Below are 230,686 nucleotides of genomic sequence, written 5' to 3'. Positions count from 1 at the left end.
TAATAAGTATTAGAGGATTGTTCGTAAATGCAGGAACAATACTACTAAAACGCTCTCTTATTTGAAGATCAATGTCGTTAAATCGTTGATAAAGCTCCACCAAAGCGCTCATCTAAAGACCCCCTATCTGACATTTTTTTAGCGCCACTACTTACTGTGACTCACAAAGATGCTGTTGCGAGCGCTGAAATCAACTTATTATTTTTTATGTTTAATGCCTTAATATTGGAGTGTAATAAAATACTTTCCTGACATTAATTTAGTCGTTGCGTAGGGATAATTCTTACAGAAGCTTAAAGAGTTCCCTCTGAAGCACCAGCTTACAGTAGCTGTAAAACCATCACAGGACCACTGTTTTATGAGCTAATTGTAAATAGTAAAGTTGCCCCCTTAAATGGGAAAGAGTCAAACATTCCCAACATTGACAGGAAAATTAGATTTAACCAAGCAGAAGATAAAATAGTTTTAGATTCAAAGGTTTCAAAAGATTTATTCATTAAATTATTAATGGATAATTTTTTAACTTCCGCCCTAACCAATTATCATGACGAAAGTGTTGCTAAAGATCGTTTAGATTTATATCTCGCTACTTAATAAAACTTATCCGTTTCGTTTATTTCTTTTATTTCGTTTAGTCAATTCATGTAAAGCATAAATCAAGCTTACTTTAGAGGTAATAAGAAATGAACGCGATGCACAATGCAGTACATTTACCCACAGTGCCAGAGATTGAAGCTGCTAAACAATCTAGCCGTATGTTGAGTAAATATGCAGATGCAGGCAGGGTGCAACTAACTTTACGCGCCAATAATGGCGTAGCTGATGATTTGGTGTTGCCAGGGAAAATTATGTAATTACTGTTAGATATTGTTTCAGAAATGGCAAAAGGCAATGCAATTAGCTTGGTTCCAATTCACGATGAACTCAGTACACAAGAAGCTACTAATTTGCTGAATGTTAGCTGCTCACATTTAGTGAGTTTGTTAGAAAAGGGCGAATTGCCTCACCGTAAAGTGGGTGCTCATCGCCGTGTATTAGTAAGTGATGTTCTGGCTTATAAAGAATCATTGCTAGTTAAGCGTAACACAGCATTAGATGAATTAACTGCGGCCTCGCAAGAGTTGGGTATGAGGGATTAAACAGAATGGCGCGTTTTGCTGTTTTGTTAGAGGCATGTGTACTGTACCCTGCCCCATAACACGACAGCTTAATGCGCTGTGCAAATCGTGATTTATTTAATGCTTACTGGACAGCTACGATACACGAAGAGTGGATAAACGCTTTAGTGCGCGCAGGCAGATATACTAGAGAGAAACTTGAGCATGTACGCAACTTGATGGACAGTCATGTACCCAATGCAAAAGTGGAAGGCTATGAATGTTTAATTGAAGGTTTAGCGTTACCTGATAAAGATGACAGGCAGGTGCTAGCTGCAGCTATAAAATGCAAGGCCGATGCGATTGTGACATTTAATCAAAAGGATTTTCCTACTAATTATTTGCTAACGTTTCAGATTGAAGTCATCCATCCAGATGACTTTATTTATTACCAGATAGATATGGCCCCTGCAATTTGTTGCAAAGCTTTTAAAGACCAACGTAGTGCTTTGAAAAATCCAGTAATGAACATGGATGAATTTTTAACTTGCTTACAAAAGCAGCAATTGCCACAAACTGTTTCGTTACTTAAGAATTATTCAGTGTTGATTTAGTTTTCAACTGGCGTTTGAAAGCGATTGAGTAGTTAATTGCTAGTAATTTTAAGTGCTTAGGACAACTAAAAAGAAAACAAGAATGGGGTGGCTGATGGGACTCGAACCCACGACAACCGGAATCACAATCCGGGACTCTACCAACTGAGCTACAGCCACCATTGAAATTGGCGTGCCCGACAGGAATCGAACCTGTAACCCCCAGCTTAGAAGGCTGGTGCTCTATCCGATTGAGCTACGGGCACCCATCAGGCAAACTACAAAAGACTTTGGTCGGGGTGGAGAGATTCGAACTCCCGACATCCTGGTCCCAAACCAGGCGCGCTACCAGGCTACGCTACACCCCGAATTCGATATTATGGTCTGTCATAGAATAAAAATCAATCTTTGCATTAATTTTTTTAAAGGACAAAGTCTCTATGATGATATTTTTTCCCATCATACTAAAAAATTTTGGCTCAGAAGAGAGTTTAATAGTTAATCAATACTATTCAATAACATCTGCCCCAGTTGGGGGACTAAAATGAAAATATCCTTCTTTAAAATGAGGTGCCTTGTTTAAAGAACCAAAATGGATAATCACAGTATGCTTGAAACTATCCACCAGCTCCATCACTACCAAAGATTGATCATCAAAGCCCATCTTAATCGACTGAAAGCCCGCTTCTTGAGTTTTAGGGGTTGCACTTACCCACTGTAAACCGTTGTCCTCAGGAGCTTCCATCAGGTTAAAACCCTTTTCAAGGGTGTTGTCTCCGGCTAGAAGAGCGGCAGGCGTTGACCCTAAGCTGCCACTTAGAGGTTTACGGGTCACCTGCTCAAGATCAGGATCCCAAATCCATAAATTTTTACCATCCCCAATTATGCTTTGCTGATAAGGCAGTTGGTAGTTCCAACGAAACAATCCTGGACGAGAAAACTCAAAAACTCCGGTGGAGGTTTTTCCAATCACCTGACCTTTTTCATTGACACTGGTTTGCGTAAAGCTGGCTCTCCCCTCTTTGGTATGTTGAATAAAATCATTTAACCGCGATAATCCGGTAGCTGAGACGTTTAAGGATACGCTCAACATTAATAGGGACACTAATAGTAGTATTTTCTTCATCACTGCTCTCTTCCAGGAACTAAAACTTCTCGATTACCATTGGTGGCCATGGTGGATACCAACCCTGCTTTCTCCATTTCCTCAATTAAACGAGCAGCCCGATTGTATCCAATCCGAAGATGTCGTTGCACTAAGGAGATAGAAGCACGTCTTGTTTCAATAACAATAGCCACCGCTTGATCGTAGAGGGGATCCTTTTCTGCTGAGCTGTCTACAGATGCGTTGCCAGAGGATCCCTCGGTATCGTTTAAACTTGCTTCACCCGTTAGAAGACCCTCAATATAATCTGGCTCACCTTGTTTTTTCAAAAAATCCACCACACGATGAACCTCATGATCGGCCACATAAGCTCCATGCACTCGCTGTGGATAACCCGCTCCCGTTGGTAAATACAACATATCCCCTTGTCCTAACAAAGACTCAGCGCCCATCTGATCTAAAATAGTTCTGGAATCCACACGGCTTGATACTTGAAAAGATACGCGTGTTGGAATATTGGCTTTAATTAATCCCGTTATCACATCAACGGAAGGACGCTGTGTGGCTACCACTAAATGTATGCCAGCGGCACGAGCTTTTTGAGCAATACGAGCGATCAGTTCCTCAACTTTTTTACCCACCACCATCATTAAATCTGCTAACTCATCAATCACCACTACAATGTTGGGTAAAGCAATCAGGGGTTCTGGCTCATCAGGAGTCAAGGAGAAGGGATGGGGAATCGATTCCCCCGCATTCTCAGCCTCCTCAATTTTTGTATTGTAGCCAGCCAAATTTCTAACCCCCAAGGCGGACATTAATTTATAACGCTTATCCATTTCCGCCACACACCATTGCAAGGCATGAGCCGCCTCTTTCATATCTACCACCACCGGTGCCAAGAGGTGAGGAATACCGTCATAGACAGATAACTCAAGCATTTTAGGATCCACTAAAATAAGTCGTATCTGTTGCGGTGTCGCTTTATAAAGCAAACTTAAAATCATGGCATTAATGGCCACGGACTTACCTGAGCCAGTCGTTCCTGCCACCAACAAATGGGGCATTTTAGCAAGATCCACCACCACCGGATTGCCGGCAATATCTTTCCCCATGGCTAGGGCTAATGGCGAGGGCATATCGCCATAGGCTTGCGAGCCTACAATTTCAGAGAGCCTGACGGTTTCGCGTTTAGGATTTGGAATCTCAAGACCCATATAGCTTTTACCAGGAATGGTTTCCACTACGCGAATATTACCCACCGATAATGCGCGACCAAGATCCTTAATTAAATTCACAATTTGACTACCCTTAACCCCTACTGCCGGTTCAATTTCATAGCGCGTAATAACAGGACCTGGGTAGGCGGCTAATACCCGCACTTCCACATTAAAATCCGCTAACTTACGCTCAATAAGCCGAGAGGTAAATTCCAAGGTTTCCTGTGAAATCATCTCCGCTGAGGTTTCAGCCATATCCAGTAAAGACAAGGGAGGTAGATCAGAGTCAGGCATATCCTGAAAAAGTGATACCTGTTTTTCCTTAACAGCACGTGCCGACTGAGGGATTTGCACCACGGGAGAAGCAATAATCAAGGGCTCTTGTTCTTTTAATTGGCGCCGGGCTTGCACTACAGTGGCTTCCCTAGCCACCTCGGCTCTACGCCCGACTCGTCTGTCTTGCCAAGTCTTTAGAGCCTGTATTGAACCTACCACCGTATCCTCCACCTTACCACCTAACCACTCCGATAATTTAATCCAAGAAATACCCGTAGTTAAAGACAAACCTGCTGCAAAAAACAGTAACAAGAGCATCAAAGCGCCGCTGATGCCAAGGGCGCCGGAGAGAACATCTGCTAACTCGCAACCAATAATACCGCCCGCTCCACTGCATGTGCCCGGCCCCGTTGGATTGAGCGGAAGACTAAAAGATCGGCCGGCAAAACGCATTGCTTCAATCGCAGAGGAAGAAAATAAAACAAAAACAAAACCAATTAAACTCGCCCAAAACCAGTGTTTATGTTCATAGCTCTCTTTGATGCCGAGTTGAACCTCCCGAGATTCAGCCATGAAATAATAGGCACGCCGTGCCATCAATAACAAACCAAAAACAAACCAAGCGGCAGAAAAACCATATAAATACAATAACAAATCAGACAGATACGCTCCAATTCGCCCCCCAGCATTGGCAATATCCTGTCCTGAAGACAACACCGACCAACCTGGGTCTGAGCGATGATAAGTGATCAAAATGAGAGCAAGATAGAGGGCAGACACTACAATAAGCCCCCACAGTGCCTCACGAATCAGCCTCATCAGTTTAACGGGCAGGGCGTTTGATTCAACAGAAATAGGCTTAGTCTTTGCCATATCACTCAAATTAGTTAGGTTAATACTCGCATTATATCTTGGGTAGGCAATGTTATAATCACCCTTTACTATTATGAGGACATTATGAGCCAACTCCAACATCATTCTCTCATTATTCTAGGTTCCGGCCCAGCGGGCTACACTGCGGCGGTGTATGCTGCACGAGCCAACTTAAACCCGGTCCTCATCACCGGGTTAAACCAAGGCGGTCAATTGATGACCACCACCGAGGTGGACAATTGGCCAGCTGATGTCAATGGCGTTATGGGTCCTGAACTAATGCAACGTTTTCAACATCATGCAGAGCGCTTTAATACAGAAATTATTTATGATCATATTAATCAAGCGGAGTTACTGCAAAAACCCTTCAGATTAACCGGTGATAATGGCCAATATACCTGTGATGCTTTAATTATAGCCACCGGTGCCTCGGCGCTCTATCTGGGTCTTGAATCAGAAAATACATTTATGGGCAAAGGGGTGTCAGGATGCGCCACCTGCGATGGTTTTTTCTACCGTAATGAAGATGTGGCTGTAGTGGGCGGGGGTAATACCGCTGTGGAAGAGGCCCTGTATCTTGCCAATATTGCTGGTAGCGTGACACTTATTCACCGCCGTGACAAATTACGAGCAGAGCCCATTATGATCGACCAACTCATGGATAAAGTGAAAGAGGGGAAAGTTAAGATCCTCTGGAACCATACTGTGGATGAAGTATTGGGCGACAAGGAAGGCGTCACGGGAGTGCGAGTTAAACATGCTATTGATCACACCACCCAAGACATTATCTTGCGTGGCGTTTTTATCGCCATTGGCCATCGTCCTAATACGGAATTATTTGTTAATCAACTGACCATGGAAAATGGCTATATCATTACTCATGCAGGACGAAACGGTGGCGCCACTCACACCAGTATCCCTGGAGTGTTTGCTGCTGGCGATGTGCAAGATTATGTTTATCGTCAAGCCATTACCAGTGCCGCCACAGGCTGTATGGCTGCATTAGATGCTCAGCGCTATCTTGAAACCCTGCATAGTGGTTCATGAGAGCAGTCCTTGTTCTCTTATTGTTAGTGACTGTCATTTGGGGAGCTGGACTGAGTTCACGCTCCTTGATGCGTCCTGATGAAGGACGCTACGCAGAAATCGCCAGAGAAATGGCCATAAGTCAGGACTGGACCAGCCCACGCCTAAATCATATTTTGTATTTTGAAAAACCTCCTCTGCAGTACTGGGCAAGTGCAGCTGCCATCAGAGCATTGGGGGTCAATAATTTTAGTCCTCGCCTATGGGGAGCACTGTGCGGTCTACTAGGTATTTTTTTAGTAGCTTTGACGGCGCATCGTCTGTGGGGTAGAAACGCCGCCCTCTCAAGCGCCGCTGTGTTATCTAGTTCCCTCTATTACGTGGCCCTAGGACACATTAACACCCTTGACATGGGCGTGAGCTTTTTTATCACGCTCGCTGTGTGTGCTTTCATATTAAGTATTCATGAAAATCAACGACGCTATATGTGGTTAGCTTGGATCGCTGCGGGCCTCGCTTTTCTCTCAAAAGGATTAATTGGCCTGGTGTTGCCAGGTCTTGGGCTCATTGCTACCACACTCATCACCCGACGTTTTCAGGTGTGGCGAAAAATTCAGCCGCTTCCCGGATTCATATTGTTTAGCCTCGTAACGCTTCCTTGGTTATGGGTGATTCAAAGAGCGCATCCCTCTTTCTTTCATTTCTTTTTTATTCATGAGCATTTACAGCGCTTTACTACCACGCTTCACCGGCGTGTGGAGCCGGTTTGGTATTTTCTACCTATTTTATTAGTGGGTTTTTTGCCCTGGACACTACTACTTTTTCGCTCACTCACAGAGGCTCTGTGCGCTCCCTTTAGGAGAGACTTTTCCGTTGAACGATTCTTAGCGGTATTTATTATAGTTGTGGTGGTATTTTTTAGTCTTTCAGACTCAAAACTGCCCTCCTATCTGTTACCAATATTTCCTGCTCTAGCGCTCATCACTGGGCGCTATATTGCGCAACGGCAAAGCCTTCCCCAATCAGCTCCTCTTACAGGATTAGCATGGGGGTCTTTTTTATTGTTTGCTGGAGCAGTATTACATTTCCCACACTGGGGAACAGTCATTGGCATTCATCCAGACCTCGATGCTGATATGGTTATCCCCTATCAACACTTCGGTGAATATTTAATGTTCGCCGGAGCACTCTGGCTGATGTATTTCGTCCTGCATCAACGCCTCACAAGACTCAACGGGCAATTAGTGGTGATGGGTTTGTGTGGTCTTGTTAGCACACAGATACTGTTAGTGGGCAGCCAAACACTCTCTCCCATTAGCTCCATGGAAGGGGTAGCTAATGAGTTACGTGTACCTCTTCATGAGGCTAGCCAAATATATAGCGTACAAACCTATGATCAAACCTTGGATTATTACTTACAGCGTACGGTGACTTTGGTGGATTTTAAAGATGAACTGGCAATGGGGCTAGAACTAGAGCCACAACGATCCATTGCCAGCCTAGAGGAATTCAAAAAAATATGGGATAAGGACAGAGGTGCCGTCGCCATAATGGAACCCAACACCTATCTTGAATTAGCCGCCAAAGGCTTTACAATGCGTCTTATCTACAAAGACTTCCGTCATGTTATAGTAGCGCGCATATGAATACCATTTCTTTTCTACTGATTTTAACAGGGGTGTTGCTCAATGCCACCGCTCAACTCTTACTCAAAGCTGGCACCAACGCAGTAGGCCATTTTGAGTTTAATGTAAACAACCTGTGGCCTGTTGGTTGGCGATTAGCCACAGAAATTCACATAATAGGTGGCTTAGGTTGTTATGTGGTCAGCGTAGTGGTATGGATTTTAGCTCTCTCAAGAGTGCCCGTATCCATAGCCTACCCCATGCTCTCCATCGGCTATGTGGTCAATGCCCTGATCGCAGCCCTGTGGCTTGGCGAGAGTATGTCACTCACTCGTGTGGCTGGCATTGTTATAATTATTCTGGGAGTTTTTCTAATTGCCCGCAGCTAATCGCCCTTATATTCCTTTTGCACGTCCTACCATTGATGAAGAGATGGTAGGGGCGGTCTCGGACACCTTACGCTCCCTTTGGATTACCACTGGCCCGCAAGTACAAGCCTTTGAGAAAGCCTTGTCGGTGATGCATAACGAGCGACCTGCCCGCGTCTTTACCTCAGCTACCGCCGCCATGGAAGTGGCATTACTCACCCTTGGCGTTGGCCCGGGTGATGAAGTGATTATGCCAGCACAGACTTTTTTCTCCTGTGCCAATGCCATCATGCATACCGGGGCAACACCTGTTTTTGTGGAGGTAGATCCCATCACGCGTAATATGGATTTATTGCAAGCCAGCAATGCAATTACTACGCGCACTAAGGTATTAATGCCCACCCATTTTGCTGGGCACCCCATGGATATGGAGGCTCTATACCAATTGGCACGAGAAAAAAATCTCAGAGTCATTGAGGATGCAGCCTTGGCCATTGGTAGTCGCTGGCAAAACCAGTTAATAGGGAGCTTGGGCGATATTGTTAGCTTCAGCTTTCATCCCAATAAAAACATCACCACCATTGAAGGAGGCGCTTTAATTTTCTCTTCTGAGGAGGAAGCCAAGCGCTCTGAAGCTTATCGTTTTCACGGTATTCAACGGCTCACCGATGGGACCCGTGATGTCACGGTGTTGGGTGGTAAATACAATCTCCCTGATGTCAACGCAAGGCTTGGTTTACTGCAGTTAGCACGCCTGAGTGAATTCATTGATAAGCGTCACGCTCTCGTTAACCGTTACTTTGAACGCCTGTCAGGTTCCTCGCTCATTCTGCCCTACAGAGGTGACCGGGGGCATAGTTGGAATTTCTTTGCCCCTTTGTTACCTCTAGATCAATTGAGCGTTGACAGAAAAACACTGATGAACAAATTACAAGAGATGGGGATCGGAACGGGTATTTCCTATGAGGCGATTCATTTAACGTCCCTCTACCGTCAACTGGGATATCGAGAGGGAGACTTTCCCCATGCTGAAACCATAGGTCAGAGTACACTCACCCTGCCCCTTTTCCCAACACTTCAGTTAGAAGAAGTTGATTATGTCTGTGATACATTATTACAACTACTTCATCACTTCAAACGATAATCCATAATATGAACGCCAAACAATTATCAGTGGTCATTCCTGTTTACAACGAAGAGGATGGGTTACAAGCGTTATTTGATCGCCTCTACCCGGCCTTAGATCAATTAAATCGTCCTTATGAGGTGATTTTTGTTAACGATGGTAGTCGTGATCGTTCAGCAGCGCTACTACGAGTACAGTTTGAACTTCGTCGTGATGTGACGCGGGTCATTCTACTGAATGGTAATTATGGGCAGCATATGGCCATCATGGCAGGTTTTGAATACTGCCGTGGGAAGGTAGTCATCACCCTTGATGCTGACCTACAAAATCCGCCCGAGGAAATGCAAAAGTTACTGGACGCCTATGATTTGGGGCATGATTATGTGGGAACTATTCGCGCTGTGCGCCAAGACAGCGCTTGGCGTCGGATTGCCTCACGCTTAATGAATCGTTTGCGGGAAAAAATGACTCGTATTCATATGACAGATCAAGGTTGCATGATGCGTGCCTATGATAAAAAAATCATTGAAGCCATCTCCTCTTGCCGTGAAATCAACACTTTTATTCCGGCTCTCGCCTATACTTTTTCTTCAAATCCCACTGAGGTAACTGTGGCCCATGAGGAGAGAGCGGCGGGAGAATCTAAATATTCCTTATACAGTTTGATTCGTCTCAACTTCGATCTGATTACAGGTTTTTCTGTAGTCCCTTTACAGTGGTTTTCATTAATGGGGATGGGGTTATCCATACTCTCCGCTTTATTTGTGGTTTATTTATTTATTCGACGTTTAGTCATCGGTCCTGAAGCTGAAGGGGTTTTCACTCTCTTTGCTATCACCTTCTTTCTGATCGGTATTTTATTGTTTGGTATTGGATTACTAGGTGAATACGTTGGCCGCATCTATCAGCAAGTGCGTGACCGTCCACGTTTTTTAGTTCAGGCAGTATTGGAATTTGATAGCGCTCAGGATTCTCACCCTTTCCCCTAACCCAAGGACTCACATAGCATGGTTAAAGCCGTTGTTTTTGCTTATCACAATATTGGCGTTAACGCTCTTAAGATTCTCTTAAAGCATCAGGTTGAAGTATCTTTAGTGCTCACCCATGAGAACAATCCTAAGGAGTATATTTGGTTTAACAGCGTGAAAGAATTGGCAGAAGAAAAAGGATTACCCGTTATCACACCAGAGAATCCCAATAGCCCCGAGGTGATCAAACAAATCAAACAGGCTAAGCCTGATTTTATTTTTTCATTCTATTACCGCCACATGTTAGGTGAAAAGATTTTACAATTGGCTAAGAAAGGTGCCTATAACCTACACGGTTCCCTTTTGCCCAAGTACCGCGGTCGCGTTCCCATTAACTGGGCCATTATTCATGGTGAGACGGAAACGGGAGCTACTTTACATGTGATGACTGAAAAACCTGATCAAGGGGCTATTGTCGCTCAACAGAAAGTTTCCATTGGCATTGACGATACCGCTAAAGAAGTATTTGACCGGGTCAATGATGCTGCCATGACGGCTCTTGATAACATCTTGCCCTCGTTACTTAAAGGTGAAGCACCCCATCACAAGCAACATCTCAAAAAAGGCAGTTATTTTGGTGGACGAAAACCAGAGGATGGACTAATTGATTGGGGCCAGAACAGTGTTGCCATTCACAATTTAGTACGTGCCTTAGCCCCTCCTTACCCTGGCGCCTTTACCTATGTTAATGGCCAAAAACTAAACCTGCTACGCACCTCTCTTAGCCACACTAACGATGCCATTGCTAAAACCGTGGGCGCTGACGGTAAGGCGCTTTATATTCTGGCTTTAGAACTTGATGGGCAACCACTCGATGCCGAGGAATTTAAAAAGCGCTTTCCTCAGGGGGTCCGGCCCGACTCAAACCCAATCCAAACCGATAAAAGTTCATGAATCTTTAATAAAGCCCGGTAAACCGGTATAATATATTTTTATAATTTTCGGTTGATGTCATGAAAAAGGTATTGATTCTCGGGGTAAACGGATTTATTGGTCATCACTTAAGCCAGCGTATTTTACATACTACTGACTGGGAAGTGTTTGGCATGGATATGCAAAGTGATCGTGTTAATGATTTAATTAATCATCCCCGTTTTCACTTCTTTGAGGGTGATATCACCATCAACAAAGAATGGATTGAATACCATGTTAAAAAGTGTGATGTGGTACTGCCGTTAGTAGCCATTGCAACTCCTGCTACTTATGTCCAGCAACCACTGCGTGTGTTTGAATTAGATTTTGAAGCGAATCTCCCCATTGTCAGAAGCTGTGTCAATTATAAAAAACGTATTCTCTTTCCTTCCACCTCTGAAGTTTATGGCATGTGTAAAGATGATGAGTTTGATCCCGACCACTCAGATTTAGTGTTAGGTCCCATTGAGAAACAACGCTGGATTTACTCGTGCAGTAAGCAACTCATGGATCGAGTTATTTGGGCCTACGGTATGCAGGAGGGTCTAGATTTTACTTTATTCAGACCCTTTAATTGGATTGGGGCAGGCTTAGACAGTATTCATACCGCGAAGGAGGGTAGCTCACGAGTTATCACTCAATTTTTTGGTCATATTGTTCGCGGTGAGAACATTAAGTTAGTGGACGGGGGAACACAAAAACGAGCCTTCACTTACATTGATGACGGCGTATCTGCTCTCATGAAAATGATTGAGAATAAAAACGGTGTAGCCAGCGGTAAAATTTATAATGTGGGTAACCCCGTTAATAACTATTCCGTTAAAGAGTTAGCTACCATGATGCTTCACCTTGCTATGGAGTATCCAGAATATAGAGATAGTGCAAAACAAGTGGAGTTGATAGATACCACTTCAGAAGCCTATTACGGTCGCGGTTATCAAGATGTACAAAACCGTGTTCCTAAAATCACTAATACGTGCAATGAACTTGAATGGAGCCCGCAGGTATCTATGAACGATGCCTTAAAGTTTATATTCGACTCATACCGTGACCAGGTAGGGGCTGCCAAGGGGTTGGTTGACTAGTTATGCCACAAGTCGCCCTCACTAAAGTACAGGTTGGCATTGTTATGGGTAGCCACTCTGACTGGGCGATCATGGAGCATGCCGCCTTAATCCTCCAGCGCTTCAAGGTTCCCTTTGAGACTAAGATTGTATCGGCACACAGAACCCCCGATATGATGTTTGACTATGCTAAAAGCGCTAGGGAGCGTGGTCTCATGTGTATCATTGCTGGCGCAGGCGGGGCGGCTCACCTGCCCGGCATGCTGGCTGCGATTACCACAGTGCCCGTCTTAGGGGTTCCCGTGCCCAGTAAATATCTCGCAGGTCAAGACTCACTACTCTCTATTGTCCAAATGCCCAAGGGGGTACCCGTGGCCACCTTTGCCATTGGTGAGGCAGGAGCCTGTAATGCCGGATTATTTGCTGTGAGCATACTGGCACAACATTCAGTGGAATTAACCCAACAATTAGAACACTATCGCCATGAGCTAGAAGAATCGGTTAAAGCCATGACTCTGCCTAATCACTAATCATGAATCATACTGTAGGACTTTTAGGTGGCGGACAGCTTGGGCGAATGTTTTGTACCGTAGCTCGGCGCATGGGCTATGATGTCATCGTTGTGGATCCTGATCCCGCAGCGCCTGCTAAGCATTTTGCCAATGAACACCTCTGCCTCCCCTATGAGGATCCGCGGGTATTAGATACTCTGTTGAATCGCTGCATAGCGGTGACCACCGAGTTTGAAAATGTTCCAGCTACTTTACTTGCGGCCTTAGAGGAAAAGCTTACTGTCAGTCCACCCTCTCAGGCGGTGGCTACTGCGCAAAATCGTATTTTTGAAAAGCAGTTTTTTAAACAACATGGTTTTCCAGTGGGACATTTTGTGGTGTTAAATAATGCGGAGGAATTAGACCGTAAGCAAAAAGAGATTCGCTATCCTGCTATCATTAAAACCACTCGTTTTGGCTATGACGGTAAAGGGCAAGTACGAGTTGGCAGTGAACAGGATTTGTTAACAACCCTCAAGACGCAAAGGGATTTATTCCCGGTAATAGTGGAAGAGCAAATTTCTTTACGCCTTGAGATTTCAGTTATTTTAGGACGTAACATCGAAGGGCAGATTAATGTTTGGCCTATTGCTGAGAACAAACATCGCCACGGTATTTTAGATGTCACCATAGCTCCCGCGAGAATTGGAGACGAGTTGGCTCAACGGGCACGTAAAATCGCCTGTGATATTGCAGAGAAACTCAATTATGTAGGGGTCCTCGCTGTGGAGTTTTTTGTGACCGGTATTGATACCCTATTAGTTAACGAAATGGCCCCTCGTCCTCATAATAGCGCTCACTTTACCTTAAATGCCTGTGTCACTGACCAATTTGAACAGCAGTTACGTATTTTATGCCATCTCCCCATGGGCTCCACTGAAGCCTTAACTCCTGCCGTGATGCTGAACATTTTAGGTGACGTGTGGGAGCATGGTGTCCCACAATGGGAAAAGGTATTAAAAGAATCCACCGCAAGTCTACATTTATATGGTAAGAAGGAGCCCAGAAAGGGCCGCAAAATGGGTCACATAACGGTTCTAGGACATAGTGCCAGTGACGCCCTGAGAAAAGTAGAAACCATCAAAAAAACACTCCAAATTCCCGAATAAACTGCTTGAATCTGGTTAAACCCCTAAGAAACTCCACTACTTCATCGATTTGATTACAAGCCCTTTTAGTTTTCAAAGCATGTCATAGAGTTGTCACAAATGTCATACATAATTTGTATTTTATAATGAGTAACAAAATATGTCTTTTAATCATATTCTTGACTTAGCTAACGATTCAGGTGGTACTTTATATTTAATGGTAATATTATTTACCCTTGCATTAACCATTATAATCGAAAGAAGCCGTCATTTATCGAACATGATGGAGGCCGGGGATCAATTACTCAAGCTTGTAAAAACAAAAAAAAATCTAAATCCACAGGTTTTTACAGAGTTTTTAGAAAAACATCCAAAACTCCCTCATTTAAATTTAGTTCATGCCGCCAACGATCTTCCCGGCAACTTAAAACACGACCGTGAATCCTTGGATAGCGTTTTAGAGGAAGCTCTGATGCATGAAGTGCCTCAATTAGATCGTTCATTGTGGATGCTAGATACGGTTATTACCTTGGCTCCCCTACTGGGGCTTTTTGGCACCATCCTTGGTATGTTTAATGCCTTTAGTGTTTTAGGACAGGGGCAAAGTGGCGCTTTACAAATCACCTCTGGAATTGCTGAAGCATTGCTGGCAACCGCCTCAGGCCTCGTAGTGGCCATGGTTGGTTTGATCTTTTTTAATGGATTAAATACGCGCGTTCGCTTGGTGATTCACCAACTAGAAACGTTAAAAATTATTATCCTTAATCAAGGTAATATTAAAATTCAACATAATTTAAAAGCACTCTAGGAATTTCTGATCTATGCGATATTTGTCTGAGAAAAAAGCACGTATTGAGATCATTCCGATGATTGATATTATGCTATTCCTGCTGGTCTTTTTTGCCATGCTCATGTTAAAAATGATTCCTACCACAGGTCAGGTCACTAAACTGCCCACCAGTAGTACTGCTCAAGAATTACCGAGTCCTAAGCTGTTGGTAGAACTCAAGCAAGATGGCGCTATCTGGGTTGAACAACAGCAACTATCACTACCCCAACTCACTGAAAAGTTAAAAAAAATGGGAGACAAAACAGCGGTGACCATATCAGGTGACAAAGAAGCCGATTTACAGGTAGTCATGAAAGTACTCGATGCCATAAAACTCTCTGGCGTTACACAAGTGGCCATTGCTGCTAAAACACAAAACTAATCGTTATGGCTCATACCTTAAAACATGATACTCGCTATGGCCAGTCATTTACCTTAGCAGTGATGATTGAACTGGCTGTTTTTTCGGTTTTTTTAATCTATTACTTTTTTTTTAGTCAACCCCAGGTCAAAGTACACAGCCAACCTGTCACTTTAACTTTAAAACAAATTGATACTCCCGTTCCGCCAAAACCCAAACCTACCCCTCCTAAACCTATACACAAAGTAATTTCTCCACCTGTTCATAAAATTGTTTTACCTAAACCAATTACCCCTCCCGTGCCCGTTAAGAATGTAGCTGACGCCTTTTCTCAACACGTGAGTCCTCCCCCACCTCCCGTGGAGCAATCTGCGGTCGATCAATCATTGAAAGATAAACTTCTTTCAGCCTATATAGAAAAACTGCGTCAAGCTATTCAAGCGGCCTTGATTTATCCAGTTGCGGCTAAACAAATGGGCATTACAGGAAGAGTACGTGTTCAGTTTGAACTAAACGCAGGCCAAACTCCTACACAGGTCACAATACTGGATTCAAGCGGTACGGGAATGTTTGACCGTTACGCAGTAAAAGCTGTTAACGAGGCTAACTACCCTAGCCCACCCACAGAACTTAAAGCATCCAATGGTAGTTATCAAATTTGGGTAGAATTTAAAAATTAATTTGTCCTAATCATTGCAAGATGTTGAGGGTCCCTCTTCACTTTCATAGATCTCGCTGAGACCACTCACTCTCTTCACCTTTTGAATAAGCACTTAACAACAACTGCATTATCCCCACCTATTCTAAATCTTTAAATGGTTTTATCCCTTACATTAATTAAAAAATATTTAACAAATCTTAAACCAATCTTAAATATAGTTACTATAAATTACCAATTATTATAAAAATCAACAAAGGGATACAAATGAAAAAATTATATTTTAAAAAGAAGATATTATACGTGTTGGTTTTGTCTACTTTTAGTCATGTTGTTTACTCAGCTGACACCGTTGATCTAGGTACTGTTGGCTCAAATTCTAACAACACTGATAACACACCGAACAGCGCCAGCTATGAAGCGCCAACCCAAGCACCCATTGATGCCACAGAACCCAAATCAGTGATTAACCGTCATTACATTCAGAATAATGCGGCGCCTGGTGCCAACTATGATGACATCATTTCTATTGCTCCCAGTGTGACAAACATTGCTCCCAATGGACCGGGTGGAATGGAAAACCAAGGGTTTTCAATTCGTGGTTTTCAAGATGGCCAGATTAATTTGACCTTTGATGGCATACCTTGGGGTGACTCGAATGATTTCACTCATCACACCACCTCTTATTTCATGAATCAAGATATTGGTAACATAACAGTTGATCGTGGGCCTGGTGATGCTACCAATGTGGGCTATGCAACCTTTGGTGGTACTATTGCCGTTGAATCAAAAGATCCTTTGAGTAAAACAGAAACTGATCTGTACGGGACGAGAGGTAGTTGGAATACCACTCTTTTAGGCGGAGAATTCGACACTGGAAACCTTAAAGAATATGGCGATGGCAAAGGTTTCATCGATTACAAAAGTTTCTACACCGATGGCTATATGACGGGTAACTCTCAGAGAAGACAAAATATCTTTGGTAAGTTTGAAAGAGCCATTAATGACAATACTTCCATTACTTTTGTTGCCATGTACAACAAAATCATGCAGCACCCTTCCTACGGTGCAACCTTGGCACAAATGGCACAGTATGGCGCTAATTTTAGTTTGGATTATGGTAATGACCAAGCTAATCAAGCCTTAAACACCGATCATATTTCCACCGACTTTGAATATATTGGCATTAAGTCACACCAAGGATCTTGGTTCATTGATAATAAACTCTACACCTATGGTTACTATCATGATGGGTTGTATACCTTCGATCAAGTGGCCACAGCCAATACCCCAGGAGGAGCTTTTTCAGGGGGAACAACCATAGCCGGCCCAACTCCTGGAACCTTTGTTAACTATCCAAATAACATTCCAGGTACGCCCATTTTTAATAACTACCGGGCTGTGGGAGATATCTTAAGGTTAACCAAAAGCTTTGGTAGAGATGAGTTAAATACTGGTCTGTGGGTTGTGACACAAAATAACCAAGATGCCCATTGGAACAGTGACTTAACCCTAAATGGTGCTTACAACTACAGTGCTACCACCGGTAACGGAACCGGGAGTAGCCCATTTGGTCTGATTGCCAATAATAATTTCACTACCGTTCAGCCCTATTTGCAATACAAGTGGCATCCTATAGACGGTCTTACTGTAACTCCTGGTGCAAAATATGATTCATTCACTCGCAGTATTGATGCCAGCGCAACAGAAGCCAATGCTTTGTCTCATACCTGGAGTAAATTATTGCCCTCTCTAGATGCCAATTATTTAATTAATAAACATCTGTCCGTTTACGCTCAATACGCTGAAGGATTTTTAGCGCCCAACTTAAATGTTACTTATAAACCAGGTATTAATTTGGGCTCAGTGAATCCAGAGAGTACCAAGAACTTTCAAGTTGGTACGGTGTGGAAATCCAATCAATTCACTTTAGGGGCAGACGTCTATCGTGTAAATTTCACCAATTTACAAAAGTATGTACCTAACGGAAATTTTAGTTACTATGTGACTGTGGATGGGGCGACCTATGACGGGGTAGAGCTTGAAGGAACCTATGTTCTGGGCGAGGGCGTGAGTCTCTATGGAAACTATGCCAAAAATAACTATTCCACCAGTGATGGCAGTGTCTTACAAACAGCTCCAGATAGTACCGCAGCAGCCGGTTTGATTTATGAACATAAAGGTCTCTACGCGTCACTTATTTCTAAATATACTGGTAAGTATTACTCAGGTGTGGATGCTAACGGAAACAACTTAGGTTTTGGTGGTTATACCATTACGAACTTTAACGTAAACTATAAGTTACCAACCTCCTATGGGTTAGGTAAAAATACTAAAATTGGCATGCAAGTTTATAATTTGTTTAATTACAATAATTTGATTGCTTCTGTTTATAACACACCCAGCAATGGGGATCCGGCATACTTTACTCAGCCTGACAGAGCTGTCTATTTTAATGTCAATTTTGGTCTGTAATCCAATATCCTGTCGGCAAATAAAAAACCCAGGGAAGCAATTCCCTGGGTTTTTTATTTTTAGCAGTAACTAAACAGCTTCTTCGTTAGTCTCTCCGGTACGAATACGAACTACGTGACTGACCTCAGTCACAAAGATTTTTCCATCGCCAATCTTGCCAGTTCTTGCAGCACGAACAATGGCATCAATAGCGTTTTGTTCCATATCTTGGATGACCACCACTTCGATTTTCACCTTCGGTAGAAAATCAACCACATATTCAGCGCCCCGATAGAGCTCAGTGTGTCCTTTTTGACGACCAAAGCCCTTGACTTCAGTGACCGTTAACCCTGAAATACCGATCTCTGAAAGTGCCTCACGAACTTCATCTAACTTAAAAGGTTTAACAACTGCTGTAATTAATTTCATAGCATCCTCTGCAATCCGTTCACGCACACAATAACTTATTAGTTATCCATGAATAATAATAACATTAATTGATTGAGTCGCCACCGATGTCTTTGGTTTAAACTGCAAAGCACAAAAATTGCCCGGCATTCACCGGGCAAAAGGGGGTACTTACTTCACGAAGAGACACTACAACACTTTAGAAAATCGCTGATGGTCGGTTTGTTGCCACACATAGTAATCAAATACCATCGCAATGGGACGAATGAGAAACCAACCCTGGTCATTCACTTCAATTCTGTCTGCATTAATCTTTAACAATCCTGCACGTTCAAAATCTGCCAGACGTAACAGTTCATTGGTAAAATATTTATCAAAGTTAACGGAAAACTCTTCCTCTATCTCCTGTATCTTCACCTCACCCTGACACATGAGCGCCATAATAATACGACGCCTAAGCTGATCATCAACCGTCAACTCTAAACCTTTTTCAGTGGGAAGACTTCCTGCCGCCACCAGAGAAGAATACTGATCGTAGCTTTTAGCATTTTGACTATAGCAGTGACCCACTTCACTGATAGCCGATACGCCAAATCCAATTAGGTCGCAATCCTTCAAAGTGTGATAACCCTGAAAATTGCGATGTAAGCGCCCTTCTTTTTTGACGCGGGCTAATTCATCATGGGCCAGAGCAAAATGGTCCATACCAATATACTCGTAGCCCTGAGCCATAAAATAGTTAACTGCGCTCTCAAGCATCGCACATTTTTGCTCCGCATCAGGTAAGTCTTCTGTATTAATGCGCCGCTGAGGTTTAAAACGTTCTGGCAAGTGAGCATAACCGTACAGGGCGATTCGCTCGGGCCTTAATACTGCCACCTGACTCAAGGTTCGCTTAAAGGTGTCGGGTGTTTGTTTGGGTAAGCCATAAATCAAATCCATATTAATGGAATCAAATTCACTGTCGCGGGCTGCTCTCAGTAAAGATTGTACTGACTCATAGGATTGAATACGATGAATAGCAAGCTGCACCTGTGGATCAAAATCCTGAATCCCTAAACTCAAACGATTGAAGCCTAATTGTTTTAAGTGTTGAAGACGCTCACTATTCACTGTCCGAGGGTCGATCTCAATGGATTTTTCGCAGTGTTCTAGCCATGTAAAACGATAGTTAAGATGAGAAATTAATTCATCCAATTGCTCATCCGATAAAAAGGTTGGAGACCCTCCCCCTAAATGTAGTTGCGCCACCTCAATATCTTTTGGTCCGCCATGATCCAGTAGCGCCACAACCTGATCAATTTCTTTAAAAAGGGTTTGTAAATAAGCCACAGCCATACCATGGTTTTTAGTCACTAATTTATTGCAACCACAGTAATAACAAATGGATTCACAAAAGGGAATATGAATATAAATGGATAGGGCACGAGGGTTATTGCGTCGTACTTCAATCCCCTTCAGTAAAGCCTGTGCCTTGGGATCGTTATAAAAGCGATCCGCGGTTGGGTAGGAAGTATAGCGAGGTCCTGGTATATCAAATTGACGAATAAGACTTGTGGGGATCATGGTGATCACTTTAATGAATGGTTAAATCCATTATGAATAATCCATCAGAAAAAACGTTGATATGGATCAAACTTTTAGAGGACAGGTTACAATAGTTTCATTATGACAAAACTCGCTCTCTTTTCTGATATCCATGCCAACCTTGAAGCCTTTCAAGCTTGTGAAGAGCATGCTATGGGCGAGGGGGTCGATCAATTTGCTGTCTTAGGGGATCATGTGGGTTATGGCCCAGATCCAGAACGAATTCTTGATCGCTTAATAGATTATCAAGAGAAAGGACATATTGTGTTGCTTGGCAATCATGATGAAGCCTGTCTCACGGGTCCTCGGAGAATGAGTCATCACGCTAAGGATGCTATTTTATGGACTATTCCTAGGTTGCAACCTGAACACTTAGCCTTCATTGCCTCCCTCCCCTACACCCATGAGAAGGCCCCCCTACTACTCACCCATGCCACTGCTCACGAACCCCATCTCTGGCATTATTTAAATACTGAAGATGAACTACGGCTTAATTTTATTGCCTCCTCGCAGCCTATTACTCTGGCTGGCCATGTTCATCATCAAATGCTCTATTTTGAGGATACACGAAATACCATTCAATCCTTTGTACCGACTCCTGGACAAGCGATTCCTCTGTCCACCAGGCGTCATTGGGCAGCCACTATCGGCTCCTTGGGTCAACCCAGGGACGGCAATAATGCCTCTCAATATGCCATCTATGATGATGAGCGCCATACTCTTACCTTTCATCGTGTCCCCTATGATGTGGAACGTACCCTATATAAAATTTATCATCGTGGACTGCCAGCGTTCCTAGCAGAGCGCCTCGCTAGAGGACAATAGATAAAAAAATGGAAGTGTTGCAACCTGGTACCCATATTGATCGCTTTGTGATTAAAGAGCTCTTGTATAGTGCTGGCAGCGCTAATTTATATATTGTGGAGAGTCATGAAACGTCTCAGCCCTTGATCATGAAGGTCCCCAAAATAGGTCCAGGGCAGTCTGTTTTTGGCTTAGTGAGTTTTGAAATGGAGTGTTCTATCCTGCCGGCACTAAAAGGATCCCATGTACCACGTTTTATTAGTGCCAATGCCTTAGCTATTAAACCCTATATTGTTATGGAAAAAATCCATGGTACACCCCTCATTGATCTCGTCACACCCCAGGGGTTAAGCCTCAGTGAGTTGCAGGAAATAGGGGTAGCCATGAGTAACGCTGTACACAGTCTCCACCGCCAAGACACCATTCACCTTGATATCAAACCGGATAATCTCATTATTAAAGAAAATAAGGAGATGGTTTGTGTGGACTTTGGTTTTGCTCACCATAGTCTATTGCCTGACCTATTTATTGATAACCCACAGCAAGCCATAGGATCAACGCCTTATATGGCCCCTGAGCAAATTGAACATATCCGCACCGACCCAAGAAGCGATCAATTCGCCATTGGTGTGAGTTTATATCAGTTAGCCACTGGGGTACTGCCCTTTGGCATACCCATCAGTATAAAAGAATTGCGTCAGCGCCATTGGCGTCGCCCAGTTCCCCTGCGCCACTTACGACCTGATTTACCTGAATGGTTTCAAGAGACGGTATTTACTTGCCTTGAGCCCTTAGCCGAGAAACGTTTTCCTTCTGCCGCACATTTGGCTCGATCTCTGGTGGATTCTGACTCAGTGATCATTACAGAACGTGGACAACGCAACCGTCCAGACTCTCTTTGGCAACGATTGGTCCGTGGCTTTCGTCCAAGTATTGCTGTGAGCCCTGTGCCACAATTTAGTCCCAGCGAACAAGTGTCTAATGTTCCCTTAATTGCCGTCTTAATCGATCTTGAGAATCAGCACCCTGAGCATATTAAAGCCTTAAGATACGCTGTATTACGGGCTATGGAGCGCCATCCTGATAGCCATTTATCAGCTTTAAATATCATTGAGGTGTCTCTGGAAGGGGCGCAGGAGAGTGGCGCTGCTGAGCGCCACCATAAACATCGTATTTTGTTAGAGCACTGGTTAAAGCAGCTTCATATTCCCAAGGAGCGATGCAACGCTCATGTGATTGAAACCAGTGATCCCGCTCAAAAAGTCATTGATTTTGCTCAGCACCATTATGTAGATGTGATTATTGTGTTAGCCAGTGAAGAATCTAGCGGGAACTTCCTACGCGTTAACCGCTCAATGGTAACTCGGCTCGTGGAAGAAGCTCCCTGTAGTGTTCATGTGGTGCGCCCCACCAACTAAAAATGATAACCCACCCCTACACCAATGAGCGTTGGATTGGGATGCAAATTAAATGTCCCTCCAGCACCATTGGTCACGCCCACATTAATAAACACCTGTTTAATATCGGCATTAAGGGACCAGTGTTGGTCCAGTGCATAGTCCACGCCCGCTTCCACATCAGGACCAAAGTTATTCTGCGTTAAGCTTAACCCGCTAACTAAACTGGTATTAAATGTTCGCATGTAGGTGACCCCTGCGCCAAGATAAGGGGTGAACTTACCCATTGAATCAAAATGATATTGCGCATTGAGTGTAGGGGGCAACTCCTGAAAACTACCAATATTGCCACCACTTAACGATACGCTATGACTCACCGGATAGGAGAGAACAAGCTCCGTTGCCCAGTGTGGGGTAAAAAAATAGGTAACGTCTACATCAGGTTGCATCCTCCCTCCCACCTGTATCGAGTCTGAAGGAGCTCCTCCTGCTAAACCTGTATCATTGGATTTTTGTGTGGCTATATCTAATAAGCGTAAACGAACCAACCATGGGGTGGTACCCTGCTGCTCAGCCAAAGCAGTACTCACCCCGAAGCTTGTCATCAAAAATACTAAAACTGTTTTTTTTATTGTTGTACGCAACATATCTCTCTCCCTTAGTCCCTTACGTTAACTGATTCTTTATATTTATATTTATATTCTTATGTTTATGGTGGTGGCAGAGACCATTAATTAATGGGCTGCCATATGGGAATAAGTCATCACTAAATCAGCCACTAAAATCAAAACAGCCAGCACAGAGACGAGGTTATCTGTAAATGCATCCATGGTTATTTCTCCTTTTATTAATACTCAACGTGAGTAACATGAGAACCATGGTAAAGAGTATTACAAAGTGAAATATTGATTTAGATCAAAGTTTTTTAAGATGTTTAAGAGGATAGCGTGACTAATTGTAATTGTTTCACATCGGTGATGGTGATTAAGCGTCCTTGCACATTAATTAAATTCTCCTGTGCGAAGCGCGAGAGTATACGACTCACCGTTTCTAGTTTTAAGCCCAAGTAATTTCCAATATCCTCTCGTGTCATCCGCAGCACCAGCTCTGAGGCACTTTGTTGGCGGGCGTGATAACGTTCTGACAGATTGACTAAAAAAGCCGCCACCCGCTCTTCTGCCCGCATGCTACCCAGTAGCAACATAATACTTTGGTCTCTCACTATTTCTTTTGATAAGGTTTTATTAAAACTACGCTGTAGGGGATTAATTTCCGACTCAAGGTTTGTTAATGAATCATAGGCGATTTTACAAACGGTACTATCTTCCAGAGCGATTGCATCACAGACATGGCGCTCTTCACTAATGGCATCTAACCCCAACATTTCACCAGATAACTGAAAGCCGGTAATTTGACTACGTCCATCCTCATGTAAAATACGGGTCTTAAAAGAGCCGGTGCTAATGGCATATAAGGAGTCAAAGACTTGTCCTTGAGAGTAGAGTAATGCGCCTTTTTTAATCGGCAAACGGTGCTCCATCTGTTGATCTAACAGCAACACTTCTTCATCATTTAAACCTGCGGGCAAACAGCGCTCTCGAATGACGCAGCAACCACAAAGAGACTTTTGAGTAAGAGGGATTTTCATAATAGTCAGTACTTGGATAACTCTATCAATGTATCATAAACTAAACTTTTATTTAGCTACAATCATCAGCTCTACTAATCATAAAAGTAATAATTAAGTAGTTTCTCTTATAAATTGTAGTTTTTATAGGAGTAGGTATGTCATCCCACATTACGGTTTTTCCTGCGACTCGGATGTTGAGAGCGGTGACGCAGTCAGGCTAACCAGTTGAACCCAGCGTTGCAATTTTAGAGAAAGCCCTGTATATTTGTACGTATGCGTACAATTTATCTTAAATCGTATCTTTCATTTTTAACAGGAGAACAGCATGAAAACTTTATATATTGGTGCCCTACTTGCCTTAGCTAGCACCTCAGTGTTGGCAGCAGACAATAACTACACCACTGACCCTAACCATACTTTTGTACGTTTTTCCTACAGCCACTTCGGTTTCACTACCCAATTAAGCCGTTTTGACAGCGTCTCTGGTCAAATTGAATTCGACCCAGTTAGCAAAACAGGTCAAGCCGATATTCATGTTGACACCCGCTCGGTGAGTACTGGCTCAAAAATCTTTAATAATCATATTCAAGATGCCGATTTTTTAGATACGGAAAAATATCCCTCTGCTACCTTTAAATCCACTAAATTTGACTTTGAGGGTGATAAGCTCACCGCCGTGGAAGGTGACTTAACGCTCAAAGGTATCACCAAACCCGTTACCTTAAAAGTCACTTCTTTCAAATGCATGCCTCACCCCATGACCAAAAAAGACGCCTGTGGTGCTGATGCCACCACCACGTTAAAACGCACTGACTTTAATATGGGTAAATATGCTCCTTACGTGGGCGATGAAGTCACCGTAACCATCAGTGTTGAAGCCAGCAAAAAATAATAGTCTCTCATCACACTTCAACGACTCATTGAGCTCCTCTCCGGCATGACAGCCAAGAGGAGCTCAAGTTTTATTTATACAACCCCAACAACCCGTTAACTGCAGTTAAATAAGTTTCATTTTTAACAGCAAACGGATAGTGGCAATTCCCAGGGAAGTCATAATCAGAGAACCTGCTAAGTGAATCAACACGTGTAAGCTTGCCCAAATATATTCAGAGCGCGCCAACAATGACACTGCCTCCGCAGAAAAAGTGGAGAAGGTGGTTAACCCCCCCATAAATCCTGTAATAATAAAAAGTCTTAACTCCGGTGGAAAACCTGCCCGTTCCGTGAAGAAAGCCACTGCCACCCCCACTAAATAACCACCTAATAAATTAGCAGCTAAGGTTCCTAGAGGAAGAGTAGGCAACACAGGATTTAAGAGTATACTCAACCACCAACGCAGCAATGCTCCCAATGCGGCTCCCACCCCCACTGATACCACAGCCCATACACCCATATACTCTCCATTTGAAATAATTGATGATTAACGCTAAGAAGAAATGAAAGGGAACGAACACCCACATTTCTTCCTCACGGAAAAATTGTAGGCATTATCAGCCTTGACTTTAAGCAGGCGGTTGAGTAGGAAAATGCCATTTCCTGTGACTCAAATATAACTATTTTTACTTCTTTATACAACCTCTTTTAAACTGTATAAATATACAGTATTATAGTTTCCATGACACAACATCTCGCTTTTTTTCCTGCTCAAGAGGAGCAACATGCGCTGAATCTTTTACACTACCTCATGCCCCACCCTGAGAGTACGTTTTTCTTTCGCGCCCAAAGTAATGCCCTACAAGCCTCAGGTATTTTTAAAAATGATTTGCTGATTGTTGACCGTAGTCTAACTCCCCACTCAGGGCAAGTGGTCATTGCTTATTTACGTGATGAGTTTGTGGTACGTCGTTTAATGATTCAGCATCATGAAGGATATCTTGAAGCAGATGATCCCCTTTATCGCAAAATTAAACTCAGTGAAGCGGAAGACTCTCTTATTTGGGGAGTGGTGCGCTGGGTATTACACCGTCCATGAAATCCCTCATTGCACTCATCGATGGTAATAATTTCTATGTTTCCTGTGAACGGGTTTTCAATCCCTCATTAAGGGGTAAGGCGGTGGTGGTATTGTCCAATAACGATGGCTGTGTTGTCTCGCGAAGTAATGAGGCTAAAGCCTTAGGTATTGGAATGGGTATCCCCTTTTTTAAAGTCGCCCATTTGGTAAAAAGTCATGGATTAGTGGCCTTAAGTTCTAATTTCTCTCTGTACGCCGACATGAGTGAGCGCATGATGCGCTTACTCAAGCGCTTTGCCCCGAGACAGGAAGTTTACTCCATTGATGAGTGTTTTCTTGATCTCAGTGAACTCCCCGATAACCCTCAAGAATTAGGTCATACATTACGTCAAAACCTACTAAAACAGTTAGGACTACCCGTGGGAGTGGGCATCGCTCCCACTAAAACCTTAGCTAAATTAGCTAACCATTTGGCTAAAAAAACGCCGTCACTCCAAGGAGTCTGCCTGTGGTCAGCTTTTAGCCAAAAAGAGCAACAGACTCTCCTCATGGACCTCCCTAGCTCAACACTGTGGGGGATTGGCGAGCGTTTAGAAAAAGCACTGGCGGCGATGGATATTCATACGCTATGGGATTTTCACCAAACCCCCCTGCCTTTTATTCGCTCTCATTGTAATGTACTCTTAGCCAGAACCTTAACGGAACTACGCGGCGAAGTGGCCCTTGACTGGGATGAGCACCCCGTGGCAAGACAACAAATTATATGTAGCCGCAGTTTTGGTAACGCCACCTTGTCCTATTCGGCCATAGAGGAAGCGGTAGTGTTTCATATGCATCGAGCAGCACTGCAATTGCGTGAAGAAGGATCCCTATGCCATAGTGTTGGAGTGTTTATTCGCACCAATCCCTTTCGTCAAAGAACGTTATATTACAGTAATCATGCTATAGAAAGCTTGGTGGTGGGTAGCGATGACACGCGCACCTTAAATGCGGCAGCTATCCAAGGATTACGGCGCATCTTTAAACCTGGGCTACTTTATCATAAGGCCGGTGTAGTACTGTTACACCTGACAGACAAAAGCAAGCAACAACAGTCTTTGTTTGATACGCCAGCCTCACCACACAGTGATAAATTGATGGGTACCATCGATCAACTCAACCAGCGCTTTGGTGGTACCACTATCACCTTTGGCAGTGGCGCTTTAAAACACACGAATCCTATTTGGGCAGTACGCATTGAAAAACGCTCGCCGCGTTACACCACAAAGTGGGATGAATTGGCCAATGCCAATTAACGTACCTCCGCCACCCATTGCTGCACCCACTCATTGACTGGGTGAGACAATATCTCCTCTTTGAGTCCTGCTTGAATCACTTGTCCTTCATCCATTAAGACCAAATAATCTGCCATAAAAAAAGCCTCATGGATATCATGGGTCACAAATATCATAGGTAAATGACATTGGCGTTGTACAGCTATTAACTGCTGACGAATATGGCGTCGTGTCATAAAATCCAAAGCAGACAGTGGCTCATCCAGAAGAAGCAAATGTGGTTCACTCATTAACGTGCGCGCTAGCGCCACCCGTTGGCGCTGACCACCGGATAGTTGACTGGGAGACAAGGGCAAGATCTCTTGCAGTTGGTAACGCTGAGCTACAGTCATGGCTTGTTCATAAGCCTTCCTTGAGCGCGGCTCACCATGCCCATAGAGTATATTCTCCAAGGCGCTCATATGCGGAAAAAGAGCATGGTGTTGAAACACAAAGCCCACTCGTCGTTTCTGGATCGGCACATGAATACCTTGCGCCTCATCAAACCAGCACGTTCCATTAAAATAAATCTGACCCGTATCAGGTTTTAGCCAACCAGCAAGACTCTGCAATAACAGAGACTTACCCGCTCCCGATGGCCCCAGTATCACCGTTAACTGATTAGGTAATGAGAGCTTTAACGCCAGAGTAAAACCAGGTAATTGTTTATGACACTCAATATCAAGAGTCATCACCATCGACTCCGTGTTAATAGATGAGTGGCGACCATAGCAAACACTGCGATAGTTGTTAACAGCAAGGCCATGATCCAGGCGCTAGGCATATCCCCTGATTCAAAGGCTGTATAGATAGATAAAGAGAGTGTGGCGGTTTTACCAGGAATATTTCCGGCCACCATCAACGTGGCACCAAACTCACCCAAGGCGCGGGTAAAGGATAACAGTGCCCCAGCCACAATACTGTTACGTGCTAAGGGCATAATGATGCGCCGAAAACTGATCCAACTGGATTTACCTAAACTCTGGCTAGCTAGAATGAGTTCACGATCCACCGCCAAAAAACCCGATCGCGTCACACGAATCATTAAGGGCAAGGAGACCACTAAGGCAGCGATCACGGCAGCTTGCCAAGTAAACAGTAAGGTGATGCCAAAAAAGTGCTCTAACAGTACCCCCAAGGGTCCCCTTTTACCTAACAGATAAATCAATAAAAAACCCACCACTGTAGGCGGTAACACTAGAGGAATAGCCACTAAGGTATCAAGCCATAACCACTTACGGGAATCACTAAAGACAAACAGATAGGATAAGGCAATTCCTATTATCACAACCAACACCGTAGAACACGCCGCGATCCATAAGGATAACAGCAATATCTGACCAATCTCTGTCATGGCAGTTGAAAACCATAACGCGTAAAGATGGTTTTAGCCTGCACTGAACCACAGAAAGTTAAAAACTGCTCTGCCAGGGCGGTATGTTGGCTTCCTTTAATGATTGCGGCAGGATACACAATAGGGCTATGGGAATCCTCAGGGGCTACCGCCACCACACTCACGTTCTGCGCCATTTCCATGGCATCGGTTTTATAGACCACCCCAGCCTCCACCTCCTGTTGCGCCACATAGGTGAGTACTTGTCTGACATTGGCAGCGAAAATCAGACGTGATTTAACTCTCTGCTGCAAATCATAAAAAGCCAACACTTCCGTGGCATATTGGCCAGCGGGAACAAAACGAGGGTCGCCAATACTTATTTTTGTGAGACGAGCCAAATCAGTAAAATCATGGATGGGTTGAGAACTGCCGCGTGGAACAATTAATACCAATTGATTATGGACCAGCACTGCGCGCGAGGCGGGATCAATCAAGGACTCAGTTTGTAGCTTATCCATCACTTTATCAGAAGCGCTCACCAATACATCAACAGGGGCCCCAGCTCTAATCTGCTGCGAGAGGGCTCCTGATCCACCCCAATTAAATTCAATATGAGTCGCAGGATGCTCCCGCATAAAGGCTTGCCCCACCTCTTGCAAGGCGTTGGTTAAACTTGAGGCGGCAGAGATGACTAAGGACTCAGCTTGCGCTCTACTCACACCCAACGTAAGTAAAAGAATCAAAAACAAAGACCGCATAGTACTCACTCCCAATATATTGATTTAACAGGTTTGCCAATCATTAAGCAGCGTCTCAGCACGTTGTAAAATAGCCTGCTGCTGTCTCTCATCAAAACGTTGCCATTGTCGATAGACCATAGATAAACGATGGTTTTTCATTAACTGATCACGGTGAATATAATGAAAATGCCAGTATAACGCATTTAAAGGACAGGCATTTTCCTCCTCACGCAACTTAAATTGATAGCTGCATCCTTTACAGTAATTGCTCATTCTGTTGACATAGGCGGCGCTCGCCACATAGGGTTTAGTGGCGAGTAGCCCGCCGTCAGCAAATTGACTCATACCCAAGGTATTGGGCTGCTCTACCCACTCAAAGGCATCGATATACACCCCTAAATACCACTGACTTACTGCCTGGGGAGACAAACCAAAAAGTAAGGCTGCATTACCAATAATCATTAAACGATGGATGTGATGGGCGTAGGCGTGATCTAAGGATTGACCAATGGCTTGAGCCAAACAACGCATCTTGGTTTTTCCTGTCCAAAACCACTCTGGCAACTGGCGTTGATGATTAAAATAATTTACCGCTTGATACTCAAGGCCATGCGCCCAATAAAAGCATCTCACATACTCGCGCCAGCCCAATATTTGACGCACAAATCCCTCCACGGCATTAAGGGGGGCAGTACCTTGACGGTAAGCCTCTACAGCTCCCATGATCACTTCGCGAGGGCTAATCATTTTAGTATTTAATGCAAAGGAGAGTAAGGAGTGAAATAGGAAAGGTTGATCGAGCACCATGGCATCTTGAAAACGACCAAAATGTAACAAACGCTGTTCAATAAAATGATCTAAATAGGTTAAGGCCTCTTCACGATTCAATGGCCAAATAAAATGTTTAGCATCCACTTGTCCCATACTCTTGATGTTGGCTGTCGAGATAATCTGCCAGAGCGCCTCATGATTGTGCTCAATCAATAGGGGGGGTACCAAAGCCACTTCACCGCGCCAAGGCTCACGATTTTGTTCATCAAAATTCCACTGGCCACCACAGGGCTCGCCATTGTCCTCCATCAAAATGCCATGCTCTTGACGCATGCGCCGGTAAAAGCGTTCCATCAACCATTGTTTTTGTCCAAAAAACTCTGATCCTGTCTGTCGTTCAGTAAAAAAATGTTCACTAGAAACACCCATGACTGCTCCAGCAAAACGCTTCTTTAAATTGGACAACAACAGATCCACACGCCACTCATCGGGTTCTTGATATTCAATCCGCTGACACTGATACTGCTCAGCGAGTTGCAATACATTGTCCTCTAAATGATTCAGATTCATGGGATCATCAATACTAAGATAATGGACACGGTGACCCGCTGCGTTGAGACGCTGAGCAAAATCCCTCATGGCCGCAAAAATCCCTAAGATTTTTTGTCCATGATGGAGCACATAATCCGTTTCTGCCCGGCACTCCATCAACGTGTAAACCACTTGATTATCGATGGCAGTAAACCAAGAGTGGCAAGGATTGAGTTGATCCCCTAAAATAAGACGTAAAGTCGTCATTGAACCACCTCTGATGAAATATTCTCTTAGAGAATACTGTGAATAAACCGTTCCTTAACCAACATGAGATCATCCCATGCAAGACAATAACATAGCCACTCCCAAAGCCGTTTTACTATTAGGGTATGGTGGATTAATTCCCTTTATTGCTTTTACCTTAGCGATGCTTTTTGATCCATTGCGATCAGGCATATGGCGCGATACGGTACTCACCTATGCTTCGGTGATCTTAAGTTTTGTGGGTGCCCTACATTGGGCCTTTGCCATGCTCGCCAAAGACCTGAGTAGCAACCTGTCTCAATCTCAACGCTATGCTTGGAGTGTGGTGCCAGCGCTAGTGGGTTGGTTTGCTCTCTTGATCCCCCCATTGGTGGCGGGAATAGTGTTAGCTGTTTTTTTTATTATTCACTTGGATCAAGATCGGCGCTTAATAAAGCAAATTGAATTACCGACCTGGTACTTGCCCTTGAGAATCCAGCTCACTCTCGTAGCCACCTTAGCGGTGGTGATAGCTGGCCTCACTGCGCCTTAAATCACTCTGCCTCGCCAAAACTGAAAGGCTAACATGAGCCAGCCCGCCATCATAAATAAGCCACCAATAGGGGTAATGGCTCCCAACCAATGTACATTAGTGAGTGCTAAGGCGTAGAGAGAACCTGAGAAAATTACTATTCCAATAATGAGGGCAGTGGTCGCTCGCTCTATGCCGCTGATGCGTGAGGCGCCCAAGGCCAATAACGCTAAAGCATGCACCATTTGATAATGCACCGCCGTTTGCCACCACCCTTGCGCTTCAACAGACAAGCGATGCTGGAGAGCATGGGCACCGAAGGCACCCATCAAGACACCCAAAAACATAAACAATGAAGCAACTGCTAACACATAACGAGATTGGTTCATGATGCCCTCAATGTTGACTTGTTATCACAGACGGTACTGACGATAAAAATACTATAGCCCTAAATACGCTTCACGAATATGAGGATCATTCCTAAGCTCCTCAGCAGTGCCAGATTGGGTAATGGACCCTGTTACCATCACATAACCCCGGTCAGCAATCTCGAGGGCGGCATAAATATCTTGCTCCACCAAGAGTACCGTGATGCCTTGATCACGAATAGTACTAAGTATGTCTAATAGTTGGTCCACAATCACCGGCGCGAGCCCCAAACTCATTTCGTCAACCAACAACAATTTAGGGCTGGCCATTAAAGCGCGACCCATGGCACACATCTGCTGCTCACCTCCTGACATACTGCCTGAACGTTGCTGGCGTCTTTCATACATTTTGGGGAAAAGACCATACACGTATTCTAAGGAGTCCTTAATTGCGTTATTATCCTGGCGACGATAGGCCCCCATGAGTAAGTTTTCTTGAACACTCATTTGGTCAAACAGCATTCTGCCTTCAGGCACTTGGACAAGACCGCTTTCAAACACTTTTTCTGGTGTATCGTCATAGAGGGAGCGACCGGCAAAGGTAATCTCTCCGCGTCCTTTTAGGGTGCGCGATAGAGACCGTAATAAAGTCGTTTTACCGGCACCGTTACTGCCCACCAACGCCACAATTTCGCCTTGCTTGACGCTCATATCAATGCCGTTTAGCACATCCACGCCAGCATAGCCTGCATACCAATGTTTTAATTGAAGTAATACGTTACTCATACACGTCGTTTTCCTAAATAAGCGTCAATGACCCGTGGGTCATTTAATACTTCCTGGGGCGTACCGGCCATAATCTGCTGCCCATGATGCAATACCAATAACCGATCGGATAATGACTGGATCACCTTCATCATGTGTTCAATGACCAAAATAGAGATGCCTGTCTCGCGGACCACTTTAATGGCATCAATCACCTCATCAATTTCCACCAGATTCAACCCGGCCATGACTTCATCTAATAATAATAATTTAGGTTTCATGGCCATGGCCTTAGCAAGCTCTAAGCGTTTTCGATCAGGCCCCCCTAGCTCATCAGCCCGTTGCATTGCCTTACCCTGTAAGTCCATGCGCTCAAGCCATCCCATGGCCTCATCTCGTGCCACTGACAGCGCTTTATTAGTCGTGGTGGTGCCATAGAGAGCACCGACTGCCACATTATCTAACACCGTTAATCCAGGAAAAGGTTTCATGATTTGAAAGGTACGCCCAATACCTAATCGCGCCCGTTGAAAGGCCGGTAAAGCGGTAATTGTTTTCCCTTCGAACAAAACATCACCGGTGGTGGGAATTAGGCTGCCACTAATCAAACTCACTAGCGTAGTTTTACCCGCCCCGTTAGGGCCGATTAAGCCAACGGTTTCCCCGGGCATGATGTCAACGTGAACACCATTCACCGCCAAGAGTCCACCAAAGCGTTTAGATATGTTTTTTAAAGATAGGATAGGTGTTGTCATAGACGATACTGACGAATATTATTAATAAAGTAACGCCAGCGGGTTACAGGAAATTTCAACCAACAATCAGTTAACCCTTTGGGCATCAGAATCACCGCCAGCACAATCACTACGCCAAAGAATAAACTGGCCACACTAGAGAGGGTAGAAGATAAAAGTTCCGAGATGGCTGACAAAATAGCTGCACCGATCACCGGCCCCAACACAGATCCTGGGCCACCGAACACAGCCATAATGATCATCTTCACATTTAAACTCAAATCAAAGGCGCTGTTAGGATCAATGAAAGTGATCCAGTAAGCGTGAATACCTCCAGCTAGGGAGCAGAATAGGCCTGCTAAAGTAAAAGCCAAGACTTTATAGCGAGTGGTGTTAATTCCCATAGACTGGGCAGCATCTTCATTTTCACGAATAGCGATCAAACCAAACCCAAAGCGACTGCGGGAGAGATAAAAAACAGTCAAAGTGGCCAAGACCAATAGCCCTAGGGACAGCTCATAAAACAAAGTATCACTGCGCAATAGGGGCAGAACTAAACCGATATTGCGTCCTGCCACCTCTAAATTAGAGAAAATAGCGCTCATCACCTGTGACAGTGCTAAGGTGGCAATAGCAAAGTAATGGCCACGCAAACGCAGCACTGGCCCCCCCATGGCTAGAGCAAATATAATAGAAAAAATAACCCCCACCACTAAGCCCACGCCAAAGGGAAGATTCCACTGCACCATGGCGATCGCCACCCCATAGCTACCGAGGCCAAAGAAAATGGAATTACCAAAGGAGGCATAACCGGCGAAGCCACCAATAATATTCCAGCCTTGTGCGAGAGTAGCTAGCATTAGGGCGTTAATGGCGAATTGAACCAAGGTGGGGCCTGCGAACCATGGCAAAGCCGTTAAAAGAGCCACCACCGCAATCAGTAATAAAGGAGAGTAACGCTTCATTTTGCAGTTTTTCCAAGTAACCCCTGCGGGCGAATAATTAAGACCAACACCAATACTCCAAAGCTGGCTACATCAATAAAAGTGGGTCCCACGTAAAGGGCTGTTAAGGATTCAATAAGGGCCAGTAACACCCCACCGACAATAACTCCTAAGGGATTTTCAAGACCCCCAATAATCGCAATAGCAAAGCATTTTGCAGTAAGGGTGGCACCGATATAAGGAGTGATTTGTGATACCACACCATAGAGGTCTCCCGCCGCCCCCGCCAAAGCAGCACCAATACCAAAAGTCAGGGCATAAATCTTTTTAGGATTAACCCCATAGAGTCTTGCAGCTGAAAGGTTTTGTGCCGTGGCACGAATAGCACGACCAATACGGGTATGCAGTAGTAAGAGCCATAACCCCACCGTCAGCAACAGGGCCACCGCAAAGGAATACAACTGAACTTGGGGAAAGGTTAAGCCAAACCAAGTAACGTGGGCGCCTGCGTAAGAGGGATTGATAGTTCTAAAATCTGCGCTAAAGAACAGTTGGGCTAGCACCATAAAAATAACATCTAGCCCAAAAGTGATCAGTAAGGTGTTGAACATGGGTGAGCGCGCGATTAAGGTTAAGACATAGCGCTGCAGTGCATAGCCTAAAATAAAAAGTAACAGCATAACAAGAGGCAAGGCTAAAAATGGATCGATCCCCATCAGTGTAAACAAATAATATCCTGCATAGCCGCCCAACATAATTAAAGCACCGTGTGCGAGGTTAACAATATTTAGTACCCCCCACACCAACGCCAACCCCAATGCCATTAAAGCATAGAGTCCACCGAGGAGTAATCCATTGATAATAACTTGAAGTAATAAATCCATATTCTGTTCTTTAGTAATTTAAAGAGAGTGCAAAAAGGTCAGCACTCCCCCCGTCATCTTACCTAGATAAACTTAACGTTTATCCCAACTTGGCATAGGGTAGATCGGTTTATTGATGGTTTTTTGTCCATAAATGTCAACCACTGCATTGTGCTGCACTTGAATCACTGTTTGCGGTAGGCTAATCTGACCGGTAGCATTGAAAGCGATAGGACCGTAGAGTGACTGAAAGTTCAGTTGAGTAATTGCATCACGTACTTTCTTGGGGTCAGTGCTTTGCGCTTTCTCAATGGCTTTTGCAAAAGCTTCCACATCAGCCACAGCGGAGGCGGCGTGATAATCCGGATCATAACCAAATTTGGCTTTATAGGCCTCAGCAAAAGCTTTAGCGTCAGCAAAGTAATCATCTTTATTGTTAGGTGAGGCAATCCATGAAGTCATGCCGAAGGCGTAATTTGCATCCTTCCCCAGAGCATGACGAAAATCCTCGGTTGGAACACCAACTGTGAAAGAATAGAGTTTTGGGCTAAAGTTAAGGCTTTTGGCTTGGCGAATAAAATTCAACACTTCGGTTTCATGCCCTGCCACGAGCACTGCATCAGGGTGAACAGATCGCAATTTAGAAATTAATGTTGAAAAATCACTGGCATTCGTGCTGTAACGCTCATTAGCGACCAACTTCATCCCAGCCTCCGCCACCCATTTCTCAGTGCCTTTTGCCACCGACACATCAAAGGCATCATCAGCAAATAACACTGCCACCGTTTGTGGTTTTGGTGTTAAGGTTTTCATCATGGAGAGGGTACTTTCAAAGTAGCGACTCGCTACCGGCAAGGTCCCAAAAATATATTGATAGCCACGGTTAAAAATTTGATCGGAAGCTCCTCCACCTTGAATCATAGGCACTTGAAATTTTTCGGCCACCGAAGAGTCTGCCAGAGCAAAATTACTGGCAAAAGGGCCTAATAAAAAACTCACTTTATCTTGGTTGAGTAACTGTACATATTGACGAACACTTAAATTACTGTCAGATTGGTTATCCAATATTTTGACGGCCAACTGGTAACTGTTACCCGCCACCTTAAGACCACCTTTTGCATTAATTTTATCCACAGCAAAGTTATAACCATCACGATAATATCGGCCTGTATTAGCTAAAGCACCAGTTTCCTGAACTGAGGCACCCAAAGTGATAACATTCTGCGCAAGAGCCTGCCCAACGATGAGTAAACCGGCTAAGGCAACGATAGAGCGTTTCATAATACTCCTCCATGACGATATTGTTATTCAAAGAACGCTATTTTAACAGATCATGAGGAAATCTTCTGAGTTTAGGAAATGTATGTAGCCCAGTGATTTACCTTAAAGTGAGTGATCTGGACTCACTTTCAACACGGCTCCCGTACTGTCTATCACAGTCAAAACTAAGGGAATACCTTGCGCAACACTTTTACCCACCGTACAAAAGTCCTCAAATTGATTAACGATTCTATCCACATGATTTATTTCTGCTGCGGCTTTAGCAAGAGTTAACTCAATGTTGATTGCCAATACGCGCAGTCGGCCTTCACCGTTTCGACCAATCTCCCCTGTTGCATGAGCTCTGATGGGTGAAGCCTGTTGATTGAATTTACTCAATGCAAAAAAAAGTGAATCCGCCATACAATTGGCCACGGCAGCCAGCAAGAGTTGTCCGGGAGTGGGGCCAACGCCCTCCCCTAAAGGGGCTTCTTCATCGCCCACTACTGAGGGTTTGTTTTCACCAAAATCAATAGTAAACTGAAAACGATTTTGCTGTACCAATGAAACAGCTAGTTTTTCACTCATGGCTCCACTCCTTAATAGTAACCATCAACCCGCTTCGCGACGTTGGTGTTGTTTAATTAAATAAGCAAATAAAGCACCAAGCACAGGCAATGCGATGGCCACTAACAAAAATAACCCTTGTTCATGCCATTGTGACAACCATTGCGCAGACAACACCACCCCCAAGGACTGCCCCAAGAAAAACAGCGAAGCAAATAAAGAGACTGCTGTTCCCCTGACTTGCGGGGTCATTTGCGTAGCATTGGTTTGCATGGTGTTATGAATCATATAATAGCCCATACCAAGCAGATAACTGGCCGGAATAACCACTAACCAACCGTCCATGGCGGCGATTAACAGCCAACCTAATCCCAGTAACCCTCCGCCCATCACAGACAACCCCACTTCGCCCAATAACGCCACAAAAAATCGTGCGAAGAAAGTATAGGAAAACCCACCCACACCAAAACTCATCATGACCAACCCTCCCTGTGTCAGAGAGAGTCCTGCCGTATGATGTAAATAAGAAGGAATAAAGGCTAGGGGACCGAACACCAACACCCCTTCCATAAAAACGATGAATAGCACTACACGAGCCCAAGGAGTACTCAATACCATCAAACTTTGCTTCACAATTCCCCCATGGATAGCGTTTTGATGACGCAAATGATAGGTGGTTGTATTTCTAGTTGATTCCCAATATACCCCGAGGCCTATTAACAAGTAACATAAGGCCATAAAGTAAAAGGCATATTGATAACCTAATTTATCCGTGAATAATCCACCAATAAACTGACCCCCAATGACCCCTAACACCTGCCCTGCCAGAAAGCGAGCAAGGGTTGCCTGCCGATCTTCATAAGCAATGGTGTCGCCAATCCAGGCCATGGACAAGGGGATAATGCCAGCGGTCGTAGCTCCGGCTAACAAACGAAATAAGTACAGTCCATCCATACTACCCGTCATGGCTGCCCCAAGACTTCCCAAGGTGCTAAGTAGCGTCATGATGCCAATTAAACGGTACTTCCCTACTCGATCACCTAAAGGACCATAGATAATCTGACAAAAACCATAGGCCACGGAAAACAACGACACCACTAGGGAGGCTTCTTTTGCACTCACCTGAAAATGCTGCACTAGGCTCGGCAACATGGGATCACAAATTCGGTTGGCTGCGGCACTAGAGAAAGCAGCCACGGAAAGCCACAGGACTGCCCTTGAATGGAGTTGAGTTGTATTCATAGATGGTTAAAAGAATTTAGTAAGGTTCCAAATAAAATAAGGACTATACACTTTTTTCAGTTACATTTGACTGATTTTTTGCCAGCGTGTAATCAGCTTGGTGAAATTGAGTCCCGTCTCATGGTGAAAGTGAATGGCTCTATTTTTTATCTCCTGCCAATTGATGTCTGACAAGGCCATGCCCTCTCCCGCAAAGGCAATGGTATTACCTTGATCACCTGAAGGAAGATAACAAAATTGGTGATTAAAAACGTGAGTTAAATAACTTAAGCTACGCTGAAAACGCAGGCGATAATTAAACAAATTGACACTCATTAAGCCATGGGGATGTAAGTGTTGCTGACACAACAGATAAAATGCTTTACTGTCCAAGCGACCCGCTTGAGCATTGGCGTCAAAGCCATCTACTAGAATTAAATCAAATTGCTCATGTTGGTGCATCAGCCAATCAAAGGCGTCAGCACAATCCACTTGGAAACGATCGTCATTCTCTGGGCATTTAAAAAACTGACGGGCACAATGAATGACTCTCTCGTCAATTTCTACCACTTGTATACAACTCGTCTTAGCATGGCGGTATAGGAATTTCGCTATAGAAGCACTTCCAAGACCCACCAGTAGAATACGTTGTGGATTAAGATTGTCAGAGAGAATCAGCGATAACATCATTTCTTTGGTGTACTCCAAGACCAACTGATAGGGTCTTGCAACTCTCATGGCTCCTTGAATCCAATCAGAACCAAAATGCAGTGTTCTAATACCCATACTCTCTCTAATATCCACACTATTAACCATAAAAATCTTTCGCAGAACAATCATTAAAACCGTTATTATACAGCCTGTTATCTAAGCCCCCTATTTTTAAAGGATGATTCAGTGTTGCGCAATATATCGATCGCTGTGATTGTTCTGCCGCTTCTAGTCTCCCCCCCTGTCGTGGCGGAACTCACTAACAACCCCCTACTTGGCGCAGGCGTTGAGATTCAACCCGCCTACGATGGCTCACGCAATGACATTGCCTACCCTGTTCCATTAATTCGTTACCTTGGCCAACGCTGGTTCATCCGTGACACACAAGACATCTTGGAGGGAGGATTTCGCTATGCTCTCCTGCCGGGGCTTTATCTAGGGGGACAGTTAGCCTATGAACCGGGACGCCTCACCTATCAATCCAATCTCTTACAACGCTATCAAATACCAGGCATTGCTCCTAGCCTGTCTTGGGGTGCTCACTTGGAATGGGATACCCATTTGGGCCCTGCACCCATTAATATATTGCTGCGTGATCGGCAACGAACTGACCGGATTAATGGTAATTTATTTGACGCTAGAATTAGCGTTGGCATTTTAGACTACCATCATCTGGGGCTCGCACTTTTTACGCAAAACACCTGGGCAAATCAGACCTATAACCGAGGCTTCTATGGAGTCAGTTCACTGAGCGCTAATCAAACAGGATTAACCCCCTATCAACCAGGCTCTGGCTTGGTGTTTAATACCCTTGGTATAATGGGTGGTTATAGTTTTAACAGCCATTGGGGCGTGTTTGGCTCACTTGAACATCGACGATTCAGTGCACTCGTCAAAGACAGCCCCATTGTGGATGCCGGCAGTGCTCGCTACATTAACCTTAGTCTCATCTACCAATTCCCGTGACAAAGTGTGGAACGAAGGATGAAAATGGCTGTCTCTCCACAAAAGATCCAGTTACGAGTACACTATTATTTTTTTTATAATTAATTTTCAAAGGACTTCTCATGAGTCAAATTATTCCTGACGTAGCGCTCATAGATAACAGTGAAGAAAGAGCTCCCCTGGTGTTGGTGCTAGACTGCTCGGGCAGTATGAACGACGATAACAAAATTGGTCTGTTAAATGATGGACTTAAGGTTTTGTCACAGGAATTAAAAGATGATCCAATTACGGCGCGTTGTGGCCGTATTTTAGTGATTGCCTTTGGTGGAGACAATAATGTTGAAATTATGGGTGAATGGACAGATGCCATGGATTTTAACCCGCCCAATCTCTACGCTGGCGGTCTCACTCCCATCGGTGCTGCCATGCGTCTTGCCTTAGATGAAATTGAAAATCAAAAAACCGAGATGCGTAACGCAGGGGTTCCTTACAAACGTCCGATTTTAATGTTGCTCTCTGATGGAGAGCCCACCGATGATTGGCAATCCATCGCTATCTCTTGTAAAAATGCAGAGAACGCACACAAGGTCAATATTATGTCAATTGGTATAGGTGCGAGTGCTAACAAGGATGTATTGGGCCAATTTAGTAATAAAGGCGCCTTGAGCCTAGATGGCCTGAAATTTAAAGAACTATTTGTTTGGTTAAGCCGCAGCATTCAAGCGGTATCGCGTGCACAAACTGGGGCTACAGTGCAATTAAATCCTGTGGACAGTTGGGCACAAATCTCTACTTAATTGATATTAAAGATCCTTACCCTATGAATTGGAGAGTTTTTCAAGGTTCAGCAAGAGGCAGTCATCATATTGATCACGCCATTCCCTGCCAAGATTTCGCTTATCAAGAACAGCGTGGTGATGTCCTTTGCGCCATTGTCTGTGATGGAGCAGGTTCCGCCGATTACAGTGATCAAGGCGCTATTTTTTTTGCGCACGGAATAGTGAAGCGTTTACTGAGCCTCTCTCTTTCAGGGCCCTTTGAGATTGATTTACTGAAGCCTTTACTGGAAAACTCCATCGAAGAAACCCGTTGCGAACTCTCCGCCACCTTGCCAGAGAACCATCAACTGAGGGATTACGCTGCCACGGTGGTGGGTTGCTTAATCGGCCCCCAGGGAGGATGCTTTTTTCATATTGGCGATGGTTTTGCTGTATTTCAAGAGGCCAATCGACCCGCCGTTCTCTCCCTACCTGAAAATGGTGAGTATGCTTCCGAAACTTACTTTGTAACAGGCAATGATTGGCGTGAACATTTACGCCTTACGCTACTGCCTGCCCCAAGCTCAACCAGTTACTGGGGGCTGATGAGTGATGGAGCGGCCACTTTTGCCATTGATAAACAACGTAGCGGTTTTTTTCCAGCCTTCATCAATCCAGTTTTGGATTACCTTAAAAATGTAGACATAGAAACCGGCAATGCGGCCCTACAAAATCTCCTTGAAAGCCCTAAAACTGTCGCCATTACAAGTGATGATAAAACTTTACTGCTCGCCTCACTGAAATAACTTCAAAGGGTGTGATGAGTCAATGTTTTCTCCTACATTTAAATTAGTTTGGCCTGATGGCAGAACTGAAAAAACAAAACTGATTTCCACGGGGAAATCAGGTGGTGCTGGAGAAATTTTTGAAATAGATCACTATCCTCATTTGGTGGCTAAAATCTACCATGAGGAAACCAAGGCTGAGCAGCTAAAGCACTATGCTCAGAAAATTCATTGGATGGTACGTAACCGTCCACAACTCCCCCCTCTTCCTGAAGCAGTTGATCATATTGTGCAACTTGCCTGGCCGATCGCAGAGGTTTACAAAGGGTCTGGTTTTGTGGGGTTTGCCATGGAAAAAATTGACTTTGAACGCACCATTGAACTGGATTATCTCTTAACTAGGCGTCAAGCTCAGCAAGCGGGATTGAATGTGGATTTTGGTAAGTTAATGGCAGTGGCTTATAACCTCTCGTCCATTATTAATACACTGCATAACAAAAAAATTGCGGTGGTTGATTTGAAACCTATGAATATCAAGGTGTACAAGAATGAATTACTGATTTCCATTCTTGATTGTGATGGTTTTTGTATTTATGCTGAGGATTTTCAGTCTGATGCACCGCAGGTGACCCCTGAATATTTAGCCCCTGAGTTTCATGAAAAGGTAGTGACTCATCCCCATAACCAGGATGCTTTTGCTCTGGCCACGATCATCTTCAGATTATTAAATTATGGCATTCATCCCTTTGTCGGGATTTCTGACGTAAAGCTGAAATATCCCACAGAACTTGCAGCCCGTATTCAACATAGGCTCTATGCCTATGGAACTCAGCCCCATGCTGGCGTACATCCTGTCCCAGCTAGCGTACATGATGCTTTTCCAGATAGTCTGCGAACGTTATTTGACCGTGCCTTTGGTTGGTTACCAGGTGGCAGACCTGGGGCTTATGAGTGGGCCATGATCACGGCACAATATGCTAATAAAAGTTCAGGTGGCATGGATATGTGTGTTAACGGTCACATTAAGTTTGCTGAAAAACAGTGCCCTACCTGTATGCGCGAAAACATTCTGGGCCACCATCATCGTAATAAATCACGGATCAGAGCTAAATTAAAAGCCGTTCCACAACGCACCATTCGTCATGTACATAAAACCATAAACCGAACCCACGCCAACCCTTTTCAGGCGGCTTTAGCTCAGTATCAAGGCCCTACTATTCATTACAGCGGGAACATCAACCTCAACCGTCCCAATGTCTCTCTGGCCACAGCCACCGCCAATGCTCTGGCCACTGAAATTCTGTGGGTTATAGGGATGTTAATTACCTATTGGTGGCTGAAATGATAAGTGGAGTTCAATACTAATGAGTGTCTATGCCTTGGTAACTATCTTACTTCTCTTAGGATTAACCTTTTACTGGCGACCTCGCCATCGTATTGACCAATCTGCCTGGGGATTATTAACCACTTTTATTGCATTAGGTTTAATTACTCTTTTTTTCGTTTTCAAGGATAGCTCTAGTGAGCAATGGCTAACCTTTAACCATTACAAACCCAGCTTATTTTATTGGCTCCTGGCACTATTACTGTTTATTTTTCCAAGACTGGGATGGGGATACCCTGCCAAATGGATTATTGGACCCTATTTTCCCATGGCCAATAGTGAGTGGTTTTATCTCAACCAAGTATTGATATTACTTTATGTGTTTTTGGGTATTTTGAACGCCTATATGTTTTTAAAATTTAATGATTCTGTTTGGTTGGATTTCAAACAAAGCTGTTACATGAATTTATTGGTACTACTTTTGGTTCGAATTAATTTTATTTGGCTTCATATTTTCAAAAATATTTTTGACCTAATCAAACAATTATTTCAAAAGAACACCCCTTAACTTTATGAATGTGATTCATTTAAAAAATATATTTTTTGGTTGGTTAAAAATCCAAACGATTAGTATGGTATCTTACTATTACTTATTTTTATTACTCACAAGGAGTCTTTCAACATGTCAGTGAAATCGTTTGGTTATGCTGTTCATTCCTCCACCGATGCCCTAGCTCCCCATCATTTTGAACGACGTGATCCTCGGGACAATGATGTCATTATCGACGTAGAATTCTGTGGTGTTTGTCATTCAGATCTTCATCAAGCCCGCAATGACTGGCAAAACAGTCGTTATCCCATGGTGCCTGGCCATGAAATCATTGGTCGTATCAGCTATGTGGGCAGCCAAGTGAAAGGCTTTAAGATCGGCGATCAAGTGGGAGTGGGCTGTATGGTAGATTCGTGCCAGCACTGTCACCCCTGTGAAGAAGGTCATGAGCAATACTGTGATGAATTCCCAACTCTCACTTACAATGATGTGGACCGACATGATCAACAACCCACTTTCGGGGGGTATTCCAATCAGATCGTGGTCTCCCACAAATTTGTGGTGAAAGTACCTGACAACTTAGATTTAGCCGGTGCGGCGCCACTGCTGTGCGCCGGCATTACTACCTGGTCACCACTACGTCATTGGCAGGTGGGCCCTGGCAGCAAAGTGGCCGTAGTGGGTTTAGGGGGATTGGGACATATGGCGATTAAACTGGCCAAAGCCCTTGGCGCTGAAGTGAGTTTATTCACTCGCTCCGCAAACAAAGAAGAGGATGCGAAGCGATTAGGAGTTGACCATATCATTTACTCCATCAACGAAGAAGCCATGAATCAGGCTAAAAATCAATTTGATGTGATTATTGACACAGTCCCTTACGCCCATGACTTAAACCCCTACGTCCCTACCCTCACTATTAATGGTACTTTGGTTTTAGTGGGTTACTTAGGAGAGCTGGAACCCATGGTGAATTCTGTCCCGTTGATCATGGGGCGCAAATCGATCGCCGGCTCATTAATTGGTGGTATTAAAGAAACTCAGGAGTTATTAGACTTTTGTGGACAACACAATATCACCTCCGATGTAGAAGTGATTACCATACAAGAGATTAATGAGGCTTACGAGAGAATGCTTAAAAGCGATGTGAAATATCGCTTTGTTATTGATTTGAAGTCATTAATAAAAGACCAGTAAACTGTTCAATTCCATGAGGATGACCTTACCGTAACAAAGTAAGGTTTTTTTTTACTTGCATTTTGTACGTGTACGTACTATATTAATGACTGTTCAGACTTAACACCCAACAGGAGTTATTAGCATGTCAAAAGTTGTAGTGGTTTATCACAGTGGCTATGGCCACACTAAAAAACAAGCGGAAGCACTTGCCCAAGGTGCTCAAGCCACCTTAATTGCTATTGATGCAGAGGGCAATATTAGTGAACAAGAATGGCAGCTATTAGATGAAGCAAAAGCCATTGTATTTGGCTCACCCACTTATATGGGTAATGTCAGTTGGCAATTCAAAAAATTTGCAGATGCCACCTCCAAGATTTGGTTTACCCAAAAATGGAAAAATAAATTCTTCGGTGGTTTTACCAATTCAGCCACCATGAATGGTGACAAGCATTCCACTCTTCACTACTTCATAACCCTCGCAATGCAACATTCTGGTATTTGGGTTGGGACGGGACTGATGGCCTCTAACGCAAAATCAGCTCATCGTGATGATGTGAATTTTGTGGGTTCCTTTGCCGGCGCTATGATGCAAACCCCTTCTGACGCGTCCAGTTATGAGGTCAATCAAGGAGATCTTAAAACAGCGGAACTCTATGGCCAACGTATTTTAGAATGTGTGAAGGGGTAAATTAACTTTTTTTAAGTGGTGGCATGGCGCCACCACTGACATCAACCATCAATAAGCGTTGGACTCGATTTCAATTTGATCATTCACCGCCTTCACCCCTTGAACTGAGCGAGCATCGCGCAGGGCAACATCTCTGTCTACCGGCTCAAACACTAACCCACCTAAAATAACAGTGCTTTTATAAACCGTAATATCTACATGACCTAAGAAGGTGTACTGTTCATGTTTAAATTTTTCAAGTACTTGATCTTTTATTTTTTGATCATTTGATTCTTCGGCAGCCGTGTAGGGAGCGGGAGTGGCGCAAGCACTTAATAATAGTAGGGTCATAAGACCCAGAGACAGTGTAATGTTAGTGGTTTTTTTCATGTTGACTCCCAAATATCTTAATTGTTTGTTTTATTATGACAGCAAAGTGAGCTTCTTGCAAAATAGCTGAACGCAATGGTTTCAGCGGGGAAAGTCTCACCTTTGGGTGAGTTTTTTCACTTTTCAAGCGATGTTTTTCGCTTTACCCGTCCGAAATCATCGATTCTGCTCCGTTATGCCCATAGGCTACCGCGCCGACTTTCGCCAACGCCCCTTTTACTGTCTTTTACCTGTTAGTCTTGATGCGGCTACGTCAGTAATCGCATCAACTGCTCTGCCGTCAACGCCAGCATCCCCGAACATCAGGTGCGACATGACCTTCGCATTCCCTCTGACCCGAACATACCGGCCGCCGTAATCATCCTTCAACCTGGCATTTATCCGCTCAGCCTGACTGCGTTCCTTGTATCGCTGCGCCTCGCTGGGCGTAAACTCGATCTTCTCGCCCTTGCGCGGATTGTGATCAATCAGCGGCACATGTCCCAGACTGCGACTGTGGTCCCGCAATACGCTGCTGCAATAGGCCGCATCCATCAAGTCATAACAATTCGTCACGCGCTCCGCTGTCATCAAAGACAGCGGCATCGCCGCCAGGCTGTCGTGCATCGAGGCGCTCGATAACAGCGCGCTCACCGGAATACCGCAGTCCGTTGTATCAATATGCAGCTTGTAGCCGTTCCAGCTATTCTTGTAACCCTGCGCGTTGCACTTGCTGCCCCGATCACACTCACGCGGCAATTCCTCAAGCAGTTCAGCCAGCGGTTTGCCGCGTTGCTGTTCAAGCTTTCCCAGCTTTGCTTCACGAATTTCGCCCTTGCATGGACGCCCGCGTTTCTTTGTCACTGCAGGTTCCGATACCTTGGCCCTTTTGGCCGGTTTCTCGCGGGACTCAATCGCCGTGCCATCACGGCTGATATGTCCGATCAACTGTTCGCCCAAGGTTTCTTTCACCAGAGCAGCATGCGTGCGCTCCGCTAGCCCCGCTTCGGCAAATTCTGCAAAGGCACGCGAGAAAGTCGCTTCGCTCGGCAATTTACGCCACATCGAGAAACCACAGATGCGCTTTAACGCGCGATCCATTGCCAAACGTTCAATCAGCCCGGCAGTTGTTGATATGCCCAATATCGCCTTGGCAACAAAGGCGTTCGCCAACATGCCCCGATCATGCTCAGGACGACCGTAGCCGCCCCAGCTCGAACTCACAAATTCCTCGATGCGCACCCATTCCAGAGTATGAACCACCTGCGCCAGTTTCGCTGTCAGCGCGCCTACCTCGTCCCGCAATTCCGGCATCAATTCGTGTTGAATGACATTCCATCGTTGCATAATTCCATTGCGTTGCGTAGTATTCATATCGGGCGTTGATCAAGTCTTCAGAACCTTAATCTTGCCAGCAATGGCCGCCCACTTCTACCTGTTTTTGCCATTTATCCGGCAATTAATTCCGCTCAGATAGGGTGTTTTGCAAGAGCCTCAAGTATATAAAAATATCCACTTGTTGTACCAAAAAAAGATTTAAGTAAGGGAATGATTCCAAGTACAACTAAAAAGAAAAAATAGAGTCACAATACTATTCGCTATATCAACAATTGTTAAGGAATCATCAATGACTCAACGACATTTAATCTATTTTGCTGACCCCATGTGTTCCTGGTGCTGGGGGTTTTCTCCGGTGATTGATGCCATTCAATCCCAGTTTGGTGCAACCCTACCCATTAAATTGATTTTAGGAGGATTAAGACCCGGCACTGACAAAGCTATGGATTCAGCTGATAAAAATGATATCCGTAGCCACTGGGAACATGTTCATGAGGCATCACAGCAACCCTTTGATTTTAGTTTTTTTTCAAGGGAAGGATTTATTTATAATACCGAACCTGCAGCAAGGTCGGTGGTGACTCTTCGTCGCTATCGCGCTGATTTAGCTTTAGAGGCACTCAAGTCTATCCACAGAGCTTTTTATGCTCACAATCAAGATGTTACTGATTTACAAGTCTTAACGCATATTGCCAGCTCACTCGGCATGGATAAAGAGAGTTTTCAGGAATCATTTCTCTCAGAGAGTATCAAAGAAGAAACTTGGTCTGATTTTTCCCTATCCCAGTATTCTGGGATCACTGGTTTTCCTACCTTAGCTGCTGGCTTCCACCAGGACCAACCTTATACTCTCATCACCCATGGTTTTCAACCAGCTTCGAGCGTTTTAGCAATGATCACTACATGGATGAATGCTCTAGAGGAACAACACTGATGCCTTCGACAGAACTCAGACGACTCACTTTATTCTACGATGGGGCTTGTGCTTTATGTCAAGCAGAAATCCTTTTCTTATCAAGTCGTAATCAGGAAGGATTATTAGATTTTGTTGATGTACAGTCCACTCATTATGACCCGATTCAAACTGGCGTCTCTTGCGCAGCCGCTCTCTCCGCCATGTACGCCCAATATGATGACGGCGAAATGATCCATGGAGTAAGGGTGTTTCCAGAGGCCTATAGGCGTGCACAGTTACCTCTTCTGGCTTGGCTTTTCTCAAGACAACTCTTGCAACCCCTATTTAAAGTCGGCTATTATTTTTTTGCCAAGAACCGACATGGCATTTCAAAAATATTGGGACCCACAACGCTGTGGTTGGTTAGAAAAAAAACAGCTAAACATAATTTGTCATAATTTTTTTAAGACAAATATAGGAGCCTACTGTAGTCTTAGCTACTTATTCAATCACTCAGATTACTTAATATGAATGTTTGGTTGCGTTACGTACCGTGGCTGTTAACTGGGATCCTGTTTGTTTATACCGAACTAGACCATCCCGAGGATATTGGCTACTTTACTCTTTTCTATTCAAAGCTCTTTTTTATTCTCTTTTGTATTGGCTGGTATGATCTCTTGCAGCAACAGCATGCCATCAATCGTAACTATCCACTAATCGGCCATTTACGTTATCTTCTAGAGGCCATTCGCCCTGAAATCAGACAATATTTTGTGGAAAGCGACGAGGATGAAGTACCCTTTTCAAGGGCACAACGCTCTCTTGTTTATCAACGGGCAAAAGGTGAATCCTCTAATCGTCCTTTTGGTACACTCTCTCAAATTGAAAAAAAGGGCTACCAAACCCTTCTCTATAGTCTGCGCCCTGCGCCCATATTAACTCCTCAACAGTTAAGAGTTTCTGTAGGCAATCATCAATGTCGCCTTCCCTACTCCATCTCTTTATTTAATATTTCCGCCATGAGTTTTGGTGCCCTATCAGCTAACGCTATCATGGCCCTTAACCGGGGAGCGCAATTAGGTCAATTTATTCAAGACACAGGAGAGGGGTCTGTGTCTCAATATCATCTGAAACATCAGGGTGATTTAATTTGGCAAATCGCCTCCGGCTACTTTGGCTGTCGCGATCACAACGGTCATTTTAGTTTAGAAAAATTTAAAGAAGTAAGCCAATTACCCTCAATTAAAATGATAGAAGTAAAACTTTCACAAGGAGCGAAACCTGGTCATGGTGGTGTGCTACCTGGCGCAAAGGTCACTCGAGAAATCGCCCAGACACGCTCAATTCCTGAGGGAGAAACCTGTGTTTCTCCGGCCACCCATAGCGCCTTTAGTACCCCTATAGAGCTTCTTCATTTTATCAATGTGTTACGTGAGCATTCAGGAGGTAAACCCCTTGGTATTAAACTGTGTATCGGCCAACCCAAAGAATGGTTTGCTTTAGTTAAAGCCATGCTCGCCACCGGTTTTCATCCAGATTTCATTGTCGTGGATGGCGCTGAAGGAGGAACAGGATCCGCTCCTATAGAGTTTGTAGATCATGTAGGATTACCCCTTAAAGAAGGGCTGCACCTCGTTCATCAGAGCCTGATTGCCAGCGGTTTACGTGAAAAAATCAACATCGGCGCCTCTGGTAAAATCATCTCAGGTTTTGATTTGCTAAAAGTGATTGCATTAGGAGCTGATTGGGGAAACTCCGCGCGCGGCTTCATGTTTGCTCTAGGATGCATTCAATCGCTAGCCTGCCATCTGGATACCTGCCCCACAGGCATTGCAACACAAAACAAGCAACGTCAAAAGGCTTTAAATCCTGAGGATAAGGCAGTAAGAGTCGCTCACTTTCATCACGCTACTCTCATTGCCTTCGCAGAGTTGACAGCTAGCATTGGCGTACAAGAGCCTAGCCTAATCAACCCTAAATTCATCATGGAACGGCAAAGTGACGGCCAATTAGCCCCCATGTCAAAGCGACTTTACACGCTACCACAGGGATCCTTCACTAATCTGAGTCAACCGCTTGATTACATAAGTGACGTACCCAAGGAAATCATTGACGCTTGGAATGAATCCAAGATGACTCAATTCTGATTATTAATCGTTATTTATGTCGTTGTTTTAATAATAGTTGCCAAATGCTCCCCTGAGACAGGTTGCATATTATGAAAGAAGTTACTCATCAATTGATCATATTTCTTCCAAGTAGCGATATTTAACGCCATCATATGCGCTTGAACTTGAATAGTCTGTTCAAATAACTCCTGCGGCTGCGGCAATTGATGAGTTTCAATGGCTTTCACTATTTGTATAGTGAATTGATCAGATTGTTTTTTAATACTCTCCAAGTGTTGAGTTGTATGTTCTTTTTGAATATTAAATAAATGGTTACTCAAGGTCCAAAGAGGCAACCAAGTGGCATTCATTTTTTGCAAAACCACTGAACTGGGGTTTTGTAAGGGGGGGTCGATTGTCATAATATGTTCTCCCTTAACTATTTTCTATTTCATTGATAAATCGGGTAATCTTAGGTGCAATTTCTTCTCGAAATACGCGTCCATTAAACGTTCCATAATGGCCAACCTCAGGAACCAAAACGTACTCTTTATGGGAGTCCGGCAGATTATTGGTAATGTGTAAAGCCGCCTGGGTTTGCCCAATTCCACAAATATCATCCTTTTCACCCTCAATGACTAATAGGTGCGTATGTCTGATATGGGCAGTATCCACAAGATGCCAGCGACTCATCATCTCGCCCTTAGCTAAACTAAATTTTAAAAACACTTGATCAATAGTTTGTAAATAGAACTCTGCCGTTAAATCCATGACAGACAAATACTCATCATAGAATTGTTTTTTTCTCTCAGCATCCTCGCCATTACCTTCCACCAGAGATTCAAACATGGACTCAATAGATTGCATATGGCGCTGGGGGTTCATGGCCATAAAACTATTTAACTGTATAAAACCTGGATAGACTTTTCGGCCAGCACCTAAATTAGGCGGCGGGACAATTTGAATTAAATTTTCCTCAAACCAGTTCAAATCATGTTCAAGGGCGAATTGATTCACTACAGTGGGATTTTCTCTCGCATCAATGGGCCCTGCAATCAGAGTCAGTGATCGGGGTTGGCAACGATCCCCCCAGTCGGCCATGATTGCTGTGGCAGCTAAAGCTGGGACTGTAGGTTGACACACTGCCAGCACATGAGTGCCTGAGCCAAGAAAGTGCATAAAATCCACTAAATAATCAATGAAATCATTAAGATTAAACAAGTCGGAGGCGATAGAGATGTTTTTACAATTTAACCAATCCGTAATGTAAACATCGTGATCTGGTAAGAAGGTTTCGACCGTTTGTCTCAGCAATGTGGAGTAATGACCCGAATAGGGAGCAATGATAAATAATCGTGGTTGTTTGCGATGATAATTGACTTTTTTAAAATGGACCAACTGACAGTACGCTCTTTTAAGAACCACTTCATCTTCTACCCGGTAAGCAACACCATCAACCATGATCTCGTGTAATTGCCATTTGGGTTTTTCATGAATCCCAGAAAACTCCTCGAAGACTGTCATCCAGGCATTCACCGTATTAAGCCATGGCGCTGCAACTCCAGAATGAGGCATCTCTTTAATCAAACTTTTAATAATGCGACTTGATTGCCTGGCGGGACTTAGCATCAAATTGAACGACTCTTCAATAAAATAAAGCATTTTTACCTCAATAATAAGGTTACTAATATTTAGTTTTAACCCATTTAAAAATAACAAACTGTTATTTTTTATGTTTACATATTACTAGACATGAAATTTATGACATCTTGATGTCTAAAGTAGGGTTGATGAAAATAATAAAAAGTTATTCTCATCACGAAGCCAAATACCTTAGATGAGTTTCACAGATGGGGGCAACCACTCTCAAAAATCCTGTATATTAAAATGGATAATTTTTTACATAAATGGACTATTTGCATGAAAAAAGCATTCCGCCTCTTATTAATGCCCCTCCTCTTCATCCTGATGCATGGATCCTATGGAGCCTCGTTTCCCGATTGGCATCATATGGATCAGGATACTTTAAACCGCTCATACAATAACTCCCTAGCGGTTCCTGAAAGTAAAGAAATGTTCAATCATTGGGTGATCGAGGCCAAAGAGTTTCGTGCAAGCCATGCTCAGTATTTAGATATTCCTTACGGCCCTTCAAAACGAGAAAAACTAGATATATTTGTAGCCGCTCCAAATGCCCCGACTTTAGTCTTTATTCATGGTGGGTTTTGGCAAATGCGATCAAAGGATGATTTTGCTTTTATTGCTAAACCCTATGTAAAGGCAGGCATTAATGTGGTTATGGTGGGCTATCCCCTAGCACCGGAGGCTAGCATGTCAGAAATTGTTGCGGCTTCTCAAAGAGCTATCACTTACGTGCAACATCACATACAAGACTGGCAAGGTGATCCCCATCGAGTGGTAGTCAGTGGTTGGTCATCGGGCGGTCATCTCACCGCGGAAGTAATGAACAACTCCATCGTTTCTGCAGCCGTCCCACTGAGTGGCATCTACGATTTAGAGCCTTTGGTGGGGAGTTATATTGATAAAAAACTTCATCTCTCTCAACAGGAGGTAAAACAATTTTCCCCTATGAACGACATCCCGCCAAAGGCTCTACCTATTTATATTTTTGTCGGTGGTGCCGAATTATCAGAGATGAGAAGACAATCCTACGACTATGCCGCAAAATTAGCCGCCCTTCATCAGCCAGGTGGATTTAAAGAATTACCTCAAAAAAACCATTACACCATCTTGGCTGACATGATCAATCCTGAAGGAGAAATTTATCGTACGTTAATCCAAGTGCTCCAGGGCAAGTCTTTAACTCTTAATCAATAAATTTTTCATTGGATTTTTTGTTGACATCCTCCTTCCTAAATAAGGGGGGTTCATACAGAGCTCTGCGGGGTCAATTCGACGATGGCTTCTATGAGCTCTTGCTGTGTTGAGCGACATTATCATTGCCGGCGATCCAAGGTAACACCTCACCACTTGAGGTAGAACTAAGTACAGAGAAATTCCATGAGCAGCTCATTAGTGAACTAGCTAACAAGTCATTGGGCTAACTTGGAGCCAAATGTAGTCTTGTTGAGTACACACTCATCCGGCAACAGAACAGATGATAGATCACCCATCATTGACTATTAGCGTCCATGAAGAAAAAAACATAAATTCAATTGACTGATTGGATAACTTTGTATGTTTATGATACGACAACGACCTTTTAATAATGAGTAGAGAGGAAAATTATCCCAAGTACGATAAGACAAGATAGTCTTCCTCTGCAAACTGAAAGGAGGCTACTGGCTTCATACCCATTTTTTCGTGGGCACGAATCGAAGCAACATTACTTTTTCTAATAAAGAGCACTGCCTCTCGCCCCTCTTCCATAGAACGCAGTAAATTAAACATCGCCTGAGCTAGTCCCTGACCACGCATATCTTCCCTGACGCACACTGGACCATATATGTAACTATTTGAGCTGGCTTGGTAGGCATCAAACATGGCAGCAATAATCGGTATGTCTTGATTCATCTCTGGCTTACTATTCATTAAAAAAGCAACCACTTGATGATCACGGCGCGCCACCACAACGGGTCGATGGACTATCATATAAGTAATCTGTGACAAGTTGAAGCTTGCCGCTAGATTGCCGCCACGCTCGGGCTGATTATCAGCTTGCAGCGTCATAATGCCATCTAAGTCTGCCAAAGTTGCCCGATCAATTATTAACTCGCTAGACATCATGATGTTAATATAAAGATGGAGAAGCCACTAATAAAAAGCTCCCCTTAACAGTTGAATCATTCGTATAACCAGCTTTTTCATTGTCACGATCATATAACCAAACTTTCCAATGTGCTGGGACAGGCATAGTTATTTCAGATGTACTCCACCCATCAATCATAAGTAGTTCTTGTGGAATGCCCATGGGGCTCGTTAAGCCCCATGCCGTACCTACCAAGATACGGCATCGACTATGAGCCGTTTTATAGATAGGGACATCCTTTGCCTCAAGATGAAATGTCTGCGCTGGAGAATGGCGTAAATCTTGAGGCAGGTCAATAAACATTTGTGCTCCATGAATTCTGGAGCCTGCTCTTGGTATTTGGGTGTGCTCAACGCCACGGCCTGCCAGCGTCCAATGAACGTCCCCAGCACCAAATTGGTGATTGGTTCCAACGCTGTCGGAGGAGTCCATGTGCCCTATTGTATCTTCAAAAAGAATAGCCACAGCACTAATATGCCGATGGGGATGCAATGGAAAAGTGGGCGCAGTCATCACATAGCTATCACAGAGGAGTACTGCCCCAAGACCTGATTTCTCGCGCCATTGATATCCCCAAAAGCCTGATCCTTCACTGCCACCAATCACCGCATCAGGTCTACGAAATTGGCTATTATTTTGTGTAGTATTACTCATCCACACATCCCGAATTTATTTAACATATTCTATTTTAAAATAGTAAAACACTTGTTGTACTATTTAAATAAGCGCTTAAAGAATAGTCCTTAAAATTGAAGAATAATTTGTTGATATTGAATCTTCATTTCTCTAGGTTAAGGGTTAATTGCAGAACAAATTGAACTTGTCCAAAGTTATGCTCCCATAGTCAATATGAGCAGATATATAACAATCGGAAAGGCGGCAGAAGTGTTAGGGATTTCCACCTCGACATTGCGCCGATGGGAATCTAGCGGAAAGCTTGTACCGGAAAGAACGTCCGGTAACCAGCGCCGATATGATTTGTCCAAAATCAGGCCGTAAAGGTTTAGAACCGATAGCAAGGCGCTCAGAAAGACGATTGCCTATGCGCGTGTTTCGTCTCATGACCAGAAGGCGGATTTGGAGCGTCAGAAACAAGTATTAGAAATGTATTGTGCTTTGCAAGGCTGGACGTTTGAAGTGGTTGCGGACTTGGGTTCTGGCATGAATTACCACAAAAAAGGCTTAAAGCACTTGCTTGAGGATATTCTGGAAGGCTGGGTTGGAAGGCTGGTTATTAAGCATAAAGACCGGTTGTTGGGGTTTGGCGCGGAACTTGTTTTTGCTATCTGCGAAGCCAAAGAAGTTGAAGTGGTCATTCTCAATAAAGGCCAAAACTCAAGTTTTGAGGAAGATTTGGCAAAAGATGTATTGGAAATAATCATCGTGTTTAGCGCGAGATTGTATGGAAATCGCTCACGCAAAAACAAGAAATTACTGGAAGGTATTGGGGCAGCCGTTAAGGACTCATCGAAATGATGCAAGCACACAAAATCAGGCTTGACCCAAACTATGTGCAGGCAACGTATTTTGCTCGAGCGTCGGGTATCGCGGCTTTTCCTATAACTGGGCGCTGGCGGAGTGGTCTAAACAATACGAAGCTTGCAAGCTGGATGCCTCACTTCCCAAACCGTCTGAAGCTGCATTGCGTCGGCAATTGAATGGGGTGAAACGCGAGCAACTCCCTTGGATGCTGGAAGTAACCAAGAACGCGCCTCAGATGGCGATTATGCAGCTGGGTGTCGCGTTCAAAAACTTCTTTGCCAAACGTGTCAAATACCCCACGTTCCGGCGTAAAGGGGTGCATGATCGGTTCACGATCACCAACGACCAATTTAGCGTTGATGATTCCCGCAAATGTATTCCCGGCTTAGATTGGGTGCGTATCAGGAGCCATTGCGCTTCAAAGGCAAGATCATGTCGGCGACTGTTTCTCGGGTCGCAAAACATTGGTATGCCAGTATCAACGTAGAAACACTTGATGAGACGAAATCTAAAACCGAAAGCCAAGGTGCGATAGGTGTAGATTTGGATGTTTCTGCATTAGCAACGTTCTCGACGGGAGAAAAAGTATCCGGGCCGAAGGCGCATAAGGCATTAACACCTCGGTTAATTCGTTTGTCGAGAAGTTTGAGTCGGAAGAAAAAAGGTTCGGAAAATCGCAAAAAGGCAAAAGCGAAACTGGCAACGTTACATGCCAATATTACCAATATCCGAAGGGATTCTTTGCATAAGCTCACGACAAAAATATCGTCGCAATTTGACACAATCGGGATTGAGGATTTGAACGTCAATGGGATGACAAAAAACCGACATTTAGCCCGTGTTGTGAGTGATATGGGCTTTTTTGAGTTTCGGCGGCAGTTGACGTATAAAACCGGAATCAATGGCGGTTATTTGTTTGTGGCGGATCGATGGTATCCGTCCAGCAAGACCTGTTCTTGCTGCGGACACAAAGTTGAGAAATTGCCGCTTTCGGTACGTTCGTGGACGTGCCTTACTTGCGGCGTAGAGCATGATCGTGATGTGAACGCAGCGATTAACTTGAAAAGTATGGCCGTGAGTTCGGCTGGCGGTTGCCAGCCCTATCAACATACAGTTGATTGCACGGTGTCAGTCTGTGGAGAGAAAGGCGCTGGTTTGATTCTTGCGAATCAAACGAAACCGGCCTCTGTGAAGCAGAAACTCAGCCGTGAGGTTTGCTCAGTAATGAGCGGCTTTGCGCAAGTCTGAGAGAACGGTTTAAGCAGTTATTTATCCCGCGGAGTACAGAAATGGTGGTAGTTTTTTTTAGTTATAACTTATAATGTTTTTCATCATACCCCCATTCAAATACTTTTTTTTCTTGTCTACCCTGTGTGCGTCAGACCAAGAGTTTTCTCCTGCCAGTTGGATAAACCTTATTCTTTGAGTACCGGAATGGTTCCAAATACTATTAAAAAGACGAATGGAAAATAAAACGCAGTTATTACTTTATGGAAAACAATATTTTGTTAAAATAAAATAAAGGAGAAGTGGCAGAGCGGTTGAATGCACAGCACTCGAAATGCTGCATACTGAAAGGTATCGAGGGTTCGAATCCCCCCTTCTCCGCCAGTACAAAGACCTCAAACCTGCTCAGCAGGCCTTGAGGCAGCCTCAGGCCCCGCACCACGCGGGGCTTTTTGCTTTAGGCTCCTGACTGCGACCTCTGGCAGCAGCCCGTGAAAGGCGTCTCAAACCCCGTTTGTCTCAAAACCTCATGACTTTTTCGGATTTGGTTCCGAGCCGTGAATTTGCGGATTGAGGCAAATCAGGCTTTGAACCAAGCCGAACGAAATTTCGTTGTTCAGCTGTTTTTGATTGTCCGTAGCCTACAGTTGTTTGAACACTCGCTCACGATGCCAGGACAGGTAGGGTTCATGCTGTGGTTGAAGCCGGATGCAAAAATCCTCAGTCAGCCTCAGAACCTCAATAGTCGAATCCGAAAGTGCAGCACTCGGGACAACATGCCCGCTGCCTGATATCGTGATGAGGCCGGAGTCAAAGGCGGCGTCCCAATGGGCAGCTAACAGTAATCCGTTGAAAACATCCAACCGTTCAGTGTCGGAACTATCGGCCCACGGCTTTGCATGGCTGGCACGCAATAGCTCAGGAGCATCAAGCCCTGTGATGGCACAGCGACCGCCCCACAGAGCCAGCAAACCTTCTCGGAACAGGTTTTGGCCGACTCTTTGCCTAACAGTCGCCTCACGCTCCGTGGTGCTGATCTCAGACAACGCCTTTTCAAAGCGGCCAATCAGTGCGTTGGGCAGACTGCGAGAGAGTAGCCAGGCCCTTTTGAGCAGGACTTCGAGTTCGAAAATATCAGAGGCTTCGAAGGTACCGGCTATGTCGAATGACGTGCTGGGTAGCCTTGCTGAATTGATGGCTTGACCAATATCAGCCTCAAGCGCATGAACTACATTGGCCATTGACAAGGCGACAATGAAGCCGTTGCTTGTCGAAGTCCAAATGGCGCACTTGAGTGGTGCGTGACTGCTTTCACCGACTACTGAGCCCTGAAGATCCAACAAAATATCAAAACCTGCATCGCGAGCGGCTTTACGAACCGCATGGCTCTCAAGCACAGTCAATGCAGATCCAATAACGCCAGTGGTGGCATTCATAGCTCGCCTTGCTCCAATTTATCCCATGCTTCTAGTACAAGGCGACGCGTACGGTATTCGCCAAGGTGCCGTATTTCTTTGGCTTTAAGCCCTCGGAATGTTTCGCTTGGATAGTCATCTCCCATGATGTCTGACGGATCCAAGATGTAACGCAAATCATCTCTTGTCAGTCCATAAAGTCGTGCATAAATGGCATCCAATTCAGAACGCAAAATCGCGCGATGATCCGGGTTCCAAATCCAAGGCTTACCTCGCTCCGTAGCTGAGCGCGGATCGTAGAGCGGGTTTTCGTTCACAACTTCAAGATAGTACCCAAGCATATCTTTCGAAGTTACCAAAAGCTCAAGAACTCTAGGAACAATTAGTTCGACATAAGCTGTCGTAAACATTTTTGGTGCTAATAAGGGTAACTGTTTTGGTATAAAAAAATTGAAATTAGTTCCGCCAATTTTTGTTCTAGCACAATAGTCAAATACCAGAGATGAAATACACGCAGAAAAACAAGACCACAAAGAAGCATGCTTTATCTCATGCGAAAGAAGCAAATGAAGAGAATTTCCAGCGCCATATCTTGGAACGATACTCCCGATAACAGATCGTTCATTTGTCGCGTTGGTAATGCCTCGCCATCCGTATATCCATGGATGATCCCAATTTTTTTCCTTTAACTTGTCATCAACAACTGAATTTTCGATCCAATACCTAGGCTGTACTGCACGATTAACATCAGCTTTCTCCTCGTCTGTCATATCCCGAGAATCGTCTGTATCTCCAACATAGGTTGCCCATCTGTGGTCAAACTGGTGCACCATCTTTGCTTCATACAAAGGTACTGGGGCAGTCAATTCACTTTTCCGACGTGCGTCATGAAATAGCCCGCTATCTCCCGACATGTGGAACATGGTCATGAATTTAATACCCCACGGATTTCCGTCAGGCTTGCTCTCATCCCAAAGAACTGGTACACGCTTGTAAATGCCACTCGTTATTTCCGCGTCTTTTTGACTTCTAAATACTGGACAAGTTCTAGTGTTGGGATTTAGGCGTGCAATGTCATCTGCTGTCAATGTAAAGCTGCGACGCGGGTCTTTAAGTTGCTCCGTATTGCCCAAAAAGAACGCAAACCTAGCTGCCTCAGCAGAACCTATAGTCAAAAGACAAAACTTGAAACTGCGATGTACTCCAGCAAAGAGGCCTTCCCTATTTTCGAAATCTACCAACTGCACGATACGACCTTTGCTGATCTCACCAAAGAATGCACTGGTCGAGTCGTCAGTCGCAATCCCACTTGGCAACACTAGACCAGCGCGCCCTTGTGGGTGCAATATCTGCAAGGCTGTTTCCGCAAAGAGCGCATAGGTGTTGACGTCGCCTGTACCCGTTAAGGGATACCTGGGGCCATGACAGAACACACTGCCCGCTTCAGCTATTTGCTTTGCAGCATTAAAGTCGTCGTAGATGCGGCGCTCGGGGCTACCCGGGGCTGAAAGTCCCAAAGCACGAATGGCACGCTCGCGCTCGGCTTTGTTCCTTGCTTCCGCAACTGCGGGTGCACGCTCTGCAAAATACTCCTCCTCTTGGAGTTTCATGCGTTCCCAAGGTGGGTTAGCCAAGATGACTGAGAAACCACCTCTCGCAAAGACTTGTGCGAACCCAAGCCTCCAATGCAAAAGTGGGACTCGCTTGGCAAGGTTAAAAGCCGCTTGCTTCTTCCTCTCTGAAACTGTTTGTCCCAACAATGCGTTCATTACATCTTGTGTCGTCGGTACGTCGGTATCTGTCTCTGTGCCATGTTTCGGCAACAAATAGGAAGCGCAGTACAAATTCAGTGCAAGGCTAAGACCATCTGTGCCTGCGTCAAGCTGCAATCGTTCATAAGCTTGTCGCTTGGCAGCAATCTCTGCCAAGGTTTCGTCCGGCAAGACATCCAACTGTTGTAATGGAAGGGCTGTCGCAGACAAGTCCATAGATTGCAGGCTTTGACTGAAACTTGCAGCTTCTCGCATGCGCAGCAATCCAGTCCGTTCAGTTCTATTGCGTCGTTTCAAGTCGCGACAAAGAGCAGCGTCATCACCTGTCAAGGCCGTGAAGGCCGTGTCGGGAACACCATCTAAGATCATTTTGGGATCCATCACGCCCAAGAGCCCGTTACCAAGCAGAAAGTGATGATCAATGAATCCAAGCGGAGCATCAGGCGTGTAGCCCTCTAGCCACAATGCCATCCGAGCTAGCTCCAATGCCATTGGGTTCATGTCAACGCCGTAGACGCAGTGGGTCACAACATCCCTAAGTGCATGCCGATAATCTTCTGGTGTTGGCTGGCCGCTATTGCCTAAATGCGCGTCTCGCATTTGTGCACGCACTCTAGCCAAATGACCTGCGATGCGGCGCGCAGCAGCAAGTAAGAAATGGCCACTTCCGCATGCGGGGTCAATAACGCTAAGCGCCAAAAGCGCATCTACAGCGTCTTGTCCCACTGGGTGCGATTCAAGCGTGCTGGCAATGACTGGTTCAAGAGCAGACTCAAGTTGGACCTGCACCAAGGAGTCGTGTGTGTAGTAACTACCTGAAGTTTTGCGTGCATTTCCCCTTGTAGCCGCTCCCGTGTGAAAACTAAACTGCCTATGGTCATTACTAAGCATGGGCACCAGCTCAAGCAGACTTTCGTATATGCTGCCTAACTCCTCGGGCCCCATGTCCCGCCAGTTAACCCGAGTCAATGGCGCATTGGCCTCAGGGCGCAACCAGGCTAAGTGAAACAAAGCAGAAAGCAAGAAGCGATTTTCGAGCTTGCATGCATCGAGCGATGGGCACTGATTTGAATCAAATAAGCCGCCTAGAGGTGGCAGTGCCAGAAGGGGTTCGCCTACTCCTAAACCAATCCAGACCTGCCTTAAAGCTTGCCACAGGTCACCATGGCGGTCATGTGCACTGCGACGGATAGCTCGCTCACGCAGTCGCTGTAAGCTGTATCCGTCTGCATACAGCGCAACGGCACTTGGGTCGGCATCACTTCGGTGAAGAATTTCACGTTCTTCCACCGTGAGCAGAAAAATCTGCCGATAGACCAAGCGCAGTAGTTCGCGCAAATATTCATGCGAGCTCAAAGTTCCAGTGGCCAAGGCATCTCTAAGTGCCGTATTGGCCGGATGGCTAACAAAGCCTTGCCCAAGTTCGAGTAAGGCTTCTTCCACTCCGCCGCGCAAGGTTTCACGTGCGCGCGTGCCTTGCTCACGACACGCGTTACGCCATTGCTCCAAGGCACAATCAGTGGAATTACTTCCTGATGAACCAAAACGTGAAGAGTGCAAGAGGAGCCACATGACTGAGAAATCAGCATATCGCTCTTCAGCAAATAAACGTTCCAGGTCGACTTCGACCCATGCTGGTCGCGTTAGGCTGGCGTTGTCTCGTGCAATTCGCAGTTGTAAGCCATTGGTCGCGATACCCCAAAGGGCGTCGGGCATGGCATTCAGACTTTCTTGCAGTAAGCCAAATGCGCTGCGCTTCCTGATCCGCTCACCTGAGTTGTCGCCCAAGCGGTCGTGGGCTACATCTAACGCTTTTACTTCATCGTGTGGGGATATGACAATTGGGACATGACCGTTGAGTGCGCTGAATTGCACAGGATAGTTGCGTTCGGCAATGACGATTGGTTTAGTCTGCTTGGCTAAACTGAATGCAAAGCATTGCCGTAAAAGTTCGGCCGCAAAGTGTTGGCTGATGCCCCAAGCATCCGAATTGTGTTGCTGGCGTGCTTGGTCAAATTGTCGCCATAGCGTTTGGGCAGATCGCCAGGCGAAGCCGATCTCTTCGCGCAAGTTGAAACCTGCGCGAACACCATAGTCTGCATCTGCTTGCATGGCCGCTTGCTGAGCGGATACTTTTGCAAGCCATTCAGAAGTGAATAATCCACCCTCAATGCTGAGGGTATCGACGTGTAATACGGTAGAAGTTCTAGACATGGCGATTCAAAGCCCCAAAGCCGGAAGCAAGACAAACACGCCAATTACATCTACTGGCAACAAAGGCGTCACTTCGTAGCGACCTTTTGATCTGGACGCTTCTCGTACCCTTCGATGGTCTGCAAGCAACAATTCAGAGCGCTCGCGGGCAAAATTTTCAACAACTGGCATCCATTGGTCTTGCTGAGCCAAAGCGCCAGATACGCGTGCCTCTCTTGTACGGTCATCTATGGTCTCAGTTGGTGGCGCGGTGAGCCATTGAAGCGGCTCATCTCCAGACAGTATTTCAAAGCGCTTGCCGCCATCGACCGATCGCAATGCAACAGCAATGGCTTCTTCGACTAAAAGTGTGTCGCCGCCACGGGCATCTGCGCTGCTCAACTGATGGCGAAGTCGAAGCATCAGGACAGTGGTTAGGGATTGCACAGTGGTGCTTACCCAGCAACCAGTTCGCCCGAGCATGGCAGGGTCGGTCATATTGCGTTCTTGCTCGAGACCAGCATCTGCCAGAGTGCGTTCAAGTAAGCCTTCGGCTAGCGTGCTTACCAACGGGTGGCTGCGATGGACGAATCTCGTGCCCACTGGGGCCGGTACAGTGAAGCTCAACCCGACAGTGCCGCTGATCCCGTCAGCTAACATTCGCTCGCGTAAGTCTTCAGGTAAATTTGCGAGCGGTGCCCGGTATCCTTTGTTTCCAGTTGGACTTCTGGCCTCCAAAGCGCCGCCCAGACGGCGCAGCGCTCGCTGTGTAAATCGCTGCACATCGTCGGAGTTGCCCAAAGCTGCTTGCATTTTTTTCCATTCAGGCAGAACGTCTTCGGGCTTGATTCGATTTTGAGCAAAGACGGTGCGATTTTTCTTCGCGCGCTCAGCCATATCCGTCCAAGCGACATCAAGCTGCTGAAAAGCCGGGAGATCATCAAAGTCAAACGTTTCCTGCTTTTGACGACCGCGCTGGCCACTGAGTACTGCTTGCATGAGCGCTTGGGTTAGTGAGTGATCGTTGTCTGGCAATGGGACGGGGACCCCTAGGTCTTCGCGAATCTTTTTGGCCTTGCGCAATATGACCTTCAAAACAACTGCATCAACAGGATTGTTCTGTCCGTACATCAGCGTGGCACGCACGACGCGACTTTCTTGACCAAAACGATCGACGCGTCCTTCACGCTGCTCGTGACGGGTAGGATTCCAGCTCAAGTCGTAATGAACGACGGCATTGAAATGCTCTTGCAGATTGATACCTTCTGACATGCAATCTGTCGCAATCAGCATGGGGCGATCGGCCTCGCCAAGTTCGGCGACTACGGCTTTTCGCTCCTCAGGAGCTAATTCGCCGGTCACCACTCCTACTGTTACACCTGGAAATCTACTTTTCAGGTGTTGATGGAGGTAGTGCGCTGTTGCGATGTAGCGGCAAAAAACAACAGGGGCAAAGCCCTTGTTAAGGAGTTCTTTTTCTAAATGGTTGCGCAAAGCGGCAAGTTTTGGGTCACCACCTTCACCCGCAAGTGTTTGCGCTTGGGTTATCAGATCCTTCAGTCCTGGATCTGCACTGTCAGCTGGTAGCTCAGCGTCATCGTCCACCATTGCGTCCTCTGCACCATCAAATACCCGCTCTCGCAATACGTCCTCATCGGCATCAGTTACCTGCGTGGCCATTCGCGTTCGAAGAGATTGCAATGCGGCAGCCGGACTACTTGCCGCGCTACGCATCAAGGCTAAAGTGCCCCAGAAATTCAATCTTTGGCGGCGTTGGTCTGTGCCTGCACGCTCGACAACTTCTGAACAATAGTCCAAGACAGCATCAAAGAAGACGCCCCATCCACCGCTCAATTTGTATGGGAGGTCGGTTGTTTCTCGACGGGGAAAAACACCCTCATCGTTCCATTCGTTGATATCTTGGCGACGGCGCTGCACAAAGTGAACCGATAAGCGTCTGCGCAACTCATCGCGGGCGGTGCCTGTCACGCTACCCAGTTGTTGGAAATCGGTGTGCAGTAGTCCAAGCAGACTGTGAAAACTGTCTTCGTCCCCGGAGTGAGGGGTCGCTGTTAGAAAAAGCATGTGTCGCTGCTCGTCTGTTGCAAGCAGTCGTAATAGATCATGACGTTGATGACGGCCTCCACCGCTACCTGCGCAGGTATGAGCCTCATCCACAATTACCAACTCAGGGCAACGACTGGCAAAGTCACCTCGCCGACGGTCACTCTTGATGTAGTCCAAGCTCACAACGGTGTGTGGGTGAACTGTAAAAATGTTGTCGGTAACTGGCAGACCTCGCTCAAGCCGAGCTGCACTTGCCGCAGTGACAGCAACGGCTTTAATATGAAATCGGTCGTCGAGCTCCTGAATCCATTGTTCGACCAGGTGTGGTGGGCAAAGAACAGCAAATCGTCGAATTTCGCCTCTATCAAGAAGCTCGCGCGCGATCATCCCAGCCTCAATGGTTTTTCCGATACCAACGTCATCTGCAATTAAGAGTCGTATCACATCCTGTTTGAGTGCCATCAGGAGCGGAACTAATTGGTAAGCGCGGGGTTGAAAAGCCAAGTTCCCAAAACTTCGAAATGGACCAGCACCCCTTCGCAGTGACATCAGCAGGGCATCACGTAAGAGAAGCGATTCTTCGTGATTTGCGGCCTGCTTGACTGTTGGAGATGGAAAGGTCGCAGGCACTACCGGGTCAAATGTGGCTTCTAACGCAGGAGACACTACGGCGACGTCCGCCTCGCTTCCGGACAATGGGCGAAGGCGTAGACGCTCAGGACTGCTGCCAGGCATGACGATCCACTCCCGACCGCGTGCGCGTACCAACGCGCCAGGCGGGAAGATGGCGTTTCCAATATCAGATAAAACTGCACTCATGAATTATTTTCTCAATTAAGTAGACTGGTGAGCTTTTTTACAGCTTCCTCTTGGCCCGAAGGCGATAGCGGCCATAGAACGACCTCCAGGCCACGATCGATCAATGGGTTGGGCGATGTGCCCTCCAAGACCAATGCAATTCGTTTGCTTCGCCAAAGCGCAATAGTGGCTACCTCCGCCAAAGTCGCGCCAGTTTCACTGGGCTCGGGAAGTCCTAACTTCGCCGCATTGAATCCCATTAAAGATTCCGCAGAAGCTGCCGTTGGTGATTCTGACGAATCACTGGATGCTCCTTGTGCACTGGGTGGCGGCCCGATATCAGTTGCAGCAAGCAGTTGCGTTTTGACACCTGCCAGACGCAGTAGCAAAGCACGTGCTGCCTTGTCGCGCCTATCTATAACCAAGTGATCGGGTTGGTTGTAATAAGACAAAACACAGCGATAGCAGCCAGCTACACATTTTGTTCCGTTCACGTCATGCAAATGATCTGCGGCAGGAAGAGGCTCGCCGTATGCTGGAAGATCAAAGTGCAGTACTTTAAGAGCTGCATATGCAACCCTTGCCACAGCCTCTTCGTCATGCACTAGTCGAGTTAATACGCCAGCACCGCCTTCAGTGGCTTCGTAAAAAAGCACACCACTTCGATTCTTCCTGTCTGGCAATGGCTCGGCCAGTAGCTCGGATTCTTCCAGTTGATAGACAGACTCAATGCCGCGCTTCAATGCGTATTGAACTGTTGCAACGGTTATTTCAGGTGCGCCTTCTTCTGAAAGCTGAAGCAGCAACGCGTTCTTTCGGTCCATAACCCAAGGAACAATCAACTGGTTGGAAGTTCGCGTTGGATCCGGTTCCGCGCCATCATCCTCATCCATCTTGGCCCAATTGCCATTCAAGGGGTTCACAGCAAAGCCGTGTTGAGTCTGGTTAGCACGGCGACGCAATCCTTTGTTCAGTCTGCTTATCTCAGCACCTGGTCCATAACGAAGCGTGGCGATTGCGCCCTCAGCATCTTCTGCCCTGACTGTCCGTACGTCTGGATGGCCACTTTCGCGTCGAGCCCACCTGAAAATCGTTTGTAGATCAAATCCTTGGTGCTGACGTTCTTCATCATTTACCGTAATACGCTCTGCCGGTGAAGTGCGAACGTTTTCAATGCGGTACAGATTCAAAACGATATCGGCGTTGTCTGTTAGTGGAGCCTCGCACGCCCAGCAATGGCTGCGCCCACGGTCAGCAGGATCGGAATGGAAATGTGCACCACCGCAACTGCGGCAGATAGTTGCTGTATCCGTATTGAGCATGCTGCCAGCTGCCGATTCACCACGTGTCGATAGCTGAGCGGCAGTAACCCTGTATGCCCTACCTTCGTGATACACGAGACTTCTTGGTCCGAATTCGGAGAGGGCCAAAAATCGAGGACGCTGAAGATATGCGCCTTTGGTGTTGCGGTCGCCGCTACCAGGAATAAAGGCAGTTAATGGCAAGCGAGGGAAGTTATAGCCAGGTAGGAATGCCTCTGTTGCAAGGTACCGATAAGTATAAAAATCGCTTGCTGAGCTGTCTGAGCCCCGTTGTAACAGGTTGAGTTGATCAATGGCTTGCGCGTGTAAGGAACGAGCCGCATCCCGCTCACGCTGTGGCAAGTTGTGTGTATCCATTGTTCGGCGTGACTGGTCGCGTTGTCTAGCGGCACTTCGGAAAAGTTCACGCCAACGGTCGAAGGCATCGTTGAAGCGTTTAAGCGCCAAATCAGTAATGTCTTTTGTTAAAACATCTGTACCACGGAACCATGGAGCATCTTCGGGGTTGAGTTCAACTTGTAAAAGGGCCAGAACCTTCTTGATGCGCTCAGCAGCAAGTGGAGCGATTTCTGGCTTGGCGAGTGACTCACTTACCGTTGAATAAAGGGGTAAGTCTTTTTCTTCATTAGGTTCAACGACCTCCGAGATTGCTGCGCTGATTGGCGTGTTGGTACATGCCAGCCAAACAGCCTGCAAATGACTTCGCACTAACTCTTCATTGCCCAGGTCTAGGGTGGGGGCTCGAACCTCACCGTGAACCATGCCAGGAGGATCGGCAAAAAAGTATTGATCATGTGGACTGCGCGCTGCGCAGTAGGTCAGCACCAAAGCAGGCATACCACTTCGCCCTGCGCGACCACTGCGCTGCGCATAGTTGGCTGGCGTTGGCGGCATGTTTCGCAAGTACACCGTGTTCAATGCTGAAATATCGACGCCAAGCTCCATAGTGGGAGAGCAAAAGAGAACCGGTAAGAACCGTTGATGCTCTCCTAGCTCGTTCAATTTTTTGGCGTTTTCAGCAAGTCTCTTTTTGTCTTCTGAGCCATAACGAAAGCGCATTTCGCGGGCCTCGCGCCGGTTTTTATCGACCTGCGCAGTGTGCTCTCTCGCTTCAAAACCAAAATAGTGAAAGTCGGATGAAATCGCCTGAGACAAGTTGAGGTACAACGACCTGAAAAAGGCGTTGTCCATACCGCCTCGCTCAGACCTGCCTTCGCCAAGGTGAAATTCAATACAGGCATTCTTAAGTTGCCAACCTGGTGTCGTACCGAACGGAGTTGAAACCTGTGCAACCAGGCCAGCTTTGCCTGCAACTTGCAACATGCAACTCAATAGCTTTTGATAGTCGGGACGCTTAAGTGTTCGTGCGTCTGACCTCTCCCACAAATCGGGCTTACGCAAATCACGCCCAAGGCCTGAGAGGAAGCCAGCCCTTAATAATTTATCTTCATCCGCTAGCGAATTTTCACGACGTGCGGGAGGGAACTCCAGCAGGTAACGTGCAGTACGCATTTGTTCTTCTCTACCGAGCCCCCAGGGTGATCTAAGCGTATTGAGAGATCGACTGCGCAAGGTTTCCTGCTCAGCAGGCTCTAAAACTTCTGGGTCAAGCGCTAAACCTTGACGCATGACATCCAACAACACTCGGTAGGCACGCTTTCGAACTTCTGGACTGGACCCGGCCAATAAAGGAGGGGCATCTGCGAAATTGAGGTCATTACTGCAAAGGTCGTCGAGTCCAATATATTCAACGCGAACAAGACCTAGTTGTTCAAGGTTGGGATTGGTAAACCGCCACCCACGACGCTGATCAAACCATGCGCGGTAGGCAAGCACTTGACGCATTGCTTTCTGTGCATTCACAAAATTTGCGCCTTGCAGTTCTGCGTCCAGCAGCCACTCTGAGCGAAGACCCGCTTCTCCTAAGCGCTCAAAACCTAATGACTTGAATACCGCAAGGCCCAGTCGATCTGCAGAGAGTCCCTCAGCGCCAGCAGCTTTCACAGCCCCCAAAAATGCTGCCCTGAAAAGACTGACAAATAAGAAGTCGTTAAAGTGTCCTGCCTGAAGAGCCGCGTCTTGTCTGTTGTCGGTAAACCCCAGCATCTTGCGGCGATCGACCGGTATTGATTCTTGAGAATGCATCCAACGTAGTACTGAGTGCGTAAGGAGAGTGGTCGCTGACGATCTCCCCTCGGCAGACAGTGCTGCAAGTCGGTTTTTGTCCTTACCTTGTGCCGAATGGACTACCTTGCAGTTCAAGCAAAAACGGAATTTCCCCGGAATAAACCAGGCGTAAGTTCCAGAACCAATCTGGCCTGTGGGCTCCACAGCGATTCGTTCAGCTTTGTTTTTTCGAGCATCTTTTTTAAGTCGGATATCGCCGTGGCGATCTTCTTCAAGCCAAGCGTCTGGGTAGTCTTCATCTTTTCCTGAAAACTCGAACTGGCTGTCCTGAGGTTCAGGCATCAAAAAGCCATATTGGGGACGATCTAATCCCTCCGATTCTTCGCTGCGCTTGATCGTTGGCGGCACATCATCAATTTCACGCGGAAGAACCTGTGCTTGCGCACCCAGTTCAAGAAAAATGGGGTGGTATTCCTGACCACAATCCCTGCAAAAGTGAACGGGATAGAGTCGCTTTTCAGGTTGATCCGGCAGGAACTGTTGAGCATTAACTGTGAGCGTACGCTTTCCAGGTGCCTCAACCGTTGCGTAGGCTGTACCTGCACCCGAGATAAATTGATGTAACTTGAATGCAAAAAAACCGCGCTTACCGGTGTTATGTCCACCTGAGCGATCCGCCTCGGCCAGAGAAGTCACTAGTAAAAATTGGCGGAGGAAATGAGAACACTTTTCATGCGCTAGTCCTGAATCTTCAGACAACCACTGCGCGGCATTTTGTAGCGTTTGGGGTCTTGCCCGAACCCATTTGGCATCCTCCCAAGTGAGTCCAAGGCGAGTTTCAATCCAGATTGAAAGCGGGTGCAAAACAAGTTCGGCATCAGTAATTGAGGGTGACAAGCCCGCCTCAATTGCCGGTGCAAGTTGGTTTTTTACGGAATCGTTATGCAGACTGGGATTTGTTGCGCGAACAAGGGTCTCGCCGATGATGTCTGATGGTAGAACGGGTACGCCAAATAGTTTTGATGCGACAGCAGCTACAGCGGTACTGCGGTCTTCTGCTGAACCACTAGCCATCGTTGCAGATGTACCGATGCACTGCAATCCTTCGGGAGCGAGTAGCGCTCGAATGCGGCGAACAAGCAATGCAACATCTGCACCTTGACGTCCGCGATATGTATGTAGTTCATCAAGAACAAGATAGCGCAGGTTCTGACAATGCCCGATAACTTGTTGGTCTGTTGCATCTTGGCGAGTCATCAGATATTCCAACATCATGAAGTTGGTCAATAAGATATCTGGCGGATTAGCTGCGACGCTTTTGCGCTCCTCATCGCCTTCCTGGCCTGTGTATCTAGCGAACGTGATTGGCTGCGCTGGCTGGACATGCTTGAGAAATTTCTCAAGTTCTTCCATTTGGCTGTTTGCCAAAGCGTTCATTGGATAAACGATGATCGCTCTTGTCTTCTTTGTTTTATCAGTCGCTTTGGCCCGCAAGATTGCGTCGATGATGGGCACAAAAAAACAAAGCGATTTACCCGAACCCGTGCCAGTGGTGACTACATAACTTCGACCCTGCTTTGCCGCTGCTAGGGCTTGCACCTGGTGAGTGTGCAATTGCAGTGGTAATTCTGGTTCATCGGGTACTCTAAAAATAGAGGCTGTAGTTGAGGTTACTTCGCCTGATGCAGCAAGTTCATCTAAGGATGCACCTCGCTCGTAGTAGGGGGTGATCTGCAGTAAGGGCTCAGGCCAAAATTGATCTTTCGCGTAGATCTCGTCAATCTGACGCTTCAAATCATCGGCTCGAACTCTCGTAAAAGATCGTGCGAAATTGGCATAGTCTTGAACGATCTGTTGTCGAAGGTCAAAAACGTCCATGACGTGGCCCCTTTTGATTGAATTTTGTTTTATGTTTTTTGCAGCAGTTCATGGCATTCATCACTTTGAATCAACCGTGTTGTTGTATCCGGGAGCCAAAGCAGCGCTTTCAACGCCGTAAAGTGTTTGTGAATTCTTCAGCCAAAGATGGTGCTCTTTGGGGTCAAGGCTGTGCTTGGCCGAGCAATCTACCGACCAGCGTCTTAAGGCATAACCGACGAGTGGAGCTCGCATGTCAAGCGCCAGCATGCCGTTGTGCATCATGAAGTCGGCCTCGATCGCCTTGGGGTGGGCAATGCCTGGGTGGGGCACCAGCTCGATATGGACCAGCCGTGCCCACTGCACATCTGATTCAATTTGTTCTTCGACCGGGATGGGCTGATCAATGGCCTTGGCCTTGACGATCCGAGTCAATGCAAAGTCGGCAAAGCGGCCTCGCTCACGGTCATATGCGCGCAAATGCCAACGCAGGCCTGTGTCGGCCAAGGCTAGAGGGCACAGCGTCTTTGTTGAGGCTCCAGAGGTCAAAGACAGGTAGTTGACCTTGACCTGGCGTCTTCCCGCAATGGCACGTGTGAGCGTCGCCAGTGTTTCGATTTCGGGTTTGACCAGGTCGCTGGCGCTTTCACAGGGGACAGAGCGCTTGAGCTTCTGGTCCATGTTGTCGCCAAAGCCTGCTCGGAACCAGGTGAGAACGCGCTCTGCTGAGTGTTCAAACAAGGGTGTGAAGCGGTCGGTCGTCGCGTACTTGCGGTGACCTGCGTCGTAGAAGAGGTTGAGTGGTGCCAGGCGACGGTATGTGCTTAGGTCGCGTGCTGAAGCTGCAGGTTTGACCCCAAAGCGTCTCTCAATATCCGCGCGGGTCAGATCGCCACAGAAGAAAGCTTTGACTTCAATGTAGAAAAGTCGCTCTCTTTGCGTCTGCGTCAGGTCGTCAAGTGCAGCAGCGACACGTTTGTTGACCACGGATTTGTCTCCACCTTATTTGCGAATGTTCCACTCTAGCATATTCAATGACTGCACTTAATCATTTTGATGCAGATATGCGTCATTGGTGCTAGAATTTTTTGAACGAGAAGGTCGTACCCGGTCGCTTGGACCGAAATCATCACTTTTAGGAGATGAACATGTCTTTTTGGCAAATCTTGGGGCGATTCGCTGTCTCCGATTCAGGGGAGACTTTGCAAAAAGTCTCGGATACCACCAGCGTATCGTCCGACGGCACTACCTACACAAAGATGGGCTCAACCACCTTTGGGTCAGATGGGTCTGTTTTCACTCAGATGGGAAGCTTCAGCACTGACGGCAGCACTCGCATGGGTAGCACGGCCACCGGAATTGGCGCTGTTTTTAACAATCCAAGCGACGACTTTGGGGTCGGCTCCAGAAAATCCAGAAATGACTTCGACGATTTTTAAGATATTTGAACTTCATGCAGATTGAAATCGTCATAGGCAACATCGTCCATCAACCCGACGTGGATGCCTTGGTTAACTCAGCCAATGCCAACCTTCGTTTTGGATCGGGCGTTGCCGGTGCAATTCATACTGCAGCCGGGCCAGAGCTAGAGCAATACTGCCGTCGCCATTCGCCTATTGCGCTGGGTGAAGCGATTGTGACCCCCGGCTTTGAACTGCCAAACCCATTTGTGATTCACACGAGGGCAGCTAGCTTCATCAATGACGATCACCCAGAGAAATACCTCGACCTTGCCGTTGCGCAGACTCTTCGTGTGGCCAAAGAAGCAGGAATCAAATCAATGACCATGCCCGCGGTCGGAACTGACGTTTTCAAGTTCCCACCAGAGTGGTCTGCTGAAATCATCATTAACGTCCTTGTACTAATCGCGATTTAATCTGACAGTTACCCGATTTATGTAGTAACTGTCAGGAACACATTTTTCCTTAATGTATTCTATTGTTATTGTAATAATCCAGCCAATTATCTAAATCAGATGGAAGCTCTTCAATACCTCTGTAAATCTTACCTCTGAAGGTGACTTGATAAAACTCTTATAAGATGGCTTTATGAAACCGCCTACAAATGTCATTCGTTTGTGGATGATACACTTTGGTTTTTGTATGCTCGATGTCGTTTAAGGCTAGACACAACTCATAATCTTGGGTTTCAGCTTTACTGCAATACTCTGTACTTCGATCTGTTAACAAACGAATAATTCCCATACCCTGTTCAGCAAAGAAGGACAATACTCTGTCATTGAGTAGATCTGCTGCCGTGATGGGAGTTTTTGTTGTGTAAAGTTTAGTGCTGTCCCATTTGGAGTAAGTGTCAACAAAGGTCTGTTGGTATATCCTTCCCGCTCCTGTGATATTACCTACGTAAAACGTATCTTGGCTACCGAGATAACTAGGGTGGGCAGTCTCAATCTCACCGATAGTTATATCATCATCTTACTTTCTTTTCAGGACTTGAACTTGGGCTTCTGTTAATACCTCTCCAGTTTGCGCTACATGTTTTTCTAATGCGCCAAGCCGTTTTTTGAACGAAGCCAAATTATGCCGTAGCCACACTGATCTAACTCCTGATGGAGAGATAAATATTCCTCGTTGACGCAGTTCATTGGAGGCGCGTAATTGGCCAAAGCTGGAAATTCTATAGCAAACGCCGATACAGCACGCTCGGTTTTTTCTTCAACATGTTTTTTTAAATCAAGCTTTTTATGCTTAGCATCGATCAAGACCTCAATACCACCATCATCTCTAGCTGCCTAATAGTGATAAAAGGTATCTCTTGAAAAGCCTATTACTTGACAAGCACGAGACACATTACCCACTTCAGCAGCTGAATTCAGCAAACCAAGATTGTGTTTTATAAGGTTTTGTTGAACACTATTCATGGGATTACTCCTTTGCGCTTATGCGCGTTGTTTGATAAAGATTCGAACCTCTATCAAACCGGGTAACCCCACCATTTGTAAGTAGTTATGTCAGATCAAGTCTGAACTAGAGCACTTAACTCTTTAGACGAAGCAGTTTTTGTTCTAAAAACTCCCAACGTTTTAGTAGGTTTTCCATCTCCCCTTCCAACTGCGCTAACCGACTTTGGAGTTTTATTACTTTTTCCGCTTGGGTGGTATAAAGAGAGGGATCGGAAAGCTCCTCATTGATGGCCAGTAGCTCTTGTTCAAGCAGATCTATTTTTGCAGGTAATGATTCTAACTCTTGTTGTTCTCGATGGGTCATTTTTTCAGGGCGGGTTTTAGCTCTCTCCTTACCCTCTGTCACCAACTCTTTTTTGTCCTCATTACGAGATGAGGGAATCGTGTCACCTTTTGTACTCCACTGGTGTTTTACATAATCCGCCCAATCAGAATAGCCGCCAGCGTTTTCAGTGACTTGACCAAAACCGTCTAAGACCATCACTTGCGTCACCACATTATCTAAAAAGGCGCGATCGTGAGACACTAAGAACAAGGTCCCGGTATAGTCACTTAATAATTCCTCGAGCACCTCGAGAGTATCCATATCAAGGTCATTAGTAGGCTCATCTAAAACCAATACATTAGCAGGTTTCGCAAATAATCTTGCTAATAACAAGCGATTGCGTTCCCCTCCAGAGAGAGATTTCACCTTAGCTCGCGTGCGTTCCGGTGGAAATAAAAAATCCTCCAAATAACTGATCCGATGTTTACGCTGACCGTTCATTTCAATAAAGTCAGAACCAGGGCTAATGGTATCAATTAAAGTGGCCTCAGGATCTAGCTGCTCACGTAATTGATCAAAATAGGCCACTTGAATTTTTGTGCCCAACTTAACCTGCCCTTGATCAGGTTTTAATTCTCCTAACAATGTTTTAAGAAGAGTTGTTTTGCCTGAACCATTGGGCCCGATAATGCCAATCTTATCGCCACGTTGAATGCGTGTAGAAAAGTCACGCACCAAGACTCGATCTTGATAGGCGATGGACACCTGATCAAGCTCAACCACTAACTCTCCTGAGCGATCACCTGTCTGCAGGTTTAATCTCACAGAACCTAATTTGTCACGTCGCCTGGAGCGCTCAATTCTTAGCGCTTCAAGACGCCTCACTCGCCCCTCATTTCTTGTACGCCTTGCTTCCACTCCCTTACGAATCCACACTTCTTCTTGAGCCAAAATCTTATCAAATTTAGCTTGATGGGTTTGTTCCACCGCCAACATTTCCTGTTTTCTGAGTTGATAGGTGGTAAAAGAGTGACCGTAATGAGAGAGCACTCCTCGATCAAGCTCGATGATATCGGTGGCCACATTATCTAAAAAGGCGCGATCATGGGTGACAAAAAGAACGCTGCCTTTAAATGTTTTCAGTAAGTTTTCAAGCCAAGCAATAGCATCAATATCTAAATGATTAGTGGGCTCATCCAAGATAAGTAGTTGTGGCTCGTTAATTAGGGCGCAGGCAAGTCCTAGTTTTTTACGCCAACCCCCTGACAGTGAACTGATGAGTTCTGGACCCTTAAAACCAATGGTTGACATCATGCTCGCTATGAGATGGCTTGGCGTCCATTCATGCTGCAGTAGACTAACTTCTACTAATTTTTCTTCAACAGTTTGTGTCTCATCAAAATGCTCTTCCTGGGCCACATAACCCATTTTAAGACCAGGCTGTATCCAGCGCTCCCCACTATCTGCGTTAACTTGGCCCAAAATGACTTTTAATAGCGAGCTTTTCCCTCCTCCATTGCGGCCAATCAGGCCCACACGTTGTCTTTCTTCTATAACGAGGTTGGCTCCATCTAAAAGGGCATGGTGACCATAAGCGAGACTAAGATGACGCAAAGTAACAAAGGGCATGACAGATCAACTAAAAAAATTCGTATGACATTCTAGCAATAATTACATTCTGTGGGGCACCATTATTTAATCCTCGCAACACCCCAAAAGCGTATTCAATCTCTTTGCCGTGGGGTAAGAACAACTCCCCTTGCAGCATAGGACCTATTTGGTGGGCATGATCAATGGGCCTATAGTAGGCTTCAAAACCTGGTTGAAATTGATTGGTGACTCTATAAGAAAGAGCATAACCAGCACGCGGGGCATAGCGCAAAGTGGCGTTTGCAAACACATCCTTCTCCACCAGGAGATTCAAACGCTGCTGTAAACGACCCAGGTCTTTTTCTATAAGAGGACCGAGTTCTAAGCTATCCGCTACTCCTGGCAGGATATGTTGTGAGTAGGCCGCTAAAAAACCCCAGTCCACCGCGTATTCCCCGCGCTCGGACAACTGGAAGGTATTCTCCCATTCATGACCATAGAGAGCGTTTCCTGATCCTGGTAAATGTTGGTATTCGGCAAAATAGACTTCACTTTTCCAATAATCTGTAAAAGTGTGGCCAAGAGACACTAGATAACCATTACTGGGAGCAAAACCTGGTCGGGAATCACTCACAGCATAAGCACGACTTTCTAGTTCTGTCTGTCCCTTGACCACATGGGGAGAGTAAACCACATAATCATCATCAGCTAATAACACTGAAGAAAACACAACAAGCTGAACGATTAAGAAGCATTTGAGCCAGCGATATGGACTATTCATCATTTAATGTCTGGACAAGTATTAGTGACTATGTATCGTCCCCATCATTTGTCGGTTGTAATCATTATAAAAACCATAATCCCCTGCCACATAGGGGCCGATGAACTCTTTCGCATGGCCATTGGGTGGCGCGACAATTTCAGAGGCAAAAGCTTTACCCTCCAACTCTACGGGTTGATCGGTCTGATTAATGACTTCTAAAGCGACTTTCTTCCCCACCGGAACCGTGAGAGTTTGGGGCTCAATACCCTTATCAGTAATGGTTATTTTGTAAGTATCCTGGGCGTGCGCAAGACTTATTTGTAAACCTAAAAGAAGTGCTAAGAACAGAGTATTTTTTTTCATGATAGAGATTCCTTAACAAGATAAGTTAAATATAAATGAGAATCATTATCATTGTCAAGTAAATAAGAATCATTTTCATTTACAAATAAAGATTCTGTTAGAATAGAAAAAGTTCAAGGCCCCGGTAGCTCAGTGGATAGAGCGACCCCCTCCTAAGTGGATAAGGGGCATACAGAAATATACGTTTTTCAATAAAAATCAATCAGTTAAGTCCACTCACATCCCTTCAAATCCACCCTAATCTAGTACAGGATTGTCCCAAATTTGTCCCATTTTTTTAAAAACTTATATAGCAAGATATTAGTGGGTGATTGTATGGTATTTTTGAAAAGAAGAATGAGGTGCGGTTTGGTGCCGCCACCAGGAGTCGAACCTGGAGCTAAGGTTTAGGAAACCCTTGTTTTATCCATTAAACTATGGCGGCACAGCCTTCTATACTACCATTTTTTAAAATTAGAGCCAATCTAGATAGTCAAAACGTTAAATTGCATTCCGAATTGAGCCACTTTGTCTGAACATTTTCATCAAATATTGACCCGCCTCAAAAAATTCAACCCGTCGTGCCACATGAGCAGCTATCAAATTTGGTGGGTCAAGCTATAGTACAAAAGATGGGTCAATCTGTGGTGCAAGTTAACATCATCGTATATTTTCTCGGAAACATTCCACTATTGAGATTGCAAATATACGTCTGAATAAAATTCAACAAACGCAGGTGGTAAATTTTTGGTACGTATCAACACATTCAAGTTCATGAAGAGGATATTTGAACCATAGACTGCGTGTGCTTACACCTGACTTCATCAACCAGTGCTATCAGAACGTTATAAGGATTTTTACGTAATCCGCATTCCCATACGACTATAACCCGCCACCCTGACTTTATAAGCGTTTCAATATTACGTTGATCACGTAAAACATTCCGATCAAATTTTTTCTGCCATATTTCAAAATTATTCTTTGGTGAATAGGCAAGTTTACAACCCGGATGTCGGTGCCAGAAACAGCCATTAACGAATATCACTGTGCGATAGCGCGGTAAAACAAGATCAGGACACCCAGGCAGGGTATAATCATGCAGCCGATAACGTAAACCTGCCCTATGAAGGAATCGTCGCACTACCATTTCCGGCGCGGTATCTTTACTTTTAATTCCAGACATCATGCGAGATCGTGTTTTACTATCGACTATATCGGTCATTCCTGGTATCCTGGCCACACTCTAATTAAAGTTAATATAGCAGCATATGCCCCAAGACGAACCTATCCCCATAGTTGATCTTTTCGCTGGCCCCGGCGGTCTGGGAGAGGGCTTTTCAGCACTTGATAATGGCAACGCATTCAAAATATTAGTTTCAGCGGAAATGGAGACGTCAGCGCATCAAACTCTGAAACTGCGATCTTTCTTCCGAATTTTGAAAACGCAAGACAGTTCGTCACTGGAAAGTTACTACCGGTTCTGTAATGGTGAATCGGATACGCCATATGATGACAAATCCTTGCCTGCATGGGAAGAAGCAAATAAAGAGGCACGTCGTATCACTTTGGGGACAACCACAGGTAATCTTGAACTCGACACGATACTAGATAAGGAAAAAATTAACACTTCAAAGCCATGGATATTGATTGGCGGACCACCCTGTCAGGCTTATTCACTGGTAGGACGTTCAAGGAACAGAGGAAAGACCGATTATTGTCCAGAACAGGATCATCGACATTATCTTTACCGCGAGTATCTTCGAATTATTCAGGAATATCAGCCTGCCGTTTTTGTGATGGAGAATGTCAAAGGTATTCTGTCATCTACAATTGATGGCCAGAAAATCTTTAATACCATATTGCGAGACCTTTCTGACCCTAACTTAGCGCTCGGAAAGTCACCAGGCCGAAGCTACAAAATTCACTCTCTGGCTGTTCCTACTTACTTTGAAAAAGGTATGGATCCACAAGATATCAACGCACATGATTTCATCATTCGCACTGAAGAATTTGGCATTCCGCAGGCCCGACATAGAGTCATCCTTATTGGCATCCGGGAAGATATAAATGTCAATCCCAAGCTTTTAGATAAAGTTTCAGAATTTACTGTTCAGGATGTGATAGGAACACTCCCCCGCTTACGCAGCCGTTTGAGCAAAGGGGGTGACAATGCCGAAAAATGGACGTCAACAGTTAAACAGCATTTGCAAGAACTTCATGCAGAAGCCTCAAAGAGAAGCGAATTGCATGAATTAACAGCAGTTCTGGATAGACTGAAACATTCAATAGACTCTGATCTTGATTTTGGAGCATTAAGGTTGAATAGTGAAAATATACCGGCAATACTCAACTCAAAACTAGATGAGTGGTACCGTGATAACAATCTGAAAGTTTTACTGAATCATGAGTCCAGAGGACATATGTCGAGTGACTTAAGACGTTATATTTATGCAGCTGCATATGCCGAAGCCTATGGACTTTCCCCGAAGGGGCATCAACAATTTGATCTGGAAGGACTACGACCAAACCATAACAACTGGGAAAGCGGGAAATTTTCTGACCGTTTCAGGGTGCAACTCAAAGGACGACCATCCACAACCGTAACCAGTCACATTTCGAAAGATGGGCATTACTTTATCCATCCAGACCCTGCACAGTGTCGTAGCCTGACAGTGCGTGAAGCTGCACGTCTACAGACCTTCCCGGACAACTATTTTTTCCAGGGAAACCGAACACAACAATTTCACCAAGTTGGCAATGCCGTACCACCTTTGCTTGCAAATAAAATTGCAAAAATAGTCTTCCAGTTACTCGGAAATTGAAATGATTCCGGGGCAAGTAGAGTGCGTAACAAGAACTAGCCATTTCTCCTCTAGGTCTGCAATTGACATGCCACACCCGTTGTCGCTAACAATAATCTTGGATTTTGAACCACTCTCGAGATCCAGAATGACTTTGTGTTAAATTGCATTCTGGATTGAGCCACTTTGTCTGAATGTTTGCATTAAATATTGACCCTCCTCAAGAAATGCAACCCGTCGTACCACATGACCAATTATCAAATTTGGTGGGTCAGACTAAAGTGCAAAAAATGGGGCAATTCAGAATGCAATTTAACAACCTGATTTCATTTACTCATCCCCCAAAAAGAACCCACTGGATGGACTTTCGATGGTGCCAATTACCACTCCACGATCGAGTAATCGATTATGCTCTTCGCATGAAGTTTCCGGCAGCAGAGCACAGGAATGACATGCTGCCAGATTACAGTTATCTGGGCCTTGCCCTTTGCTTTCAATACAGACCGGATCGCTGGAACACCAACGCGCTTTCTCAAGTGCCCTAGCTACAACAGCTTCAAGATAGCCTGGTTGCCCCATTTGAACAAGGCCACCCATTGAACCCTCCGAGTCCCCCGCAGCCGTATAGATCAATACACCAGACATGGGATACTCTCCATCCACAGAATATATCCGCTCTCTAAGAGAAGCTGAGCCATAGCCACATTCATATACTAATTCGTTAATCAGCAGGTGCGCGAATGTGTGGATCAGAACATGTTTCGGCGAAATCAGTTTTGGCTGCTGATGTCTTCGCTCCCGTAACTCACCCATCTGGTGGTTAATCAATGCAAATCTACCTTCATGAAGAGCCCCGAATTTTTCAATCCAAGCGCCAAGTCGATCTTCCCTGAACTTCAGGAAGATGCCCTCTCCTCTTACAACAACAGCTGGGAGCCATTTCTTCTTTTCAAGCGCTATCAGATGCCATCGCTCTTCCTGCGTGAGGTCGTCACCAGGATAAATTCTAGAAAACCCCACAAATGCCCGCGTCTCTCTTAACTTGTGCAACAAAGATATGCGCTCAAACGAGGATCGGACTAGATCACCATAACTAGCTATCTCGGAGCTTCGTATCAACAGATTGGCCTTTGGGTAGCCCTCCTGAATATCTCGACAAAAGACTCGGTATTCTTCCATTCTATAGTTAGACTCAACTAAAATATCCTGTTGAAGCCCCGCCGTTCCTTGATCAGCATCCACACCCTGCCCTTCAAACCAATCAGACAACGGACCCAACAACACCAATGGGTCAATTCCCCAATCCCCATAATGGTTTTTAATTGCCGAGCTCACCATATCAAGCGTGAGCTGCTTGTCAGTCGACACCTTTATTTTTTGTGATAAGTATTGTTGCACCGTCCTGTTTTCCAGCAGAATATCTTTCAAGATGTGTCTGTTAGCAGCCTCTGCCAAAACTTCCGCATCCACGCTTGACTCTGGGTAATATTTCTTCAGAGCGTTCCGAGCCGCCTTCGCTGAAATCATGCCATTGTCCGCATCTTGTGCGCTGAGTAACAGAATAGACTTCAGCAAATGGTCATCAAGGATATCCAAAATTTCCTGATCAAGATTTTTGTCATCAATGTTTGGGATATAAATCGAGCTGACAACCTGAGGGAAGTAAAGATTTGAGGCACCACGAAGCAGAGGGTATATTTCTTGGCCACAACCTAGTAACGGATTCGGGCCGTTCTTGCCAATTCCCAATGCAGGATTGTGTCCCCCACACAGCACGCCAATTTTTGTAAATGCTCGCTGTGATTCACCTGATTCATCCCCCTGAAATGCACCAGCAAGTGTACGTTTCTCAATAACCTTTATTCCTCCATTCGGCAACCTTTCCTCTGCTGCCACTTCCACCCCAGTAAGCGAAGCACTGCCGGTACTTCTCATACGGAGCCAGCGCAGATTACCCTCCGGTTCCCACAGTGGATCTGGTTGCTTGAACAACCATTCCAACCATGGAAAATCCTGCAGATGCCCCTTTTTGCATGCGCCTACAAAGCGAACTTGAACAGTTTTTCTTGGTGAATGTTCAGACCCAATTCCACCTCCAGAGCCGATTGGCCCTCTACAGATCGGAGGTGTGCTGTCTTGATATCGTGCGAGATGCATTCGCCCACATCGAGGACAAACATGCCAAAGAGGAAATCTGAGAAATGGCAACTTTAAATTAAGGTTGGACTGTGTTGCATCCTGCCCTCGTGTGGGCTGCCGAAAGTCTGCTGGCTGTACAAAGTAGTCTACGTCCAACCTACTGGAAAGGCGTTTCTCATCATCGATGATAAACTCCCGGTGATCCGGCTCACCCTCCTTGAATGGCCAAGCATCTAAGCCAGCGTGAATGAGCGACACAGGACCTGGAAAGTCCACCAATGCCCCAATACCAAAAGGCGAAATTGCTTGCGACCTTCTTACTGGGCGGCTCATATTTGATCATCCTGAAGTTGATTGAAAAATCGGGTTATCTCTGCTTCACAGGAAGCATCAACATTTCGCAGCGACGACATGGTCGGCCAGCTATGACCATCCCAGCTTGGCGGCACGGCACTACCTGCAGGGTGCAGCAAAGGAGGATCTTCAGGTGCGGCTCCAAAACCACCATACTCGCTCGGTTGCCATTTTTGCCACTGGTCAAGGCGGAGTTGCAGTTGTTCCATTACTGAATCATATTCTTCCGGAGCTACGACTCCAACGCGCTGCGCTATCATCTCGTCAACCAAATTTCGCAACACGGAACTTTCGCCTAGCGGGAAGGGATCCGGACTGCTTGACTCAGCATTCAATATTCCAAACTGTCGCACAGCTGAGACAATAATGCCATGAAGGGAGCGTTCTACCGCCGGCGCACTGAATGGAGTGACACTGGTTGGCTCAACCTGTGCGTATAATTGCTGGTGGTAGGGTCTGAATCGTTCAAAATGACTACGATCTCTGGGTTTGCTCTGTCCATAGAGGAGGGTGTAAGAAATTTTGTGTAAACGGTCATTTGGCAGGAAAATCTGCCTAACTTTGAAAAGGAAGTGAACATGACCGTAACAAAGAAATCCCCCTCGCCTGATTTGATTGACCAACTGCTGGCCGGCTACCAGAAACCCGAAGATATACTGGGCGAGCATGGCTTGCTTAAACAGCTCACCAAGGCTGTCGTGGAACGTGCGCTGCAAGCCGAGATGGCAGCCCACCTTGGGCATGACAAGCATGAGCCCATCGCCAATACCGCTGGCAACGCCCGTAATGGCACCAGCCGCAAGACGCTCAAAGGTGAGTTTGGCGAATTGCCTATCGAAATTCCGCGCGACCGGCAAAGCAGCTTTGAGCCGCAACTGATCCCCAAACATCAAACCCGCTGGACAGACTTTGACGACAAGATTTTGTCCTTGTACGGTCGTGGCATGACGGTGCGTGAGATTCAGGGTCATCTGGAAGAAATGTATGGCACAGAGGTGTCGCCCAGTCTGATTTCAGCGGTGACCGATGCCGTCATCGAAGAAGTCAAAGCGTGGCAATCCCGGCCGCTGGATGCGCTGTATCCAATTGTTTATATGGATTGTATTCATGTAAAAGTGCGGGATAACGGCGCAGTGCGCGTTAAAGCAGTCTATCTGGCGCTGGGCATCAAGCTCGATGGAGAGAAGGAATTACTGGGTATCTGGATCGCCCAAACGGAAGGCGCCAAGTTCTGGCTACAGGTGGTCACGGAATTGAAGAATCGTGGTGTGCAAGACATCTTCATCGCCTGCGTGGATGGGCTGAAGGGCTTCCCGGAAGCCATTGAAACCGTGTTTCCCAAGACCGCCGTTCAGCTTTGTATCGTACATATGGTGCGCTACAGCCTGAATTACGTCGGTTGGAAACTGCGCAAAGAGGTGGCCGCTGATCTGCGCGCCATTTACACCGCGGCCACGGCGGATGAGGCGGAGCGGCAGTTGACGGCGTTTGAGGAAAAGTGGGACAAAGACTATCCGGCGATTGGCCAAAGCTGGCGGCGCAACTGGATACGCATCACGCCGTTCTTTGACTATCCGCCGGAGATTCGCCGGGTGATTTACACCACTAATGCGATTGAATCGCTGAACATGAGCCTGAGGAAAATCACCAAGAATCGTGGCTCGTTTCCGACTGATGAGGCGCTGCTGAAACTGTTCTACCTGGCGATCCAAAACATCAGCAAAAAATGGACGATGCCCATTCGGGATTGGAAGGCGGCGCTAAACCGGTTTACTATCCAGTTTGACGACCGGATGCCGCAACATTAATGAATTCCGTTTACACAAAATCCAGGACACCCTCATGCTGTCAATAAATGCGAACTGTACTCGAAGACTCTGGCAAAGTGCCTTTCCTTCATGGGATGGATTTTGTTGTTCAGCGCAAGCACATCATCATTTGCTGCAGACTACACATAAGCCTGGCCTACAGGCTTTTTATCCTAGAGAACAAAACCATTGGCCACCATAAGGACACCTACCCCACGCTCTATGACTTGTTTACTATCTTCCGCTTTAAATTCATCTGTGTATCTTGTACTACTCATGGGTTTCTCTCATCTCAATTTTACTTATGACTTTCTATCTACTAAAGCGAGTCAAGTCCATACTTTATTTACGAGTCCGTTGCCCTGTTGTTTAGCTACACCAAAATCAATCAAAGCACAACAATGATGCGCTCAGTCAGTGCATGTTCCTCAACCATCCGTAAGAATATTGTTATTGACGACCTAAAAAAAGCTCAGATCGCCTTAAGAATCCCATAAAACCTAGGTTAATGATGTAATTAAAGATTTGGCCCGACTCTTGCTTATATTAAAACGTCAATAACTCATTTGGGAGTGAAAAATGGCCAATGCTAACACCAACCTATCTTCTTATTATGCTCCTTTACCCTCACAGACCCGAGGGAAGATCCCGTTATCGCTATCGCCAACTGCGGGGTGTAAGCAAAAAAACAGTCACTACCTCCTCCAATTACTGTTAGGGGTTTTTTTTCTGACTCCCGAATTGAGTCAGGCGCAACTCCCTCAGGCTCTGAAGGAAAAACATCCTGAATTAGAGAGATCCGTGGATAAATTAATAAAAAATAGTGCGCTTAAAACAGTCATTCAACCCGCTAAAAGTGGTTATCAAAAAATGATCCCTACTAAAGCGAGTCATCCCTCTAATGCATAATCCTTAATACTGGAGATCCGTTCACATTCATTAATGGAAAATACACCCGACCGGTCTGTGGATCTGTAACCACCACATGGGCATTGTTACCGATCAAACCTTGCCATATTTTATTGACCCCATGACCCACCCTGAATAGGGACACACTGCCCTGCTCTCCGGCGATATAAAGTAGTCGTTGCCCTTCATCAAAGGCCAACACATCTGGTTGATTCACAATGATGTAGCTCTGCATCACACTCCTTGATAACAGATTAAACTCCACTAAAATATGAGTCCCTTCACAGGCAATAAAGGCCAAGCGATCTGTAGCGTCAATTAATAAACCATGGGCACCTATGCACTCATGGGTTAAGGGATACCTGTTGATCACGCGATCTGGTAAGGGATCAATTTCAAGGAGCTCGTTAGTGGTTTGTGCATTCACAAAAACGTGATGGGAGACAGGATCGTATTGCGAATTTCCCACCTCACTCCCTAAGGGAATGGTAGCGACTCTCTGATTATTCACCGTATTAATAACCGTTTCAGTTTTTCCATGTTCGTCGGAGACATACAATTTATGTTCTCGAGAGGCGTAGGCCATGCCATCTGGATAAATACCCCCAGGAATTCGAGCTATCTCCCGTAAGCTCGTTTCATCAATGACAACCACTTCGTTCGTGGTAGTGGCTGAAGCGTAGACTCGGTTTAACTCAGGGACTACCAACACGCCATGAACATGTTCTATGTGAGGAATAACTTGAATGACCTTATTTTTTTCTGTATCAAACACCATGATGTTACTATCCCCAAGGTGCGCGATAAACAGAAGATGCTTAGCAGGATCTAGACTCGCATAATCCAAACGGGTGGCGTGACCAGCCAGAGGAACATCCATTAATTCATGCAGAGGAATCTCCTCAGCAATCACACACCCTGCACAGCTCAACAGGATCAAAAAAGTCAGAAAACGAGAGAGAAACATAGTGGTGGGCTCAACTAGAGAGTTCATTTGCGTCCCAAAGTAACGCAGAATTGTACTGACAGCAAGAGTTTTATGAAGCGCTCTCTCGCTTTTTACTGAACACACCGGCTTTCACTTCACCAATAATGCCGCCAAAATTAGCAGACTCCACCACGAGAATGAGCATGGGACCCCAATAATACAGGTTAAGCTGATAAAAAAAGTCGCCCACAGGATGGGCCACATAATGCAGATACCAATAACTCAAGGGCCTGAGCAGCAAAGGGGGTAGGCACGCCACATATCGCCCTCCTCTTTTCTTATAGATGAGAGAGGTAACATAACCCACTATAAAAGGCAGTAAAAAAACATCGAGCATCCACAGGACATTAAAAGTAGCAATACCCTTGTACACTTCAACGTTGACGCCTAGCAGTAAATCTCCTAACAGATTAACAATAAAACCAACCGTTACCCCTTGAATTGCTCTGGTTTGAGTAAGAGTCATATCGTCCTTAATATCACTTGTGAGGATCCGTTATTAATTGACTGCGACACTTTTCTAACACCCCCTGTGGGACATCTATTTGTGAACCGGCTAATACCTCGTCACACTTAGCATGAGGAAAACTCATGGAACGATAAACGGTAACGCCAATAAACAAAAACATCCCCAACAGCAGTACCACCATCGCTATCACTGTTTTCACAGACACCTCAGCCATTTTTTAAAAAAGTAACTTACCACATCCTCGCCCTTCGTGCCAAATGGAAATACCTCTTTCTAAACCCCGCATTACAGCCAAGTTCGGCGGTAAAGTCCCTCAGCATCATAGTGAGCGATTTGTTTCTCCACATTAAACTCTCGCCCTCCTCGAGGGTCTGTTCCTTTACCTGCAATATAAAGCCAGTTACCATAATTACTGTACACATCATAGTCAATGAGTTGTGACTCAAACCAAGCTGCTCCCGCCCGCCAATCGCCACCATAGTGGTATATCCAATAACTTGCCACCACCTGACGGAGGCGGTTCGAAAGATAACCTGTGGTATTGAGTTCACGCATCGCCGCGTCGATCAAATCGATGCCCGTGTTGCCCTGTGACCAGGCAGCAAAGTGTTCAGGATTGAATACCGGCGCCAATTCATCCTGAGTAGCCAAACCTTGGTAGCGAAACAAACAGCAGGTTCTTTGATAAAACAAATGACGAAAATAATCGCGCCACAGCAACTCAAACCATAACCAATAGGTACTCTCATTAGCACCCTTAGTTTTTTCGTAATGCTCCACAATACTCATTAATTGTCGTGCCGAGATAATGCCGTGAGCGAGCCAAACGGACCACTTTGATGAATAGTAGGGTCCTTGTAATTGGTTACGGGTAGCTTTGTAGTGGGCTATGTGTTGGTTATTAATATAATCCTGAGTCAGATACTCTTCTATCCCCCGCCTATGGGTGATCCATTGACCATCAATAAGTGGCAGCGAGGTTCTCTTATCTAAGGTGTACTCTAAGTTGTGATACATCTGTCTTGATGCCCACTCGCTCTTGTGCCACGCTAGGGGCACCCTTAAGTCTTTCAGGTTAGCCTCAGACACTTCAGTAAAGCGCAGCCCTAAAGCCTCAATTTTTTGTCTAAAGCGCGTAAAACTCATGGGGAAATAAGTTGACACAGGCTTAATCAACTCCCTATCCAACATGGTTGACTGACAGAGACTATGAACACTGATGCCAGCGCTCTCGAGCAGCTTAATTTCCTGTTCCTCTTCTTCTGCGGCAATACTTTCTGTATAAATATGATAAATGTTGAGGGCTCGACACCAACTGATCAATAGCGTGGTAGGTTCCCCTTCCGCCAACCACAATAGACTTCCCCTACTCTCTAATTGTTGACGGAGCTCCAGTAACAGTTGTCTTTTAAAGGCTTTAGCATGATCACCTTGGCGCACGAATCCCCATTGTGTGCTGTGGTGGTATTGTGTGTTATCGATATAAACTGGCAGGAGTGATTGGCACTCCTCAATGGCTTTAAAGAACAGCAGATTATCCTCTAAGCGACAATCACGGCGAAACCAATAAATCGCTTGCGTCATGAATTGAGCCTCCTATACTTTTATTTTTTACTGCGGCGACAACGCTCAGAGCAGTATTTCACCTCATCCCACACCTTGGCCCATTTTTTTCGCCAAGCAAAAGGTTTCTGGCAAACAATGCATACCTTAACTGGTAAGTGTTCCTTCTTAACGCCCTTCATCAAATTCAAAACCTAATTGAGATGAAGCGTTGGCTTGGGCGGCAGAGGAGCCTCTTTTACGCTGATTGCTTCCTGAGCGAGAGCCATGACGCTCAAGTACTTCCCGTGCTTGTGATACGGCCGTATCAGTATTGCGGCGAGCAAATAACTTGTCTTTAGCGAGACGGACACTGGTTTCATAGTTGACTAAGGGGGTAGGAATATCTCTTCCTACCCATACACCAATTTTGTCTTGCATGGAGCGAGGCATCAGATAAGGCTCAAAGATAAAGCTATCAGGCACTCGTTTTAAATAAGGGCACCAACGACGGACAAACACGCCTTTGGGGTCATGATCTTTAGCTTGTTTGATGGGGTTATAGACACGCGGAATATTAATTCCAGTGGTCCCTGATTGCATTTGCATTTGACTCCAATGGATACCAGGCTCGTAATCTAAAAATTGTCCAGCCAGATACAATCCCGTCTGACGCCAATGTAACCATAGCGGATAGGAGGCTACGGACACCAATAGGGCCCGCATTCTAAAATTTAGCCAACCTTCATGCTTTAACATCGCCATGGAGGCATCCACCAGGGGCCAACCGGTTTGACCACTCTGCCACAACTCAAAGAAATGCTGATTAAACTCATTTTCGCGCAGGCCATCATAACCGCGGTGCATATTACGCCACTCTATTTCAGGCTCACTTTCAAGCTTTTGTATGAAATGACAATGCCAATACAAACGACTTAAAAAAGCCTGTAAACCGAGGCGTTTAGGGTCTCTATTTGTACTCATTAATTGATCCAGTTCACCATGGGTCCACTGCACCAACTCACGCATACTGACACAACCATATGTCAAATACACGGACATCCGTGAACAAGCAGTAGGGGCTGACAGGGGAGAGGAAATACCACCACGATACCGATTCACACCACTATCCATGAAGCGCTGCCAAACCAATAAAGCCGCTTGCCGACCCCCTTGAGGACGCTTGTCCATACTCATAGGCTTTAAGCCCAGCTCATCCATCTCAGGAATAACAAATTTTTGCAAGACTGACTCACTCCACCATAGCCGTTGCCCTATGGCGGGTAGATTGTAAACGGGTTGACTCATGTGTTGTTGCCAGAGTCTCTGCCAGTGATCCCTTGAGTCTAATCGACGTTTGACGCCAAATTGAGGATATTGAAACCACTGAACACCTTGCTCTCGACACCATTTAGCTACTTGCTTATCCCGTTGATAACTCCAGAAGTTACCCGTTTCCTCGTGGGAGTAGAGTTGCGCGAAGGGATGGATACGTTGTATTCGCGCAAGAACCTCCACAGTACTACCCGATAAAATATGTAATAAAGCACCCACCTCTCGCAGTTGTCGATATAAATCCCGTAAACAGGCTAACGTAAAGGCATAGTGTTGGGCTGACTGATCAAACTGCTGCCATTGGTCAGGATCCATAATATAAATACACATGACCCGGGATTGACGGAGCGCTTCCGTTAACGCTTGGTGATCATGAATTCTTAAGTCCTTTTTAAACCACAACACGCTATCCATGGCTTTACCTACAACTCTTTATAACAGCTCGACTTAACTCATAACCCGATAACAGGGCTCCCTCCACACGCCCCCCAAGGTGCCAATCACCCAGAGCTCCTAACTTAAGCTCACTATCCCAGGGAGCGAAATCAAGAGGAGGGTTTAACGCAATGGCCTGTGGCCAAAAAAAAGGGCTGACCGATTCAAGGGTGCCAGGTAAATGCTCTAACTGCCAATTGCGTTGAATGAGCTCTATGGCCTCACTGGTGGAGAGATGAGCGTGCTGAGCGCTCCATTGGTGATCAAGATGAAGAGTCCACCTTAAGCCTTGCCTGCGCCCTGGTTTTGAGCTGTTGTTAGCAAGCCACCTGGCCATTCCATGATTAATAAAAGCTGCATCAAGGTCTGGTTCCCGAGAAAAACTCACCCGTGCACCAAGGGTGGGTAAAAAATTGATCCCTTCAAGTGACTGTTGCCAGTGGGGCTGAACCCCTTGCAAGAGGGAGCCTATCAAAGGCGCAGGCAGCGAAAATAACAGCGCGGAAAAGCCGGTAAGACTTCCATGGTGACGCACCTTAAGCTGCCACTCCCCGCTTTTTGTGAGCGCAATACTCTGAACCTCATGATCACAGCGGATATCCGTTGATGGAGCAAAATAGTTGGCCAAGGCCACCATGGATGGGGTCCCTACCCAACGTTCCACAGAACGATGATCTTTCTCGATAGAATGACTATCATGAATAACGTGTATTCGGGGTGACCAGGCTTTCACTAACCCCATCTCTTGCCATTGAGGCAAAAGATCGAGCATGAGGGGTGAGCGAAGAGTAAAGTATTGGGCCCCTATATCTTCCTCATCATCTACATTAGAAATAGACCCTAACCTGCCGCCGATAAAAGAATTTTTTTCAAAAACAGTTACTAAAACGCCCGCTTTTTGTAAATAATATGCAGCGCAAAGACCCGCTAACCCTGCTCCGATAATGCCAACTTTTTGCTCACTCATGGAGTATTATGATTTTTTTTAAACACAGGTCGACTGAGTATAAAAACAAGCAGCGCCCCAAGAAGGGCCAACCAAGTATGGTTGGCCATAGGCAGTTGCGCCATAATGCCGCGCCAAGCAAAATCAGATAACACCATATCCACACTCACATATCCTAACAATGCCCCAGCTAGGACTATCAGAGATTTAAAGCGTTTCATCAGATGCATTAAAAATGTACTGCCAAGCAAAATAAGAGGAATAGATATCATTAAACCACATAGCAAAAGAAGTGGATTGCCACGGGCAATGGCTGCAACACTGAGCACATTGTCTAAACTCATCACTACATCGGCAATAATAATGGCTCTGATGGCCTGAAACAGTTGATTCGTGGCCGGAATATCCCCATCAGCGTGCTCCTCATGGCGCCCCTTAACAAGACGTAGTGCCACCCAAAAGAGTAAAGCACCCCCGATGCTCATCAAATAAGGAAAAGACAGAAGACCCGAGGCGATAACGGTTAAGAACATTCTAAAAATAATTGCCGTTACTCCGCCAATAAATAGCGCCATTCGTCTGTCACGGCCAGTTAAAGCCCGCGCAGCCAAAGCGATGACCACCGCATTATCACCACTTAGCACCAAATCAATACCGATGATTTGCGGAATACTGAGCCAAAAAGAAATCTGTTGCAATTGTGTCCACATAATATCTACGCCACGGTTAAGACTAGTTTACCCATGTGCCTACCAGATTCCATCACGGCATGGGCTTTAGCTGCATTATCCAAGGTAAACTGTTGATAGATATGAGTATTGATTCTCCCTTGAGACAACAGAGGCCAGGCATGATTAAGTAACTCATCGCGTACTCTTTTCTTGAATTCTAATTCCCTTGCCCTTAAAGTAGAGCCAGTAATCGTCAAACGACGCCTCATTACCTCAGCAAAATCCACCTGAACTTTAGAGCCCCCTAAAAAAGCAATGATCACAAGGCGGCCTCCATCCTTAAGGAGCTTTAATTCTCGCGGTAAATAGTCCCCCACCACCATATCTAAAATCACATCCACGCCCCGTTGATCAGTTAAGGATTTAATCACCGCCACAAAATCCTCTTGCCGATAATTAACTGCCCTCTCTGCCCCTAACGTTTCACAAAAGGCACATTTTTCCGGACTGCCAGCCGTAGCAAAGACTCGGTGCCCAAGAGCACTAACGAGCTGAATAGCCGTGCTCCCTATACCACTACTGCCCCCTTGCACTAAAAAAGTTTCCTGATTGCTCAATTGTCCTCTTTGAAAAACATTACTCCATACAGTAAAAAAGGTCTCCGGTAAGGTTGCCGCCTCAGTAAAGCCCATGCCTTCAGGGATAGGCAATAGGGTCTCCTGGGGAGCCACGCAATACTCAGCATAGCCACCCCCTGTCACGAGCGCACAACAGGAATGCCCCACTTGCCAATCTGTTACCTCCTTCCCCACGGCGGCGATGGTTCCAGCCACCTCCAAGCCAATAATCGGTGAAGCGCCCGGCGGTGGAGGATAAAACCCTGCGCGCTGAAAACAATCAGGACGATTAACCCCCGCCGCCATCACCCGAATTAACACCTCTCCTGGCCCCGCAGAAGGCAGAGCCCCCTCTTCTATTTGAAGAACCTCAGGGCCACCTGTCTCACGTTGACCGACAAAGCGCATGGTTGCAGGAAGAGTTGACATGATTAATCCTTAATAATTTGCCTTAATCTTATAGAGAATAACACTGTCTGTGGGATAATGAGAATATGCACAGACATCTTTTCAATGACCGCCATTGGCAATCCAATCCTCGTGCCATAGCGGCCTCGCCACAGTTAAAACAATGGCTGTTCTATCCAGACTCACTCACTCAACGTCTGCGCTTGAGTTTTGGCCCTATTGTCATTCAGGTGATTCGCGATGAACTCTCAACCCCCTTGGTCGATGAGAAAACATGGCTAACGCATCCAAGGCAGCCCTGTCGAATTCGCGAAGTATTACTCTGCCAGGGACAGAAGCCCTTGGTTTTTGCGCATAGTATGATACCACTCACCAAAGAATTATCACGCTTTAAAAGCTTAGCCAAACTGGGCAATCAACCTTTAGGGCAATGGCTTTTTCAGCAGCAACAGATGAAACGTGGACTCATTGCTGTTAAACACATCCGAGTCAGTCACCCCCTTTATCAACGTATCCCTGGCGCACAACAACCTCAATACTGGGCAAGACGCTCTTGGTTTCAAGTGGGACATGAAGGCTTATTGGTCAGTGAAGTATTCCTTGAAAAAATGCCTCATTTTAATGCTTGAAAGAACTAAAATAGTGTATTCCCCCGTTGCTCCTCACGTAACCATTCTATAAAAAACATTAATTTAATATTGTAAGTATCTGTTTATTATTTAACTTTATTTTTTATTAATACAGATAAACCAATGCATTATTATGGGAATGATATTTTCAAAAGAATAAATGATGGAAACGTTACAAAACAGTGATGAGGCACTATTTATCTTGTTAGGAGCAATGTTAGTTTTCGTCATGCATGCCGGCTTTGCGTTTCTTGAGCTGGGTACCGTCAAACGTAAAAACTAAGATAATGCTTTAGTAAAAATTCTCATGGATTTTTGTATTTCCACCATTGCCTACTTTTTTATCGGCTACAGCTTAGCCTATAGCGTAGATTTTTTCTCCTCAGCCCCAGCACTAAGCGCTAAAAGCGGTTACCAGTTAGAAAAGTTTTTTTCTTGCTCACTTTCGCCGCCGCAGTCCCCGCTATTATCTCGGGGGGTATCGCTGAGTGCGCTAAATTTGGTTCACAGTTAATAGCCACCTTTGTGATAGTGGGGTTTATCTATCCTTTTTTCGAAGGAATTACCTGGAATAATGATTCGGCCTTCAAGATTGGTTAACCCACCCCTTTAGTCAACCGTTTCATGATTTCGCAGGCTCCGTAGTGGTTCATGCCCTAGGGGGCTGGATTGCCCTCCCCGCTGTGTTACTGCTGGGAGCACGACATGGTCGCTATACTAAAGAGGGACTGAAGAGCACTCATCCTCCCTCGAACATTCCCTTTCTTGCTCTAGGGGCTTGGATTTTAGCCATTGGTTGGCTTAAGAAGAGCGTAGGCATTCGACTTGATCCAGAACAAGAATACATGGGTGCAGATCTTGCTATCCATAAAGTTAGTGCTACCCCCGACTAAAGCCCCCACGAGTAAATTGCGTTAAACGCGATCTACTGTTTTAGAGCACTATACTCTGAGTGAACACACTTTTATTCCGGCAACTCTTGATGGGTAGTCTCCGGCAACAACCAAGGTAAAAATAAACCCAGTAGATAAATCGTACTAATCGTTAAGGCTGCTATAGAGAGGCTACCAAAGCTTTGTATGAGACTGCCTGCAATCACCGGGAATACCCAAGCAATAATTCGAGCACCATTAAAAATTACACTGGCAGCGGTGGCCCTAACACTGGTGGCAAACAACTCAGGGGGATAAATGGCCATCCACACATACGCGCACCCTAAAGTGAAAAAGCCATTTATAGGCGTCAGCCAAAGTAAATAGTAGGGGTTACGTACTACCCCATAGCTCACCCAGGTAATCACCAAGCAACCCAGATAAGTACCAAATAAAAAACGGCGGCGACCTATGCCATCGATAACAAAGCCTGCTAAGAGATAGGCTACCACAGCGCCAAGGGTATACAACAAACCCGACAGGGCCCCCCATTGGGCAAGTTGACCCATGCCCGCCGTCTTCGCTAAAAACACGGTATAACGCGGTAATAAACTGGATACGGCCCACCAACCCGTGGTGGTCGCTAAGGACAGCAGAAAAGTAATGATAGTTCTCCGTAAAGCTTCCTTTTCACGAAACAGCTGAAAAAGCGTAAAGGGTCTTTTGTTTTGGCTACTAGCAACGCCTCCGGTGGCCCCCCAACGTTTAGCCAAGATAGCCTCTTTCCATTTTTGCGACTCATCGAGGTTACGTCTTAAATACAGAACAAATACAGCAGGAATAGCCCCCAACACAAACATTAACCGCCAGCTCTCCGCTGCCAAGGGTTGAGTAATGGATAGAACATACCAAACCGCCGCCGCCAAGAGTGTTCCCCAACCAAAACCTGATTGTAAAAATCCCGCACCAATGGGCCTCGCGCGGTTGGGCCAAGTTTCTGCTACCAGTGAAACACCCGTGGCCCATTCACTGCCCATGGCAAGACCCGTTAACAAACGTAGCGCATCCAGTTGATAAAAGTTATGAACAAAAGCAGTCAACCCTGAGAATAAGGCATATAAAAAAACCGACCAGAGCATGACTTGCCGGCGTCCCACGTAATCGGCAAGGATACCCCCCACGAGTCCACCTATCCCCCAACCCAGTAGAGTAATGCCAATCACCGATCCAGCATACAAGGGTCCCGCGGGCAGAAGTGCTGCAGGTAATAATGATTTAAGTAAAAATGGAATGACTACGATTAAAGCGAAGGCTTCGTAACCATCAAATACCCAGCCTAAAAAGCTGCCTAGCAATATTTGCCAATGCTTCCTTGTTAACCCCTCACGCCAATTCCCCTGCCCCATCTACTTATCTCTCCCTTAAACCAATATACTTAATCAATGTATTAAAAGTTTTTCCTAACATCCTTTTTTAGGTTAGCATTATCTCAAATAAATAACCATTCCATCCTTAAGTCATCAGTTATGGTAGAAAATACAGGACCCTTATCAGGGATTCGAGTGGTCGAAATGGGACAACTCATCGCTGGCCCCTTTAGTGCCAAAACCTTAGGCGATCTTGGCGCTGAAGTAATTAAAATCGAACCCCCTCAAGGCGGTGACCCACTTCGTCAGTGGCGAATGCTTCATGAGGGCACCTCTGTATGGTGGGAGGTACAATCGCGCAATAAACAGAGCGTTGCCATTGACTTACGCCAACCGCAGGGGCAAGAGTTAGCCCGTGCCCTAATTAAAGAAGCAGATATCCTCATTGAAAACTTTCGTCCTGGCACCCTTGAGTCCTGGGGCATGGCCTATGACATTCTGGCGGCGAGTAACCCTGGCCTCATCATGCTCCGCATTTCAGGTTATGGACAAACGGGGCCTTATCGTGATTTACCCGGCTTTGGCGCCATTGGAGAGGCGATGGGAGGGCTGCGTCACCTCACAGGGCAGCCTGGAGAAGTACCTGTTCGGGTGGGGCTCAGTATTGGCGACACCTTAGCAGCCCTACATGGCAGCATTGGTGTATTGGCCGCCTTATTAGCCCGTAACAAAAATGGTGGCGTGGGACAGGTCATTGACATGGCCTTATATGAGGCAGTGTTTAATTGTACCGAGAGTTTACTACCTGAATACAGTGCTTTTGGCGCTGTTCGAGGGCCGGCTGGCAGTGCATTGCCTGGTATTACACCCAGTAACGCTTACCCCTGTCAAGATGGTTATGTTTTAATTGCCGGCAATGGTGATAGTATCTATCAGCGTCTCATGGCTGCCATAGGACGAGATGATTTAGCCCAAGATCCGTCTCTCAAAAACAACACTGGACGCAGTCTCCAAGCTGAGCGCATTGACCAAGCCATCTGTGACTGGACAAAAGGGCGCCCCATCGCAACTGTGTTAGCCTTGTTGGCGGAGGCCTCTGTGCCAGCAGGTAAGATTTATACTATTCAGGACATCAGCGAAGACCCACACTATCGGGCAAGAGAAATGATTCAAAGCATCACCACCGCCCAAGGTTTACGGCTCGATATTCCAGGTGTCATCCCTAAACTCTCAAAAACTCCAGGAGTTATTCGCCAGCGCGCTCCAACACTTGGTGAACATACACAAAAGGTACTGGAGGAGATGGGGCTTAGCATTGAAGACATCAATCAATTACGATCCCAGGGTATTATTCAATGAAGGAAACCATTGCTATTAACGAAGTAGTCACCCGCGACGGCTTTCAATCTGAAAAAAGCTTTATTGCCACAGCGGATAAAGTTTCCTTGATTAATGAACTCTCAGAGTGCGGATATCGTGTTATTGAAGTAACCTCCTTCACCAGTCCCAAAGCCATACCTATGTTAAGTGACGCCCAGCAAGTAATGAGCGCAATAACCCGTCACCCAGAGGTGATCTACAGCGCCCTGATCCCCAATCTAAAAGGGGCGCAGCGGGCTTTAGACTGCCAGGTTGATCTGTTCAATCTGGTCATGAGCGTGAGTGAGAGTCATAACCGTGCTAACTTACGCATGAGTTGCACTGAATCCGCTGAGGTATTAAGTGAAGTCATCGAACTGGCTCACCAACAGGGAAAGCGTGTGAATGTCTCTTTATCCACAAGTTTTGGTTGTCCCATGGAAGGGAGCATTGCCGAAGAGCTGGTGGTAAATTGGGTCAAATATTTTACCCAACGCGAGGTGTGGGGGATCAGCCTATGTGATACCACGGGAATGGCCTATCCTAGTTTGGTGAGTTCCCTCAGCCACCGGGTACAGGATATTTTTACCGGTGTGTTAACTCTCCATTTTCATAATACACGAGGCATGGGGCTCGCCAATGTGCTCTCAGGCATTCAAGCAGGAGTTCGCTCCTTTGACGCCTCCCTAGGAGGCCTCGGAGGCTGTCCCTATGCACCAGGGGCTACCGGCAATATCACCACCGAAGAGTTAGTTCATATGTTAGATTTAATGGGCTTTGATACGGGAATGAATTTAAACATGTTACTGAATAGCGCTCAGCATTTGAGTCAATTGATGGGCAGAACGCTGCCCAGTCAATTGCTCAAGGCGGGACCCATTACACGACTACACAAGGCCCCACTTCAAAATCACTGAGGGGTACCGCCCAACTCAATGGCTTTACCCTCTGACAAAGAGGTAATATACACACTGAGTGCACCCAACTCTTTACTGCCGTATTCAGGAGGGGTTCCCTCAATGGCGCCTCCCACACATTTACGAACTTGATCCTCAAGACTGGTGACTTGCCCGTGTCTGACGCGAGGAAACACTGCCGCAGCATTCATCAAGCTTGGCATTGGTTTACCGTTGGGTAAATGCCCTGCGGTTTTTCCTCCAGCTACGTGACAGGTTTCACATACCCGTCCATTGCCATTAAACTTTTCTGTAGTAAATAATCGATGGCCTTCCTTAACCAAGGCTTCCACTTCAGGGGACGAAGCCGCGTAGGATGTAGAAAATGCGCAAAGGGCTAATGCGGCGAACAGTCCCTGACTAAATAATCGTTTCATTATTGTTCTCCTCATGAAATATTCAATATAGGATATAGTGATTTATGAATGTTTGTCAGTAAGTAACTGATTAATTGCATTGATATCCTGCTCGTTTAGAATACCTACCGCAAACTTAAGTTCAACTCGAGAGATTATATGCTGATAACGAGTATCATAATAATGACTCTCAGCTTGAATATAGTCGGTGGCCGTGGTCAGCAAATCAATCATGGAACGTGTTCCTATTCCAAAACCCGCCCGGGTTCCCTCTAAGGAGAGTTTGGCTGAAGTTAAAGTGGCTTTGGCCGCCTCATAACTGGCCACACTATTTTTTAAATCTAGAAACGCCTGACGGGTATTGAATATTACTTGATCTTTCACATCATTCAGTTGATCTTGCTGTACTCGCTCTAAGCTATGGGCCTGTCCCACCTGAGCTGATATTTGTCCGCCATCGATGAGGGGAATCGTCAATGTCAGAATTGCACTGGCTTGGTTGGTGGTTAATTCAGGAAAGGTCTGACCACGTATGTGCGTTCCAATACCATTTAAACTCACTACCGGCCAACGTGCACGGCGGTTAATTTCTACCTGCGCTTGCGCCACCTTGACCTGCTGCTCAGCTTGGTGAATGAGAGGTTGATTGGTTAGGGCTTGGTTTACCCATGCCTGCATATCATCAGGACTAGGATCTAAGGCCGTAAAATGATTTAAATCAGAGACTTCCTGAATGTTATCCTGATGGGTTAATTTTTGTAATTGACTGTACGCAATAGACAACGCATTACGGGCATTAATTTGATCTGATATAGCGCTTTGCCAACGTGCTTTTGCTTCATTGACAGAGATAATATCACCAGTCCCTACGCGTAAATTCTCTTCTGCTTGTTCTTTAATATTACGCAATAACAGCTCACCTTCATTGGCCACTAACACTTGTGACTGGGCTTGCAGGATAGCAAAATAGGCACGGGTAATTTGACGCACCAATACTTGCTGAGCACTTAAATAATTTTGTTCACTGGCCTTAATAATATTATCAGCCTGTTCCATGGCAGCTAGCGCTTGTCCATTAAAAATCGCTTGCGTTAACGTCACACTGTAGGCGTCCGTAGGAAAGACTCCCTGTGTAGGAAGAGATCCTGGAATTAAAGGACTGATATAGGAACGGTTACGTCCTGCGTCGGCTCCTGCATTAACATGAGGAAGATAAGCTGATTGGGTCAAGGGCTTTAATTCTTGATTGGCTTCTAATTGATGTTTAGCTAAAGAGAGCTGAGGATTTGAGTTTACGGCTGCTTGGTAAGCATCAATTAGATTTTCTGCATCAGCGTTAACGGCGCCAAAGGAAAACATAATCAAAAACAACGATAGCGGGTTTTTCATATTGTTGGTTAACAAATTCATGTTACGACTCAACTAAAATAAATAATTAGAAACCTTATTATCTCACAAAACCTGCTATTTTATCTTCGAGTAGAGTTAATGGTTAACCTTAACGAGGTTTAAATTTAAACACCAAAAACCAGCAGGCAGCAGAGAGCCCGCCCACAATCGTTCTTAATACCCATGACTCTGGCGACATGAATATTGCCAACATGGCAAGATTCAAGGCTAAAATAAAAAAACCAATATACATGGCCCACTCTTTCACGTTCCATCTCCTCTCAATTACCGCTTTAACTTTAACCAGCGATCAATCACGCCAAGGGCCACTAATACAAAAAACAACACAAGACCCAATAGAACGCCACCGGCGAAAAATAAAATAGAAGTATCCATCGTCATCATGACACATTTAAAAAAATGATTGATTCGTTAATTTAGCTCAAAATACTATCATTTTTAAAAAAAGCCATGATTTCTTCAATCATTTCAGTGGGTTTCTCCTCAGGGATATAGTGACCGCAATCCAGCGCTCTACCACTCACCTTCGCCTCAGAAAAAGCTTGCCAATCCTCTATAGGATTAAAACAGGTGGCAATAATTCCGCGACTCCCCCATAACACACGCAGGGGTTGAATTGTCTTATTATACCGATCTATATCCGCTTGATCATGCTCAAGATCAATGGTTGCGGCAGCACGATAATCCTCGCACATGGCATGAACTATTGCTGGTTGCTGTATGGCATTGACATACTCTTGCCAACAACGCGGGTCAAATATCTTCATTCCCCCGGCACGATCCATATGCTGATGTAACCAAAACTCAGGGTCCGCTCCAATTAGCCTCTCTGGTACAGGAAAGGGTTGGATTAAAAAAAACCAGTGCCAGTAGCCCGTTGCAAAACGTTGATTGGTCTCTTGGTACATGGTGTAAGTGGGGGAAATATCGAGCACCATAAAACGCTCAACTAATGTTGGGTGATCAAGGGCTAATCGATGGGCTACCCGGCCACCGCGATCATGTCCACATACCGCAAAAGAGGAATACCCCAAGAATTGCATCAGAGCCACTTGGTCTTGCGCCATGGCCCTCTTGGAATAAGCAAAATGAGTGTCATCACTGATCACAGGGGATGAGTCACCGTACCCTCTCAGGTCTGGAATGATAACTTTAAAATGAGCTAATAAGTGGGGGGCAATCTGATGCCAAATCACTCTGCTTTGCGGAAAACCATGCAAAAGAAGCAAAGGAGGTCCTTCTCCACCCATCAAATAAGCAATATTAACTGGACCACTCGTCGAGTCATAGGAAAAAGTATGTTCGGTAAAGCCGGGAAATAATTCCAAGGGGATTGTCATAGAGTTTAATTAATAGTAATCAAATAGGATTGATATTAACTTTAAACACAAAAGTTTGCATTATCTATCCCGCTTTAGACTCAATGTATAAATTGAATTCACCAATACAATCCAGGTGAGATATCTTATTCTTAACATTTCCCCCCGGCCTAAAGACCACAGATGCCTACCACGCTACACAAGGTCAAGCTCCTGTGGAGTCCCCGCCCTAGTAGATTACCGTTTCACGCAACGGCCTCGCTCTACAATATTGTTAGCACCGTCCACATCAGTGTTACCTCCCATAGCCTCAATCTACCCAGCCAAACTTGACTTATTATGTCTGGCGATTATCTGCCGAGACATGGCCGCAAGCTAGATCAGTCAAATAATATTAAGGAATAGTAGTTTTGTCTGCATGTTGAAGAGAGTAGTGAACCACATCTCATGATTACCTCCCTCTATAATTGAAGAAGAGCCAAGAGATCTATGGGCGTCCAGAAAGAGAGGAATTTCATAAATAAACCAGAAAAATACTTGGTCTCAGTAAAGTGAAGTGACATTCCGTCCTAGCAAATGCCATTCTCTTTAAGTGAGGAAATCTTTTTATTACGCAACCAAACGCCACGATTAGCATGGCGTCCCCACGGGGATTCGAACCCCGGTTACCGCCGTGAAAGGGCGATGTCCTAGGCCTCTAGACGATGGGGACAGTGCTTTTGGAACCAGAGGAATTCCAAAACTCATAAGCCTGCTAGTATAACTTAATAAAGGATAAGTTGCCAATACTTATAGGAAATTTTGTTAACACAAAGTAGTCATGTCCGGTTCCTCCCGACGCTGATGATTCAACTCTCTCCTCTTTCAAACAGTCACAAACATATAGAAAATCAATACGTCATTGAGTTAAAAAAGAGTCATGGGCCCAGATGCTCTATCTGTTCACAGTGGGCAAAATCCGTCAACAAGTTGCCGCTAGTCTGCTGGGCGTCACTACCCGCGAGATAAACGAGACAAACGGGTATGTCTATTGAGCGCTGATAATATTTTAGGAAATTTGTATCACACTATGGGCGTTTAGCTTGTCGATACCAACCCATAGTTTGACTAAACCATAATATCCCCGCTCCCACAGCGATGACTTTTTGTAACAACCACAGTTCTTGAAAACCATAGGGTTGCCCAAAAAGATTAACAACAATTAATACTAGAAACATGAATTGAGGAACCCAATAGTAACTATTGTTTTTATTCTTAAGGGAATAATAGGCTAGCCATAAACCAACTAAAGCACTCCCCCACCCTATGAACAAGCCCGCTAATATATCAATAGGCCAATGAACGCCCACAGCAATACGCGAGAGTGCCACTAAAATACCCAGCAGCCAAATTAGTGCACTGATCCTAAAAGAGGTAGGAACACCCAAGGTCAGCAACCCCACCAGAGTAAAAATTGTTGTAGCATGACCCGAAGGAAAGGAGCTATATTTTAAAATAGGCCCCAGCACGTCCAAATGCTCCAATACAGCAGGGGGACGCAACTCGTTAACGGTGGGTTTGAGTCCATGGGAAACAAAATAAGCCATTAGACTAGCCCAACAAGTTGCCCATATCAAATCAGGACGTTTTTTGATAAAAACGATCATGATTAATGGAGTAACGCCAGCATCCCCAATAAAAGTCAAGGTTTCCCAGAGGATATCTGGGCTATGATCTCTTAAGGCATGATGGATAATCAGAAATATCTCCCGATTAAGGCCTGCGGACATAATTAGTCCTAACAGCACAACCGCCACAATAAAGGGTATCCATATCAGAGTGTTATTATTTTTTAAGACATACTGATGCATATTATCGATCGACTCTTAATAAAACTAATCCGCCTTCTTGTTGCAGTATCTGATGGTGCGGATAGTCCATTAACTGATCCACGCGTAAAAATACCAGTTCACCAGGTTTTGCATGACGATTTTGTGTTGGCTGTCCTAATAGCACGGCAAAGCTTGGCATTCGGTTATCTGCCACCACCCCCTCGTTTAACTTCTTAGCGTAACGTGCCAGATCAATAACGGGCTGCTCTTGAAGGTTTGCCACAGCAGGCAGGAGTAAGTATAGCAAAAGTAGGTGACTGCCGAACATCACCGACAAACGGGTTGTCTCTGCCATTGTTACCTTCAGTTGATAACGCAATAAACCAGCCAGCAAAAGAGTAGTGATCACCATCAACAATAAATGAGAGTAATAGCCCTGCGCTATCACTTCTGTGATTCTGGATAACAGGGCACTCACATAAACAGAGTGTCCCTCGCTGTGCATAATGGCTAACCTATTGGGGAGTATGGCCATTACTATCCACTCAATACCTAGTACTATCCACCACCATCGAGCTTTCAAGGAACCATGATAGAGCCCCATGAGCAAGAAAAGAGGCGTTAAACCAATGAGCAAATAATGGGGTAATTTAGTTTGCGCAATACTAAATACCACAAACACTGTCGCAAACCAGATGAGTAAAAAACGCAATACCGGATCTTTCTTTCTGTTGACGAATCCCTGCCAGACACCATGAAATAACAGCGCGGTATGAGGTAGCGCAATAAAGAGTAAGACAGGAAGATAATACCACCAATGTCCCGTATGCCCTTGAAGACCGCCCACCAGTCGCCCTAGATTTTCACGTAACAGAAAATAATCAATAAAGGCTTGTCCCATTAAATGGTACTGCATCACATACCAGGGTAGCGTAATCAGTAAAAAAACAATCCAAGCGGGCACATAGAAAATAGCCCTAAACCATAGAGCCCATTTTTTTTCCATGGCAAAGAAAACAGCACTAGCTATTAAAGGAATGGCAACAGCAATGGGTCCCTTGGCCAAAAAGCCCAGGGCCATCCACAGATATACGCGAATGACATATGACTGTCCGGCTGTCTTAAAGTATCGATAAATATCAAATAATCCCGCCGCAATGACAGCGCTCAACACCCCATCCATGGCCGCCGCCTGAGCCGACACAACCACACCTAAGGAAGAAGCACAAAACAATTGGGCAAGACGCCCTGTGTCCGTATTAAGATACTCTTTCGCAAAAGTCATGATCAGCCATAACCATATTAAGCAGGCTAGTTCAGAGGGTAATCGAAAGACCCAAGGTTGAGTTCCGAACACTTCAACCAAAGGAGCTTCTAACCAAAAAGCCAATATAGGCTTTTCATAAAAAGGTGTGCCATTCAGAGTGGGAGTAATATAGTCATGACTCTTGGCCATTTCAACGGCAACCTCCGCATATTCCCCCTCATCCTCGTCAAACAAGGGCAAACGAGTCATGGCAAACCAAGTAACGATGAGAATCAATAATAAAAAAACACCCCGCAAAGCTATCACTCGAGGGGTGTTTATTGTCAAATTAGTTGACTCTAACGCCATAGATTAGGAATCACCCCAACGCTTACGTCCTTGACTTGGGTTCTGGGGACGGGCACGTTTAGTGAACGTGTCATGGGACCTAGATGGGCCATCAGGGAAAAAACGTGATTGAGTATGCAATGGTGTTTGCTCACCAAAGGCTGATTTTTTTCGTCTTCCCACCTCACCCAAGGTACGCGTCCCATCGGCTCTCACCGTAGCACCCTCAGTGCGTGTACGTGGCGCAATCACATCACTGCGATGACGAGGGGCATCGGTTCTACCCCTTGCCCCATCTGGTCTACTGCGAGGAGCATCCGTGCGAACACGTAAGCCATCAGCACGGGGGCGAGCGCTATCAAAACGGGGACGTTCGCCATCAAAGCGTGGGCGTTCGCCATCAAAACGTGGGCGCTCATCTTGCAAGAAGGTAGGCTGTCCGCCCTCGAAACGTTTTTTTTGTGGATTGCTGTTGCGTTGCTGGAAATCGCTTCTGTTCGCACTGAAAGTGCGTCCACCGCCATTACCTGGTGCTCCTCGACCATGACGTTGACCACCTTGGGAACTGGGTTTTGATGCTTTAATTGGACGTTTTGGCTCATAGCCTGGAACGCTGTGTACATTAATGGATTGTCCCGTAAAACGTTCGATTTTTTTAAGATGCATTAAATCACGACTGCCAGCAAGGGAAATGGCTGTGCCTTTATTTCCTGCACGACCGGTTCTACCAATTCGGTGTACATAATCCTCAGCCATTTTAGGTAAATCATAATTAATCACATGTGAAATGCCTGGTACATCAATACCCCTTGCGGCGACATCAGTGGCAACCAATACACGGAAACGGCCTCGTCTTAAGCCATCTAAGGTACGGTTACGGGCACCTTGATTCATATCACCATGTAAAGCAGCCGCTTGATGACCCATACCCGCCAAATCACTGGCCACAAGATCAGCGTCACGCTTGGTGGCAGTGAACACGATAGCTTGATTGACAGCCGTATCGGTCAGTAAATGTGCGAGCAGACGATTTTTATGCGCCAGATCATCCACATAATGTAAACGCTGCTCAATATTCTCATGAGATGCATGTAACTCAGTGGCTTCAATGCGCACAGGGTCCTTTAGCAACTGATTGGCCAAACGTAGAATCTCACGGTCCATGGTGGCAGAGAACAATAATGTCTGACGACCCTCAGGAATAGCACTGGCAATTCTCTCTACATCATCAATAAAACCCATATCTAGCATGCGGTCCGCTTCATCAAGTACCAGCATTTCGACTTTTGATAAATCAATACGTCCCTGATTCATCTGATCAATAAGTCGTCCTGGGGTAGCCACTAAGATCTCATAGGGCTTAGACAACATACGGTTTTGCACTTGATAGGAAGTCCCACCTAAAATAGATACAATACGCACTTGTTTCAAGTATTTACCGTACTTTTTAGCGGCCTCAGTAATTTGATTTGCCAGTTCTCGTGTGGGTGATAACACGAGTAGTCGTGGACCACGTCCTGCGCCAGGCGAGGTAGTCAATTTATGAAGTGCCGGCAACATAAAGGCAGCTGTCTTACCAGAACCGGTTCGGGAGGTGACCAATAAATCCTGGCCATTTAACAATACAGGGATAGATTGAGCCTGAACAGGAGTGGGTACGGTATACCCTGCCTCGTGCACGGCACGAACAATATTCTCGTCCAAGGGTAAATCATTAAAAGTTATTTCAGTTTGTTTGTCGCTCACAATTATTTTTCCAAATAAATAGTGCACTCTTGGAGAATAAAAAACTCTCCGAATCTCATCAGAGCACAAGATAATAGGCGGAAATGTCCGCCGGTCAATGTCACTAACCGGCAAACCAGAAATTCGATGGTTGAAATGTGGAGGTCAGAGACAACTTAAGTAAATTAGTTACTTGTGCGTACTATACCGGAATTTTCAGGGGATGCAAGTTTTTTTATTCAATGCACATTATAATACTATGCAAGTATCCCAAGCGACTCTATATAAAATCATTTACTGACTATGCCATATTAATTTACCCAAAAGGGATTAACGCCATGAATACCAAGAACACACTGATACCTGTCACTCTCATCCCAGGGGATGGCATTGGTCCTGAGATCGTAGAATCCGTTGTCTTGATTCTAGATGCCATGGGTGCCCCTTTTGAATGGGATAGACAAACTGCTGGGATGGCTGCAGTGGATAAACACTTAGACCCGCTTCCTGAGCCAACACTAAACAGTATCAGACGAACAGGTTTAGCACTGAAGGGCCCTTTGACTACCCCCGTCGGTGGAGGGTTTCGTTCAATTAATGTGCGCTTACGAGAAGAGTTTAAACTCTATGCTAATGTGCGTCCAGCCAGCACATTAATGCCAGGCGGACGCTATGATAACGTCGACATCGTTCTCATTCGCGAGAATCTCGAAGGATTATATGTGGGCTTTGACCACTACATTCCTATTGATAATGATCCCCATGGTGCTGCCATCTCCTCGGGAGTAAACACCCGCGCGGGAAGTCGAAGAATTGCGCGCTATGCCTTTGATTATGCCGTTAAAAATAATCGTAAAAAAATCACGATAGTACATAAAGCCAATATTTTAAAAGCACTCACTGGTATTTTTTTAGAAACGGCTCTTGAGATTGCCAAAGATTACGATAATAAAATTCAAGTGGAAGAGAAAATTGTAGACGCCTGTGCCATGCAACTCGTCATGAATCCCTCTCAATTTGACGTGATCCTCACCACCAATTTATTTGGCGATATCCTGTCAGATGAAATAGCCGGTTTAGTGGGTGGCCTGGGGCTTGCACCAGGCGCTAATATTGGAGAACATGCCGCCATCTTTGAGGCAGTGCACGGCTCTGCACCGGATATTGCCGGCCAAGGTATTGCTAACCCAATGGCTTTGTTATCAGCCGCGGCTATGATGTGTGACCATGTTCAACGTAGCGATCTTGGCCAAAGAATTAGACAAGCCATACACGATGTGCTGGTGGTGGATCATATTCGCAGCAAGGACTTAGGAGGCAATGCAAATACTAAAGAGATTACCGCAGCGCTACTAAGCCGCTTACAGGGAAAGCATTAAATTGCTGTCTGTTAGCAAAAACCAACCCTCCTACTTTTGGATCCTTGGCACGCTCATATTACTCAGTCTTCTGCCTCCTTTATGGTTTTATATCGTTGGCGAGGAAGGGGTGTACACGATTGGCGCCATGGAAATGTGGCAACGCCAAGACTATCTGCATCAAACCACCTTTGGAGAGTTCTATAATCGCCCTCCTATGATTGTCTGGGCCATAGGATTGATGGCTCAGATAACAGGTTTCAAATATATTGTTGTGGCAGCCCGCCTAGTTAGCCTTTTTGCAACACTGGGTATGGCAGCCCTCACCGCAGTTCTTGCGCGGACAGTGATTAACGATAAAATATTTATTGTGTTGTCAGCCCTTATTACTCTCACACTCGGGGATTTGTATTTTTATCGAGGCTGGCTTGCCTACGCAGACCCATTAATGGGTTTCTTTACCATGGCCGCCGTAACAGTCATGTACTTTGCGATAAGAAAGAATAGCTGGGCCCTCATGATCTTGAGTGCGCTATCAATAGGTGCTGCTTTTTTAACAAAATCTCTAACACCCTTTGCCATCTGGTATTCAGCATTCATTGTTTTCTCGTGGAATACCCAAGATAAACGTCTTCATTTCTCTCCTCTCACTTCGCTGGGCCTTCCCTTGCCTGTGTTAATGGCGTATTTTTGGTTTAGTTTTGTTAGTGTTCATCACAACATGGGGCATTCTATGCTCAGCGATATACTTCAAAAAGTATTGGCCACAGAATCTATGTTGCAGTATCTCAAGAAAATCCTTGTTTTCCCCTTTAGCACGGCTCTTAATCTCTCGCCATGGGTCCCTTTGGCTCTGATTGTGTTATTCAGACAACGACAAACAATTCATCCGCTTGTTCGGCAGTTATTACTATTGGTATTGATTAACCTCATCCCCTACTGGCTCGCACCTCAAAGTCATATACGTTATTTAATTGGACTTTATCCCCTGATCGGCCTCATCTGTGCCTACCTGTTATGGCAATCCAGTCCTGTCATCATTTTATGGGTAAAGCGCCTGTTACTGACAGTGGTAATATTAAAATGGCTGTTTGGACTCTTCTTGTATCCCTATTATCAGGAACATATTAGGGGATTAAACTATGTGCAAGTAGCACAGAATCTATTAAGCACTGCCCATGGTTTACCCATTTACAATCATGATGGACGCTCTGTGGCTCTTAATATTGTGAATGAACTTGATAGAAAAATGTATCCTCATCATTTCATTGAGTTACCTAAAGAAGATTGGCAAAACGCTTTTTTACTGAGCATGGATCCTGTAAAACAGGCGAGTTTATATCAAACTTTAACTATTACGGGTGATAAGATTTTTGTATATTGTCGTGGGACAGCCTGTCAAAGGCTCTCCCACTTAAAACAAAATTACTGAGAAATGGCACTGAACCCAGAGGTGGTTCCATTAGCAGTTAGCGATCCTACTGCCACATAGGAGAAAGGCACCGTACCAAAATTACCATTAGGAACGTTACTGCCTGAGGTTGACGTAATCGCATTGAGGCTGGAACCGGCATTCACAGAATACTTAGCCCAAGTAACTCCATCGGTACTGGTATAAATATTCCCTGTGGCACTGGTTGCCACAAATTGGGTATTGTTAAAGCGCACCTCTAAGTTCCTATTCAAAGCATAGACTGACTTTAAATTGTCTGTGCCAATGACCGTGGATACATTAGAACTACTGTTACTGTTTTGCGAAGTCCACGTAACCCCATCGGGACTTGTTAATACCGTCCCATTGTCTCCTACCACAACAGCTATAGGAGTCGTATTGTTGGGGGGGTAAACATACAGATTGCTGGGGTAAGTATACAGCGTAGTATTTGGACTACAGGCGACACCCCGCAGGTTACTAGTCACGGGACTGGTGGCCGCCGACCAAGAGGTGGCTCCCGATGAATCTGTGGTATGAATAATGGTCCCCCCCGCACCCACCGCTATCCACTGATAGTTATAGGTCAGTAGTCCACAGTTCGCCGTGTAGTTAACGGCAAATAAATCTTGACTGACCGAGGAGGCAACACTTAGCCAATTTTGCGAATCAGTGGTATCCCAAACCGCACCCGAACTACCCACTGCCACAAAAATACTAGTACCGTTGTTATTGAAAACCTGCTCGGTTCCACCAACAGCATACAGGGTCGTCGTATGGTCGGGTTGTGTCACGGCAGGACTCCATACTGCATTGGCAGGGGCCCAATTATCATTGAGATCCACGACGTCTGTTAAGCCATATTGTGGATAATTGCCAAAGCTTTGCGTATTAAAACACAGCGCCCCATTACTGCCCACCACATAAAAGGTAAAGTTATTAAAGGCCACCCCATACAAGGTATCGGTACTGATATTGCAAAGAGATAATGCCGCAGCAGGTTGCGCAGTCCAAGTTAAGCCATCAGGACTGGTATAAATTGATCCATTATTGCCTGCAGCAACATATGGATGAATAGTCGAGCCATCCAGCACTGTTGATCCTGAGTCACCAAAGGCTACTGCATTCATGATGCTCTGTGGGCAGCTTGAACCACTGCATTGACTCGTCCAACTGGTGGCAGCCAATCGAGGGGTTACAATTACATCATTGGACTGAGGCCCCCCAGGTCCATTGACATTCCCTGAGTGAGCATTAGCTACCATACTCGTGGTTAAACTGTTGGTTAAGTTGCCCACTACATAGGTAGGTGATGCGCCAATAAAACCTTGTTGAGGGACATTGGGCGCGTTATTAATGTCAAAAGGTTGATTGGATTGAGTGAAAAAAATCCAATAATAAATTCCATTTAACGGCGTCCAGCTAATTTGTACTTGTCCATCACCTGCTGTACCAGTGATTGAAGGTGGTGAAGCAGGACTTCCCCCTCCGCCACCACAGGCTGACAGGATAGAGGTTATCGCTAAGAGAGTAAAAAACCGGGAAAACACAAGCTTAATCATAAAAAACCATTTTGTAGTGAGTTAATTTAGTTCATTGCTTTCAACAAACTGATACTAAATTCAAATAAACCCCTATTTTGCACGATGGCGGAGGATTAAACAACATCCTTAACTTAATGAATCATTTGGTTGATTTCCATTATGGGCATCATGACCGCTAATACAATAGTAGCCACCACGAGTCCCATGAACAAAATAAGCAAGGGCTCAAGTAGAGTTGTCATTAATAATAAGCGCCTCTCCAGATCCCTTGACTCCGTTTGCGCCGCCCTAGAAAGCATTTCTGATAAACGACCCGTACTCTCACCCGATTGAATGAGTTGTAATAAGATAGGTGGGAATTGTTTATAAACAGCGAGTGCGCGAGATAAACCGCTACCCTCACGAACTCTGGAGGCGGCATCTGTGATGGTGTTTTTTAAAGCGGTGTTGTTTAGCGTGTCAGCAGCACCGATTAATGCGGCCAGAATAGGGACGCCACTATTCACCAAAATAGCCAGTGTGCTGGCAAAACGCTCAGTATTGTAGCCTCTTACCAAACGACCTACTAGTGGAATATCTAATAAATATTGATCCCATATCAGGCGAAGGGCCGGTTGACGTAACAGTTGTCTCATCACCACAACCAATAACACTATACCCAAAAGAATAAGCCAACCCCAGTTAACCAAGCCATCGGACACATAAATCATGATGCGCGTGAGAAGGGGTAAACTCTGATGGTTATGGATAAATACAGAAACCACCTGTGGCACCACATGAGTCATTAAAAAAGCCACAATACCCACGGCCACAAAAGACACAATAGCAGGATAGGCTAAGGCCATTAGTACTTTTTGGTTAAGTTGATCGCGAGATTCCGCATAATCCGCTACTTTTTCCATCACGTAACCTAACTGACCGGTTTGCTCACCGGCGCTCACTAAGGCCACCAAGGTTTCTGGAAAATGAGCTGATTGATCCCTAAAAGCATTACCTAAGGTGGAACCTGCCACAATCGACGAGCGCATAGCAAGAATAATCTGACCCACGTAAGGTTTTTCTGTCTCCCGAGCTAAAGTCCCCAAGGCTTCATCTAATGCGATGCCTGCGTTAAGCAGACTCGCTAGTTGACGGAGAAATAAGACACGGTCGCTGGCGGAGAGCTTTTTTTTAAACAATCCAAGGTAGCGGGTTTGTTTGTGCTGAGACTTAACTTCATTTACTTGAATGGCAACAATACCACGAGACTTTAATAAAGACCTGGCATGACGCAGAGTATCGGCTTCGAGAGTTCCGTTATGCTCCCCCCCGCTCTGATCGACCCCCGCAAAATTAAACAGCGCCATGATTAATCACTACCCGTCACGCGCAACAGTTCTTCCTCAGTGGTCATACCAGAAGTAATTAAACGTTGTCCATCAGCTTTCAAGGTTCTGAGCCCCTGTTTGAGGGCGTATTGTTTCACCTCATCTTCACTCACTTGCTGATGCACTAAACGACGCATCTCATCATCTAGTAACAGTAATTCATAAATTCCTGTTCTACCTTGATAACCTGTACGGCCACAGTGATCACATTGATTTGAGCGATCTATATCACCATGACATACCGTGCAAGCTTTTCTGACTAAACGTTGGCCTAACACCCCGATTAAAGAACTAGATAGGAGAAAGGGTTCAACCCCCATATCAATTAAGCGAGTAATGGCGCTCACTGCATCGTTGGTGTGTAGTGTGGCTAACACTAAATGCCCTGTTAAGCTTGCCTGCACTGCAATTTGTGCTGTTTCAGCATCACGAATTTCACCAATCATGATGACATCAGGATCTTGCCGCAAGATAGCCCGTAGAGCCTTGGCAAAGGACATATCAATTTTAGCATTAACTTGTGTTTGCCCAATACCATCAATGTTATATTCAATCGGATCTTCCACGGTCATGATGTTGGTACTGTGGTGATCAAGGCGACTTAAGGCAGCATATAAAGTGGTTGTTTTCCCACTTCCTGTGGGGCCAGTTACCAAAACAATGCCATGGGGGCGTTGAATTAACCGGTCAAATTGTTGTAAGGTATCTGGAGCCATACCAAGATGCACTAAATTAAGTTTGCCCCCTTCTTTGTCCAATAGCCTGAGTACCACTCGTTCACCAAAACCAGTTGGAATGGTTGATACGCGAATATCCACAGATTTCCCCGCGACTCTCAGGGCAATACGACCATCTTGAGGCAAGCGTTTTTCAGCAATATCAAGCTGTGCCATAATTTTGATACGTGATACCAGTGCTCCATGTAACGCCTTCTTAGGACGAACCACATCGCGCAGTGTGCCATCAATACGAAAACGAACCACTGAAGAGACCTCACCGGGTTCAATATGAATATCAGAGGCGCCCTGTCTTGAAGCCTGAGACAATAAAGCATTGATCATACGGATAATCGGCGCATCGTCACGGGACTCAAGAATATCCTCCACCGCCGGAATATCTTGCATGAGTCGCGACAAATCCACCTCCTCTTCCGCTTCCCCCACCACTTGAGCAGCCTCACTACCGGCATAAGTGCTATAAGCTTCTGTAATAGCCTTTTGCCATACCTCTTCGGTCTGATAAGTGATATTAATCTCATTAAAATAGCGCTGGATTTCAGTGATGGCATCCAAGGAGGTTTTTTCATTGACCCATAACTCAAGACTCCCTTGGGCTTGACTTACCACTAATACTTGATGCTGTTTAGCAAAATTATAGGGTAATAGCCTGGCAGCCATCGCTGAGAACTCATCACTCATCAGTTATTCTCCCCATTATCTTTGAGTATTAGGTAATGGTATGGCTGTTGGCGCTTCATTAGCCTTCTCGGGATTAATAAAAGTACTACCGCCCTGATTACTATTGGGTAAAGCAGTGAGCGTTTCATTTGATAAAATACGTATATGCGGTTTAAATGTTTCACGTACATTTTTAATTAATGAATAACGGTCGTTAGTAAGGCTATCACTTTGTTCGGTATCACGAATAATATAGGGTCTTAAAAAGAGCATTAAATTTTCTTTGACACGGGTTTTTGCTTCATACCGAAACAAAGCTCCCAAAATCGGCACATCACCCAAAAAAGGAGTTTTTTCTTCCGTGTCTTGATAACTGTCGGAAAGCAACCCCCCCAAGGCCACCAGCTGACCATCCTCAACTAGCACATTCGACTCCAAGGATCGTTTATTATAGGTGGGGCCGTAAGTATTGTTGGTGGTGGCAGGGTCAATGGTGGATGACTCCTCATAGATTTGCAACCTCACTAACCCTCCCTCTGAAATCTGAGGTTTAATTTTCAAAATCAATCCAATATCCTGCCGATCCACCGTGGTAAAAGGGGCTACGGTAGATAAGCCCGTGGTTTGAGCATACTGACCTGTCACAAAAGGAACGTTGGTGGCAATAATAATTTGAGCAATTTCATTATCTAGTGTTAATAGATTTGGGGTTGATAAAACATTAACTCCAGTAATAGTGCTCACTGCACGAGCTAAACCAGCCAGAGTAGGTATGCCATTGTAAGAATGAATCACCCCTACTGTACTTCCCGGAGCCGGAAGCACAGTCGTACTCGTTGCCGTCGCTCCAGCACTGGTTAACGCTCCGACACTGGTTCCCAAAGCGGTAATGTTACCGCCCGGAACGGAGGCATTAAAACTGGTACCCACAAAAGTTTGTGTTGTACCGCCTCCCAATAAACCTTGAAGCTGAACCCCAAATTCTTGCGCTTTATTATCGGCCACTTCAACAATCATCGATTCCACATAAATCTGAGCGCGCCGTGAATCTAGCTTATCTATGACGTTTCTTAAATTACGATAAACCTGTTCATTAGCTGTAATAATAATAGAATTGGTCGTGGAGTCAGCTTGTATCATCCCCGCAGGAAGCGTTCCAGCATGGCCTGATGCCGCTCCTCCAGAGCCACCTCCACCACCACCGGGTCCTATGTTCGCCTCAGTGGCTGACGCACCAACCAATGGATTGGCAGTGGCGTTGCCGGTATAGGAGGACGGGCTTGTTGTACCACCCGTTGCACCAGAGCCCACTCCTGTGGCAATTCCCCCCATGCCACCACCTGGTGCAAAAGATGGAGTGGAAGGTGCTCTTAGAATACTGGTATCCATAGAAATAATACCGCGTAAAGTTTGCGCCAACTTAATGGCTTCAGCGTTTTTCAAAGGAACAACCCATATGTTTCCAGGTCGTGCACTTTGGGTATCTAGTTTTTCGATTAATCCTTTAATTTCATTAGCCCGCGTCACCGTAGGGGCACGTAAGACAATACTATTAGTGCGCGTATCAGCGATGGCCGTGGTCAATAAATTAGGTTCATTAGTCGTCCCTTTAATTTGCCCAAGTTTATTAATCAACTCCGCAATATCAATAGCCAAACCATTTTTAATGGGAATAATTTGTACTTCATTAGACAACGGGGTATCAATGGCCTGAATAATGCGTTGAATACGGCGTAAATTCTCAGCATAATCTGTGATGACTAAAGTATTGTTAGCAGGATAAGCTGTAATACTGTTATTGGTGGCAATTAAGGGACGTAACACCGGGATTAAATTATTAGCAGACTCATATTTCAAGCGAAACACTTGAGTCAGTAGCTGATCTCCCTGAGGCGCAATTTGTGCTTTACCGCCCACGCCACTGGCGTCCACACTCACCTGAGATCCTTGTAACTTAGCATCCGCCTCGGGAACTACTTTGTATCCATTGCTGGCTTCCACCAAGGCGTAACCCTGTAAACGCAGTGTTGCAGCCAATGCCGAGAGAGTTTCCTTCTTGGTCAAAGGACGATCACTGGTTAAGGTGATCGTCCCCTTTACTCTAGGATCCACTAAAATACTGGTCCCCACAGCCTCTCCCACCGCCCTAATAACGCCTTGCGTATCGGCATCGGTGAAGCTTAGTCGGATCAAGTCTCCCTCCGCAACAGGACCCGCCTCAGCCAATGCTTGTGCGGCACTATGATCTGTCTTGGCTTGTCCGGCAAAAAGTAGTTGACATACAGTCAACGAAAATAATAAGAATATAATTTTTAACCAACGCATTTCTTCGCTCTTTAATAATGTAGATGGGCGACTCTTCCGTTCATATTACCCATCAATAATAATAAACCCATTAACTGATCTTCCATTCCCACATCAGCCTGGGCTTGTCCGTTAAACTGAATGACTCGTCCTACCGCGACTCCCTGTCCCTCAATATGTAAGGGGCCTGTTAACGTGGTTACCTCAAAATGCCCATTTAATTGAGATAGTACTCCACTAATTTTATACGATCCTAATTGAGGCAGTGGAGAAACCACAGAATGTAAATTATTCATAGTCACCTCAAAATCAAAGGGGGCTTTAATCTGATAGGTCAACAGACTAAGAGTCACGGGGTGCCAGATGGCTCTCATTTGCCCACTTAATTTAAGTGTTCTCGTTAGGCCGCCAAAAACCTGTAACAAGGTGATGGGAAACTCACTCTCCCCTTCACCGATAGAGATATTCTGTGGCGTAAACAAAACAGTTAGAGGTCGCACAAATAAGCGATGACTGTTATCCTCTACACTCAATCTTAAGCCGTAAAGGGTTGGAGTGATGTGCCAATTTGTTCGCTCTGCCAACACTTGCCAACGATTAGGACCCACTGTATAGGCAATTTGTCCACTGCCGCTCATCAATGACCCCGTGACGTTTACCAGACGGATTGAATCGTGGGTAAGCTGTTTAACTATTGGCTGCCAGTAAGTGGCTGGAGAACTGATCAAGAAAGTCAACAACGTCACCAATACACATAGGAATAAAGATAACCCTGTCACTTTCGAGGTCACAGTTATTCCTGGAGCTCCGCAATTAAATTAACCTGCCCTGGCTCTAATGATCGAATGGCAGTCAGGACATCCACCTCTAGCAGTGTTTTTTGATGGAGCTCCTCGAGTAAAGCGATCCAATCGCTAAAGGTAATATTTTTTCCTGATAATTGCCAACGATGATGTTTTACATCACCCACATTTGTCACTTGTAATCCTTGTAAGCCATGTTTTTGAGCAATTCCTAAAATAAGTTCTTCAATTTTTTTAGGATCTCTGAGTATGGCCTGCTGATGTTGATGAAGGGTTAACATATCCTGGGCCATTGAATGCATGGTAGATAGAGTCTGTCGCTGTACCATAAGATTATTATTCAAATGTCTTACACCCATTTGAGCGGGGGCAATGAGAATAAAATAGTAAATCAGGCAAGACAGGAGACAAAAAAGTAAAAATACCAGCTTTCTTTCCCTAACATTAAGTCCAAACCAGATACGGGCACTTTCTTGAGTCACACGTCTTATTATTTTATCTGCCATACACCACCCCCTAAACTATTGATAGTCACGCGTTTAGTTAGCGCATCTTGTTTAACCATATCAATATTAACACCAGGCTTCAGTGTTACATCTAACTCTCCTTGATGATACTTGATTTTTGTCACGGCATCAGTGGGTTGATGAATCATGATTTGCGCTAATTTTGCACACAATACCATAAAGTCTTTATCACTAGTTGGAGCCGTCTGATTGGCCACTTGCCACTCATGCCGAAGGACTAATTCAGGATTAATATCCTTAGGTAATTGGGGAATAATCAACTGAGCCACTTGCCGTTCTTCTTGTAACAACTGACGCTGTTGATATGCAAGAGTTAACCAATAAATATTGATTCCTAAGGTTTCAATTATCAGTGAGACAAACAATACTATTAATACTCCCTTCCACTTCCCCCATAGCGCACGCCATCCTAAATGTTTATCGGCAAATTCAAACTGACATAAATTGATGTATGGGTCAGTGAAATGACTAATCCGATTGAGTAGTGGCGTATGAATTAACTGCTCCAGTGACAAATGATGACTACTTAAAAAGTCGTTATGTTGCAAGGGGATAAGATGGGTCTCATGTTCCCCTTTGCGGAAACAGGCCCAATTCCCTGCATGGTCATCATCATTTGAGAGAGAGACTATACTGCCTACTTCTTGGAAGTAGCTGGCAGGGATCACTCTCACTGGTACGTGTTTAAATATCTCATTAAATTTCCCTAATACTTGTCTCAGCCAACCTTTATCAGTAATAGCAAAGGCCATATGGGCAGAATTCTCAGGGTCACGCCAGATCGCCACATGGTTCCTATCAAAGTAAAGAACTTCATCTTCTAATAAGCTTGGCAAGGCTTGGTTGAGACGTTGCCCTGTTAATACACTTAAGATATCTGTGGTTTTTTCTAATATCAAGACATCGCGTGCGGACATGATCAAGATCACTTCATCGGCAACAGGTAGCTCATCAATATAGGCTTCCCCACTTTGCAGCCTGTTATAGGGAACGCTATCTTGAGTTAGAACAAACTCGAGAGCATGGATAAAAGCATCCTCCTCTTGATGCCGAGCTCGCTCCGGTAATTTTATCCATAATTGACTCAATTGTTCTTATACTCCATCAAATGTCAAGCCCAAAGGGTAGCCATTTCCCACATGCAAAACTTGAGTTGCATTATTAATTGACTGAATTCTAGAAATCAGTGCAAATCGTCGTATTATCAACTCTCTTTTTCTGAGTTGCTCTAATACGAAAAAATAATCCGTTTTTACATCAACATTTCTTTGTGTTACAGGTGTCCAGGCAGGAATACTGGCTTTGATACGTGATGCGATACTAGCATAGTCTACAAAGTACTTTTGCTGTCGATCATTAATCAATTGTTGCGCGAGCTCAATAGGTATTCCTAAAGTTAACGATAATACCCTAGCAGAGGCTGTATTAATATTTATTGGAGTAGGCCGAGGAAGTAATACAACCAGTTGTTCGAGAGCGGCCAGTTGACTATCGGAGATACTGGGAATAATGACTCTCAGGTCAGGCACCGAGAGGATAGGGAGCGGCATATCTTGCTCCTCGCCAAGAGGTCGATGGCTGTTTAATAGCCATTGAGCAACAGGCATAGATAGTTGGGGATCTAAACCAACATGTAATAGAATTCTCGCAAACATATTGACGGCTTCGAGATTGATTTTCGTGGCAATAAGAAAACCTCCTTGTCTTGGATCATTAACAGTATCAATCAAGGATGTGAGGTTAAAGCGAGCATTCGCATCAACAATATGGCCAGCAAAGAAAGTTTCTTCATCATAGGAAAACATGGTCCCCGACAACGCTCTGGTTTTCAAAAAGTCGGCCAAGGAAGTTTCACTAATGGGAATCGCCCATACTTCCCCCAGATGATCCACGGCTTTGGTTTGGTATAAATCCTCTTTTAAGATTAAGCGAACCCAATCAAGAGCACCCTCTGACAACCAATTCATTTGATCTCTTAATCTTTGATTATCTAATGATTTAAGTCGTATTTCTTGGCTAGCCATGAGTCCGGCGACAATAGTGGTAGCAAGGACAACCACTAAAAGTGCCGCTAAAATCGCCGCCCCGCGCTCCCTTCTCATGTCTTAATCCACTCCTGTCAAGGCGATTTTATGAAAGGGCTCAGATTGATGCGTCAATAAGACAGAAAGCTCTAAAGCACGTAGGATAACTTCCCGCGGGTGCTTCTGAGAGGTTATGGCTGCATTGAATTGATTACTGTTATTCACCCAACCCATACCATCAAAAAAAGTACTCGATGACAAGGCATCAACGGATTCTAAGAGTACTTCCCTATTCAATAATCCTAAATCTGTTGTTAAATGATGATTTAAGGCATTACTCCAGACACGCATCAACTCTTGACGAGTATTTAAGCCACGACTTTCTAATCGAATTAATTGATTATTCTCTAACTCATAAATCACCACTATAGGACGATGAACTCCATTAGCCAGGGTTTTTTCTTTGAGAAGAACCGTCTCACTACTATCCATATAAACGGGAACAGTAAGTACCCCATCTGCCCCCATCACCAACTGATGGCAATCTTTTTCCCAAAGGTTAAATAAAGCCTTTAATTGATCATCCTGCTGACCATGGCTATTTAGCGTATCTCTGGTTCTACTCATGGCATCTAGGGCCCGCCAAGATAATACGGAGAGAATAGCCATTAGAAGGAGTGCTACCATGACTTCAATTAATGTGAATCCATGGGCTTTAGAGAACATGACCACCTCTATTAGCCATTAGCGTGACAACGGTAGCCAAAACAGTATTGTCATGATCTTGGACAACCACCACCTCAAGACGTCGAATAGAGGGGTTGGGCGTAGCACTGACGGTTAATTGGCAACGCAGGAGCCAATCTCCTTGGGAACAATCGGTTTTATAGACTCCGATCCCTGGCCATTGATCATTCAAGTTGGCATTAGCTAGAACATTATCAGCACTGAGTTGCGCTGCAAACCTTGGTGGCAAATCTCCTCCTACCCGAGTGACCACGCTCAGTGCACGCATTGATGCAGCCAAAGTGATGGCTACCACAAACAGAGCGATTAATACTTCAATGAGGGTAAAGCCTCTCTTACTCATGGTCATTGAATACTAAAGCGATCTAAGGAGTCGGAAGCAATTATTAAGGATTGCTTGTCTGTAGTTAATATTAATTTAGTAGGCGACGGATCATCATTAATCACTAATTTTAATGAACCTTCCTGAGTACAACCCATCTCTGTCTCATTAATGGTAATACTCTTTAATTGAGATTTAAACTCTCCTCCAGCCACCTCCTCTTTATTCATGGGTTGCTGTGTACCCGAACTGGTATCAAAAAAACGCCATTGCTCACAATTAATTGTCATCCATATGGGAGAGCCTGACAAATCCTCGAGATCATGAGCTTGGTTAATGGTTGCCACCAGTCGTTTGGCATCTCCTTCAAGTGTTGATGGATCAGCCACATGAATCGATAAGGTAACCATAGCAAAGGAAACACCCATAATAACCAGTACAACCAACAACTCAATCAAACTAAAACCAGAGTTATTGTTACCAATTACCGATATCTGCATCATTTCCTTCACCGCCAGTTTTACCATCAGCACCAGAACTCCACACATCGATTTCGCCATGCTGGCCAGGATTCAGGTATTGATAGGGATTACCCCATGGGTCTTTAGGCATAGTGTCCAAGTAGGACTTCCAGTTATTTGGAACAGGTTCAAGGCTTGGTAGCTTCACGAGTGCTATTAACCCCTGCTCAGTAGTGGGGTAGCGGCCATTGTCAAGACGGTAAAGCTTTAATGCTTGCACAACCGTAGCAATATCTTGCTTTGCAGCAATTTGCCTTGCTTGATCAGGACGATCCATGACACGGGGAATAATTAAGGCAGCAAGAATACCAATGATAATCATGACCACCATAATTTCAATCAAAGAAAAGCCTGATTGATGACAAGAGGCGGGTTGCTTAGTGTGATGTCGTTCCATACAATAGACTCTAAATGTCATTATTTTACCTTTATTCCTGTTAATTATAGCCATTTCTTTGAGTTATTATGATGCTAAAAAATTGGCAATTACGTTCTAAAAGCGATCTCACCAAACAATTTAGTTGGTTTATCAGCTTACTAATTCTATCTGTCACAGTAGGTCACTGGGCCAGCCTATTGTTAGCCCCCCCTCCTCAACCTATCCCTGTCCATCCTTTAGACAAGCCAGGGAACACCGTATATCAAGATGCCAAGAATGTGTTCATTGGGCCAAGCTTACTTAACGCCAGCTTAGTATTAAATGGGGTCATTGTCAGCGACCAGCATCACGGAATTGCTGTCATCAGCATTAATAACAGCCCACCTAAACCCTATCGTGAGAGACACGAAATTAGTGCTGGGATTCTTCTAAAAACAGTGACTAGCGATCATATCATTATAGAGCGTCAAGGTCGCTCAGAAACTCTGTCACTTCATTCCCAACCCAAACTCTCCAATGGCATCTCCATCGAACATCAACAACAGTAAAATTGCCCGACTACTTTTCATTGATGAATTAAGGGGTATGGCCATTTGTATGATGGTAGTCTTCCATTTTTGTTATGACTTGAACTACTTTCATTACACGCAGTTTAATATCTTAGAGAGTTCATTTTGGACAACTTGGCGCACTGTCATTGTTGCTTGGTTTGTCTTTATCTCAGGGGTCAGCATTTCATTCGCACCAAATAATCATACTCATTTTATAAAACGAATCACTAAACTCTTTTTATCAGCGGTGACTATCTCTATTGTCACTTATTTCTTATTCGGCAATCGTTTTATCTATTTTGGGGTCATACATTTTTTTTTAATCGCCACAATGGTGACCTACCCCATTAGGGAAAACAAAAAAAGTTTAGCTATGTTGGGCACCCTGATATTGTTAATCTCTAATACGTGTCAGTTATCTGTAATGAATCCCAATTACTTAAATTGGATTGGTTTGAACTCTCTCAAACCGGCCACTGAGGATTACGCCCCTCTGTTTCCTTGGTTAGGCTTATATTTTATAGGTGTCGCCAGCGCACCATTCTTAAACCATAAAAAAAGTCTAAAAATCAAGGCGCTCTCTGTATTAGGGCAACATAGTTTAATGATTTATTTAATCCACCAGCCAGTTCTTTTTTTACTTTTTTCTCTAGCCTCAACACATTAATCGCTTTCCGATTTCAACAGTACCGAGTTTTCAGTTCTTTTCAAGGAAGTCGCAGTGATGGCACCAGGCGTATTTGCCGAAGGGAGAGAAGTGATAACACCAATAACTTCAATATTACTTGAACTAGACGTGAGATCACTTTCGATATAGGTATTAGAATTGTAAGTAACAATATAATTAGTGTTGTTGCTTAAGAAGTTAAATTGATTAATGTTTCTTGAGAAATTAGCGGTAATCCCCACGTAATCGGCCACAGTATTAGCGCTAACAGTATTTGAAATAGTTGAACAAGTTACACTGCTGGCTTGTAACGAGCCGGAATTAAAATTTGCTTTAACCTGAACGAGTTGCGTGGCGCCTGGAATACATCCCGTCAAATTAATATTGGAAGCATTAATGGTAACCCCCTGAAAGACAATTGTCGTCACCCCATTAACCGGCGCAGGAAAGACAATAATCCCATTTAAATTAACGACGGTGGAAGCAAGGCTCTCGTTTGAAGGCAATGACTGTTCAACGGTAGCCCCATCCAGCTCACCTTGATGATTAGTTCCTTTCAGACGTACATAATCCCCTACAGTGCAATATGTACAACCAGAGGGAAGGACAACAGAAGTACCGTTAATGATTGCTGTATTGCCAGATAGTGAGGTAATAATGCCACTTACCTGAACAGTGGGGTTGGTACCATTAGCAAAACTGGTGGCAGACTGGATGACTAAGTTAGATACAGCAAGAGCGGTAGTAGGCGAATAAGCCGTACCGAGATAAGAGCTAGGGAAATAACTGAGCCAATTAGTACTAGGAACAAACATTGAAACCACTTGGTTATTGGCCAGCGTACTAGGGACTATCAAAGAAGAGACCGTCGAACCACCGTAACTATTTGTTGTATTATTTCCACCGTTAACCCCATTGCCACCATTAATTTGAACCGTACCGGAAGACACCGCGGTCACAATACCACTGAGTTCATAATTTGTGGCTGGTTGATTGACACCAACAGGATTGTTGTAATAAACCGTACTATTGGTGGGGACGTAATACTCATCAATTCTGGTAGCAATGAGCTCAGGCTTTTGTGTAGAAGGATTAAGTACCCAGAAACCATGAACTTTAACTTCAGCACCTGTAATCAGACTATTAACAAATCCATTGGGAGAACCCAATGTACAGCTACTGTTAGCGGTACATTGCGAAAAGGGTTCGTTAAAAACAGTTGTAACGCCTAAGGAAGTATTACATGCTTGAGTGACAATTCTAACTGGTTGATTTAAAACATATAGGTAATAGTCTGTTGAGGCGGCACATGTACCATTTACCGCAGTGGTAAAAGCAGTCGGTTGATAAGTAATGACACCTTGTAAATCAGGTGTAATTTCAGCGGAGACCACCGTAGAGGAACTATCCACCGTAGCGGTTACCACCTGCCCCAATGATAACAACCCTGAGGAAGTACTAGAACCATCAAAGGTTTCACTGATATTAGCGGTGGTACTAAGAGGATACTCAGTGCCGTCAATGAATACACTACCAAAACCTGTCACCAACCCTTGAATCACAACACCTGTCCCACCACTACCCACCCCTGCAACTGCTGCCGCCCCCCCACCACAAGAACTTAAGAATACAAGAGAGATAAAAAATAAAGCAGTAAGTGAATAATCGTGACGGTTAAGCAGACAGCGAATGAAAAACATATTGAACTCCCTAAGATGTTTCATTTCGTTTGGCAACAGATTGCGGATCAGAGGATTTATTGTTTTTATTGGAAATCATCTCATTATTATTGTTTTTATTTTTTTTTGGTAATGTGTTCGAGTTTGAGTGAATAGGTTCGCTATAACAAAACATACCAATACGAATTCTTTGGTCGCCTCCATTGGGCTCATCTTTATCGCTTAAAGGGACAGCCGCTTCAATTAAAGAACTCATCACTTGTAACCATAGCGCTTTAGCAAGATTTTCTAATTCAATAATGGATTGCTCTGTAAGCCCATCGGCAAAAACACTCTGTTCAAGAAATTTATGATCATTCATGTCAGAAAGATTATGGACGCCAGCAGCAAGATGATCCGCTGTACTACCCGCTAATAAATTTCCAGCTTCAACCATAGAGGGATCAGGGACAAAGGCATCACGGATTAAACGGACTTGCTGTTCGTCCACTTCAATCATCCCAAGGCGTTCTAATTCATTAATTACAGAGCGCGGATGGACATCTGAGGAAACTTGCCGGACTAACTTTTCAAAAGAGCGGTTATCTCCTGTTAAAGGAAGTATATCCTGCCAACCACTGGCTAACCAGCGAGTCATAATTTGTGAGGGAAGAGTAGGTTTACCTAACAGTTCACGGGGTCGATCCCCCCCTGATTCAACTAATTGTTGTAGGACAGGAATAAGAGAGCGCACATCTTTACGATGTAAACCAGACAAAAGACTTAAAGCAGAATCCGTTTGTTTTACGCCAAGGCGTGTTAATTCTTGCGAGGCTTGTTCTAAAAAAACCTGTTTAATTGCCACAGAAAATTCAGGATGGCGGACACCAGACCTTAACAGCCACAAAATCAGAGGCTGCATAATGATCAACGTTTGTTTTAATACCAATTGCGGATCAAGTTTTATTTTTTTACTAACCATAAGTAAATTTTATGGGATTTTTTCCCACAAGTAAAGTACAATGAACTTATGGGAAATTTTCCCATTTTAATAATTAAAAGTTCACTGTCTGCCAACCTGATTAAGGAGAATTAAATGATAACCCAATCATTACGTATTAGCGGTCTTGTCTTGGCTTTTCTTGCCATGAGTTTTGGTGCATTGATGGCACATGCTGATAACTTTGACGCAAAGCAACGAGCCATTCAAGATGAATATAACGAAATAAAGCCCCTCACAGGAGACGGAGCCGTTCCTCATAATATCAATCACGTGTACACCGCTTTATATAATCAAAGCATACAAGATGTCATCCTTGAGTCAAAACAACTCTCTTTACTACAATCCGTTTATCAGCGTGATGTAGTCCATCTCAACCAAGACCAGCGGACTCTTGATTTAGGTCGAATTGAAGAGCAGAAGAGACGTTTGTTACAGGCTCAACATCGTGCCTATACTTATGCCGTTGCGCTCTCCCGCCACAACGATACTGTTAGACTTTTAAGCAACTAAGTAAAAACCAAACCACTTAGATTATGAGTTATTGCTACAATAAGGGTTTCCCCTGATCCTTATTGTAGTGTTTTTATGACAATTTTTTATACAGTTTTACAATCTTCCCATCCCTTTAGCCAAACCCTTATCAGTGAATTAATTCCTCATTACCCGATAAATCAAATCAATGAACATTTGATTTATTTATCTTCTACAGCGATCAATAATCATTTACTCACTATTGCAGAAAAACATCTTATTGATATTGCTTGCATTCCTGATACCAGAAAATTATCGAATGTATCTTTAATAGTCATGGATATGGATTCAACACTCATTACTATAGAGTGTATTGATGAGATTGCCGATTTTATGGGTATAAAATCACAAGTAGCTGCAATCACAGAAAGCGCTATGCGTGGAGAAATAGATTTTCCAGAAAGCTTAAGACGACGAGTGAGTCTATTAAAGGGTTTACCAGAATCCACCTTATCACAGGTCTATGAGGAAAGGTTACATATCACTCCTGGAGGAGAAGACATGTTGTCACATTTTCATCAACAGGGTATTGAGACTTTGTTAGTGTCGGGGGGATTTAACTTTTTCACAGAAAAACTACAAAAAAAACTAAATATCACTTACTCTAAAGCGAATACCTTGGAAATAAAGAATGGCTTATTAACCGGTCAAGTTGTCGGAGACATCATTGATGCGAAAGCCAAAGCCTACTGGCTCAACTACTACTTACACAATCAAAAAGAACCAAAAGAAGTGGTTGCCATTGGCGATGGCGCAAATGATTTATTAATGATGAAGGAAGCCGATATCAGTATTGCCTATCACGCAAAGCCAATTGTTAGAAAAGAAGCCACCCATGCCTTAACACGGGTGGATTTAAGTGGCGTAATACCTCTATTAGAGATCCAACATAGGTAAATTTCGAACTAACAATACACCAGGTATTGTCTTTAACTCTTTCACTACTTTCTCAATAATAGGTGAGTCATTGTCTACTAAGGTATAAGCCAAGTCCCCTCGGGATTTATTAATCATGTTATGAATATTGACTGAGGCCTTTGCAAGAGTGGTAGAAATTTGTCCTAACATATTGGGAACATTATTATGTGCAATACTCAAGCGATGGTTTGATTCTCTCGCCATAAAAAGATTTGGGAAGTTTACCGAATTGGTTAAATTACCATGCTCAAGGTAGTCTCTCACTTGATCTACCACCATCACAGCACAGTTCTCCTCTGCCTCATTAGTGGAAGCGCCCAAATGAGGGAGCGCTATCACTTGTGCATGCCCTGCTATTTTCACCTCAGGAAAATCACAGACATAATAACGTAAATGCTTATTATCAAGACTCGCTATAACAGCCTCCGTATCGACAATCGCATCCCGAGAAAAATTTAGTAAAATTGCATTTTTTTTCAGGACGGCAAGTCGTTGGGCATTCATCAAACCTCTCGTAGCGGGTAAGAGCGGTACATGTAAGCTAACAAAATCACAATGGCGCAAAAGCTCCTCAATGGTATTACATTTTTTAACGGACGCAGACAGACTCCAGGCAGCATCCACCGTAATTTCAGGATCAAATCCATACACTTTCATCCCCAAGGCTAAAGCCATATCTGCTACCAATCGACCTATGGCGCCTAAACCCACTACGCCCAGAGATCTCCCCTTGAGTTCCGACCCCACAAAGCTTTTCTTTCCCTCCTCCACCAATTGGTGAAGTGTTGCATCATCGCCCCTTAACGAAGCGGTAAACTGGAGGGAGGGAATAATATTTCTGGCTGCCATTAACATCCCCGCTAAGACCAGTTCTTTCACGGCATTAGCATTGGCACCCGCCGCATTAAATACGGGGACCCCCCTCTCACTCATAACGGGAATAGGGATATTGTTAGTTCCTGCCCCAGCTCTGGCTATAGCAATCACGGAGGTTGGGATAGGCATATCATGCATATTTTGCGAGCGTACCAAGATAGCATCCGGTTTCTCAACTTCATTACCTATTAAGTATTGGGGTTGAGGAAAGCGCTTTAAGCCATCATGAGAGATTTTGTTAAGTGTTTGAATTGAAAAAATATTAGCCATTTTGCTGTTGAAACTCCTTCATGTACTGTGTTAAGGCCACTACACCTTCGATTGGCATAGCATTATAAATGGATGCGCGCATACCCCCAACAGAGCGATGACCTTTTAATTGTAGCAAGCCACGCCCTTCAGCCCCCTTCAAGAAGGGTTTATCTAACTCATTATTGTGTAAAGTAAAGGGGATATTCATCCATGAACGGTTAGATATGGCAACGGGAGACTGATAAAAGTCTTGGCTAGCATCGATAGTGTCATAGACCAGCTTCGCTTTTTGAAGGTTTAATTTAGCCATCGCCTCTAATCCACCGTTGGCTTGTAGCCATTTAAATACTAAGCCTGCCATATAGATAGAGAAAGCTGGCGGAGTGTTATACATGGAGTCATTATCAGCATGAACTTTATAATCCATCATAGCTGGAGTTCCGGCTTTAGCCTTACCAACGAGGTCCTCTCGAATTATCACCGTAGTTAATCCGGCAATGCCCATATTTTTTTGCGCACCCGCATAGATAAGTCCAAATCGACTCACATCAAAGGGGCGTGAGAGTATGGTGGAGGACATATCCGCCACAATTGGGACTTGTCCTGTTTGGGGTAAATCATAAAACTCCACACCACCAATGGTTTCATTAGGGGTAATGTGTAAGTAAGCCGCGTGGGGGTTTAATGTCCAAGTGGAAAAATCAGGAACATAAGTAAAATGTTTGTCCTCTGCGTTAGCCACAATATTTACCTGCGCTATTTTTTTAGCCTCGGCTATAGCTTTTTTTGACCATTCACCCGTATGTAAATAATCCACCTCATTACTCATGGCAGCTAAGTTCATGGGTACCATAGAAAACTGTTGGCTGGCCCCACCTTGCAAAAATAGAATATGGTAATTGTTGGGAATATTTAACAATTCTCTTAAATTTTGCTTTGCCTGTTCATGAATAGACATAAATTCTGGACCGCGATGAGACATCTCCATCACAGACATACCACTATCCTGCCAATTTGCTAATTCTTGTTGAGCTTGTTTAATGACCACATCTGGAAGCACTGCAGGTCCAGCACTAAAATTATAAATCGCCATAGTTCACCTTTTTCTATACAAATTATTATCAAGCTTTATCTTACTGAAGATTCGTTAGCAGGATTATAAGAAGTAAATTTACAACCTATTTTTTCAATCATAAGTTTTTCTTATAAAAGATAATATTGTTTAAAATTAATAAGTTATTAATAATTAGCTGTAGATATTAATGTAATTTTTTAGGAAAAAATCGTCACTAACAACATAAAATCGATGGGTTTTTCCGCTAATGATGATTGTACTTATTTAGAATTAGGTATAAATTATGAGCGACATAAGGAATATTATCCTGCAGGAGTTTGTCCAGAAACTGCTTCTTCTGATCGATAAGAATCAACTACCTCCTTGGCAAAAACCTTGGAATGAAGGAGCAACAACAAATCAACAAAAACCCTATAATCCGCTGACCCAGCAATTCTACCAAGGAATAAACTCCCTTCACCTATCACTCACAGCAGAGCTTAATCACTTCCTAGACCCAAGATGGGTGGGTTTTAATCAAGCAAATAAAGCGGGTTGGTCTATACGATCACAACAAAAAGGAACAGTAATATATCTTCCTATCAAAAAAATAATAAAAGCTGACGTCAGAGATGGTCAAGGCGTTGCAACAAACACAGAGACTGCTAAAGATAGAATCAGCTATAGACTTACCAGGGTGTTTAATGCCGAACAAATCTCCGGTATTCCTCCTCTAGAAAAGAGCAACACTGTCATCACAGAATTCAAAAACCATAACCCCCTTCCCATTATCGCTCAGAGACTCGGGGTTAGCGTCATCGAAACTTCCTCTGATCTTGCTTACTACTCTCCTCATTTAGATATGATTAAACTACCTCTCTCCCATCAGTTTACCAGTATCTATGGACGAGAGAGTACTTTTGCCCATGAACTAACACATGCCTCGGGAAGCATTCAACGCTTAGCACGTGACCAAACCGGTCAATTTGGGAGTCGCGCTTATTGCATAGAGGAGATTACCGCTGAAATAGGCGCTTTTCTTCTGTGCCGTGAGTTAGAGCTACATTTTACTGCAGTACATCCTGATCAAACCCAAGAGCAACATCTATCCTATACAGCGCACTGGATAGAATTACTAAAAAAAGAGACCGTTAGTATCGAACTTGCCATCAAGCAAGCTTTGGAAGCTACTAAATTTCTTTACCAACAATGGCAAATTGAACAAATGATACAACAATTCCAGACCGTCAACGTGTAACTCGTCTCAACAATACATCACATGTCAACGAACTCTCACAATACTCCCCCAACACTCTCCACCACTCGTGATATGAATGTAGTAAAACTTATCTTACTGACCTATTCGCTATGGTGGCTAATGGGTATTGTTCTACCGAATAATCTCCCGCCGATAAGCCTATACCTATTCATTACCAACTTAAGTTTACCTACTGATTTTGCCATGAAGTGCCTAATATGCATGGGGCTATTTGGTACTCTATACCGCTATGAAAGACACAATTTTATTCTACGCAACCTTCAAACACATCATGGTTCAGCCAGATGGGCCTCAACAAAACAAGTGATAGCAACTGGATTAATGGATAGCAAACAAAAGGATGGCGTGTATCTGGGATCCTATCAAGATAGTACAGGGCGCCATTATCTAAGACATCAAGGCGATGAACATATTTTGGTATTCGCGCCCACCCGCAGCGGCAAGGGTATTGGTATTGTCATACCTACTTTACTGGGTTGGCAATCCTCTGCACTAGTTCATGACATCAAAGGGGAAAACTTTCATCATACTAGCGGTTATAGACAACAGGTATTAAAACAACGAATCTTGAAGTTTGAACCTACCTCTCACGATTCTCACTGTTTTAATCCTTTGAATGAAATTCGGTTAGGTAGCGAATTTGAAACCCGTGATGTGCAGAATATAGCAACCATGATTGTCGATCCAGACGGACGCGGGCTCAATGATCATTGGGCCAAGACAGGTTTTGATTTGTTAGTTGGTGTGATTTTGCATGTACTCTATGCTGAAACTGATAAATCCCTGAGTCGTGTTCAATCTTTGCTCTCAACACCGGGAAAAAGTATCGAGCAAGTGATGAGAGAGATACAAAATACTCACCATCTTGGACACTCTCCTCACCCCCTAGTCATGCAGTCAACCCAAAGCTTTCTCAATAAAGCTCCTAATGAAGCATCGGGCGTCCTATCCACCGCATTGTCTTTTCTTTCATTATACAAAGATGAAGTGATAGCTCAACACACAAGACATTCTGACTTTACACTAGAAAGCCTTATGCAAGAAACCACCACACTCTACCTCATCGTCCCTCCCTCCGACAAAGATCGATTAAAACCTTTAATTCGCTTGATCATCAATCAAGTGGTAAGACGCCTTACGGAAAAAATGTATTTTGATGGGACAGGTCAAGGTAAAAGTCAGTACCATCACCGACTATTATTACTACTTGATGAATTCCCAAGTCTTGGTAAATTAGATATTTTTCAAGAGTCTCTGGCATTTATTGCTGGCTATGGACTAAAAGCCCTATTAATTGTCCAAGACATTAGTCAGTTGCATACCGCCTACGGTAGAGAAGAATCTATCATAAGTAATTGCCACATTCGTGTGGCCTACGCACCTAACAAAATTGAGACAGCAGAATTATTATCCCGGATGCTGGGCAATACCACCTTAGGACAATCTCAACAGCAGTACTCAGGGTCACGCTTTGCGATGATGTTAAACCATACCTCCCAAAGCATACATTATTCAGGACGTCCTTTGCTCACTGCCGATGAGGCTATGCGCCTGTCTCCAGAGCATGCGCTCGTAATGGTCACCGGCCATGCACCAATTTTTGCTAACAAAATTCGCTATTTTGAAGAACAGCTGTTCTATTACAGACTGTTACCTGCCGCCAAGCTTGATATTGGTCAATCCTAATGAAACCCCTATACAAATTTTATCTCATGAGTAGCCCTATCCTCATCATGGGGATATGCATTATTTCAGACTATCGTTTTAACTTTACCAGTTCTGAGGCAATCGGGATTTGGCAAATCAGTGCATTACACAATACCCTACATCATGGCGACCACATACTAGTGTGTCATCGTGTCATCACTCCCCTTCTGCACTCTAGATGTACACCATGTCTCATCAAGACGGTTGTTGGCGTGCCTGGGGACCGAATTAGCTTAGAGTCTAATGGAGTATTCATTAATCAATATTTACTACCACAGAGCAAGCCTTACCCCACGAAACAGTATTTTCCTCTTCATCATCTTACCTTAAGCGCTAATCAGTATTGGGTATATGGCAGTCATCTACCCACTCTTTCATTAGATTCACGCTATGTTGGTCCTATATCAATGACAGATGTGTTGGCTATCGCTAAACCAATTCTTATTTTTCCTTCAATCATGGACTCAACATGGAAAGTCAACTTCAAGAGTTTCATTCAAGACAATTTAGTGCACTACAAAAATATCTTGGTGACATTGTTTTAACTTATCTCAATGATCCTAATATAACGGAATTACTCTTTAACACCGATGGCCATCTATGGGTTGACCATCGTAGCGAAGGATTATGCAAAAAAGAAAAACTGAATCTTCTCCAAGTTCAATTAGCCATTGAAACCTTAGCTAGTTTAAAAAAAACCAAAGTGGATCATGACACCCCCATTCTTGAATGTGAATTGCCTTTTAATCATGCGCGCTTTGAAGCTGTCATTCCACCCTTAGTACAGCAGCCAATATTTTCCATCAGAAAATCATTGAGTCGCCCCATTGCTTTAATTGACTATATTCATCAAGGCATCATGACGCTTCATCAACATGACCAAATGATCCATGCATTAACAGCACATCACAATATTCTAGTGGTGGGGGGAACCGGCAGTGGTAAAACCACTCTGGCCTATGCACTCCTCAATGAAATACAACAACGCTATCCTAAAGAGCGATTAATTCTTTTAGAAGATACTCCGGAAATTAAGCTTCATAACGCTAACTCTGTTTCAATGACGACAGCGAACGATATCTCTTTAACTCGCTTACTTAAAACAACACTGAGGTTACGTCCTGATCGAATCATTGTGGGCGAAGTACGAGGTAGCGAAGCCTTAGCTTTACTCAAAGCATGGAACACCGGCCACCCTGGAGGAATCTCAACATTGCATGCTAACGATGCGCAGGGTGCTTTATTTCGTCTAGAGCAACTCATTGAAGAAGGAGGTACTTCAATAAATCGACAATTGATCGCTCACAGCATAGATTTAATTATTGTGATGAATAAAACTATTCAAGGACGACAGGTATGTGAAATGAAATACTGTACCGAATATAGCTCAGAGCAGTATCACTTAGAAAATTATGATTTTTTTCCTCCACAACTGATTAATTATGATCTTTTCTCTGGAGCTGAATATGATTCATCGTTTACAAAAAACCCTTTGCTTACCCCTTCTAATAAGTGCTCTTTGGTTACCCCTAACTAGCCATGCAACTACCATGGGAGGACTGCCTTGGGATACCCCGATTAAAACCTTACAGGACGATTTAACAGGACCCGTAGCTACAGGTATCAGCGTCATTGCTTTCCTCGCCACAGGCGCCGCCCTCGTGTTTGGTGAAGAACTAGGAGGAATTGCAAAAAGGGCGTTATTTGTGGTGCTAGGTGTAGCAATGATTGTTTTGGGAAATAACTTTTTAATGGCCTTAGGTTTAACTGGTGCATTGGTATCATGAGAGAGAGTGAGCAGCCATATCAATCCATCCCCCTCTACCGGGCTTTGAACCGTCCTTTACTGATTATGGGTGGAGAGAGGCACTTATCACTCATGCTAATGATTATTTGTGGCATTTTTATTGTTTCATTGCCCCATTTCTGGTCTTTGATTATCGGCATCATATTGTGGGTAACAGGGCAAACGTTAATTAGTGAAGCAGCACGCCATGACCCCCAATTAAGTCGTATTACTTTAAGACACTTACGTTACCAAAAGCACTATTTAGCCCACACCGACCCATTTTCCTATACTTCAAGATGGCTTTAACATGTGGTCACTCAACGCCTTTAGACGGAGAAAATTAAGTGCCACAGACCTACTTCCTTGGGCAGGATTGGTGGCACCTGGGATCATCCTCACTAAAAGTGGAGGATACTTGGCGGGTTGGCGCTTTCAGGGGCCTGACTTAGATTCTGCGAGTGCTAGTGAAATGAATTGGATGACCGGCCATATAAATCAAATTTTATCACTTGAAGAGGGCTGGATGATTCATTGTGATGTGTTTCGAGTACCTGCTCAATTAACTACCCATCCAGGCGCTTTTCCTGATGCCACCACTGAACTCATCGAAGCAGTCAGAATTGAACAATTTAGAGATACCCCCCATCGTTTCATCAACGACAGTTTTTTTACGTTAACATGGCATCCCCCCGTTAACGGATCCCGAAGGGCTAATCTATTATTTATGAATCAAGAAAACGAGGGAGACGCTAACTATTTCCTTAATGTGTTTAGTGAAAAAATCAAACAAATTGAGGACCGTTTAAGTCATGTTATACAGCTTCATCGACTCACTGAGGTTGAGTATGGTAAAGGGATGAAAAGCGAGCTGTTGGATTATTTAAATTTTTGTGTATATCAGGAATCTCGGTCGTTACTCCTCCCAGAAATCCCATTTTTTCTTGATAGCATAATAGGCTGTGCCGATATTGAAACCGGGTTTATGCCACGAATTGATCACATTCCTAGGCAAATCATAGCCCTAGAAGGCTACCCCGCTCATTCTTACCCAGGCTTAATGGATTTTTTATCGCGTCAAGAGCTCTCCTACCGCTGGAGTTCAAGATTTATATATCTGGGTCAAGAAAATGCCCTGAAAGCATTAAATCATTATCGAGCACGTTGGAGTCAGAAAAGAAAAAGTGCGCTTAATGTATTACGAGAGCAAGCCGGTGGCGAAGCGACTCATGTCAATCATGATGCAGACGATATGGCTAGTGAAGCCGTGGCTGCACTCACTGAAGTGAATAGTGGATTGGTTAAGTATGGCTACTTCACTGCCGTACTAATCGTGAGTCACCCCGATGAAAACGTATTAATCGAAAAAACACGGCTACTCATGAAACTGGTTCATCAACAAGGATTCAGTGCACGTTTAGAGCATATCAATGCTATGGAAGCCTGGTTAGGTTCTATGCCCGGTAATTATTTTGCAAATGTAAGACGCCCTTTGCTGAATACGATGAATTTATGTCATTTATTACCCCTCACCTCTGTCTGGGCAGGATCAGAGTACCATCCTAATCCACTCTATCCCGCCTCAAGCCCTGCCTTAGCCTTGACGGTGACCACGGGCGCCACGCCATTTCGGCTTAATTTACATGCTGAGGATGTTGGGCATAGCCTTATTTTAGGCCCCACGGGGTCTGGCAAATCCACACTATTATGCTTTTTAATGGCGCAACAATTTCGTTACCCGAAGGCCCAAGTCTATGTTTTTGATAAAGGATATTCAGCTCAGACTCTGGTTAAGGCGTGCGGCGGAATACACCACAACCTGACGTTTCATCAGTCAGATAAGCGTCTTTGCCCACTTAGTGATTTACATGACAATAACGAAATTGGCTTTTTACAAGATTGGCTTGAATTACTCTGTCAATTACAGGGAGTAGTATTAAATGCCAAACGTCGAGAGGAAATTTATCACGCCTTAAAACAATTACAGATGAGTAGTACATTAAGCTCTGAGAGGACACTAACTCATCTTGTCACACTAATACAAAATACGGATCTACGTCAGGCATTACATTTTTATACCCTACAAGGAGTTGCGGGAGATATTTTTGATGGTGATAAAGACTTTTTCCAGGATAACCCTTTTCAGGTGTTTGAAATGGAGGGCTTATTACAGCGCGATGAGAAGATAGTTTTACCCACTTTGACCTACCTTTTTCATCGTCTACAACGCAGTTTCAATGGTGAACCTACTCTAATTATATTAGATGAAGCTTGGGTAGTACTTGATCATCCCCATTTTAGGCAAGTGTTTAGGGAATGGTTAAAAACATTACGTAAATTAAATGTTGCCGTTATTTTTGCAACACAAAGTCTAAGCGATTTTCATCAATCGGGTCTGCTTGAATTAATACTGGAATCCTGTCCAACTAAAATTTTGTTGCCTAATCGAGAGGCTAACACGCCATCGATCAAACCCTTGTATGAAAAAATTGGTTTGAATGAAAGACAAATTTCAATTCTGAGTCAAGCTGTACAAAAAAAACAATATTACATGGTGCACCCAGAGGGAAAACGGTTATTTGAATTGGGTTTATCTGAGGTGGAATTAGCTTTTATGGGCGTAGCGGATAAAAAATGTCGTCAACAAATAACAGAGCTAGAAGCACAATGGGGCCATATGTGGCCTTATCACTGGTTACAGAGCAAGCAACTCTCTCATGCTGCACAACATTGGTTAAGAGAGCATGACCTGCGTTAGCGTCATCCTATTAATATGCTTAAGTTGTTTCCCTGCTCTATCCTTTGGTGGCGGAGGGCCTATAGCTTCCATAGCGGGAGCCACCTTACCCGAACAAATGGTGCAGGAGGCTACCGCTGTAAATCAACTCTCAGAGGCTGTCACGCAAACGAGCCAACAATTACAACAGATCACCAATCAAGTGAAAAACTTAACCTCTTTACCTGATCAAATGTGGCCCAATGTTTCAGGACAATTGTCGCAATTAATTAATTTAATGGGTTCAGCTAAGGGACTCACTTACTCGACCCTTAACACCTACGATAATGCCAGTCAGATTTATGGCATCCCTTCTCAACCACTTCAACAATACAGTCAACGATTACAGCAGTGGACCGGTAATCTCCTGAGCCAAGTCAGTACTCTACTTAATCAATATGGTTTAGAGAGCAGTCAATTTGTTAATGAGCAACAAGCCCTAACCAGCGTTCAACAGCTTAGTCAAAACGCCGTGGGCAGAATGCAGGTTCTGCAAGCAGGGAATCAAATTTCCGGATTACTGGTTAATCAAATGCAATTTTTGCGGCAGGATATTATGTCCGGTAATCAGGTAATGATGAACGCTTTGAGCAATCAAGCCAATCAAATACAGCAGGACAGAATTAACGGCGAGACTTGGATTAATAGTAATAATCAATATTCTTCCTCTTATTAACTATAATAGTGTTAAAAAACATTGAGTTAAAATGAGTAAAAATTTTTTTAGAATTAATCTTGCCTTAAGCAAAAAAGAAGCTTACTATATTAGTAAGGAAGCGTACTAAGCATTTAAGGTAAAACCATGTCAAATTACTCAAGAGTTGTACTCATCACTGGAGTTTCCTCTGGAATTGGTCAAGCCACCGCAGAATTACTGATAAAAGAAGGTCACCGCGTGATTGGTGATGCGCGCAGTCAAGATAAATTAACTGCACTGTCACAGTCTCTTGGTAAGAACTTCATTGGTGTATCTGGAGACGCCTCTGATGATAAACATTTAGAAGACATGTTTAATACAGCCCTTAACCATTTTAAGGCGCCTGTTGATGCGGTCATTGTCAACGCAGGTCGAGGATTAAGTGGCTCGGTTAAAGATGCCGATCTTTCCCAATTTGACGCTATTTTAAAGCTGAATGTTTCTGGAGCTGCTCAATTATTGCAACAGGCCGCAAGACGCATGGTTGACGTGCAATCTGCTCACTTCCCTCACCGAGCAGCCGATATTGTTGTTATTGGTTCAGTAGTGGGTAGACATATCTCTCCCTTTGGCGCCACCTACAGCGCGACAAAGTTTGCGGTTCATTGTTTAACAGAAAGTTTACGACGTGAAATTGGTCCCAAGGGGGTAAGAGTTACCTTGATTGAACCAGGAGTGGTAGTCAGTGGTTTTCAAGAGGCTGCTGGTTATAAAGACGATGTGACAGATATCTTTAACGAGAAATTTGGTCCATTATTACAACCCATAGATATTGCTAACACGATTGTATTTTCTTTGAACCAACCTCCACATATTCATGTCTCAAATATTATGGTAAGACCCACTCGACAAGATTATCCGTAATTAATTTTATTAACATTTTTTTTCAAATATAGAATCAACCAATTGCCTCTTTAATACGTTAACCAAAGTGTGCATTTAAAAAAATGAAAGGATTCAAATATGAAAGCTGTAAAATTTCTGTCATCTTTATTGCTCATTAGTATAACCACTATGGGTTATGCGCAATTACCCTCAGCTTTAGCTGAGAAACATCCCGAGTTAGCTAAGGATGTTAAAAAACTCACGCTAGAAGCCAAAGGTAAAAATAAGATTCATGTGACCGCTAAAAAACAAGCACAAAAATTCCCTTTGACAGTATCAAAGATTCACTCTTAAAACCTAAGCTCAATATGCTTAAGAAGTAACAATGTACAGCCGGGATTATTGATAAACCTTTCCTTATTTAATTCTTTTCTCAGTAAGGCCGACAGCTTTAAGCCAGTGAGATGTTTACATTCTTCTCCAAAAATATATTCATTAACACGATTAGCCCATTCGTTGGTCAACAGCAGTTCTCTAAAACGTCTTCGGATATATCCACCCTGCCCTGAACTGCCATAGCCATGAAGAACTAACAGTGCACGCACCTTCAGCTCTTCTGCACGAATCAAGTAACCTTCAAAAAAATCGATCGCCTCTTCAACTGTGGGTTGACCCCGCTCAAGGTCAATTTTAATGTAAGAGGTGTGAGCCGTGGGCAACTCCTCTGAGCCACAAAATTCGCAATAAGTAGGAAATAAGCCCCTAAAATTACCGCACTGTGAACAACAAAAAAGTTTAGTCATCACCACAATTCACGATATGAGATCAATAAAGAAGAGATATTTTCTCTTCACGCCAAGAACCCTGCTCTAATCCATTCATACCATAAGGGCCTATGGCTACTCTGATTAACCGTAAAGTAGGAAAACCCACTGCTGCACTCATACGGCGGACTTGTCGATTACGTCCCTCTGTAATCACTACTTCTATCCAAGAGGTAGGAATATTTTGACGAAAACGTATTGGTGGATGTCTCGGCCAAGGATCAGGAATATCAAGTAACTTTACTCTCACCGCTTGAGCTAAGCCATCTTTTAATTTAACTCCTTGCCGCAAAGTTTCAAGATCTTTCTCTGTTGGCATTCCTTCCACTTGAATCCAATAGGTTTTTTCTAGTTTAAACGTCGGGTCTGCAATTTTAGCTTGCAACTTACCGTCATTAGTGAGCAGCAATAGTCCCTCACTGTCTGCATCAAGTCGCCCAGCGGCATAAAAATGAGGTAGCTGAATATAATCTTTTAATCCCCGCCATTTACCCTCTTGAGTAAATTGACTGAGTACACCGTAGGGTTTATTAAAAGCAATCAGGCGTGTACTAGGGCTAGTCATCTGTTTCCTCAGGGTTATCTAATAAGGGGACCTCTGCAAAGGGTAACTCTTCCACATCGCGCAATGTTCTTTTTAATACCCGAGTTCGACGATCCACTTCATCAAACTGCTTAGTGGCTTGATCAAGTTTTTTACGTGTAGCCTCTATCACGTCACCAAACTTTAAAAACTCTGATTTAATAGCACCTAAGGTTTTCCATATCTCAGCTGAGCGTTGCTCAATGGCCAATGTTCGAAAACCCATCTGTAAACTATTTAAAATTGCCATTAAGGTTGTTGGTCCTGCAACACTAATGCGATATTCGTTCTGAATACTATCCACCAGTCCAGGACGGCGCAGCACCTCTGCGTATAACCCTTCTGTGGGTAAGAATAAAATAGCAAAATCCGTGGTGTCGGGTACATGAATATATTTTTGCCGGATAGTCTTAGCCTCCTCTTTAACACGGCGTTCAAGTTGTTTACCATATTGCTCAGCCTTGTCCATTTCTCCCTGATCAACAGCATCGACTAAACGTTGGTAATCTTCAATGGGAAATTTGGCATCAATAGGTAACCATACCTGCGAGTCTTTGTCTGAACCGGGCAATTTAATAGCAAACTCAACAGGGTCACTGGAACCCGGAACAGTAATGACATTTTTTTGATACTGCTCTTGAGTCAAGACTTGATCAAGTAAACTTCCCAGCTGTACTTCTCCCCAAGTACCTCTTGTTTTAACATTAGTGAATACTTTTTTTAAATCACCAACCCCTTCGGCCAGGATTTTCATTTCTCCAAGTCCAATATGAACCTTATCAAGGTGCTCTGAAACCAGTTTAAACTTTTCACCTAAACGCTCCTCAAGAGTTGCATGCAGTTTCTCATCGACGGTTCTGCGCATTTCCTCTAATTTTTTATCATTACTTTCTTGAATTTCACCCAGTCGTTTCTGAATTGTTTCCCTTAACTGTTGACTGGTTCCCATCAATTGATCGTTAATAGTTTGTGTAAGTAAAGATAAGCGTTGATTTAAATCAGAACGTAATTCATCGATTACTTTTGACTGAGCCTCAGTGGTTACTCTTCTTTCATCACGGGCTTCAGATAATAATTGGGTCAGTTTTAGATCCAGCTTTTCCTGCAACTCGGTTTTTAAGGAATTAATATTCTCTGCTACTTGGTTGGCCTGCAACACCATGGTCTCAAGGCGACCAGTTAAATTACCTTGATATTTATTCAGTTCGTCCTTAAGTGTATTGAATGCATTATTATCGGGATAGTTATCTTTTTTCCCTGCAAAAAGTAATATCAAGAGTAAAACAATAATGATGACTATCCCAATTAACATAAACATCTTTTGATCTCCACACAACTTACGTAGTAATTTTGCAACCCCATGATCAGCAAACCATGAACTTTATCTTAAACTATAGAGGGAAAAGGTAAATAAGTTGCACCAAGATGTCCTGTTTTAACATAGATCATAGCTCCCTCACTTTTTGTGAAAGGGGTATGTCGGCTATAACGGGGGCTTCGTATCCATGTGCCCTTGGGATAAGTTCCCCATTCATCATGAAAAACTCCCTCTAAGACAAAAATCTCCTCACCCCCAGGATGGCTATGCCCTTGAAACTGTGTATTAGGGGCCCAATTTACTAATGCTGTATGAATTCCATGATGTTCATGTAATGGCTGCACATGTAGCCCAGGTACCAATCCTTCATACCAAGACATCTCTTGGGTATTGACTCTTACCACCTCATTATCTTCAGCACAGAACTGCCACAATTTCACAAAAAGGATACATCCCGTTGGAGAGTATGGAGAATGCTTAGTCCCCGGGGGATTTCTTATATAGGTTCCTTGTCCATAATTACCTGATTCATCAGAAAAAGTCCCCTTCAACACCAGTATTTCTTCGCCTCCACCATGTCTGTGTTCTGGAAAGGATGAATGAGGTTCATAGACCACAAGGGAGGTGGCACGGGCGATTTCGCCACCGAGACGATCAAGGGGTTTTCTTTTAATCTGAGGCTGAGGGGATGCGATCCAAGGCAAGGTATTGGTCTCCACCACTACGCGCTCGTTAAAATCTGCATTCACTCTTAGCATCTTTATTCCTATACTTTATGACGTCACAAAATAAACATATTTTAACAGATTGCTCGAAAATCCTCGCCGTTTAGGGGGAGGACGAATAGCGCGACGACTGTAGATAGCCCTGTTAGCAACTAACCTTGATGAGAGAACCATAGGGTCCTGACCGGGAGTGAACAAAGTAGAGAGAACTCTGATCTCAATGTTTCCCTATGCCGTGAGCATCTCCCGGCCACCGGGAAACAACGGAGGGGACATGATAATCGTCGAAAACAACTGGAAACTCTTAACCAGTCGCGATTAAGAGTGTTATTTAGAACTCTACATGCAAACGAAAAGCGTAAACGTTAACGGGACCACGATACTGATTGTAGGCAGGGTTTTGGATATATTGCCAATCTGCAGTGAGTTCTATACCTTTTTTTATACGATATCGATAATAGGTTTCCAGTACTTCCTCCGGGGCATATAAAAGATTACCGTCACCAATGAATAGATCATAATTGCCTGCGGCTAAAAACTGTTGTCTGACACTATTGATGTGATTTTGAATATAACCCACTCCTACATTGTCCCCCTCTCTGGACCAAGCCTCTCCGTCAAAGGAAAAACCTGCTGAGAGACTCGCATCCGCCTCAGTAAAAGCCATACTTTCATAGGTGCCGCTGTCACGAAATGCTCTAGCAAAAAAACCCACGTTTTTATATAAAGCTTGTTCAACATTAAGACCCACCCCACCACGTTTGGCGTTATATTTAGGAGACTGTTGTACAAACACACCGGTTTGATTCAAGTAATTAGCATAATTCGTTAAATCCATCCTACCTTGATAGGCCAAAAAACGCAGAGCACCACTTTGCCAGCGACGCTCAAGTTCAAGATTGGCTCCAAAATGGTGTCCCATAGAAGTATCGATAGCTAACTGATTAGGTAAAATTGGCATAGCAAAATAGCCTGCTCTCAGCGAGTAATCTCCCCAATCTAATTGAGAGGCTAAACCGTAGGTGTATCCCCTGGCATCCGCGGCATAATCATAAGCGCAGGAGGTCATAAAACACCAATTCAGAAACTGATTATCTCCTTTGTGAGCATAGGTGTTGGGATCAAACATGCTCAACACATCCACCTTACCTAAAATAATATTTAAGCGATCCATTTGATTTGCTGGGCGTTGCTCTAAATTAGGATCATCCACTGGGGCTTTATTATTATCAGTTCCGCCAAAATCTATGGTGTGAGAAATATAGGCCAGCGCCACATAAGTTTGAAAGCGGTTATACATCACTCGTTGTACATCATTATTAGTCAGTGCTGCCAACCCACCTGCCCCAGATAAGGGAATGCCACGAATCATTTCAATCCGGCTAATGATTTTAGTTCCTTGACCAAAATCATAGGCCCCTACCAGCCCTTCCACGGAGGAGTAAGAGTTTTCAAAGGAGGATGAAAAAGAATTGGCGCCATCGGCAAAGCGATGATTAAAACCACTATGCCACTGATCTATCAATGTCATATCCCCATGAAGTTCAAACCCTGGCAAACTAGGAAAAAGAACTGAACTTTGATCGGCAAGTGAAGCAGAATCCGCCAAGGCAGAAGAAACACATAAACACAAGAGAAAGAAAGAGACCAGGTGTCTCATTGAAACCAATTATGAGGTATTTCAATAATTGTCTTAATCGTCCAGCCATCAGCGAAACTATTAAAACCTCGTCCTACGGCAGCATTCACTATCCAAGGGCCGCGATCAATATCGATGGCAGCAAATAAAGTATTACCCTGTTGATATAAGTAATAAGGTTGGACCACTGGACCCACATCACCATAAAACTCAAAACCCATCTGTAATCCCTGGGCCACCGTTCGAGCAACTTTGAGTTGTGGAGAAAAAATAGGCCCCTGTTGTCTAAACCCTGGACGAGTGGTGTAATCAAAAACAGGATTAAATGCAATCAACCAATCTGGATTTCGCAAACCCATAATGGGACGTAGCTCAATGGCTTGTTGCTGTGCCTCAAATTGGTATTTCACATCAGAGAGTTCAACATTAAAACCATAAAAGGAGCCCCCTTGGGGTGCCGCTTTTCCAATCCATTTCATCCGCACTCGGGGTCCGGCAAATTCAATAGGTCCTTGCGCTTCATGCACAAAAGGAAGGTATAAACCTGCTTCAAAATGCCCATCAATTCCATAACTCAATTCATAGGTATTTCTTAATTGATGTAGATTCGCTAACTCCCCAGGATTGGGGGTAACAGGCGGGCCACCTAAGGTCGTATTAGTGTGCATTTCAACACCCCAGATTCCTTTGGCATTGATGGTGTCATCATATACTTGAATTTCATCTTCTAAGGCATACACTTCTTGACTTACCAAAGACAATACACTGTACAAAAATAAAACCTTAATCCATTTATCCATATTCATTGAAATATTAACTTTTTCTTTATGTTGTAATGATTAAAAATAACTCTTATCGCAATGAATAAGTCTAAATAACACTGGCGTATAGTATTAATTCACCGTGAATTTTATCTGAAATTTTAAAAAAAGCACTTTAAAATACCACAGTTATATTGCAGTTTTTTTAAAATAAGCTAAAAAAGACTTCTCAGCCGGGTTTTAATCCTTATTTTCCTTTCATATTCCTCTGATTAGGGTTATTTACGTCAGAAAATACCATGGTTACTGTATTGATATGCCTTGCTCTCCTCTTGCCTTTTTCAACCGTAGCAGCAGGATCTCTTGATCAAATCGCGCAACAATATCAAAGCAGTTCTTTAGGTTGGATGAATCAATCCATTACTTACGCTAATCATCTTTTTACGGGTTTAGCATTAATAGAGTTTGTTTGGTCTGGCATGCATTACCTGTTAAGAAAAAATGATCTCTCGGATTTACTCGGTGCCTTGACCTTTAAAATCATCTCGCTGTCATTTTTTTACACCCTATTGACACTCTCGCCACAATGGATCCCCTTGATTTTAAGTAGTTTTTCTCAGGCGGGCGCAAGTATTTCCGGAACCACCACCTTGAGCCCTAGTGGTGTATTTAACTTGGGACCACAAATTACCAATCAAATTATTCTTGCTTTAGGAAGCCCCTCCTTAGGCCTTCAGGCCTTAGGCAGTTATTTATTCTCAGCAATCAGTGCAGGACTGGCAGCATTACTGATTGTTCTAGCCTTTGCTTTTGCCTCACTTCAATTACTCATTACTCTTATAGAAAGCTATCTTATTATTGGTGGAGGAATGATTATGCTGGGCTTTTTAGGATCACGTTGGACGCTTTCTTTTGGCGAGCGTTACTTGGGCTATGCAGTTAGCACAGGAGTTAAGCTTTTTATTTTATATTTGATCATCGGTTTGGGCCCCTCATTGGCCCAGACGATTAATCAAGATTTACAACAGGCAATACTGTCCTCAGGCACAGGCTCTCCTCCTCCAGGCAGCTTTTTCACAGCAGCCGCAATTTCACTTATCTACGGCGCTCTATGTTTCATGATTCCTTCTCTAGCCTCTTCCATGATGCATGGACAACCCTCTTTGAGTCTTGGCAATACAGGAACAAGCTCAGTATTTACCGGAGCAACAGCTTTGGGTTTAGGTGCTGGCGGACTATCTATGGGAGTTCGACTCGCCAATCAAACTCTTGGAGCAGCCAAAGCAATGGCCAGTGGAGCCAAACTCATGCGTCAACAGGGCGTAGCCGCGGCAACCCAACACAGTCTAAATAGTATTGGATCCATGGCCAAAGATCATCTCACGGGGCAAGCCCCTCAACAACACCAAGCCATTAAAGACATACTTAAAGACAAACAAGTACAAGGCTTAGGCAAAAACACCTTGGGAGGAGAATTAGCTAACCGTATTCGTCTGTCGGATAAAACCCCTATCTCTTCCGCTTCTTCTAATCCCTCTCACTCGGCAGAAGACAGATTAAAAGAAGGAACAATCCTTGATCGCGTCTCTCAACAGCATCTGACCGGGCACTTTCCTCATGACGGCTCCTCTGGATCTGTATCGATAAAAATCAACCATACAGAGTAGTTTCTGACGTCAGAAACCGATCTCATCGTTAAGCTTAAATAGTCGGCAGCCTGTTTTGATTGTTGGGAGATAATAACTAAGAAGAGTTTACCTATTTTTTTAAGTTAAATCTCAAAAATCCATATAAAATCAATTTATCGGTATCAATCATCAAAACCAAGGAATATTATGCTTCAAGTTCCTAAAAAGATCTTTGTGATCTTAACTCTGTTGTTATGCATAGCGTTAGGCATCTTATACTGGTTGCAACAATCGTCACATCAACACAATCAAATTACCCTTTATGGCAATGTAGATATTCGACAAGTCGAGGCAGCATTCTATGACACAGGGCGCATCGTAACCATCTTAGTACAAGAAGGCGATAATGTTAAAAAAGGCCAGTTGCTAGCTCAGTTAGATCCGGTACGATTTCAAGAACTTATTAAACAACAACAAGCATTATTGGCTGCCCAACAACAATTACTTAATCGATTACGCAATGGTTCTCGCCCCGAGGAAATAGAACAAGCCCGCTCTGAAGTCTCCTCAGCCAAGGCTAATTTAATTAATACTCAAATCACCTATGAGCGTCAATTAGAACTGGTTAAAAAACAATATGTTCCTAAACAAAATGTAGACAACGCTTTGGCCGCATTCATTACCGCAAAAGCCAATCTTAATCATGCACAACAAACACTTAAACTCGCCCTTGAGGGACCCCGTAAAGAAGATATTAAAGCGGCTGAGCAGCAACTAAAATCTTATCAATCTGCCCTAGCGCTTTCTCAACAGGAGCTTTTAGATGCGAATTTATATGCCCCGGAGAGTGGGGTGATTGAAAATCGCATCCTTGAACCCGGTGACATGGTCACACCACAGGCAGCCGTTTTGACACTCGCCTTAGATAATCCTATTTGGGTACGCGCCTATATCCCTGAAACATCCCTTGGCTTAATCCATCCAGGTATGCCAGCCGAAATTAATAGCGACTCCTATCCCAACCAGCCTTTCGCAGGTTGGATTGGCTATATTTCTCCCACGGCGGAGTTCACCCCTAAAAATGTTGAAACACCAGAACTCCGTACACAGTTGGTTTATCAGGTGAGAATATTTGCCTGTAATACCAATCATCGTTTACGCTTGGGTATGCCAATCACTCTTCATATTAACCTCACCGATAAATTAAACTCTCACTTGGGTAATGACCCTTGTAGCAAATAAAGATGAATTCCCCCCTCCTCTTTGATCGAGTCAGTAAAACCTTTCCGAGAGGCAAAGATAGAATCCCCGCACTCCATCAACTCAGTTTGAGTATTTCAGCAGGAAAAGTAACAGGGCTTCTTGGCCCGGACGGATCTGGAAAAAGCACTTTAATCCGAATTGCCGCCCAACTTCTCCTTCCTGACCAAGGGGAGGTTCGCCTATTTGGCCATAATAAAAAGCCTAATCAAGACATCAACTCACCAGCTACAGGGTATATGCCTCAACGATTTGGCTTATATGAAGAGTTAACTGTTCAAGAAAATCTCACGCTCTATGCTGATTTACACGGACTCACAAAAGAAGAAAGTCTTAGTCGTCAAAAAGAGTTACTTAAACTGACCGCATTAGGTCCTTTTAGCCAGAGGCGGGCTGGGGCACTGTCGGGAGGGATGAAACAAAAATTAGGGTTGGCTTGCACCCTGCTTCGTACCCCTGCTCTATTATTGTTGGATGAACCCACCGTAGGGGTAGATCCTATTGCCAGACGAGAATTGTGGAATATTATTCAAGAGCTCAAAAAGCAACAGGTAACTATTCTAATGAGTACCGCTTATTTTGATGAAGCAGAACAATGTGATGAAGTAATTTTGCTTAATGCTGGTCAATTATTAGAAAAAAACTCTCCCCACTATCTAATGAAAAAACTTCAGGGTAGAACTTTTTTAGTCAATGATTCTTCGCCTCATTTCTCTTTACGACAACTTCAAGCAACAATTCGTTCACGTCCTGGTATTCAAGATGTGCGCATTGTCACTGAAGGGGTACGTGTTTTATGTCAGCCCTCAATAGCCATCCAATTTAAAGACACGGAACGTTGGCAAGACATCCCCCCTCGTTTCGAGGACGCATTTATTGATTTATTGAGCTCCCCTCATCAAGCCCCCACCCTTCACAGCTCTTCTACTGAATTGGTTAGTGAAGGAGGTCAATCTGAGCTGGGCAAACCGATTATTATTGTGGAGCATTTGAGTAAACGATTTAATCAGTTTGAAGCAGTTAAAAATGTTACTTTTACGGTAAAAAAAGGGGAAGTGTTTGGTTTGCTGGGCGCCAACGGAGCCGGCAAAACCACCACCTTTAGAATGCTCTGTGGCCTGTTGCCAGCCACTACGGGAAAGTTACTGATTGATGGAATCGATATGCGTCACGCTTCTACCAAGGCAAGAGCAAGATTGGGCTATGTTTCACAAAAGTTTTCTTTATATGGCAACTTAAGTTGCGATCAAAACCTGAATTTTTTTGCTGCCGCCTATGGCCTAACAGGTCAATGTAAACAAACACGAATTGCTTGGGCTATAGAAGAGTTTCAACTGCAAGACTATCGTCAAGTGAATACAGATAATTTACCGTTAGGCATCAAACAGCGCTTGGCTTTGTCCTGTGCGCTACTGCATCAACCATCCATTCTTTTTTTAGACGAGCCCACATCGGGGGTTGACCCTTTAGCACGTCGCGAATTCTGGCAGCATATCAATTTGTTGGCCTCACAGGGAGTAACGATTCTTATCACTACTCACTATATGGATGAGGCCGAATATTGCGATCATTTGGTGTTAATGTCATTAGGTGAAATCTTAGCCCAAGGATCCCCCTCTGAGGTTCGTCAGTTGGCTGTTACCCCACAAAGCCTTCATCCCAGCATGGAAGAGGCTTTTATCACTCTCATTGAGGACAATGAAAAACAGATTCGGAGATCATCATGAATCGGCAACGTTTACAGGCACTGATCCATAAAGAATTTATTCAGATTGTTCGTGATCCCTCAGCCATTGCCATTGCCTTTATTTTACCCATTGTATTACTCTTTATTTTTGGTTATGGAGTCTCTTTGGATGCGCATCACATTCCCATTGCTGTTGTGGTTGAACAAAACAACCATGAAACCAGCGATTTTATAGCGGGGCTTAACCAATCTTTATATTTTACACCACTGACATTTAACAATATAAACGATGCACAACAAGCTATTATCGATCATCGTGTGCATGGCATATTGTGGTTACGTCATGATTTTAGCCGTTTATTATTAAATGGCGGAGTGGCACCTGTTTCTATACTGATCAATGGAACCGATGCAAACAATGCTCATCTGATCTCAGGATATCTGGCGGGTGTTTGGCAAACCTGGCTAACCCATTATGCTCAACGTCATGCTCAGTTACTAACTGTTCCGGTGAGCGTAGAATCACGTATTTGGTTTAATGCCTCTCTTAGAAGTAGAGACTACTTAGTCCCCGGATTAATTGCCGTCATCATGACTTTAATAGGAGCATTATTGACAGCGCTCGTCGTGGCTCGAGAGTGGGAACGCGGCACTATGGAAGCGTTAATGGCCAGTCCGGTCACCATGAGCGAGATGTTGCTGGGGAAGTTAATCCCCTATTTCATTATGGGTATGGGGGGAATGTTATTGTCGGTTGCTTTAGCCGTGTGGCTATTTAGCGTTCCTTTAGTGGGCAGTCTTGCCCTTCTTCTGTTGTTCTCTGCTTTATTCTTATTGGTCGCACTTGGTATGGGTCTCTTCATTTCAAGTATAGCCAAAAACCAGTTTGTGGCGGGGCAAATTGCCATCATCGTAACCTTCTTACCTGCTTTTATTTTATCAGGATTTATTTTTGATATTCATTCAATGCCTCCTGTAATCCAAGCCATTACCCATATCGTGGCTGCCCGCTATTATGTGGCGATACTGCAAACACTCTTTTTATCAGGCAACGTATGGCCTATATTGATCACTAACGGATTGGCTCTTTTGTTAATGGCTATGTTTTTTTTAGGAATCACCTGGAAACGTTCGTACAAGAGGTTAGATTAATGTTAGCGCGAATATGGGCATTAATTATAAAAGAGTTTCTAGCACTGCTGCGCGACAAAAAAAGCCGTTTTGTGTTAATTGGCCCGCCATTAATTCAGTTACTGGTGTTCGGCTACGCCTCTACCTTTGATTTAAATCATGTCCCCTTTGCCCTCTTCAATGAGGACTCCGGTTTGGCTTCAAGACAACTCTTTAATCGTTTTGTTGGCGCCTCCAGTTTTAATTTAACTAAAACCATTACCCAAGAAAGTGATGTGGCGAGGCTAATCAACCAACAAGAGGTTCTTTTAGTGGTTCATATTCCGAATAATTTCACCAAAACACTGTTAAGTCATCATACAGCCCAAGTACAAATTATTATTGATGGCAGAAATTCCAACACTGCCACACTGGCCCTCAATTACGTTAACACTATAATTCTTGAGTTTAATCAATCTTGGGCTAAAACCTACCACTGGGATAAGGCTCCTAGTGAAATCATTATCAGATCTTGGTTTAATCCCAACCTACTATCACGTTGGTTTATTGTGCCGGGTATTGTCAGCTTACTCACCCTCGTTATTACGCTACTTGTGACAGGACTATCCGTGGCCCGTGAACGTGAACAGGGAACCTTTGATCAGTTATTAGTCACTCCCTTCAGACCCATTGAAATACTGATAGGTAAAGCGATACCTGGATTAATTATCGGCAGCCTTGAGGGAATATTAGTTGTCCTGTTAGCTACTACTTGGTTTAAAGTCCCTTTTATGGGCAGTATTACTGCACTCATGATTGGACTAGTCCTTTTTCTTCTGGCAGCCATTGGCGTGGGTTTAATGATTTCATCCATGTCATTAACTCAGCAACAGGGTTTATTAGGTGTCTTTTTGTTTCTTGTGCCCGCCATTATTCTCTCAGGTTTTGCTACTCCTATTGCAAACATGCCCACTTTAGTTCAGAAGATTACACTCATTAATCCAATGCGTTATTTTTTAGTGATTGTACGGGGGGTATTTTTACAAGGAGACTCTGTGGTGGACTTATGGCCACAATTTTGGCCTCTTGCACTCATCGCAATGGGTAGTATGAGTTGTGCCACTTGGCTCTTTAGATATCGCATCTAAAGTCAACATGGTTAGTCTTTTTTTAAAATAATATTTTATTGATTTATTTTCCTTAGTACGCGATTAGACCTATCTCTCAGTATAAGGTCAATCATCATGGCATCTTCCCCCATTCCATATTTAAACGCCCGCCGTGAATGGGATGAACGCTATGGTGATGCAATTCACCATGCTAGCCAATGGCGACGGTTGGCTTTTTTTGCAGTGTCTTTAAGTATGTTAAGTATACTTGGCGTTCTCTGGCTTGCCAGTCAAAGTCAAATTAAACCCTATGTTATTGCCTTAGACAAATTAGGTGCCCCCATCGGTTACGCTTCTCCCGTTACAGCACACAGCATTGATAACAGAATTACCGAAGCCATGGTCGCCAATTGGATTTGGCAAGCACGCAGTGTATTACCCGAGCCCGTCGCGCAAAAAGCTATTTTAGAGCGAGTGTACGCACAAATTGGCCCCAATGCAGTGGAGCAGCTCGATGAATGGTATAAAGCCCATAGTCCATTTAATCAAGACGGTCTCACGATTAATCCTAGCATTATGAGTGTACTCCCCATTAGTAAAAACACCTGGCAAGTCACCTGGAGTGAAAAATACTACCATCATTTCCAGTTAATTAAAGAGAGTCATTGGAAGGCCCATATTATCACTGGCCAATCTCAAGAACTCACTAATAAACCAAAAGTTATGCTCTACAACCCATTGGGAATCTTTATTAACCAGTTCAGTTGGACTGAAGTATTGAGTAATTAGGGAGATTTAAATGAAAAAAACATTACCATTTCTTTGTTTCATCACTGTGGGATTAGTGAGCGCGGCCTTGCCTGGCCAGAGTTATGCTGAAAACCCTATAACAAACCAGGCTCAAGTAAATAAAAATAACCCTCGCACCATGGAGGAGAGTGCCTCTTTAAATTATCAACACACGGGAAATGCCACCAGCTTAACCACCGACTCCGGTGAGATTCTCTATCCCTATGCTCACTCTCATCCGACAATTGACTGTGCCCCTCTTCATCATCTATGCGTCATCCATTTAATGGACCATGAAAAGATTAATAACCTATCCCTCGGGGATACTGTTCGTTGGATAGTCCAAACAGGCGAAGCAGGAACGCGCGCAGTAGTGTTAATTAAGCCCACTGAGGACAAGTTAACCACTAACTTAGTCATTACCACCAATCGCGGCAGAATTTATTATTTGAATTTGCAATCCACAGCTAACCATTATATTCCTATGGTGGGATTCTATGATCCCGAAGAAATTATTAAGCATGTCTTAGATCAACAAGAAAAAATTACTGAACAACAAAAAGATAATATTGCCACTCTCCCTTCCGTTAATCCCCAAGATATTAATTTTGATTATTGGTGTGAGGGATCTGAAACACTACCTGAGAGAGTATTTTCGTCACTGGGTAAAGTGTTTATTCAATTACCCACAGCCTGGATTGAAGGCAAAGCTCCAGTATTGTTTATAGTAGAAAATGGTCAGGAAATTCTTACCAATTATGAATTAAACCATCACTATTATGTGGTCAATCATCTCTTCAAGGAAGCACACCTCATCATCGGTTCTGGCAACAATCAGAAGACTATTACCATCCATGCAGGGAAGCGACCCCTATTTGAAAGCTGGTTAAACTAGAGATCAATCATGATAAATTGGCTCAATCGACTAATTAATGGTCCCCAGGACAAATTGGACAGAGTCATCCCCATTGCTAAAGACACGGGGAAGCGATTATTACCTCGTACAAAATGGATTATCGTAACGATCATCAGTATTTTAATCACTCTTGTGGTCTTTGGTATTGTGAGCGCCGGTCATACACATTCCATTACTTCTGATGATATCAACCTCACCAATCCGTCATTAATAGGGACAGCACCTCCGCCCCAACCGCCACCCGTGGTGAGTGATTTCACATCCTTATCTGATCATACTCTAAATAGTCATTCCGCAGACACCGCAATCCAGCAACCCAATTCATCTATGGCTGAGAAGGCGACAGAACATCAAAGCTGGCTAAATCATCATAATGATCAACGTCTGGAAAACCATATAACAAGTTTTGAAAAGGCTCTGACAGCCCCTATAACGACCACTGTCACCGATCATCCATCAATAACAGCCTTGCCGGTTAACCCCACCTATGGCACACCAAGAAACGCTTCTCCCAACAAACCTCTGTCAGAGGAAGAGCAATTTCTTCAACATAGTTCGCAAGTTGGCGATGGAACATTCTCCTCAAGTCGCCTTATTCCACCTTTAGGGAAGCATGAACTGTCAGCCGGAAGTATTTTGAATGCCACTTTAATCACTGCAATTAACTCGGATCTGCCAGGCCTCATCACCGCACAAATTAGTGAAAACATCTTTGATTCCCTTCACCCCAATGATCTTCTTATTCCTCAGGGAACCAAGCTTATTGGTCGCTATGATAATCATCTTGCCTTTGGACAAAGAAGAGTATTTATAGTGTGGAATAGTTTACTTTTTCCCGATGGCTCTACTTTTAACCTCAAGGGACTAGAAGGATCAGACGAACAAGGACAATCTGGATTAACAGATCTCACTGATAATCATACAGGACGAATAATAAGTAGTGCTTTGCTGATCTCAGTGTTGGGCGTCGGTGCCCAACTCTCACAACCACAAAACAGCTCATTGCTGACCTCTCCTAACACCGGCCAATTGGCTGCGGGCAGTGCGGCCAATGAACTCAATATGGTAGGCAGTCAATTGTTACAAAAAAACCTCAGTATTGCCCCCACTTTAGAGATTCGTGCTGGCACAGAATTGACCATCCTTGTTAATCAAACCCTTATTTTACCCCCCTACAATCATGACTAGAACTAATCAACACTGCAACCCACAACCACTGTCTTCTATACCTCTGGATTTACCCAAGGATTCTTTTTCTCAAGATCTGTGGGTAACATTAAATTATATTCATCCCACCCATCGCGCGACACTCATCAAAATGCTTCATGAAGGATTAAGTGGTTCACTGATATATCATTGGTATCTTCGCTTATCCGGATTGAGTCGGTACGATGCCTATCTTGCTATTCGACCGATATTAAAAAGAATAGATCATCCACTGCCACCGCTAAAAAGAACTGGCACTCCTCTACCAGAATTCATAACTAATGACCCACCCTTCTTTCCTTTCAAAACTCACTTTACCGAAGAATCCTTATCTCTTAATCAATCTTCACAACAGACATGATTAAAACATACATGATTGATGGGGCAAAAGGTGGCTTAGGGAAAACTTTGCTCTGTCATGTACTGGTAGACTTTTATATGCACCCTGAGACAAATGGATTACAAGAACAAGAATATCCTTTGCTATTGTTTGATGCCGATCTAACGAACAAAGATTTTTCCACCTACCCCATTCGCTTACCCTCTGGTAAGTTAGTACCTTGTTATGCGATTGATTTATCCATTATTGAAGGATGGCAATTCATTGAACGAAAAGTCAATCGCTATTTAAAGAATAATCAATCTGCTCGCGCCATTATCCATTGTCCTAGTCATAGCTTTTGGCTCATGGAACAAGGACGTTATGATGAAATTGGAGCCATCATGAGGAGAATTAACACACTTACCTTATGGTTAATGAATAAAAGTCCCCTCTGCATCCTACAACTTCAATCTCGACAACGTTTGTTGCCTAACAATTATCAACAGGGAGTGATCTTACTGAATCTATATTTTGGAAGAACAGCAGATTTTTATTATTGGCATCATTCGCAATTTAAGGAAAACCATATACATCAAGAAGGTTGGGTCGAACACGTCATCCCCTGTCTCACTCCTCAATTAAGTGATACCTTGTCTGGGATGCCCGTCAATCTCTGGTTTGAACTTGGCATTCAGGACATGAATCTTAGCTTTGGCTACCATCTGTCGCTGAATACTTTCCGCTACCAAATCCACAAAACTCTTTTGGCTATTGATTCTATCCCATCCTTATGACTATACGAGAAGAAGTATGGCAAGCATTTTTAGGCCGGCCGTTAACCGATCAAGAACAACAGGACCAATTGCGCTTACGTGATACCTTAAGAATCTATGATGACGACCCATTCTGGGGAGTGATTGCCTTTTTTTATCATTATACTTCTTCCCTTAGGGGTTCCCCCAACGCATCACATCCACACCTTATTAAGCAGATAGAAGCACTCCATGAGAAACAACTGCATCTCTTAAAAGAGTTAACGCTTGTTAAGCCCTCTCAGATGGACACTCACAATCATAACTCTGAGCCAACTAGTCAGCAGAAAACCTTCTCAAACCTTCACTTGCTATTACTCATGGTGGTAACGACTCTGTCCGTGATAAGTGTTGTCTTAGAAATAAATCGACCATTACAAAATAATAATTTATCAGCCTCCCTGTCACAGTTAGCTCATTGGAACCAAATGAATCCCACGGGCAGTAACCTCTTATTATCCTGCCAGTTTAGCTCCAAGAGTCGCTTAATAGTGCGTCAGCATCAGCGGATCTGCTATCCCGCAGGCGATGGGATTGGTTACTATCTTGATTAGCTCCATACTGTTAAAGCAATCTGCATCATTCAGAATTAGCTTATTAGGAATAGTTAGTTTCATTCTCGGTAGCCTGTGGCTCTATCATGGCATAGGCATGCTTGTCTCCCCACTGATTATTCTCATTATTAAAAAAGGGATCAACGCAACACAACGCTTCTTTTTAGCCTTGATTTATTTTGCAGTAGGGTCAGTTGGACTACTTAACGCGTTTGCAAACTTCTTTCATGTACATCACAGTTTAGTGGCAATTTTATGTTGGTTATCAAGTAGTCTACTTCTGGCTTGGCCTTGGATTTTCTATAGGAGTTTTTATCATCTTTTAATCATTTTACTCTTAGAAGCAGTTCCACCCCTGGGGCTGATCGGCTGGCTTTCACCCATTGATGCCATGGGGTTCTGGTTTCCAGGAGCCGGACTCAGCGCCATTGTTCTAGCAATAATGTCTTTTTGGATTATGGATAAACCAGATTTTAAAGGGATCTTTTTACTTCTGCTGACCATCATGTCTTTAAATATAGTCTATACACCTGCTCGAGTGCCTCCTAATTGGATAGGTGTTGACACCCAAACACCCCTCACAGTCAGCCCTACGCGACAGATTAACTATTTAAAGAAATTACTCCATCAAATTCCCCGGGACAAAACTATGATTATTCTTCCGGAGAGTATTATAAATAACTGGTTTACCGGTACAAGATTATCCATTGAGCAAATTATGCCTCACCAGATGACACTATTAATAGGTGTCATAGCATGGCACAAACATCAACCAGAAGATGCACTGGCCATGATCAAACACAGTCATGCCCAGAAGATCCCTCTCTTTTATTCGGTGTTCCCGGTGCCCTTTGCTATGTGGAATCCCTTCATAACAAGCAGCTTCCCGGCTCATTGGTGGCCAGCCACTTCCCTAATAGAACAGGTAAAGGTAAACACCATTATTTGTTACGATCAATTACTGGTATGGCCTTGGTTATCGTTTTTAATCACTCAGCCAGACTTACTGATTGCTGTGAGTAACGAATGGTGGGCCGATTCTTCTCTTATCCCGGACATTCAGGAAAAATGTCGTCAGTCTTGGTCAAGACTACTTAATCTCCCCATGATCGTAGCCCGCAATCGCTCCTTGAATAATTAAACTCCTCCCTCACCCGGGATAAATGTCCTAACAATTTTAGGACGCTTCTCCCAGGTGCTTCAGGATGACCAACACTACCTATGTCTTTCTTGAGGATTTTAGAATCATTACTTAGTCCACTCTTTGAGAGATGCAATGAGTCACCTATCCTTACCCCAAGAAATACCCATTCAATGGATTCATCCTGATCCGCTACAACCCAGAAAACTGTTTAATACTGATACCATCCATGAGCTATCACACAACATTAAACAATTGGGATTACTGCAACCCCTGTTAGTCAAGCAAAATAGTCTTCAACATTTCACACTCTTGTGTGGTGAACGAAGACTCATTGCTGCTAAGAATGCGGGCCTTGAAAAGGTACCCATTATCGTTCGGGATGATCCTCATTCGCAGTCCTTAACCCGCTTAATGCAATATTCTGAAAACGTCTTTAGAGAAGAATTAACTGCCATAGAAAGTATTGATATCATTATTCAGTTAATTCAAGATGGGATCAGTACTCAACAACTCTCCGAAGTATTAGGTAAACGTCATGATTGGGTCAAAGCGCATCTTCTGGCTAATACGGCTCCATACAGATCCCTCTTTGAAAGTGGTCGATTAAAAAGTATTTCTGTATTACTTGTGTTCAGAAGTCTCCCTCTTCCGGCGCAACGCCAATTACTAACAGATACTTGCCCGATCACGTCCACTCTGTGCCAAAAAATAAGGCAGCGATATAAAGAGTCTGATCCCCAAAGAGAACTCCCTATATTAAATACAATCACCACAAGCCATAGAGAGAGCTTAGTCACCCCAGTACCGCGCTCCACCATCACTATCCCTCTTAATCCCTTATGGTTAAGGGGATTTGTAACTAAAAAAGCTTTAATCCAAGCCATTGAAAAAATCATCAATGAACAACTCACAAAGGATATTAAACAAGCATGAATGAGCTATGGCTAGAATTATTTACCAGTTTAAATCCCTCTGATTTTAAGAGGATTGAACGTCAATGTACCTTATCTTTATCCGATATTGAACAGGAAGCCAGGCTGTTATGTTGGCAAATTTGTGGTGGTCACACCAACTATGATGGAAAGATAGGTAGCTTTCAATCCTATATTATGGGAAAACTGTGGGGACTCGCTCGGCGTTATCCTCACTCTTACCAATCCAATTTACCCCATCATCTTGATACGGAAAATCATGACATGAACGATCATCTTGATTATTTGTTTCAACAACACCATGACTTCACTAATGATCCATTAGTTCAACTCATCGCTGAAGAAGATCAGAACGCTTCAGAGCAGCGAAACTTTCAACAACAGAAATTGATGCAATTAATGCTCAATGATAAGGAAAAGAATTTTCTGTCTCTATCCCTGTCGTTAAGCATAAAAGAGTTATCAGAACTATATTTACTGACACCCAGAGCCATTCGTTATCGACAACAAAACCTGATTAAAAAAATCAATGCACTACAACTAAAATAAAATGAGTAGTCTATAAAAGTCGATATAATTGAATTTTTATAATGATTGTTAGCCAACCATGAAAACCCTTCAAGACATTGTTCCATTATCTGTCCGTCAGTTAGTCTCCCAGGTTCAGTCTGGTGACATCACTCCTCACGAAATTATTCAAGCCTACTATACTGGTATTGAACATATTGAGCCTAAAATTCATGCTTGGAAAACCCTTAACCCTGAGGATATTAAAAGACAGCTAGAGCGCTTTGAAGTAGCGCTGGACTTGCAATCTTACCCCTTAGCAGGTATCCCAATTGGTGTGAAAGATCTCATTAATACCAAGCATCTTCCTACCTCCTACGGATCGAGTCTCTACGAAGGCTATCAACCTCAAGAAAATGCTGCCATCGTTGAACGCTATCTTGACCTAGGTGGCATTATCCTGGGTAAAACAGTCACTACAGAATTTGCGTTTTTAAACCCGGGACCCACCATCAATCCAGTTTCTCTTAATATAGATGTGACCGTGACCCCCGGAGGATCCTCAAGCGGCTCGGCTGCGGCAGTGGCCTGCGCCATGACCCCCCTTGCCTTCGCCACCCAAACGGCCGCATCCATTACCCGTCCTGCTGCTTTTTGTGGGGTAGTGGGCTATAAGCCGAGCTATGGATTACTTACTATGCAGGGTGTTAAACCCCTCAGCCCCAGTCTTGATACGCTGGGCATGATGGGGCTCAGGGTGGATGATGTGGCGTATGCTGTGGGCTGCCTAATTGGTCATGAATTAATGGATTTCACTATCAACCCACCAGTTATAGGCTTTCTTGAAGAACCGCTTTGGGCAGAGATTACTTATGATGCAAAAAGAGTACTCGATCTTGCCAAGCAAATTTTAATTAAGCAGGGTTTCACCCTGAAGCCCATTCACCTCAAAGAGCTGGGCGAGCAACTCACCCAAGCACAAGAAACGATTATGTATCATGAAATGGCCTCCTCGCTCGCCCCTGAATGGCAGCAAGCAAGCGCTAGCCTCAGCCCAAAACTCGGTGAGTATATTAAAAAGGGTATGGCCATCGGAGACGATGAGGTTCAAGCGGCCTTTGAACAACAACGACTTGGCCAGGAGAAAATGGCTCAACTGTTTAATGAAGTGGATATTCTGATTGCACCCAGCACCCTTGGCGAAGCACCCGATGGGTTAGACAACACCGGCAACCCAATTATGAGCCGTCTGTGGACGCTATTGGGTAATCCCACATGCCATTTACCCATTGGCTATAGCCTCAGAAAGTTACCACTGGGTCTAACGGTGATTGGTGCTTTGCATGAGGATAAACGTTTACTTAGTTATGCCCATTTACTAGAAAACGCTTTCACGCATAGCAGTTAACTATCTAGTTGGAAATATTGTCTTACTGAGATTGAGTAAAAAAAGCAATGTTTAAAAGAAATAGACAAGAACAAACAGAAATAATGAAAACTTATCGTTATCTTCTGTATTCTCTTATTGCTTTTACACTGCCCTTAGTAGGTATATTAGTTGTTGATGGAGTCTTACTCACCGCAGACATAGTGGTCATGATATTCAGTAATGTTGTATTTTTATTTTTCCTGGCAAAACTGGCTAATCTGTTAAAGAAAAATTCCTTTTATTGGGTGATTGGTGCCATTGTGTTTTTCCCCTTTGGTGTACCTATCACCTTCATCAAAATGCGTACTCTGTGTATTACTAACAAGGGGGCTTTCTCACGGAATAAATAAAGCCATAAATCATGCAGCAACTTATTCTCACTGAGGCAAGTCAAAGGAGTATTCAGTCACTAAAGAATGTTCCTATGCATGAGAAAATACTGTTTACACTACTCATTTGTTTTACTTTTTTTAGGATAGAGCTAGTCATGGCCACTGAGCAACCTTCCTATCAAGTGATATTAACTCAAGACAACTTCGAGGTTCGTCAGTACAGTCCCATGCTGATTGCAGAAACACACGTTTCGGGCTCCATGAATGATGCGTCAAGGCAGGGCTTTAGAACAATTGCTGATTATATTTTCGGCAATAACCATCTGCCCAACGGCAAAGATTCCCAGAAAATCCCTATGACAGCGCCAGTCATTGTTACTCCTCAATCAGCAAAGATCACCATGACTGCCCCAGTTACTGTGACCCCGCAAGACAGCGAACACACCTTTACTGAGACTACCTCTTGGTACGTGAGTTTTGTCATGCCTCAACCATACACCTTAGATAACATTCCCCAACCTAACAATCCTGCCGTTCAATTAAAAGTGGTGCCACAACGCTACTATGTGGTCAATCGCTATTCTGGTTTTAATAGCGAGTCAACCATTCAGACAAAAATTAATGAGACTCTTCACTGGGCAACCCAACACCACTATACAATGGTGGGATTACCTCAATTGGCGCGTTACAACCCGCCCTGGACACTACCCATGTTTAGACGTAATGAAATTTTAATAGAAATTAAACAACCAAACTAATTGGTCTGGAGAAGACTGTTGCATCATGGTTGGGGAAATTAACAAAAAAAAGAGAACCCATAAAACAGCTCTCTTAAACAGGAAGAGGGAGGTTGCTTCCCGTGTTAACTTCCTTTGGTTAGTAGCGATTATTATACGCCTAAATAATATAATAATCTGCTTTTTATCCGTTAATGTGCTTCCTGACCAAAACCATGTAACCTCTCTACCATGGCAGGTTTTCACCGCTATAACTTTTAAATGATCCGCTGTCTTCAAGGGACAGTGACAGTATAACCGACAAGATCTCTTGGGCAGCCTGGTCAGGATCTCTCCCTATTTCGTTGCCACGAAAAGGTTGAGAGAGGGGTGACTTCACCGTACCGGGGTGCATTGCAACGAGCGCCATGTTGGGCTGTGTTCTTTTTAACTCAATAGCGGCAGTTTTAATGAGCATATTCAAGGCCGCTTTGGAAGCACGGTAACTATACCAGCCCCCTAAGCGATTATCACTAATACTGCCTACCTTCGCGGACAAGCATACAAAAACTCCACCTCGGGGATCCATTAGTTGACTAAATTGCTGAATAGTTAAAGCAGGTCCAATGGTATTCACTAAAAACTGCTCTCTTAATTGAACTTCGTTAAGATCTTTGAGTCTTTTTTCAGGCATCCACTCTGATGTATGTAACACGCCAATGGTATTAATAATTAGCTGGAAAGGGGGTTGATATTTAAAATGGTCAAAAGCCGTAACAATTGTTTTGGGTTCTTGATAATCAATATTGGGAACAGTTTGTCGACTGAGCTCCAAAACTTCCTTACAGTCATGATGCTGTTGCAGAGTTTTAACGAAACTGTGTCCGAGGGTTCCTGATGAACCGATCACCAGTGCACGAAATGGCTGTGAAATGATTAACATAGTAATTTAATAGATTTGATTCATCAATTGTAAATTGTGTTTATCATAACTTAATGACTATGACAGAAGAAGAAATATCAAGAATAATTGAAATGGCATGGGAGGATCGAACCCCCTTTGAGGCCATTGAAAAACAATTCAATATGCCGGAGAAACAGGTCAAAGCGCTGATGCGGCAACAATTAAAGCAGAACTCCTACAAAATATGGCGAGAACGCGTTACCGGACGCAAAACAAAACATAAAAGCCTACGCTCTCCTGAAGTAACCCGTGCTTATTCTTCTACACAATACAAGCATAAGTAACTCATTCATTTCATTGCTCTATTAAAAAAATTCCTCTCTCTTCTTATTAAACAAATTCATAAAAATAATGTCAAAATTCACGTATAGTAAAATGATATGCATGGCATGAAGTTGCCTCAACACCTCTCTTGTTATCGAGTTTATTTGGTTTTTTAACTACAAAAAAGGAAATACTATGAAAATACATCTATCCATGATGAAGCTCATTGCAGGAATATTAATCAGCTTATGGACATTATCTGTATCTGCTCAAACCATCAAGATTCAACTTGAAGGAGCACAAGAAGTTCCTGCGGTGAGTACCCAAGCCTCAGGAATGGGCGAGTTCAACATAGATAAGGATGGAGCCATATCAGGGAGCGTCATCACGAAAAACATTAAGGGTACCATGGCACACGTCCATCTGGCCGCCAAAGGGAAAAATGGCCCGGTGATCATTAAGTTGACTAAAACCGATGAAAACACCTGGTCAATTCCAGCAGGAGCCTCCTTAACAAAAGAGCAAGTTGAAAGTTTCAAAAAAGGCGAGCTTTATGCAAACGTTCATAGTGCCAACCACAAATCCGGAGAAATTAGAGGGCAACTTCTGCCTCAGTAAAATCAGTTAAACACGTTGTTCACTATTGCAGTCATAGTACACCCCATTATAAAAAAATGGGGTGTACGCTTTCGATATTCCTACGAAGAATTAATAACACTCACGCAACGTTACAATAGTCTAATATTGAGTTAATAGATATCTCACGTTTTTATTACTCATCACTATATTTATAATCGCGTTTCTATTTTCCGCCTGAATTTTATCAAACAGATGTTCAACGTGTTTGTCCACAGTTCGATGGCTTGAGCCCAGTATAATACTGATTTCTTTGTTGGTTTTACCCTTTACCAACCAATATAACACTTCAGATTCTTTTAGAGTGATATCAAACTCTTTTTGTAAAAGCTCAATGGCCAGAGTTTCATTTTCTTCCCTAAGAGTCAAAATCAATTCGTGGCTTTGATCATAAAAACTTCTAATTTGACAAAATAATCGAGCACCATCTTTTTGACCGATGATAAATGGAGCATCCATATTATCCTTACTAAGATTGAATCCTTTTAAAAGTGCAAGCAGTTGATTTGCCCAGTTAACCTCTACCAAATCACAATATCTCTCTAATAACACACCAGTACGTTTACTTAACCAATTGACAGTATTTGATTTCGTATTAATAGAAATAGTCGCTAAATCCACTTGGTCTAAGAGATCTCTAATTTGAGTATTTTCCTTGGAGATTTTTAAATGTGCAGCAATTCTAACGAGCACTTCCTCAGGTTTGATGGGTTTGGTAATGTAATCCACTACACCACTGTTAAAAGCTTTTACAATATTTTCTGTTTCTGTTAAACCAGTCATAAAAATAATTGGCAAGGTACTGGTTAACGGATTTTTCTTAATTTCTAGTGCCACATCAAAACCATTCATCACCGGCATCATTGCGTCTAACAGAATGAGATCTGGAATGTTATGTTTAATGATATTAAAAGCAATCTCACCACTTGTCGCAACGAGTACGATATAGCCTGCCTCATCCAACGCATCATGCAATACTGCTAAATTTTCAGGGGTATCATCAATAACCAAAATAGTATGCATAATTACTCATTCATTTTCTTATCTAAAAAAAGACGTAACTCATCTAATTTAAACTGACTTGTTAATATTCTGGAGTAGTTAACAAAATCCCCATAAATAGGATCAGTATTTAAAATTTCATCTAAGGCTACCAAAATTCCTTTCCAGTAACCCGAATCCAAACAATTTTTGAGTTTTATTAGTAATACTAAGGGAGGACAAACAAAGTCTTTAGTTAACAGAGTAGGGATAGTGGGTTCAACCTCATGAATTTTCCAAGTCAAATTAAGTTTATTGCCTATAAATTGTAATAACTCGTCCATCACAACGGGTTTAATAAAAAAAGCATCGGTAGTAATACCATAATTGTTTTCTGTATTCACCTCGAAAGCGTTGGCCGATATAATTGCAATACTATTAGTGTAGTTCATTTTATACTTAAGCTGTCTGATGGTTTCCCAGCCATCAATCCCAGCCATGGCTAGATCCACAAAAACCAGATCCGGTGAGACATCCGCAACAACTGAGAGAGCCATTTCGCCACTTTCCGCCTCATACACATCAAACCCCAAGGGACTTAAAAAACTTTTTAATAATATTCTGTCAATTTCCTCATTATCGATCACTAGGATTTTTTTTCTGGCTCCCTCATAACCTATAATGATATTTTTATTAAAATCAATATTTGCATTTTGTGTAACGATTTGAGGTAAATATAATTTAATAGTAAATACTGTTCCAACATTTATCTCACTCATCACCGATATTTCTCCACCCATAATCCCTACTAGCATTTTGGTGATGGATAATCCCAACCCAGTCCCTCCCTCAAGCTCCGTTGAGATACCGCCCACACGAGAAAAAGGATCAAAGATTTTATCGATTTCCGTATGACTGATTCCAGGTCCTGTGTCCTCAATGATAAAAGTAGCTATATCACCCTGATATTTTGTTTTAAGCGATACCTTACCTTGTTTGGTAAATTTAATGGCATTACCTAGTACATTAATTAACACTTGTCTGATTCTCGAACTATCACCTTTGACCACAACAGGAAGATATGAAACGGAATTAAACTCAAACTTTAACTTCTTTTTGTACGCTTGCAATTCAAACATACTCACAATTTGTTGAATTAAATCCCTAAACTGAAAGTGAGTAATATTTAATTTCATTTTCCCACTTTCGATTCTGGCAATATCCATGGTCCCTTCAATCAAAGAAAGCAAATGTTCACCGCTTTTTCTAATGGTGGCGATCGCAGATCTTCTATTTTCTGGAATATTTTTATCCGTATCTAGAATCTGGGCGTAACCTAATATACTATTAAGGGGAGTCCTTAATTCATGACTAATGGACATAATGTAGCGACTCTTCGCCACATTCGCTAAATCAGCAACTTTAATCGCGTTTTGTAATAGTTGATCAGTTTTGGTATGAGATATGATTTCTTTGATTAACAGATCGGTTTGCGACTTGGCTTCTTCAAGTGCTACTTGTCGACTTCTGCTGACCAATACCAACCACCAAGAAACTATCCCAGTAATTAAGGTAATGGCAATAAATATTTTTGTATAAAATTCTTTAACAAATTCGGTGAAACCATAAAAACTTAATGTTGAGTCTTGATGGATATCTTGATAATAAAATAAAAAGAGTATTAGGGACAGTAACAAAGAAAACGACACAAAGAGTATCAAGTAATGCCCTACACCGGAGTTTAAAATGATGATAAATCTATCTGGTAAGTAACGAGCCAAGAAAATATTAAACTGATTAGAAATTTTAGCTGTAGGCTTACATTGGTCATGACATCTAACATCTAGCGTACAACACAGTGAACAGATGTTACCTTGGTAGGCTGGACAATCTGCCATATCTTGATGCTCAAATTTGTTTTCACAAACGATACACTTACAAGAAGTATCTTCTGCATGGGGGGCTTGACTACTGTCTCTCGCCAAATAGTATTGACCTTTACTCAAATAAGCCAACAAGGGTGTCAATATTAATGGAAGGACTAAGGCCACAATGATTGCATAAGGTTTATACTCTCTCCCTAACAATCCTGAATACATGATTATTGACAGGGTGGCTGTTAAAATAACGCTAAAAAAACCTACAGGATTAATATCATAGAGATACGCACGTCTAAACTCTATCCCCTTAGGAGATAGCCCCACTTGTTTATTGATAACAATATCAGCAAACACTGTCATGATCCAAGGAACAGCAATATTAGAAAACAGTCCTAATACACTATCCATTACTTGAATCAGATTTAATTCCATTAATAGTAACGCGATGACTATATTAAAGATTACCCAAACCACTCGACCAGGATGGCTATGTGTCAGACGGGAAAAAAAATTAGACCAAGCAAGTGACCCTGCATAGGCATTGGTTACATTAATTTTTAGCTGGGAGATTAATATTAATGCGGCAGATAACAGTAAAATTACCGTATAGTTTCTAAATATTTGTTGATAAATAATAAAATATAACACATTTGGATTAAGTGTTTGTTCCAACTCTAAACCAAGACGATAAGCAATATAAGCGAGTATTGCGCCACCAAAAATTTTAAACGAACTTAAAATAACCCACCCTGAGCCGCCGATTAGAACACCCATGTACCAGGTGTTTTTGTTCTCCGGTGTTTTGGACGGCATAAATCTTAAATAATCTGCCTGTTCGCCCATTTGTGCCAGTAAAGGCAAGACAACTGTCAAGGCTAAAAAGAACTTACTTATCTGAAATCCACCGGAATTATCAATGACCCCATTAAATCTCATAATATCTTCAAATAAGGCTGAGTTAGTTGAAAACAAATATAAATAAGGGAGAATAAGTAGAATAAGCCAAAAGGGTTGAGTTATGACTTGAAATTTACTAATAGAGGTGATGCCTTTTGCAACGATAGGTATAACAATTAGTGCACAAATTAGATAAGCCCAGGTCAGTTGAATATGCAGCACAATACTGAGTGCATAGGCCATAATTGCCGCTTCTAATGCAAAAAATATAAACGTAAAGGCTGCATAAATGAGAGAGGTAATGGTGGAACCCAAATAACCGAAGCCAGAACCTCGCGTTAAGAGGTCCATATCTAAGTTATATTTAGCTGAATAGTAGCCAATGGGTAAACTAACAATAAAAATAATCAATGCGGCTGACAAGATGGCGTAAAGTGTATTAACGCCACCATAATGGATTAACAGCGTAGCACCCAGTGCTTCCAGCACCATAAAAGAGGAGGTGCTAAAGGCAGTATTAGCAACTCTAAAAACACTCCATTTACGAAAGGATTTCGGCGTATATCTAAGAGCGTAATCCTCCATCGTCTCATCAGCAACCCACGTGTTGTAATCTCGACGAACATTAAATACTCCTAATCTGGAGTATTCGCTCATAACATACCTTTATCGACAATAAATTGAATCACTTTATCTAAACCTTGTTTTGTTTTTAAATTAGTAAACACATAGGGTTTATCTCCTCGCATCTTTTTTGCGTCATGATCCATGACTTCAAGAGAGGCTCCCACATAGGGTGCTAAATCAATTTTATTAATAATTAACAAATCTGATTTAGTAATACCTGGCCCTCCTTTTCTCGGGATTTTATCTCCAGCTGCCACGTCAATCACGTATAGCGTGAGATCAGACAGTTCGGGACTAAACGTTGCAGCCAGATTATCGCCTCCACTTTCAACAAACACCATGTCAAGATCAGGGAATTTATGACTTAAACGATCAATCGCTTCTAGGTTGATACTTGCATCTTCTCTAATGGCAGTATGTGGACAACCTCCTGTCTCAACCCCCATAATCCGACTGGGAGAGAGGGCTTGATTCCTGACTAAAAACTGCGCATCCTCTTCTGTGTAAATATCATTCGTTACCGCAGCAATATTATATTTGTCTCGAAAGGCTATACACAGCTCTAAAGTCAATGCTGTCTTACCGGATCCAACGGGCCCACCAATCCCAACCCGTAATAACTCTTTTGTTTGATTCATGACCGAAATAACCTCGTATATTGTGATTCATGACAGGAACTTGCAATGGCAAGACCTGGTAACACAGTCATAGGCGTTGCTTCAAATCGTCCGTCTCGATGACTATTCATTTGTATAATGAGAAGCCCCATCAACTTCATTAAAATTCGTTGACCAGCACTTTGACCAAGGGGTATAACTTTGACGCCCACCATCACTAGATTTTCAAGCCAACTCCAAAGGTATCCCTTTTGTGCAATATCCGCACTGAGCTGACAATGAAAACTGAGAAAAGCCCAAACCATTGGATAACATAAAGAATGTTGATCTAAACCCATTTTCTTGACATCCATTTGCGTTATATCAGGGACTAACTTTAATAATGAATAGCCCATCTGAATGGTTTCTGCTCTGAGCTCACTGGTTTCTCTAGAGGAAAGAAACAAATTATTTATGTCCAAGAATTGAGTAATATTGTTGTTTTCAATCGCTTCAAATGCCTGCCGAAAAAAAACTAAATCACAGCGGTATTGAGAAAACAAAAACATATCTGATAACCAGGTGACAAATGAAGGCTCGTCATGGACAACATGATTATCCACCCACCACTCAAGAGTCTGTGAGTAGCTAAATCCCCCGGTGGGTAAACTTGGACTAACAATATGTAATAACTTAAATAAGGCAAGGTCTTCATTTAAGTCACTGCATTTCATGAATTCTCGCCCCTCTTCCTATGCCGTCTGTGCTGTGACCATGAGAATGGCCCACATGTTTACCATAAGCACCTGATTCGGGTTCAAAGGGTATATGCGCTTCCTCCACCTGTAACCCTAATCGATTGACCATTTCTGCAAGAACATGATCTCTTTGAAAAAGTAGTCGATCACTTCTTATTTCAACTGGAATATGCCTATTACCAAGATGATAGGCGGCTCGAGCGAGTAGATTCATATCAGTTGTTAAGGCAACCGTTAATAGTTCCGGGGCACCCAGCACCTCTATGATACGTTCATCATTAGTGAGAAGTTTATCCCCTCCACGTAACACGGTTCCTCTTTCTAAAAAAAGTCCGACCTCTTCACCACTTTCTAACTGAGTTAATAGACGATTTTTACAGCGTAGTTCAAAGGGTAGCACTAAAAAACCGTCAATAGGATGTGAGTCTGAGTGTATTTTTTTTTCAATAACAAGCATCGTTAACTCCCTAAAAAAGAAAATATCTTTGCGCCAAAGGGAGTTCATCAAAGGGCTCACACACTAAAGGGAGCCCATCCGCACACACTAAATACGTTTCAGGATCCACGGTAATCACCGGGGTTGCATTATTCAAGATCATGTCTTGTTTGGTCACTTGTCTCGTATTCTTCACTGCAACCAAGCGTTTTTCTAAGCCTAACGATTTTAGCTCTTCCGTAGCCATTGACACTTGTGACACGAAAGTAACGCTATTTAACCATACACTTTTACCATAGGCGCCAAACATAGGTCGATAATGCACAGGTTGTGGCGTTGGAATAGAGGCGTTAGGATCACCCATCACTGAATAGGCGATAACTCCTCCCTTTAGAATCTGAAGGGGTTTTACACCAAAAAAACTTGGCTTCCATAGAATAATATCAGCTAACTTATTCTCCTCTAAGGTCCCCACCTCATGACTGATACCATGAGAAATAGCTGGATTGATGGTATATTTTGCGATGTACCTTTTTACTCTATAATTATCATGACCTTCATTGTCCTCTGGTAATGGGCCACGCTGACATTTCATTTTGTGTGCTGTTTGCCAAGTTCTAATAATCACCTCTCCCACTCTCCCCATGGCCTGAGAATCTGATGACATCATGGAGAAAACACCCATGTCATGCAGTATATCTTCTGCAGCAATAGTTTCCCGTCTAATCCGAGATTCTGCAAAAGCCACATCCTCTGCTATGGATGAGTCCAAATGGTGACATACCATCAGCATATCCAGGTGCTCATCAATAGTATTGACTGTATAAGGTCTAGTTGGATTAGTAGATGACGGTAAAACGTTATTCAGACCAGCTGCTTTAATAATATCAGGAGCATGACCACCTCCTGCACCTTCAGTATGAAAAGTATGTATAGTTCTATTTTTAAAAGCAGCAATAGTGGTTTCCACAAAACCTGATTCATTTAAGGTATCAGTATGTATTGCCACCTGAATATCATACTGATCTGCCACGGTCAGACAATTATCTATTGCCGCAGGCGTGCTACCCCAATCTTCGTGAAGTTTCAAACCAATAGCTCCAGCTTTAATTTGCTCTAGCAAAGGCTCTGGTTTGGAAACATTACCTTTTCCCATAAACCCCAAATTCATAGGAAAGGAGTCTGCTGCTTTTAACATATTATGAATATGCCAAGGTCCTGGAGTACAGGTTGTGGCAAAGGTCCCTGTAGCAGGTCCTGTCCCACCACCTAACATTGTCGTGATACCCGAGCATAGAGCCTCTTCAATTTGTTGTGGACAGATAAAATGGATATGAGAGTCAATGCCTCCGGCGGTAATAATCAAGCCCTCACCCGCAATGATTTCAGTTGCTCCGCCTATTGGAATAGTCACATTGGGTTGAATATCAGGATTTCCAGCTTTACCAATTCTCCATATACGTCCATCCTTAATTCCAAGATCAGCTTTGATGACTCCCAATATAGGATCAATGATCACGGGATTGGTAATCACCGTATCAGCCACATCTTTTGCCGTTAATTGAGATTGGCCCATGCCGTCACGAATAACTTTGCCACCACCAAATTTTACTTCTTCACCATACGTGGTGAGATCCTTTTCTATTTCTATAAACAGTTCTGTATCCGCTAAACGTATCCGATCCCCGGTAGTGGGACCAAACATTTCAGCGTAAGCTTTTCGATCCATTTTTTGAGTCATTTAACTCTCCATCATCAAACCAATCGCGGATAAGAAAAGAATATATCCGGTATTTCTTTTAAGTTGGGATTGTGTATGAATTTTCTTCCCAAACAAGAAACCCAAACAAAATATGATTGAACTTGAAATTAAAAATCCTAAAATGAACTCGGTAGGATGTGCTAAGCGAGGGACTTCCATACCATGCGCTACGCCGTGACCTAAAGCAAAGGACGACGTTAATATTAATTGAGTCATCCAATTGGTATCGGATCTCCTAATAATAAAACAACCCGTCATAGCAATTGATAAAGCAATATAAATATCAGGATTAATGTGTAAATTAAAAGTAATCCCTATCACCCCCCCTACAAGAAGCCCTGTAAGGTAGATCACAAAAAACCATATTCCTTTTTTATTGGCTCTGAGCGCTGCCCATGCCCCCATTCCAAGCATCCCTAATATATGATCTATGCCAGTAAAAGGATGAACTATACCTCCCAGAAAACCCTGGCCATGGCCCGGATGAGCAAAAGCAATTTCTGGAATAAACAATAACGTACAGAGTAGTACAGATACATATTTAAATAAATTAATCATTTCAACTCACCTTGAATTTTTCCCTGAAAACCAAAAATGTTTCTTAAACCTGCGATCTCTACCAGCTCTACTTTTCTACTCTGCCCTGGCTCAAATCTGACAGCAGTACCTGCCGGAATATTTAATCTCATCCCCTTTGCTAATTCACGATCAAATAATAGACACATATTAGTTTCATAAAAATGATAATGAGAGCCCACTTGAACAGGTCTATCTCCTGAATTAACCACCTGAAGAGAGGAGGTAACACGACCTTCATTAATCATAATATTTTCATCACATAAAATATATTCGCCTGGAATCATATGCATCCTTAGATAATTGGTTGGTGGACGGTGACCAATTTAGTGCCATCTGGAAATGTCGCTTCAACTTGCACGTCAGGAATAAGCTCAGGGATCCCCTCCATGACATCATTTCTTGATAATAAAGTGGTCCCAAAACTCATTAGTTCCGCCACGGTTTTTCCCTCTCGAGCTCCCTCCATAATGGCAGCCGTCAAATAGGCAACCGCTTCGGGATAATTCAGTTTTAGCCCCTTTGCCAACCGTCGTTCCGCTAATAAGGATGCTGTAAAGATTAATAATTTATCTTTTTCTCTTGGGGTTAAGTCCATTTACTGTCATGTCCTCCAAATTCTGGGGCTATTAGGTTGCCCCACAGATAAGATTGGCCTTAAAAACTGCCATAAAGTAATAAAATAATTTTTTGCGCTTTCTGATGAATCCCCCAAATATCTTGCAAATAATATGCCATTATTGAGTGTCAGCCCCACAAAAGACTCTTTCTCCTCTGCCACCAGTTGGCGGCACTCAATCATTAATTCAGGAGTTAATAATGGGTGATAAACCATAAACGTAGCCCATACGGATTTCTTTGCCATTCCTACCGGAGAATTCATAAAAGAATCCGTACCCAGAAAGAAACCCTGTTCATTTAATAACCATTTATCCTCAAGCTTTATTCTATACCGAGTACTTAATTCACCCTGTTTAAAGGTTTCATTTGATAATCTCCTCCCAAAGCAGTTTATATCCCAAGTAAAAAAAATAGAGTTCTTTGTTAATTCAACAGAGGTGGTGATCGTTGATTTTGTGTTATCAAAAAAAATATTCTCTTGGGGTAACCATTCTAAAGTTGATTCTTCAGATAACCTTATGAAAATATCTTGCTTGGCACTGAGTCCTGCGGACTTATACCATTTTGTAGCTCCAGGTTGCGTCGCCAAAACATGTGCTCCCTGCTGAACATCAAGAGAAATAGTAAGACTATCCCCTCCAGCCACACCACCTGGGGGATGCAATAAAATTACATGACATATTTTGTCCCCCTCTGGATAGAGTGTTTTTTGAATCCTCAATGGCCCATAATGACGTTTCGATAACAATCTTGATTTATTCTGAGCAAAATCAAAACTCAAATAAAGTGCTGCTTTCCACCCTTCGGACTTAACCTCTGGATCATTAATTAATGGAAAAAAGTTGTTATAAATATGATCCAGAGTGTCTTCCTCAAGATTAGTTAGGAATACCTGGAATTGGACATTCCTTTGTTCCAGGCGTATTTCGGGTTAATAGCTCTACAGTTTCTTTGGTTTTAATTGGATCATTAACCCAGTTTTTATAAAAATCATAGGGGCATTCTGCTACGCCGTTAACGTTCTCGCCAGAGTTAATTTTTCCCGTATACCCTCTATGAAGAAGTTTATACAAATGATTCTCAGATTGTCCGTTTTTTCTAAAATCACGAATTAAACTCTTAGAGAGCGCAGCATATTGAACACCATTTTCCTCTTCACCACATTCGCCTAAAGTTCTTCCATCAAAGCCAATGATCGCAGAATGTCCGAAATATGAATAGACTCCGTCAAAGCCTGCCGCATTGGCCACAGCGACATAAGTATTATTAGCAAAAGCCATTGCTTTTGAAATAAGGATTTGTTGCTCTTTAGCAGGATACATATACCCCTGACAACGGATAATTAACTCTGCCCCCTTCATCGCGCAATCTCTCCAAATTTCAGGATAATTGCCGTCATCACATATAATCAAACTGATTTTCAAACCTTTTGGTCCTTCAGAAACATAGGTTTTATCGCCAGGATACCACCCCTCAATGGGCGTCCAAGGCATAATTTTTCTGTATTTTTGTACAATTTCACCTTGATTATTCATTAAAATCAGAGTGTTGTAGGGCGCTTTATGTGGATGGCCCTCATGTTGTTCTCCTGTTAGCGAAAATACTCCCCATACATTTGCCGCTCTACAGGCTTCAGCAAAAATAGCAGTTTCAGCTCCCGGTACCGTGGCAGCAGTGTCATACATTTCTTTAGAATCATACATAATTCCATGGGTACTGTATTCCGGAAAAATCACGAGGTCTAAACCAGGCAAACCAGTTTTCATACCTTTTACCACATTGGCAATATTGTGTGCATTGGCTAAAACCTCCTCTTTAGTATGTAAACGAGGCATTTTATAGTTGACGACTGCAACACCCACTGTATCGTTACTGCTAGAAATATCTCCGTGTATCATTTTAGTTTCCTTTATTTAATGACTAATCATCCAAGGTCTTTTGTTAGCAAAAGCCTTAGGTGCTTTTTCTGATGTTGAAGTACTGCAACAAGAACAACCCGAACCATGGGATTTTAGTTTTGGTTCATGGGCGGATCGCTCATTGATTTGCATGGCTTGACGCCTTTCAATTGGCATATCTACTAATTGTGGAGCATAGAGAATCTGTCTTACAGCCCCTCCTCCACATTCAGGACAAGACTGTGGTTCATTTCGATGACTTATTTTTAACATCAATTCAAAAGAACCACATTGTGTACAATAAAAATCATAAGTAGGCATAACACGCTATTCCTTATCAAAAGAAATGGGCATAGTTGCCCCACCATTAATAAATATAGTAGGACCTAAAGCATTCGGTTTAATATCAAATTCAAAAATATCTGTAGGTAACCAAAGCGTAGCGCATGAATTAGGAATATCCACTACCCCACTAATATGACCTTGAACGGGGGCCGTACCTAAAATTGAATAGGCTTGAGATGGACTATAACCAAACTTTGTTAAGTACTCTATAGCGTTTAAACAGGCCTGTTGATAAGCCACATTCACATCTAAATAATACTGTTTACCAGAGTTATCTACAGAAATACCCTCGAATATCAAATAGTCCTTGTAGTTAGGTGTAATAGGACTGGGCTGAAAAATTGGGTTCTTAATACCGTATTTCTCCATTCCCCCTTTGATTAACTCAACTTTCATATGTACCCAACCCGCCATTTCAATAGCACCACAAAAGGTAATTTCACCGTCACCTTGACTGAAATGTAGATCGCCTACGGATAAGCCAGCGCCTTTGACATAAACTGGAAAAAATATTTTAGAACCACGTGATAAATCTTTAATATCACAATTTCCACCGTGTTCTCTGGGTGGTACCGTTCTGGCTCCGGTCATGGCTGCTGCAGCCTTGGCGTCACCCGTTAATTTACCCATATGGGCTGTAGAGGGAAAAGGAGGATTGGCTAAAGGAGGGACTCTCTGCGGATTGGTATCAATTAACGCTTGTTCACGTGAATTCCATTGTTCGAGTAAATCATGGCTGGGTAAACAGCCAATTAATCCAGGGTGAATTAAGCCAGCATAATTTACACCAGGAACATGTCGACTTTTAGTAAACATGCCTTGTATATCCCAAATTGATTTTTGGGCATGGGGGAAAAATTCCGTTAAAAAACCACCGCCGTTGTTTTTTGAAAAGAACCCATTAAATCCCCATAAACTCTCTTGTTTTGCCCCAATGTCAAGTAGGTCCACTACCAATAGATCCCCCGGCTCAGCGCCTTCCACGCCTACTGGTCCGGACAGAAAATGTACAATGGATAAATCAATGTCTCTCACATCATCAGCAGAGTCGTCATTTTTAATAAAACCACCCGTCCAATCATAGGTCTCTAAGATAAAATCATGACCTGGCTTAACCCAACAGGCCATGGGAATATCCGGATGCCAACGATTGTGGATGTTCTCATTGTTATAAGGTGACTCTTTTAAATCAACTTTAATTAATGTATCGGTCATAACTGTCTCCTAAATTAAACTGATAAATATGAACTAATGATTTTTTCATCTACATTGGATGCAACATTTTGATAAACAAACTTACCTTTTTCTATGACACAAAAACGGTCAGCAATCTCCATTGTGAAACTTAATACTTGCTCGGACACCACAATGGTCAATTCTTTTAATTTACGTATTTCTTTAAGAGTTTTAGCGATATCTTTAATAATGGAAGGTTGAATACCCTCCGTGGGTTCATCAAGCAATAACACTTTTGGATTGGTGGCTAGCGCACGGGCAATAGCCAACTGCTGTTGTTGTCCGCCTGACAAATTACCTCCTTTTCGTTTTTGCATATCATACAAAACAGGAAATAATGCATAGATATCATCAGGAACTTTTCCATCATATTCAGAGGAGAGGCCAGTTTGAATATTTTCTAGTACTGTCATATTTGAAAATATCATTCTTCCTTGTGGTACATACGCTATACCATTTTTCACGCGACTAAAGGTTTCCATTGTTGATAGGGACACCCCATCAACAACTACTTCACCTGACATGGTTGGAATAACTCCCATTAAGGTTTTAAATAAAGTGGTTTTACCCATTCCATTACGACCCATTATTGCCACGATTTCTTGTTTATTAATATCTAAAGAAATATCACTAATCACCTTACTCTGAGCATATCCAGAATTGAGATTTTTAATAGAAAACATAGGTGTTAACATGGTTTTATCCTCAATGACCTAAATAAACTTCAATAACTTTTGGGTTCGATTGAATCGACTCCATATTTCCCTCTGCCAGCAATTTTCCTTGATGTAAGACAGTGACTTTATGAGCAATACGTTTCACAAACTCCATATCGTGTTCAATGACTATGAGAGAGCGTCCCTGTGCTATTTTTTTTAATAACTCTGCAGTTTTTTCACGCTCAACCACACTCATTCCCGCCACAGGTTCGTCTAACATCAGTAACTCTGGATCCTGTATTAACAACATGCCTATTTCAAGCCATTGTTTTTGACCATGACTCAATAGCCCTGCTTGCATATTCAACAAATCATTCAAGAAAATCATTTCAGCGATTTCTGATATTTTGTTCTCTACAATACTGTCCCTTTTGAACAGTAGGGCTCCTAATACATCTCTCCCTTTGGGATAAGAAATCTCAAGATTTTCAAATACAGTTAAGTTCTCATAGATAGAAGGAGTTTGAAATTTTCTTCCTACGCCTAGCTGGACTAATTTGTATTCAGGTAACTGTGTTAACTCCTTGTCTTTGAATTTAATTGATCCTGAACTGGCTTTTGTTTTTCCACATATCAAATCTAATACAGTGGTTTTTCCAGCACCATTGGGGCCAATAATGACTCTTAATTCATTTTCTTCAACATATAAATTTAAGTCATCTACCGCCTTGAATCCATCAAATGAAACGGTTAAGCCTTCTATTGCAAGTGAAATTTTTGACATAATTATTCCATTTAGCTAATTGATGAACCAGTGACTGTTTTTTTTGCCCAGAATTTATTCATGAGTTTGTTTTTAACCATTGGCCAGTACTTGAGATATAGTCCTGATAACCCTTCAGGAAAAAACATAACGACTCCAATAAAGAGGGCTCCCATAAAAAATAGCCATAATGTTGGGAAGGATTCAGAAAAGAGAGTTTTGCCATAGTTCACCACTAAAGCTCCATACACCGCACCGATAAGAGACATACGTCCCCCTATGGCTGCAAATATCACCATTTCAATAGACGGGACAATGCCGATTATTGAAGGCGACATAAATCCCACCTGCAAGGTGAACATGGCCCCCCCAATAGAGGAGATAACTGCGGCTAAAGCAAACGCAAAGATTTTAAAATTCGCCACGTCATAACCTGAAAAACGAACTCGGTCTTCTTTATCCCTTAATGCCAATAACAATCTGCCTAGTTTTGTTGAGGTCACATACTTACATAGAACAATACATAAAATTAATAAACCACCATTGATGAAGTAGAGAATATATTTGGCAAAATCACTGTTGATATTCCAACCATGTAAAGTTTTCAAATCCGTAATGCCATTAATTCCCCCTGTGAATCCTTGTTGACCCACCACAAGAATTGTCACAATGGCCGCAATGGCTTGTGTAATGATTGAAAAATACACCCCACTCACTCTGCGTTTAAACATAGAGGTACCAATCAAAGTGGCAATAATGATTGGAATCACGATAATCGCCACAATTGTAAAAAGAAGACTATGAAACGGAATCCAAAAGCTAGGAAGTTGTGTGATTTGATTCCAATCCATGAAGTCGGGGATACCTGGTGTGGTCTGATGTGAAGTACTCACAGGATCAGAGGCCTCTAGTTTGAGATACATGGCCATACAATAGCCACCAATCCCGAAAAAGATCCCTTGTCCCAAACTCAAAATACCCCCGTATCCCCAGAGCATAACAAGACCGATTGATGTAAACGCAAAGGTGAGATACTTACCTACTAAATTTAATCTAAATATATCCAGACCAAGTGGGAATACAACAAAGATAATAATCCCGATAATGATTAGGTCTACCGATGATTTGTTTTTTATTAGACGACTAACAAATGTTTGCATGGTTATCTCTCCGGTTATCGTCTGACTTTGTTACGCATCAGACCTTCAGGTCTAATCATTAATATGACAATAATGGTCAATAAAGTAACTACTTTTCCCATTGCATTAGTCATAAAGAAAGTGAGTATTGATTGCGCCTGAGCAATTGAGAAGGCGGAGGCCACAGTACCCAGTAAACTGGCCGCACCACCAAATACCACCACAAGGAAAGTATCTACAATATATAAAGAGCCGCTTGTGGGACTGGTAGAAGCAATGGTTGTAAAACAAGCCCCAGCAATCCCTGCTATACCACACCCCATAGCAAAAGTTATACGGTCAATCATTTTTGTATTAATACCCACAGCACCTGCCATGATTCTATTTTGAGTCGTGGCCCGTACTTTTAATCCCCACTGAGATTTAAATAGAAATAATCCTACTGCTATACACACCAGTAATGACATGATTAGTACGAAAATACCATTGAGGGGAATGTCTATAGAATCTGTTGGCTTCCAAGAACCCATCAGCCAATCGGGTAAATCAGCACTTACCTCTCTGCCTCCAAATATGGATCTAAATAATTGTTGCATAATGAGACTCAACCCCCAGGTAGCAAGCAATGTATCAAGAGGCCTTTTATATAAATGTCGTATTAAGACATATTCCACCAAATAACCAATAGCAAAAGCCAGGCAAAAAGCAACGCCAATAGCAATAAGGAAATAATAGGGTTTCAATGATGGCAAATAATGGTTAGTTAATGATGAAGTCAGATAAATGGTATAGGCACCAATGGTCATAAACTCACCATGCGCCATATTAATGACCCCCATTTGCCCAAAAATGATTGCCAGACCAAGAGCCATTAGCAGTAGAACACTAAACATGCTTAGCCCTGAAAAGCCTTGCATAATCAATATCGATGACATATCAGATAATGAATAACCACCCATTTCAATTCTCCTATTTTCCAAGACTCTGTACCGGGGTGTATCCTATTTGTAATACACCCCATCCAGAACTACACGCTCACTAGTAACCTTTTGGGAAAGGGTTGGGGATAATATAATCAGAGGTATAAACAATATCTGCTTGACCATCCTTACGCCATTCACCAATTCTCAATTTTGATTTCAAGTGATGATTGGGCATCAAATACACCATGCCCTCTGGCGCATCTAAACTAATCTTTCCAGATTCTTCAGCTTTAACCACTTTGTCTGTTTCAAAACTGCCAGCCATCTCAACAGCTTTCTTCCATAACCAGGGCCCCTCGTAGGCAGCTTGTGTGACGTCCCCAATAGGAGCATTAGCACCCCATCTTTTATGAAATTCACTAACAAACTTTTTGTTTTCAGGAGTATCTAGAGTTTCGAAATATTTAAAGGCAGAATAAAATCCAGCCACGTTGTCACCACCAATGCCATCCACTTCATCTTCTGAGGTAGACAAAGTTAATAGAGTCTGTTTATTACCCGTGACACCGGAGGCCTTTAATTGTTTATAGAAAGAGACGTTAGATCCACCCACCACAGCGGCATAAATAACATCTGGTTTTTTTAGTTTTATCTTGTTGATGGTTGATCCAAATTGTGTACTACCCAGCGCAGCGTACTCTTCTCCAACAATTTTTCCATGAAGAACTCGTTCAATATATTCTCTGGCTAATTTCATTGTAGTACGTGGCCAGATATAATCGGAACCAACCAAATAGAAGGTTTTTGCATGTTTGGTTTTAGCCAGCCAATCAAGACTTGCAAATACCTGTTGTGTTGCTTCTTGACCTGTATAAACAACATTTTTAGATTGCTCTAATCCCTCATAAAAAGTTGGATAATAAAGTAAGCCGTTATCTCTTTCTAGAACGGGTAAAACAGCTTTTCTTGAGGCAGAAGTCCAACAACCCATAATTGCAGCCACATGATCTGACTCCAATAATTTTTTTGCTTTTTCAGCAAAGGTAGGCCAATCTGACGCCCCATCTTCGTAAATGTATTTAATTTTTCTGCCTAGTACACCTCCCGAGGCATTGATTTGTTCAATCGCTAAAATCTCGGCTTCTCTTGCGCCCGTTTCGGAAATAGCCATGGTGCCTGAAGAGGAGTGAAGTATACCTATAGTGACCTCTTTGTCAGTCACAGCCATATTTGAAGCGGCTTTAGCACTGACTGCGCCAAGACAAAGGGTAGATAAAAACAAACCAATTACTGATTTGGAAAATAGAACTTTTGAATACTTCTTTCTTACGTTGGATTTATGCATTTGCTTCCCCTTAACAATGATTAGTGATTGGTACATGTCCAATCATATTTTTAAAAGGGCATTGCCTAAATACGTTTTCTTACTTATGTTGCAGTACGTAATAACACGTATTTTAAAAAGAGAGAGGCTGGAGGTTGTTGAAATGTCACTATGGTTCTTACTTAGTAAGTAAGTTTACGTAGCTGTTTTGATTACACATCGTAGAGTTACGTATGTTGGTTTAGATCAGTTTTTCCTAAGATGAAATTGTAATAAATTAATTCACTAAGGAGAAATACATGCGTAAAAAGAACGTAACACAAAAGAGCCTGGGTCTTATTGGTGTGGCATCGTTAGTTTCAATTTTAAGTATGAATGCTAATGCTGGGGCAACCATAAACTTTGGTGACAATCAGTCCGTTGATATTGGTTTGGGTATTCGAACTTCTTTTGACAGTAACAATGTTCCCGGAGTAGCCAACTCAAAATCTTTTAATGTAGATAATTTACGTTTATATACCAATTTTAAATTTTCAGACTTAATTAAAGCTACTTTTAATACTGAATATAACAGTAGTCTTAATAGTATTTCATTATTAGATGCTTTTGTTCAATTTGAACCCGCCCAGGCATACAACTTATGGCTAGGTCGTCTACTGCCTGCCGCCGACCGTGCTGATATGGAAGGCCCATTTTACATTACCACTTGGCTCTATCCAGGCGTTTCTTCTGTGTATAAGGAACAATATCTAGATGGTCGAGATCAAGGGGCTACATTTTGGGGAATCGTTGGCAATGACCGACTCACTTATGCAGTGGGTGCCTATCAAGGTATGGGGAAAAATGGAGCAGTGGGTAATCAATACCAGGGTGGAGGCGGTAGTAGCGACTTTATGTTCACAGGTCGACTAAATTACAACTTCTGGGATACTAAAGTTGATCCTGCTTATTTCGCCAGCAGTACCTACTGGGGAAAACATGATGTATTAGCAGTAGGACTTGCGGGTATGACACAAAATAACGGGACCTTATCGGCTACCTCAACCGCTAATTATTCCGCCTATAACATTGATGTGTTAATGGAAAAAAGAATATCAGGCGGTGGGGCTATCACTCTTGCTGGCGCAGCCTACAAAGTTGATACTTCAAATACTTTAGCTAACTATAGCGGATGCTCACCAACAGGTGGCGGAGCAGTTGCTGGAGGATGTTGGGGTGGACCTACCTACCAAGGACACTCTTATGTTGCCTCGATTGCTTATCTGTTCCCAGCGAAATTAGGTTATGGAAAATTACAACCTTATTTTCAGCATCAAGACTTCACACCTGATGCTTTTGATACTGGGATTCTTGCTGGACAAACCGTACGAACTGTACAAAACGAGCTTGGTATTAACTACGTTATAAAAGGCTATGATGCCAAATTAACTGCAGCTTACACCAATACTGTTCAAGCAGGCAGTTCTGCTTCAAGCGGTTTTATATTAGGCACACAATTTCAATTCTAATCGTTTAATCACTCAATAAGCTCATTACCTAATTGATCTCCCACAATTAACGTAGTGAGCTTTTTTTATTAGAAAAAAAGTATTAAATATGATTGAGGGATTAATATCTTGATACTGGCGATAGCCAGTTTTTTTTATTTCATTTATTAAATGAGTGACTTACTTAGAAATCACCCATTTATTATTACCGTTGCAATTAAGCGCTACGGATGTTTGCTGCTTGCTGTCCTTTTGCACCAGGTACCACATCAAAAGAAACACGTTGTCCTTCAGTTAATGTTTTGAAACCTGAGCTTTGAATTGCGGAAAAATGGGCAAACAAATCTTCACCGCCATCTTCCGGAGTAATGAAACCAAAACCTTTTGAATCGTTGAACCACTTTACAGTACCTAATGCCATTTCTTAAAACTCCAATTAAATAATAAAATGGGGATATTGACCCCTTAAGGCGAAGGTCAAGACAGCAAAACAATTAGGAAAAAATACCGTAAAACTAGGTAACAACCGAACAGCTAAGACATAACTTGAATATCGCAGTAATCATTATCCACTTCTTTAACAAAAAAACAAGAAATATTTTAAATAATTGTGGAGATTGTATAATTTGTCCGAGGTGGTAGCTAACGGCCTGTTTAACCCGATAAAGGTTGGCGATTTCCTTAATACTCGTGACTGACATCGCTACTGCTTTGGATATGGGCCTCGGCCAAGACAACAAGATCGCTCAACTGACGCAATTTGCTCCAGACTTCCCTGAAAGCATGACCTAAAGACGTATCAAGGTGCGCACCAGTTGATTAAACCATAATAAGCTTATCCTACACCTACCACGATCAACATAACATGCTGAAAGCGATGGGTGACAGTTACGGGCAGCATCACGCTGATCCCGGCCTCCCTGAGGGTGATGATTTCCGTGTAAATGCCGAGAAGGCTCAAGGTCTGCTGCTTGTCGTTGAACCGGTAGTTGAGTCAGCGCCCCTTGCTCCCTAAAAGGAAAACCAATAGGAACAACCCCTACTCATTCGATAACTTGAGATTCTTGACCATCGCCTTATCATTGTGAATGACGGTGTCCGTGAGCAATTTGTTGGTTACTCCCCTGCCGGATAATGCAATGACCAACAAAGTTATTAATAATTTTGAGAGTATGTCAAAAGATGGCCAGAACTGACCATACCCGAATAAACGTTCTAACCTTTTATTTATTTGAACATTTTACGCGAGGCAATGTGGCGTGAAAAGAAAAAATGGTGGAGATAAGCGGGATCGAACCGCTGACCTCTTGCATGCCATGCAAGCGCTCTCCCAGCTGAGCTATACCCCCGGTCACATTACTCAATCATTATAAAATGTTCAGGCCTTTATTACAAATGATTCTTTTATAGCTCACACAGAGCCATACGAGCTAAAACTTCCTCACGACCTATCAAATATAAGGTTTGATCAATAGAGGGGGTTTGCGTTTGACCGCAAACTATCACTCGCAATGGAATAGCGATTTGTGGCATTTTAATAGCCAACTCCTTAATGGTTTGTTTTAGGCACTCATTAATATCGCTCACCGTCCAGTCGACAAACTGAATCAATTCTTTAAATCGCTTTACTGAAGCTAGGTTTTGTTCAGTTAAATGTAATTGACGCAACTCCTCAGAAACATGAATTCGTTGATAAAAATATAACGCCGCATCAGCCAATTCGGGAATAAGAGTGACACGCGACTTTAATAATGCTATCACTTGTATCATATCTGGCCCCCCTTCAATGGATACTCCCCGCTCATCGAGAACTTTTTTCAGTAATAGAGCAATATCCGTATCATCAGCTTGTTTTAAGTACTGCTGATTTAGCCAATCTAATTTTTCTGTATTAAAGCGTGCAGGGGAACGACTAATATGAGCCAAATCAAACCATTCTATAAATTGTTCCTGGCTAAACATTTCCTCATCACCATGGGACCAGCCAAGGCGTGAGAGATAATTCATTAAGGCCTGTGGCAAATAACCCTCGTCCCTATATTGGGTCACACTCACTGCGCCATGGCGTTTTGACAAACGCTCGCCATCTGATCCTAAAATCATTGGAACATGAGCAAAATGGGGAATAGAGGCGCCCAGTGCTTGCATAATATTAATTTGCCGAGGGGTATTATTAACGTGATCATCGCCTCTGATCACATGGGTGATTCCCATATCCAAATCATCTACCACCACCCCAAAATTATAGGTTGGTACGCCGTCAGCACGCATAATCACCAAGTCATCTAGCTCACTGTTAGCAACCGTAATGGGTCCTTTGACTAAATCATTAAAAGTCACTTCTCCTGTAAGGGGCGTTTTAAAGCGAATTACAGGTTTCACCCCAACTGGAGGCGTGTCTTGGCTATCACGCCAACGTCCATCATAACGGGGTTTCTCCCCCCTCTCCCTTTGAGCGGCACGCATTACCTCAATCTCTTCTTTAGAGGTATAACAATAATAAGCATGTCCTGCTGTCAGTAATTGATCCACCACCTCTTGATAACGTGACAATCGTTTCATTTGATAAAAGGGACCCTCATCATAATCAATCCCTAACCATTGCAGCCCCTCCAATATCGCTTGGGTAGACGCCTCAGTGGAGCGTTCAAGGTCAGTATCCTCAATGCGTAAAATAAACTGTCCCCCATGATGACGAGCAAAGGCCCATGAAAACAGAGCAGTTCGGGCACCGCCAATATGAAGATATCCTGTAGGGCTGGGTGCAAAACGAGTACGAATCATAACGATATTTACCAAGAGTAAGGAATAATGCTCTATTGTATCGGAGGCTGATAGATTTCGTCAGTCATGCGATAATATTTTCATGAAAACCACCCACATCCCGCTGGCAGAACAACTCAGACCGCACCTCATTACTGAGGTGATTGGTCAACAACATTTATTAGGTCCTCAAGGGCCACTGCGTCTAGCCTTTGAGACCAAACAACTCCATTCCATGATTTTATGGGGACCGCCTGGGGTAGGTAAAACCACCTTAGCTAAGCTCTATGCTGAGCATATGGCGGGACACTTTATCGCTCTCTCTGCAGTGTTAGCTGGCGTAAAGGATATTCGTGAGGCAGTCGCGAATGCACAACAAATCCTCCAAACGAATGGCAAAAGAACTCTGTTGTTTATTGACGAAATCCATCACTTTAATAAATCACAACAAGATGCTCTCTTGCCTCATGTGGAATCCGGACTGATTACTTTTATTGGCGCCACCACAGAAAATCCCTCCTTTGAGGTCAATTCTGCCCTCTTATCCCGTGCTCGTGTCTATGTGCTCAATGCGTTGAATACAGAGGAGCTCTCTACGCTCTTTGAGCGCGCTCGCTCAAAATATGATTTTTATGTAACCCTAGATACTGAAGCAAAAACCACTTTACTGGATAGCGCTGACGGGGATGGACGGCGACTCATCAACTTAACTGAACAGATACTAAACTTTGCTCAACATCGCCAACAACCCTCCATAACTCTTGCCGATCTGAAACCACTTTTATTAAATGCCTTACGGCGTTTTGATAAAGGTGGAGAACAGTTTTACGATCAAATATCTGCTCTTCACAAATCAGTTCGAGGTTCGGATCCAGATGCTGCACTCTACTGGTTTTGTCGGATGATGGATGGCGGAGCGGATAGACAATACCTCATGAGACGCATTATCCGCATGGCCTGGGAAGACGTGGGTCTTGCCGATCCCCGTGCCATTCAACTGGCCCTTGATGCCGCCCAAACCTATGAGCGCTTGGGTCCGCCGGAGGGGGAGTTAGCGCTGGCACAAGCACTCATATACTTAGCTGTGGCACCCAAATCCAACGCGGGGTATCAGGCCTTTAATCAAGCCAAGGCTTTTGTTCAACAAGATAGCACCCGCGAAGTTCCTCTTCATTTACGTAATGCTCCAACACAGTTAATGAAAGAGTTGGGTTACGGTAAAACCTACCGCTACGCCCATGATGAACCAGAGGCTTATGCCGCTGGAGAGAGTTATTTCCCTGAGGGATTAAAAAAACCTCACTGGTACCAACCCACTGAACGTGGCTTAGAGCAAAAAATCAAAGAAAAACTCAGACATTTAAAAGCCTTGGATGAAGACTTTTTGAAACAACAAAAAAAACAGTAATTAGCTCACTAAATACTGATACATCCAAGTCTCAGAGAGAACGCTTCCCTGGAACTTAAGTGTTAAGCGAAGCTCCACCGGATTGATAATTTTTTCCTGAGGCAAGATCAAATCAAAAATAACACGCCATTGATGGGGTTCAGCATTAGGGACTCTTTCAACATAGATCAGATCAAAACGTCCCTTTGATGTCCACAAATCTGCAAATGGATCAGTATGTTGAGGCAGAATATTAAAAATATCCCCATGAAATTCCACCATAAATTTATGTGCCTCAGGTGGGCGTTTAACGCCAGGCTCACCGCCGCGGCCAATACTGGTTCGGTAAACTTGAGCCAAGGGAAGCGGAAAAGGATAGTTGGCTTGCCAATACAAGCGATAATGCAGATGATAGGATTGTCCCCTCAACGCTTTCTCTTGAGGGACCCACATCACCACCATATTGTCATAAAGCTCCTCTGAAGTATGGAGTTCAACGAGTTCCACTGAGCCCTGATGCCAGTTGCCTAAGGGTTCAACCCACAAACTGGGGCGTTTTTCATAATGTACCGCGTCTTGGTATTCGCTGAAGTGACGCTCACGTTGCATCAAGCCATATCCTTTTGGGTGACTGTCGTTAAAGGAAGAAACTTGAATTCCTGTGGGGTTATTTAAGGGTCGCCATAGATGCTCGTCCTTACCCGTCCACATCATTAAGCCATCGGAGTCGTGTACTGCTGGACGCCAGTCTTCAGCGGTTTTTTTGTCTTTTTCAGAAAACCAATACATAGAGGTGATGGGAGCCAAACCCAAACGCTGTACATCTTGTCTGAGGAACAGGTGATGCTCAATCTCCATCACCACCTCATGATGTCGTGTTAAAGTGAAACGATATGCCCCAGCGATACTGGGTCCGTCAAGGAGGGCATATATCACCATCCTATTGCTTCCCTCTTTAGGTGGGACAAAATAGAAATGGGTAAAATCCGGAAATTCCTCGGTGACACCATCCACTACAACGTTAATGGCAACTCCCCTCGCCGATAGCCCATATTGGTATTCATCACCAATAGCCCTGAAATACGAGGCACCAAGAAAAGCTGCCCAGTCGTTATCACGCCAATTGAGATGTGGGTTGCCCGCCAATCGACTTTCTTGAATCCTAAAGCCAGCGAATGCGGCTGGCGGGCCCAAACGATGAGCAGGATTATTCTCTGGCATCTTAAATAAGTCAGAGTGATAGATGATTTCTTGAGCTTGGGTAGTCTCCTCATCACTGTTTAACACAAACATGCGCACGGGGACTCTAAAAAAACGGCCTTGATGAAAAAAAGAAATAGAAAACTCTCCAGGGCCATTCGCAAACAACGCGTGATCGGTATCAAATTGAATTTGCCCATGGTGTTCCCAGTCAATCTCATCGAGCACTTTAGAGTCAGGTCTGTGTGGCGCCTCATAGGCACTATGGGCTAAAACTTTAGCCTGTTCAATTAACTTCGCATAAGAAAAATCAAAGCTCTTCCCGGTGTTTTGGTTGATAACGCTAGCTAAGGTATTTTGACTAAAAGAAATTCCAGTGCTGGCAGCAAAAACACTCATCATGGATAAAAATTGTCGACGTGAAATACTCATTTTAATAGTCCGAACATTAATGGTTTTCTGAGGGTTTCGATAAAAGATTACTTTCTAGAGTTTTAAGCTCTTTAATCTTATTTTGTAAGGCATTAATTTTAGTTTGCCCTTCAGCAAGTTGCTGTGTCATGTCCCGTATTTGACTGTCCTCAATAATTTGATTTTTAGCCATACTGGTTAACCAATCAACAATAGGAAGCATCTCTGCTTGTTGACTGTCAGTGAGTGTGCTCAACAACTTAAAGGCTTGAAGATGGGATTGGCTATCTGTATTAAGTAATAACAACGCCACACATCGAACTCTATCGGATACGGTTAAGGCTTCTGGATGGTTAAGCCAATGGCTGATCATGGCCTGCTTAACCAAGTTGGAGTTTTTTTCATCTTGGTTTATTTGCAACCAAATACCTCCTACTTCCTTTACTTCTTGGTTTTTTTGTGACTTATCCTCCCCAGAATTAATAACAGGCTTACCTACCACCTCCCCTTTTTCAGGATGCATAACGCAACCACTCAATAACAACAAAGTGAATACTACAATTTTATTCTTAGCATGCTTCATAGGGTATCTCAACTCTAAAATAGGACCCCTCTTCACAGGGCATAAGTGATACTTGTCCACCATGGGCGGACACCAGTTCTTTGACAATTGACAAACCAATACCGCTGCCCTTTCTTGAGCCTGTAGGTTGCCTTGCTCCTTGATAAAAAGGATTAAAAATTTTCTCGCGGTCCTCCAGTGCAATACCTGGCCCTTGATCTTCACAATCAATTCTTAACCATGCCTGATGTTGAATAAGGGTTAATTTAATTAAACCCTGCTCAGGACTAAAGCGAACTGCATTGGATAACAAATTGTTAATAATAATTTCTATTTTATCTGAATCTACTAAGCATTTTAGTGGTTCCCCAATTAAATCAATAGTCAGAAATCGCGACTGTAATTGTAAGCGATAACGAGAAATCAACTCTTTTAGCAGCTCTAACACATCGATACAGTGAAGATGTAACCGTCTCGTATCCTCAGAGAAAGCGTTGTATTGCAGCAAACTTTCAATCTGCTGCTGTAGGGACAGTGCGTTATCTCTTAAAATGTGAATAATTTCAGTTTGTTGCGTATTCATGTGCCCCATCACCTGATCTTCAAGAAGGGCAATACCTTCTCGTAAATTTGCTAAGGGAGTTTTAAGTTCATGGGAAATATGACGCATAAACAGTAACTTATCTGCCTCCAGGGCATTTAAACGTTGCCGTAATACTTCAATACGCTCACCCAAGCGTCGCATGTCAGCAGGACCACTAATGAAAACTGGTTGTTCCTTGTCCTCAGTGCCCAATTGGTCAATAGCCATCTCCACCTCTCTTAAGGACTGTGATAACCACATCCCTAAAATCAGGGCGAGCATCACAGCAAATAAAGAGGCAAAAATACCAAAGGTAATTAACGCATCCCGCTGACGCTTAAACTCAAATATTAATGTTTGATTGTATTTTTTCAGATAATCTCTGGAGGACAGATCTACGCGCTGAATAATCTCACCCAGCTGGGCATAGGAGTTAAGAATATCTTGCTGCTTACTAAAAGACAGTGATGCATCGTCAGTGAGTGAATCCGTCGCAAATTGTGAAAGTTGTAACCACTCATCCACCAAAGATTGTAAACCCATGGCAGGAACCTGTTTTAGAGAGTTAGCTACCTCCTCCCCATGTGACCAATTTTTTTTAATATCAGCAATCATACTGGGGTCGTTTAATACCATGTATTGTCGTGATTTTCTTTCAAGGGACACTGTGGTGTCCTGTAGTTCATGTATTTGCTCTAAAACAAAGAGCATTTTGTTGGGGTAGTCGACATTTTCTTGGGAGAGATTTTGCAAAGACACCAGGGTACGGATTAAGGCTCCACCTAGTAAAAGAATGATACTAATAAACGCCAGGAGCAGCAGTTGCCTAAAGGATAAAGGAAAGTGCTGCCCCCAAATAATACTATCAGTTTTTTTTACATCAATTTTTGACCGTATTGATTCAATCATGCCTTAGCGTAAATGGTAAGCGGTTGCGCCTGAACTTGCTTTGGGTTGTCTTAACCAACGCAAAAGCCTATTCAATTTCGTATAGCGACCACTATAGTACCATGCTTGTTGCATCACAGCTGGCGCAGAGGCTTCCTCAGGAGTGATAAATAGGTTTCTTACCCGTAACCAGAGACCCACGTAACTGCTGCTGGTGATCACAGCAAAGGGGGTAGCTAAAAACACGGGAATCACAACTGGTAATAGCCATATTAGGGTGCTTGGCGCAATCAGTACAGTGACTAAGCATAATAAAGCTATCGGCCATAGGTAAGGCATGAAATAAAGGTAGGTGGCTTTCCATGGTAATGTTTTAGATTCACGCAGCGGAGATTTCCACTCAAGACCCAACCCGGTTAGGGCAGAGATAACGTAGTAGGTATGGGCCATCATCCTCAAGGGAGCAACCATAGCTGAATACAGCGCTTCTAACAAAATACTTTTACTAAGGTTATGGAGGCCACCATATTGTTGCTGTTCTTTTTTATAGAGAATCACAAAGAAGGACAATATACGCGGTAAAAATAATAACACCAACGTGACCAACCACAGGTCTGAATAGTGGTTAATGAGTAGATCGTCACTCACCGAGTGCCCCAGAAAATACTCAAGGGAATAAATGAAGGTACTCGTGACAATTAAGAGTAGCCACAGAGGGGAAGAAGCGTAGGCTAAGACCCCTGTTAACAACATGAATCGATGTACCATAGCAAAGCCCGGTTCGGCACTAAGACGTATATTTTTAATATTTCCCTGACACCAACGACGGTCGCGTTGTAATTCTTCGGGAAGATTGGCAGGTTGCTGCTCATAACTGCCTTCAATATCAGTGACTAACCACACATCAAACCCAGCACGTCTCATCATGGCAGCTTCCACAAAATCATGTGACATGATATGACCACTTAATCCACCATTACCTGGTAAATCTGCCAAGGCACAGTGACGCATAAAGGGTTCTATACGAATAATGGCATTGTGTCCCCAATAATGAGACTCACCCAATTGCCAGTAGAGCATTCCTTTAGTAAAAAGACGCCCTGACACGCGAGCTGCAAATTGTTGCACTCGAGCATGTAAGGTATCCACACCGCAGGGCTGCGGAACGGTTTGTATAATTCCCGCACTGGGATGTTGATCCATTAACTTAGCTAAGGTGACCAAAGCCTCACCACTCATCACACTGTCTGCATCAAATACCACCATGTACTGGTAGTTTTTACCCCAACGTCGACAGAAGTCTGCCACATTCCCTGCTTTGCGGCGGGTACGACGCTGACGAACACGATAGAATAAATTGACTCTACCTTGCAACTCATCACGTAATGTGGACCATGCATTGAGTTCCGCGGCTAAAATAACGGGATCAAAGGAATCTGATAAAATAAACACATCAAATTGTTTTGCTTCAGAGCGTTGCATCAAAGATTCACAGGTAGCCCGTAATCCTGCAAAAACCGTATCCACTGACTCGTTACATATCGGCATAATCACCGCAGTCTTACTATGCTCTGAGAGACTTAACTTAGCCACTTGTCGACTACTGAGGGCAAAACCATCGGCAAACAGTTCCACTAAAAAACCCATTATCGCGGTAAAGAAGCCCGCCGCTAACCAAGCTGTGAGAACTAAAAACACTGTTAACTGAATTACTTTAAGAGGCCAGAAACCCCAGTTATTCTGATTAGCTATCCATAAATAAGCCACCGTTGCGGTGGTCAGTGCCACCAAGGCCATCAATACTCGACGACGCTCCATGGCTATTTTTAGCCACGGGGGAGTGAGTCTTAGTTTGGGCTCTCGAATAGACTCTTTCATTAAGGCTAATCCTTGGGTAAAACTTGTCCAGGGCTGAGCCACCATGGAGCCACGGTTAATAGGCGGCGCAAGCTGCGCGGAATGACTTAAGTGGATATGTTCATTTGGGTTCATGCCGATCTATTAGCATGATCCATGCCATCGTAATTTAAACCTCTAACCCATTGATTTTAATGACTATAAAAAGGTTAAAGCCTTTTCAAACAATAAAACAGGCAGGAATTTGTCGCTAATTTACGACAGATAACGAAAGAAACTAAGAATCTCTATTCAGATCAATGGGTTAGGGTTGTCGCTCAATGGTGACAACATCCATTTGGCTCTCTAATTTCTTAAAAGTGTCAGGGGTAAGACCATGTTTTTGTAGTAACCGATAGAACTCCGTTCTGTTTCTTTCAGCAAGGCGAGCTGCATCGGCTACGTTTCCACCGGTCACTTTGAGTAAACCAATCAGATAATCCCGCTCAAAACGCTCTCTGGCTTCAGCCAAACTTAAGATCTGAACGGAAGGAACCTTCAGGGCTCGCTGGATCAAGCTATGGGATATCAGTGAGCCTGTTGACAGCGCAGAAACCTGTTCAATGACATTAAACAATTGACGAATATTACCTGGCCATGAGTAGGTGCTTAATGCTTCGATGGCATCGGGCGTAAAGCCATTGAGAACCTTGTGATACTTCTGTGCTAAGCGCATCAAAAAGTGATTAGCCAATAACAACACATCCTCTCTTCTTTCTCGAAGTGGTGGCAAGATGAGTTCCACCACATTTAACCGATAATATAAATCCTCTCTAAATTGGTCCTCGCGAATAGCAGCTTCAAGATCCTGATGAGTGGAAGAAAGAATGCGTACATCCACATCAATACTGTGGCTAGAGCCCACTGGTCGAACTTTTCTCTCTTGCAAGACACGCAGTAATTTTGCCTGGAGATTCACCGGCATATCGCCAATTTCATCTAAAAATAAGGTGCCCCTATCCGCTGCCCGCAATAACCCATCATAGGAGTGACTCGCTCCGGTAAAGGCTCCTTTCACATGACCAAAAAGCTCTGACTCCAAGAGATGCTCTGGAATGGCACTACAATTTAGCGCAACAAAGGGTCGATTCGCTCTTGGACTGGCTCGATGAATGGCTTGTGCCAACAATTCTTTACCCGTGCCACTCTCACCGCGTATTAATACACTGGCATCGGATTGGGCCACCATTTTAGCTTCATTAAGTAACTCTGCAATGCGATCAGAACGGCTGATAATGTGGGCGCGCCAATCCTCTTTAAGAGGGTCTGTTTGTTGCGGACTAACGCGATAAATCGATAAAGCTTCAGCAATTTTATCTAGCAACACTTTACCCTCAAAGGGTTTAGTAAGGTAACCAAATACCCCGCGAGTCGTCGCTTCCACGGCATCAGGAATAGTGCCGTGGGCAGTGATCAATATAACCGGCAGCAACGGATGACGTTGCCTGATTTCATCGAACAATTTTAGACCATCAAGACCGGGTAACTGAACATCACTGACCACCAATTGAGGTCGTTCAATAGCAATTTTGGCAAGAGCTTCCTCTGCGGTGGTGGCGGCGGAAACACGATAATTGGCAGCCTCAAGACGCATGGTCAAAAGACGCAACAAGTCTGTGTCATCATCAACCAGTAATATATGAGTACTCATAGGTGCAAGATACTATCTTTTACTATAAAGCTCTACTCTACCGTATTTTGTCTTGGAGATCCTCGTTCCTGTCACAAAACCATTACTTAACTTGCGGGTGTCGTCCTTAACACAAAAATACTTAGTATCCCAAGGAGTCATCAGAGATAGGTGTAAACCACTCTATAGCTTTATCATCTGCTCAACAACCACTACTCACTGACTCTCTTCATCTCATTTCAAGTTAAGATCAAATACTTCCTTTCCTTGAGGTGGAAGAGATCTAGTTGTCTGAGAGCGCCAAATCGGCGATGACATTGGCAATTAATTGCCCCGCCTCCGCATGACCATACAAAGATGATGGCGAATATTTTTTTATAGTTAGCTGCTGAATGAGTGCGGCGGTAATTTCATATTCATCCCATGCCACATCAATGACGTTGTTAGCCCGCTCTCGTCCCATTTGACGCTCACCAATATTCACAACAGGGATACCTAAAAAAGCGCATTCTCTTATGCCTACACTAGAATTACCAATCAGACATAAACTCAAGGATAACAATTTTAAAAAAACATGTCCTTCAAGATTATTGATATAAAAAAAATGTTTTTTTTGATAGGTTTTTTTAAAAGAGTCTATAGCCGCCCAAATAGCATCAGAGCCACTATCCAAGTTAGGACTGAAGATTAAAACATTGATTTCTAATTTCTCTACTATCCTAAGCAGTAATAACATGTTGTTAAAACTGTCTTCATAATGCAACGTCTCAGAGTGCAGTAAAAGAACAATGAAAGGATCATTAATATTAAAAACCTCTAGATCCAAATGTTCCTTAATTGAGTTAATTAAATACTCCTCACTAAGATGCTTAGATTCCTCAGCAATTACAATTGACGGACAACCTGTAATAAAAATATTTTCGACAGGCTCTCCCAAAGTATGGACACGGTGGGCAGCATATTCGTTAGACACCAAATGATAGTCAGATAGCTTCGTGACAGCATGCCTAACCACCTCGTCAATATTGCCACTGATTTCACCACCTTGGATGTGTATTAGGGGAATATTCATATAGGATGCCGCAACAGCTGTCCCTAAGGTTTCATAACGATCGGCAATGGTAATAACAAAATCAGGGGCTATTCTTTTAAATACTTGTGCTGTCATACTCATTGTATTGGCAGTGGTTAATGCCATATTAATGGGCTCATCCCCTTCAACAAAGGTATATAATTCATCTGTAACATTAAAACCATCATGTTTAATATAGTCAACAATTCTGCCATAACGGGGTAACAGTGCAGAGCCTGAACAAATAACACTTAAATCAATCCGATGATTGTCTCTTAATTTTTCTAAGGCACTTCTAATGCGCGAATAACTGGGCCGAGCAGTAATCGCTACACAGATTTTTTTATTCAAAATCGTCAATCCTCAAACAATGATTAACTGGAAGATCTCTTTTGGCTTGTTTTCCTAAAATCAACTCTCTTTGCTCATACAATAATCCTCCCCCAGGTTTTTTATAGCCCAAATGGGATTCTGTTAAAACATCCCCTTTTTTTATTGCTAGTTGAGCATAAAGACTCCGAGAGAACATGATACGTGTATTACTTAGTTGCTGAACTTGGTCTTCTTTACTTACTCTATGCCAAGCCATGTGACGAGCAAAATTCGTCGCCCTCACCATTTCTTTGAACTGATCAGGGGTTAACGATGACTTCACATCTGGACCAAACATAGCGTGATGGAAAGTTAAATGCGCCTCAATAACAGCCGCCCCTAAATAACTAGCTATCACTGCAGGATAAATTTCCCCAGAATGATCGGATAAGCCAACAGGAAGTTCCGGCAGCGCTGCTTGCATATCCTGCATAATATTTAATCCCACTTCCTCTGCCTCGGTGGGATAACGACTAGTACAGTGTAACAAACAGACATCAATATTTTTTTCTGTAAAGTCTTTTGCAAGGCTAATCACTTCCTCCATTTTGCTTAAGCCACTGGATAAAATAATGGGTTTTTTTGATAGCATTAATCTGTCGATTAATTGACGATTATGCATTTCTCCAGAGGCCACTTTCCACGCACTGATTTGTAACCTCTCCAACCAGTCACAGGCCTTAAGAGAAAAAGGTGAACATAAAAACACCAACCCCAACTTTTCCGCCTGTTCTTTTAATATTTGCCATTCTTCAAAGGTAAAAGAGGTTCTTTGCCAATAGTCAAAACGTGTTTTATCTTGTTGGCTAAAGGGGATCCTCCAGGGTTCCCATGGCGTACTTTCTTCATCGGCTAAGTGCATCTGAAATTTCACAGCGGTAGCGTCACAGGATTTAGCTAGCTGAATATAAGACATGGCCATACCAAGACTGCCTTCATGACCTAATGCCACTTCTGCAATCAAAAAAGGCGGAGCTTTTGGACTTATCGGATAATGTTCAATTTTCAATTTATTGTCCAATCTTTAATTAGGTTATAAGGTTAACATTGTGATGATTAAAGAATGGTTAAATTAAGTTAAGTTAAAGGTATAAATTGTAAAATATAAATAATCTGTTACCTGTCAAATATTGTCAAAAGTAGCATTAATTATTATAAGCCCTAATAAAGACTAAATAAAAAAAACTATCATTTTTTCTTATTAATATGATTACGTAATATTTACCAACGTATATTAACAATTTTCAACAATTGCAAAGCACATTCATCGCACAATAAATGGTCTTATAAATTAGGGTAAGTTATGCATCAATTGGAAGATATTAAAGTTGCCATCATTGGCCTAGGTTACGTAGGTTTGCCTCTAGCTATCGCCTTTGGTAAAAAAAGAACAGTATTGGGTTTTGATATTAAAGAGGAACGAATATCTCAATTAAGAAAAGCCGTGGATATTCAGCATGAAGTGCATGAAGAAGAATTTAAACAAGCACGCTATCTCTCGTTCACCCATGACAGTGGACAGCTAAAAGACGCGAATTGCTACATTATTACAGTACCCACACCCATTAAAAAAAATAATCAGCCCGATTTAAGTCCGCTGATTAAAGCTTCTAAATTAGTGGGGCAATATCTAAAAAAAAACGATATCGTTATCTATGAATCTACGGTCTACCCTGGCGCAACGGAGGAAGAATGTGTGCCAATTTTAGAGGACACCTCAGGTCTTCAGTTTAACCATGATTTTTTTTGTGGGTATAGTCCAGAGAGAATTAATCCTGGTGATAAAAATCGTAAAATAGAAAATATAAAGAAGATTACTTCCGGCTCAACTCCTCTGATTGGTAAGTTAATCGACTCCCTCTATCAAGAAATCATCATCGCAGGCACTTATCTTGCTGACAGCATTAAAATCGCTGAGGCTGCTAAAATCATTGAAAATACACAGCGCGATATCAATATCGCCTTTATCAACGAAATTACCGTGTTTTTTAATGAACTTGGTATTGATACCGAATCTGTTCTTCAAGCCGCGGAAAGCAAATGGAACTTTCATCCTTATCGACCCGGTCTTGTGGGCGGGCATTGTATCGGAGTTGATCCCTACTATTTATCTTTTAAATCGCAAACTGTTGGCCATTATCCGGAATTAGTAAATAGTGCCAGACGAATAAATGAAAACATGTCACGCCATATCGCCAATCAAATGATCAGAGCAATGGTGCAAAAAAAAATTTCTATTGCTCAGTCTAAAATATTAATTCTTGGTTTCACTTTCAAAGAAAATTGTACGGATATTCGTAATACACAAGTAGCTAAATTAGTGGAAGTTTTACGTTCTTTTGACTGTTATGTGGATATTTTAGATCCCTGGGCAAATAATGAGGAAGTGGGTAAAGAGTATGGATATTCCTTAATAAACCATCCCCAGTCGGGTGATTATGACGGTCTTATCATCGCCGTGGGCCATGATCAATTTAAACAACTCGATACACAGGAAATGCTGGGATGGGTAAAGGACCCTCACATTATTTATGATTTAAAACATGTGCTACCTAGGCATATTGTGGATATTCGACTCTAACCATCAGTACCATAAAAAAGATTTAGTTTGATGGCGCCGATGGGTACGAGTCGACTCTTAGATAACACTCACTTTGTTATGCGGGATAAGGCATTGTCTCTGAGTGCTTTAGCCTTGAGAAAAGCGCTATTGGTTTGCGCAATCGTTGTGTCTCCAGAGTAAAACTGAGCCAATATCTCATCAGTAGTATTCATGTAATTACTCACTGCATCGGCCTGAGACACGCTACCAATTTGTTTATCAAGCTCCTTAAAACAGGCATAATGAGCTTTAGCAAAAGCTTTAATCAATGGTTTTTGATCTGCCGTAATCTTATTGTGATTAGCCAACAAGTCCAGCTTATTGTCACTTTGTTCATTAGCCACTAATAACTTACCAATCACCTCACTGCTCACAGAGGGGGTTGCTTTGAGTTGGTCACAATCTTTCACGGCATCCATTAACGAGCTGGTTACTGGGCCAAGGGGAACTGTGGCAGCTCTCTGGGAGGATAGATTTTGAGGGATGACGGCCCCTGAGGAGTGGAGCGGGGTAGCTTGGCTTGCGTCTTGAGCTGAAATATTATTTAAAGCCTTAGCGACTTTTTTCCGGTATTGATTGGAATATTTATACATATTGACATCACGGTTTTCGTTAGCCAATTTCATTAAACATTGATCAAATTCGGGCGTCCCTTCTTTGAGAGAATAACCGCGACATTGCTCTTTTAAGAATGATAGATAAAAGGGATCTAATTCTTTCAAATCTACTGGAGGAGCTTTCACTGTTGGCGTATTTGTTAAGGCACAAGCGCTAATGATACTCACTAAACCCATAATAAAAAAATGTTGAAAAAGATTTTTTTTGTGGTATTTGTACATATAAAACCTCTAACCAATAAAATGTTAACAGCTTATCACTTTTAGACAAGGAATAGCCATGATCCCATCGCCTCCTAACTGGCAAAACTGGAGTGAAGAAGAAGCACAATTGTCCTATGATAACAGTAAGGCCGTGAACAATGTTCTTGAGATAACCAGCGGATGGCGCGAGAGAAGTGATCAATGGGTTAGAAACTGGCCCTTACAAGAGACTATTCAATATGGCACTCATACTCGTCAAGCGATACAAGTCTTTCTCCCCCATCGGTTAACGCAAACATTATTCATGTTTATTCATGGTGGTTATTGGCAGTCCCGTGCCAAGGAAGATTTTTACTTTTTAAGCGAGCCCTATGTTGCAAAAGGAGTGGCTGTGGCTCATATTGGCTACCCCTTAGCACCTGAGTTACCATTGCGGGCAATAATTTCCAGCATTAATCAAGGTTTATTAAGTTTGCAACAATACTTTGATAACCAGTTTACTCAGCAAATACTCTGCGGCTGGTCTGCGGGGGCCCACTTAGCCTTAATGAGTGATGATTACCCATGGTTAACCCAGCGTCTATTAATCAGTGGTATCTATGACTTAGCCCCCCTCGTCAAAACTCGTTATTTTCCATCGCTACAAGTGGATCTGACAGAGTTATCTTTACTCTCTCCACTGTACAGCAAACACTCATCTCCATGCCCCACCAAGCTTTGGGTGGGTGATGAGGAGTTGCCTGAGTTAATTAGGCAGACTCAATCTTTTGTGTTAGCCAGTCAACTTAATGACTCTTTAACCGTCATGCAACACTCCAACCATTTCACTATCCTGGAAAAACTCCTTGATCCATCAACAGTCTTTGACACAAAACTCCTAGAGTAATAGCCAGCGCATAGGGAACTCCATGGTCAGACTTTAAATACTTATACCCAAGACTGACCACCCCACCTAACACCATGGTATAGAGCATTGCTAACAGAAAGTCGTTGAGAGGTAAGAACATCTCGATCATCATAATGAGTTTAATGTCTCCTGCACCCAACCATCCTATTTTAAATAATAGAAAGCCCACCCACCCCACTACAACCAGTATTTTGAGCATATCCAGCATACTCATCGTTCCACCCCAAAGGATGTTAAACACAGCGAGAATCATTCCCAGGACGATTAATGTATTAGGGATAGTACGTGTTGTGATATCTGAGATAGAGGCCAGAAGTAAAAGGATTAGTAATGGTAAGAAATGACTCATAGTGATTAGGATAAGGCATCTAACAATATTTTTTTAATCAAAAAAACTGTTTTTTAATGCTTTATTTTGCTGTAATATGTAACAAAGTATTTCAGGATCTAAACCTATGAAATCTCTGTTTCATTTCTATACCATGACTAAAGAACTGGAGGCACAAGCGCCCTATCATGATATTGATAGTGTAGGAAAAGAAATTTTATTTATGATTGGTCATGCTTGCCAACATAATCAACTGATTAGAGTCACTGATATTCTCAAACAACAGAATCTTGCCTCCTCAGCTACCTTGCATGCACGATTAAAACAATTACGCGAACGAGGACTTATCGATATTTTACCTGGCGCAGACAACCGTTTTAAATATTTACAGCCCTCCTCCCTTGCGCTAAGTTACTTTAATCAACTCGATAAATATCTAAAAAAATCATCGCAATTGATCTAAATAATCCACTATGATTCCCACCGTAACAAAAGAACCGGTGACCACAATGCGATCATTACCTTGTACCCTGCCTAACACTTGTTGCATAGCGCCGGGTAATGAAGGATGTTCCATGACTTGAGCACCCTGGTCTGCAATCAATCGTTTCAAATATGCTCCACTAGACCCTCTGGGGTCAGGAACATTTGCCACATGCCACTCATCCACAGCACCCTTTAATTGCTCAATGACCCCGGCAATGTCCTTATCTTTTAACATACCAAAAATCATGACAGTACGCCCTGATACGGGACTCGCTAACAGATTATGACTTAATTCCTTGGCCCCATCTGGGTTGTGAGCAACATCTAAAATAATAGGGCACTGACGCATCAGTAACTGATATCGTCCTGGGATGAATACTTTCTCTAAACCGTATTGAATAGATGCAAGCGTAAGGGTTATGGAAGGAGTCACCTTGAGTAAGGCCGCAATGGCGAGGGCAGCGTTACGTCGCTGAAAATCACCTTTTAAAGCAGGATATGGAAGGGGGCTAAAATCCACTCCAAAACCTGTAAATCTTAAATAATCACCCATTGCCGTTAAAGAAAAATCTTGCCCCCAAAGACTCAGTGGCGCACCGATTTGCTTTGCATAATTAAGAATGCTCTGTGGCGTATCAGGGTCAGCACACAGAGCCGGGGTGGCAGCATGAAATATACCAGCCTTTTCGCGCCCAATATCCTCTCTGTTGTCCCCTAAATATTCAACATGATCAATGCCGATACTAGTCACCATGGCAACCGTCGGAGTGAAAATGTTTACCGCATCCAAACGCCCGCCTAAACCCACCTCGAGAATCATGATATCCACTTGTTGCTCGATAAAAATGGATACAGCACAAAGGGTCCCAAACTCAAAGGGGGTCAGTGTTATATCTCCTCGTGCTTCCTCTATTTTTTGGAAATGCTCACACAATAGCCGATCACTGACCGCTTGACCATTAAGCATAATACGTTCGTTATAGCGAACCAAATGAGGTGATGTATAGACCCCAACTTGATAACCTAAATGATCTAACATGGCGTTCAAAAAAGCACAGGTTGAACCCTTGCCATTAGTCCCTGCCACCATTAACACAGGACAGTGGGGAACGAGCCCCATTTTATCTGCCACACGCCTCACCCGCTCCAAACCCAGCTCAATGACTTGCTGATGAAGAAGATGTTGGTAATCAAGCCATTGTGGTAAAGAAAAGTGATCGGTTATTGTTCTTGGCACGCTTAGAACAACCCTAACACTTGACCATTGGCATCTATATCAATTTTTTCTGCGGCAGGTACTTTAGGCAAACCAGGCATGGTCATCATGTCACCGCAAATAGCCACCACAAAGCCAGCTCCGTTAGCAATACGCACTTCCCTAACATGCACGGTGTGCCCAACGGGCGCCCCCTTTAAGGAGGGATCGGTAGAAAAGGACATTTGTGTTTTAGCCATACAAACAGGGAATGAACCAAAGTGCTTATCCCAGTCCCGTAATTGCTTTAAAGCGCTGTCTGCAAAGGTCACTTGACCGGCGCGGTAAATCTTAGTGGCCACTGCTTTAATTTTATCCTCTAGCTTCATCTCACTGGGATAAACAAAAGTAGAAGGGGAGGTAGCGCTCTCACACATATCAACCACAGCCCTCGCCACCTCCTCAGCTCCTGCCCCTCCCTCTGCCCAATGCTTAGCCAAGACAAAACGCCCGCCCAACTCTTCAACTCGTTGACGCAGAATGCTAATTTCAGCTTCAGTATCGTAGGTAAAATGATTGACCGACACCACACAGGGTAATCCCAAATGAGTGAGGATATTATCCATATGACGCTCAAGATTCACTAAGCCCTTTTTCAACGCTTCAATATTTTCTTGGTTTAAATCATCCTTAGCCACTCCCCCATGAAACTTGAGAGCCCGAATCGTGGCTACCAACACTACCGCTGCGGGATTTAGTCCTGCCATACGACATTTAATATCAATGAACTTTTCCGCACCCAAATCTGCGCCAAAGCCCGCTTCAGTGACCACATAATCGGCCATCTTAAGCCCCGCTTTGGTGGCAATCACCGAATTACATCCATGGGCAATATTGGCAAAGGGCCCGCCATGAATAATGGCAGGATTATTTTCTAGAGTCTGGACTAAATTAGGCTTAATCGCATCTTTCAACAAAGTGGCCATAGCCCCATGGGCTTTTAAGTCGCTGGCATAAATGGGAGCGCGATCGCCCTGACGATAACCGATAATAATTCGCCCCAATCTGTCTTTAAGATCCTGCAGAGAACTCGCGAGACATAAAATTGCCATGACCTCTGAGGCGACAACTATATCGTATCCATCCTCTCTCACAAAGCCATTGGCCGTTCCACCGAGGCCCACTATCACTTTACGTAAGGCTCGGTCATTCATGTCCACGACCCGTTTCCACTGAATTAAACGTGGATCAATTTTCAAATCATTGCCATGATTGATATGATTATCAATTAATGCAGAAAGAAGATTATGCGCGGCGGCAATCGCATGAAAATCCCCTGTAAAGTGAAGGTTAATATCTTCCATGGGCACAATCTGAGCATATCCCCCCCCTGCAGCACCTCCCTTGACACCAAATACGGGGCCGAGCGAGGGTTCACGTAAGCAAATCATAGTTTTCTTACCAATCCGATTTAAGGCATCCCCTAAACCCACGGTAGTAGTGGTTTTCCCCTCTCCTGCTGGCGTAGGACTGATGGCGGTGACTAACACCAACTGACCATCGGGTTGGTTCTCCAGAGACTTCAAATATTCAAGAGAAATTTTAGCTTTGTAGTGCCCATAAGGCTCTAAATGTTCATCGGCAATTCCTAAGCGATTTTTTGCGATGGTTGTTATTCTTTCTAGTTTGGCCTGTTGTGCAATGGCGATATCAGACTGCATTCTCAAACTCCCCCGTATAAAATTTATAAAATTAAAATTGCTCTAAAGTCATTAACATTAGTCAGGGTTGGTCCTGTTATCACCAAATCTCCTAACTGCTCAAAAAATCCATAGCCATCATTATTTGCAAGATAAGCTTTCGCCGATATACCCAAGGCTTGAGCACGAGTCAGAGTGTCTGGAGTCATCACGGCTCCAGCGTTATCTTCTGTGCCATCTACGCCATCGGTATCGCAAGCCAGGGCAAAAACATGATCGAGGCCTCCAAGGGCAACACTAAGGGCCAACAAAAACTCAGTATTACGACCCCCTCGCCCTGTTCCTCGAACACTCACTGTAGTTTCTCCCCCTGACAGTAATAAGCAAGGTCTTGCACAAGGCTGTCCATGACGCAGCACTTGCTTGGCAATACCGGCATGTACCATTGCCACATCGCGTGCTTCGCCCTCAAGAGAGTCACCTAGAATCAAAGGCGTAATACCGTTCTCTCTAGCCAATTGAGCGGCGGCCTCAAGAGACATTTGTGGCGTCGCGATCAAATGATATTGATTCGCCTCTAACCTCTTGTCACCCGGTTTGGGTGTCTCACGTTCCGCCCGCTTTAAGTGGTCCACAACCGCTTGGGGTTCTAAGATACGGTATTTTTCAATAATAGCTAACGCGTCCTGAAAAGTGGTGGGATCCGCCACAGTAGGACCCGAGGCGATCACCGACGGATCATCCCCGGGTACATCTGAAATGAGCAAAGTCCATAACTTAGCTGGCGCACAAGCCAAAGCTAACTGTCCTCCTTTAATGGCTGATATATGTTTGCGCACACAATTCATTTCATCAATAGTGGCCCCACTTTTAAGTAGAGCGCTATTAATGGCCTGTTTATGGGCCAAGGTGAGTCCTGGGGACGGCGCGGTTAACAAGGCAGACCCCCCACCTGAAATAAGACACACCACTAAGTCATCTTTGGTTAAATTCTGGACTAACTGTAAAATACGTTGTGCCGCCTCAAGTCCCGCTTGATCTGGAACAGGATGGCTTGCCTCCACCACTTCCACAAAACGGGTAGGAACCTTATGTCCATAGCGGGTCACCACTAAACCTGTTATGGGATGAGGCCAATTGTCCTCAAAAGCCTGTACCATGGAAGCTGCTGCCTTACCGGCACCTACCACAATGGTTTTTCCTCGAGGAACTGGGGGCATATAATGGGGGAGTGAGAGTTTAGGATTTGCCGCATTAATCGCTTTTTGCATTAACTGAATCAGCCATTCTCTGGCATTATTAGAATTAATCAAGGCTTGTTCCAATGAAATAAGTTGTTTTACTGTAACGGAATATTGTAGGGTTTTAAGTTAAATCTGGCTAACAATTTGACTTATAACAATTCTAAACGATACTTAGTTTATTTATACTCTAGTTTATGAGTTAATTAGGCCAGTGTTAAGCTTTTGTTTTTAAACGTTTTTACATTGCAATGCAACATGAGGAGATAAATACCGTGTTTGATACAAGAAAATTACTCGCTGATACAGACGCTGAATTATGGAGCGCTATGCAGAAAGAGTATCGCCGTCAAGAGGATCATATTGAGTTAATCGCCTCTGAGAACTATGCCAGTCCTGCCATACTTCAAGCACAGGGATCCGTTTTAACGAATAAATATGCAGAAGGTTATCCAGGTAAACGTTACTATGGCGGCTGCGAATTTGTGGATATTGCCGAAACACTAGCTATTGAGCGGGTTAAGAAACTCTTTGGTGCTGAATACGCAAACGTTCAACCGCATTCAGGGTCACAAGCCAACGCTGCGGTTTACATGGCAGTACTCCAACCCGGAGACACCATTCTTGGAATGTCTCTCGCCCATGGTGGTCATTTAACCCATGGTGCCAGCGTTAACTTTAGTGGCAAAATTTACAAATCAGTGAGCTATGGTTTACATCCTGAAACTGAGTTAATTGATTATGATGAGGTCGCTAAACTTGCCGAACAACACAAACCCAAAATGATCGTGGCTGGGGCCTCTGCTTACTCCATGGAAATCAACTGGCAACGCTTTAGAGATATTGCTGACAGCGTCGGGGCCTATCTACTCGTGGACATGGCTCACTATGCGGGACTTGTGGCAGCTGGTGAGTATCCCAGCCCAGTGGGTATTGCTCATTTTGTGACGTCCACCACACATAAAACTCTTAGAGGACCTCGAGGCGGTATTATTTTATCTTCCAATGAATTTGAAAAAACGCTCAATTCAATGATTTTTCCTGGTATTCAGGGCGGGCCCTTAATGCATGTGATTGCGGCTAAAGCCACCGCATTTTTAGAAGCTCAACGCCCTGAGTTTAAGACTTATCAACAACAAGTTAAAGCCAATGCAAAAGCCATGGCAGAGACATTCATTGAAAGAGGACTAAGAATAATATCTGGCGGAACACAAAGCCATGTTTTCTTGATGGACTTAAGAGCTAAAGCTATCACGGGCAAACTCGCTGAAGCGGCCCTGGGGAAAGCGCATATCACCGTGAATAAAAACGCCATTCCCAATGATCCTGAAAAACCCTTCGTTACCTCTGGCATTCGGATAGGCACTCCAGCTGCCACCACCCGCGGGTTTGGAATCGAGGAAATTAAACAGGTAGCCAATTGGGTGTCTGATGTGCTGGAAGCTCCTGAGGATCAGGCAGTGATAGAGCAAGTGATTAGTCAAGTCAGTCAGTTATGTCGCCGCTTACCGGTCTATCGTTAACCGACATCACGATAGTTTAAAACAATAATAAAAAACAACTAATTCCTAGAATAAAGTAGGAGGAGATTATTATGGCAGGTCAGCACTTTTTGTTTGTTCCAGGACCCAGCAATGTTCCTACGCGGGTGACAAGGGCCATGGCAGTACCCATGGAAGATCATCGCTCGCCCAACTTCCCACAACTCACTTTAGAAGTTTTAAACGGCCTCAAAAAAGTCTTTAAAACTAACAAAGCATTTCCCATTATCTTCCCCTCCTCCGGCACGGGATGTTGGGAGGCTGCGCTCACTAACACTTTAAACCCAGGAGACAAAGTACTGGTGTCACGTTTTGGTCAGTTCAGTCATCTTTGGGCTGATATGTGTGTCCGTTTAGGTTTTGATACGGATATTATCGAAGTGGAGTGGGGACAAGGCGCTCCCGTGGATGAATACCGCAACAGATTGAATCAAGATAAAAATCATCTTATTAAAGCCGTACTGGTTTGCCACAATGAAACCGCTACTGGCGTAGTGAGTGATATTCAGGCCATTCGCCAAGTGTTAAATGAATTAAAGCATCCAGCGCTACTGATGGTGGATACTGTCAGCAGCCTAGGTAGTATAGATTTTCAGATGGACGCCTGGGAGGTAGATGTTTGTGTGTCAGGGTCACAAAAAGGATTGATGTTGCCCGCTGGCATGGGGGTGACTTGTGTCAGTGAGAAAGCCATAGAAGCCAGTAAAGAGAGTCGTTATCCGCGCTGTTATTTTGATTACCAGGATATGCTCAATAATAATGCCAAAGGTTATTTTCCCTACACGCCTTCTATTCCCATGCTCTATGGTTTAAGAGAATCTCTGCGTATTATCGAAGAAGAGGGTTTAGATAATATTCTTAACCGTCACCAGCGTTTAGCCAGTGGAGTGCGTGCCGCCGTGACCGAAGGCTGGCAACTCTCTTTATGTGCTGTGGCACCACAGTGGTATTCCAATTCCGTGTCAGCCATTGTCGTCCCCGATGGGGTAGATGCTGTTAAGGTGATTGCTAGAGCCTATCAACGCTACCAACTCTCCCTGGGCGCGGGACTCGCTCGCCTATCGGGCAAGGTGTTTCGTATTGGTCATTTAGGTGACTTAAACGAATTAATGTTGATAGGCGCTATCGCTGGCGCTGAAATGGCCATGATTGATGAGGGCGTCAAAGTGGAAAGAGGCAGTGGTGTGGCGGCTGCCATGAAGGTCTGGCAATCATAATTAATAGCATAACAGGAGTTAATTCATCGTGAGTCATCGTGTAGTATTTTTAGATAGAGCCTCTCTGAAGGCCTCAGTGAGAAAACCTTTTTTTGCTGAGGAGTATATTGAACATCAACAAACAGACAGCGTCTCCATTGTGGAAAGACTGCAAGGAGCCACGGTAGCCATTACCAATAAAGTACCTCTACGTGAGGACATCCTTAAAGAGTTACCTCAGCTCAAAATGATTGCTGTGGCAGCAACGGGTTACGATGTGATAGATATCCCCTATTGCAAAGCCCATGGTATTGCCGTAGCGAATATTCGTAATTATGCGGTTCATACGGTCCCTGAACATGCCTTTGCTTTAATCCTAGCTTTAAGAAGAAATATTCTTGCTTATCGTCAAGATGTAGAAGCGGGTGTATGGCAGCGCTCTGAACAGTTTTGTTTTTTTAATCATGCCATTGGGGATCTTCATGGAGCCACCTTAGGGATTGTTGGTGAAGGGGTCTTAGGAGAGGCTACCGCAAAAATTGCCAGAGATGGTTTTGGTATGAAAGTACTCTTTGCCGATCATGCGCCTCCCAAGAAGCCTGGTGTGACATTCACTCCTTTTGCAGATGTACTCAAGGAGGCTGATGTCATTTCTCTACATTGCCCCTTAACAGCAGATACCCGTAATGTAATTGGTGAGAAAGAATTAAAAATGATGAAGCCTTCAGCCCTACTGATCAATACTTCTCGAGGAGGGTTAGTGGATGAACAAGCATTGATTAAAGCACTCCAAGAGGGTTGGATTGCCGGGGCAGGCTTTGATGTGTTAACGACGGAACCACCTACCCATGGCCACCCATTACTGGAAGTGCGGCGCCCCAATTTTATCCTAACTCCTCATGTGGCCTGGGCCTCTGATGGAGCCATGCAATTTTTAGCTGATCAATTAATTGACAATATAGAACTATGGTTCAAAGGAACCCCTCAGCATTTAGTCACTTAGTCTTGTTACCCCCACCACCCATTGTGCGATGGCATCAAGTAATTCGGGTGCATCGCCAATGGCGCTCGTTTGGTGAAAATTCACTGTTGGATAGGTATCTTTCAAATGAGTAAGGATTTTAGGTAAATCTTCTCTCAAATGTCCGCCTTGAGCCATAAATAAAGGCACAATGGAGAGATTATCAAACCCTTTTTCAGTGAGTTCTGCTACGGTGTCCAGTAAACTGGGTTGCATTAATTCCAAAAAAGATAGGCGTATTTCTTCCTCAGGCAAAGCCTTATGAAGACGCTTAGCAATCTCATTAAAAGGTTCAGCCCAACGCGGATCTCGCGCACCATGAGCAAATAACACAATGGCTTGCTTCATACGCGACCTGTGCTACCAAAACCACCACTACCCCGGTGGCTGTCCTTAAACTCGTTAACCACATTAAGTTTAACCTGCATAACTGGGACAATAACAAGTTGAGCAATTCTTTCTAGTGGTTTTAACTCAAAGGCGCTTTGACTACGATTCCATAGAGACACAAATATTTGTCCTTGGTAGTCAGAGTCAATTAAGCCCACGAGGTTACCTAATACAATGCCGTGTTTATGTCCCAAACCTGAACGAGGTAAAATCATACCCGCAAACTGAGGCTGTTCAATGTGAATGGCAATACCTGTGGGAATGAGTTCTGTTTGTCCTGGCTCGATAATCATCACGTCATGGGAACAAGCCCTGAGATCCAATCCCGCCGCGCCCAAAGTACCGTAACTGGGTAACAAATCCTCACTTAAGCGCTGATCTAATATTTTTATCTGTAACTCATCCATCTATTTCATCCTAAATCAAAGTAACTTCAACACATGTTCAATAATTCTCTCTGCCACTTCACTTTTATGGGCTTTCGCTAGAGGATATTGGCCTGTTTCATCAATAATCACTACCTCATTATCCTCTTGGCCCAAAGCATGTTGAGCATGATTGGCAACAATCACTGGAATGTTTTTAGCCACTCTTTTGTGTTGAGCGTAGTCATTAACACTATTGGTTTCTGCTGCAAAACCCACGCAAAAAGGGGGCTTAGGGAGTCGAGTCACTGAAGCTAAAATATCAACGGTAGCGGTTAGCTGAAGCGCTAAGGGCGCTCCACTTTTTTTAATCTTTTGAGCTTGAGTCTGTTCTGGTCGGTAATCAGCCACAGCCGCCACTGAAAAAAATACATCCTGATTCTCAATGTGTTCATGTACAGCATGCAACATCTGCTCAGCACTCATCACTGCAATCACCTTAGCTCCGACAGGAGAGCTTAGAGCCACTGGCCCAGTAATTAAGGTGACCTCTGCTCCTTGTGCAATTAATGCGTCCACTATGGCATACCCCATCTTGCCTGAGCTATGGTTAGTAATGGCTCTCACCGGGTCGATACTCTCCAGGGTAGGCCCAGCGGTCACCAATACCCGACGTCCTTCCCAGTGTTTAGTGGTTAAAGCACGCTTTAGCATTAAGAGGATGATTTCCGGCTCTTCCATTCTCCCCTCCCCCACTTCACCACAAGCTTGATGCCCAGAGGCCGGACCGATAATGTTGACTCCATCACGCTGTAACTGCTCTATGTTACGTCTGGTGGAGGGGTGCCCCCACATTTCCCGATTCATAGCAGGAGCCACTAACAATGGACAATTACGGGCTAGCGCTGTAGTAGTGAGAAGATCATCCGCTATTCCCGTAGCAAGTTTAGCCATCACATTGGACGTGGCTGGAGCTATCAACATGGCTTGGGCTATTCTGGTGGCTTCAATATGGGCCATGCGGTTAGGAATTCGAGGATCCCAGATATCAGTTAATACTGCTTGACCACTTAAAGCTTGAAAGGTGACAGGGGTGACAAAATGAGTAGCCGCCTCGGTCATCATGACTTGGACAGAAAACCCACTGTTCTGCAATAAGCGAACTAAATAGGCGGATTTATAGGCAGCGATCCCTCCGCAAACACCTAATAAGATATGTTTATTTTGCATGTTATTCATGGAGTTGCTTCAGAAGATCTACTCACTGATTATAAGGTTGGGAGTGGAGTAACTAGATCCCCACCGCATATAAAATCACTGCCAATACAATGATCACTACCACCAAAGTTTGAACCATTTCCATCCACATATTCAAGCTCTTTTAATTAACGGATACTCTGCATTCTAACAAATTAAATATGTGGGTGAGCCTCAATCCATCTTAATCGCTCAATTAAAGTATGGGACCAACGTTTTGCAATACCAGCTGTGCTTGAAATATGATCTAAATCCTCCACTTTCGGCCGATGTTGACGACAAATCTCCTGCACTTCTCTGACCGTAAATCGACAGTTACTACTTTCCACTCGCTGCCATGAATCATTTGGACTCACCAGCCCCGGTTCTAAAACCTTAAAGTACCAACCGGTTAACAACTGCTCAGTAATAAACGCCGTTAATCCTTTGGTTGCAAACTTAGCATCGATTTTCCAACATGGATGACGAGGTTGGGTAATTTGAAAATACACCTCCCCCACTTTCCACACCTCACCAATGCGAACATTAGACTCATCAAATAAATGATAAGAAAGGTTTTCACCTAGGGAGCCTGGCTGAAGATTACTCACAATTTCAGGAAAAAAGCGCTGTAATTCAGCATAATGACTACTAGGATAATAATGAACAGCCTTATCAGGTCCGCCATGTACCGATAGATCCGCCTGCATGTCACCCTTGAACCCTAAGGAAGAACAAAACACCGGTTCCCTTACTTCCTCTTTATTAATCCCTGAGGGAGTTCCGGTTTGGCGAATGGCTTTAATTGAACCCACAAAAATGCGCGTCACAGTTCCTCCTCTTTTTTTACAACATACATCACGGACTTAAAAAAGTCATTAAAATCATAACACTAAGAAATAAAATATTAAAACATTGGTAAAAAACACAACAAAACTTGAACCCAAGTCGTCTTTGTGCCATAATTTACGTTTTATTTTAGTTGTTCTTGGAGATAGCCATGGCACGCGTATGTGCAGTGACAGGAAAAAAACCCATGGTTGGCAATAACGTTTCACACGCCAACAATAAAACCAAACGTCGTTTTCTGCCCAATTTGCAGTATCGTCGTTTTTGGCTTGAGAGTCAGAACCGCTGGATACGCTTACGTGTTTCCAATGCTGGTCTGCGCTTAATTGATAAAAAAGGTATTGAAGCTGTTCTGGCAGAGCTAGACGAAAAAGCTCTTCAAGCCTAATATTAAAGGACAGTTACCATGCGCGATAAAATAAAGTTAGAGTCCACTGCAGGAACAGGCCACTTTTATACCACTACAAAAAATAAAAAGACCACTCCTGAAAAAATGGAAATCAAAAAGTTTGATCCAGTTGCCCGTAAGCATGTTGCTTACAAAGAAGCTAAAATTAAATAATTGTTATTTTTAAATAATGATCAATAAAGCCGCTTTAATGCGGCTTTATTGTTTGGTAGTTACATCTGTAAATGTTTCACCAAAACAAGAAGAAAGTGCTGTGCCAAAGAGGGGATTTCTCTGGTACTCACTACTCAGAACTCTCTCGTTATCTTGCAACTCATCAGACAACTAACGCCTCATTACTATCGGATAAAACTGTCATGAGTTCAAAGTCAAGTACCCCCTTTGAGCGGTCAGTGGGTACATCCCTATACCAATATGAGATCAGTCTAAAAGAACAGTTCTGCTGTGGGGTTAGAATTTATCACGTATCATTTTTTTACGGTAGGGTTATTTTTGTAAGGTATAATTACCCTATTAATTTGCTAATGTGGGGTTATTCATGATAGCGCTGTTGCAAAGATGTTGCTCAGGGGAGATCAGAGTGAATGCTATCAGTCTTTTTTCTATAAACTATTTGCACGATCTCATTGTTTAACAATCCCTGATGATTAAAAGCGATCAACAGGATTACAGTTTCCCTCTTCTCCAAAGTGTTGTTGAAAGCGTTCCACGAGCTGTCTTCTGGAAAGATCGCCACTCACGATATTTGGGGTGTAACACGCTGTTTGCACATTATGCTGGGTTAACTCATCCTGACGAGGTGATCGGAAAAACCGACTTTGAAATGGCTTGGAAGGATCAAGCAGACATTTATCGCGCTGAGGACATTCGCGTGATGGAATCAGGAATTCTCAAACTCGACTATATTGAGCCTAAAAACACCCCAGATGGACAGATCATTTGGTTGCGCATGTTAAAAGTCGCATTGCGAGACGCAAACCAAAATATAATTGGTATGTTGGGTATCTACGAAGATGTCACTGCACAAAAGCAGATAGAGGATAACCATAAGATGGTGACTCGCGCGCTCAATCTGCTGAGCAAATGCACCTCGGTGCTGGTGCATGCACAGAACGAAGAAGAGCTGCTTACTAAAGTATGCAAATTAGCCGTGGAAGGCGGTGGCTATTTGATGGCCTGGAGTGGCTTCGCTGAGCATGACGCAGCCAAAACTGTGCGTCCAGTGGCGCAATCCGGCTACGAAGAAGATTATCTAGATCGGGTAACTATCTCTTGGTCAGATACCGAACTGGGACAAGGCCCAACTGGTACCGCAATTAGAACGGGAACCACGGTAGTTAATCAGGATTGCCTGACTAATCCGAAAATGGCTCCATGGCGTGAAGCCGCATTAAAGCGTGGTTACCAATCAAGCATAGCGCTTCCTCTTATCTTCGAAAAACGCATATTGGGTGCCCTGACCGTTTACGCGTCAGAGCCTTACGCTTTTGTCTCAGATGAAGTGGCCTTACTCGAGGAACTGACCAAGGATCTGGCCTACGGTATCCAATCACTGCGTACAAGGGCCGAACACGACCTTATAGTTACCCAGCAACGCCAACACGATAACATACTGCGTCAAAGCCTTGAAGACTCCATCAAGGCCATCGCCGATATTATTGAAGCACGCGACCCATACACCTCCGGCCATCAATCACGCGTCAGCCAGTTGGCCGTCGCCATTGCCAAGGAAATAGGCTTGTCAGAAGATTCAATCGTTGGCCTTAAACTGGCCGCGAGCGTTCATGATCTTGGAAAAATCAGTATTCCAGCAGAAATTCTTACTAAACCTGGCCGATTGACAGACGTTGAATATAAGCTCGTGCAGCAGCATGCGCAGTCTGGATATGACATTCTTAAAAACATCAAATTTCCATGGCCCATCGCAACTGTTGTATGGCAGCATCACGAAAGGATGAACGGCACGGGCTATCCCCAGGGACTTCAGGGTGACCAAATTCTATTGGAGTCGCGTATCCTAGCAGTGGCTGACGTGTTCGATGCGATGGCTTCATACCGACCATATCGCCCAGCACTGGGGGCTGAGGTAGCCCTGAAGGAAATTGAGCAAGGGCGTGATAGCCTCTACGATACCGTAGTTGTTGATGCCTGCCTAAAACTGTTTCGTGAGGGAAAATTAGGGGTTCAGGTATAAAGCTTGCCATGACCTGTAATGGATGAAGTGTGCCACGGTCACATATACTTAAGACTGATCATTGCTCAAGTACACTTTATTATATATCGCGACCGCCAGCTTAACGCTCAGAAATTCATTACCTCATGAGTCAAACTGTTATTTTACCATCATAGATAATTTTCTTTTCAACTAGAGGTGGTGATAATTGACATCAATAGCCCACTGTGTAGAACGACTAAAAGAAAAAAAGGGAAATTAAGTTGTAACTTGACCAGATGCCAAAGAAAAAACCGTCATGAAATCGCAACAAAACATGACGGTTAAATAATGCGATACTCTAACAAAACGCTTAGTGCTTATTCATCATTGTCTTTGCTGTTTTGTAGAACTTTACCATCTTTAGCATCAATACCCACTTCATGGGTAACGTGTTTTGCTGAACGAATGTCAAAGGAAAAACGTAAACCACTACCACCGGTTTTATGCTCTAACTCTTCTTCAACCACAGTTCCAGGAAAAGCCTTTAAAGCAATTTTACGAGCCTCATCAATAGAAATTTTTGCATCTTTTGCGTAACTCTCACCACTATAAGCCAATACATTACTCATCATTGCTAATGTTAATGAAGCGAAAGCTATTAATTTAATGGATTGTTTCATTTATTTCTCCTTGGTTAAAAAACGGGGTAGCATCCTTAACAATAAACGGTCTTTAAAAAACCATTGGTGGACAAACGCAGCGCAAATGTGCAACATGGCTACGTACATCAACCAATTGCCAAGATACTCATGTATATTTTTAGTGGTTTTAGCGTATGGAAGTCCCACATCATCACTAATAAAAACCGGTAATATGAAACCAAAAAAAGGAACATCATCTCCCCTCATTTGTTTAGCTAGTAAACCGACTAAAGGGGCTAACAATAATAATAAGTACAATACAACATGTACTGCATGACTCAGCCTCTTTGACTGCGGAATAGGGATATCTGGTGCTTCAATGACTCTAAAAAAAGGCCTTTGAATCAGTCTTAATAAAAAAAGCAATACGACTAAAACGCCTAACTCCATATGCCAAATTAACATTTGATGCCGTAAGTCATCACTGGCGAATAAATCACGAGTTTCAATTAATATTAATAAAACAACAATCGTTACAGCTGTTATCCAGTGAGTGAGTTGAAAAGCCAATGGATAACGCTCCAACATTCTCATTACTTTCTTACTATCAAGACTCATTAATGTACTCATTTAATTGACCAACCAATTTAGTCTGCGGTTTGGGTAAACTTCACCCAGACTTCAAAAGCCAAATCTCGGTCCGCGAGGTCCTTCGTTGGCATGGGATACTCTGCATTACTCACAGCAGCAATAGCCGCACGATCTAACATACCTGAACCACTACTGGTCAGTATTTTAGGAGAGCTCACTTTACCGTTTCGGTACATAAACCACACTTGAGCGTCGCCTATTAAGTGTGAAATACGCGCGGCAGCAGGATAGATCACGGCATTTTGAACTGCAGAACGAATTTTCTCACGGAAAACAGCATTGATATCCGGTTTTCCTTGAGCGGCTTGCGTGGGTTTTTCTGCATGCGTTGGCTGTGTGACCGCTTTGTTTTGAGCAGTGGTTGGAGTGGGTTTAGCAACCTCTTCTGTTTTGACGGGTTTTGGTTGAACCTTCTTAACTACCTGTTTTTTAAAGGCATGAGGATCAATCTTTGGCTGTGTTTTAACCACGGGTTTAGGGGGGGCGGAGGGTTGTGGTGGAGCAGGAATTGCTGCATTCATTGTTACCATCATCACTTTTTGTGGTTTAGGTAAAGGGGGAGTAGATGAATGACTAAGAAAAAGAATAATAGCGGCAATCAGCACACTTTCCATTACCAAAGCGGCTGATACAGATCGAGTTAAGGATAATTGCACGGTCATCTTCCTTATTAAATTTTCTGCGCAGCCAAACCCACTTGGGTGACACCTGCTTCACGACAAGAATCCATTACCTTCATTAAGACTTGCATTGGGGTATCTTTTGTTGCGGCAATGGTCACAACAGTTTTTGCCGGGTCACCTTTTGATTCAATCAATTTATCTAATTGTTCGACATCTAACCGCTTATCTTCCACCATGATTTCACCTGCAGCATTAACACTCACCACAATATTAGGATGGTTCAAATCAGAGGCTGTAGTACTTTTAGATAAATTAGATGACACCCCACTAACAGGAATCATATGCAATGTAATCATGATAAAAAAAACCAATAAAAAGAACATAATGTCGATCATCGGGATGATCTCAATACGGGCTTTTTTGGTTTCAAAATACTTCATAGACGACATCACTACACTCCCTTAAGTGATATTCTTTCATTACCCATTTCCTCTGCAACCATATCTGGATAATGGTGGTACATACGGTTTAAAAGCATTTTCTTGATGGTTTCAAGTTGATGCATGATAATACGTACGCGATTATTTAAAGCATTAAAGAAAAACAGTCCAATAATGGCGATAAATAAACCTGATGCCGTTGCGATCAATGCCTCTGCTACACCACCCGTAATTTTAGTGGGTTCTCCTCCTACATTTCCCAAGACTTGAAATGCATTAAACATCCCCACAATGGTTCCCAACAGCCCCAACAAAGGGGCCATGGTGACAATGGTATCTAAAATCCAGAGGAAACGATCGATAGAAGGTGCTTCACGCATTATGGACTCATCAAGCTTATCTGAGATACGGTCAAAGTCATGATTCAAATTATGCTCTAAAGCAGTTTTAACCACTTTACAGTGAGGGGAATGTAAAAACTCTCCTCCTAATTTGTTGAGCAACCCTTGGTCAAGGGTCGCTGAATCTTCTAAAACCGACATCACTTGTTGCCCTTGTGTGTTAATTCTCCAGAAGTAGTAACTTCTTTCGATAATCACAGTTAACCCCACGAGTAACATAACAGCCATAATATAAACTATGCCACCAGAATCACCGGCTATACGTTGAATTGAGTCGAAATTCATTTTTTAGTCTCCCTTTCTTTTTATCTCAATTAGAACGTAGTGGTTAAGTTAACGTTAAATGTTCGTCCAAACAGGGTATACAACAATGGATTAGAATTTACCGCCGTGTTGCCGTTAAAGTAAATAGGGTCATATCTATTCGTTAAGTTGTTAGCTTGGAACTGGATTTCCGTATCATGGTTATATCCATAGAGATGATTGAACTTATAACCGGCTGAGAAATTCACTAATGTGTAACTACCTAAATAATAATTATTATTATTCTGGTCTTGACCACCAATACGACTACCCACTTCTTTTGCAATCAAATTAGCGTTGAAGTTATTTTTTTCATACAACAATCCTAATGCAGAGGTCACAACAGGAGCATTGTAGATGGGCGAGGCTGCTGCAGACTGGGTTCTTTCGAAAGAATAGTTACCATATAAACTATAACCATACCCAACTTTGTAAGTGGCTTCTGTATCAATACCGCTGAAGTTAGTATTCCCTGCATTACTAAATATTGTGTAGCCGCCAGGTCCAATCCCTGCATTTTGAATCAGGTTGTTATTATTAATAAAGTATGCGTCAGCTGAAACGGAGTATTTATTTGCCTTATATACCGTACCAAACTGTAGGTTTTTGGTATTTTGGGGATTAATATTTGAGTTGATTCCAAAGGCATTATTTTTAACACTAAAAGCTTGTTTAGCTAAAGGAGGAAGAAAGCCTTCTGCAGCTTGTGCATAGACGGTCCAGTTTTTTCTTAAATAATAATGAATATCTAAACTGGGTAAGAGAGCATGATAAGTAGCACTTCCATAACCCGTCACTGTCCCCACTCCTGAGTAGGCAGCTAACTGATCCTCAGTAATCATATCGTACTTCACTCCAGGAGTAACTTCTAAGTTCTTAATGGGTCTCCATGTATATTCAACATAGGGTTGATATGTGTTATAGCTATTCAACCAAAGTTGATTTCCGCTATTGCTATACTGATAACCACCAGTAAAATCTGTGGCATATTGATTGGATTGCTCAGTTTGCCTGTTTAGCCAAACACCCATACCCAAATCGTCACGTCCAAAATTATATTTACCTCTAAACACATCACCATAGGTGGTGTTTTGTGTTAACGAAGTATTGCCTAATAAATCTGATCCGTTTTGCGTGAAGTTAGCTAGGCCGTTTACACTTTGAACTGCTTGGGTTCCTGTAAAACCATTAACCACAGTGTTATTTTGGGTATTTCCACCTGGATTGGCGGTTTGTAAATTTGTATGGGTATATTCAGTGGTAAACAGCTTGTTATCAAAACTCCATTTTCCATACTGTGACTGTAATTGAATATAGTACATATAGCTACTAAAATGGTCATGGTTTGAACCATACGAATTTTGGCTCAGTCCATTATAATTCAGTCCAGGTGTGACACCTCCGTTAGCAGCTATACCGTCCGGTGTGCCGCCTTGAATAGCGTGTTGATAAGTATCATTGACCATACCTACTATAGTTATCGTATTGTCATCATTAATGGGTTTAATCAGTTTCCCAAACACATTTGTTCTTCTAACCGTGTTTAATGCATAGGCACCATCTGTTTGTGAATGGTTGACGTCCAAGTAACCTCTGGCATCGCCATAGTTTTTCAAATCACCCGTATCAAATTCCGCACCAAATAAGCGAGTATTGAAGGATCCATATTGAACACGTGTTGTTAATCCAGCATTTTGCAAAGGATCCTTTGAGTTAACAAACACGGTACCACCGAAGGTGGCCAAGCCTACGGTATCAGCACGTCCCGGTCCTCTATCAACCACTTCACTGCCCATATCTGAGGCCATCATGAACTGATTTTGATGATGTGTTTGATCGCGACCATCTGCGAAAGGAATCCCGTCAAACAATACGTTATATTGCCCATCTTGAAAACCATGAATACTTAGTGCAGGGACATCTGACCCACCATAACCGTTTATCGGTGCACTAACTGCCCCTGGAGTTAATCCTGCGACGTCTCCGTAGGTAGCTGTTCCAGAAAACATATTATTGATATATTTACCACCTACTACAGATTGAGGTTCGAAAGTAGTCAAAGATGCTTGCGAGGGAGCTTGATTAGGGGCGCTTGAAGGATCTGCAGCATAGTCAGCGCTGGAGCCACTGCTAACCGAACCCAATGGAACGCCGGATGTTACAGAATTAAAATCAACTGCAAACGCTTGTTGTGCTACGGTGGTTGAAAAAACAGATGTTAGCAACAATTGCGTAATCAAATTGAGTTTAGTTTTTTTCATTGAAGCCCCCTAGTTAATAAAGAATATGAGAGCATTGTGTAGATGAAATATTAAATATTTGTTAAACAATCGCTTTTAAAAAATATAAATATTTTTAAGGTAAATTTAATTATTGGTTTGGTATAACCAATAATTAAAACTATTAAGACTGAGTTTAAATCGCCCTGTAAACCAATAGGAATAAGGTTTTATGAAAGTTTTACTTATTGAAGATGATGCATTGATCGGACAAAATATTGTTAAATCTTTAAAAATATCTCAATTTACGGTGGATTGGTTTAGAGATGGTGAATCGGGTTTACAGGCGTTACACCATTCAGAATATTCTCTTCTGTTGTTAGATATTAATCTGCCAGGACTCTCTGGTTTTGATGTGTTAAAAAACTTAAGGCGTGATAACACTAAATTGCCAATACTTATCCTTTCGGCGAGAGACCGTCTTGATGATCGTGTAGGAGGATTAAATGAGGGAGCTGATGACTATCTCATCAAACCCTTTCATTTGGACGAGTTATTGGCACGTATGCATGCTTTAATAAGACGGCAACACTCCACGGCTACGAATATTTTAAAATATGGATCGTTATCCCTGGATTCTCAAAAGCATACTGTCATCTTTAATGATCAGCCAATTGATTTATCTGGAAAAGAATTTGCTATTTTATACGCCTTATTAGAAAACCCTGACGCAGTCCTCTCAAGAAAAAAGTTAGAAGCAAAAATATATGACTGGAACGATGAGATTGGTAGTAACTCTATCCAAGTCTTTATTCACCATCTTCGAAAAAAATTAGGCGAAGATGCTATACGTAATATTCGCGGTGTTGGATATAAGATTGGAACACTATGAAATCATTACAAACCCGATTACAGTTTGGATTAATTGCGCTGTTGCTAACAGGAATATTTTTTGCGGCGATAAGTGTCTATTACAAAACGCAAAATGAGTTAGCCTTGATGCAAGATAATGCTTTGAAGCAAATTGCTCTGGCTTTTCAATCCACACTACCTTGGCAACATGGTGGGGAAAGTGTCTTACTCAAAAAAAATCAAGAACAAGAGGAGGATAACCAAGAGGACGATGAAAACTTAGAATATATTGGTCAAATTTGGGATGAAAAAGGGTCTCTCATCCTCTCTACAAATAATTCAAAACATATTCCTCTTTTTAACGTTAATGGTTATCGGAGCATAACCACTCAACAGGATAGGCTAAGAGTTTTTGGACTAAATACAGCACACTATCATATAGAAATATGTCAGCCTACTGAGGCTAGAAATATTATTGCCATCAGTGCCGCCAAGAGAGCACTCATGCCATTATTAACAATTGTCCCATTACTAAGCATTACTGTATGGCTATTGATTTACTTTCTCTTTAAGCCCTTAAAAAAGATTTCCGCACAACTTCAGAATCGAGATGTGTTTACTACGGAACCCGTTAGCAGCCAGTTTGTTCCTAAAGAATTAAAACCATTAATTCATTCACTCAATAGTCTTCTTGAGCGATTAAATAATGCCATTCAACAACAACAACAATTAATTGGCGATGCCGCCCATACCTTAAGAACACCTCTCACTGCCTTGACCTTACAAACCGATATTCTTTTACGTGAGTCAACCAGCTCTCCACAAAAAGAATTGATTTACCCTTTGCAAGAGGGCATACAACGTTTAAATCATTCTGTCGATCAATTATTAACCTTTGCTCAACAAGATATTGATAAAGTGGATACAAACCTTGAACTCGTTGCGCTCAAACCTTTAATAAAAAGTATTATTTATGAATTTAATAGCCAAGCTTTAGCACGCTCTATTGATCTTGGCTTAACAGAACGTACAAAGCTATTTGTTATGGGTAATGAAATCTCGCTCAGAACCATGATGGAAAATTTAATTCATAACGCACTTATTTATTGTCCCCCAGGTGCCCGTGTGGACATCTCACTCACAGGTGAAAACAATATGGCCATGATTACTGTCACTGATACGGGGCCTGGTATTGCCTTAGTGGATCGGGAACGAGTCTTTGATCGATTTTATCGGGGTCCCAATCAAAATATTCAAGGCACCGGATTAGGCCTCGCTATTGTTAAACTCATTGTGGAGAAACATCATGGGGAAGTATATCTTACTGACAACCCTGAAGGACAGGGATTGAGGGTAGTGATTGAACTACCCTCAGTCAAGGTTAACAAGCCTTAATCACTTATTCAATCATTCCTGCTGCCACAGTATCATTGGTGAGTTCATCAATAATGATGAAGGAGCCGTTGGGACGATTACTCTCATAAGAATCCATATTAATGGGCTGCTGAACACGCACTAGCACTTTTACAATATCATTCATGGCAATTTTTTCTGTGGGAACATGAATAGAATGATTAATATCTAATTTATATTCTAGGGCGGCAATTTTTACGGCAACCGTTTGTGTACCATGACGTAATAATAATCGTCTAGTAATATCTAATCCAGAATTAGATAACCAGCAAATTAGTGCTGAAAAACTTTTTTCTGAACGGGGTGGATGGTCTTTTTCTGCGATCATGTCACCGCGAGAAATATCCACCTGTTCATTTAAAGTAATGGTCACTGATTGACCAGCAATAGCGCTATTAATCGCTCCATCATAAGTATCAATACTGGTAATTTGGGTATTCACCCCTGATGGCAAGACCACGACCTCATCACCCACGGACACCTTTCCTGACTCAACACGTCCGAGATAAAGACGTCTTTCATTGAGCTCATTATTATTTCTAACACGATGCACCAGTTGCACAGGGAAGCGAAAAGGAGCATGTTGAATATTCTCGTCAACTCTTACGCTCTCCAGCACGTCAATCAGTGTTTTCCCCTGATACCAAGGTAATGATTCACCTCGATCTACCACCATATCGCCTTGTAAAGCACTCATGGGAACAGCAATAATGTCGTCAAAGCCCATGGGGTTGGCAAAACTTAAAAACTCTTGATGTAGCTGGTTAAAGACTTTTTCATCAAAATTCACTAAATCCATTTTATTAACAGCGAGGATTATTTGCCGAATACCCAGTAAGCGCACAATATGAGTATGACGACGAGTTTGAGGCAATACTCCCTTACGTACATCCATCAAAATAATCGCTACATCAGCAGTGCTAGCTCCTGTCACCATATTTCGAGTGTATTGTTCATGCCCAGGGGTATCAGCAATGATAAAACGGCGTTTTGGGGTACTAAAGTAGCGATAAGCAACATCAATGGTAATCCCCTGTTCTCGCTCAGCTTGAAGACCATCGGTTAACAGAGCCAAGTCCGTCTCCGACATGCCACGGCGCTGTGAGGTGGCACTGAGGGCTGCTAACTGATCTTCAAAAATCGCCTTGCTATCAAAGAGTAATCGACCAATTAATGTACTCTTACCGTCATCAACGGATCCGCAAGTAATAAATCTTAGTAATTCTGTATGTTGTTCCATTGGTAGATGTTGATCCATTTAAAAATATCCCTGTTTCTTTCTGAGCTCCATGGATGCTTCAGAGGTTTGATCATCCATTCTGGTAGCTCCTCTCTCGGTTACGGAGGTGACGGCGGTTTCTGCAATAATAGCTTGTACGTCCTTAGCCTCTGAAGCCACTGGACAAGTACAGGTAATGTCTCCTACTGTCCTAAAACGAACCCATAACTCCTCCACCACTTCCTCTGGACGAGGGGGCGTGAGATCGGTCACTGGAACTAGCTGAATACCTCGTCTCACCACGGAGCGACGATGAGCATAATAAATATCGGGCACAGCGAGATTTTCTCTAGCGATATAGCTCCATACATCTAATTCAGTCCAATTACTAATAGGAAAGACACGCATGTTCTCGCCAGGGTGAACTCGGGCGTTATAAAGACTCCAAATTTCTGGACGTTGGTTCTTGGGGTCCCAAGTACCAAACTCATCTCTGAAAGAAAAAATTCTCTCTTTTGCTCGCGCTTTTTCTTCATCCCGACGAGCTCCGCCAATACAGGCATCAAATTGAAACTCATTAATCGTATCCACTAGCGTGACGGCTTGCAACGCATTACGACTATCGTTTTCTGTTTTAATTCGTGCACGACCCTGTTTAATCGATTCCTCTACACTGCGCACAATGAGCTTTTCGTTCAACTCTTTGACTCGGCGATCACGAAATGCAATCACCTCAGTAAAATTGTGTCCTGTATCAATATGAACTAGAGGAAAAGGGAAAGCTAAAGGTCTAAAGGCTTTTTCTGCTATACGTAGCAACACAATGGAATCTTTTCCACCGGAAAACAATAATGCAGGATTTTTAGATTGCGCAGCCACTTCACGCATAATGTGAATCGCTTCACTTTCTAATCGATCTAAATGATTTAATGCCGACACGTCCACCTCACTATAAAAACTGTATTAAACTATTGTTGGGCAATATGTAAACCACATTCTTTGGTTTCAGGATGCTCCCACCACCAGCGCCCCGAGCGTTCAGTCTCCCCCTCACGCACAGCTCTTGTACAAGGCTCGCATCCAATACTAGGATATCCTTGATCATGGAGAGCATTATAAGGCACATGATGGTCACGCACATATTGCCACACTTCATCCCGTGACCAATCTAACAGAGGATTATATTTAATCAAACCATGATCGCTATCCCAAGCACTCTTCTCTAACTGTTGCCTGGTCAGAGACTGCTCTCGACGCAATCCAGTTATCCACGCTTCCTGCCCTTCAAGCGCTCTTGCTAGGGGCGAGACTTTACGCACCCTACAGCAAGCTTTACGGGCGTCGATACTCTGATAAAAACCATTCGTCCCCTGCTCCTCAATCAGTTTTTCCAAGTTGCTGGCCTCAGGAACATATACCTTAATAGAGAGTTGATATTGCTCTCTGACACGAGACAATAAACGATGTGTGGCCTCGGGAAGGCGGCCAGTATCTAAGGTAAAAATACTAATGGGTATTTTCTGTTGAGCAATAATATGGGTAAGGAGCATGTCCTCCACACCCAAACTGCTCGCTAATACTACTTTTTTATACTGCTCACAAATAGACTGTAATTCATCTATCAGAAGCTGATCACGTTGTCCCATAGTCAATCCTTATGCCGTTTGTAAGCGTCGACGAAATAATGGAATTTCATCGACGGCTCCCTGGTAGCTTTCTGAAAACACTTTAAACCCTTGCAGAGCATGTTCCAGGGTTTCGCTCTCTTTAACCAAGAAAGAGTTAAAACCACAGCGTTTCAAATAAAAAACGGTATCTTTAAACACATCACCGCTCGCTCTCAGAACCCCTTGGAAGTGATAAGCCTCACGTAATAATCGAGCCAACGAGTGACCGCGTCCATCTGTAAAATGCTGATAATGAATATCAATCAACTCAAACTTGGCCATCACCGGCAAAAAAACAGATAAATCCTGGTCCGTACCCATGCGAACTCCTAGATGCCCTGAAAAACCATCAAAAGCTTTTTGTTCGGCAAAATAGAGATCCAGAGGAGTAATCACGTGGGTTACGTGTTGTAATTCATCCGGGCTTGTGATGAGATGAAAGGGGTCATCACTGATCACTTCATTTAAAATTTGTTTAGCCATCTACCACCTCATCAGCGACTTCCTTGCGCCCATAGACTGCTGTCTTAAATGGTTCAATACCTAGTCGCTCAACCACGTCCACAAAGCGCTCCTCTGGATTGACTCTGGCCTGCAAATAGACTGTGATGAGCGTTTCGATCACTTGAGGGACATCTTCTTGTTTCAAGGATGGACCAATTACTTTACCCAAGCGAGCCGGTGCCTGAGATCCACCAATGGTAATTTGATAGAACTCCTCACCGTGTTTATCAACACCTAGGATACCTATGTGCCCCACATGATGATGACCGCATGCATTCATGCAACCAGAAATATTTAGATCTAACTCACCAATATCGTACAAATAATCTAAATCAGAAAACTGCTGTTGTATAGCTTGTGCCACAGGAATTGACCTAGCATTGGCAAGGGAGCAATAATCTCCACCAGGGCAAGAGATAATGTCTGAGAGCAGGCCAATATTAGCGGTGGTAAGACCCAATGCACGTAACTCTTCATACACACTTATCAATTCTGTATTTGGCACGTCTGGCAGGATTAAGTTTTGCTCGTGACTGACTCGCACTTCACCAAAACCTACACGCTCAGCAATTTCCGCCACCTTTTCCATTTGCTCTGCACTCATATCTCCCGGTGCTTGCCCTAAGGCTTTTAGAGAAACGGTAATCGCTTTATAACCCTGTTGCTTATGTGGAAAAACATTTCGCTCGTACCATGGTTTGACATGGGGTTGACGCACAAATGCTTCCACATCAGCGGGCAACTCTGCATTCAAAGTCTGATAAGGTTTTTTAGGGATACGCTGTTCGATACGTTTGATTTCTTCGTCAATTAATGTAGTAGGTCCATCTTTTAATCTTAACCATTCCTCTTCTACTGCCAAACTAAACTTCTCTGGCGTCATCGCCTTAACCAAAATTTTAATACGTGCTTTAAATTTGTTATCTCGTCTTCCGTAGCGATTGTAAACACGCAAAATGGCATCAAGATAACTGAGCAAATGTTTTTCTGGTAAAAACTCTCGAATAACAACGCCAATCATAGGCGTTCTTCCAAGACCGCCACCCACGATAACCCGAAAACCCAGTTCATGATTACTATCGCGGACAGCATGTAAACCAATGTCATGCACCATGGTGGCAGCCCGATCCTGAAGAGCACCATTAACGGCAATCTTAAATTTTCTTGGTAAAAAGGCAAATTCAGGATGAAAAGTGGACCATTGACGTATCAGTTCACAATAAACGCGGGGATCAATAATTTCATCATAGGCAACACCTGCGAAATGATCAGCGGTAGTATTGCGCACACAGTTACCACTGGTTTGAATAGAATGCATCTGTACCGCCGCCAAATCAGACAGAATATCTGGCACATCAGCCAGTTTTGGCCAATTAAACTGAATATTTTGACGGGTTGTAAAATGTCCAGTTCCGCGATCGTAGGTTCGCGCTATATGGGCCAATTGTTTCAATTGCTGACTAGAGAGAACACCATAGGGAATGGCAACTCTCAACATGGGTGCATGACGCTGAATGTATAGCCCATTTTGCAAACGCAGTGGCCTAAACTCGTCTTCAGTGAGTTTCCCATCTAAAAAACGCAAGGTTTGATCACGGAATTGAGCGACTCTTTCATTAACAATTTGCTGATCTATTTCGTCGTAAATATACATAAAAAAATAGGTGGATCCATGTGTAAGATTCACCTATTCTAAACGAAACTTATATACTTAATTAAACTAAAAAATTAAGTAGTAATAACTTTTTGTTATAAAAAATTAAACATACGCTTTCAGTGTATGAGAAAACTTTTCTAACGCAATGATTCCACTGCTTTCCGCTTTGTCACACCAAGCTCTCAGGTCATTTACCAACTGATCTTTGTTGGCATTGGTTTTTGTCCACAGAGCCGCTAATTCGTCGCGCATAGTGATCACTGTTTGCAGGCATTTACTTTCCGCCATAACTGTCGATAACACTTGGCGATCTTGCTCTTTGAGTTTATCACTGTCACGATGTAACCATCGGTTAACCATAGCCAACATTTCACTTCTCTTGGGCAACCCATGTCCTATCTTCAGATGATTCAACTCTTGAGAACAGGTTTTAGATAGCTCAGCTGAGTAACGGGCGATCACATCATATCGGTTACGAATAATAGCTTGTAGGGTAGCCTCATCACAGCTTGATTTTTTTCTATCAAAGCTGACGGTAGGAGCAACATTTTTAACTTTAGCTTGCCCTAACATTTCAAGGATACGAATATACATCCAGCCAATATCAAACTCATACCAACGATTGGATAGCTTTGCTGACGTAGCAAAAGTGTGGTGGTTGTTGTGTAACTCTTCACCGCCAATAATAATACCCCACGGGAAAATATTAGTGCTGGCATCGCGACACTCGTAGTTACGGTAACCCCAGAAGTGACCCAAACCATTCACAACACCTGCTGCCCAAAAAGGAATCCACAGCATTTGTACTAACCAAATCAACATACCAGGGATGACTCCAAACAAGGACATGTTAACTAAAGCCATAATGGTTACCCCTAAACGACTGTGTTTAGAGTACACGTGACGCTCCATCCAGTCATCGGGGGTGCCGTGACCATAGCGCTCCATTGTGGTTTTATTTCTACTTTCCTTCACATACAGGGCAACGCCACCCCATAGTACTTTATTAATACCCAGAATTTGCGGGCTGTGGGGATCTTCAACGGTTTCGCATTTAGCATGATGCTTACGATGGATGGCCGCCCATTCTTTAGTGACCATGCCTGTAGTTAACCACAACCAAAAACGAAAGAAATGACTGGCAACAGGGCCGAGTTCAAGGGCACGGTGCGCCTGATGACGATGTAAGAATATAGTAACACCCGCGATGGTAATGTGTGTTAGCACTAACGCAACAATAACATCTTGCCACCATGAAAAATGTGAGAATCCAGAAAGCCACATACATTTACCGCCTGTAAAATTATTATAATTTTATTATAGCAAAAATACACATTTTACTCAATGACTTACCCATGACATCAGGGTAATGGTGTACTACCACGAACAGGGTCAACAACCACCATTTGTATGCCTGACTCACTTAAAGCTGAATAAATACCCGTTAATAACTGACTACGTATCTGATTTTCTGGTAATTTAGCATCGCTAATCCAATATTCCAATAACAGCTCTAAACCATGGGGGCCTAACTGCGTCAATTGAAGCGCAGGTTCCGGTACAGGCATAATTTGTGGCTGTTTCTTCGTTACCCCTTCGACCAAGGCCTTCACTTTAGCGAAGTCAGTACCGTATAACACTTGCAGTTTAGCCGTTCTGTATAACCCTCCCCCTCCTTGTGTATGATTAATTAGTGATTGGGTCATGAAGGTTTCATTAGGTAAAACATACAAAGTTCCATCACCGCCTTTTAAGGTGGTACAACGTGCTTCCAGCTTTAGTACTTCACCCTGCTTGCCATCAATAGTAATGATGTCACCAAGGCGAACAGATCGATCGGCAAGAATAATAAAACCACTGACGTAATTACTGGCAATTTTTTGTAATCCAAAACCCAGCCCCACACCTAAAGTTCCACCCAACACCGACAAAAATGTGGAGTCAATGCCTACCATGGGCAGAGTTAGGATAACAGCGAAAAACAAAACCAACCCTTTTAATAACTTGATGGCAATGGCCTTAGCGTTATTGTCCAAGGATTGAGTACGCATAACTTGACGTTCAATGGTTGCACCAAACCATAGTGCAAGAGTAATCATTATCGAGAACACCAGTATGGCCTGAACAACCTGCAATAAGGAGATAGTGCTCCCACCAACCGGAAAAGTAATGTCCCTTAAAATATCAAGTAAAGGAACCAATAACCCGGTAATGTGAAGCGCAAAGCCAATCCATACCAAACGCACAAAAACAGTTTGCAAACTCAGCATACGTGCTGACATGGTAAAAACATGTTTTAGGATATAAACACCAATTCGCGCCAAACCCAAAGCTAAGGTTAAGGCTAATGCCATGTGGACAATAGGTGCCGGGCGACCCTGGGAGAAAAAACGGGTAAAAAGATCAAGAGTGACAGTGGCTACCAGCGCAAAAACAATCCCCCTTAAATCTTCTTGGTAACGATTACCGAGAGTCTGTCTTGCAAGGACAGTTGAAGCCCCAAAGGCAATAATTAAGGAGGCAAAAATAACAGGCATCTGCCACAGATGCTTGGTTTGAAATAAGGCCTGAAAAAATTCCACTAAAGTAATGCCATAATCACTGACATCGCTCATCCAAATACTCCCTAATTCATTTTACGTTGCCACATGGCAGCAAAAAAACCATCGGTACCCTGTTGATGGGGTAAACACTGTAAAAAATGTCCGCTTGTCATGCCCAACTCTGGAAGATTCACTTCTGTTAATTCAAAGTCCTGATGTTTTTCAGAGAACCACTGTACCTGCCCTTCATTTTCTTCTGGCAATATACTACAGGTTGCATACATGAGCAGCCCACCTGGCTTCACACATTGCGCAGCGGACTCTAATATGGCTCTTTGCTTTACCACCAATTCATCAATACCCTCTGCGCTTTGACGATACTTCAGGTCAGGGTTACGTCTTAAGGTTCCCAAACCACTACAGGGAGCATCCACCAACACCCGATCCGCTTTACCACGTAAACGTTTTACCCTTTGATCTCGCTCATTTTCAATCAAAACCGGCATAATGTTTGACAAACCCGAGCGTTTTAACCGTGGTTTTAGTTGATCTAAACGCTTAGCCGATACATCAAAAGCGTACACTCTACCCAGATTTTGCATCAGCGTGGCAATCAACAGTGTCTTCCCCCCCGCCCCAGCGCAAAAGTCTATGACTAAATCCCGTCTTTTAGGGGCCAGCATTACACCTAACAACTGACTGCCCTCATCTTGAATCTCAAAGTACCCTTTTTTAAACAGTATTAAATCTTGTAAGGAGGGTCGCCCTTCAAGCCTTAATCCAAAAGGGGAGTGAGGGGTTACGCTGACCTTCAAGCCCATTCCCAGTAACTCGTTCAGAACATCCTCTCGGCTCACTAAAAACGTATTCACACGAATATCAAGGGGTGCCTCATGCATCATTGAACGGCCTAAGGTTAACAAGTCCTGCTCATTATAAATAGGCTTTAGCTTTTCAAGTACCCATTCGGGTAATCCTGTTTGTACTGACAATGACGGGGGCAAACCAGCCGCCTTAACTTCCTTTAACCAGCGAAGCTCTTCTTCTGAACATAGTTTTTCTAAATCTCGCAAACTTCTGCCTTCAATTTTCATATGAAAGAGTAACGCCAAACGTCGAGCGGCGTGCAGAGGAGCGAATGGCGTTAAACTCTCTGCGTGTCGCAGAACACCATACACAGTTTCAACTATATATCGTCGATCATGCCCCCCAATTTTCGACTGCTCACGAAAAAATTGTCTTAATACCGCATCAGCTGGGCGGACAAAGGTCAGCACCTCGTTTAAGGCATCGATTAAGGCTTGAAATTGGTTTAAATGTATGGGGCTTGTCATGAGTTTAAGCTTGGAGCTATTAGGGCCTGCTGCGGGTTGTCAAAGGGCACTATAACCACGGTATGATTATCTCTCCACTGTAAACGTCCTTGGGCCCACCAATTGATAACTCGCGGATAAATGATATGTTCTTCATTTAACACGCGTTGGGCTAAGGAGTTTTCGTCATCTTGAGACAATACAGGAACTGCAGCTTGAGCCACGATGGGTCCAGCATCTAATTCTTCTGTCACAAAATGAACGGTACAACCGTGAACCTTAACACCAGCTTTAAGCGCTCGTTGATGGGTATGTAAGCCTGTAAAGGCGGGTAATAATGATGGGTGGATATTAATTAACCTGTGCTTGAAATGGTTGACGAATAGAGGCGTTAGAATACGCATAAATCCCGCCAACACTACCAATCCAGGGGCATACTCTTCAATCACATCAATTAATTTTTTGTCATAGTCAAGGCGGTTTGGGAATGAACGGTGGTCTAAAAGACGCGTAGCAATCCCCATTTCACGGGCAAAGATCAGCCCCTCCGCCTCGGGCTCGTTACTGATAACGGCAGCTACCGTAACGGGTAGTTGGGCTTCTAGAATGGCTCGCATATTCGAGCCACGACCTGATATCAGAATAACAATCGGTGATTGTTCAGACACGTTAAAGGACTACAGTTGCAGGTTGATTTAACTGACGTAGTTTAATCACCCCTATAGGAGAAGCTTTGACGTCATACTGCGCGAGATGCGTTAAGGTGGACTGTTGCTCATCGGCGGATACAATGACCACAAAGCCAATACCACAATTGAACACACGATGCATCTCATCTTCCTCAACTTGGCCTATGGTTTTTAGCCAATTAAATACGGCTGGGCGTTGCCATTGACTAGAGTGAATCTCTGCTTGCAACCCCTCTGGTAGTACACGCGGAACATTATCCACCAACCCACCACCTGTTATATGTGCCATCCCCTTAACTGTAACACTATTCATTAAAGACAAAATAGGTTTTACGTAAAGTGCAGTAGGACGCATTAACACATCACCCAAGCTTTGTCCTGGATAATCCTCTGCTGGAAAAGGGCTGTCCCAAGACAGACCAGAGCGTTCAACTATTTTTCTGATCAGGGAATAACCATTAGAATGCGGACCACTAGAAGCCAATCCAATGACCACATCGCCAGCGACAATACTCTTACCGTTGATCAATTTACTTTTTTCAGCTACCCCCACAGCAAAACCAGCAAGATCATACTCACCGTCTGGATACATGCCAGGCATCTCAGCAGTTTCGCCACCAATTAAGGCACAACCTGATTCTTCACAACCCTGAGCAATTCCACCAATGACGCTGCTAGCCGTCTCTACGTCTAAATGACCACAAGCAAAGTAATCAAGAAAAAATAAGGGCTCCGCCCCTTGCACTAAAATATCATTAACACTCATGGCCACTAAATCTATGCCCACACTATTGTGTCGATTTAACTCAAAAGCCAACTTAAGCTTGGTTCCAACACCATCTGTACCCGACACCAACACTGGCTCCACAAAGCGTTTCCCAATTTCAACTAATGCAGCAAAACCACCGATACCGCTAATTACCTCAGGGCGAAGGGTACGCTTTGCCAATGGCTTAATCCTCTCAACCAAGGCATCTCCAGCGTCAATATCTACACCTGCATCACGGTAGGACAAGGGGGAATTTGAACTTTCAGACACAAAACTCTCCAAATTTATAGTCAGACTGAGTGACATCACTGTTTGACCTGTTAGAATAGGTTAATTATGATTCGTTTGATTATTTTAACCTAAATGGCACGAAATAACCCTTTTTCTGCATCTACCCCTTGGGGCTTGGTGGCAATCTTATTTGTTTTATGGCTAATATACTCACTTTCAGCCATATTGATGCCCTTTGCTGCAGCCATTTTGCTGACCTACTTATTTTTTCCCGTGGTGCGTTTTTTAGAAAATATAAGAATACCAAGAGTGCTAAGTACTTTTATTGTACTCAGTATTTTATTAGGGTTTTTGAGCCTAATCCTCCTTGTGGTGTTACCTCTCTTGTTCCATGAAATCAATCAGCTTATTCAACAATTGCCTACGATTGTGGATAGACTAAAACAAGGACCGTTACCGGATATCCCGAACTTAACCTCAGACAATCCTTGGCTTGATATCTCGAAAATAAGAACTAACGTGCTGGACTATCTCCATTCTTCAAATAGTCACGTTGATAAATTGGTTCAATCGGCCACACACGGCAGCGCCATTCTTATCGAGTCATTATTAAGTTTATTGCTTATCCCTGTGGTATTTTTTTACCTCACCAAAGATTGGGAAAAAGTGGTGGTTTTTTTACTCACCCTCTTCCCAGCCAATCAGCAAGAAAGAGTCACACTCATCGCTAAGGAAATCGATAAGGTTCTTGGACAGTACCTGCGTGGTCAGTTATTAGTCATGCTTATAATGGCATTATTTTATAGCGTTGGTTTGTCGGTTGTGCACTTATCAGCAGGCTATGCGCTTGGATTGTTAACAGGCACCCTAGTTTTTATTCCCTATCTTGGTGTGTTTACAGGTTTTTTATTAGCCTTAATTGCAAGTATCGCTCAAGACCCAAGCTTTTCCCTTACCTCTTCCATTATTATGGTGTTTATTATTGGTCACGTCATAGAAGCTTGGCTTGTGACCCCAAGGGTGGTGGGAGAGAGGATTGGTTTACATCCTGTTATGGTTATTTTTTCCTTACTAGCTTTTGGTCGGTTATTGGGTTTTTTTGGTATCTTAATTGCACTACCCATGGCAGCTAGCGTCAAAATCATCCTCAAACATCTTCGATCAGATTAAATCAATCCTACAATGCGTCAATTGGTCCTTGAAATACCCCCTCTTCATCAACCGAGTTTTGATAATTTCGTTATCGGTAAAAACCATGAAAACATTCTCCTATTAAAGAACTGGACTCAAAGGATTGGGGATCCTTTAGTGTATCTTTGGGGAGAGAGTGGCAGCGGTAAAAGTCATTTATTAACGGCTCTTAAGGAACTGTTAACACAACACCAACACAACATAGAGTTTATTGCCGCCACACCAGAAACCATCCTTAAGGAGTCACAATCTCCTTTTCTGCTGATAGATGATGTACAACGCTTAAGTAGCGAGGGGGCAGTGAGTTTATTTAATCGTTTTAATGAAAGACGAGAAGAAGGGTTGCGCCTATTAGTCAGTGGTGATGCTCCACCCCATCAATTATCCCTATTACCCGATTTAAGTACCCGACTCAGTTGGGGCCTAGTACTCCGCTTACATGCCTTAAGTGACGAAAATAAAGTGGAAGCCTTACAAAAACATGCGATTAACTTAGGATTTCATCTGTCTAACGAACTTGCCCAATACTTATTACAGCGCTGGCAAAGAGATATTCGCTCCTTGCTACAAGTTCTCGAGGAACTCAATCGTTGGTCGCTGTCTTTACATAAACCGATTACAATGCCCTTAGTACGTGATGCATTAAACAATTTAAAAGAGCTCTCAGTATGACTAACAAGCGTTTAGTATTATTTGATTTAGATAACACCTTATTAAGTGGCGACAGTGATTTTGAGTGGGGGTTATTCCTAGCCAGTAAAGGGGTTCATGACCGCAGTACCTATGAAGCTAAAAATCTGGCTTTCTATGAGGATTATCGGTCTGGTCGTTTGGATATTGATGTTTTCTTAGACTTCCAATTAAGCCCTTTAGCGCGCTATAGTCGACAACAACTCAATCTTTGGCACAGAGAATTTCTTGAAACTCGAATCACTCCGTTGATCACCGACAAAGCTAAAGCCATTATTGCCACTGAAAAAGAAAAAGCCAGTTTAATGGCCATCGTGACTGCCACCAACAGCTTTGTGACAAGGCCCATAGCCAACTTGCTAACGATCGAACACTTGGTCGCCACTGAACCTGAAGTACTCGATAATGGCGAATACTCAGGTAAAATATTAGGCATTCCTTGTTTTCAAGCGGGTAAAATCACTAAAGTTACACAATGGTTACACTCGTTAAACCAAAGTTGGG

At 43.5% G+C, this 230,686-nt stretch carries 222 protein-coding genes, 7 tRNA genes, 5 pseudogenes and 1 riboswitch (2 of these 235 only partly in view); of the genes and pseudogenes, 97 read left to right on the top strand and 137 right to left on the bottom strand.

All coding sequences use genetic code 11. The annotated features are described in order from the left end of the window. Positions 1 to 112: the start of a hypothetical protein gene (locus FERRO_RS06750; RefSeq protein WP_056930118.1), read on the bottom strand. The gene continues 260 nt to the left of window position 1, outside the view; only the first 112 of its 372 coding nucleotides appear in the window; it begins with the start codon at positions 110 to 112; the stop codon falls past the left edge of the window. Positions 113 to 339: 227 nt separating this feature from the next. On the opposite strand from FERRO_RS06750, the gene FERRO_RS10665 reads away from it, so the two are divergent. From FERRO_RS10665 to FERRO_RS06740, 4 genes are all read left to right on the top strand, one after another. Beyond that, complete coding sequence (locus FERRO_RS10665; RefSeq protein WP_082601230.1) at positions 340 to 594, top strand: Kiwa anti-phage protein KwaB-like domain-containing protein; 255 nt, start codon at positions 340 to 342, stop codon at positions 592 to 594. Positions 595 to 683: 89 nt separating this feature from the next. Then, the gene (locus FERRO_RS10315; RefSeq protein WP_204374791.1) at positions 684 to 854 is read left to right on the top strand and encodes a hypothetical protein; all 171 of its coding nucleotides are present in this window, start codon (positions 684 to 686) and stop codon (positions 852 to 854) included. 24 nt (positions 855 to 878) lie between these two features. Continuing rightward, complete coding sequence (locus FERRO_RS10310) at positions 879 to 1,139, top strand: helix-turn-helix domain-containing protein (RefSeq protein ID WP_204374790.1); 261 nt, start codon at positions 879 to 881, stop codon at positions 1,137 to 1,139. Between the two features lie 71 nt (positions 1,140 to 1,210). After that, positions 1,211 to 1,711 carry a PIN domain-containing protein gene (locus FERRO_RS06740; protein WP_204374789.1) on the top strand — a complete coding sequence of 167 codons (501 nt, stop codon included), beginning with the start codon at positions 1,211 to 1,213 and terminating at the stop codon, positions 1,709 to 1,711. A gap of 83 nt (positions 1,712 to 1,794) precedes the next feature. Here FERRO_RS06740 and FERRO_RS06735 read toward each other — a convergent pair. The 5 genes from FERRO_RS06735 to FERRO_RS10520 form a co-directional block, all read right to left on the bottom strand. Continuing rightward, positions 1,795 to 1,870: transfer RNA gene (locus FERRO_RS06735), tRNA-His, on the bottom strand. A 9-nt stretch (positions 1,871 to 1,879) separates the two neighbouring features. Then, positions 1,880 to 1,956 (bottom strand) — tRNA-Arg (locus tag FERRO_RS06730). Positions 1,957 to 1,981: 25 nt separating this feature from the next. Continuing rightward, positions 1,982 to 2,058, bottom strand: a tRNA-Pro gene (locus tag FERRO_RS06725). A 140-nt stretch (positions 2,059 to 2,198) separates the two neighbouring features. Next, positions 2,199 to 2,816, bottom strand: a complete 618-nt coding sequence (lolA, locus tag FERRO_RS06720; protein WP_056930117.1) for an outer membrane lipoprotein chaperone LolA — start codon at positions 2,814 to 2,816, stop codon at positions 2,199 to 2,201. After that, on the bottom strand, positions 2,816 to 5,164 hold the full coding sequence (locus tag FERRO_RS10520; RefSeq protein ID WP_056930628.1) for a DNA translocase FtsK: 2,349 nt from the start codon (positions 5,162 to 5,164) through the stop codon (positions 2,816 to 2,818). Before FERRO_RS10520 ends, lolA begins: the two co-directional genes overlap by 1 nt. A gap of 84 nt (positions 5,165 to 5,248) precedes the next feature. Between FERRO_RS10520 and trxB the strand changes: the two genes are divergently transcribed. The 13 genes from trxB (at position 5,249) to FERRO_RS06650 (ending at position 18,275) form a co-directional block, all read left to right on the top strand. After that, entirely contained in the window at positions 5,249 to 6,211 is a 963-nt protein-coding gene (gene trxB, locus FERRO_RS06710) for a thioredoxin-disulfide reductase (RefSeq protein ID WP_056930116.1), read from the top strand. Further along, positions 6,208 to 7,836 (top strand): glycosyltransferase family 39 protein, encoded by a 1,629-nt coding sequence (locus FERRO_RS06705; protein ID WP_056930115.1) that lies wholly within the window; start codon positions 6,208 to 6,210, stop codon positions 7,834 to 7,836. The genes trxB and FERRO_RS06705 overlap by 4 nt, the downstream gene beginning before the upstream one ends. Continuing rightward, a complete protein-coding gene (locus tag FERRO_RS06700; protein WP_056930114.1) occupies positions 7,833 to 8,204 on the top strand; it encodes an SMR family transporter in 372 nt (123 codons plus the stop codon). The genes FERRO_RS06705 and FERRO_RS06700 overlap by 4 nt, the downstream gene beginning before the upstream one ends. Next, a complete protein-coding gene (locus FERRO_RS06695) occupies positions 8,191 to 9,327 on the top strand; it encodes a DegT/DnrJ/EryC1/StrS family aminotransferase (protein ID WP_204374788.1) in 1,137 nt (378 codons plus the stop codon). Before FERRO_RS06700 ends, FERRO_RS06695 begins: the two co-directional genes overlap by 14 nt. A gap of 8 nt (positions 9,328 to 9,335) precedes the next feature. Continuing rightward, the gene (locus FERRO_RS06690) at positions 9,336 to 10,298 is read left to right on the top strand and encodes a glycosyltransferase (protein WP_056930113.1); all 963 of its coding nucleotides are present in this window, start codon (positions 9,336 to 9,338) and stop codon (positions 10,296 to 10,298) included. 18 nt (positions 10,299 to 10,316) lie between these two features. Beyond that, the gene (locus FERRO_RS06685; RefSeq protein ID WP_056930112.1) at positions 10,317 to 11,231 is read left to right on the top strand and encodes a formyltransferase; all 915 of its coding nucleotides are present in this window, start codon (positions 10,317 to 10,319) and stop codon (positions 11,229 to 11,231) included. Between the two features lie 59 nt (positions 11,232 to 11,290). Then, positions 11,291 to 12,334 (top strand): bifunctional UDP-4-keto-pentose/UDP-xylose synthase, encoded by a 1,044-nt coding sequence (locus tag FERRO_RS06680; protein WP_056930111.1) that lies wholly within the window; start codon positions 11,291 to 11,293, stop codon positions 12,332 to 12,334. Between the two features lie 2 nt (positions 12,335 to 12,336). Further along, positions 12,337 to 12,843 (top strand): 5-(carboxyamino)imidazole ribonucleotide mutase, encoded by a 507-nt coding sequence (gene purE, locus FERRO_RS06675; RefSeq protein WP_056930110.1) that lies wholly within the window; start codon positions 12,337 to 12,339, stop codon positions 12,841 to 12,843. A gap of 2 nt (positions 12,844 to 12,845) precedes the next feature. Next, on the top strand, positions 12,846 to 13,973 hold the full coding sequence (locus FERRO_RS06670; RefSeq protein WP_056930109.1) for a 5-(carboxyamino)imidazole ribonucleotide synthase: 1,128 nt from the start codon (positions 12,846 to 12,848) through the stop codon (positions 13,971 to 13,973). A gap of 139 nt (positions 13,974 to 14,112) precedes the next feature. Next, positions 14,113 to 14,760 (top strand): MotA/TolQ/ExbB proton channel family protein, encoded by a 648-nt coding sequence (locus FERRO_RS06665; protein ID WP_056930108.1) that lies wholly within the window; start codon positions 14,113 to 14,115, stop codon positions 14,758 to 14,760. Positions 14,761 to 14,773: 13 nt separating this feature from the next. Next, positions 14,774 to 15,163, top strand: a complete 390-nt coding sequence (locus tag FERRO_RS06660) for an ExbD/TolR family protein (protein ID WP_056930107.1) — start codon at positions 14,774 to 14,776, stop codon at positions 15,161 to 15,163. 5 nt (positions 15,164 to 15,168) lie between these two features. Beyond that, positions 15,169 to 15,822, top strand: a complete 654-nt coding sequence (locus tag FERRO_RS06655; RefSeq protein ID WP_056930106.1) for an energy transducer TonB — start codon at positions 15,169 to 15,171, stop codon at positions 15,820 to 15,822. A 245-nt stretch (positions 15,823 to 16,067) separates the two neighbouring features. After that, complete coding sequence (locus FERRO_RS06650) at positions 16,068 to 18,275, top strand: TonB-dependent receptor (protein WP_056930105.1); 2,208 nt, start codon at positions 16,068 to 16,070, stop codon at positions 18,273 to 18,275. Positions 18,276 to 18,344: 69 nt separating this feature from the next. Here the strand turns inward: FERRO_RS06650 and FERRO_RS06645 are convergent, their stop codons facing one another. Both FERRO_RS06645 and hemN read right to left on the bottom strand, forming a co-directional pair. Further along, positions 18,345 to 18,683 (bottom strand): P-II family nitrogen regulator, encoded by a 339-nt coding sequence (locus FERRO_RS06645; RefSeq protein ID WP_056930626.1) that lies wholly within the window; start codon positions 18,681 to 18,683, stop codon positions 18,345 to 18,347. Positions 18,684 to 18,851: 168 nt separating this feature from the next. Continuing rightward, positions 18,852 to 20,228, bottom strand: a complete 1,377-nt coding sequence (gene hemN, locus FERRO_RS06640) for an oxygen-independent coproporphyrinogen III oxidase (protein ID WP_152975724.1) — start codon at positions 20,226 to 20,228, stop codon at positions 18,852 to 18,854. A 102-nt stretch (positions 20,229 to 20,330) separates the two neighbouring features. Between hemN and FERRO_RS06635 the strand changes: the two genes are divergently transcribed. Then, the gene (locus FERRO_RS06635) at positions 20,331 to 21,074 is read left to right on the top strand and encodes a metallophosphoesterase family protein (RefSeq protein WP_056930104.1); all 744 of its coding nucleotides are present in this window, start codon (positions 20,331 to 20,333) and stop codon (positions 21,072 to 21,074) included. A gap of 8 nt (positions 21,075 to 21,082) precedes the next feature. Continuing rightward, positions 21,083 to 22,471, top strand: coding sequence for a bifunctional serine/threonine-protein kinase/universal stress protein (locus tag FERRO_RS06630; protein WP_056930103.1), 1,389 nt, complete (start codon positions 21,083 to 21,085; stop codon positions 22,469 to 22,471). Here FERRO_RS06630 and FERRO_RS06625 read toward each other — a convergent pair. Both FERRO_RS06625 and fnr read right to left on the bottom strand, forming a co-directional pair. Continuing rightward, positions 22,468 to 23,097 (bottom strand): OmpW/AlkL family protein, encoded by a 630-nt coding sequence (locus FERRO_RS06625; protein ID WP_056930102.1) that lies wholly within the window; start codon positions 23,095 to 23,097, stop codon positions 22,468 to 22,470. The two genes, FERRO_RS06630 and FERRO_RS06625, sit on opposite strands and share 4 nt — an antisense overlap. A gap of 287 nt (positions 23,098 to 23,384) precedes the next feature. Then, positions 23,385 to 24,098, bottom strand: coding sequence for a fumarate/nitrate reduction transcriptional regulator Fnr (gene fnr, locus FERRO_RS06620; protein WP_056930101.1), 714 nt, complete (start codon positions 24,096 to 24,098; stop codon positions 23,385 to 23,387). A 307-nt stretch (positions 24,099 to 24,405) separates the two neighbouring features. Here fnr and FERRO_RS06615 point away from each other — a divergent pair, with 307 nt between their 5' ends. Further along, entirely contained in the window at positions 24,406 to 24,972 is a 567-nt protein-coding gene (locus tag FERRO_RS06615; protein ID WP_056930100.1) for a YceI family protein, read from the top strand. Positions 24,973 to 25,077: 105 nt separating this feature from the next. On the opposite strand, the gene crcB is transcribed toward FERRO_RS06615, so the two are convergent. Beyond that, the gene (crcB, locus tag FERRO_RS06610; protein WP_056930099.1) at positions 25,078 to 25,473 is read right to left on the bottom strand and encodes a fluoride efflux transporter CrcB; all 396 of its coding nucleotides are present in this window, start codon (positions 25,471 to 25,473) and stop codon (positions 25,078 to 25,080) included. Between the two features lie 81 nt (positions 25,474 to 25,554). Continuing rightward, a riboswitch (Fluoride riboswitch) is annotated at positions 25,555 to 25,626 on the bottom strand. Positions 25,627 to 25,695: 69 nt separating this feature from the next. On the opposite strand from crcB, the gene FERRO_RS06605 reads away from it, so the two are divergent. Further along, positions 25,696 to 26,052 (top strand): LexA family protein, encoded by a 357-nt coding sequence (locus tag FERRO_RS06605; protein WP_056930098.1) that lies wholly within the window; start codon positions 25,696 to 25,698, stop codon positions 26,050 to 26,052. Then, complete coding sequence (locus FERRO_RS06600; protein ID WP_056930097.1) at positions 26,049 to 27,329, top strand: Y-family DNA polymerase; 1,281 nt, start codon at positions 26,049 to 26,051, stop codon at positions 27,327 to 27,329. Before FERRO_RS06605 ends, FERRO_RS06600 begins: the two co-directional genes overlap by 4 nt. Here the strand turns inward: FERRO_RS06600 and FERRO_RS06595 are convergent. From FERRO_RS06595 to FERRO_RS06580, 4 genes are read right to left on the bottom strand one after another with little or no spacing between them, the layout of a single operon-like run. Beyond that, positions 27,326 to 28,039, bottom strand: coding sequence for a sulfate/molybdate ABC transporter ATP-binding protein (locus FERRO_RS06595; RefSeq protein WP_056930096.1), 714 nt, complete (start codon positions 28,037 to 28,039; stop codon positions 27,326 to 27,328). The two genes, FERRO_RS06600 and FERRO_RS06595, sit on opposite strands and share 4 nt — an antisense overlap. Then, positions 28,039 to 28,701 carry a molybdate ABC transporter permease subunit gene (gene modB, locus FERRO_RS06590; RefSeq protein WP_056930095.1) on the bottom strand — a complete coding sequence of 221 codons (663 nt, stop codon included), beginning with the start codon at positions 28,699 to 28,701 and terminating at the stop codon, positions 28,039 to 28,041. The genes FERRO_RS06595 and modB overlap by 1 nt, the downstream gene beginning before the upstream one ends. Continuing rightward, a complete protein-coding gene (gene modA, locus FERRO_RS06585) occupies positions 28,698 to 29,441 on the bottom strand; it encodes a molybdate ABC transporter substrate-binding protein (protein ID WP_056930094.1) in 744 nt (247 codons plus the stop codon). Before modA ends, modB begins: the two co-directional genes overlap by 4 nt. A gap of 24 nt (positions 29,442 to 29,465) precedes the next feature. After that, a complete protein-coding gene (locus FERRO_RS06580) occupies positions 29,466 to 30,992 on the bottom strand; it encodes a cryptochrome/photolyase family protein (protein ID WP_056930093.1) in 1,527 nt (508 codons plus the stop codon). 76 nt (positions 30,993 to 31,068) lie between these two features. Here FERRO_RS06580 and FERRO_RS06575 point away from each other — a divergent pair, with 76 nt between their 5' ends. Then, positions 31,069 to 31,524, top strand: a complete 456-nt coding sequence (locus FERRO_RS06575) for a DUF3429 domain-containing protein (protein ID WP_056930092.1) — start codon at positions 31,069 to 31,071, stop codon at positions 31,522 to 31,524. Here the strand turns inward: FERRO_RS06575 and FERRO_RS06570 are convergent. From FERRO_RS06570 to FERRO_RS06530, 9 genes are all read right to left on the bottom strand, one after another. Beyond that, positions 31,521 to 31,892 (bottom strand): DUF423 domain-containing protein, encoded by a 372-nt coding sequence (locus tag FERRO_RS06570; protein ID WP_056930091.1) that lies wholly within the window; start codon positions 31,890 to 31,892, stop codon positions 31,521 to 31,523. The genes FERRO_RS06575 and FERRO_RS06570 overlap by 4 nt on opposite strands. A gap of 51 nt (positions 31,893 to 31,943) precedes the next feature. Further along, on the bottom strand, positions 31,944 to 32,657 hold the full coding sequence (locus FERRO_RS06565) for an ABC transporter ATP-binding protein (RefSeq protein ID WP_056930090.1): 714 nt from the start codon (positions 32,655 to 32,657) through the stop codon (positions 31,944 to 31,946). Further along, the gene (locus FERRO_RS06560; protein ID WP_056930089.1) at positions 32,654 to 33,391 is read right to left on the bottom strand and encodes an ABC transporter ATP-binding protein; all 738 of its coding nucleotides are present in this window, start codon (positions 33,389 to 33,391) and stop codon (positions 32,654 to 32,656) included. The genes FERRO_RS06565 and FERRO_RS06560 overlap by 4 nt, the downstream gene beginning before the upstream one ends. Then, the gene (locus FERRO_RS06555) at positions 33,388 to 34,335 is read right to left on the bottom strand and encodes a branched-chain amino acid ABC transporter permease (RefSeq protein WP_056930088.1); all 948 of its coding nucleotides are present in this window, start codon (positions 34,333 to 34,335) and stop codon (positions 33,388 to 33,390) included. Before FERRO_RS06555 ends, FERRO_RS06560 begins: the two co-directional genes overlap by 4 nt. Further along, on the bottom strand, positions 34,332 to 35,198 hold the full coding sequence (locus FERRO_RS06550) for a branched-chain amino acid ABC transporter permease (protein WP_056930087.1): 867 nt from the start codon (positions 35,196 to 35,198) through the stop codon (positions 34,332 to 34,334). The genes FERRO_RS06555 and FERRO_RS06550 overlap by 4 nt, the downstream gene beginning before the upstream one ends. A 72-nt stretch (positions 35,199 to 35,270) precedes the next feature. Then, entirely contained in the window at positions 35,271 to 36,458 is a 1,188-nt protein-coding gene (locus FERRO_RS06545) for an amino acid ABC transporter substrate-binding protein (protein ID WP_056930086.1), read from the bottom strand. 102 nt (positions 36,459 to 36,560) lie between these two features. Continuing rightward, positions 36,561 to 37,025: an OsmC family protein gene (locus FERRO_RS06540; RefSeq protein WP_056930085.1), complete on the bottom strand. Its 465-nt coding sequence runs from the start codon at positions 37,023 to 37,025 to the stop codon at positions 36,561 to 36,563. A 24-nt stretch (positions 37,026 to 37,049) separates the two neighbouring features. Then, complete coding sequence (locus FERRO_RS06535) at positions 37,050 to 38,246, bottom strand: MFS transporter (RefSeq protein WP_056930084.1); 1,197 nt, start codon at positions 38,244 to 38,246, stop codon at positions 37,050 to 37,052. 60 nt (positions 38,247 to 38,306) lie between these two features. Continuing rightward, positions 38,307 to 39,041, bottom strand: a complete 735-nt coding sequence (locus FERRO_RS06530) for a fused MFS/spermidine synthase (RefSeq protein WP_160318115.1) — start codon at positions 39,039 to 39,041, stop codon at positions 38,307 to 38,309. Positions 39,042 to 39,122: 81 nt separating this feature from the next. Between FERRO_RS06530 and FERRO_RS06525 the strand changes: the two genes are divergently transcribed. The 7 genes from FERRO_RS06525 (at position 39,123) to FERRO_RS06495 (ending at position 45,162) form a co-directional block, all read left to right on the top strand. Continuing rightward, positions 39,123 to 39,902: a MipA/OmpV family protein gene (locus FERRO_RS06525; RefSeq protein WP_056930082.1), complete on the top strand. Its 780-nt coding sequence runs from the start codon at positions 39,123 to 39,125 to the stop codon at positions 39,900 to 39,902. Positions 39,903 to 40,003: 101 nt separating this feature from the next. After that, entirely contained in the window at positions 40,004 to 40,678 is a 675-nt protein-coding gene (locus FERRO_RS06520; RefSeq protein WP_056930081.1) for a vWA domain-containing protein, read from the top strand. 23 nt (positions 40,679 to 40,701) lie between these two features. After that, entirely contained in the window at positions 40,702 to 41,445 is a 744-nt protein-coding gene (locus FERRO_RS06515) for a PP2C family serine/threonine-protein phosphatase (RefSeq protein ID WP_152975723.1), read from the top strand. Between the two features lie 22 nt (positions 41,446 to 41,467). After that, a complete protein-coding gene (locus FERRO_RS06510) occupies positions 41,468 to 42,769 on the top strand; it encodes a protein kinase domain-containing protein (RefSeq protein ID WP_056930079.1) in 1,302 nt (433 codons plus the stop codon). 19 nt (positions 42,770 to 42,788) lie between these two features. Further along, positions 42,789 to 43,316 (top strand): septation protein IspZ, encoded by a 528-nt coding sequence (locus FERRO_RS06505; protein ID WP_056930078.1) that lies wholly within the window; start codon positions 42,789 to 42,791, stop codon positions 43,314 to 43,316. Positions 43,317 to 43,430: 114 nt separating this feature from the next. Beyond that, complete coding sequence (locus FERRO_RS06500) at positions 43,431 to 44,492, top strand: NAD(P)-dependent alcohol dehydrogenase (protein WP_056930077.1); 1,062 nt, start codon at positions 43,431 to 43,433, stop codon at positions 44,490 to 44,492. A 124-nt stretch (positions 44,493 to 44,616) separates the two neighbouring features. Continuing rightward, a complete protein-coding gene (locus tag FERRO_RS06495; protein ID WP_056930076.1) occupies positions 44,617 to 45,162 on the top strand; it encodes a flavodoxin family protein in 546 nt (181 codons plus the stop codon). 48 nt (positions 45,163 to 45,210) lie between these two features. Here FERRO_RS06495 and FERRO_RS06490 read toward each other — a convergent pair whose 3' ends face one another. Continuing rightward, on the bottom strand, positions 45,211 to 45,531 hold the full coding sequence (locus FERRO_RS06490; RefSeq protein ID WP_056930075.1) for a BON domain-containing protein: 321 nt from the start codon (positions 45,529 to 45,531) through the stop codon (positions 45,211 to 45,213). Positions 45,532 to 45,779: 248 nt separating this feature from the next. Next, positions 45,780 to 46,884 (bottom strand): annotated as a pseudogene (locus FERRO_RS06485) (IS5/IS1182 family transposase). Between the two features lie 253 nt (positions 46,885 to 47,137). On the opposite strand from FERRO_RS06485, the gene FERRO_RS06480 reads away from it, so the two are divergent. The 3 genes from FERRO_RS06480 to FERRO_RS06470 all read left to right on the top strand — a co-directional run bounded on the left by FERRO_RS06480 (position 47,138) and on the right by FERRO_RS06470 (position 49,890). Next, positions 47,138 to 47,782, top strand: coding sequence for a DsbA family protein (locus tag FERRO_RS06480; protein ID WP_056930074.1), 645 nt, complete (start codon positions 47,138 to 47,140; stop codon positions 47,780 to 47,782). After that, the gene (locus FERRO_RS06475) at positions 47,782 to 48,201 is read left to right on the top strand and encodes a thiol-disulfide oxidoreductase DCC family protein (RefSeq protein ID WP_056930073.1); all 420 of its coding nucleotides are present in this window, start codon (positions 47,782 to 47,784) and stop codon (positions 48,199 to 48,201) included. The genes FERRO_RS06480 and FERRO_RS06475 overlap by 1 nt, the downstream gene beginning before the upstream one ends. Positions 48,202 to 48,270: 69 nt before the next feature. Then, the gene (locus FERRO_RS06470) at positions 48,271 to 49,890 is read left to right on the top strand and encodes an FMN-binding glutamate synthase family protein (protein ID WP_082601228.1); all 1,620 of its coding nucleotides are present in this window, start codon (positions 48,271 to 48,273) and stop codon (positions 49,888 to 49,890) included. Between the two features lie 14 nt (positions 49,891 to 49,904). On the opposite strand, the gene FERRO_RS06465 is transcribed toward FERRO_RS06470, so the two are convergent. Then, the gene (locus FERRO_RS06465) at positions 49,905 to 50,273 is read right to left on the bottom strand and encodes a hypothetical protein (protein ID WP_056930072.1); all 369 of its coding nucleotides are present in this window, start codon (positions 50,271 to 50,273) and stop codon (positions 49,905 to 49,907) included. Positions 50,274 to 50,286: 13 nt separating this feature from the next. Next, entirely contained in the window at positions 50,287 to 51,513 is a 1,227-nt protein-coding gene (gene phaZ / locus FERRO_RS06460; RefSeq protein ID WP_056930071.1) for a polyhydroxyalkanoate depolymerase, read from the bottom strand. Between the two features lie 258 nt (positions 51,514 to 51,771). Between phaZ and FERRO_RS06455 the strand changes: the two genes are divergently transcribed. Beyond that, positions 51,772 to 52,689 carry an alpha/beta hydrolase gene (locus tag FERRO_RS06455; protein WP_056930070.1) on the top strand — a complete coding sequence of 306 codons (918 nt, stop codon included), beginning with the start codon at positions 51,772 to 51,774 and terminating at the stop codon, positions 52,687 to 52,689. A 408-nt stretch (positions 52,690 to 53,097) separates the two neighbouring features. Here the strand turns inward: FERRO_RS06455 and FERRO_RS06450 are convergent, their stop codons facing one another. Together FERRO_RS06450 and FERRO_RS06445 are read right to left on the bottom strand one after the other, a co-directional pair. Beyond that, entirely contained in the window at positions 53,098 to 53,598 is a 501-nt protein-coding gene (locus tag FERRO_RS06450; protein WP_082601226.1) for a GNAT family N-acetyltransferase, read from the bottom strand. A gap of 4 nt (positions 53,599 to 53,602) precedes the next feature. Then, positions 53,603 to 54,274, bottom strand: coding sequence for a pirin family protein (locus tag FERRO_RS06445; protein ID WP_056930069.1), 672 nt, complete (start codon positions 54,272 to 54,274; stop codon positions 53,603 to 53,605). Positions 54,275 to 54,469: 195 nt separating this feature from the next. Here FERRO_RS06445 and FERRO_RS06440 point away from each other — a divergent pair. From FERRO_RS06440 to FERRO_RS06430, 3 genes and pseudogenes are all read left to right on the top strand, one after another. Beyond that, positions 54,470 to 55,096 (top strand): annotated as a pseudogene (locus tag FERRO_RS06440) (IS607 family transposase). Next, positions 55,093 to 56,350 (top strand): annotated as a pseudogene (locus FERRO_RS06435) (RNA-guided endonuclease InsQ/TnpB family protein). The pseudogenes FERRO_RS06440 and FERRO_RS06435 overlap by 4 nt, the downstream one beginning before the upstream one ends. A 275-nt stretch (positions 56,351 to 56,625) precedes the next feature. Further along, positions 56,626 to 56,713 (top strand) — tRNA-Ser (locus FERRO_RS06430). Positions 56,714 to 56,970: 257 nt separating this feature from the next. On the opposite strand, the gene FERRO_RS06425 is transcribed toward FERRO_RS06430, so the two are convergent. The 5 genes from FERRO_RS06425 to FERRO_RS06405 form a co-directional block, all read right to left on the bottom strand. Next, positions 56,971 to 57,765 carry an HNH endonuclease gene (locus FERRO_RS06425; RefSeq protein ID WP_056930068.1) on the bottom strand — a complete coding sequence of 265 codons (795 nt, stop codon included), beginning with the start codon at positions 57,763 to 57,765 and terminating at the stop codon, positions 56,971 to 56,973. Further along, on the bottom strand, positions 57,762 to 61,730 hold the full coding sequence (locus tag FERRO_RS06420; RefSeq protein WP_056930067.1) for an Eco57I restriction-modification methylase domain-containing protein: 3,969 nt from the start codon (positions 61,728 to 61,730) through the stop codon (positions 57,762 to 57,764). Before FERRO_RS06420 ends, FERRO_RS06425 begins: the two co-directional genes overlap by 4 nt. Before the next feature lie 6 nt (positions 61,731 to 61,736). Continuing rightward, positions 61,737 to 64,238, bottom strand: a complete 2,502-nt coding sequence (locus FERRO_RS06415; protein ID WP_204374786.1) for a helicase-related protein — start codon at positions 64,236 to 64,238, stop codon at positions 61,737 to 61,739. Between the two features lie 368 nt (positions 64,239 to 64,606). Further along, on the bottom strand, positions 64,607 to 69,901 hold the full coding sequence (locus FERRO_RS06410; protein WP_056930065.1) for a DEAD/DEAH box helicase: 5,295 nt from the start codon (positions 69,899 to 69,901) through the stop codon (positions 64,607 to 64,609). Between the two features lie 60 nt (positions 69,902 to 69,961). Then, positions 69,962 to 70,867 (bottom strand): helix-turn-helix transcriptional regulator, encoded by a 906-nt coding sequence (locus tag FERRO_RS06405; protein ID WP_204374785.1) that lies wholly within the window; start codon positions 70,865 to 70,867, stop codon positions 69,962 to 69,964. 161 nt (positions 70,868 to 71,028) lie between these two features. Between FERRO_RS06405 and FERRO_RS06400 the strand changes: the two genes are divergently transcribed. Both FERRO_RS06400 and FERRO_RS06395 read left to right on the top strand, forming a co-directional pair. Further along, entirely contained in the window at positions 71,029 to 71,319 is a 291-nt protein-coding gene (locus tag FERRO_RS06400; RefSeq protein ID WP_056930064.1) for a hypothetical protein, read from the top strand. A 14-nt stretch (positions 71,320 to 71,333) separates the two neighbouring features. Further along, positions 71,334 to 71,756, top strand: coding sequence for a macro domain-containing protein (locus FERRO_RS06395; RefSeq protein WP_056930063.1), 423 nt, complete (start codon positions 71,334 to 71,336; stop codon positions 71,754 to 71,756). 52 nt (positions 71,757 to 71,808) lie between these two features. Here the strand turns inward: FERRO_RS06395 and FERRO_RS10430 are convergent. The 6 genes and pseudogenes from FERRO_RS10430 to FERRO_RS06365 all read right to left on the bottom strand — a co-directional run. Further along, positions 71,809 to 72,758, bottom strand: a pseudogene (locus FERRO_RS10430) (helix-turn-helix domain-containing protein); the annotation flags it as partial. A gap of 115 nt (positions 72,759 to 72,873) precedes the next feature. Continuing rightward, entirely contained in the window at positions 72,874 to 74,694 is a 1,821-nt protein-coding gene (locus FERRO_RS06385; RefSeq protein ID WP_056930062.1) for an ATP-binding cassette domain-containing protein, read from the bottom strand. Between the two features lie 10 nt (positions 74,695 to 74,704). Beyond that, positions 74,705 to 75,439: a hypothetical protein gene (locus FERRO_RS06380; protein ID WP_056930061.1), complete on the bottom strand. Its 735-nt coding sequence runs from the start codon at positions 75,437 to 75,439 to the stop codon at positions 74,705 to 74,707. 18 nt (positions 75,440 to 75,457) lie between these two features. Then, positions 75,458 to 75,781 carry a cupredoxin domain-containing protein gene (locus FERRO_RS06375; protein WP_056930060.1) on the bottom strand — a complete coding sequence of 108 codons (324 nt, stop codon included), beginning with the start codon at positions 75,779 to 75,781 and terminating at the stop codon, positions 75,458 to 75,460. A gap of 349 nt (positions 75,782 to 76,130) precedes the next feature. Next, a tRNA-Arg gene (locus FERRO_RS06370) sits at positions 76,131 to 76,205 on the bottom strand. Between the two features lie 327 nt (positions 76,206 to 76,532). Further along, the gene (locus FERRO_RS06365) at positions 76,533 to 76,982 is read right to left on the bottom strand and encodes a very short patch repair endonuclease (RefSeq protein WP_056930059.1); all 450 of its coding nucleotides are present in this window, start codon (positions 76,980 to 76,982) and stop codon (positions 76,533 to 76,535) included. Between the two features lie 46 nt (positions 76,983 to 77,028). Here FERRO_RS06365 and FERRO_RS06360 point away from each other — a divergent pair, with 46 nt between their 5' ends. After that, complete coding sequence (locus tag FERRO_RS06360) at positions 77,029 to 78,582, top strand: DNA cytosine methyltransferase (RefSeq protein WP_056930058.1); 1,554 nt, start codon at positions 77,029 to 77,031, stop codon at positions 78,580 to 78,582. A 309-nt stretch (positions 78,583 to 78,891) separates the two neighbouring features. On the opposite strand, the gene drmB is transcribed toward FERRO_RS06360, so the two are convergent. Together drmB and FERRO_RS10190 are read right to left on the bottom strand one after the other, a co-directional pair. After that, positions 78,892 to 80,562, bottom strand: coding sequence for a DUF1998 domain-containing protein (drmB, locus tag FERRO_RS06355; protein WP_204374782.1), 1,671 nt, complete (start codon positions 80,560 to 80,562; stop codon positions 78,892 to 78,894). A gap of 467 nt (positions 80,563 to 81,029) precedes the next feature. After that, positions 81,030 to 81,263 (bottom strand): hypothetical protein, encoded by a 234-nt coding sequence (locus tag FERRO_RS10190; RefSeq protein ID WP_160318114.1) that lies wholly within the window; start codon positions 81,261 to 81,263, stop codon positions 81,030 to 81,032. 369 nt (positions 81,264 to 81,632) lie between these two features. Between FERRO_RS10190 and FERRO_RS06345 the strand changes: the two genes are divergently transcribed. Then, a complete protein-coding gene (locus FERRO_RS06345; RefSeq protein WP_056930055.1) occupies positions 81,633 to 82,862 on the top strand; it encodes an IS256 family transposase in 1,230 nt (409 codons plus the stop codon). 579 nt (positions 82,863 to 83,441) lie between these two features. After that, complete coding sequence (locus FERRO_RS06340; protein ID WP_056930054.1) at positions 83,442 to 83,771, top strand: hypothetical protein; 330 nt, start codon at positions 83,442 to 83,444, stop codon at positions 83,769 to 83,771. Here FERRO_RS06340 and FERRO_RS06335 read toward each other — a convergent pair. The 9 genes from FERRO_RS06335 to FERRO_RS06300 form a co-directional block, all read right to left on the bottom strand. Then, positions 83,761 to 84,765 carry a YncE family protein gene (locus tag FERRO_RS06335; RefSeq protein WP_056930053.1) on the bottom strand — a complete coding sequence of 335 codons (1,005 nt, stop codon included), beginning with the start codon at positions 84,763 to 84,765 and terminating at the stop codon, positions 83,761 to 83,763. The two genes, FERRO_RS06340 and FERRO_RS06335, sit on opposite strands and share 11 nt — an antisense overlap. Before the next feature lie 43 nt (positions 84,766 to 84,808). Further along, the gene (locus FERRO_RS06330) at positions 84,809 to 85,225 is read right to left on the bottom strand and encodes a hypothetical protein (RefSeq protein ID WP_056930052.1); all 417 of its coding nucleotides are present in this window, start codon (positions 85,223 to 85,225) and stop codon (positions 84,809 to 84,811) included. A 13-nt stretch (positions 85,226 to 85,238) separates the two neighbouring features. Continuing rightward, a complete protein-coding gene (locus FERRO_RS06325; RefSeq protein ID WP_152975721.1) occupies positions 85,239 to 85,427 on the bottom strand; it encodes a hypothetical protein in 189 nt (62 codons plus the stop codon). An 86-nt stretch (positions 85,428 to 85,513) separates the two neighbouring features. Beyond that, a complete protein-coding gene (locus FERRO_RS06320) occupies positions 85,514 to 86,812 on the bottom strand; it encodes a DASH family cryptochrome (protein ID WP_056930050.1) in 1,299 nt (432 codons plus the stop codon). Between the two features lie 20 nt (positions 86,813 to 86,832). Next, positions 86,833 to 86,973 carry a DUF2256 domain-containing protein gene (locus tag FERRO_RS10555; protein WP_082601225.1) on the bottom strand — a complete coding sequence of 47 codons (141 nt, stop codon included), beginning with the start codon at positions 86,971 to 86,973 and terminating at the stop codon, positions 86,833 to 86,835. Continuing rightward, positions 86,960 to 88,519: an FAD-binding domain-containing protein gene (locus FERRO_RS06315; RefSeq protein ID WP_056930049.1), complete on the bottom strand. Its 1,560-nt coding sequence runs from the start codon at positions 88,517 to 88,519 to the stop codon at positions 86,960 to 86,962. Before FERRO_RS06315 ends, FERRO_RS10555 begins: the two co-directional genes overlap by 14 nt. Before the next feature lie 4 nt (positions 88,520 to 88,523). Continuing rightward, positions 88,524 to 89,507: an NAD(P)/FAD-dependent oxidoreductase gene (locus FERRO_RS06310; protein ID WP_056930048.1), complete on the bottom strand. Its 984-nt coding sequence runs from the start codon at positions 89,505 to 89,507 to the stop codon at positions 88,524 to 88,526. Further along, positions 89,504 to 90,196, bottom strand: a complete 693-nt coding sequence (locus FERRO_RS06305; protein WP_056930047.1) for a TerC family protein — start codon at positions 90,194 to 90,196, stop codon at positions 89,504 to 89,506. Before FERRO_RS06305 ends, FERRO_RS06310 begins: the two co-directional genes overlap by 4 nt. A 5-nt stretch (positions 90,197 to 90,201) precedes the next feature. Then, positions 90,202 to 91,182: an NAD(P)H-quinone oxidoreductase gene (locus tag FERRO_RS06300; protein WP_056930622.1), complete on the bottom strand. Its 981-nt coding sequence runs from the start codon at positions 91,180 to 91,182 to the stop codon at positions 90,202 to 90,204. An 86-nt stretch (positions 91,183 to 91,268) separates the two neighbouring features. Here FERRO_RS06300 and FERRO_RS06295 point away from each other — a divergent pair, with 86 nt between their 5' ends. Then, the gene (locus tag FERRO_RS06295) at positions 91,269 to 91,811 is read left to right on the top strand and encodes a chorismate--pyruvate lyase family protein (protein WP_056930046.1); all 543 of its coding nucleotides are present in this window, start codon (positions 91,269 to 91,271) and stop codon (positions 91,809 to 91,811) included. A 163-nt stretch (positions 91,812 to 91,974) separates the two neighbouring features. Then, positions 91,975 to 92,611: pseudogene (locus tag FERRO_RS10660) on the top strand (ammonium transporter); the annotation flags it as partial. A gap of 164 nt (positions 92,612 to 92,775) precedes the next feature. On the opposite strand, the gene FERRO_RS06285 reads toward FERRO_RS10660, so the two are convergent. Next, on the bottom strand, positions 92,776 to 94,089 hold the full coding sequence (locus tag FERRO_RS06285) for an MFS transporter (RefSeq protein WP_056930045.1): 1,314 nt from the start codon (positions 94,087 to 94,089) through the stop codon (positions 92,776 to 92,778). Between the two features lie 120 nt (positions 94,090 to 94,209). On the opposite strand from FERRO_RS06285, the gene FERRO_RS06280 reads away from it, so the two are divergent. Both FERRO_RS06280 and FERRO_RS06275 read left to right on the top strand, forming a co-directional pair. Further along, positions 94,210 to 95,409: a CaiB/BaiF CoA transferase family protein gene (locus FERRO_RS06280; protein WP_056930044.1), complete on the top strand. Its 1,200-nt coding sequence runs from the start codon at positions 94,210 to 94,212 to the stop codon at positions 95,407 to 95,409. Next, complete coding sequence (locus tag FERRO_RS06275; RefSeq protein ID WP_056930043.1) at positions 95,406 to 96,326, top strand: hydroxymethylglutaryl-CoA lyase; 921 nt, start codon at positions 95,406 to 95,408, stop codon at positions 96,324 to 96,326. Before FERRO_RS06280 ends, FERRO_RS06275 begins: the two co-directional genes overlap by 4 nt. On the opposite strand, the gene FERRO_RS06270 is transcribed toward FERRO_RS06275, so the two are convergent. The 8 genes from FERRO_RS06270 to FERRO_RS06240 all read right to left on the bottom strand — a co-directional run bounded on the left by FERRO_RS06270 (position 96,320) and on the right by FERRO_RS06240 (position 104,601). Continuing rightward, positions 96,320 to 96,742 (bottom strand): c-type cytochrome, encoded by a 423-nt coding sequence (locus tag FERRO_RS06270; RefSeq protein WP_056930042.1) that lies wholly within the window; start codon positions 96,740 to 96,742, stop codon positions 96,320 to 96,322. The genes FERRO_RS06275 and FERRO_RS06270 overlap by 7 nt on opposite strands. Before the next feature lie 42 nt (positions 96,743 to 96,784). Further along, a complete protein-coding gene (locus FERRO_RS06265) occupies positions 96,785 to 98,131 on the bottom strand; it encodes a TolC family outer membrane protein (protein WP_056930041.1) in 1,347 nt (448 codons plus the stop codon). Positions 98,132 to 98,219: 88 nt separating this feature from the next. Then, the gene (locus tag FERRO_RS10185; RefSeq protein WP_160318113.1) at positions 98,220 to 98,378 is read right to left on the bottom strand and encodes a hypothetical protein; all 159 of its coding nucleotides are present in this window, start codon (positions 98,376 to 98,378) and stop codon (positions 98,220 to 98,222) included. A gap of 169 nt (positions 98,379 to 98,547) precedes the next feature. Beyond that, on the bottom strand, positions 98,548 to 99,471 hold the full coding sequence (locus FERRO_RS06260) for an alpha/beta hydrolase (protein WP_056930040.1): 924 nt from the start codon (positions 99,469 to 99,471) through the stop codon (positions 98,548 to 98,550). Between the two features lie 615 nt (positions 99,472 to 100,086). Next, positions 100,087 to 100,162: transfer RNA gene (locus FERRO_RS06255), tRNA-Glu, on the bottom strand. Between the two features lie 355 nt (positions 100,163 to 100,517). Then, positions 100,518 to 101,300 carry a phosphatase PAP2 family protein gene (locus tag FERRO_RS06250; protein ID WP_056930039.1) on the bottom strand — a complete coding sequence of 261 codons (783 nt, stop codon included), beginning with the start codon at positions 101,298 to 101,300 and terminating at the stop codon, positions 100,518 to 100,520. 1 nt (position 101,301) lies between these two features. Next, positions 101,302 to 102,855 carry an ArnT family glycosyltransferase gene (locus FERRO_RS06245; RefSeq protein WP_160318112.1) on the bottom strand — a complete coding sequence of 518 codons (1,554 nt, stop codon included), beginning with the start codon at positions 102,853 to 102,855 and terminating at the stop codon, positions 101,302 to 101,304. A 24-nt stretch (positions 102,856 to 102,879) separates the two neighbouring features. Continuing rightward, positions 102,880 to 104,601, bottom strand: a complete 1,722-nt coding sequence (locus FERRO_RS06240; protein ID WP_239683486.1) for a DEAD/DEAH box helicase — start codon at positions 104,599 to 104,601, stop codon at positions 102,880 to 102,882. A gap of 317 nt (positions 104,602 to 104,918) precedes the next feature. Between FERRO_RS06240 and FERRO_RS06235 the strand changes: the two genes are divergently transcribed. Together FERRO_RS06235 and FERRO_RS06230 are read left to right on the top strand one after the other, a co-directional pair. Further along, positions 104,919 to 105,959: an isocitrate/isopropylmalate dehydrogenase family protein gene (locus FERRO_RS06235; protein ID WP_056930036.1), complete on the top strand. Its 1,041-nt coding sequence runs from the start codon at positions 104,919 to 104,921 to the stop codon at positions 105,957 to 105,959. Position 105,960: 1 nt separating this feature from the next. Next, on the top strand, positions 105,961 to 107,370 hold the full coding sequence (locus tag FERRO_RS06230) for an ArnT family glycosyltransferase (RefSeq protein WP_056930035.1): 1,410 nt from the start codon (positions 105,961 to 105,963) through the stop codon (positions 107,368 to 107,370). Here the strand turns inward: FERRO_RS06230 and FERRO_RS06225 are convergent. The 12 genes from FERRO_RS06225 to gspG all read right to left on the bottom strand — a co-directional run bounded on the left by FERRO_RS06225 (position 107,364) and on the right by gspG (position 119,323). Beyond that, entirely contained in the window at positions 107,364 to 108,932 is a 1,569-nt protein-coding gene (locus FERRO_RS06225) for a sialidase family protein (RefSeq protein ID WP_056930034.1), read from the bottom strand. The two genes, FERRO_RS06230 and FERRO_RS06225, sit on opposite strands and share 7 nt — an antisense overlap. Positions 108,933 to 109,045: 113 nt before the next feature. Further along, positions 109,046 to 110,260, bottom strand: coding sequence for a type II secretion system inner membrane protein GspF (gene gspF, locus FERRO_RS06220; RefSeq protein ID WP_056930033.1), 1,215 nt, complete (start codon positions 110,258 to 110,260; stop codon positions 109,046 to 109,048). Between the two features lie 2 nt (positions 110,261 to 110,262). Continuing rightward, a complete protein-coding gene (gene gspE, locus FERRO_RS06215) occupies positions 110,263 to 111,699 on the bottom strand; it encodes a type II secretion system ATPase GspE (RefSeq protein ID WP_160318111.1) in 1,437 nt (478 codons plus the stop codon). A 15-nt stretch (positions 111,700 to 111,714) separates the two neighbouring features. Next, positions 111,715 to 114,003: a type II secretion system secretin GspD gene (gene gspD / locus FERRO_RS06210; RefSeq protein ID WP_056930032.1), complete on the bottom strand. Its 2,289-nt coding sequence runs from the start codon at positions 114,001 to 114,003 to the stop codon at positions 111,715 to 111,717. An 11-nt stretch (positions 114,004 to 114,014) separates the two neighbouring features. Then, positions 114,015 to 114,773 carry a hypothetical protein gene (locus FERRO_RS06205; protein WP_056930031.1) on the bottom strand — a complete coding sequence of 253 codons (759 nt, stop codon included), beginning with the start codon at positions 114,771 to 114,773 and terminating at the stop codon, positions 114,015 to 114,017. Between the two features lie 2 nt (positions 114,774 to 114,775). Then, positions 114,776 to 115,291, bottom strand: a complete 516-nt coding sequence (gene gspM, locus FERRO_RS06200) for a type II secretion system protein GspM (RefSeq protein ID WP_056930030.1) — start codon at positions 115,289 to 115,291, stop codon at positions 114,776 to 114,778. Next, entirely contained in the window at positions 115,276 to 116,400 is a 1,125-nt protein-coding gene (gspL, locus tag FERRO_RS06195; protein ID WP_056930029.1) for a type II secretion system protein GspL, read from the bottom strand. Before gspL ends, gspM begins: the two co-directional genes overlap by 16 nt. 6 nt (positions 116,401 to 116,406) lie before the next feature. Next, positions 116,407 to 117,414 (bottom strand): type II secretion system minor pseudopilin GspK, encoded by a 1,008-nt coding sequence (gene gspK / locus FERRO_RS06190; protein ID WP_056930028.1) that lies wholly within the window; start codon positions 117,412 to 117,414, stop codon positions 116,407 to 116,409. A gap of 3 nt (positions 117,415 to 117,417) precedes the next feature. Further along, positions 117,418 to 118,062 carry a PulJ/GspJ family protein gene (locus FERRO_RS06185; protein ID WP_056930027.1) on the bottom strand — a complete coding sequence of 215 codons (645 nt, stop codon included), beginning with the start codon at positions 118,060 to 118,062 and terminating at the stop codon, positions 117,418 to 117,420. Continuing rightward, positions 118,052 to 118,426 carry a type II secretion system minor pseudopilin GspI gene (gene gspI / locus FERRO_RS06180; RefSeq protein WP_204374777.1) on the bottom strand — a complete coding sequence of 125 codons (375 nt, stop codon included), beginning with the start codon at positions 118,424 to 118,426 and terminating at the stop codon, positions 118,052 to 118,054. Before gspI ends, FERRO_RS06185 begins: the two co-directional genes overlap by 11 nt. Positions 118,427 to 118,428: 2 nt before the next feature. Then, complete coding sequence (locus tag FERRO_RS06175) at positions 118,429 to 118,932, bottom strand: prepilin-type N-terminal cleavage/methylation domain-containing protein (protein WP_160318110.1); 504 nt, start codon at positions 118,930 to 118,932, stop codon at positions 118,429 to 118,431. Further along, the gene (gene gspG / locus FERRO_RS06170; RefSeq protein ID WP_056930024.1) at positions 118,883 to 119,323 is read right to left on the bottom strand and encodes a type II secretion system major pseudopilin GspG; all 441 of its coding nucleotides are present in this window, start codon (positions 119,321 to 119,323) and stop codon (positions 118,883 to 118,885) included. Before gspG ends, FERRO_RS06175 begins: the two co-directional genes overlap by 50 nt. 68 nt (positions 119,324 to 119,391) lie before the next feature. Here gspG and FERRO_RS06165 point away from each other — a divergent pair, with 68 nt between their 5' ends. Continuing rightward, entirely contained in the window at positions 119,392 to 119,853 is a 462-nt protein-coding gene (locus tag FERRO_RS06165) for a type II secretion system protein N (protein ID WP_056930023.1), read from the top strand. Then, complete coding sequence (locus tag FERRO_RS06160; RefSeq protein WP_082601223.1) at positions 119,822 to 120,523, top strand: heparan-alpha-glucosaminide N-acetyltransferase; 702 nt, start codon at positions 119,822 to 119,824, stop codon at positions 120,521 to 120,523. Before FERRO_RS06165 ends, FERRO_RS06160 begins: the two co-directional genes overlap by 32 nt. Here the strand turns inward: FERRO_RS06160 and FERRO_RS06155 are convergent. Then, positions 120,520 to 122,223 (bottom strand): hypothetical protein, encoded by a 1,704-nt coding sequence (locus FERRO_RS06155; RefSeq protein WP_056930021.1) that lies wholly within the window; start codon positions 122,221 to 122,223, stop codon positions 120,520 to 120,522. The genes FERRO_RS06160 and FERRO_RS06155 overlap by 4 nt on opposite strands. 10 nt (positions 122,224 to 122,233) lie before the next feature. Then, positions 122,234 to 123,163, bottom strand: a complete 930-nt coding sequence (locus tag FERRO_RS06150; RefSeq protein ID WP_056930020.1) for a DUF6502 family protein — start codon at positions 123,161 to 123,163, stop codon at positions 122,234 to 122,236. Positions 123,164 to 123,277: 114 nt separating this feature from the next. Between FERRO_RS06150 and FERRO_RS06145 the strand changes: the two genes are divergently transcribed. Further along, positions 123,278 to 123,694 (top strand): hypothetical protein, encoded by a 417-nt coding sequence (locus FERRO_RS06145; RefSeq protein WP_056930019.1) that lies wholly within the window; start codon positions 123,278 to 123,280, stop codon positions 123,692 to 123,694. 75 nt (positions 123,695 to 123,769) lie between these two features. Then, a complete protein-coding gene (gene serB, locus FERRO_RS06140) occupies positions 123,770 to 124,612 on the top strand; it encodes a phosphoserine phosphatase SerB (protein WP_056930018.1) in 843 nt (280 codons plus the stop codon). Here serB and FERRO_RS06135 read toward each other — a convergent pair. Together FERRO_RS06135 and serC are read right to left on the bottom strand one after the other, a co-directional pair. Beyond that, positions 124,592 to 125,779 (bottom strand): phosphoglycerate dehydrogenase, encoded by a 1,188-nt coding sequence (locus FERRO_RS06135; RefSeq protein ID WP_056930017.1) that lies wholly within the window; start codon positions 125,777 to 125,779, stop codon positions 124,592 to 124,594. The genes serB and FERRO_RS06135 overlap by 21 nt on opposite strands. Then, complete coding sequence (gene serC, locus FERRO_RS06130; protein WP_056930016.1) at positions 125,772 to 126,854, bottom strand: 3-phosphoserine/phosphohydroxythreonine transaminase; 1,083 nt, start codon at positions 126,852 to 126,854, stop codon at positions 125,772 to 125,774. The genes FERRO_RS06135 and serC overlap by 8 nt, the downstream gene beginning before the upstream one ends. Before the next feature lie 265 nt (positions 126,855 to 127,119). On the opposite strand from serC, the gene FERRO_RS06125 reads away from it, so the two are divergent. The 10 genes from FERRO_RS06125 (at position 127,120) to FERRO_RS06085 (ending at position 136,239) form a co-directional block, all read left to right on the top strand. After that, entirely contained in the window at positions 127,120 to 128,073 is a 954-nt protein-coding gene (locus FERRO_RS06125; protein ID WP_056930015.1) for a zincin-like metallopeptidase domain-containing protein, read from the top strand. A 21-nt stretch (positions 128,074 to 128,094) separates the two neighbouring features. Next, entirely contained in the window at positions 128,095 to 129,780 is a 1,686-nt protein-coding gene (locus tag FERRO_RS06120) for a type IV secretory system conjugative DNA transfer family protein (RefSeq protein ID WP_082601222.1), read from the top strand. After that, the gene (locus FERRO_RS09955) at positions 129,780 to 130,346 is read left to right on the top strand and encodes a S26 family signal peptidase (RefSeq protein WP_082601221.1); all 567 of its coding nucleotides are present in this window, start codon (positions 129,780 to 129,782) and stop codon (positions 130,344 to 130,346) included. The genes FERRO_RS06120 and FERRO_RS09955 overlap by 1 nt, the downstream gene beginning before the upstream one ends. Further along, entirely contained in the window at positions 130,271 to 131,338 is a 1,068-nt protein-coding gene (trbB, locus tag FERRO_RS06115; protein WP_056930013.1) for a P-type conjugative transfer ATPase TrbB, read from the top strand. The genes FERRO_RS09955 and trbB overlap by 76 nt, the downstream gene beginning before the upstream one ends. Next, positions 131,244 to 131,588 carry a TrbC/VirB2 family protein gene (locus FERRO_RS06110; protein WP_056930012.1) on the top strand — a complete coding sequence of 115 codons (345 nt, stop codon included), beginning with the start codon at positions 131,244 to 131,246 and terminating at the stop codon, positions 131,586 to 131,588. The genes trbB and FERRO_RS06110 overlap by 95 nt, the downstream gene beginning before the upstream one ends. Further along, the gene (gene trbD, locus FERRO_RS06105) at positions 131,585 to 131,896 is read left to right on the top strand and encodes a conjugal transfer protein TrbD (RefSeq protein ID WP_056930011.1); all 312 of its coding nucleotides are present in this window, start codon (positions 131,585 to 131,587) and stop codon (positions 131,894 to 131,896) included. The genes FERRO_RS06110 and trbD overlap by 4 nt, the downstream gene beginning before the upstream one ends. Position 131,897: 1 nt before the next feature. Beyond that, positions 131,898 to 134,345 carry a VirB4 family type IV secretion/conjugal transfer ATPase gene (locus FERRO_RS06100; protein WP_056930010.1) on the top strand — a complete coding sequence of 816 codons (2,448 nt, stop codon included), beginning with the start codon at positions 131,898 to 131,900 and terminating at the stop codon, positions 134,343 to 134,345. Beyond that, positions 134,332 to 135,039 (top strand): P-type conjugative transfer protein TrbJ, encoded by a 708-nt coding sequence (gene trbJ / locus FERRO_RS06095; protein WP_056930009.1) that lies wholly within the window; start codon positions 134,332 to 134,334, stop codon positions 135,037 to 135,039. Before FERRO_RS06100 ends, trbJ begins: the two co-directional genes overlap by 14 nt. Positions 135,040 to 135,165: 126 nt before the next feature. Next, positions 135,166 to 135,924, top strand: a complete 759-nt coding sequence (locus FERRO_RS06090) for an SDR family oxidoreductase (RefSeq protein ID WP_056930008.1) — start codon at positions 135,166 to 135,168, stop codon at positions 135,922 to 135,924. A gap of 99 nt (positions 135,925 to 136,023) precedes the next feature. Then, positions 136,024 to 136,239, top strand: a complete 216-nt coding sequence (locus FERRO_RS06085) for a hypothetical protein (RefSeq protein WP_056930007.1) — start codon at positions 136,024 to 136,026, stop codon at positions 136,237 to 136,239. Here the strand turns inward: FERRO_RS06085 and FERRO_RS06080 are convergent. The 6 genes from FERRO_RS06080 to FERRO_RS06055 all read right to left on the bottom strand — a co-directional run bounded on the left by FERRO_RS06080 (position 136,236) and on the right by FERRO_RS06055 (position 141,780). Further along, entirely contained in the window at positions 136,236 to 136,688 is a 453-nt protein-coding gene (locus FERRO_RS06080; protein WP_056930006.1) for a hypothetical protein, read from the bottom strand. The genes FERRO_RS06085 and FERRO_RS06080 overlap by 4 nt on opposite strands. A 22-nt stretch (positions 136,689 to 136,710) precedes the next feature. Beyond that, the gene (locus FERRO_RS06075) at positions 136,711 to 137,274 is read right to left on the bottom strand and encodes a pseudouridine synthase (RefSeq protein ID WP_056930005.1); all 564 of its coding nucleotides are present in this window, start codon (positions 137,272 to 137,274) and stop codon (positions 136,711 to 136,713) included. Next, on the bottom strand, positions 137,267 to 138,610 hold the full coding sequence (gene rmuC / locus FERRO_RS06070; protein WP_056930004.1) for a DNA recombination protein RmuC: 1,344 nt from the start codon (positions 138,608 to 138,610) through the stop codon (positions 137,267 to 137,269). The genes FERRO_RS06075 and rmuC overlap by 8 nt, the downstream gene beginning before the upstream one ends. Positions 138,611 to 138,678: 68 nt before the next feature. Continuing rightward, the gene (locus tag FERRO_RS06065; protein WP_056930003.1) at positions 138,679 to 139,368 is read right to left on the bottom strand and encodes a cupin domain-containing protein; all 690 of its coding nucleotides are present in this window, start codon (positions 139,366 to 139,368) and stop codon (positions 138,679 to 138,681) included. Positions 139,369 to 139,666: 298 nt separating this feature from the next. Continuing rightward, entirely contained in the window at positions 139,667 to 140,944 is a 1,278-nt protein-coding gene (locus FERRO_RS06060) for a carbohydrate porin (protein WP_160318109.1), read from the bottom strand. 47 nt (positions 140,945 to 140,991) lie between these two features. Continuing rightward, positions 140,992 to 141,780: a hypothetical protein gene (locus FERRO_RS06055; protein WP_056930001.1), complete on the bottom strand. Its 789-nt coding sequence runs from the start codon at positions 141,778 to 141,780 to the stop codon at positions 140,992 to 140,994. Positions 141,781 to 142,034: 254 nt separating this feature from the next. Here FERRO_RS06055 and trbL point away from each other — a divergent pair, with 254 nt between their 5' ends. The 17 genes from trbL (at position 142,035) to FERRO_RS05975 (ending at position 158,230) form a co-directional block, all read left to right on the top strand. Beyond that, complete coding sequence (gene trbL / locus FERRO_RS06050) at positions 142,035 to 143,402, top strand: P-type conjugative transfer protein TrbL (protein ID WP_056930000.1); 1,368 nt, start codon at positions 142,035 to 142,037, stop codon at positions 143,400 to 143,402. A gap of 168 nt (positions 143,403 to 143,570) precedes the next feature. Continuing rightward, the gene (locus tag FERRO_RS06045; protein WP_056929999.1) at positions 143,571 to 144,605 is read left to right on the top strand and encodes an efflux RND transporter periplasmic adaptor subunit; all 1,035 of its coding nucleotides are present in this window, start codon (positions 143,571 to 143,573) and stop codon (positions 144,603 to 144,605) included. Between the two features lie 2 nt (positions 144,606 to 144,607). Beyond that, complete coding sequence (locus FERRO_RS06040) at positions 144,608 to 146,350, top strand: ATP-binding cassette domain-containing protein (protein ID WP_056929998.1); 1,743 nt, start codon at positions 144,608 to 144,610, stop codon at positions 146,348 to 146,350. Further along, the gene (locus FERRO_RS06035) at positions 146,347 to 147,462 is read left to right on the top strand and encodes an ABC transporter permease (protein WP_056929997.1); all 1,116 of its coding nucleotides are present in this window, start codon (positions 146,347 to 146,349) and stop codon (positions 147,460 to 147,462) included. Before FERRO_RS06040 ends, FERRO_RS06035 begins: the two co-directional genes overlap by 4 nt. Beyond that, entirely contained in the window at positions 147,462 to 148,568 is a 1,107-nt protein-coding gene (locus FERRO_RS06030) for an ABC transporter permease (protein ID WP_056929996.1), read from the top strand. The genes FERRO_RS06035 and FERRO_RS06030 overlap by 1 nt, the downstream gene beginning before the upstream one ends. A 96-nt stretch (positions 148,569 to 148,664) precedes the next feature. Beyond that, positions 148,665 to 149,318 carry a VirB8/TrbF family protein gene (locus FERRO_RS06025; RefSeq protein ID WP_056929995.1) on the top strand — a complete coding sequence of 218 codons (654 nt, stop codon included), beginning with the start codon at positions 148,665 to 148,667 and terminating at the stop codon, positions 149,316 to 149,318. Between the two features lie 10 nt (positions 149,319 to 149,328). Next, positions 149,329 to 150,213, top strand: coding sequence for a TrbG/VirB9 family P-type conjugative transfer protein (locus FERRO_RS06020; RefSeq protein ID WP_056929994.1), 885 nt, complete (start codon positions 149,329 to 149,331; stop codon positions 150,211 to 150,213). A gap of 9 nt (positions 150,214 to 150,222) precedes the next feature. Beyond that, positions 150,223 to 151,422: a TrbI/VirB10 family protein gene (locus FERRO_RS06015; protein WP_056929993.1), complete on the top strand. Its 1,200-nt coding sequence runs from the start codon at positions 150,223 to 150,225 to the stop codon at positions 151,420 to 151,422. Next, complete coding sequence (locus FERRO_RS10115; RefSeq protein WP_152975719.1) at positions 151,415 to 151,801, top strand: hypothetical protein; 387 nt, start codon at positions 151,415 to 151,417, stop codon at positions 151,799 to 151,801. Before FERRO_RS06015 ends, FERRO_RS10115 begins: the two co-directional genes overlap by 8 nt. 11 nt (positions 151,802 to 151,812) lie before the next feature. Next, positions 151,813 to 152,556: a hypothetical protein gene (locus tag FERRO_RS06010; protein WP_056929992.1), complete on the top strand. Its 744-nt coding sequence runs from the start codon at positions 151,813 to 151,815 to the stop codon at positions 152,554 to 152,556. After that, the gene (locus FERRO_RS06005; RefSeq protein WP_056929991.1) at positions 152,553 to 153,128 is read left to right on the top strand and encodes a hypothetical protein; all 576 of its coding nucleotides are present in this window, start codon (positions 152,553 to 152,555) and stop codon (positions 153,126 to 153,128) included. Before FERRO_RS06010 ends, FERRO_RS06005 begins: the two co-directional genes overlap by 4 nt. Further along, the gene (locus tag FERRO_RS06000; protein ID WP_152975718.1) at positions 153,121 to 154,269 is read left to right on the top strand and encodes a hypothetical protein; all 1,149 of its coding nucleotides are present in this window, start codon (positions 153,121 to 153,123) and stop codon (positions 154,267 to 154,269) included. The genes FERRO_RS06005 and FERRO_RS06000 overlap by 8 nt, the downstream gene beginning before the upstream one ends. A gap of 135 nt (positions 154,270 to 154,404) precedes the next feature. Continuing rightward, positions 154,405 to 155,205, top strand: coding sequence for a ParB/RepB/Spo0J family partition protein (locus FERRO_RS05995; RefSeq protein WP_056929989.1), 801 nt, complete (start codon positions 154,405 to 154,407; stop codon positions 155,203 to 155,205). Further along, positions 155,202 to 155,753, top strand: a complete 552-nt coding sequence (locus FERRO_RS05990) for a hypothetical protein (RefSeq protein ID WP_056929988.1) — start codon at positions 155,202 to 155,204, stop codon at positions 155,751 to 155,753. Before FERRO_RS05995 ends, FERRO_RS05990 begins: the two co-directional genes overlap by 4 nt. Before the next feature lie 58 nt (positions 155,754 to 155,811). Continuing rightward, positions 155,812 to 157,119 carry an amidase gene (locus tag FERRO_RS05985; RefSeq protein WP_056929987.1) on the top strand — a complete coding sequence of 436 codons (1,308 nt, stop codon included), beginning with the start codon at positions 155,812 to 155,814 and terminating at the stop codon, positions 157,117 to 157,119. A gap of 47 nt (positions 157,120 to 157,166) precedes the next feature. After that, a complete protein-coding gene (locus tag FERRO_RS05980) occupies positions 157,167 to 157,490 on the top strand; it encodes a hypothetical protein (protein ID WP_056929986.1) in 324 nt (107 codons plus the stop codon). An 11-nt stretch (positions 157,491 to 157,501) separates the two neighbouring features. Continuing rightward, positions 157,502 to 158,230: an SOUL family heme-binding protein gene (locus tag FERRO_RS05975; RefSeq protein WP_204374775.1), complete on the top strand. Its 729-nt coding sequence runs from the start codon at positions 157,502 to 157,504 to the stop codon at positions 158,228 to 158,230. Between the two features lie 205 nt (positions 158,231 to 158,435). Here FERRO_RS05975 and FERRO_RS05970 read toward each other — a convergent pair whose 3' ends face one another. After that, entirely contained in the window at positions 158,436 to 159,131 is a 696-nt protein-coding gene (locus FERRO_RS05970) for an SDR family NAD(P)-dependent oxidoreductase (protein ID WP_056929984.1), read from the bottom strand. A 53-nt stretch (positions 159,132 to 159,184) separates the two neighbouring features. On the opposite strand from FERRO_RS05970, the gene FERRO_RS05965 reads away from it, so the two are divergent. Together FERRO_RS05965 and FERRO_RS05960 are read left to right on the top strand one after the other, a co-directional pair. Then, positions 159,185 to 159,436, top strand: coding sequence for a TIGR03643 family protein (locus tag FERRO_RS05965; RefSeq protein WP_056929983.1), 252 nt, complete (start codon positions 159,185 to 159,187; stop codon positions 159,434 to 159,436). Between the two features lie 175 nt (positions 159,437 to 159,611). Further along, positions 159,612 to 160,034: a CHRD domain-containing protein gene (locus tag FERRO_RS05960; protein ID WP_056929982.1), complete on the top strand. Its 423-nt coding sequence runs from the start codon at positions 159,612 to 159,614 to the stop codon at positions 160,032 to 160,034. Positions 160,035 to 160,154: 120 nt separating this feature from the next. Here FERRO_RS05960 and FERRO_RS05955 read toward each other — a convergent pair whose 3' ends face one another. The 18 genes from FERRO_RS05955 to FERRO_RS05870 all read right to left on the bottom strand — a co-directional run bounded on the left by FERRO_RS05955 (position 160,155) and on the right by FERRO_RS05870 (position 177,494). Then, positions 160,155 to 161,075 (bottom strand): response regulator, encoded by a 921-nt coding sequence (locus FERRO_RS05955; protein WP_056929981.1) that lies wholly within the window; start codon positions 161,073 to 161,075, stop codon positions 160,155 to 160,157. Positions 161,076 to 161,077: 2 nt separating this feature from the next. Further along, positions 161,078 to 164,467 carry a hybrid sensor histidine kinase/response regulator gene (locus FERRO_RS05950; RefSeq protein WP_056929980.1) on the bottom strand — a complete coding sequence of 1,130 codons (3,390 nt, stop codon included), beginning with the start codon at positions 164,465 to 164,467 and terminating at the stop codon, positions 161,078 to 161,080. Further along, positions 164,464 to 165,075 (bottom strand): urease accessory protein UreG, encoded by a 612-nt coding sequence (ureG, locus tag FERRO_RS05945; RefSeq protein WP_056929979.1) that lies wholly within the window; start codon positions 165,073 to 165,075, stop codon positions 164,464 to 164,466. The genes FERRO_RS05950 and ureG overlap by 4 nt, the downstream gene beginning before the upstream one ends. Beyond that, the gene (locus FERRO_RS05940) at positions 165,072 to 165,767 is read right to left on the bottom strand and encodes an urease accessory protein UreF (RefSeq protein WP_056929978.1); all 696 of its coding nucleotides are present in this window, start codon (positions 165,765 to 165,767) and stop codon (positions 165,072 to 165,074) included. Before FERRO_RS05940 ends, ureG begins: the two co-directional genes overlap by 4 nt. Beyond that, positions 165,754 to 166,248, bottom strand: coding sequence for an urease accessory protein UreE (gene ureE, locus FERRO_RS05935; RefSeq protein ID WP_056929977.1), 495 nt, complete (start codon positions 166,246 to 166,248; stop codon positions 165,754 to 165,756). Before ureE ends, FERRO_RS05940 begins: the two co-directional genes overlap by 14 nt. Positions 166,249 to 166,258: 10 nt before the next feature. Further along, positions 166,259 to 167,968: an urease subunit alpha gene (gene ureC, locus FERRO_RS05930; RefSeq protein ID WP_056929976.1), complete on the bottom strand. Its 1,710-nt coding sequence runs from the start codon at positions 167,966 to 167,968 to the stop codon at positions 166,259 to 166,261. After that, positions 167,969 to 168,547, bottom strand: coding sequence for a HupE/UreJ family protein (locus FERRO_RS05925; RefSeq protein WP_056929975.1), 579 nt, complete (start codon positions 168,545 to 168,547; stop codon positions 167,969 to 167,971). After that, positions 168,544 to 168,852: an urease subunit beta gene (locus FERRO_RS05920; RefSeq protein ID WP_056929974.1), complete on the bottom strand. Its 309-nt coding sequence runs from the start codon at positions 168,850 to 168,852 to the stop codon at positions 168,544 to 168,546. Before FERRO_RS05920 ends, FERRO_RS05925 begins: the two co-directional genes overlap by 4 nt. Positions 168,853 to 168,860: 8 nt before the next feature. Next, on the bottom strand, positions 168,861 to 169,163 hold the full coding sequence (gene ureA / locus FERRO_RS05915; protein WP_056929973.1) for an urease subunit gamma: 303 nt from the start codon (positions 169,161 to 169,163) through the stop codon (positions 168,861 to 168,863). Positions 169,164 to 169,169: 6 nt separating this feature from the next. Further along, the gene (locus FERRO_RS05910; protein ID WP_056929972.1) at positions 169,170 to 169,967 is read right to left on the bottom strand and encodes an urease accessory protein UreD; all 798 of its coding nucleotides are present in this window, start codon (positions 169,965 to 169,967) and stop codon (positions 169,170 to 169,172) included. A 97-nt stretch (positions 169,968 to 170,064) separates the two neighbouring features. Beyond that, positions 170,065 to 171,084 carry an aliphatic amidase gene (locus tag FERRO_RS05905; RefSeq protein WP_056929971.1) on the bottom strand — a complete coding sequence of 340 codons (1,020 nt, stop codon included), beginning with the start codon at positions 171,082 to 171,084 and terminating at the stop codon, positions 170,065 to 170,067. A 15-nt stretch (positions 171,085 to 171,099) separates the two neighbouring features. Then, positions 171,100 to 171,405: an FmdB family zinc ribbon protein gene (locus FERRO_RS05900; protein WP_056929970.1), complete on the bottom strand. Its 306-nt coding sequence runs from the start codon at positions 171,403 to 171,405 to the stop codon at positions 171,100 to 171,102. Positions 171,406 to 171,411: 6 nt separating this feature from the next. Next, positions 171,412 to 172,644 (bottom strand): formamidase, encoded by a 1,233-nt coding sequence (fmdA, locus tag FERRO_RS05895; protein WP_056929969.1) that lies wholly within the window; start codon positions 172,642 to 172,644, stop codon positions 171,412 to 171,414. A 14-nt stretch (positions 172,645 to 172,658) separates the two neighbouring features. Beyond that, the gene (gene urtE, locus FERRO_RS05890) at positions 172,659 to 173,348 is read right to left on the bottom strand and encodes an urea ABC transporter ATP-binding subunit UrtE (protein ID WP_056930620.1); all 690 of its coding nucleotides are present in this window, start codon (positions 173,346 to 173,348) and stop codon (positions 172,659 to 172,661) included. Positions 173,349 to 173,370: 22 nt separating this feature from the next. Next, the gene (urtD, locus tag FERRO_RS05885; RefSeq protein WP_056929968.1) at positions 173,371 to 174,108 is read right to left on the bottom strand and encodes an urea ABC transporter ATP-binding protein UrtD; all 738 of its coding nucleotides are present in this window, start codon (positions 174,106 to 174,108) and stop codon (positions 173,371 to 173,373) included. Between the two features lie 11 nt (positions 174,109 to 174,119). Beyond that, entirely contained in the window at positions 174,120 to 175,247 is a 1,128-nt protein-coding gene (urtC, locus tag FERRO_RS05880; RefSeq protein ID WP_056929967.1) for an urea ABC transporter permease subunit UrtC, read from the bottom strand. 14 nt (positions 175,248 to 175,261) lie between these two features. Continuing rightward, positions 175,262 to 176,185, bottom strand: coding sequence for an urea ABC transporter permease subunit UrtB (urtB, locus tag FERRO_RS05875; RefSeq protein ID WP_056929966.1), 924 nt, complete (start codon positions 176,183 to 176,185; stop codon positions 175,262 to 175,264). Positions 176,186 to 176,264: 79 nt separating this feature from the next. Further along, positions 176,265 to 177,494, bottom strand: coding sequence for a transporter substrate-binding protein (locus FERRO_RS05870; protein WP_082601219.1), 1,230 nt, complete (start codon positions 177,492 to 177,494; stop codon positions 176,265 to 176,267). Between the two features lie 278 nt (positions 177,495 to 177,772). Here FERRO_RS05870 and FERRO_RS05865 point away from each other — a divergent pair, with 278 nt between their 5' ends. Further along, the gene (locus tag FERRO_RS05865; protein WP_056929965.1) at positions 177,773 to 178,981 is read left to right on the top strand and encodes a hypothetical protein; all 1,209 of its coding nucleotides are present in this window, start codon (positions 177,773 to 177,775) and stop codon (positions 178,979 to 178,981) included. A gap of 196 nt (positions 178,982 to 179,177) precedes the next feature. Here FERRO_RS05865 and FERRO_RS05860 read toward each other — a convergent pair whose 3' ends face one another. From FERRO_RS05860 to gltX, 3 genes are all read right to left on the bottom strand, one after another. Beyond that, positions 179,178 to 179,381: a cold-shock protein gene (locus FERRO_RS05860; RefSeq protein WP_056929964.1), complete on the bottom strand. Its 204-nt coding sequence runs from the start codon at positions 179,379 to 179,381 to the stop codon at positions 179,178 to 179,180. 852 nt (positions 179,382 to 180,233) lie between these two features. Next, positions 180,234 to 180,309: transfer RNA gene (locus FERRO_RS05855), tRNA-Ala, on the bottom strand. A 55-nt stretch (positions 180,310 to 180,364) separates the two neighbouring features. Next, positions 180,365 to 181,744 (bottom strand): glutamate--tRNA ligase, encoded by a 1,380-nt coding sequence (gltX, locus tag FERRO_RS05850; RefSeq protein WP_056929963.1) that lies wholly within the window; start codon positions 181,742 to 181,744, stop codon positions 180,365 to 180,367. An 82-nt stretch (positions 181,745 to 181,826) separates the two neighbouring features. Here gltX and FERRO_RS05845 point away from each other — a divergent pair, with 82 nt between their 5' ends. Beyond that, positions 181,827 to 183,131, top strand: a complete 1,305-nt coding sequence (locus FERRO_RS05845) for a replication-associated recombination protein A (RefSeq protein ID WP_056929962.1) — start codon at positions 181,827 to 181,829, stop codon at positions 183,129 to 183,131. Here FERRO_RS05845 and FERRO_RS05840 read toward each other — a convergent pair whose 3' ends face one another. The 7 genes from FERRO_RS05840 to FERRO_RS05810 form a co-directional block, all read right to left on the bottom strand. Further along, positions 183,132 to 184,742 carry a glucan biosynthesis protein gene (locus FERRO_RS05840; RefSeq protein ID WP_056929961.1) on the bottom strand — a complete coding sequence of 537 codons (1,611 nt, stop codon included), beginning with the start codon at positions 184,740 to 184,742 and terminating at the stop codon, positions 183,132 to 183,134. Between the two features lie 16 nt (positions 184,743 to 184,758). After that, positions 184,759 to 185,304 (bottom strand): hypothetical protein, encoded by a 546-nt coding sequence (locus FERRO_RS05835; protein ID WP_056929960.1) that lies wholly within the window; start codon positions 185,302 to 185,304, stop codon positions 184,759 to 184,761. Further along, on the bottom strand, positions 185,291 to 186,775 hold the full coding sequence (locus tag FERRO_RS05830) for a sensor histidine kinase (protein WP_056929959.1): 1,485 nt from the start codon (positions 186,773 to 186,775) through the stop codon (positions 185,291 to 185,293). Before FERRO_RS05830 ends, FERRO_RS05835 begins: the two co-directional genes overlap by 14 nt. Positions 186,776 to 186,778: 3 nt before the next feature. Then, positions 186,779 to 188,746, bottom strand: coding sequence for a glucans biosynthesis glucosyltransferase MdoH (gene mdoH / locus FERRO_RS05825; protein ID WP_082601218.1), 1,968 nt, complete (start codon positions 188,744 to 188,746; stop codon positions 186,779 to 186,781). 169 nt (positions 188,747 to 188,915) lie between these two features. Next, positions 188,916 to 190,301 carry a sigma 54-interacting transcriptional regulator gene (locus FERRO_RS05820; RefSeq protein ID WP_056929958.1) on the bottom strand — a complete coding sequence of 462 codons (1,386 nt, stop codon included), beginning with the start codon at positions 190,299 to 190,301 and terminating at the stop codon, positions 188,916 to 188,918. A 262-nt stretch (positions 190,302 to 190,563) separates the two neighbouring features. Continuing rightward, positions 190,564 to 191,703, bottom strand: coding sequence for a UDP-N-acetylglucosamine 2-epimerase (gene neuC / locus FERRO_RS05815; protein WP_056929957.1), 1,140 nt, complete (start codon positions 191,701 to 191,703; stop codon positions 190,564 to 190,566). After that, positions 191,696 to 192,733, bottom strand: coding sequence for an N-acetylneuraminate synthase family protein (locus FERRO_RS05810; protein WP_056929956.1), 1,038 nt, complete (start codon positions 192,731 to 192,733; stop codon positions 191,696 to 191,698). The genes neuC and FERRO_RS05810 overlap by 8 nt, the downstream gene beginning before the upstream one ends. A gap of 294 nt (positions 192,734 to 193,027) precedes the next feature. On the opposite strand from FERRO_RS05810, the gene tviB reads away from it, so the two are divergent. Continuing rightward, positions 193,028 to 194,305, top strand: coding sequence for a Vi polysaccharide biosynthesis UDP-N-acetylglucosamine C-6 dehydrogenase TviB (gene tviB / locus FERRO_RS05805; RefSeq protein WP_056929955.1), 1,278 nt, complete (start codon positions 193,028 to 193,030; stop codon positions 194,303 to 194,305). A gap of 68 nt (positions 194,306 to 194,373) precedes the next feature. Here tviB and FERRO_RS05800 read toward each other — a convergent pair whose 3' ends face one another. Next, complete coding sequence (locus FERRO_RS05800; protein ID WP_056929954.1) at positions 194,374 to 195,165, bottom strand: hypothetical protein; 792 nt, start codon at positions 195,163 to 195,165, stop codon at positions 194,374 to 194,376. A 58-nt stretch (positions 195,166 to 195,223) separates the two neighbouring features. Here FERRO_RS05800 and FERRO_RS05795 point away from each other — a divergent pair, with 58 nt between their 5' ends. Beyond that, entirely contained in the window at positions 195,224 to 196,033 is an 810-nt protein-coding gene (locus tag FERRO_RS05795) for an alpha/beta hydrolase (protein WP_056929953.1), read from the top strand. Here FERRO_RS05795 and FERRO_RS09950 read toward each other — a convergent pair. Continuing rightward, positions 195,975 to 196,403: an A24 family peptidase gene (locus FERRO_RS09950; RefSeq protein WP_082601216.1), complete on the bottom strand. Its 429-nt coding sequence runs from the start codon at positions 196,401 to 196,403 to the stop codon at positions 195,975 to 195,977. The genes FERRO_RS05795 and FERRO_RS09950 overlap by 59 nt on opposite strands. Positions 196,404 to 196,509: 106 nt before the next feature. On the opposite strand from FERRO_RS09950, the gene FERRO_RS05790 reads away from it, so the two are divergent. Beyond that, positions 196,510 to 196,845 (top strand): hypothetical protein, encoded by a 336-nt coding sequence (locus FERRO_RS05790; protein WP_056929952.1) that lies wholly within the window; start codon positions 196,510 to 196,512, stop codon positions 196,843 to 196,845. Here the strand turns inward: FERRO_RS05790 and folC are convergent. Genes folC through FERRO_RS05775 form a run of 3 tightly spaced genes read right to left on the bottom strand, consistent with a single transcriptional unit; the run spans position 196,828 to position 201,034 of the window. Further along, positions 196,828 to 198,105 (bottom strand): bifunctional tetrahydrofolate synthase/dihydrofolate synthase, encoded by a 1,278-nt coding sequence (folC, locus tag FERRO_RS05785; protein WP_056929951.1) that lies wholly within the window; start codon positions 198,103 to 198,105, stop codon positions 196,828 to 196,830. The two genes, FERRO_RS05790 and folC, sit on opposite strands and share 18 nt — an antisense overlap. Positions 198,106 to 198,107: 2 nt before the next feature. Further along, positions 198,108 to 199,784, bottom strand: coding sequence for a formate--tetrahydrofolate ligase (locus FERRO_RS05780; RefSeq protein ID WP_056929950.1), 1,677 nt, complete (start codon positions 199,782 to 199,784; stop codon positions 198,108 to 198,110). Positions 199,785 to 199,807: 23 nt separating this feature from the next. Further along, complete coding sequence (locus FERRO_RS05775) at positions 199,808 to 201,034, bottom strand: glycerate kinase type-2 family protein (RefSeq protein ID WP_056930618.1); 1,227 nt, start codon at positions 201,032 to 201,034, stop codon at positions 199,808 to 199,810. 245 nt (positions 201,035 to 201,279) lie between these two features. Here FERRO_RS05775 and glyA point away from each other — a divergent pair, with 245 nt between their 5' ends. The 3 genes from glyA (at position 201,280) to FERRO_RS05760 (ending at position 204,744) form a co-directional block, all read left to right on the top strand. Next, positions 201,280 to 202,527: a serine hydroxymethyltransferase gene (gene glyA / locus FERRO_RS05770; RefSeq protein WP_056929949.1), complete on the top strand. Its 1,248-nt coding sequence runs from the start codon at positions 201,280 to 201,282 to the stop codon at positions 202,525 to 202,527. Between the two features lie 71 nt (positions 202,528 to 202,598). After that, positions 202,599 to 203,762, top strand: coding sequence for an aminotransferase class V-fold PLP-dependent enzyme (locus FERRO_RS05765; protein ID WP_056929948.1), 1,164 nt, complete (start codon positions 202,599 to 202,601; stop codon positions 203,760 to 203,762). A gap of 28 nt (positions 203,763 to 203,790) precedes the next feature. Then, entirely contained in the window at positions 203,791 to 204,744 is a 954-nt protein-coding gene (locus tag FERRO_RS05760; RefSeq protein WP_056929947.1) for a D-2-hydroxyacid dehydrogenase, read from the top strand. Here FERRO_RS05760 and FERRO_RS05755 read toward each other — a convergent pair. The 4 genes from FERRO_RS05755 to FERRO_RS05740 all read right to left on the bottom strand — a co-directional run bounded on the left by FERRO_RS05755 (position 204,733) and on the right by FERRO_RS05740 (position 207,583). Then, entirely contained in the window at positions 204,733 to 205,110 is a 378-nt protein-coding gene (locus FERRO_RS05755) for a sirohydrochlorin chelatase (RefSeq protein WP_056929946.1), read from the bottom strand. The two genes, FERRO_RS05760 and FERRO_RS05755, sit on opposite strands and share 12 nt — an antisense overlap. Further along, positions 205,107 to 205,559: a dUTP diphosphatase gene (gene dut / locus FERRO_RS05750; protein ID WP_056929945.1), complete on the bottom strand. Its 453-nt coding sequence runs from the start codon at positions 205,557 to 205,559 to the stop codon at positions 205,107 to 205,109. Before dut ends, FERRO_RS05755 begins: the two co-directional genes overlap by 4 nt. A gap of 15 nt (positions 205,560 to 205,574) precedes the next feature. Then, positions 205,575 to 206,756 carry a bifunctional phosphopantothenoylcysteine decarboxylase/phosphopantothenate--cysteine ligase CoaBC gene (coaBC, locus tag FERRO_RS05745; RefSeq protein ID WP_056929944.1) on the bottom strand — a complete coding sequence of 394 codons (1,182 nt, stop codon included), beginning with the start codon at positions 206,754 to 206,756 and terminating at the stop codon, positions 205,575 to 205,577. 173 nt (positions 206,757 to 206,929) lie between these two features. Further along, entirely contained in the window at positions 206,930 to 207,583 is a 654-nt protein-coding gene (locus FERRO_RS05740; protein WP_056929943.1) for an MOSC domain-containing protein, read from the bottom strand. A 170-nt stretch (positions 207,584 to 207,753) separates the two neighbouring features. Here FERRO_RS05740 and rpmB point away from each other — a divergent pair, with 170 nt between their 5' ends. The 3 genes from rpmB (at position 207,754) to FERRO_RS05725 (ending at position 210,205) form a co-directional block, all read left to right on the top strand. Then, positions 207,754 to 207,990, top strand: a complete 237-nt coding sequence (rpmB, locus tag FERRO_RS05735) for a 50S ribosomal protein L28 (protein ID WP_056929942.1) — start codon at positions 207,754 to 207,756, stop codon at positions 207,988 to 207,990. A gap of 18 nt (positions 207,991 to 208,008) precedes the next feature. After that, complete coding sequence (gene rpmG / locus FERRO_RS05730; protein WP_056929941.1) at positions 208,009 to 208,164, top strand: 50S ribosomal protein L33; 156 nt, start codon at positions 208,009 to 208,011, stop codon at positions 208,162 to 208,164. Positions 208,165 to 208,654: 490 nt separating this feature from the next. Next, positions 208,655 to 210,205 (top strand): HD domain-containing phosphohydrolase, encoded by a 1,551-nt coding sequence (locus tag FERRO_RS05725; protein ID WP_056929940.1) that lies wholly within the window; start codon positions 208,655 to 208,657, stop codon positions 210,203 to 210,205. A gap of 338 nt (positions 210,206 to 210,543) precedes the next feature. Here FERRO_RS05725 and FERRO_RS05720 read toward each other — a convergent pair whose 3' ends face one another. Genes FERRO_RS05720 through FERRO_RS05695 form a run of 6 tightly spaced genes read right to left on the bottom strand, consistent with a single transcriptional unit; the run spans position 210,544 to position 215,486 of the window. After that, positions 210,544 to 210,795: a PepSY domain-containing protein gene (locus tag FERRO_RS05720; RefSeq protein WP_446718621.1), complete on the bottom strand. Its 252-nt coding sequence runs from the start codon at positions 210,793 to 210,795 to the stop codon at positions 210,544 to 210,546. 51 nt (positions 210,796 to 210,846) lie between these two features. After that, the gene (locus FERRO_RS05715) at positions 210,847 to 211,437 is read right to left on the bottom strand and encodes a cytochrome b (RefSeq protein WP_082601215.1); all 591 of its coding nucleotides are present in this window, start codon (positions 211,435 to 211,437) and stop codon (positions 210,847 to 210,849) included. A gap of 17 nt (positions 211,438 to 211,454) precedes the next feature. Then, positions 211,455 to 212,114: a TonB family protein gene (locus FERRO_RS05710; protein WP_160318108.1), complete on the bottom strand. Its 660-nt coding sequence runs from the start codon at positions 212,112 to 212,114 to the stop codon at positions 211,455 to 211,457. Positions 212,115 to 212,128: 14 nt separating this feature from the next. Next, complete coding sequence (locus FERRO_RS05705) at positions 212,129 to 212,530, bottom strand: ExbD/TolR family protein (RefSeq protein ID WP_204374774.1); 402 nt, start codon at positions 212,528 to 212,530, stop codon at positions 212,129 to 212,131. Between the two features lie 2 nt (positions 212,531 to 212,532). Next, positions 212,533 to 213,207 (bottom strand): MotA/TolQ/ExbB proton channel family protein, encoded by a 675-nt coding sequence (locus tag FERRO_RS05700; protein ID WP_056929936.1) that lies wholly within the window; start codon positions 213,205 to 213,207, stop codon positions 212,533 to 212,535. A 29-nt stretch (positions 213,208 to 213,236) separates the two neighbouring features. Next, on the bottom strand, positions 213,237 to 215,486 hold the full coding sequence (locus tag FERRO_RS05695; protein ID WP_056929935.1) for a TonB-dependent receptor: 2,250 nt from the start codon (positions 215,484 to 215,486) through the stop codon (positions 213,237 to 213,239). Positions 215,487 to 215,676: 190 nt separating this feature from the next. Between FERRO_RS05695 and FERRO_RS05690 the strand changes: the two genes are divergently transcribed. Continuing rightward, positions 215,677 to 216,336 (top strand): response regulator, encoded by a 660-nt coding sequence (locus FERRO_RS05690; protein ID WP_056929934.1) that lies wholly within the window; start codon positions 215,677 to 215,679, stop codon positions 216,334 to 216,336. Further along, positions 216,333 to 217,691 (top strand): sensor histidine kinase, encoded by a 1,359-nt coding sequence (locus FERRO_RS05685; protein ID WP_056929933.1) that lies wholly within the window; start codon positions 216,333 to 216,335, stop codon positions 217,689 to 217,691. The genes FERRO_RS05690 and FERRO_RS05685 overlap by 4 nt, the downstream gene beginning before the upstream one ends. Before the next feature lie 4 nt (positions 217,692 to 217,695). Here FERRO_RS05685 and FERRO_RS05680 read toward each other — a convergent pair whose 3' ends face one another. From FERRO_RS05680 to purM, 10 genes are all read right to left on the bottom strand, one after another. Beyond that, the gene (locus tag FERRO_RS05680; protein WP_056929932.1) at positions 217,696 to 218,967 is read right to left on the bottom strand and encodes a sulfate adenylyltransferase subunit 1; all 1,272 of its coding nucleotides are present in this window, start codon (positions 218,965 to 218,967) and stop codon (positions 217,696 to 217,698) included. Beyond that, entirely contained in the window at positions 218,968 to 219,873 is a 906-nt protein-coding gene (gene cysD, locus FERRO_RS05675; RefSeq protein WP_056929931.1) for a sulfate adenylyltransferase subunit CysD, read from the bottom strand. Positions 219,874 to 219,896: 23 nt separating this feature from the next. Next, entirely contained in the window at positions 219,897 to 220,574 is a 678-nt protein-coding gene (locus tag FERRO_RS05670; RefSeq protein WP_056929930.1) for a phosphoadenylyl-sulfate reductase, read from the bottom strand. A gap of 9 nt (positions 220,575 to 220,583) precedes the next feature. Continuing rightward, positions 220,584 to 221,078, bottom strand: a complete 495-nt coding sequence (locus tag FERRO_RS05665) for a DUF934 domain-containing protein (protein WP_056929929.1) — start codon at positions 221,076 to 221,078, stop codon at positions 220,584 to 220,586. Next, complete coding sequence (locus FERRO_RS05660; protein ID WP_056929928.1) at positions 221,071 to 222,753, bottom strand: nitrite/sulfite reductase; 1,683 nt, start codon at positions 222,751 to 222,753, stop codon at positions 221,071 to 221,073. The genes FERRO_RS05665 and FERRO_RS05660 overlap by 8 nt, the downstream gene beginning before the upstream one ends. Before the next feature lie 105 nt (positions 222,754 to 222,858). Further along, entirely contained in the window at positions 222,859 to 224,040 is a 1,182-nt protein-coding gene (locus tag FERRO_RS05655) for a DesA family fatty acid desaturase (protein ID WP_056929927.1), read from the bottom strand. A gap of 77 nt (positions 224,041 to 224,117) precedes the next feature. Further along, positions 224,118 to 225,371: a mechanosensitive ion channel family protein gene (locus FERRO_RS05650; protein WP_056929926.1), complete on the bottom strand. Its 1,254-nt coding sequence runs from the start codon at positions 225,369 to 225,371 to the stop codon at positions 224,118 to 224,120. Between the two features lie 11 nt (positions 225,372 to 225,382). Beyond that, a complete protein-coding gene (locus FERRO_RS05645) occupies positions 225,383 to 226,633 on the bottom strand; it encodes an RsmB/NOP family class I SAM-dependent RNA methyltransferase (RefSeq protein ID WP_056929925.1) in 1,251 nt (416 codons plus the stop codon). Further along, the gene (gene purN / locus FERRO_RS05640; protein WP_204374773.1) at positions 226,630 to 227,280 is read right to left on the bottom strand and encodes a phosphoribosylglycinamide formyltransferase; all 651 of its coding nucleotides are present in this window, start codon (positions 227,278 to 227,280) and stop codon (positions 226,630 to 226,632) included. Before purN ends, FERRO_RS05645 begins: the two co-directional genes overlap by 4 nt. A gap of 1 nt (position 227,281) precedes the next feature. Further along, complete coding sequence (gene purM, locus FERRO_RS05635) at positions 227,282 to 228,358, bottom strand: phosphoribosylformylglycinamidine cyclo-ligase (RefSeq protein WP_446718620.1); 1,077 nt, start codon at positions 228,356 to 228,358, stop codon at positions 227,282 to 227,284. A gap of 75 nt (positions 228,359 to 228,433) precedes the next feature. Between purM and FERRO_RS05630 the strand changes: the two genes are divergently transcribed. The 3 genes in view from FERRO_RS05630 to FERRO_RS05620 are tightly spaced (at most 12 nt apart) and all read left to right on the top strand, a layout consistent with a single transcriptional unit that may run on beyond the window. Continuing rightward, a complete protein-coding gene (locus tag FERRO_RS05630; RefSeq protein ID WP_082601213.1) occupies positions 228,434 to 229,471 on the top strand; it encodes an AI-2E family transporter in 1,038 nt (345 codons plus the stop codon). Positions 229,472 to 229,483: 12 nt separating this feature from the next. Next, positions 229,484 to 230,164 carry a DnaA regulatory inactivator Hda gene (gene hda, locus FERRO_RS05625; RefSeq protein ID WP_056929921.1) on the top strand — a complete coding sequence of 227 codons (681 nt, stop codon included), beginning with the start codon at positions 229,484 to 229,486 and terminating at the stop codon, positions 230,162 to 230,164. Further along, a protein-coding gene (locus FERRO_RS05620; protein ID WP_056929920.1) for a histidinol-phosphatase crosses the window boundary here: on the top strand, positions 230,161 to 230,686 show its 5' portion. The gene runs 149 nt beyond the window's last position; the window shows 526 of its 675 coding nt (coding positions 1-526); its start codon is at positions 230,161 to 230,163; the stop codon falls past the right edge of the window. Before hda ends, FERRO_RS05620 begins: the two co-directional genes overlap by 4 nt.

The organism is Ferrovum sp. JA12, from assembly GCF_001431705.1.
Taxonomy (GTDB): domain Bacteria; phylum Pseudomonadota; class Gammaproteobacteria; order Burkholderiales; family Ferrovaceae; genus PN-J185.
Note: the sequence above shows the minus strand (reverse complement) of the source record. Positions and strands in the feature narration are given on the sequence as shown.

Excerpts from the sequence above, each read along its gene's own strand:
- FERRO_RS10315 (WP_204374791.1), top strand. The coding sequence starts at position 684 with ATGAACGCGATGCACAATGCAGTACATTTACCCACAGTGCCAGAGATT.
- FERRO_RS10310 (WP_204374790.1), top strand. The coding sequence starts at position 879 with ATGGCAAAAGGCAATGCAATTAGCTTGGTTCCAATTCACGATGAACTC.
- FERRO_RS06740 (WP_204374789.1), top strand. The coding sequence starts at position 1,211 with ATGCGCTGTGCAAATCGTGATTTATTTAATGCTTACTGGACAGCTACG.
- lolA (WP_056930117.1), bottom strand. The coding sequence starts at position 2,816 with ATGAAGAAAATACTACTATTAGTGTCCCTATTAATGTTGAGCGTATCC.
- FERRO_RS10520 (WP_056930628.1), bottom strand. The coding sequence starts at position 5,164 with ATGGCAAAGACTAAGCCTATTTCTGTTGAATCAAACGCCCTGCCCGTT.
- trxB (WP_056930116.1), top strand. The coding sequence starts at position 5,249 with ATGAGCCAACTCCAACATCATTCTCTCATTATTCTAGGTTCCGGCCCA.
- FERRO_RS06705 (WP_056930115.1), top strand. The coding sequence starts at position 6,208 with ATGAGAGCAGTCCTTGTTCTCTTATTGTTAGTGACTGTCATTTGGGGA.
- FERRO_RS06700 (WP_056930114.1), top strand. The coding sequence starts at position 7,833 with ATGAATACCATTTCTTTTCTACTGATTTTAACAGGGGTGTTGCTCAAT.
- FERRO_RS06690 (WP_056930113.1), top strand. The coding sequence starts at position 9,336 with ATGAACGCCAAACAATTATCAGTGGTCATTCCTGTTTACAACGAAGAG.
- FERRO_RS06685 (WP_056930112.1), top strand. The coding sequence starts at position 10,317 with ATGGTTAAAGCCGTTGTTTTTGCTTATCACAATATTGGCGTTAACGCT.
- FERRO_RS06680 (WP_056930111.1), top strand. The coding sequence starts at position 11,291 with ATGAAAAAGGTATTGATTCTCGGGGTAAACGGATTTATTGGTCATCAC.
- purE (WP_056930110.1), top strand. The coding sequence starts at position 12,337 with ATGCCACAAGTCGCCCTCACTAAAGTACAGGTTGGCATTGTTATGGGT.
- FERRO_RS06670 (WP_056930109.1), top strand. The coding sequence starts at position 12,846 with ATGAATCATACTGTAGGACTTTTAGGTGGCGGACAGCTTGGGCGAATG.
- FERRO_RS06665 (WP_056930108.1), top strand. The coding sequence starts at position 14,113 with ATGTCTTTTAATCATATTCTTGACTTAGCTAACGATTCAGGTGGTACT.
- FERRO_RS06660 (WP_056930107.1), top strand. The coding sequence starts at position 14,774 with ATGCGATATTTGTCTGAGAAAAAAGCACGTATTGAGATCATTCCGATG.
- FERRO_RS06655 (WP_056930106.1), top strand. The coding sequence starts at position 15,169 with ATGGCTCATACCTTAAAACATGATACTCGCTATGGCCAGTCATTTACC.
- FERRO_RS06650 (WP_056930105.1), top strand. The coding sequence starts at position 16,068 with ATGAAAAAATTATATTTTAAAAAGAAGATATTATACGTGTTGGTTTTG.
- FERRO_RS06645 (WP_056930626.1), bottom strand. The coding sequence starts at position 18,683 with ATGAAATTAATTACAGCAGTTGTTAAACCTTTTAAGTTAGATGAAGTT.
- hemN (WP_152975724.1), bottom strand. The coding sequence starts at position 20,228 with ATGATCCCCACAAGTCTTATTCGTCAATTTGATATACCAGGACCTCGC.
- FERRO_RS06635 (WP_056930104.1), top strand. The coding sequence starts at position 20,331 with ATGACAAAACTCGCTCTCTTTTCTGATATCCATGCCAACCTTGAAGCC.
- FERRO_RS06630 (WP_056930103.1), top strand. The coding sequence starts at position 21,083 with ATGGAAGTGTTGCAACCTGGTACCCATATTGATCGCTTTGTGATTAAA.
- FERRO_RS06625 (WP_056930102.1), bottom strand. The coding sequence starts at position 23,097 with ATGTTGCGTACAACAATAAAAAAAACAGTTTTAGTATTTTTGATGACA.
- fnr (WP_056930101.1), bottom strand. The coding sequence starts at position 24,098 with ATGAAAATCCCTCTTACTCAAAAGTCTCTTTGTGGTTGCTGCGTCATT.
- FERRO_RS06615 (WP_056930100.1), top strand. The coding sequence starts at position 24,406 with ATGAAAACTTTATATATTGGTGCCCTACTTGCCTTAGCTAGCACCTCA.
- crcB (WP_056930099.1), bottom strand. The coding sequence starts at position 25,473 with ATGGGTGTATGGGCTGTGGTATCAGTGGGGGTGGGAGCCGCATTGGGA.
- FERRO_RS06605 (WP_056930098.1), top strand. The coding sequence starts at position 25,696 with ATGACACAACATCTCGCTTTTTTTCCTGCTCAAGAGGAGCAACATGCG.
- FERRO_RS06600 (WP_056930097.1), top strand. The coding sequence starts at position 26,049 with ATGAAATCCCTCATTGCACTCATCGATGGTAATAATTTCTATGTTTCC.
- FERRO_RS06595 (WP_056930096.1), bottom strand. The coding sequence starts at position 28,039 with ATGACTCTTGATATTGAGTGTCATAAACAATTACCTGGTTTTACTCTG.
- modB (WP_056930095.1), bottom strand. The coding sequence starts at position 28,701 with ATGACAGAGATTGGTCAGATATTGCTGTTATCCTTATGGATCGCGGCG.
- modA (WP_056930094.1), bottom strand. The coding sequence starts at position 29,441 with ATGCGGTCTTTGTTTTTGATTCTTTTACTTACGTTGGGTGTGAGTAGA.
- FERRO_RS06580 (WP_056930093.1), bottom strand. The coding sequence starts at position 30,992 with ATGACGACTTTACGTCTTATTTTAGGGGATCAACTCAATCCTTGCCAC.
- FERRO_RS06575 (WP_056930092.1), top strand. The coding sequence starts at position 31,069 with ATGCAAGACAATAACATAGCCACTCCCAAAGCCGTTTTACTATTAGGG.
- FERRO_RS06570 (WP_056930091.1), bottom strand. The coding sequence starts at position 31,892 with ATGAACCAATCTCGTTATGTGTTAGCAGTTGCTTCATTGTTTATGTTT.
- FERRO_RS06565 (WP_056930090.1), bottom strand. The coding sequence starts at position 32,657 with ATGAGTAACGTATTACTTCAATTAAAACATTGGTATGCAGGCTATGCT.
- FERRO_RS06560 (WP_056930089.1), bottom strand. The coding sequence starts at position 33,391 with ATGACAACACCTATCCTATCTTTAAAAAACATATCTAAACGCTTTGGT.
- FERRO_RS06555 (WP_056930088.1), bottom strand. The coding sequence starts at position 34,335 with ATGAAGCGTTACTCTCCTTTATTACTGATTGCGGTGGTGGCTCTTTTA.
- FERRO_RS06550 (WP_056930087.1), bottom strand. The coding sequence starts at position 35,198 with ATGGATTTATTACTTCAAGTTATTATCAATGGATTACTCCTCGGTGGA.
- FERRO_RS06545 (WP_056930086.1), bottom strand. The coding sequence starts at position 36,458 with ATGAAACGCTCTATCGTTGCCTTAGCCGGTTTACTCATCGTTGGGCAG.
- FERRO_RS06540 (WP_056930085.1), bottom strand. The coding sequence starts at position 37,025 with ATGAGTGAAAAACTAGCTGTTTCATTGGTACAGCAAAATCGTTTTCAG.
- FERRO_RS06535 (WP_056930084.1), bottom strand. The coding sequence starts at position 38,246 with ATGAATACAACTCAACTCCATTCAAGGGCAGTCCTGTGGCTTTCCGTG.
- FERRO_RS06530 (WP_160318115.1), bottom strand. The coding sequence starts at position 39,041 with ATGGTTAATAGTGTGGATATTAGAGAGAGTATGGGTATTAGAACACTG.
- FERRO_RS06520 (WP_056930081.1), top strand. The coding sequence starts at position 40,004 with ATGAGTCAAATTATTCCTGACGTAGCGCTCATAGATAACAGTGAAGAA.
- FERRO_RS06515 (WP_152975723.1), top strand. The coding sequence starts at position 40,702 with ATGAATTGGAGAGTTTTTCAAGGTTCAGCAAGAGGCAGTCATCATATT.
- FERRO_RS06510 (WP_056930079.1), top strand. The coding sequence starts at position 41,468 with ATGTTTTCTCCTACATTTAAATTAGTTTGGCCTGATGGCAGAACTGAA.
- FERRO_RS06505 (WP_056930078.1), top strand. The coding sequence starts at position 42,789 with ATGAGTGTCTATGCCTTGGTAACTATCTTACTTCTCTTAGGATTAACC.
- FERRO_RS06500 (WP_056930077.1), top strand. The coding sequence starts at position 43,431 with ATGTCAGTGAAATCGTTTGGTTATGCTGTTCATTCCTCCACCGATGCC.
- FERRO_RS06495 (WP_056930076.1), top strand. The coding sequence starts at position 44,617 with ATGTCAAAAGTTGTAGTGGTTTATCACAGTGGCTATGGCCACACTAAA.
- FERRO_RS06490 (WP_056930075.1), bottom strand. The coding sequence starts at position 45,531 with ATGAAAAAAACCACTAACATTACACTGTCTCTGGGTCTTATGACCCTA.
- FERRO_RS06480 (WP_056930074.1), top strand. The coding sequence starts at position 47,138 with ATGACTCAACGACATTTAATCTATTTTGCTGACCCCATGTGTTCCTGG.
- FERRO_RS06475 (WP_056930073.1), top strand. The coding sequence starts at position 47,782 with ATGCCTTCGACAGAACTCAGACGACTCACTTTATTCTACGATGGGGCT.
- FERRO_RS06470 (WP_082601228.1), top strand. The coding sequence starts at position 48,271 with ATGAATGTTTGGTTGCGTTACGTACCGTGGCTGTTAACTGGGATCCTG.
- FERRO_RS06465 (WP_056930072.1), bottom strand. The coding sequence starts at position 50,273 with ATGACAATCGACCCCCCCTTACAAAACCCCAGTTCAGTGGTTTTGCAA.
- phaZ (WP_056930071.1), bottom strand. The coding sequence starts at position 51,513 with ATGCTTTATTTTATTGAAGAGTCGTTCAATTTGATGCTAAGTCCCGCC.
- FERRO_RS06455 (WP_056930070.1), top strand. The coding sequence starts at position 51,772 with ATGAAAAAAGCATTCCGCCTCTTATTAATGCCCCTCCTCTTCATCCTG.
- FERRO_RS06450 (WP_082601226.1), bottom strand. The coding sequence starts at position 53,598 with ATGATGTCTAGCGAGTTAATAATTGATCGGGCAACTTTGGCAGACTTA.
- FERRO_RS06445 (WP_056930069.1), bottom strand. The coding sequence starts at position 54,274 with ATGAGTAATACTACACAAAATAATAGCCAATTTCGTAGACCTGATGCG.
- FERRO_RS06425 (WP_056930068.1), bottom strand. The coding sequence starts at position 57,765 with ATGAATGCCACCACTGGCGTTATTGGATCTGCATTGACTGTGCTTGAG.
- FERRO_RS06420 (WP_056930067.1), bottom strand. The coding sequence starts at position 61,730 with ATGTCTAGAACTTCTACCGTATTACACGTCGATACCCTCAGCATTGAG.
- FERRO_RS06415 (WP_204374786.1), bottom strand. The coding sequence starts at position 64,238 with ATGGCACTCAAACAGGATGTGATACGACTCTTAATTGCAGATGACGTT.
- FERRO_RS06410 (WP_056930065.1), bottom strand. The coding sequence starts at position 69,901 with ATGGACGTTTTTGACCTTCGACAACAGATCGTTCAAGACTATGCCAAT.
- FERRO_RS06400 (WP_056930064.1), top strand. The coding sequence starts at position 71,029 with ATGTCTTTTTGGCAAATCTTGGGGCGATTCGCTGTCTCCGATTCAGGG.
- FERRO_RS06395 (WP_056930063.1), top strand. The coding sequence starts at position 71,334 with ATGCAGATTGAAATCGTCATAGGCAACATCGTCCATCAACCCGACGTG.
- FERRO_RS06385 (WP_056930062.1), bottom strand. The coding sequence starts at position 74,694 with ATGCCCTTTGTTACTTTGCGTCATCTTAGTCTCGCTTATGGTCACCAT.
- FERRO_RS06380 (WP_056930061.1), bottom strand. The coding sequence starts at position 75,439 with ATGATGAATAGTCCATATCGCTGGCTCAAATGCTTCTTAATCGTTCAG.
- FERRO_RS06375 (WP_056930060.1), bottom strand. The coding sequence starts at position 75,781 with ATGAAAAAAAATACTCTGTTCTTAGCACTTCTTTTAGGTTTACAAATA.
- FERRO_RS06365 (WP_056930059.1), bottom strand. The coding sequence starts at position 76,982 with ATGACCGATATAGTCGATAGTAAAACACGATCTCGCATGATGTCTGGA.
- FERRO_RS06360 (WP_056930058.1), top strand. The coding sequence starts at position 77,029 with ATGCCCCAAGACGAACCTATCCCCATAGTTGATCTTTTCGCTGGCCCC.
- FERRO_RS10190 (WP_160318114.1), bottom strand. The coding sequence starts at position 81,263 with ATGGAACAACTGCAACTCCGCCTTGACCAGTGGCAAAAATGGCAACCG.
- FERRO_RS06345 (WP_056930055.1), top strand. The coding sequence starts at position 81,633 with ATGACCGTAACAAAGAAATCCCCCTCGCCTGATTTGATTGACCAACTG.
- FERRO_RS06340 (WP_056930054.1), top strand. The coding sequence starts at position 83,442 with ATGGCCAATGCTAACACCAACCTATCTTCTTATTATGCTCCTTTACCC.
- FERRO_RS06335 (WP_056930053.1), bottom strand. The coding sequence starts at position 84,765 with ATGAACTCTCTAGTTGAGCCCACCACTATGTTTCTCTCTCGTTTTCTG.
- FERRO_RS06330 (WP_056930052.1), bottom strand. The coding sequence starts at position 85,225 with ATGACTCTTACTCAAACCAGAGCAATTCAAGGGGTAACGGTTGGTTTT.
- FERRO_RS06320 (WP_056930050.1), bottom strand. The coding sequence starts at position 86,812 with ATGACGCAAGCGATTTATTGGTTTCGCCGTGATTGTCGCTTAGAGGAT.
- FERRO_RS10555 (WP_082601225.1), bottom strand. The coding sequence starts at position 86,973 with ATGAAGGGCGTTAAGAAGGAACACTTACCAGTTAAGGTATGCATTGTT.
- FERRO_RS06315 (WP_056930049.1), bottom strand. The coding sequence starts at position 88,519 with ATGGATAGCGTGTTGTGGTTTAAAAAGGACTTAAGAATTCATGATCAC.
- FERRO_RS06310 (WP_056930048.1), bottom strand. The coding sequence starts at position 89,507 with ATGAGTGAGCAAAAAGTTGGCATTATCGGAGCAGGGTTAGCGGGTCTT.
- FERRO_RS06305 (WP_056930047.1), bottom strand. The coding sequence starts at position 90,196 with ATGTGGACACAATTGCAACAGATTTCTTTTTGGCTCAGTATTCCGCAA.
- FERRO_RS06300 (WP_056930622.1), bottom strand. The coding sequence starts at position 91,182 with ATGCGCTTTGTCGGTCAACGTGAGACAGGTGGCCCTGAGGTTCTTCAA.
- FERRO_RS06295 (WP_056930046.1), top strand. The coding sequence starts at position 91,269 with ATGCACAGACATCTTTTCAATGACCGCCATTGGCAATCCAATCCTCGT.
- FERRO_RS06285 (WP_056930045.1), bottom strand. The coding sequence starts at position 94,089 with ATGGGGCAGGGGAATTGGCGTGAGGGGTTAACAAGGAAGCATTGGCAA.
- FERRO_RS06280 (WP_056930044.1), top strand. The coding sequence starts at position 94,210 with ATGGTAGAAAATACAGGACCCTTATCAGGGATTCGAGTGGTCGAAATG.
- FERRO_RS06275 (WP_056930043.1), top strand. The coding sequence starts at position 95,406 with ATGAAGGAAACCATTGCTATTAACGAAGTAGTCACCCGCGACGGCTTT.
- FERRO_RS06270 (WP_056930042.1), bottom strand. The coding sequence starts at position 96,742 with ATGAAACGATTATTTAGTCAGGGACTGTTCGCCGCATTAGCCCTTTGC.
- FERRO_RS06265 (WP_056930041.1), bottom strand. The coding sequence starts at position 98,131 with ATGAATTTGTTAACCAACAATATGAAAAACCCGCTATCGTTGTTTTTG.
- FERRO_RS06260 (WP_056930040.1), bottom strand. The coding sequence starts at position 99,471 with ATGACAATCCCCTTGGAATTATTTCCCGGCTTTACCGAACATACTTTT.
- FERRO_RS06250 (WP_056930039.1), bottom strand. The coding sequence starts at position 101,300 with ATGCATCAGTATGTCTTAAAAAATAATAACACTCTGATATGGATACCC.
- FERRO_RS06235 (WP_056930036.1), top strand. The coding sequence starts at position 104,919 with ATGAATACCAAGAACACACTGATACCTGTCACTCTCATCCCAGGGGAT.
- FERRO_RS06225 (WP_056930034.1), bottom strand. The coding sequence starts at position 108,932 with ATGATTAAGCTTGTGTTTTCCCGGTTTTTTACTCTCTTAGCGATAACC.
- gspF (WP_056930033.1), bottom strand. The coding sequence starts at position 110,260 with ATGGCGCTGTTTAATTTTGCGGGGGTCGATCAGAGCGGGGGGGAGCAT.
- gspE (WP_160318111.1), bottom strand. The coding sequence starts at position 111,699 with ATGAGTGATGAGTTCTCAGCGATGGCTGCCAGGCTATTACCCTATAAT.
- gspD (WP_056930032.1), bottom strand. The coding sequence starts at position 114,003 with ATGCGTTGGTTAAAAATTATATTCTTATTATTTTCGTTGACTGTATGT.
- gspM (WP_056930030.1), bottom strand. The coding sequence starts at position 115,291 with ATGGCAGATAAAATAATAAGACGTGTGACTCAAGAAAGTGCCCGTATC.
- gspK (WP_056930028.1), bottom strand. The coding sequence starts at position 117,414 with ATGAGAAGGGAGCGCGGGGCGGCGATTTTAGCGGCACTTTTAGTGGTT.
- FERRO_RS06185 (WP_056930027.1), bottom strand. The coding sequence starts at position 118,062 with ATGTTCTCTAAAGCCCATGGATTCACATTAATTGAAGTCATGGTAGCA.
- gspI (WP_204374777.1), bottom strand. The coding sequence starts at position 118,426 with ATGAGTAAGAGAGGCTTTACCCTCATTGAAGTATTAATCGCTCTGTTT.
- FERRO_RS06175 (WP_160318110.1), bottom strand. The coding sequence starts at position 118,932 with ATGGTAAAACTGGCGGTGAAGGAAATGATGCAGATATCGGTAATTGGT.
- gspG (WP_056930024.1), bottom strand. The coding sequence starts at position 119,323 with ATGGAACGACATCACACTAAGCAACCCGCCTCTTGTCATCAATCAGGC.
- FERRO_RS06165 (WP_056930023.1), top strand. The coding sequence starts at position 119,392 with ATGATGCTAAAAAATTGGCAATTACGTTCTAAAAGCGATCTCACCAAA.
- FERRO_RS06160 (WP_082601223.1), top strand. The coding sequence starts at position 119,822 with ATGGCATCTCCATCGAACATCAACAACAGTAAAATTGCCCGACTACTT.
- FERRO_RS06155 (WP_056930021.1), bottom strand. The coding sequence starts at position 122,223 with ATGTTTTTCATTCGCTGTCTGCTTAACCGTCACGATTATTCACTTACT.
- FERRO_RS06150 (WP_056930020.1), bottom strand. The coding sequence starts at position 123,163 with ATGGTTAGTAAAAAAATAAAACTTGATCCGCAATTGGTATTAAAACAA.
- FERRO_RS06145 (WP_056930019.1), top strand. The coding sequence starts at position 123,278 with ATGATAACCCAATCATTACGTATTAGCGGTCTTGTCTTGGCTTTTCTT.
- serB (WP_056930018.1), top strand. The coding sequence starts at position 123,770 with ATGACAATTTTTTATACAGTTTTACAATCTTCCCATCCCTTTAGCCAA.
- FERRO_RS06135 (WP_056930017.1), bottom strand. The coding sequence starts at position 125,779 with ATGGCTAATATTTTTTCAATTCAAACACTTAACAAAATCTCTCATGAT.
- serC (WP_056930016.1), bottom strand. The coding sequence starts at position 126,854 with ATGGCGATTTATAATTTTAGTGCTGGACCTGCAGTGCTTCCAGATGTG.
- FERRO_RS06125 (WP_056930015.1), top strand. The coding sequence starts at position 127,120 with ATGAGCGACATAAGGAATATTATCCTGCAGGAGTTTGTCCAGAAACTG.
- FERRO_RS06120 (WP_082601222.1), top strand. The coding sequence starts at position 128,095 with ATGTCAACGAACTCTCACAATACTCCCCCAACACTCTCCACCACTCGT.
- FERRO_RS09955 (WP_082601221.1), top strand. The coding sequence starts at position 129,780 with ATGAAACCCCTATACAAATTTTATCTCATGAGTAGCCCTATCCTCATC.
- trbB (WP_056930013.1), top strand. The coding sequence starts at position 130,271 with ATGGAAAGTCAACTTCAAGAGTTTCATTCAAGACAATTTAGTGCACTA.
- FERRO_RS06110 (WP_056930012.1), top strand. The coding sequence starts at position 131,244 with ATGATCTTTTCTCTGGAGCTGAATATGATTCATCGTTTACAAAAAACC.
- trbD (WP_056930011.1), top strand. The coding sequence starts at position 131,585 with ATGAGAGAGAGTGAGCAGCCATATCAATCCATCCCCCTCTACCGGGCT.
- FERRO_RS06100 (WP_056930010.1), top strand. The coding sequence starts at position 131,898 with ATGTGGTCACTCAACGCCTTTAGACGGAGAAAATTAAGTGCCACAGAC.
- trbJ (WP_056930009.1), top strand. The coding sequence starts at position 134,332 with ATGACCTGCGTTAGCGTCATCCTATTAATATGCTTAAGTTGTTTCCCT.
- FERRO_RS06090 (WP_056930008.1), top strand. The coding sequence starts at position 135,166 with ATGTCAAATTACTCAAGAGTTGTACTCATCACTGGAGTTTCCTCTGGA.
- FERRO_RS06085 (WP_056930007.1), top strand. The coding sequence starts at position 136,024 with ATGAAAGCTGTAAAATTTCTGTCATCTTTATTGCTCATTAGTATAACC.
- FERRO_RS06080 (WP_056930006.1), bottom strand. The coding sequence starts at position 136,688 with ATGACTAAACTTTTTTGTTGTTCACAGTGCGGTAATTTTAGGGGCTTA.
- FERRO_RS06075 (WP_056930005.1), bottom strand. The coding sequence starts at position 137,274 with ATGACTAGCCCTAGTACACGCCTGATTGCTTTTAATAAACCCTACGGT.
- rmuC (WP_056930004.1), bottom strand. The coding sequence starts at position 138,610 with ATGTTTATGTTAATTGGGATAGTCATCATTATTGTTTTACTCTTGATA.
- FERRO_RS06065 (WP_056930003.1), bottom strand. The coding sequence starts at position 139,368 with ATGCTAAGAGTGAATGCAGATTTTAACGAGCGCGTAGTGGTGGAGACC.
- FERRO_RS06055 (WP_056930001.1), bottom strand. The coding sequence starts at position 141,780 with ATGAATATGGATAAATGGATTAAGGTTTTATTTTTGTACAGTGTATTG.
- trbL (WP_056930000.1), top strand. The coding sequence starts at position 142,035 with ATGGTTACTGTATTGATATGCCTTGCTCTCCTCTTGCCTTTTTCAACC.
- FERRO_RS06045 (WP_056929999.1), top strand. The coding sequence starts at position 143,571 with ATGCTTCAAGTTCCTAAAAAGATCTTTGTGATCTTAACTCTGTTGTTA.
- FERRO_RS06040 (WP_056929998.1), top strand. The coding sequence starts at position 144,608 with ATGAATTCCCCCCTCCTCTTTGATCGAGTCAGTAAAACCTTTCCGAGA.
- FERRO_RS06035 (WP_056929997.1), top strand. The coding sequence starts at position 146,347 with ATGAATCGGCAACGTTTACAGGCACTGATCCATAAAGAATTTATTCAG.
- FERRO_RS06030 (WP_056929996.1), top strand. The coding sequence starts at position 147,462 with ATGTTAGCGCGAATATGGGCATTAATTATAAAAGAGTTTCTAGCACTG.
- FERRO_RS06025 (WP_056929995.1), top strand. The coding sequence starts at position 148,665 with ATGGCATCTTCCCCCATTCCATATTTAAACGCCCGCCGTGAATGGGAT.
- FERRO_RS06020 (WP_056929994.1), top strand. The coding sequence starts at position 149,329 with ATGAAAAAAACATTACCATTTCTTTGTTTCATCACTGTGGGATTAGTG.
- FERRO_RS06015 (WP_056929993.1), top strand. The coding sequence starts at position 150,223 with ATGATAAATTGGCTCAATCGACTAATTAATGGTCCCCAGGACAAATTG.
- FERRO_RS10115 (WP_152975719.1), top strand. The coding sequence starts at position 151,415 with ATGACTAGAACTAATCAACACTGCAACCCACAACCACTGTCTTCTATA.
- FERRO_RS06010 (WP_056929992.1), top strand. The coding sequence starts at position 151,813 with ATGATTGATGGGGCAAAAGGTGGCTTAGGGAAAACTTTGCTCTGTCAT.
- FERRO_RS06005 (WP_056929991.1), top strand. The coding sequence starts at position 152,553 with ATGACTATACGAGAAGAAGTATGGCAAGCATTTTTAGGCCGGCCGTTA.
- FERRO_RS05995 (WP_056929989.1), top strand. The coding sequence starts at position 154,405 with ATGAGTCACCTATCCTTACCCCAAGAAATACCCATTCAATGGATTCAT.
- FERRO_RS05990 (WP_056929988.1), top strand. The coding sequence starts at position 155,202 with ATGAATGAGCTATGGCTAGAATTATTTACCAGTTTAAATCCCTCTGAT.
- FERRO_RS05985 (WP_056929987.1), top strand. The coding sequence starts at position 155,812 with ATGAAAACCCTTCAAGACATTGTTCCATTATCTGTCCGTCAGTTAGTC.
- FERRO_RS05980 (WP_056929986.1), top strand. The coding sequence starts at position 157,167 with ATGTTTAAAAGAAATAGACAAGAACAAACAGAAATAATGAAAACTTAT.
- FERRO_RS05975 (WP_204374775.1), top strand. The coding sequence starts at position 157,502 with ATGCAGCAACTTATTCTCACTGAGGCAAGTCAAAGGAGTATTCAGTCA.
- FERRO_RS05970 (WP_056929984.1), bottom strand. The coding sequence starts at position 159,131 with ATGTTAATCATTTCACAGCCATTTCGTGCACTGGTGATCGGTTCATCA.
- FERRO_RS05965 (WP_056929983.1), top strand. The coding sequence starts at position 159,185 with ATGACTATGACAGAAGAAGAAATATCAAGAATAATTGAAATGGCATGG.
- FERRO_RS05960 (WP_056929982.1), top strand. The coding sequence starts at position 159,612 with ATGAAAATACATCTATCCATGATGAAGCTCATTGCAGGAATATTAATC.
- FERRO_RS05955 (WP_056929981.1), bottom strand. The coding sequence starts at position 161,075 with ATGCATACTATTTTGGTTATTGATGATACCCCTGAAAATTTAGCAGTA.
- FERRO_RS05950 (WP_056929980.1), bottom strand. The coding sequence starts at position 164,467 with ATGAGCGAATACTCCAGATTAGGAGTATTTAATGTTCGTCGAGATTAC.
- ureG (WP_056929979.1), bottom strand. The coding sequence starts at position 165,075 with ATGAATCAAACAAAAGAGTTATTACGGGTTGGGATTGGTGGGCCCGTT.
- FERRO_RS05940 (WP_056929978.1), bottom strand. The coding sequence starts at position 165,767 with ATGAAATGCAGTGACTTAAATGAAGACCTTGCCTTATTTAAGTTATTA.
- ureE (WP_056929977.1), bottom strand. The coding sequence starts at position 166,248 with ATGCTTGTTATTGAAAAAAAAATACACTCAGACTCACATCCTATTGAC.
- ureC (WP_056929976.1), bottom strand. The coding sequence starts at position 167,968 with ATGACTCAAAAAATGGATCGAAAAGCTTACGCTGAAATGTTTGGTCCC.
- FERRO_RS05925 (WP_056929975.1), bottom strand. The coding sequence starts at position 168,547 with ATGATTAATTTATTTAAATATGTATCTGTACTACTCTGTACGTTATTG.
- FERRO_RS05920 (WP_056929974.1), bottom strand. The coding sequence starts at position 168,852 with ATGATTCCAGGCGAATATATTTTATGTGATGAAAATATTATGATTAAT.
- ureA (WP_056929973.1), bottom strand. The coding sequence starts at position 169,163 with ATGGACTTAACCCCAAGAGAAAAAGATAAATTATTAATCTTTACAGCA.
- FERRO_RS05905 (WP_056929971.1), bottom strand. The coding sequence starts at position 171,084 with ATGATACACGGAGATATTTCTAGCAGTAACGATACAGTGGGTGTTGCA.
- FERRO_RS05900 (WP_056929970.1), bottom strand. The coding sequence starts at position 171,405 with ATGCCTACTTATGATTTTTATTGTACACAATGTGGTTCTTTTGAATTG.
- fmdA (WP_056929969.1), bottom strand. The coding sequence starts at position 172,644 with ATGACCGATACATTAATTAAAGTTGATTTAAAAGAGTCACCTTATAAC.
- urtE (WP_056930620.1), bottom strand. The coding sequence starts at position 173,348 with ATGTTTTCTATTAAAAATCTCAATTCTGGATATGCTCAGAGTAAGGTG.
- urtD (WP_056929968.1), bottom strand. The coding sequence starts at position 174,108 with ATGTCAAAAATTTCACTTGCAATAGAAGGCTTAACCGTTTCATTTGAT.
- urtC (WP_056929967.1), bottom strand. The coding sequence starts at position 175,247 with ATGCAAACATTTGTTAGTCGTCTAATAAAAAACAAATCATCGGTAGAC.
- urtB (WP_056929966.1), bottom strand. The coding sequence starts at position 176,185 with ATGGGTGGTTATTCATTATCTGATATGTCATCGATATTGATTATGCAA.
- FERRO_RS05870 (WP_082601219.1), bottom strand. The coding sequence starts at position 177,494 with ATGCATAAATCCAACGTAAGAAAGAAGTATTCAAAAGTTCTATTTTCC.
- FERRO_RS05865 (WP_056929965.1), top strand. The coding sequence starts at position 177,773 with ATGCGTAAAAAGAACGTAACACAAAAGAGCCTGGGTCTTATTGGTGTG.
- FERRO_RS05860 (WP_056929964.1), bottom strand. The coding sequence starts at position 179,381 with ATGGCATTAGGTACTGTAAAGTGGTTCAACGATTCAAAAGGTTTTGGT.
- gltX (WP_056929963.1), bottom strand. The coding sequence starts at position 181,744 with ATGATTCGTACTCGTTTTGCACCCAGCCCTACAGGATATCTTCATATT.
- FERRO_RS05845 (WP_056929962.1), top strand. The coding sequence starts at position 181,827 with ATGAAAACCACCCACATCCCGCTGGCAGAACAACTCAGACCGCACCTC.
- FERRO_RS05840 (WP_056929961.1), bottom strand. The coding sequence starts at position 184,742 with ATGAGTATTTCACGTCGACAATTTTTATCCATGATGAGTGTTTTTGCT.
- FERRO_RS05835 (WP_056929960.1), bottom strand. The coding sequence starts at position 185,304 with ATGAAGCATGCTAAGAATAAAATTGTAGTATTCACTTTGTTGTTATTG.
- FERRO_RS05830 (WP_056929959.1), bottom strand. The coding sequence starts at position 186,775 with ATGATTGAATCAATACGGTCAAAAATTGATGTAAAAAAAACTGATAGT.
- mdoH (WP_082601218.1), bottom strand. The coding sequence starts at position 188,746 with ATGAACCCAAATGAACATATCCACTTAAGTCATTCCGCGCAGCTTGCG.
- FERRO_RS05820 (WP_056929958.1), bottom strand. The coding sequence starts at position 190,301 with ATGAGTACTCATATATTACTGGTTGATGATGACACAGACTTGTTGCGT.
- tviB (WP_056929955.1), top strand. The coding sequence starts at position 193,028 with ATGCATCAATTGGAAGATATTAAAGTTGCCATCATTGGCCTAGGTTAC.
- FERRO_RS05800 (WP_056929954.1), bottom strand. The coding sequence starts at position 195,165 with ATGTACAAATACCACAAAAAAAATCTTTTTCAACATTTTTTTATTATG.
- FERRO_RS05795 (WP_056929953.1), top strand. The coding sequence starts at position 195,224 with ATGATCCCATCGCCTCCTAACTGGCAAAACTGGAGTGAAGAAGAAGCA.
- FERRO_RS09950 (WP_082601216.1), bottom strand. The coding sequence starts at position 196,403 with ATGAGTCATTTCTTACCATTACTAATCCTTTTACTTCTGGCCTCTATC.
- FERRO_RS05790 (WP_056929952.1), top strand. The coding sequence starts at position 196,510 with ATGAAATCTCTGTTTCATTTCTATACCATGACTAAAGAACTGGAGGCA.
- FERRO_RS05780 (WP_056929950.1), bottom strand. The coding sequence starts at position 199,784 with ATGCAGTCTGATATCGCCATTGCACAACAGGCCAAACTAGAAAGAATA.
- FERRO_RS05775 (WP_056930618.1), bottom strand. The coding sequence starts at position 201,034 with ATGCAAAAAGCGATTAATGCGGCAAATCCTAAACTCTCACTCCCCCAT.
- FERRO_RS05765 (WP_056929948.1), top strand. The coding sequence starts at position 202,599 with ATGGCAGGTCAGCACTTTTTGTTTGTTCCAGGACCCAGCAATGTTCCT.
- FERRO_RS05755 (WP_056929946.1), bottom strand. The coding sequence starts at position 205,110 with ATGAAGCAAGCCATTGTGTTATTTGCTCATGGTGCGCGAGATCCGCGT.
- dut (WP_056929945.1), bottom strand. The coding sequence starts at position 205,559 with ATGGATGAGTTACAGATAAAAATATTAGATCAGCGCTTAAGTGAGGAT.
- coaBC (WP_056929944.1), bottom strand. The coding sequence starts at position 206,756 with ATGAATAACATGCAAAATAAACATATCTTATTAGGTGTTTGCGGAGGG.
- rpmB (WP_056929942.1), top strand. The coding sequence starts at position 207,754 with ATGGCACGCGTATGTGCAGTGACAGGAAAAAAACCCATGGTTGGCAAT.
- rpmG (WP_056929941.1), top strand. The coding sequence starts at position 208,009 with ATGCGCGATAAAATAAAGTTAGAGTCCACTGCAGGAACAGGCCACTTT.
- FERRO_RS05725 (WP_056929940.1), top strand. The coding sequence starts at position 208,655 with ATGATTAAAAGCGATCAACAGGATTACAGTTTCCCTCTTCTCCAAAGT.
- FERRO_RS05720 (WP_446718621.1), bottom strand. The coding sequence starts at position 210,795 with ATGAGTAATGTATTGGCTTATAGTGGTGAGAGTTACGCAAAAGATGCA.
- FERRO_RS05715 (WP_082601215.1), bottom strand. The coding sequence starts at position 211,437 with ATGAGTACATTAATGAGTCTTGATAGTAAGAAAGTAATGAGAATGTTG.
- FERRO_RS05705 (WP_204374774.1), bottom strand. The coding sequence starts at position 212,530 with ATGTCGTCTATGAAGTATTTTGAAACCAAAAAAGCCCGTATTGAGATC.
- FERRO_RS05700 (WP_056929936.1), bottom strand. The coding sequence starts at position 213,207 with ATGAATTTCGACTCAATTCAACGTATAGCCGGTGATTCTGGTGGCATA.
- FERRO_RS05695 (WP_056929935.1), bottom strand. The coding sequence starts at position 215,486 with ATGAAAAAAACTAAACTCAATTTGATTACGCAATTGTTGCTAACATCT.
- FERRO_RS05690 (WP_056929934.1), top strand. The coding sequence starts at position 215,677 with ATGAAAGTTTTACTTATTGAAGATGATGCATTGATCGGACAAAATATT.
- FERRO_RS05685 (WP_056929933.1), top strand. The coding sequence starts at position 216,333 with ATGAAATCATTACAAACCCGATTACAGTTTGGATTAATTGCGCTGTTG.
- FERRO_RS05680 (WP_056929932.1), bottom strand. The coding sequence starts at position 218,967 with ATGGATCAACATCTACCAATGGAACAACATACAGAATTACTAAGATTT.
- FERRO_RS05670 (WP_056929930.1), bottom strand. The coding sequence starts at position 220,574 with ATGGGACAACGTGATCAGCTTCTGATAGATGAATTACAGTCTATTTGT.
- FERRO_RS05665 (WP_056929929.1), bottom strand. The coding sequence starts at position 221,078 with ATGGCTAAACAAATTTTAAATGAAGTGATCAGTGATGACCCCTTTCAT.
- FERRO_RS05660 (WP_056929928.1), bottom strand. The coding sequence starts at position 222,753 with ATGTATATTTACGACGAAATAGATCAGCAAATTGTTAATGAAAGAGTC.
- FERRO_RS05655 (WP_056929927.1), bottom strand. The coding sequence starts at position 224,040 with ATGTGGCTTTCTGGATTCTCACATTTTTCATGGTGGCAAGATGTTATT.
- FERRO_RS05650 (WP_056929926.1), bottom strand. The coding sequence starts at position 225,371 with ATGAGCGATGTCAGTGATTATGGCATTACTTTAGTGGAATTTTTTCAG.
- FERRO_RS05645 (WP_056929925.1), bottom strand. The coding sequence starts at position 226,633 with ATGACAAGCCCCATACATTTAAACCAATTTCAAGCCTTAATCGATGCC.
- FERRO_RS05630 (WP_082601213.1), top strand. The coding sequence starts at position 228,434 with ATGGCACGAAATAACCCTTTTTCTGCATCTACCCCTTGGGGCTTGGTG.
- hda (WP_056929921.1), top strand. The coding sequence starts at position 229,484 with ATGCGTCAATTGGTCCTTGAAATACCCCCTCTTCATCAACCGAGTTTT.